Annotated in this window: 170 protein-coding genes and 1 riboswitch (1 of these 171 cut by a window edge); of the genes, 103 read left to right on the plus strand and 67 right to left on the minus strand. The window is 58.9% G+C overall.

Annotated elements, in window-relative coordinates:
- A protein-coding gene (locus tag AKL27_RS01895) for a homoserine O-succinyltransferase (protein ID WP_050460920.1) crosses the window boundary here: on the plus strand, positions 1-682 show its 3' portion. The gene continues 245 nt to the left of window position 1, outside the view; the window shows 682 of its 927 coding nt (coding positions 246-927); its start codon lies beyond the left edge, outside the window; the stop codon is at positions 680-682.
- Positions 683-700: 18 nt separating this feature from the next.
- On the opposite strand, the gene AKL27_RS28770 is transcribed toward AKL27_RS01895, so the two are convergent.
- Complete coding sequence (locus tag AKL27_RS28770; protein WP_083438800.1) at positions 701-811, minus strand: integrase core domain-containing protein; 111 nt, start codon at positions 809-811, stop codon at positions 701-703.
- 1,097 nt (positions 812-1,908) lie between these two features.
- Between AKL27_RS28770 and AKL27_RS27475 the strand changes: the two genes are divergently transcribed.
- The 6 genes from AKL27_RS27475 to AKL27_RS01920 all read left to right on the plus strand — a co-directional run bounded on the left by AKL27_RS27475 (position 1,909) and on the right by AKL27_RS01920 (position 11,173).
- A complete protein-coding gene (locus tag AKL27_RS27475; protein ID WP_157056750.1) occupies positions 1,909-2,565 on the plus strand; it encodes a hypothetical protein in 657 nt (218 codons plus the stop codon).
- Entirely contained in the window at positions 2,522-4,501 is a 1,980-nt protein-coding gene (locus AKL27_RS27480) for a hypothetical protein (RefSeq protein ID WP_157056751.1), read from the plus strand. The genes AKL27_RS27475 and AKL27_RS27480 overlap by 44 nt, the downstream gene beginning before the upstream one ends.
- A gap of 1 nt (position 4,502) precedes the next feature.
- Complete coding sequence (locus tag AKL27_RS01900) at positions 4,503-5,555, plus strand: ATP-binding protein (protein WP_083438802.1); 1,053 nt, start codon at positions 4,503-4,505, stop codon at positions 5,553-5,555.
- A gap of 1,442 nt (positions 5,556-6,997) precedes the next feature.
- Complete coding sequence (locus tag AKL27_RS01910) at positions 6,998-7,456, plus strand: 3'-5' exoribonuclease (protein WP_050460923.1); 459 nt, start codon at positions 6,998-7,000, stop codon at positions 7,454-7,456.
- 193 nt (positions 7,457-7,649) lie between these two features.
- Positions 7,650-8,915: a hypothetical protein gene (locus AKL27_RS28330; RefSeq protein WP_232310867.1), complete on the plus strand. Its 1,266-nt coding sequence runs from the start codon at positions 7,650-7,652 to the stop codon at positions 8,913-8,915.
- A complete protein-coding gene (locus tag AKL27_RS01920) occupies positions 8,912-11,173 on the plus strand; it encodes a hypothetical protein (protein WP_050460926.1) in 2,262 nt (753 codons plus the stop codon). The genes AKL27_RS28330 and AKL27_RS01920 overlap by 4 nt, the downstream gene beginning before the upstream one ends.
- 828 nt (positions 11,174-12,001) lie before the next feature.
- Here the strand turns inward: AKL27_RS01920 and AKL27_RS27005 are convergent.
- Positions 12,002-12,547: an IS110 family transposase gene (locus tag AKL27_RS27005; protein WP_232310868.1), complete on the minus strand. Its 546-nt coding sequence runs from the start codon at positions 12,545-12,547 to the stop codon at positions 12,002-12,004.
- Between the two features lie 110 nt (positions 12,548-12,657).
- Positions 12,658-13,596, minus strand: coding sequence for a LysR family transcriptional regulator (locus AKL27_RS01930; protein ID WP_050460927.1), 939 nt, complete (start codon positions 13,594-13,596; stop codon positions 12,658-12,660).
- A gap of 306 nt (positions 13,597-13,902) precedes the next feature.
- On the opposite strand from AKL27_RS01930, the gene AKL27_RS01935 reads away from it, so the two are divergent.
- From AKL27_RS01935 to lpdA, 8 genes are all read left to right on the plus strand, one after another.
- Positions 13,903-14,229 carry a hypothetical protein gene (locus AKL27_RS01935; RefSeq protein WP_050460928.1) on the plus strand — a complete coding sequence of 109 codons (327 nt, stop codon included), beginning with the start codon at positions 13,903-13,905 and terminating at the stop codon, positions 14,227-14,229.
- Between the two features lie 10 nt (positions 14,230-14,239).
- Positions 14,240-15,085 (plus strand): fumarylacetoacetate hydrolase family protein, encoded by an 846-nt coding sequence (locus AKL27_RS01940; RefSeq protein WP_050460929.1) that lies wholly within the window; start codon positions 14,240-14,242, stop codon positions 15,083-15,085.
- A gap of 5 nt (positions 15,086-15,090) precedes the next feature.
- Entirely contained in the window at positions 15,091-16,731 is a 1,641-nt protein-coding gene (locus AKL27_RS01945) for an FAD-dependent monooxygenase (protein ID WP_050461145.1), read from the plus strand.
- Between the two features lie 38 nt (positions 16,732-16,769).
- The gene (locus AKL27_RS01950; protein WP_050460930.1) at positions 16,770-17,366 is read left to right on the plus strand and encodes a VOC family protein; all 597 of its coding nucleotides are present in this window, start codon (positions 16,770-16,772) and stop codon (positions 17,364-17,366) included.
- A gap of 54 nt (positions 17,367-17,420) precedes the next feature.
- A complete protein-coding gene (locus AKL27_RS01955) occupies positions 17,421-18,239 on the plus strand; it encodes an alpha/beta fold hydrolase (RefSeq protein WP_050460935.1) in 819 nt (272 codons plus the stop codon).
- Between the two features lie 126 nt (positions 18,240-18,365).
- Positions 18,366-21,050, plus strand: a complete 2,685-nt coding sequence (mdeB, locus tag AKL27_RS01960; protein WP_050461147.1) for an alpha-ketoglutarate dehydrogenase — start codon at positions 18,366-18,368, stop codon at positions 21,048-21,050.
- 15 nt (positions 21,051-21,065) lie between these two features.
- Positions 21,066-22,352, plus strand: coding sequence for a dihydrolipoyllysine-residue acetyltransferase (gene aceF / locus AKL27_RS01965; RefSeq protein WP_083438804.1), 1,287 nt, complete (start codon positions 21,066-21,068; stop codon positions 22,350-22,352).
- A gap of 10 nt (positions 22,353-22,362) precedes the next feature.
- Positions 22,363-23,802, plus strand: a complete 1,440-nt coding sequence (gene lpdA / locus AKL27_RS01970) for a dihydrolipoyl dehydrogenase (protein ID WP_232310869.1) — start codon at positions 22,363-22,365, stop codon at positions 23,800-23,802.
- A 12-nt stretch (positions 23,803-23,814) separates the two neighbouring features.
- Here the strand turns inward: lpdA and AKL27_RS01975 are convergent, their stop codons facing one another.
- The gene (locus AKL27_RS01975; protein WP_083438805.1) at positions 23,815-24,438 is read right to left on the minus strand and encodes a MarR family winged helix-turn-helix transcriptional regulator; all 624 of its coding nucleotides are present in this window, start codon (positions 24,436-24,438) and stop codon (positions 23,815-23,817) included.
- Between the two features lie 55 nt (positions 24,439-24,493).
- Between AKL27_RS01975 and AKL27_RS01980 the strand changes: the two genes are divergently transcribed.
- From AKL27_RS01980 to fdhA, 11 genes are all read left to right on the plus strand, one after another.
- On the plus strand, positions 24,494-25,516 hold the full coding sequence (locus AKL27_RS01980; RefSeq protein ID WP_050460937.1) for an aromatic ring-hydroxylating dioxygenase subunit alpha: 1,023 nt from the start codon (positions 24,494-24,496) through the stop codon (positions 25,514-25,516).
- Complete coding sequence (locus AKL27_RS01985) at positions 25,513-26,475, plus strand: PDR/VanB family oxidoreductase (RefSeq protein WP_050460938.1); 963 nt, start codon at positions 25,513-25,515, stop codon at positions 26,473-26,475. Before AKL27_RS01980 ends, AKL27_RS01985 begins: the two co-directional genes overlap by 4 nt.
- 18 nt (positions 26,476-26,493) lie before the next feature.
- A complete protein-coding gene (locus tag AKL27_RS01990; protein ID WP_050460939.1) occupies positions 26,494-27,546 on the plus strand; it encodes an aromatic ring-hydroxylating dioxygenase subunit alpha in 1,053 nt (350 codons plus the stop codon).
- On the plus strand, positions 27,543-29,045 hold the full coding sequence (locus tag AKL27_RS01995; protein ID WP_050460940.1) for an amidohydrolase family protein: 1,503 nt from the start codon (positions 27,543-27,545) through the stop codon (positions 29,043-29,045). The genes AKL27_RS01990 and AKL27_RS01995 overlap by 4 nt, the downstream gene beginning before the upstream one ends.
- 459 nt (positions 29,046-29,504) lie before the next feature.
- Positions 29,505-30,608, plus strand: a complete 1,104-nt coding sequence (locus AKL27_RS02005; protein WP_050460943.1) for a porin — start codon at positions 29,505-29,507, stop codon at positions 30,606-30,608.
- A 12-nt stretch (positions 30,609-30,620) separates the two neighbouring features.
- Complete coding sequence (locus AKL27_RS02010) at positions 30,621-31,808, plus strand: ABC transporter substrate-binding protein (protein ID WP_050460945.1); 1,188 nt, start codon at positions 30,621-30,623, stop codon at positions 31,806-31,808.
- Positions 31,805-32,725 (plus strand): branched-chain amino acid ABC transporter permease, encoded by a 921-nt coding sequence (locus AKL27_RS02015; protein WP_050460947.1) that lies wholly within the window; start codon positions 31,805-31,807, stop codon positions 32,723-32,725. The genes AKL27_RS02010 and AKL27_RS02015 overlap by 4 nt, the downstream gene beginning before the upstream one ends.
- Positions 32,726-32,738: 13 nt before the next feature.
- The gene (locus AKL27_RS02020; protein WP_083438829.1) at positions 32,739-33,791 is read left to right on the plus strand and encodes a branched-chain amino acid ABC transporter permease; all 1,053 of its coding nucleotides are present in this window, start codon (positions 32,739-32,741) and stop codon (positions 33,789-33,791) included.
- Positions 33,788-34,540: an ABC transporter ATP-binding protein gene (locus AKL27_RS02025; RefSeq protein ID WP_050460948.1), complete on the plus strand. Its 753-nt coding sequence runs from the start codon at positions 33,788-33,790 to the stop codon at positions 34,538-34,540. Before AKL27_RS02020 ends, AKL27_RS02025 begins: the two co-directional genes overlap by 4 nt.
- Positions 34,537-35,247 carry an ABC transporter ATP-binding protein gene (locus AKL27_RS02030; protein ID WP_050460949.1) on the plus strand — a complete coding sequence of 237 codons (711 nt, stop codon included), beginning with the start codon at positions 34,537-34,539 and terminating at the stop codon, positions 35,245-35,247. The genes AKL27_RS02025 and AKL27_RS02030 overlap by 4 nt, the downstream gene beginning before the upstream one ends.
- Positions 35,248-35,273: 26 nt before the next feature.
- Positions 35,274-36,476 (plus strand): formaldehyde dehydrogenase, glutathione-independent, encoded by a 1,203-nt coding sequence (gene fdhA, locus AKL27_RS02035; RefSeq protein WP_050460950.1) that lies wholly within the window; start codon positions 35,274-35,276, stop codon positions 36,474-36,476.
- Between the two features lie 186 nt (positions 36,477-36,662).
- Here the strand turns inward: fdhA and AKL27_RS02040 are convergent, their stop codons facing one another.
- Positions 36,663-37,691: a DNA-binding protein gene (locus AKL27_RS02040; RefSeq protein ID WP_083438806.1), complete on the minus strand. Its 1,029-nt coding sequence runs from the start codon at positions 37,689-37,691 to the stop codon at positions 36,663-36,665.
- Between the two features lie 183 nt (positions 37,692-37,874).
- On the opposite strand from AKL27_RS02040, the gene AKL27_RS02045 reads away from it, so the two are divergent.
- The 4 genes from AKL27_RS02045 to AKL27_RS02060 all read left to right on the plus strand — a co-directional run bounded on the left by AKL27_RS02045 (position 37,875) and on the right by AKL27_RS02060 (position 42,931).
- Positions 37,875-38,867 carry a tyrosine-type recombinase/integrase gene (locus AKL27_RS02045; RefSeq protein ID WP_050460953.1) on the plus strand — a complete coding sequence of 331 codons (993 nt, stop codon included), beginning with the start codon at positions 37,875-37,877 and terminating at the stop codon, positions 38,865-38,867.
- Positions 38,868-39,080: 213 nt separating this feature from the next.
- Positions 39,081-40,346, plus strand: a complete 1,266-nt coding sequence (locus AKL27_RS02050; protein ID WP_050460954.1) for an N-6 DNA methylase — start codon at positions 39,081-39,083, stop codon at positions 40,344-40,346.
- A gap of 51 nt (positions 40,347-40,397) precedes the next feature.
- Positions 40,398-42,083, plus strand: a complete 1,686-nt coding sequence (locus AKL27_RS02055; RefSeq protein ID WP_050460956.1) for an ORC-CDC6 family AAA ATPase — start codon at positions 40,398-40,400, stop codon at positions 42,081-42,083.
- Between the two features lie 59 nt (positions 42,084-42,142).
- Complete coding sequence (locus AKL27_RS02060; protein WP_232310870.1) at positions 42,143-42,931, plus strand: hypothetical protein; 789 nt, start codon at positions 42,143-42,145, stop codon at positions 42,929-42,931.
- Between the two features lie 573 nt (positions 42,932-43,504).
- Here the strand turns inward: AKL27_RS02060 and AKL27_RS28775 are convergent.
- Entirely contained in the window at positions 43,505-43,825 is a 321-nt protein-coding gene (locus AKL27_RS28775) for a hypothetical protein (protein WP_157056753.1), read from the minus strand.
- A gap of 113 nt (positions 43,826-43,938) precedes the next feature.
- A complete protein-coding gene (locus AKL27_RS27495; RefSeq protein WP_157056754.1) occupies positions 43,939-44,163 on the minus strand; it encodes a hypothetical protein in 225 nt (74 codons plus the stop codon).
- 53 nt (positions 44,164-44,216) lie between these two features.
- Here AKL27_RS27495 and AKL27_RS02070 point away from each other — a divergent pair, with 53 nt between their 5' ends.
- From AKL27_RS02070 to AKL27_RS02095, 6 genes are all read left to right on the plus strand, one after another.
- Positions 44,217-45,602 (plus strand): LLM class flavin-dependent oxidoreductase, encoded by a 1,386-nt coding sequence (locus tag AKL27_RS02070; protein WP_050460959.1) that lies wholly within the window; start codon positions 44,217-44,219, stop codon positions 45,600-45,602.
- On the plus strand, positions 45,599-47,026 hold the full coding sequence (locus AKL27_RS02075) for an NtaA/DmoA family FMN-dependent monooxygenase (protein WP_050460960.1): 1,428 nt from the start codon (positions 45,599-45,601) through the stop codon (positions 47,024-47,026). The genes AKL27_RS02070 and AKL27_RS02075 overlap by 4 nt, the downstream gene beginning before the upstream one ends.
- 3 nt (positions 47,027-47,029) lie before the next feature.
- Entirely contained in the window at positions 47,030-47,863 is an 834-nt protein-coding gene (locus tag AKL27_RS02080; RefSeq protein WP_050460961.1) for an ABC transporter permease, read from the plus strand.
- Positions 47,864-47,865: 2 nt separating this feature from the next.
- The gene (locus AKL27_RS02085; RefSeq protein WP_050460964.1) at positions 47,866-48,609 is read left to right on the plus strand and encodes an ABC transporter permease; all 744 of its coding nucleotides are present in this window, start codon (positions 47,866-47,868) and stop codon (positions 48,607-48,609) included.
- 17 nt (positions 48,610-48,626) lie between these two features.
- Positions 48,627-49,403, plus strand: a complete 777-nt coding sequence (locus tag AKL27_RS02090; protein ID WP_050460970.1) for an ABC transporter ATP-binding protein — start codon at positions 48,627-48,629, stop codon at positions 49,401-49,403.
- A gap of 90 nt (positions 49,404-49,493) precedes the next feature.
- A complete protein-coding gene (locus AKL27_RS02095; RefSeq protein WP_050460971.1) occupies positions 49,494-50,447 on the plus strand; it encodes an ABC transporter substrate-binding protein in 954 nt (317 codons plus the stop codon).
- 91 nt (positions 50,448-50,538) lie between these two features.
- On the opposite strand, the gene AKL27_RS02100 is transcribed toward AKL27_RS02095, so the two are convergent.
- The 11 genes from AKL27_RS02100 to AKL27_RS02150 all read right to left on the minus strand — a co-directional run bounded on the left by AKL27_RS02100 (position 50,539) and on the right by AKL27_RS02150 (position 65,119).
- Positions 50,539-51,834: a PepSY-associated TM helix domain-containing protein gene (locus AKL27_RS02100; protein ID WP_083438809.1), complete on the minus strand. Its 1,296-nt coding sequence runs from the start codon at positions 51,832-51,834 to the stop codon at positions 50,539-50,541.
- Positions 51,835-51,836: 2 nt separating this feature from the next.
- Positions 51,837-54,287 carry a TonB-dependent siderophore receptor gene (locus AKL27_RS02105; protein ID WP_050460973.1) on the minus strand — a complete coding sequence of 817 codons (2,451 nt, stop codon included), beginning with the start codon at positions 54,285-54,287 and terminating at the stop codon, positions 51,837-51,839.
- A 166-nt stretch (positions 54,288-54,453) separates the two neighbouring features.
- The gene (locus AKL27_RS02110; RefSeq protein WP_050460975.1) at positions 54,454-55,416 is read right to left on the minus strand and encodes a FecR domain-containing protein; all 963 of its coding nucleotides are present in this window, start codon (positions 55,414-55,416) and stop codon (positions 54,454-54,456) included.
- A 21-nt stretch (positions 55,417-55,437) separates the two neighbouring features.
- Positions 55,438-55,935, minus strand: a complete 498-nt coding sequence (locus tag AKL27_RS02115; RefSeq protein ID WP_050460976.1) for a sigma-70 family RNA polymerase sigma factor — start codon at positions 55,933-55,935, stop codon at positions 55,438-55,440.
- Between the two features lie 226 nt (positions 55,936-56,161).
- The gene (locus tag AKL27_RS02120) at positions 56,162-57,046 is read right to left on the minus strand and encodes an acid phosphatase (protein WP_269749172.1); all 885 of its coding nucleotides are present in this window, start codon (positions 57,044-57,046) and stop codon (positions 56,162-56,164) included.
- A 17-nt stretch (positions 57,047-57,063) separates the two neighbouring features.
- On the minus strand, positions 57,064-57,879 hold the full coding sequence (locus AKL27_RS02125) for an ABC transporter permease (protein ID WP_050460980.1): 816 nt from the start codon (positions 57,877-57,879) through the stop codon (positions 57,064-57,066).
- On the minus strand, positions 57,869-58,747 hold the full coding sequence (locus AKL27_RS02130) for an ABC transporter permease (protein ID WP_050460982.1): 879 nt from the start codon (positions 58,745-58,747) through the stop codon (positions 57,869-57,871). Before AKL27_RS02130 ends, AKL27_RS02125 begins: the two co-directional genes overlap by 11 nt.
- Positions 58,744-59,856 (minus strand): ABC transporter ATP-binding protein, encoded by a 1,113-nt coding sequence (locus tag AKL27_RS02135; RefSeq protein ID WP_050460983.1) that lies wholly within the window; start codon positions 59,854-59,856, stop codon positions 58,744-58,746. The genes AKL27_RS02130 and AKL27_RS02135 overlap by 4 nt, the downstream gene beginning before the upstream one ends.
- Positions 59,853-60,971: an ABC transporter substrate-binding protein gene (locus AKL27_RS02140; protein ID WP_050460985.1), complete on the minus strand. Its 1,119-nt coding sequence runs from the start codon at positions 60,969-60,971 to the stop codon at positions 59,853-59,855. The genes AKL27_RS02135 and AKL27_RS02140 overlap by 4 nt, the downstream gene beginning before the upstream one ends.
- A 33-nt stretch (positions 60,972-61,004) precedes the next feature.
- Positions 61,005-63,008 carry a hydantoinase B/oxoprolinase family protein gene (locus tag AKL27_RS02145; RefSeq protein ID WP_050460987.1) on the minus strand — a complete coding sequence of 668 codons (2,004 nt, stop codon included), beginning with the start codon at positions 63,006-63,008 and terminating at the stop codon, positions 61,005-61,007.
- On the minus strand, positions 63,005-65,119 hold the full coding sequence (locus AKL27_RS02150) for a hydantoinase/oxoprolinase family protein (RefSeq protein ID WP_083438810.1): 2,115 nt from the start codon (positions 65,117-65,119) through the stop codon (positions 63,005-63,007). The genes AKL27_RS02145 and AKL27_RS02150 overlap by 4 nt, the downstream gene beginning before the upstream one ends.
- 230 nt (positions 65,120-65,349) lie before the next feature.
- On the opposite strand from AKL27_RS02150, the gene AKL27_RS02155 reads away from it, so the two are divergent.
- Positions 65,350-66,885 (plus strand): M81 family metallopeptidase, encoded by a 1,536-nt coding sequence (locus AKL27_RS02155; protein WP_050460990.1) that lies wholly within the window; start codon positions 65,350-65,352, stop codon positions 66,883-66,885.
- A gap of 39 nt (positions 66,886-66,924) precedes the next feature.
- On the opposite strand, the gene AKL27_RS02160 is transcribed toward AKL27_RS02155, so the two are convergent.
- Positions 66,925-67,719 (minus strand): EAL domain-containing protein, encoded by a 795-nt coding sequence (locus tag AKL27_RS02160; RefSeq protein ID WP_050460992.1) that lies wholly within the window; start codon positions 67,717-67,719, stop codon positions 66,925-66,927.
- Between the two features lie 186 nt (positions 67,720-67,905).
- Positions 67,906-69,474, minus strand: a complete 1,569-nt coding sequence (locus AKL27_RS02165; RefSeq protein ID WP_232310871.1) for a phage tail sheath family protein — start codon at positions 69,472-69,474, stop codon at positions 67,906-67,908.
- Between the two features lie 199 nt (positions 69,475-69,673).
- Here AKL27_RS02165 and AKL27_RS02170 point away from each other — a divergent pair, with 199 nt between their 5' ends.
- From AKL27_RS02170 to AKL27_RS02205, 8 genes are all read left to right on the plus strand, one after another.
- Positions 69,674-73,342 carry an AAA family ATPase gene (locus AKL27_RS02170; RefSeq protein ID WP_050460993.1) on the plus strand — a complete coding sequence of 1,223 codons (3,669 nt, stop codon included), beginning with the start codon at positions 69,674-69,676 and terminating at the stop codon, positions 73,340-73,342.
- A 210-nt stretch (positions 73,343-73,552) separates the two neighbouring features.
- Entirely contained in the window at positions 73,553-73,837 is a 285-nt protein-coding gene (locus AKL27_RS02175) for a hypothetical protein (RefSeq protein WP_050460994.1), read from the plus strand.
- Entirely contained in the window at positions 73,834-74,019 is a 186-nt protein-coding gene (locus tag AKL27_RS02180; RefSeq protein ID WP_157056755.1) for a hypothetical protein, read from the plus strand. Before AKL27_RS02175 ends, AKL27_RS02180 begins: the two co-directional genes overlap by 4 nt.
- A 231-nt stretch (positions 74,020-74,250) precedes the next feature.
- Positions 74,251-76,695 carry a TonB-dependent receptor gene (locus tag AKL27_RS02185; protein ID WP_083438811.1) on the plus strand — a complete coding sequence of 815 codons (2,445 nt, stop codon included), beginning with the start codon at positions 74,251-74,253 and terminating at the stop codon, positions 76,693-76,695.
- Positions 76,696-76,708: 13 nt separating this feature from the next.
- On the plus strand, positions 76,709-77,773 hold the full coding sequence (gene ssuD, locus AKL27_RS02190) for an FMNH2-dependent alkanesulfonate monooxygenase (protein WP_083438812.1): 1,065 nt from the start codon (positions 76,709-76,711) through the stop codon (positions 77,771-77,773).
- A gap of 52 nt (positions 77,774-77,825) precedes the next feature.
- Positions 77,826-78,713: an alpha/beta fold hydrolase gene (locus AKL27_RS02195; RefSeq protein WP_083438813.1), complete on the plus strand. Its 888-nt coding sequence runs from the start codon at positions 77,826-77,828 to the stop codon at positions 78,711-78,713.
- A gap of 91 nt (positions 78,714-78,804) precedes the next feature.
- On the plus strand, positions 78,805-79,587 hold the full coding sequence (locus AKL27_RS02200) for a Crp/Fnr family transcriptional regulator (RefSeq protein WP_050460998.1): 783 nt from the start codon (positions 78,805-78,807) through the stop codon (positions 79,585-79,587).
- A gap of 54 nt (positions 79,588-79,641) precedes the next feature.
- Positions 79,642-80,631: a sulfonate ABC transporter substrate-binding protein gene (locus AKL27_RS02205; protein WP_050461000.1), complete on the plus strand. Its 990-nt coding sequence runs from the start codon at positions 79,642-79,644 to the stop codon at positions 80,629-80,631.
- Between the two features lie 99 nt (positions 80,632-80,730).
- Here the strand turns inward: AKL27_RS02205 and AKL27_RS02210 are convergent, their stop codons facing one another.
- Together AKL27_RS02210 and AKL27_RS02215 are read right to left on the minus strand one after the other, a co-directional pair.
- Complete coding sequence (locus AKL27_RS02210; protein WP_050461001.1) at positions 80,731-81,948, minus strand: MFS transporter; 1,218 nt, start codon at positions 81,946-81,948, stop codon at positions 80,731-80,733.
- 35 nt (positions 81,949-81,983) lie between these two features.
- Complete coding sequence (locus AKL27_RS02215; RefSeq protein WP_050461003.1) at positions 81,984-82,793, minus strand: TauD/TfdA dioxygenase family protein; 810 nt, start codon at positions 82,791-82,793, stop codon at positions 81,984-81,986.
- Positions 82,794-82,908: 115 nt separating this feature from the next.
- Between AKL27_RS02215 and AKL27_RS02220 the strand changes: the two genes are divergently transcribed.
- The gene (locus tag AKL27_RS02220; protein ID WP_050461004.1) at positions 82,909-83,829 is read left to right on the plus strand and encodes a LysR family transcriptional regulator; all 921 of its coding nucleotides are present in this window, start codon (positions 82,909-82,911) and stop codon (positions 83,827-83,829) included.
- Between the two features lie 32 nt (positions 83,830-83,861).
- A complete protein-coding gene (locus AKL27_RS02225) occupies positions 83,862-84,368 on the plus strand; it encodes a hypothetical protein (protein ID WP_050461005.1) in 507 nt (168 codons plus the stop codon).
- A 26-nt stretch (positions 84,369-84,394) separates the two neighbouring features.
- Here the strand turns inward: AKL27_RS02225 and AKL27_RS02230 are convergent, their stop codons facing one another.
- On the minus strand, positions 84,395-84,913 hold the full coding sequence (locus tag AKL27_RS02230) for a MarR family winged helix-turn-helix transcriptional regulator (RefSeq protein WP_050461008.1): 519 nt from the start codon (positions 84,911-84,913) through the stop codon (positions 84,395-84,397).
- A 46-nt stretch (positions 84,914-84,959) separates the two neighbouring features.
- On the opposite strand from AKL27_RS02230, the gene AKL27_RS02235 reads away from it, so the two are divergent.
- Positions 84,960-86,468, plus strand: coding sequence for an FAD-dependent oxidoreductase (locus AKL27_RS02235; protein ID WP_050461010.1), 1,509 nt, complete (start codon positions 84,960-84,962; stop codon positions 86,466-86,468).
- A gap of 38 nt (positions 86,469-86,506) precedes the next feature.
- On the opposite strand, the gene AKL27_RS02240 is transcribed toward AKL27_RS02235, so the two are convergent.
- Positions 86,507-87,406, minus strand: a complete 900-nt coding sequence (locus AKL27_RS02240) for a LysR substrate-binding domain-containing protein (protein ID WP_050461012.1) — start codon at positions 87,404-87,406, stop codon at positions 86,507-86,509.
- Positions 87,407-87,585: 179 nt separating this feature from the next.
- Here AKL27_RS02240 and AKL27_RS02245 point away from each other — a divergent pair, with 179 nt between their 5' ends.
- The 5 genes from AKL27_RS02245 (at position 87,586) to AKL27_RS02265 (ending at position 92,049) form a co-directional block, all read left to right on the plus strand.
- Positions 87,586-88,884 (plus strand): hypothetical protein, encoded by a 1,299-nt coding sequence (locus AKL27_RS02245; RefSeq protein ID WP_050461152.1) that lies wholly within the window; start codon positions 87,586-87,588, stop codon positions 88,882-88,884.
- 82 nt (positions 88,885-88,966) lie between these two features.
- Complete coding sequence (locus AKL27_RS02250) at positions 88,967-89,839, plus strand: glutamate/aspartate ABC transporter substrate-binding protein (protein WP_050461154.1); 873 nt, start codon at positions 88,967-88,969, stop codon at positions 89,837-89,839.
- Positions 89,840-89,911: 72 nt separating this feature from the next.
- Positions 89,912-90,649: an amino acid ABC transporter permease gene (locus AKL27_RS02255; RefSeq protein WP_050461013.1), complete on the plus strand. Its 738-nt coding sequence runs from the start codon at positions 89,912-89,914 to the stop codon at positions 90,647-90,649.
- 1 nt (position 90,650) lies between these two features.
- Positions 90,651-91,331, plus strand: a complete 681-nt coding sequence (locus AKL27_RS02260; protein ID WP_050461014.1) for an ABC transporter permease subunit — start codon at positions 90,651-90,653, stop codon at positions 91,329-91,331.
- On the plus strand, positions 91,324-92,049 hold the full coding sequence (locus tag AKL27_RS02265) for an amino acid ABC transporter ATP-binding protein (RefSeq protein WP_050461015.1): 726 nt from the start codon (positions 91,324-91,326) through the stop codon (positions 92,047-92,049). Before AKL27_RS02260 ends, AKL27_RS02265 begins: the two co-directional genes overlap by 8 nt.
- A 61-nt stretch (positions 92,050-92,110) precedes the next feature.
- On the opposite strand, the gene AKL27_RS02270 is transcribed toward AKL27_RS02265, so the two are convergent.
- Positions 92,111-92,755, minus strand: a complete 645-nt coding sequence (locus AKL27_RS02270) for a GntR family transcriptional regulator (protein ID WP_050461018.1) — start codon at positions 92,753-92,755, stop codon at positions 92,111-92,113.
- 170 nt (positions 92,756-92,925) lie between these two features.
- Between AKL27_RS02270 and bioB the strand changes: the two genes are divergently transcribed.
- Genes bioB through bioD form a run of 5 tightly spaced genes read left to right on the plus strand, consistent with a single transcriptional unit; the run spans position 92,926 to position 98,500 of the window.
- A complete protein-coding gene (gene bioB, locus AKL27_RS02275) occupies positions 92,926-93,951 on the plus strand; it encodes a biotin synthase BioB (protein ID WP_050461020.1) in 1,026 nt (341 codons plus the stop codon).
- 26 nt (positions 93,952-93,977) lie between these two features.
- The gene (locus AKL27_RS02280; protein ID WP_083438815.1) at positions 93,978-95,288 is read left to right on the plus strand and encodes a cytochrome P450; all 1,311 of its coding nucleotides are present in this window, start codon (positions 93,978-93,980) and stop codon (positions 95,286-95,288) included.
- Positions 95,281-96,450, plus strand: coding sequence for an 8-amino-7-oxononanoate synthase (bioF, locus tag AKL27_RS02285; protein ID WP_050461021.1), 1,170 nt, complete (start codon positions 95,281-95,283; stop codon positions 96,448-96,450). The genes AKL27_RS02280 and bioF overlap by 8 nt, the downstream gene beginning before the upstream one ends.
- Complete coding sequence (bioA, locus tag AKL27_RS02290; RefSeq protein WP_050461022.1) at positions 96,447-97,790, plus strand: adenosylmethionine--8-amino-7-oxononanoate transaminase; 1,344 nt, start codon at positions 96,447-96,449, stop codon at positions 97,788-97,790. The genes bioF and bioA overlap by 4 nt, the downstream gene beginning before the upstream one ends.
- Entirely contained in the window at positions 97,787-98,500 is a 714-nt protein-coding gene (gene bioD / locus AKL27_RS02295) for a dethiobiotin synthase (protein WP_083438816.1), read from the plus strand. Before bioA ends, bioD begins: the two co-directional genes overlap by 4 nt.
- A 69-nt stretch (positions 98,501-98,569) precedes the next feature.
- Here the strand turns inward: bioD and prpF are convergent, their stop codons facing one another.
- Both prpF and acnD read right to left on the minus strand, forming a co-directional pair.
- Positions 98,570-99,760: a 2-methylaconitate cis-trans isomerase PrpF gene (prpF, locus tag AKL27_RS02300; protein ID WP_050461026.1), complete on the minus strand. Its 1,191-nt coding sequence runs from the start codon at positions 99,758-99,760 to the stop codon at positions 98,570-98,572.
- Positions 99,761-99,851: 91 nt separating this feature from the next.
- Positions 99,852-102,446, minus strand: a complete 2,595-nt coding sequence (gene acnD, locus AKL27_RS02305) for a Fe/S-dependent 2-methylisocitrate dehydratase AcnD (protein WP_050461028.1) — start codon at positions 102,444-102,446, stop codon at positions 99,852-99,854.
- Between the two features lie 324 nt (positions 102,447-102,770).
- Here acnD and prpR point away from each other — a divergent pair, with 324 nt between their 5' ends.
- Positions 102,771-104,402 (plus strand): propionate catabolism operon regulatory protein PrpR, encoded by a 1,632-nt coding sequence (gene prpR, locus AKL27_RS02310; protein WP_050461030.1) that lies wholly within the window; start codon positions 102,771-102,773, stop codon positions 104,400-104,402.
- A gap of 15 nt (positions 104,403-104,417) precedes the next feature.
- On the opposite strand, the gene AKL27_RS02315 is transcribed toward prpR, so the two are convergent.
- A complete protein-coding gene (locus AKL27_RS02315) occupies positions 104,418-104,774 on the minus strand; it encodes a winged helix-turn-helix transcriptional regulator (RefSeq protein WP_050461032.1) in 357 nt (118 codons plus the stop codon).
- Positions 104,775-104,874: 100 nt separating this feature from the next.
- Between AKL27_RS02315 and AKL27_RS02320 the strand changes: the two genes are divergently transcribed.
- Positions 104,875-105,447 (plus strand): NAD(P)H-dependent oxidoreductase, encoded by a 573-nt coding sequence (locus AKL27_RS02320; protein WP_050461034.1) that lies wholly within the window; start codon positions 104,875-104,877, stop codon positions 105,445-105,447.
- 32 nt (positions 105,448-105,479) lie between these two features.
- On the opposite strand, the gene AKL27_RS02325 is transcribed toward AKL27_RS02320, so the two are convergent.
- Positions 105,480-106,073, minus strand: a complete 594-nt coding sequence (locus tag AKL27_RS02325) for a TetR/AcrR family transcriptional regulator (RefSeq protein WP_232310872.1) — start codon at positions 106,071-106,073, stop codon at positions 105,480-105,482.
- Between the two features lie 219 nt (positions 106,074-106,292).
- Here AKL27_RS02325 and AKL27_RS02330 point away from each other — a divergent pair, with 219 nt between their 5' ends.
- Complete coding sequence (locus tag AKL27_RS02330) at positions 106,293-106,691, plus strand: RidA family protein (protein WP_050461037.1); 399 nt, start codon at positions 106,293-106,295, stop codon at positions 106,689-106,691.
- A 63-nt stretch (positions 106,692-106,754) separates the two neighbouring features.
- Here AKL27_RS02330 and AKL27_RS02335 read toward each other — a convergent pair whose 3' ends face one another.
- Entirely contained in the window at positions 106,755-107,216 is a 462-nt protein-coding gene (locus tag AKL27_RS02335) for a MarR family winged helix-turn-helix transcriptional regulator (protein WP_050461039.1), read from the minus strand.
- Positions 107,217-107,274: 58 nt separating this feature from the next.
- Here AKL27_RS02335 and AKL27_RS02340 point away from each other — a divergent pair, with 58 nt between their 5' ends.
- Positions 107,275-108,423 carry an FAD-dependent oxidoreductase gene (locus tag AKL27_RS02340; RefSeq protein ID WP_050461040.1) on the plus strand — a complete coding sequence of 383 codons (1,149 nt, stop codon included), beginning with the start codon at positions 107,275-107,277 and terminating at the stop codon, positions 108,421-108,423.
- A 48-nt stretch (positions 108,424-108,471) separates the two neighbouring features.
- Here AKL27_RS02340 and AKL27_RS02345 read toward each other — a convergent pair whose 3' ends face one another.
- Positions 108,472-109,422 carry a helix-turn-helix transcriptional regulator gene (locus AKL27_RS02345; protein ID WP_050461041.1) on the minus strand — a complete coding sequence of 317 codons (951 nt, stop codon included), beginning with the start codon at positions 109,420-109,422 and terminating at the stop codon, positions 108,472-108,474.
- Between the two features lie 253 nt (positions 109,423-109,675).
- Here AKL27_RS02345 and AKL27_RS02350 point away from each other — a divergent pair, with 253 nt between their 5' ends.
- From AKL27_RS02350 to AKL27_RS02360, 3 genes are read left to right on the plus strand one after another with little or no spacing between them, the layout of a single operon-like run.
- Positions 109,676-111,688, plus strand: coding sequence for a TonB-dependent receptor (locus AKL27_RS02350; RefSeq protein ID WP_050461042.1), 2,013 nt, complete (start codon positions 109,676-109,678; stop codon positions 111,686-111,688).
- A 26-nt stretch (positions 111,689-111,714) separates the two neighbouring features.
- The gene (locus AKL27_RS02355; protein ID WP_050461043.1) at positions 111,715-112,812 is read left to right on the plus strand and encodes a class I SAM-dependent methyltransferase; all 1,098 of its coding nucleotides are present in this window, start codon (positions 111,715-111,717) and stop codon (positions 112,810-112,812) included.
- Positions 112,809-114,065: an MFS transporter gene (locus AKL27_RS02360; RefSeq protein WP_050461044.1), complete on the plus strand. Its 1,257-nt coding sequence runs from the start codon at positions 112,809-112,811 to the stop codon at positions 114,063-114,065. Before AKL27_RS02355 ends, AKL27_RS02360 begins: the two co-directional genes overlap by 4 nt.
- A gap of 44 nt (positions 114,066-114,109) precedes the next feature.
- Here AKL27_RS02360 and gabD read toward each other — a convergent pair whose 3' ends face one another.
- Together gabD and gabT are read right to left on the minus strand one after the other, a co-directional pair.
- Positions 114,110-115,564: an NADP-dependent succinate-semialdehyde dehydrogenase gene (gabD, locus tag AKL27_RS02365; protein ID WP_050461045.1), complete on the minus strand. Its 1,455-nt coding sequence runs from the start codon at positions 115,562-115,564 to the stop codon at positions 114,110-114,112.
- 60 nt (positions 115,565-115,624) lie between these two features.
- Positions 115,625-116,893, minus strand: coding sequence for a 4-aminobutyrate--2-oxoglutarate transaminase (gene gabT, locus AKL27_RS02370; protein ID WP_050461046.1), 1,269 nt, complete (start codon positions 116,891-116,893; stop codon positions 115,625-115,627).
- A gap of 115 nt (positions 116,894-117,008) precedes the next feature.
- Here gabT and pdxR point away from each other — a divergent pair, with 115 nt between their 5' ends.
- Complete coding sequence (pdxR, locus tag AKL27_RS02375; RefSeq protein ID WP_050461047.1) at positions 117,009-118,508, plus strand: MocR-like pyridoxine biosynthesis transcription factor PdxR; 1,500 nt, start codon at positions 117,009-117,011, stop codon at positions 118,506-118,508.
- Here the strand turns inward: pdxR and AKL27_RS02380 are convergent.
- The 12 genes from AKL27_RS02380 to AKL27_RS02435 all read right to left on the minus strand — a co-directional run bounded on the left by AKL27_RS02380 (position 118,496) and on the right by AKL27_RS02435 (position 132,404).
- The gene (locus AKL27_RS02380) at positions 118,496-119,620 is read right to left on the minus strand and encodes a beta-propeller fold lactonase family protein (protein WP_050461049.1); all 1,125 of its coding nucleotides are present in this window, start codon (positions 119,618-119,620) and stop codon (positions 118,496-118,498) included. The genes pdxR and AKL27_RS02380 overlap by 13 nt on opposite strands.
- A 53-nt stretch (positions 119,621-119,673) precedes the next feature.
- Positions 119,674-120,465 carry an ATP-binding cassette domain-containing protein gene (locus AKL27_RS02385; RefSeq protein ID WP_050461050.1) on the minus strand — a complete coding sequence of 264 codons (792 nt, stop codon included), beginning with the start codon at positions 120,463-120,465 and terminating at the stop codon, positions 119,674-119,676.
- On the minus strand, positions 120,462-121,460 hold the full coding sequence (locus AKL27_RS02390) for an ABC transporter ATP-binding protein (RefSeq protein ID WP_050461051.1): 999 nt from the start codon (positions 121,458-121,460) through the stop codon (positions 120,462-120,464). Before AKL27_RS02390 ends, AKL27_RS02385 begins: the two co-directional genes overlap by 4 nt.
- A gap of 2 nt (positions 121,461-121,462) precedes the next feature.
- Entirely contained in the window at positions 121,463-122,305 is an 843-nt protein-coding gene (locus tag AKL27_RS02395) for an ABC transporter permease (RefSeq protein ID WP_232310873.1), read from the minus strand.
- Between the two features lie 18 nt (positions 122,306-122,323).
- Positions 122,324-123,241 (minus strand): ABC transporter permease, encoded by a 918-nt coding sequence (locus AKL27_RS02400; RefSeq protein WP_050461053.1) that lies wholly within the window; start codon positions 123,239-123,241, stop codon positions 122,324-122,326.
- A gap of 65 nt (positions 123,242-123,306) precedes the next feature.
- A complete protein-coding gene (locus AKL27_RS02405; protein WP_232310874.1) occupies positions 123,307-124,824 on the minus strand; it encodes an ABC transporter substrate-binding protein in 1,518 nt (505 codons plus the stop codon).
- A gap of 107 nt (positions 124,825-124,931) precedes the next feature.
- Positions 124,932-126,431 carry an aldehyde dehydrogenase gene (locus AKL27_RS02410; RefSeq protein ID WP_050461054.1) on the minus strand — a complete coding sequence of 500 codons (1,500 nt, stop codon included), beginning with the start codon at positions 126,429-126,431 and terminating at the stop codon, positions 124,932-124,934.
- 52 nt (positions 126,432-126,483) lie between these two features.
- Complete coding sequence (locus AKL27_RS02415; RefSeq protein ID WP_050461055.1) at positions 126,484-127,740, minus strand: Zn-dependent hydrolase; 1,257 nt, start codon at positions 127,738-127,740, stop codon at positions 126,484-126,486.
- 76 nt (positions 127,741-127,816) lie between these two features.
- The gene (locus AKL27_RS02420) at positions 127,817-129,520 is read right to left on the minus strand and encodes a thiamine pyrophosphate-binding protein (RefSeq protein WP_050461056.1); all 1,704 of its coding nucleotides are present in this window, start codon (positions 129,518-129,520) and stop codon (positions 127,817-127,819) included.
- Positions 129,521-129,774: 254 nt separating this feature from the next.
- Positions 129,775-130,530 carry a FadR/GntR family transcriptional regulator gene (locus AKL27_RS02425; RefSeq protein WP_050461057.1) on the minus strand — a complete coding sequence of 252 codons (756 nt, stop codon included), beginning with the start codon at positions 130,528-130,530 and terminating at the stop codon, positions 129,775-129,777.
- Positions 130,531-130,685: 155 nt separating this feature from the next.
- Positions 130,686-131,603 carry an HpcH/HpaI aldolase/citrate lyase family protein gene (locus tag AKL27_RS02430; RefSeq protein WP_232310875.1) on the minus strand — a complete coding sequence of 306 codons (918 nt, stop codon included), beginning with the start codon at positions 131,601-131,603 and terminating at the stop codon, positions 130,686-130,688.
- 63 nt (positions 131,604-131,666) lie between these two features.
- Positions 131,667-132,404 (minus strand): FadR/GntR family transcriptional regulator, encoded by a 738-nt coding sequence (locus tag AKL27_RS02435; RefSeq protein WP_050461061.1) that lies wholly within the window; start codon positions 132,402-132,404, stop codon positions 131,667-131,669.
- A gap of 545 nt (positions 132,405-132,949) precedes the next feature.
- On the opposite strand from AKL27_RS02435, the gene AKL27_RS02440 reads away from it, so the two are divergent.
- The 4 genes from AKL27_RS02440 to AKL27_RS02455 all read left to right on the plus strand — a co-directional run bounded on the left by AKL27_RS02440 (position 132,950) and on the right by AKL27_RS02455 (position 135,895).
- On the plus strand, positions 132,950-133,675 hold the full coding sequence (locus tag AKL27_RS02440) for an amino acid ABC transporter ATP-binding protein (RefSeq protein ID WP_050461062.1): 726 nt from the start codon (positions 132,950-132,952) through the stop codon (positions 133,673-133,675).
- Positions 133,676-133,753: 78 nt separating this feature from the next.
- Entirely contained in the window at positions 133,754-134,569 is an 816-nt protein-coding gene (locus AKL27_RS02445; RefSeq protein ID WP_050461064.1) for a transporter substrate-binding domain-containing protein, read from the plus strand.
- Positions 134,570-134,576: 7 nt separating this feature from the next.
- Complete coding sequence (locus AKL27_RS02450) at positions 134,577-135,242, plus strand: amino acid ABC transporter permease (protein WP_050461066.1); 666 nt, start codon at positions 134,577-134,579, stop codon at positions 135,240-135,242.
- Positions 135,239-135,895 (plus strand): amino acid ABC transporter permease, encoded by a 657-nt coding sequence (locus AKL27_RS02455; RefSeq protein WP_050461067.1) that lies wholly within the window; start codon positions 135,239-135,241, stop codon positions 135,893-135,895. Before AKL27_RS02450 ends, AKL27_RS02455 begins: the two co-directional genes overlap by 4 nt.
- 61 nt (positions 135,896-135,956) lie before the next feature.
- On the opposite strand, the gene AKL27_RS02460 is transcribed toward AKL27_RS02455, so the two are convergent.
- Entirely contained in the window at positions 135,957-136,664 is a 708-nt protein-coding gene (locus tag AKL27_RS02460; RefSeq protein ID WP_198155861.1) for a Crp/Fnr family transcriptional regulator, read from the minus strand.
- Positions 136,665-136,798: 134 nt separating this feature from the next.
- Between AKL27_RS02460 and AKL27_RS02465 the strand changes: the two genes are divergently transcribed.
- The 4 genes from AKL27_RS02465 (at position 136,799) to AKL27_RS02475 (ending at position 148,428) form a co-directional block, all read left to right on the plus strand.
- Positions 136,799-137,671 carry a slipin family protein gene (locus AKL27_RS02465; protein ID WP_050461069.1) on the plus strand — a complete coding sequence of 291 codons (873 nt, stop codon included), beginning with the start codon at positions 136,799-136,801 and terminating at the stop codon, positions 137,669-137,671.
- A 29-nt stretch (positions 137,672-137,700) separates the two neighbouring features.
- Positions 137,701-137,877: a hypothetical protein gene (locus AKL27_RS27500; RefSeq protein WP_157056756.1), complete on the plus strand. Its 177-nt coding sequence runs from the start codon at positions 137,701-137,703 to the stop codon at positions 137,875-137,877.
- Between the two features lie 388 nt (positions 137,878-138,265).
- Entirely contained in the window at positions 138,266-147,088 is an 8,823-nt protein-coding gene (locus tag AKL27_RS02470; RefSeq protein WP_408609748.1) for a GH36-type glycosyl hydrolase domain-containing protein, read from the plus strand.
- 32 nt (positions 147,089-147,120) lie between these two features.
- Positions 147,121-148,428, plus strand: coding sequence for an NRAMP family divalent metal transporter (locus AKL27_RS02475; protein ID WP_050461071.1), 1,308 nt, complete (start codon positions 147,121-147,123; stop codon positions 148,426-148,428).
- Here the strand turns inward: AKL27_RS02475 and AKL27_RS02480 are convergent.
- Positions 148,425-149,090 (minus strand): TetR/AcrR family transcriptional regulator, encoded by a 666-nt coding sequence (locus AKL27_RS02480; RefSeq protein WP_157056757.1) that lies wholly within the window; start codon positions 149,088-149,090, stop codon positions 148,425-148,427. The two genes, AKL27_RS02475 and AKL27_RS02480, sit on opposite strands and share 4 nt — an antisense overlap.
- 201 nt (positions 149,091-149,291) lie before the next feature.
- On the opposite strand from AKL27_RS02480, the gene AKL27_RS02485 reads away from it, so the two are divergent.
- The 10 genes from AKL27_RS02485 (at position 149,292) to AKL27_RS02530 (ending at position 162,414) form a co-directional block, all read left to right on the plus strand.
- Positions 149,292-151,097, plus strand: a complete 1,806-nt coding sequence (locus tag AKL27_RS02485; RefSeq protein ID WP_083438818.1) for a PHA/PHB synthase family protein — start codon at positions 149,292-149,294, stop codon at positions 151,095-151,097.
- A gap of 1 nt (position 151,098) precedes the next feature.
- Positions 151,099-151,866 (plus strand): enoyl-ACP reductase FabI, encoded by a 768-nt coding sequence (gene fabI, locus AKL27_RS02490; protein WP_050461074.1) that lies wholly within the window; start codon positions 151,099-151,101, stop codon positions 151,864-151,866.
- On the plus strand, positions 151,841-153,322 hold the full coding sequence (locus tag AKL27_RS02495; RefSeq protein WP_408609750.1) for an efflux transporter outer membrane subunit: 1,482 nt from the start codon (positions 151,841-151,843) through the stop codon (positions 153,320-153,322). The genes fabI and AKL27_RS02495 overlap by 26 nt, the downstream gene beginning before the upstream one ends.
- Positions 153,319-154,392, plus strand: coding sequence for an HlyD family secretion protein (locus tag AKL27_RS02500; protein ID WP_050461076.1), 1,074 nt, complete (start codon positions 153,319-153,321; stop codon positions 154,390-154,392). Before AKL27_RS02495 ends, AKL27_RS02500 begins: the two co-directional genes overlap by 4 nt.
- 29 nt (positions 154,393-154,421) lie before the next feature.
- A complete protein-coding gene (rbbA, locus tag AKL27_RS02505; protein ID WP_157056763.1) occupies positions 154,422-157,154 on the plus strand; it encodes a ribosome-associated ATPase/putative transporter RbbA in 2,733 nt (910 codons plus the stop codon).
- Between the two features lie 19 nt (positions 157,155-157,173).
- Positions 157,174-158,301 carry an ABC transporter permease gene (locus tag AKL27_RS02510; RefSeq protein WP_050461081.1) on the plus strand — a complete coding sequence of 376 codons (1,128 nt, stop codon included), beginning with the start codon at positions 157,174-157,176 and terminating at the stop codon, positions 158,299-158,301.
- A gap of 36 nt (positions 158,302-158,337) precedes the next feature.
- Entirely contained in the window at positions 158,338-158,757 is a 420-nt protein-coding gene (locus tag AKL27_RS02515; RefSeq protein ID WP_050461082.1) for a hypothetical protein, read from the plus strand.
- A gap of 2 nt (positions 158,758-158,759) precedes the next feature.
- Positions 158,760-160,211: a bifunctional enoyl-CoA hydratase/phosphate acetyltransferase gene (locus AKL27_RS02520; RefSeq protein ID WP_050461166.1), complete on the plus strand. Its 1,452-nt coding sequence runs from the start codon at positions 158,760-158,762 to the stop codon at positions 160,209-160,211.
- 11 nt (positions 160,212-160,222) lie between these two features.
- The gene (locus tag AKL27_RS02525) at positions 160,223-161,422 is read left to right on the plus strand and encodes an acetate/propionate family kinase (protein ID WP_050461168.1); all 1,200 of its coding nucleotides are present in this window, start codon (positions 160,223-160,225) and stop codon (positions 161,420-161,422) included.
- A 167-nt stretch (positions 161,423-161,589) separates the two neighbouring features.
- Positions 161,590-162,414 (plus strand): universal stress protein, encoded by an 825-nt coding sequence (locus tag AKL27_RS02530; protein ID WP_050461084.1) that lies wholly within the window; start codon positions 161,590-161,592, stop codon positions 162,412-162,414.
- A gap of 187 nt (positions 162,415-162,601) precedes the next feature.
- Here AKL27_RS02530 and AKL27_RS02535 read toward each other — a convergent pair whose 3' ends face one another.
- Positions 162,602-163,276 (minus strand): DUF1120 domain-containing protein, encoded by a 675-nt coding sequence (locus AKL27_RS02535; RefSeq protein ID WP_083438819.1) that lies wholly within the window; start codon positions 163,274-163,276, stop codon positions 162,602-162,604.
- Positions 163,277-163,700: 424 nt separating this feature from the next.
- Here AKL27_RS02535 and AKL27_RS02540 point away from each other — a divergent pair, with 424 nt between their 5' ends.
- Entirely contained in the window at positions 163,701-164,054 is a 354-nt protein-coding gene (locus AKL27_RS02540) for a hypothetical protein (protein WP_157056758.1), read from the plus strand.
- A gap of 192 nt (positions 164,055-164,246) precedes the next feature.
- On the opposite strand, the gene AKL27_RS02545 is transcribed toward AKL27_RS02540, so the two are convergent.
- Positions 164,247-164,513, minus strand: a complete 267-nt coding sequence (locus AKL27_RS02545; RefSeq protein WP_050461088.1) for a hypothetical protein — start codon at positions 164,511-164,513, stop codon at positions 164,247-164,249.
- Between the two features lie 165 nt (positions 164,514-164,678).
- Positions 164,679-165,314: an outer membrane beta-barrel protein gene (locus tag AKL27_RS02550; RefSeq protein ID WP_050461089.1), complete on the minus strand. Its 636-nt coding sequence runs from the start codon at positions 165,312-165,314 to the stop codon at positions 164,679-164,681.
- Between the two features lie 536 nt (positions 165,315-165,850).
- Here AKL27_RS02550 and AKL27_RS02555 point away from each other — a divergent pair.
- Positions 165,851-167,560, plus strand: coding sequence for a carboxylesterase/lipase family protein (locus AKL27_RS02555; RefSeq protein WP_232310876.1), 1,710 nt, complete (start codon positions 165,851-165,853; stop codon positions 167,558-167,560).
- A gap of 101 nt (positions 167,561-167,661) precedes the next feature.
- Here AKL27_RS02555 and AKL27_RS02560 read toward each other — a convergent pair whose 3' ends face one another.
- The 7 genes from AKL27_RS02560 to cyoA form a co-directional block, all read right to left on the minus strand.
- Positions 167,662-168,198, minus strand: coding sequence for a response regulator transcription factor (locus AKL27_RS02560; protein WP_050461091.1), 537 nt, complete (start codon positions 168,196-168,198; stop codon positions 167,662-167,664).
- Positions 168,188-169,531, minus strand: coding sequence for an ATP-binding protein (locus AKL27_RS02565; RefSeq protein ID WP_050461094.1), 1,344 nt, complete (start codon positions 169,529-169,531; stop codon positions 168,188-168,190). Before AKL27_RS02565 ends, AKL27_RS02560 begins: the two co-directional genes overlap by 11 nt.
- A gap of 26 nt (positions 169,532-169,557) precedes the next feature.
- The gene (locus tag AKL27_RS02570) at positions 169,558-170,382 is read right to left on the minus strand and encodes an SURF1 family protein (RefSeq protein WP_050461095.1); all 825 of its coding nucleotides are present in this window, start codon (positions 170,380-170,382) and stop codon (positions 169,558-169,560) included.
- A complete protein-coding gene (gene cyoD, locus AKL27_RS02575; protein WP_050461096.1) occupies positions 170,379-170,816 on the minus strand; it encodes a cytochrome o ubiquinol oxidase subunit IV in 438 nt (145 codons plus the stop codon). The genes AKL27_RS02570 and cyoD overlap by 4 nt, the downstream gene beginning before the upstream one ends.
- A complete protein-coding gene (gene cyoC, locus AKL27_RS02580) occupies positions 170,813-171,445 on the minus strand; it encodes a cytochrome o ubiquinol oxidase subunit III (protein ID WP_050461097.1) in 633 nt (210 codons plus the stop codon). The genes cyoD and cyoC overlap by 4 nt, the downstream gene beginning before the upstream one ends.
- The gene (gene cyoB / locus AKL27_RS02585; protein WP_050461099.1) at positions 171,438-173,441 is read right to left on the minus strand and encodes a cytochrome o ubiquinol oxidase subunit I; all 2,004 of its coding nucleotides are present in this window, start codon (positions 173,439-173,441) and stop codon (positions 171,438-171,440) included. The genes cyoC and cyoB overlap by 8 nt, the downstream gene beginning before the upstream one ends.
- An 81-nt stretch (positions 173,442-173,522) precedes the next feature.
- Positions 173,523-174,500 carry a ubiquinol oxidase subunit II gene (gene cyoA / locus AKL27_RS02590; RefSeq protein ID WP_050461101.1) on the minus strand — a complete coding sequence of 326 codons (978 nt, stop codon included), beginning with the start codon at positions 174,498-174,500 and terminating at the stop codon, positions 173,523-173,525.
- 298 nt (positions 174,501-174,798) lie between these two features.
- On the opposite strand from cyoA, the gene AKL27_RS02595 reads away from it, so the two are divergent.
- The 13 genes from AKL27_RS02595 (at position 174,799) to AKL27_RS02655 (ending at position 190,752) form a co-directional block, all read left to right on the plus strand.
- Positions 174,799-176,148, plus strand: coding sequence for an MFS transporter (locus AKL27_RS02595; protein WP_083438820.1), 1,350 nt, complete (start codon positions 174,799-174,801; stop codon positions 176,146-176,148).
- Positions 176,149-176,335: 187 nt separating this feature from the next.
- Positions 176,336-176,872, plus strand: coding sequence for a sigma-70 family RNA polymerase sigma factor (locus AKL27_RS02600; RefSeq protein WP_269749177.1), 537 nt, complete (start codon positions 176,336-176,338; stop codon positions 176,870-176,872).
- A complete protein-coding gene (locus AKL27_RS02605) occupies positions 176,869-177,864 on the plus strand; it encodes a FecR domain-containing protein (RefSeq protein WP_232310877.1) in 996 nt (331 codons plus the stop codon). The genes AKL27_RS02600 and AKL27_RS02605 overlap by 4 nt, the downstream gene beginning before the upstream one ends.
- Positions 177,865-178,088: 224 nt before the next feature.
- Positions 178,089-180,467: a ferric-rhodotorulic acid/ferric-coprogen receptor FhuE gene (gene fhuE / locus AKL27_RS02610; protein ID WP_083438821.1), complete on the plus strand. Its 2,379-nt coding sequence runs from the start codon at positions 178,089-178,091 to the stop codon at positions 180,465-180,467.
- A 17-nt stretch (positions 180,468-180,484) separates the two neighbouring features.
- Complete coding sequence (locus tag AKL27_RS02615) at positions 180,485-180,817, plus strand: hypothetical protein (RefSeq protein ID WP_050461107.1); 333 nt, start codon at positions 180,485-180,487, stop codon at positions 180,815-180,817.
- The gene (locus AKL27_RS02620; protein ID WP_083438822.1) at positions 180,817-182,469 is read left to right on the plus strand and encodes a PepSY-associated TM helix domain-containing protein; all 1,653 of its coding nucleotides are present in this window, start codon (positions 180,817-180,819) and stop codon (positions 182,467-182,469) included. The genes AKL27_RS02615 and AKL27_RS02620 overlap by 1 nt, the downstream gene beginning before the upstream one ends.
- Entirely contained in the window at positions 182,466-182,828 is a 363-nt protein-coding gene (locus AKL27_RS02625; RefSeq protein WP_050461111.1) for a DUF3325 domain-containing protein, read from the plus strand. The genes AKL27_RS02620 and AKL27_RS02625 overlap by 4 nt, the downstream gene beginning before the upstream one ends.
- A gap of 132 nt (positions 182,829-182,960) precedes the next feature.
- Positions 182,961-183,614: a hypothetical protein gene (locus AKL27_RS02630; RefSeq protein ID WP_050461113.1), complete on the plus strand. Its 654-nt coding sequence runs from the start codon at positions 182,961-182,963 to the stop codon at positions 183,612-183,614.
- Positions 183,614-184,795, plus strand: coding sequence for an efflux RND transporter periplasmic adaptor subunit (locus AKL27_RS02635; RefSeq protein WP_050461115.1), 1,182 nt, complete (start codon positions 183,614-183,616; stop codon positions 184,793-184,795). The genes AKL27_RS02630 and AKL27_RS02635 overlap by 1 nt, the downstream gene beginning before the upstream one ends.
- Positions 184,783-186,738: a MacB family efflux pump subunit gene (locus AKL27_RS02640; RefSeq protein WP_232310881.1), complete on the plus strand. Its 1,956-nt coding sequence runs from the start codon at positions 184,783-184,785 to the stop codon at positions 186,736-186,738. The genes AKL27_RS02635 and AKL27_RS02640 overlap by 13 nt, the downstream gene beginning before the upstream one ends.
- Positions 186,739-186,740: 2 nt before the next feature.
- Entirely contained in the window at positions 186,741-188,156 is a 1,416-nt protein-coding gene (locus tag AKL27_RS02645) for an efflux transporter outer membrane subunit (RefSeq protein WP_050461118.1), read from the plus strand.
- A gap of 72 nt (positions 188,157-188,228) precedes the next feature.
- Complete coding sequence (locus AKL27_RS02650; protein ID WP_083438823.1) at positions 188,229-189,062, plus strand: M15 family metallopeptidase; 834 nt, start codon at positions 188,229-188,231, stop codon at positions 189,060-189,062.
- Between the two features lie 190 nt (positions 189,063-189,252).
- Positions 189,253-190,752 carry a PhoPQ-activated pathogenicity-related family protein gene (locus AKL27_RS02655; protein ID WP_050461119.1) on the plus strand — a complete coding sequence of 500 codons (1,500 nt, stop codon included), beginning with the start codon at positions 189,253-189,255 and terminating at the stop codon, positions 190,750-190,752.
- A gap of 30 nt (positions 190,753-190,782) precedes the next feature.
- Here the strand turns inward: AKL27_RS02655 and AKL27_RS02660 are convergent, their stop codons facing one another.
- On the minus strand, positions 190,783-191,817 hold the full coding sequence (locus AKL27_RS02660) for an extracellular solute-binding protein (RefSeq protein WP_198155862.1): 1,035 nt from the start codon (positions 191,815-191,817) through the stop codon (positions 190,783-190,785).
- A 386-nt stretch (positions 191,818-192,203) separates the two neighbouring features.
- Here AKL27_RS02660 and AKL27_RS02665 point away from each other — a divergent pair, with 386 nt between their 5' ends.
- Complete coding sequence (locus AKL27_RS02665; RefSeq protein ID WP_050461123.1) at positions 192,204-193,475, plus strand: O-acetylhomoserine aminocarboxypropyltransferase/cysteine synthase family protein; 1,272 nt, start codon at positions 192,204-192,206, stop codon at positions 193,473-193,475.
- Between the two features lie 79 nt (positions 193,476-193,554).
- On the opposite strand, the gene AKL27_RS02670 is transcribed toward AKL27_RS02665, so the two are convergent.
- From AKL27_RS02670 to norR, 8 genes are all read right to left on the minus strand, one after another.
- A complete protein-coding gene (locus AKL27_RS02670) occupies positions 193,555-193,986 on the minus strand; it encodes a DUF6691 family protein (protein ID WP_157056759.1) in 432 nt (143 codons plus the stop codon).
- A 3-nt stretch (positions 193,987-193,989) separates the two neighbouring features.
- On the minus strand, positions 193,990-194,418 hold the full coding sequence (locus AKL27_RS02675; protein WP_050461125.1) for a YeeE/YedE family protein: 429 nt from the start codon (positions 194,416-194,418) through the stop codon (positions 193,990-193,992).
- Between the two features lie 267 nt (positions 194,419-194,685).
- On the minus strand, positions 194,686-195,711 hold the full coding sequence (locus tag AKL27_RS02680) for an LLM class flavin-dependent oxidoreductase (protein WP_083438825.1): 1,026 nt from the start codon (positions 195,709-195,711) through the stop codon (positions 194,686-194,688).
- The gene (locus AKL27_RS02685; RefSeq protein ID WP_050461126.1) at positions 195,708-196,469 is read right to left on the minus strand and encodes a heme ABC transporter ATP-binding protein; all 762 of its coding nucleotides are present in this window, start codon (positions 196,467-196,469) and stop codon (positions 195,708-195,710) included. The genes AKL27_RS02680 and AKL27_RS02685 overlap by 4 nt, the downstream gene beginning before the upstream one ends.
- The gene (locus AKL27_RS02690; RefSeq protein ID WP_083438826.1) at positions 196,469-197,563 is read right to left on the minus strand and encodes a FecCD family ABC transporter permease; all 1,095 of its coding nucleotides are present in this window, start codon (positions 197,561-197,563) and stop codon (positions 196,469-196,471) included. The genes AKL27_RS02685 and AKL27_RS02690 overlap by 1 nt, the downstream gene beginning before the upstream one ends.
- Entirely contained in the window at positions 197,560-198,666 is a 1,107-nt protein-coding gene (locus AKL27_RS02695) for an ABC transporter substrate-binding protein (protein WP_083438834.1), read from the minus strand. Before AKL27_RS02695 ends, AKL27_RS02690 begins: the two co-directional genes overlap by 4 nt.
- Positions 198,667-198,688: 22 nt before the next feature.
- Positions 198,689-200,863 carry a TonB-dependent receptor gene (locus AKL27_RS02700; protein ID WP_232310878.1) on the minus strand — a complete coding sequence of 725 codons (2,175 nt, stop codon included), beginning with the start codon at positions 200,861-200,863 and terminating at the stop codon, positions 198,689-198,691.
- Between the two features lie 267 nt (positions 200,864-201,130).
- Positions 201,131-201,369, minus strand: a riboswitch (cobalamin riboswitch).
- Between the two features lie 76 nt (positions 201,370-201,445).
- The gene (gene norR, locus AKL27_RS02705) at positions 201,446-202,996 is read right to left on the minus strand and encodes a nitric oxide reductase transcriptional regulator NorR (RefSeq protein ID WP_050461127.1); all 1,551 of its coding nucleotides are present in this window, start codon (positions 202,994-202,996) and stop codon (positions 201,446-201,448) included.
- A gap of 176 nt (positions 202,997-203,172) precedes the next feature.
- Between norR and hmpA the strand changes: the two genes are divergently transcribed.
- Both hmpA and AKL27_RS02715 read left to right on the plus strand, forming a co-directional pair.
- Entirely contained in the window at positions 203,173-204,354 is a 1,182-nt protein-coding gene (gene hmpA / locus AKL27_RS02710; RefSeq protein ID WP_050461128.1) for an NO-inducible flavohemoprotein, read from the plus strand.
- A 72-nt stretch (positions 204,355-204,426) separates the two neighbouring features.
- A complete protein-coding gene (locus AKL27_RS02715; protein ID WP_050461129.1) occupies positions 204,427-204,837 on the plus strand; it encodes a hemerythrin domain-containing protein in 411 nt (136 codons plus the stop codon).
- Between the two features lie 22 nt (positions 204,838-204,859).
- Here the strand turns inward: AKL27_RS02715 and AKL27_RS02720 are convergent, their stop codons facing one another.
- On the minus strand, positions 204,860-205,255 hold the full coding sequence (locus AKL27_RS02720; RefSeq protein ID WP_198155863.1) for a bacteriohemerythrin: 396 nt from the start codon (positions 205,253-205,255) through the stop codon (positions 204,860-204,862).
- 260 nt (positions 205,256-205,515) lie between these two features.
- Between AKL27_RS02720 and AKL27_RS02725 the strand changes: the two genes are divergently transcribed.
- Positions 205,516-205,808 (plus strand): universal stress protein (locus AKL27_RS02725; RefSeq protein WP_050461131.1); only part of this gene is annotated, 293 nt, incomplete at its 3' end.

Raw genomic sequence — 205,808 nt, forward strand, 5'->3', positions numbered from 1 at the left:
CGAACATATCGCATCGTTTTACCACGACTGGAGCGACATCAGGGAGCAGAAATTCGATGGCTTCATCATTACCGGCGCACCGATAGAAACGATGCCTTTTGAGGAAGTCAGTTACTGGGGCGAACTCACGCATATCTTCCAATGGACTCAAACCAACGTCCACAGTTGCCTCAACATTTGTTGGGGGGCCCAGGCAGCGATGCATTATTTTCACAACATGCCGCGATACCTGCTGAATGAAAAAGCTTTTGGCGTGTTCAGTCATCACGGATTAGATAGCTGCTCGCCGTACCTGAAAGGCTTTCCCGACGATTTTCACATTCCGGTGTCGCGCTGGATGGAAATGCGGCGCACCGACATTCCACCCGGCAGCGGTATATCCGTACTGATCGACTCGTCGGAGACGGGGCTTTGTCTGCTACACGATCCGCGACACCACGCGCTTCACATCTTCAATCACATCGAGTACGACTCGACCACGCTCGCCGACGAATATTTCCGCGACCGGGACGCGGGAAGAAGCATTCATCTTCCACGTAACTATTTTCCCGGAGACTGTGAAACCTTGCATCCCAGAAACCAGTGGCGCGGTCATGCGCATCTGTTGTTCGGCAACTGGATCAACCGGATTTTTCAGACAACGCCGGCGGATCTGGCCACAATTGGTCACCCCGAAGTCTGAACATATCAATTCAACGAGTCAGGAGTGCTCAGTGTGATGCAATTGCCGGAATTGGTCCGGTGCCATTTGCCCGAGGGCGCTATGTGGACGAACCGAGTTGTAATCGATTCGCCATTTACGAGTCCTCAATGTTGTTTGTTCATTAGAGTGCTAAGTACTTGAATAAATAAGAGTTTTGATAAATTACAAGTTAAGTTTGTTCACCGAATAATGTTCATAACTATCTCCTGCAATCAGCTTTGCTCTGGCGGCAGAAAATGGGGGCAGGTAGTCTGACGAGTAATGCAGGCGTATCTGAATGAGACCAATCCCTTGAAGGCGGAGAAATTGAGGAGAATTGTCTCTGAACATTTGTTTGTAATATGAAAAAAACGCGTAACGGCGGCAGCAATTCTCTCCTGACATGGGGGGGGGAGGTGGACGTCATTCGCGACGACCGTCAAACTTTAGTAAAGGATCTTTGACCGCAGCATATTCTGGGGGCGGTGTGAAGGCATTGCGCGTATGTATTTCAGCGTTAGCACATGGGCTGCCGCCCAGTAAGGTTTGGGAGAGCTCAGCCTCACATGTGCAGCCGGATGAAAATTCGGACATTTGGAGGGTTCTGATTGAGCATGAGCGTCACGGGAACTCCAAAAACGGAGAGTTGAAAGCCTCTAGCCAGACCATTTCTGGTGGGCGGTTCCTTGCGTCGGCGTAGGGAACCTCATTTTTGCCGGACGAATCGTAACAGGGCGTTGATCGAGCGCTCTTACGTAAAGGTATCGGTATCAAACGCCCCTCGCAGGCCCGGAAAATCAATACTTTCATCTCAATAGCCAGCATCTTTAGGTAATGCCATCTTCATAAAAAAATTTCACCGAAAGCAATCTTTACGTAATCATATCGGTTTGTAGCGGGTGCTATTTTATTTACCTAACCATAGCGGGCCAAGTCATAAGTGTGCTTCTTTTCACGATGGTGAATCTCAAACGTTGCGGGGTAGCTTCGGATTCAAATCATGGATACGTACATAAGTATCGGTTGCGTGCTCTGCCATGCCAAACGTCCAATTGTCAGTCAAAAAAATAATTCAGAAAATGCTGACAGGTGTCATAAACCGGCGTTGACATCATACGATCACCAGCTAATGTGATAGGACGTTAAGAAAACGTTGAAAGAAAATATCGCTGTTATTAGCTAACTTGTTTGCTAAAAAAACGTCATCGTCTTTTCGCTGAGGGTGTATGCCGATTGCGTCAGAAGCTTTTTCCGAAAGCTCTTTTCAACGGGTTAAGGTAAAGACTGCATTAAAGAAGCGTCAGCCGAACACCAATGTTTGGTTTTTTGACTCACCTAAAAATAAAAAGAGATTAAATATTTTTGGCGACTTGCCTTTTGTGATTGCAGTGCTGCTGGAAGGAGAATGTTCTGTAGTTGGTTACGAGATTGACTCACCTCCAAATCCATTTGGAGTTGTTGAAATGAAAATTCACTATCGCGATAAAGGTAGCGAAGTGTGGGACCTCAAACGATCTGATAAGAAATTAAAGAAACGTCCTGAGGTAGATCGTCTAATTACAGAACATGACTTTCTAAACAGGGAGATTTTATTTGATAACTGGTTGATTTTGTGTGCTGCGATTAACCGTTGCAGGAGATGTTATTTGGGACGAGAGGCGAAATTTATCGTGGAATCTACGTCATCGACGATTATACGTTTCGGAGAGCTTTTAGATACAACCGATTTTGAGCCAAGTTATATGTTCGCTGCGGTTGCTATGAGCCTGCAGGCAGGGGTTATATCCGCTGACTTGAATACAGAACTATTCGGGACAAATACAATACTTCGGCGAGGTAATGATGAGCGTGAATCGCATACTAATTCCAATGGCTTATGCTGATCTGACAGCTTGGCCGCGCCCGGACTGTTTTGGCCTGAATCCAACTGCCGTAGAGATATATAGACGGCGTAAGGAAGCCGTTGAAATGTATGCGGATGGCACAGCCTTTCAGGAAATACGAAATGCGAGCAACATAAGTGATGACGAAGTCAGACGATTGGTAAAGAGATGTGTCGTATTGAAAGAAGACGGCTTCATATATGGATTTTTTGCATTACTACCAGGCGTCCTTATTAAATCATATGAGCGGAAGAAGTCTACCGCACGAGAAGTTGGTGATGAATCAGCTGGGTGTTCAGGAGCATTGAAGCTGTTGTTTACACGATTCCCTGAAATTGAGGAATTGGTAAACGATCTGTATTTCAAAAAACACTCTAATCAGCTAAAAGTGCATGAAGCAAGAATCAGCATAAAGAACATACATGAGTATTTCTTGAAAGCGTTGAGAAAATTGGGATTAGGAGAGTATGACTGGCCATTCAATACTCAGAATGCTGGTTATAAATCCCTTTATCTCTATTGTCGAGATCTGGCAAATAACATTAATCAAAGAGCTGGGCATGCATATGCTCGTTTAGGACGCGATGCGTCAAGACGAGGTGCCGTGGGAACGGGATATAAGCCTTTAATCTCTAATTTGCGTCCATACAGTTTTATGCAATTGGATTTTCATAAAATAGACGCAGCATCTATTATCGTTATTCGCAACGACTATGGCGTCGAAGTTCCAATACCTGTATCTCGTTGGCACATTGGTTTTTTGGTGGATGAGTTTAGTGCTGGAATAGCTGGCGCATTTGTAGCGCTAGAAAAAACACCGAGCGGAGACAGCACGTTAGAAGTAATTAGTAGCAGTCTCACGGCAGAACAATTTATAAAGGAAGATCCTCGTGCTAGGTTCGTTGACGAGGGGAAAGCATTGTTGGTTCAACTTATTCCTGGACTTGAAAATCAATGTTTCAGTGCTCTAAAAATTGATAATGGTTGGTCCAATGCTGCGCATGATGTCGTAAATAACATTATGGATGTGATTGGATGTGCGGTAAATTTCGGCCCATGTTATTCCTGGTGGAGGCGCGATCTAATAGAAAAAATATTTGGCGAGCTCACCAGGAATGGATTGCAAAGAATGCCATCGACCTACGGAAGTGGAGTCGCCGACAGCAAAATAAATAAGCCCAGCGAAAAGGCTATTAAATTTCGCATTCTCTTGTCTGAACTAATTTCTATTTTATTCGGATGTATACGGGAACATAACTTGAGAAAAAGTGAGCGGAGTCAAAACTCATCTCCTGTTCAAATACTAGAAGCCTCCCTTAGTCGCCCTGCTAGCGGGTTCTTTCCTTATAGTATTCCCGATGTAGGGAATACAGGCCCCATGCTCCTTATGCATATTGAAGAGGTGACAGTTCGAGGAAATTTGGCTCGTAACGAACGTCCTTATTTCAAGCTTGATCGGTGTCGTTACACAAATCCATTACTAGCTAGCAGTTATCGATTTCTGGGAAAAAAGCTCATCACTTATACCTATCGGCGTAGGTGCTGCATTGTTTATGCAACCGTTAAAGAAACTGGGGAAAATTTAGGATTAATGATTGCCGGGGGCTCATGGACAAACAGTGAATGTTCTTGGCGCGATCGAAAGTTGATAAATCGGAGTAGCCAGTCATTCAACATAATAAGCGACTCTGAATCCACCATGCGAACATGGGTGCAACAAAAATCCGAAGAGGTCTCCAATAGAAAGAAAAAAACTCGCGCCCAGACTTCTGCCGATGCTTTGGTGATTGCTAACGTTATATCTAGAGAAAAATCCACTCAGCAGGATGCGACTGAGAACTCAGTAGTACCGAGCGAGAACGCCGATACTACTAACGATCCTTTTGGACTGCTTATCGATCCGCCAATGAAAGTGTTTGTCCGTAGGAGTCGTTAAAATGGAACAGATTAATATCCCATTCAATACTCAAGAAAATTCAAGTAAGAAGAATGAAGATGACGTTGAAAAGGAAAAATCTTTAATATCGCAAATTCTTCTTCATCCACTGATGACTGGCCAAGTTTTATTACCTACAAAACCTGCAAAGGAATTATTTTCAGTAGTTTGGAGAGCTGTTTTACTCCGAGAGACGGGTTTATGTTTGTCCGCAAGTAGCGGAGCGGGAAAAACTTCCGCTCTTGAAATGATCGAAGAAATGATACGGCAAAAACTACCAACCTTGCCAATATTCAGACATGAAACTCACAATCAACAAATACCTTCTATCCGTGCTTTTTTTAAACATTTTTTGGTAACCGTCGGACATTCCGAACTTAAGGGTGAAACATTCGATTTGCGACAAAGGCTAGTAAATTCACTTGTTGATGAGGCACGTATTTCTGGGCAAAACGTCGTATTAATGTTGATAGATGAAGCTCATGCAATGGCGGTGTCAGATTTCAATTTTCTAAAAGATGTCTATAACGATTTGGGCAAAGAAGGTGTTCAATTGGTTACTGTACTCATGGGGCAGGAGCCAGATTTATCTATACTTATAAAAAAAATTAGAAGCGAAGGACGACTAGATTTAATTGGACGTTTTGCAATGCGAATTCTTCCGTTTAGAGCATATAAAACCATTGATGATCTCAAATTGATTCTGTCGGGCATAGACTCTACGGAGCATCCACAAGGTTCCGGTATTACTTGGACTGGATTTTTCTTTCCTTATGCTTACGCAGAAGGATTTCGTTTGGAAGATCAAGCTCAGAATTTTCTCGATGCGATTCAAACTGAAATGCCTAAATCTATAGTGTCAAAAATTCAAATTCCAGCTAGGCAAACATTTCTCGCGATACGTACGTTTGTTATGGATAATGCCGCAATCAATAAACCTCGAAGAATTCACGCTGATGCATGGAGAAAAGCGGTTGCCTATGCAAAGCTTCAAGATGCAATCCTATTGATTAGAGGTCGAGGGCAAGCTGGTGATCTGACCGTGGAAATATAAAAATGGCTTCAATCGGAACGCGATGGGCGGGACGAGACTTGAGCCCTTTGCCATATGAGTCAGCATTGAGCGTTTACTGGAGATTTGCTTGGCGAAATACTCTGTCGCCCGCACAACTTCGTAGGATTATTGGAATACCTGGTTATCGGCCGCAATACAACTGGATAGCTAGAACATCTTTTTTTTCCGATGTCCTAGGATGGCATCCTCTAAGCAAAAATGAGCAATGTTTGGTAGACGGCTCTACTAAATACCCGTTATACCTCTTTGAACCTCACCTACGTTACTGTCCGATTTGTTTGGGCGGAGGTTATCACAGCTACTGGTTTCAGTTCTCGTTTTTGGACTATTGCCCAGTGCATGAAGTTCGCCTGCATGCTCGCTGTCATACGTGCAGATATGCTGTCGGCTTTTTTAATATCACTAAACAATTATTTTCTCGGCCATATTTTTGCGTTCATTGCGGAGAACCAATTAGTGGCGTTGCTCCGGATCTCAGTCTGTATCTGGATTTTCGTGATCATCATGAGACAATTTCTCGTACATTTAGCCCGTTATGCGCGTGGTTCGAAAAATCGCAGAAGTTGCGATGGCAACTTTGCTCTTCTATGGAAAAGGGGTATTTTCAGTTTGGAATAGTCGCGCCAGGAATCTCTGAGTGGTGTGACCCCACAGAATTCGCATGTGCCGTAGTCTTTAACCATTTCCCACTACCAAGTTTCTGTCGACAGTCCAAGTATAAAAAATTATCTATATGTTCTTGGAAGCTCAAACTTTACGAAGGGCCTGGATATTACCTTCAGCGCGTTAGTTTGGGGAAAGCTATGAAGACTCCTCGGTCTGTCTATTTGTGTACGATTCGCCTAATTAAACGCACAATCGAAAGACAGTTTGGATGTATTTCTGATAGTGAACATCAACGCTATTTCGATTCATGGGATGATCCGACAATTGATGTCAGGGAGTTCTCTCCGCAGTGGTTGGCGTTTTACATCATGCGCTATAAGCTGGAAGGGAATCTTGTGAGAACCGACGACTATCGTTCTATATGGTTACGTCAACTCCCTTTTAATTTTGAAGCGATAGATTTCGATGGAAGAACAACTCGATTAAGCTGGCGGTTGATGTACTTGGCGACCTTTGTTGGCTGGTATAACGTTGTATTAGCTGCTCGTCGAACTGGAAAGCTAGATGCGTGTCGATTCCGCGGCGATGACTCAAGACTCCGATTCGTTTCCATTTCGATAGACTCCGAGAACGTTTTACGTGGGATTTGTGCCACGCTTCCCTTCGATGGTCTGTCGATACTATCTAGGTCAAATTTGAAGGCGTGAGAGAACGTCCTCGTTCCATTCAGCGACTTGTCGAAACATGGGCCAATCATTCGCCCTGTCTGTCCGTAACATATAGCAACAAAAATTCCTTACCGGATGGAGCATCGTATGAATGTATTTTTGGATACTGAATTCACCGATTTTCTAGAACCAAGTCTCATCAGCTTGGGTCTGGCGTCGGAATATGGTGAAGACTTTTATGCCGAAGTGCCTTATCCGGATCATGCCTGTTCAGCATTTGTAAGAGAGGCCGTGGTGCCGTTGCTCAGACAGATACCACATTCCTATTATTCGCGCCCCAATCTACATTTGGAGATCATCAAATGGCTGGAGATCGTGCGTCGAGACAAAGAAGACGTTTATATCTGTGTAGATTATCAGACAGATTGGGACTTGTTTTGTGATGCACTGGACTATCATGTGCCACCTTGGTGCTACCACAAGCTGGTAAGTGAGGAAATTGTTGAGCTAATGCTTTACGATTTTTTCAAGCACTCAAAATTACCAGAGCACCATGCCCTTTACGATGCCCAAGCAAATCGCCATGCTTACCGCTTAAAAATCTAAATGCACATTCGTTGTCGCCAAACATCAGGGAGCTAGAATATGTAAATTCAGCTCTGTGGCAATTGAGCATGAGTCTTTATTTGATTTATTGCTCAACTGGTATTATTGATCCCAGTATTAGAATATTAAGAAAATTTTCTAATTTCCCTAATGGCTTCCGCAGTGATTCGCTGCCATCTGACAGTCCAATTCAATGACATCATTACCCCAGACTCAGGTATTTCCTACCTCGTTGGAAGAAATGGAAGGGTTGCTCCATGCTCTTGAAGCGAGTGCGGACAGCGTTCTCGCGTTCGACGGCCAAAACTTTCGCGATCACGAAGCACAGTTATTTCTGGAGTCGTCCGCGGTCCAATTTTTGGCGACTTGGACCGGATCTTTAAATGGACGCCTTCGCATCTCTCCGCGGGAAAATGAGCCGCCCGTCGACGCTTTGAAACGTATGTCAGACACGTTGCCAGGTGCGCTAATTGGAATGCTCGATGAGCAGGCATGGATTGAGATGCCGAAGGCGGCACTCGCCAAGTTTAAAGACGCCTTTTTCAAGCAGCAACGTTCTTGGCCTGACTTAGACGCTCAAGATCAAGCGGCGTTGATCTGCCAAGACAACATTCCTGCTGGCATAGGACTTCCTCCGCAACTGTATCCGGCAGCCAAAGCCGGCGCTGTGGCAGATCGCGATCATTTCAGATTGCTCGTGGATCAGTTAATAGCGTCGGTGACTGATGAGGCTAACATCCGTGGAGCAATTAGCAGTCGTCGAGAACAACTGACCACCATCCTGCACGAGCTATTCAAAAATACACATGATCACGCACGGCTAACGACCGACGGTAAGCCACTGTCGTTCTCGATTCGAGGCACCTATGCTCGCTTCTATTCGTCAGCACAGTTGGAGTATACCGGTGCTGCGCCACAGAAAGATGAACAGGGACGCGATATTCTGTCAGGCCTAGATCAAGCGGAACGATTTGCGTCTTACTTTACTCGCGATAGGGTTCAGCAACATAACCGTTTAATACAAGCTGAGGAACGACAGTTTCTTGGTCTTTTAGAGCTATCGGTGTTTGACACTGGACCGGGCTTCGCTGCAACCTATCTCAAGAAAAAATTCGGGGGAGCATCTGTACAACAGCAATTTGAAGCCGTTCTGGGATGTTTTGCGACCGGTCGATCAACTACCGGCGATGAAAGCCGCGGATATGGTTTGTGGAAGGTGCTGCGAGACCTCCGTGAATTGAAGGGATTTATTCGAGTTCGTACGAACAAAGTTCATGTCTACCGAGATTTTGCATGGTACGAAAACATGTTCTTGCAGGAAAAGAAAGGGGGGGCAACAGCCCCAGAAGAGCGAATGATGGATTGGAGGCGGGGGATTACGAGAAGAATCACAGAAGGCTACCCGGATATGCAAGGTGCTCACGTCGCAGTCCTTATTCCTCTCGGTGAGCATCTATGAAACCCGTCACTATTAGCACCTATCAGTGTATCGGGGATGAGAAGCGCACAGAGAATGTGCTGTCTGTGTTCGTCCACCCCGTGGTCATCCGAGATGAGATGCTGGATGACGAGATAGCGCCGGCACTCAGTAATCATGGTCCTTTCGAACGGATCAATTTCCATGGCGCTCCTGAGTCCATTACGGATATCCGACGAATTCTTCAGGGACAATCCTCCTCTTTTCTCCGCCTTCGGAAAGGTGAACCTAAAATCAGCTTGATGAGCTGGTCAAACGAGCCTGGAGGTGGCTTTGAAGCCCAGACGTTGGATGGTACGGTTACCAATAGTCCGAGGTTGGTGATACAAGAAAGGCGCTTCTCATTATTTAATGTATTTGAGAAGAATGGCGGCTTGGTCACTGCTAGCCGTGGGACGCACTTTACGAAGCCCTCTGGTTCCCATTCCAGGCAATTTTTGAGGGCGGCGAATGTGTTCGAGCAGAGTGCGGTCAGCCATCAGTTGGTATTCTGGCTTTATCCTTTGTTGCGCGGCAAGACTATCCGGCGCCTGATTGTCGATACATCGGGCATCGCGTCAATCGCTTACGCACTAGCTTACGAGCGATTAAGACGAGGTGATGCCGAGGCGTTACCGGCTATAGAGTCTCATGCGTCCTACGGTGGACTGGAAAAGCTCAGAGTTACCGATCCAGAAGGGACGATTTTTCTGATTTCAGCCTCGACATCCGGGAAGCTGGCTAGCGAACTCATCAAACGTAATGCGAAAAAAGAGAATATTTTCACATTGTTTTACTTAGGAGATCAAACACCTGGTGTAGTGCTCTGCAATCTGGCGACCGACTCGCAGCTTGATTTCAAGGGACTTGCATTTATCGACAACTATTCGCAAGCCAATTGTCCTGACTGCAAAAAACATTCCTATCCCATTCCGATCGTTGGCGATCAATTTCGTACAGAGCCGGCAAAGGTTGAGGAAATCACCGTCAATCTAGCGGATTTCGACGAAAACACCCGAGCACTACTAGACAAGGTGGTGAGTACGGGCCTGTTCAAAGTCTACAAAACGGTCGAAAACCGTCAATTTGAGCTCTATCTCGACGTCGAGAACATGCTGAAGGCGAAGACGGGTGATAAAGATGCTAGGAGTCGGGTCAAGGAGATTTCCAAGCGACTGAATCGTCTCCTTCAGCGCGGATTGCCAGTTCATTTGAAGAGGATAGTTCCAACATCATATCCAGGGACCTATGCCCTTACCAAACAAGCGAAGACGTTTGTGCCGGAGCAGCTCCGGGGAGCAGTGAAGATCGTCGCGCCGCAAGCTCTGCTCATGAGTAAAGCCCCCGATGCGGGCGCAACACTAGTTGTGTCGGCTTGCCTTGATGAGGCCAGTGAGTTGATGGGGATCAGCCGAGATTTGCGCGCGGTGCAACCTGGTGGTGCTATTACCTACGTCAGTCCGATCTTCCGCTTCGCCTCTGACGATGAGCGCAAGCGGATGGAATCCAATTTGACCTATGGGGATCAGGGACCCAAGACATTTACCCAACTTTCGGTACTGAATCTCGACCTGCCACGATGTGAAGCTGATCATAGTTGGCAGAAAGAATTCACGCGGCTGAATGAAGTCAAATATTGGTTCGAGCTGGAGGGCCACACCACTCCAGCAAGCATTAATGAGCGCATCGAATTACTGAGACAAGCACCAGCAACAGGCTTGGTCGATGCGTTGTTCTGGCCAAGTCCAGCGGGCATCCAGCTCAAGCTTGCGGCAGATTTCACGATGATAGCGACGCGAGATGGGGCTAGGCCTGTACCACAAGCGGATATTTTTGCCATCGTGACCACACTGTTCCACAAATACCGTCAAAGTGCGAGCCGCAATCGCGCCCGTCTTACATCGCACACCTACGAGCGCGCGGTAATATCCCCAACAACCTTTAGCCGGTTCAGCGACGGCATTCTGCAGGCTGCATTTCTCAGGGCAGCTCGTGAAGGGGAGCTAGCATACGGCAATTGCAATGAAGCGCTCAGCGAGACGATGCGTGATTTTTTGCTTGGAGAAGTACGCGCCGCAAGCCATTCAGGCGGACACGCCCTAATGGAGTATCTCATCGGGATGCTCATCGGTCGCTTGACGCTTCATCAATCTCACGCGTTGACGTTTTTTCAGAGCATTGTCGAGTCTAAACTCGAAGAGCACCATGTGGTGGTCGCCCAATATTTGAAAGGGGAGCTGGATGGGACTATCGAGCGCTAGTTTTGATATGGTGCGTCGAGTGGATCTCTGCTAAATCAGAATGTTGTTATTTCGATTGCCGTAGCTGCTGTTTGACTTGTGGCTCCAGTAGTGCGTTTTTAATGAGCTGCCTTTGAAGTTGACCTTCTAGATTCGCTCCTTTTCCTTCAAGTGCCAAAATACGTGCTTGCATTTGTGGCCGTTCAGCCTGAAGACCTCTAGTTCATCACGAGCTTCGCTCAACTGATCTTCACTAGACCAGACTATGCTTTGGCCGCTTCAGTCTTTAATCACGCGAGAGCATGAATATGTACTTGTTTAGAGATTCACTCTGATAGGCCTCAGTATCTCGCAGATGAATCTACTTTGTTGACTCAAGTCGTGTCCCAAACGTGGGTCACCCATTAGCCGTCCATTGTCAAGGGTACAAACTTAGCACTCGCAATATTTCGCGATATCTTAATTTCATCAAGCCATCGCTGTCATGTTCTGTTGGCTGACTTCGTGCCCTTTGCTTCAGTGTATGGTTGCGTGAATCGCACCAGTCACCCATATGGATCAAGCGGAAGCCTTACTACTCTCTTCGCCCTGGCAGTCCAACTGCCCCAGAAGCATCTCGGTACCGACCTGCGTCCAATTGCGGGACAGTTCTATGGCTTCTGTATCGCAGTTCCAGACCCTTGTGGCTCGCATGTCGGACGATTCATTTCCTTCGGAACAAACAGCAATGGCAAACGGCGCGACATCCAATCAATTTTTGATGGCTCGAAGTCCAACCCACGTTCTGGCTTGCCAGCCGTTGCCAAGCTGACATAAAGCAGCGCTCGATTGAGAACTGCTCTCCCGTCTTTAACATGTGGAAACAGGCGCGCGCCAGCTTATGCGCCACCGCCTTGATACCTGTGCATCGGTTAGCTGCTTCACGTCGTTAGTGGAGAGACGCCCTCCGGTTTGCTGCGCCAGACAGGTTTCGATCGATACGATCTGCGTCGTACGCTGTTGAATCAATTGCATACGCTTGCGCGCGAGGTCACGAACTGCATGCGTAGCCCGAGGCATGATATGACCTTCAGGCAGCAATCCCAGTCGGAGAATATGCGCAAGGTGGCGGGCATCTGATTCATCGCCACGATGCTTGAGACCATCGTATTGCTTGATTGCGGTAGTGTTGGCCAGGTGTAGTGGATAGCCTGCGTCAATCAGTCCATCGACAAGCCAATACCAGTTGTAGGTCGACTCAACGACCACACCGAACAAGTTCGTTCGGTACGGATCCAGCGCTGCGCAGATCTGACCCAAATTATTCGGCAGGCGCCTGGAATACAGGACCCGATCGTCGTCATCACTGATGACGAAACAGTTGTTCGAATGAAGGTCTATGCCACAAAATAACATCGCCGTTCTCCTGGATAAAGTGAGGTTCGCACCATGACTTTACGCTCGGCACTTGCCGAGGGAGGACGGCTAGATGATTATCAGTTTTCGGTGCAAATCTTCACCACTATCTATAGCCGGTGATCCGCCTTATCGTCGCTAGCCATGGCTGAGCCAGTGCCCAGCGTTCGCGTGACCAAGCCTCGAAACCAGCTGTGGGCGGCGTCCTTGTGGTGCCGTGCATGCCAGAATTGCTTGACCGTCAGATGCGGAATTTTAACGGGTAGTTCAAACACCCGGATGTCGGCGAAGCGCGAGAATAGCTCGGCCAGCTCACTCGGAACGGCCGAGATAAAGTCTGAGGTTGCCACCACGCTCGGCACGCCCAGCAAATAGGGTACATGCACTCCCACCTTCAACCGTGCGCCGTGCTGGCGCAATTCCTTTTCCAGCAGCTTGTTGGTCAGCTTTAGCGTGTCTGCCACGACGTGGCGGGATGAGATGAATTTCGCCAGCGTCATATCCTCTGCTTGCGTGGTGCTGCTGGCGCGTGCGATTCCGACCAACTGACGATGAAACAACGTTTGCTGATAAAGATTTTGTCCCATCTTGCCTAGATAGCCGATTGCCATGTCGATCTCGCCGTCCTCCAATGCGGATGCCAACTGCGGGGATGGCAGCTGGATCGGTTTGAGGGTGGCATTGGGGGCCTGTTCGCTGAGCGCGGATAGCAAGCGCGGTAATAGCGCGAATACACCCATGTCACTCATGCAAACGGAGAAGGTCCGAGTGGTGGTGGCTGGATCGAATGCTTGCGCCTCCCAAATTTCGTGCTGGATCATCGCCAGGATGCGGCCGCTGGCCAACGCCATATGTTCACCTACCGGGGTCGGCGCCATGGATGAGCCGGCACGCACGAACAGATCATCCTGAAATATCTCTCGCAGCCGTCCCAAGGCATGACTAACGGCCGGCTGTGTCAATCCAAGCCGGTCGCCCGCGCGCGAGACGCTCCGCTCATCAAACAGTGCTTGCAAGATATACAGAAAATTCAGGTCAGGGGTTTTCATCTATGAAATCTATGCATTCTGGGTATGAAGTTCATTATATAGATTAATTAAATGCTGCCACATAAAATCGCTCTCAACAGGTATTCAACAGGAGACGACTAAATACCAATGCGAATAGAACTGTTGCTGCCGCACGGGCCAGGCTAGTCAAAAGAACCGCTGGCATTCTGATTTGCATATTTGCCAAGTCGTGGCTTCATGGCGCATCAGACGCGGGTTGTAGTTTCGACCGCAGGCGCATCCAGGCCGACAACCTGATACCCGTAGTCACACATATTTGAATCGACCGACATACCAGGAGACACCATGTACACACGCAACGCATTCTTTCTGGGTCGCCCCGTCGCGGGCACCGAGGACAAGTTTATCGCCGGCCTTGAAGTTGGCACTGCCGCCTACGCCAAACTGCCAGGCGTACGCTCGGCACGTCTGGAATTTCCGCTGGAAATAGATGCTGGCGGCCCGGAAATTTTCGCCACCATTCGCATGGTATTTGATAGCAGCGAGGATATCGCGCAAGCATTGGCTTCGCCGCAGCGGCAGGCAGTGCGAGCCACTTTCGCCGAGAACGTCATGCCGATGTTCGAAGGCAAGGTGGTACATGTGAACAGCCGCGGCATTGATTTCGAATAAGGGAGTTGCGATGAAACTCATACGCCATGGACAGCCAGGCCTCGAAAAACCGGCAGTGCTGGATGCCGAAGGACGCGCACGCGATGTCAGCGCGCTCGTGCCGGATTTCAATCCCGAGACTATTGCCAGCCCGGCATTCGCACAACTGCTTTCCAGCAAAGCGGAAGACTATCCGTTGGCTCCGCAAGGCCAGCGCCTCGGTGCTCCCATCGCCGGCACGCGTCTGATCGTTGCGGTCGGCCTGAACTACGCTGACCATGCCGCCGAGGCGTCAATGGCACTGCCTGCAGAACCAGCGCTGTTTATGAAATCGGTACATTCGATCTGCGGACCGAATGACGCTACGCTGTTACCGCCACAGGCGGAGAAACTGGACTGGGAAGCTGAACTCGGCATCATCATCGGACGGGTGACCAGCCATGTCAGCGAAGCGGAGGCACTCTCGTATGTACTCGGCTATTGCGTGGTGAATGACGTATCCGAACGGAGCTACCAATTGGAACGGGGCGGTACATGGGATAAGGGCAAGAGCTGCGACACGTTTACCCCTGTCGGGCCATGGCTGGTCACGCCGGATGAAACAGGTGACGCTGGCACACTCGACATTTGGTGCAAGGTAAATGGCGAAACCATGCAGCAAGGATCGACTGCCAAAATGGTGTTCGGGCCGGCCGCCTTGATCAGCTATATCAGCCAGTTTTTTACCCTGCATCCGGGTGATCTGATAACTACCGGCACCCCGGCAGGCGTAGGTTTTGGCAAGAAACCACAGCGCTTTTTGCGCGTTGACGACGTGGTGACGCTGGGCATCGCGGGACTGGGCAGCCAGCGTCAGGTCGTGGTGGAGAAGCGGTGAGCACCATGACAAAACCCGTTCTCAAGACACAGGTGCTGATCGTCGGTGCCGGGCCGGTTGGCCAGGGACTGGCCATCGAACTCGGACTGCGCGGCATCGCTTGCCTGGTCATCGACAAGAACGACCGTGTCGGCACTGCGCCACGCGCAAAAACAACCAATGTTCGCAGCCGTGAACACTTTCGCCGCTGGGGTATGGCGGATAAGTTGCGCGAGGCGTCACCCTTTGGCGTGGACTATCCATCGAATGTCGTGTTCACAACGCGACTCAGCGGACATCAGTTGGCTAAATTCGACAACGCGCTGTACTGCGCGCCCGGTCGCAATCCGTTGTATGCGGAGCACGCGCAGTGGATACCGCAATACAAGGTAGAGCAGGTGATGCGGGACCATCTGAAAGGTATTCCTTCGGTCCAGCTCCGATTGCAATGCCAGTTGCTTGGCATCGAGCAGCTGAGCGATTGCGTACATGCCACTATCGGAGACGTCGAGAGTGACTCGCTCCAAGTAGTGGAGGCGCAATTTCTGGTCGGTTGCGACGGTGCTCGTAGCGGCGTACGTGAAGCCATAGGTGCGCACATGGAAGGCACTTACGGACTTTCACGCAATTACAATTTCGTGTTTCGTGCACCGGGATTGGCGGAGGCGCATCCACACGGCAAGGCGATCATGTACTGGCAGATCAATAGCGACCTGCCCAGCATCATCGGGCCCATGGACAGCGATGATCGCTGGTTCTTCATGCCAACAGCACTGGCGGAGGGCGTGCAGATCACCCGCGAGAATGCACCGGACTACATTCGCAAGGCCACCGGCATCGACCTGCCGTATGAAATTCTCAGCGCGGACGAATGGGTCGCCAGCGAGCTGCTGGCAACCCATTACCGAGACCGCCGTGTGTTCATCGCTGGCGATGCGGCCCATCTGCACCCGCCGTTCGGTGGTTTCGGCATGAACATGGGCATCGGCGACGCCGTGGACCTGGGTTGGAAGCTGGCTGCCGTGCTGCAGGGTTGGGGTGGTTCGGGGTTGCTCGACAGCTATCAGCAAGAGCGCCGTGGAGTACACCAGCACGTTATGGGGCAGGCCACTGCCAACCACGCACTGTTGGGTGGTTCGCTGCTCTCGCCTGGACTGGAAGACGACACACCGGCAGGCGAGATGCTGCGCACCGCAACTGGCAAGCGCATTCGCAGCGCCAAGCTGTCCGAGTTTTACACATTGGGAACCATCCTCGGTGACAGCTATGCAGGTTCGCCACTGATCGTCGCCGGTGATGCACCAGACAACGACCACCAGCGCGACTTCCTTAACTACGTTCCGTGCGCCGAACCTGGATGCCGCGCACCGCACGCCTGGCTGCATGACGGTAGCTCGTTGTTCGATCATTTTGGCGCCGGCTTCACATTACTGGTGTCCGCCACCGCTGCCGTTGATGACACCGCACTTGCTTGCGCCGACGCTGCACGCTACGGCATACCACTGAAAGTATTGCATCCGGATAACCGGGGCGTGCGACAGCTTTACCCGCAGCCGCTGACACTGATCCGCCCGGACCAGCACATCGCCTGGAGCGGTGCGAGCTGGAGCAGCACGGAGCAAGCCGACGTTTTTGCCGTTGTGGCGGGCCACCGGCCTGCTGCGTGAACAGACCGTAGACCGTACCACCAACAAAGGAGACCGACATGAACAACGCCACCCAGAACAACAGCGCTACTACCGTAGCCGTCCCCGTACCGGCCAAGCTGGCTCATGTGGTGCTGCGCACCTCGCAGTTCCAGCAAATGCAAGACTGGTATCTGCGCGTCCTTGCCGCTCGCACCATCTATGCCGACCAAGGGCTGGCCTTTCTGACCTATGACGAGGAACATCACCGTATCGCGCTGCTGAATGCGCCCGATCTCAAACCACAGGCCGAAGGTGCGGCCGGGGTACATCACATCGCATTCACCTACGCCACGCTGGGCGATCTGGTGATTACCTACGAACGTTTGCGCGGACTGGATATCGTGCCGGTGTATTGCACCAACCACGGGCCGACTACATCGTTGTACTACCAGGATCCGGACGGCAATCAGATTGAATTGCAAGTAGATAACTTCGACACCATTGAAGAGGCCACCGAATTCTTTTATTCGGAGGACTTCGCCGAAAACCCTATCGGGGTCGACTTCGATCCAGCCGTATTGGCGCAGCGCTACCATGCCGGCGAAGGCGACGCGGTCATCAAGCGTCGCACGCGTATCGGACGGCGGGGACTCGATTCGTTGCCGTTGCGCTGATGCTTGTCGGCGTCATGCATTTTTCTTTAAATGAACATTGAGACAGGGCATCACATGGAACGTGGCAAACATTCTGGCAAGGTACATACCGAAGGCGCCGACATCGCCTATGACTGCGAAGGGCAAGGGCCGTTGCTGTTGCTGGTTGTTGGCGGTAACGGTGACAGCCGCCGATACATTGAGTTGTCATCCCGTTTGGCCGACAGCTATACGGTGGTCCGTTACGACCGCCGTGCCAGTTGCCGCAGTAGTGGCGATGCCGCTGCCGATCTGGATATGGCGCAACAAGGACGGGATGCCGCTGCTCTGATTCGCGCATTGGCTGCGGGTCCGGCTTATGTGTTCGGTAATAGCGGCGGTGCCAGCATCGCCCTGGCACTGACTGAAGGTCATCCGGAACTGGTGCGCGGCCTGGTGGTGCATGAACCACCCGTCATGCGTATTTTGCCGGATGCCGACCAGCAAATGGCGTTGGTCGACGGCGTCTACGCCACCTATCAGGCGCAAGGAACAGGGCCAGCCATGCGCCAGTTCGCCATGTCGCTGATTGGTTTCTCTCCGAGCGCCGCAGCACCGGGGGACCAAGGCGGCAATATGGATCGTTTCATGGCCCATGAATATCTGCTGATCGGTCGCTACTTACCCGATCTCGGCAAGATACGACGCGACGGCGTGCCGGTAATCGCTTGTGCGGGCAGCGCTAGTCTTGACGCCTACTATGCCCGCACTGCCAAGGTGGCAGCCGAAATCCTTGCCTGTCCCTATGTCGAAATCGCTGGCCATCATTTGGCGTTCGTCACTGATCCTGATCTGTTTGCTACCGAATTGCGCAGCATGCTGCACAGACTGAGCGCGACTGAACTACCGGCCTGACACCTTTTTCATTCGCCGGCGGCCTTGGTTCGCCGGACCAACCAGCCACTGTTCGACGCTGGCCATGGCGGCATTGCCGCCACGGCGGCGTACGTCCTGGCTTTTGCTTCACACGTGAATACGATCATGGAAATGTTATCCGCAAGTAATTTGAACCAGCCGGTCGATAGCGACATGGTGGAAACGACCGAATGGCTGGAAGCGCTGCAAAGCGTGATCAGGGAAGCCGGTCCGGAGCGTGCGCGCTATCTGCTGTCGCGCTTGAGTGCCGCCACACAGCAAGCTGGCGTGCGCTGGCGTGACTCCCGCAACACGCCCTATAACAACACCATCCGCGTCGAGGACGAACCGCCTTTTCCGGGTGGTTCTGATGCGCTGACAACAGAGCAGCGCATTGCCAGCCTGATACGCTGGAACGCGCTGGCGATGGTGGTGCGCGCCAACCGCGCCTATGGTGAGCTTGGCGGCCATATCGCCAGTTACGCGTCGGCAGCTGATCTGTTCGAGGTCGGCTTTAACCATTTCTTCCGTGCGCGCACTGCCACTTTCGACGGCGACCTGGTGTACTTTCAGGCGCACTCGGCACCCGGTATTTATGCACGCGCGTTTCTTGAGGGCGACCTGGGCGAGACTGAATTGTCGTTTTACCGGCAGGAAATTGAGGCAAAAAAACACGGTGCCCAAGGCCTGTCGTCTTACCCGCATCCGTGGCTGATGGAAAATTTCTGGCAATTTCCTACCGGCTCGATGGGGCTCGGGCCAATTAGTGCGATCTACCAGGCCCGTTTCATGCGTTACATGGGGCACCGTAATCTGTTGGCCTCGCAGGAACGCAAAGTGTGGGGCGTTTTCGGCGATGGCGAGATGGACGAGCCTGAATCGCTGGCTGCGCTAAGCCTCGCCGCACGCGAGAGTCTGGATAACCTGGTGTTTGTGGTGAACTGCAATTTGCAGCGGCTGGACGGCCCGGTGCGCGGCAACGGCCATATTGTCGACGAGTTGGAAACCATCTTCGCCGGCGCCGGCTGGAACGTCATCAAACTGATGTGGGGCGCCGACTGGGACCCACTGTTCGCGCGCGACAAAACGGGTGAATTGCAAGCGGCGCTGAACCAGACCGTGGACGGTCAACTGCAAACCTTCGCCGCGAATGACGGCGCCTTCAATCGCGAGCACTTCTTCGGCCAGAACCCGGCGCTCAAGGAAATCGCCGCCATGTTGACGGACGACGAGATTGACCGCCTGCGGCGCGGCGGCCACGACATGAAAAAGATCCACGCTGCCTTCCATGCGGCGGCCAATCATCGTGGCCAGCCGACCGTCATTCTGGCGCAGACAAAGAAGGGCTACGGCATGGGTACGGCGGGGCAGGGCAAGATGACGACCCACCAGCAGAAGAAGCTGGACGCGCGTGATCTGCTGGAGTTCCGCGACCGCTTCCGCCTGCCGATATCGGATGCCGATTGCGAGGCTCTGGCCTTCTATAAGCCCGCCGCGGACAGCGCGGAAATGCAGCACCTGTTACGCCGTCGCGAAGAACTGGGTGGCTTCATGCCGCGTCGCGTTAGCACGCACGTTCCACTGCCGGTGCCCGGGATTGATTCCTATGCGGCGTTCGCGCTGACCGCCGATGGCAAAGTGATGTCAAGCACAATGGCAGTCGTGCGTATGCTGGGCGGCTTGCTCAAGGATGCCGGCATTGGCAGGCATGTGGTGCCGATTGTGGCCGATGAGGCGCGTACTTTTGGCATGGCCAATCTGTTCCGCCAGGTCGGCATCTATTCGGCGCAGGGGCAGCTATACGAACCCGAGGACATCGGATCCATCTTGTCCTATCGCGAAGCAAAGGACGGGCAGATTCTGGAAGAAGGCATCACCGAGGCCGGTGCCATTTCGTCATGGACGGCAGCAGCGACCAGCTACTCGGTGCACGGCACCCCGATGCTGCCGTTCTATATCTATTACTCGATGTTCGGCTTCCAGCGCATCGGCGACATGATCTGGGCGGCGGCTGATCAGCGCGCACGCGGTTTCCTGATCGGCGCCACGTCTGGACGCACCACCTTGGCCGGCGAAGGTTTGCAACATCAGGATGGCACCAGTCACCTGATCGCCGCTACGGTGCCCAACTGCGTCGCTTATGACCCGGCCTACGCTTACGAGCTGGCGGTGATCGTGCAGGACGGCATGGAGCGCATGCTGGGCAAGAACGACGATGTGTTTTATTACGTTACCGTTACCAACGAGAACGAAGGGCAGCCGAGCATGCCCGCCGGCGTGGAAGAGGGCATACGGCGTGGCATGTACTGTTTGCAGCCGCAAGCGCAGGCTGATGTCAGGCTGCTGGCGGCCGGCCCGATCCTGAAAGAAGCGATAAAAGCGGCGCAACTGCTGCAGCAACATCTGGGCATCGCGGCTGAAGTATGGAGCGTGACCAGTTATACGGAACTGGCGCGCGATGGTATCGCCGCGCAGCGCAACGTGCGTCTTGGCCAGCGAGGGGAAGCGGCTTATGTCACGCGCCAGCTGGGAACCAGTACGGCACCAGTGGTGGCGCTCAGCGATTACGTGCGCGCCATCCCGGAAAGCATTCGTGCATTTGTCCCCGGCGTCTACACCACGTTGGGTACCGATGGTTTCGGCCGCAGCGACACACGCGCCAATCTGCGTGATTTTTTCGAGATCGATGCGAAGTGGATTGCCTACACGGCCTTAAGTGAACTGCCGGGCGGGAAGGATGCGGCGCAGTTGAAGGCATTCGCCGAGGTGCTGGGACTGGATTTGAATCAGGCCTGGTCGGCGACGGTATAAACGAGAGAAGAGTAGATGAACATAATAGAAATCAGAGTTCCCGATATCGGTGACTTCAAGGGTGTCGAAGTCATTGAATTACTGGTCAAGCCCGGCGATGTCGTCGCAGTTGAGCAATCCCTGATGACGGTGGAATCGGACAAGGCCAGCATTGAAATCCCGTCCAGCCATGCGGGCGTGGTGAAGGAATGGAAAGTCAACATCGGCGATACGGTGGCCGAGGGCGCGCTGGTGCTAATGCTTGAAGGATCGGTCGGCACGGCTGCCCAAGCGCAGGCCGCGCCAGCACCTGCGGTTGCAGTAACAGATCCAATTCCTGTTTTGGCCCCGGCTCCTGCCGTCGCCGTTGCGAGCGTGACACCAGGTCGGGTTGTCGTCGGCGCGCTGACCCACGCTTCGCCTTCCGTGCGCAAGTTCGCCCGTGAATTGGGCGTGAATTTGAGCCGCGTACCAGGTTCTGGCTCGAAAGGTCGTATCACCAAAAGTGATGTGCAAGGCTTTGTCAAGGAAGCGGTATCAGGTGCCAGTACGGCAACTGGTCGCGACGCCAACCAGAACGGTTCAGGCCTGAATCTGCTACCATGGCCAGCGCTCGATTTCAGCAAGTTCGGCGAAACCGAACTCCAGGCACTGCCGCGCATCAAGAAAATTTCGGGTCCAAACCTGCACCGCAACTGGGTCATGATTCCGCATGTGACGCAATGGGAAGATGCTGACGTGACGGAACTGGAAGCGTTGCGTGTTGCGTCCAATGCGAAAAACAAGGATGCGGCAAAACTGACCATGCTCGCTTTCGTGATCAAGGCCGCCGTGGCCGCGCTGGCAAAGTACCCGGCGTTCAATTCTTCTCTGGACGCGAAGGGCGAAAACCTGATCTTGAAAAAGTATTACAACATCGGCTTCGCAGCAGATACACCGAATGGCCTGGTGGTGCCGGTGATCAGGAATGCTGACAGCAAGGGCGTAGCGCGGATCGCGCAGGAAATGGGGCAGTTGTCGGCACAGGCACGCGACGGCAAATTGAAGCCGGCCGACATGCAAGGCGCGACCTTCACCATTTCTTCGCTGGGCGGCATCGGCAGCACGGCGTTTACGCCAATCATCAATGCCCCGGAAGTGGCAATCCTGGGCCTGTCGAAGTCGGTAATGAAGCCGCTCTGGGACGGGAATATTTTCCAGCCCCGGCTGGTCTTGCCGTTGTCGCTGTCGTATGACCATCGCGTGATCGACGGCGCCACGGGTGCACGCTTCGCCGCCTATCTGGCCGAGGTGCTGGCCGATATGCGCAAGATTCTGTTGTGAAGGGTATGGCATGAGCATCATTGAAACTGATATCACCTGCGACATAATGGTGCTGGGCGGCGGTCCTGGCGGCTATTCGGCAGCATTCCGCGCGGCCGATCTGGGCCTGTCCACCGTCATCGTCGAACGCTACGCCACACTGGGTGGCGTATGTCTGAACGTCGGCTGCATCCCGTCGAAGGCGCTGCTGCACGTGGCTGCCGTGATCGACGAGACGGCGCACATGTCCGCCACGGGCGTCACATTTGCCAAGCCGGCCATCGATATCAACCAGGTCCGCAAGTACAAGGAAGGCGTCATCGCCAACATGACGAGTGGCCTGGCCGGCATGGCTAAGGCGCGCAAGACGCAAGTGGTGACGGGCGTGGGCCAGTTCCTCAGCGCCAATCACATCGAGGTGACGGCGGCTGACGGCACGAAGAAGGTCGTGCAGTTCAAGCAAGCCATTATTGCTGCCGGTTCGTCCGTGGTGAAACTGCCATTCATGCCGGAAGATCCGCGCATTGTCGATTCGACGGGCGCGCTGGAAGTGCGCCAGATTCCGAAACGCATGTTGGTCATCGGCGGCGGCATCATCGGTCTGGAAATGGCGACGGTCTATTCCACTTTTGGTACGCGCATCGACGTCGTGGAAATGACGGATGGTTTGATGCAAGGTGCGGACCGCGATGCCGTCAAGGTGTGGCAGAAGTTCAACGAAAAGCGCTTCGACAACATCATGACCAAGACCAAAACGGTAGCCGTCGAGGCACTGCCGGACGGCATCAAGGTCACGTTCGAAGCAGCGGAAGCGAGTGCCACGGCACCACCACCGCAGATCTACGATATGGTACTCGTCGCCGTCGGCCGTAGCCCGAACGGCAAGAGACTCGCCGCCGACAAGGCTGGCGTCGCAGTCACCGACCATGGCTTCATCAGCGTCGACAGCCAGATGCGCACCAATGTGCCGAACATCTTCGCCATCGGCGATCTAGTGGGGCAGCCGATGCTGGCCCACAAGGCCGTGCATGAAGCGCACGTGGCCGCCGAAGCGGCTGCCGGTCAGAAGTCGTACTTCGACGTCAAGGTGATCCCGTCGGTCGCCTACACCGACCCGGAAGTGGCATGGGTCGGCATCACGGAAGACGAAGCGACAGCCAAGGGCATCAAGGTTGAGAAGGGCCATTTCCCGTGGGCCGCCTCGGGCCGTGCCGTGGCCAATGGTCGTGCGGAAGGTTTCACCAAGCTGCTGTTCGACGCGGAAACGCACCGCATCATCGGCGGCACCATCGTCGGTACCCATGCGGGAGATATGATCGGAGAGATTGCCCTGGCCATCGAAATGGGTTGCGACGGCACCGATATCGGCAAAACCATCCACCCGCACCCAACCTTGGGTGAATCGATCGGTATGGCCGCGGAAGTGGTTGAAGGTGTGTGCACGGACTTGCCGCCGCTGCGCAAGCGCTAAGCCGGACGGCGGTTAAACGTCGTCGCTGGCCGCCAGCCCGGCGCGCACTTCCAGCAGCAAGGTTCTCAGTTCGGCGTATTTTCGGGCACCCACAGTCGCTTCAAATTGCGCCTCAACTTCGGCGATGGCCTTGCGGCAGTGTTGCATAAGTTTGCGGCCCTCGGCGGTAAATTTCACAACACGGGCGCGGGCATCGATCGCGTCCGTGGTTGCCACCAGGTAGCCGAGTCGCTCGCACTCGGTCAGTACCTGGCTCATTGCGCCCTTGGTGACATTGGCGCGCGCCGCGATCTCGGTCACGCGTGTGCCGTCGTAGTCGATGTTGCGGAACACGCGCAGATGCGTCAGCTTTACATCGGCGAAACCTTGCCGCGCCAGACTTTGCAGCATGCTGGCCTCGAAGTGGTTGTAGCAAAAAATCGAGAGTCGGCCGATGTTGTCATGACGCCAGGCATTCCTTTCGTCTGCCGCCAGCCCTTCGGCGCGTTCGGCCGACAGCGAGAGTTTGTCTTGCGAAAGGGAATGGCTGGATTTCTTGATCATCTGGTGCCCGGGCTTGGCTTGTGTTGATGGAACGGCTACGCAGTATACAACGTACAGCGTAAGGCACTTTTTGCTTGCTGATTGCCGTTGCATTGGTTTTGTTTCGTAACTATACTATATTTGCCGGATTAAAAAAAAGGAGACAAGCATGACTTATTTACGCAATGCCTGGTACGCCGCCGCATTCGACCACGAAGTTGGCGACCAGCTTCTGGCACGCACGCTGCTAGACCAATTTCTGGTGTTCTACCGCGACCTCGATGGCAAGCCGGTGGCACTGGCGGATCGCTGTCCGCACCGCTTTGCTCCGCTGTCGATGGGCAAGCTGGTGGATGGTGTGGTTCAGTGCTCCTATCACGGCATGCGCTTCGGTTCCAACGGTGCGTGCGTGCACAATCCGCACGGAGCGGTACCGAAGGCGGCACAGGTGCCAGTTTTTCCGCTGCTGGAACGCCATGGCCTGGTGTGGATCTGGATGGGCGAAGCCGATAAAGCCGACCCCGCGTTATTGCCTGATTTCAGTGCCATCGACGACCATGTCAAGCGCGCCCCGGTGCGCGGTTATCTGCGGGTCGGCTGTAACTACCAGTTGGTGACAGACAACTTGCTGGACTTGAGCCACGTGGCTTACCTGCACACATTGATCGGCAATGCGGATTCGAGCGCCCGCAATTCGTTCGAGATGAAGGTCGAGGGTAATACCGTCTACGCGTACAACCGCATGCCGGCTGAGCCGCTGACGCCGCTGTGGCGCATGATGTGGAACAAGCCATCCAATGTCGGCGACCGCCGTGCCCACATGCGCTGGGATCCGCCGTCGTTGCTGTCGCTCGATATCGGCATCACCGAATGTGGTCGGCCGGAATCCGAAGGCCCGGGCGCGGCGGTCGCCCATATCCTCACGCCTGAGACCAAAGGCTCGACCCATTATTTCTGGGTATTTGCACGCGACACGCTGATCGACGATGAATCGCTGAGCGAGAAGATCCGTGTCGGTATCGACAGCGTATTCCGCCTGGAGGATGACCCGATGGTCACCGCTTGCGAATCGCGCATGGGCGGTGCCGAGCTGATGGACTTGAAGCCGGTGATGCTGACCACCGATGCCTCCGCAGTGCGTGCCCGCCGCGTGCTGGCGGCCCTGATCGAGAAGGAAAAGGTTACGCTATGAGCGACACGCTACTCAAGGTGCGCGTGGCACGCAAGGCGGTCGAAGCGCTCGATATTGTCAGCCTCGAACTGGTGGCAACGGAAGGGGCAGGGCTGCCGCCGTTTTCGGCCGGCTCCCATGTCGACTTGCATTTGCCAAACGGGATCAGCCGCCAGTACTCACTGTGCAATGATCCGACCGAGTCGCACCGCTACCTGCTGAGCATCTTGCGCGATCCCGCCAGCCGGGGCGGCTCTCAGGCAGTGCATGAACTGGTGCGCGAAGGCGACGAGTTGCAGATCAGCACACCGAAGAACCATTTCGCACTGGTGCCGGAGGCCGAGCACAGTTTGCTGCTCGCCGGCGGCATCGGTGTGACGCCCATTCTGTGCATGGCCGAACGGCTGGCGAAGACCTCGGCCAGCTTCGAAATGCATTACTGCTCCCGCGCCCCGGAGCGCACCGCCTTTCGCGCACGCATCGGCGCTTCGCCGTTCGCCGATCGCGTGCATTTCCATTTTGACAGTGAAGGCCCGCAGCAGCGATTGGCGCTGGACGTCTTGCTAGCGCAGGCCGCACCAGGTACGCATCTGTATGTGTGCGGTCCGAAGGGTTTCATGGACGCGGTGCTGGCCAGCGCACGCGCCAAGGGCTGGCCAGAAGACCGGCTGCACTATGAGTTCTTCGCCGGCGCCGCACCCGTAACCGACGGCCAGGCATTTGAAGTGCGCCTGGCCAGTTCTGGCCGCACGGTAGCGGTACCTGCAGGGCAAAGCGTGGTGGCCGCGTTGGCGCAAGCCGGTGTGCACATTCCGGTGTCCTGCGAACAAGGTGTGTGCGGCACTTGCCTGACGCGGGTACTGGATGGCCAGCCTGATCACCAGGACATGTACCTGACGCCGGACGAGCAGGAGCGCAACGACCAGTTTTTGCCCTGCTGTTCGCGCTCGAAATCGGCACTGCTGGTGCTCGATCTGTAAAACAACAAGGAGACAATCATGACAAATAAAACAAGCGAATTCATTCTCAACACTTGGTATGTCATCGCGTGGTCCGACGAAGTGAACCGCACGCTGCTGGGTCGCACGGTGGCGGGTGTGCCGGTGGTGCTGTACCGGCGCCTCGATGGCACGGCCACCGCCATTCACGGCGTCTGCCCACACCGGTTTGCACCGTTGGCGATGGGCAATCTGATCGAAGACCGCGTGCAGTGCAACTACCACGGCCTGGAATTCGATTGCTCCGGCAAGTGTGTGAAGAATCCGCAATCGGGTGGCCAGGTGGTGGACGCGCTGCATATCGATGCTTATCCGTTGCAGGAAAAACATTCGTTGATCTGGATCTGGTTGGGCGACCGCGACAAAGCGCAGCAACAGGACATTCCCGACTTCAGTCATCTTACCGATCCTGCCCGCCGCACTATCAAGGGCTTGAGCCGGGTCAATGGCGGCCACCAATTGATGGTCGACAACCTGATGGATCTGGGTCACTTCAATTACCTGCACAAGGCGATGGCAAAGCTCAGTACCGGCTTCGAAGACGTCAAGCGGGAAGTGCGACAAGAAGGCAACACGGTCTTCAACAACCTGCTGTTCCCCGGCTGCAAGCCGACCGTACTGTTCCAGTCCGGCTTCGAGGACAAGGACACCATCGTCGACCAGTTCAACGATATCCGCTGGGATCCGATCGGATTGATGCGTAACCAGGTGGGCGTGACGCCAACCGGCCGGGGCCGCGAGCACGGCATCAATCAGTACGGCACGCATATCGTCATTCCCGAGACTGTCGACAGTTGCCACTACTTCTATGGCTCCTCGCGAAATTATTCACAGGACGATGAAACGGTCGATGCCCTGTTCCGTCAGTGGCAGCAGCGGGCGCTGAACGACGAGGACAAGCCGATGATCGAGAAAATACACGCGCTGCAACCTTACCTGCGTGCCAATGGCCGCACTCCGGTCATGCTGTCATCCGACGGTGCAGCGGTCCGGGTGCAGCGTATTGTCGAATCGATGTTAAAGCTGGAACAAGAGGCGAGGAAAGACAAATGATAAAGCTGACGAAAACAATGGCAGCAGTCTGGGTGAGCGCTGCACTGACGGGCTGCGCTACTGCGGATATGCAGACGGTCACGCAGGGCACGCTGATCCGCAATGTCACGGTGGTGAACACGCGCGATGGTTCGCTCAGTCCGGACATGGCGGTAATTTTGGCCAGCGGCAAGATCGAACGGATAGTGCCGGCGGCAGGCGTGCGCGCAGGAGCCGGTGCGAAGGAAGTCGATGGCAGCGGGAAATACCTGGTACCTGGTTTCCTCGACATGCATACCCATGCCATGTTGGAGGCAGACCAGAAGCCGGCGCCATGGCCGTTGCTGCTCGCCCATGGCGTCACGGGGGTGCGCGAGATGGCCGGTTCACCTGCGCTCATTGAACAAAGCCGGCGCCTGAATGCGGACAGCGTGGCGGGGCGCATTGACGCGCCTGAAATCCTGCTGATTCCCGGCACGTTGCTGGTGGGTGTTGGCACCGCCGACCAAGGCGTGCAGCAAGTGCGACAACAAAAGGCAATGGGCGCCGACTTCGTCAAGCTGGTCAGCGCCAGCCGCGATGGGGCCTTGGCCGTGCTGGCCGAAGCCAAGGCGCAGGGCCTAACGGTGGCCGGCCACTTGCCGGTCGCCCTTGGCGCCGCGCAAGCGGCGAACGCTGGCTGGCACTCGGTTGAGCATTTGGGCTCCGGCCTGGGCATCTTGCTTGATTGTGCCGCGCAAGGCGACGAGGCCAGGGCAGCGCTGCTGCGCGGAGAGGGCGCGCCACCGGTGTTTACACCGAGCTTCATTGCCACGCCAATGCTGTACCGCGAACGCGATGCGCAGTTCTACCAGCGAGTCATCGACAGCTACAGCGACACAAAATGCCGCGCGCTGGCACAGGTCTTTGTGCGCAACGGCACTTGGCATGTGCCGACGCTGATCCGCTTGCGCACTTCGGAATTCAGTAACGATGTGCAGTACCGCAAAGACCCGCATCTGGCCTGGATCAACAAGGGCACGCGGGCCAAGTGGGAACAACTGGCGACGCAGTACGACGCCAAAATACCGGCGTCGGCGCAAGCGACCTTTCGGCACTATTACGGCCTGCAACAGCAAGTGGTGAAACTGTTGAAAGACAGTGGCGTGAAGATGTTGGCAGGATCGGACTTTGGCGGCATCTGGGTGATCCCCGGCTACAGTCTGCACCAGGAATTCCGCGAGCTGGCAGCGGCCGGACTGACACCGCTGGAGATCCTGCAAATGACCACGCTGAATGGCGCGACCTTTTTAGGTAAGGAAGCGAGTATGGGAACGGTGGAGGCGGGCAAGAATGCCGACCTGGTGCTGCTCGATGCCAACCCGATCGCCGATGCATCGAATCTGGACCAGATCGCTGGCGTGTTCCTGAGGGGGCGTTATTTCTCCGCCACTGATCTTGATCGGATGAAACGCGACGTTGCGCAGGCGTGGGGAAACCAGCCTCTGGCGACAGGTGATAAGCACGGACACGTACATTAAACAGCACTTCGGGATTGGGTATTTTTCTAGTTTGCGCGAAGGATTGCGAACAGGTCAGCCAGAAAGAATGCCGACGTGGTGCTACTCGACGAGAACCCCATTGTCGATGGTGGAAACATCGACAAGATTGCCGGAGCATTCCTGAAAGGCAGGTACTTTTATTGCGCCGATCCTGCTCGGATGAAACGCGAATTCTTGGAGAAATATCAAATAAGACAGGATAAGAATAAATCCCCTGAATCGTATATCGGGCGAACCTACTGACCGCCCAGCTGAAGCAAAAGAATAACGCGAGTGTGATTTTTCACATTCGCGTTTTTCGCATCGAATCGAGATTTTTCATCTATGCATTTTATTCATTCTGAATATGAAACACATTGTATTTATTTATGCAATAAGCGTCCTTAGAATGAATTGACTGCCAGTTCTGGCAGCATAAAAAAAATCTGGAGACAAACAATGTATAAAAAACTGATCATGCTGATCGTGGTACCTGCTTTGCTGCCCGCAAGCGTCATGGCCCAAACCTCACTGGGTTCGAGCAATGTCATCTTCTATGGCAAGTTGGATCTGGCGCTCGATTTGACCCGTTTTTCCAGCGTTCCTGGAAGAGCAGGGCAATCCATCCCATACCTGTCCAATGATATTTCGTACTGGGGACTGACCGGAACCGAAGATCTCGGCGATGGCACGCGCGCCTATTTCAAACTGGAGTCGGGATTCAGTATGGATACCGGCGCCAGTTCTGGTGGCAGCAAGCTGTTTGACCGGGAAGCTTATGTCGGCTATGGCGCCGGTTGGGGAGCGCTGCAGTTGGGAAGCCAGTTTTCACCAGCGTTGTTCCTGCAGGCGAGAAGTGATGCCTATGCGCGCCACGGGAATGGCGGGGGCTTTACATTGACCCAGCAAACTCCCGGTAATGTGCGCGGTTTCGCCGGTGCCGGAACATTGGATAACGCGATCCAGTACGTATCGCCGCGCGGTAAGGATTTCAGCTTCCGCTTCTTGCATGCACTGAGTGAAAGGGCAACTTCTCCCAAGGACCTTGGACAATACGACTCGGCCAGCCTCGAATATGCAAAGGGGCCGCTGTTCGCAGGCATTGCCTATGAAGACCAAACTCTTGCTGGTCTCAATCCAAACACCACCCGCTCCAACCGCACCTTGACCGCCGGCCTGACCTATGACTTTACCGTATTCAAGCTGTTCAGCTATCTGATGAAAAACAAACTGGATGGAGAAAAAGACGTCAACGCTTATCAGGCCGGCATCAATTATCCAATCGGCGTCGACACCGTCCGCGCTACTTACACAACGCGCCGGCTGGAAGACACCGCGGGCGGACGTGCCAGCACCTATGCATTGGGCTTCTACCATCCGTTGTCAATTCGCACCACGTTGTACGCGTCATATGCGCACTTGAATAACGGCAGTGCGACCAACCTGGGGCTCTGGCCAAGCATGAAGAGTTATTTACCGCCTGTTGCTGCAGGTGGCGCGGGCTTGCCGTTAGGTGGCCAGGACGTCAGTAGTTTCGAAATTGGTATACGTCACACGTTTTAATAGGAGAAGAAAATGCTCAAACACATCAGAAATGTCTTGGCGGCGGTAGCATTGCCAGCAATGGCAATCGCGCCGGTCGCCGCCCAGGAACCGATCAAGATCGGATTCATGGCCACTTTTTCGGGACCGATAGGCGCTCTCGGCCAAGATCAATACGACGGCTTCATGCTGGCAGTGGATGAACGCGGAGGTAAGTTAGGCGGCGTGCCGGTGAAGATAATCAAAGAAGACGATCAGTTCAAGCCTGATATCGGTGCGCAGATTGTCACCAAGCTGATCGAACGCGAAAAGGTTCCCATCATCACCGGCATCACGGCATCGAATGTCGTGATGGCAGTGGCCAAAACGATCACCGACAAGAAGGTCTTCTTGCTCAGTACGAATTCCGGACCGTCGCCGTTGGCCGGTGCCAATTGCTCGCCGTACCAGTACGTGGTTTCTTTTCAAGGCGAGGATATTGCGGAAGTCGTCGGCAAGTATGCGACCGACAAGCAATTCAAACGAGTGGTATTGATGGCACCTAATTACCAGGGCGGGAAGGACTTGTTGGCAGGATTCAAGCGCGCCTATAAAGGTCTGATCCTCGATGAAATTTATACGCCGCTAAGCCAGCTTGATTTTTCGACCGAGCTGACCCAGGTCGCCGCTGCCAAGGCGGATGCTGTGTTCGCTTTTTATCCTGGCGCCATGGGCATAAATTTCGTGCGTCAGTACCAGCAGGCCGGTTTGTTAAAAACACTGCCTCTGCTGTCGACTGGCATCATTGATGGCACCAGTCTGCCGGCGCTGAAGACGGCAGCATTGGGCGCTTTACTCGGGATGGAATGGGGACCAGATCTGGACAATGCGGCCAACAAGAAATTTGTTGAACAGTTCGAACGAAAGTTCAAGCGGATACCGTCGAATCTGGCCGCTCAGGGCTACGACGGCGCACTCTTGCTGGACTCGGCGATCGCCAAAGTAAAGGGCAATATGGCTGACAAGGCCGCCTTTGCTGCAGCGCTGAAGGCGGCGGATTTCAAGTCTGTGCGGGGGAAATTCAAGTTCAATAACAATAATTTCCCTATTCAGGATTTGCATATTTTCGAAGCAGCCAACGATGCCAAGGGACGCGTCAGCATGCGTAAAGTGGCGACGCCGTTGGTTGACCACCAGGACGCCTATCACACCCAATGCGTGATGCGCCAGGTAGAGCCATGAACAGCACGGTCTTCCTGTCGCAGCTGCTGAACGGCTTCCAATTCGGCATTTTGCTGTTTCTGTTGTCCGCCGGGCTGACGTTGGTGTTGGGCATCATGAACGTGGTCAATCTGGCGCACGGCTCGTTGTTCATGGCCGGCGCCTACTTCGGTGCCGTCGCGTTCAGCTGGACTGGCTCGTTCCCGGCGTCCATAGCAATTGCTATCGTCGCTACTCTGGCGCTGGGTGTGCTGATGGAGCGGTTGGTACTGTCCCGTCTGTACGGCCGCGACCACTTGTATCAAGTGCTGGCGACTTTTGGCCTGATCTTGCTGCTCAACGAGGTGGCTGCCGTGCTATGGGGCCGCGCCCCTTTGTTTATCGAGGTGCCGGAAGCGTTGTCGGGCACGGTGTCATTGTTCGGCGTTCCATACCCGGCTTACCGTTGCGCGATCATCGCAGCCGGACTGGTGGTCGCACTGGCGCTGTATCTGGTAATCAATAAAACGCGGCTGGGCATGCTGATACGCGCTGGTGCAGCAGACGCCACGATGGTATCTGCGCTGGGTATCAATATCGGACGTATCAATATGCTGGTGTTCGGTGGCGGTGCCGCACTGGCCGGATTGTCCGGCATGATGGCCGCCCCCATTCTGGCGGTTCAGCCGGGGATGGGAGAGCCGGTATTGATTCTGGCATTGGTGGTCATTGTCACCGGTGGTATCGGTTCGGTGCGCGGCGCCTTCTACGGCGCGCTCATCATCGGCGTCGCCGATACGTTAGGGCGGGCGTTTCTGCCCACGCTGTTGAAAGAGCTGTTCGAACGTTCGGTAGCGCAAGCTGCCGGGCCGGCTATCGCATCGATGTTCATCTATTTGTTGATGGCTTCTGTGCTGGCGCTGCGACCGCAGGGCTTGTTCCCGGTAAAACATGGATAAGGCAAAAATCAATATGAAACTGAATGATGCAATCTCGGGGCTGATTGGTCCTGGCGCACCGCCCTTGGCACGACAACCAGGATTTCGATGGTCGCTGCCGCGTGCTGCGCTGCCAGTCGCAATCATGGCCGCACTGGCGCTGGTTCCGCTGTTGGCGGAACTGGCAGGGCAACCCTTCTACATTACGCTGGTAACACGCATTCTGATTTTCGCGCTAGCGGCAACGGGGCTGAACTTGGTGCTCGGTTACGGCGGCATGATAAGCATGGGTCATGCACTCTATATCGGCGTTGGCGCCTATGCAGTCGGGATTTTGTCCTCATACGGTGTGACTAGCGGCTGGATCCACCTTGGCGCAGCGCTGGCATGTGGTGGTCTGATCGCGTTGCTGATAGGCGCAATCAGCCTGCGTACCAGCGGGGTCGGCTACATCATGATCACACTGGCATTTGCGCAGATGCTGTATTTCCTGGTGGTGAGTTTGCGTCAGTTTGGCGGTGACGACGGCTTGCCATTGGCCTCTCGCAGTGACTTCAGCGGCTTGCCGTTATCCAATCCCAATGTGCTGTATTACCTCGTCTTCGTCGTGCTCGCGGTTACGCTGTATTGCTTTCGCCGCCTTGTGCATGCGCGCTTCGGGATGTTGTTGCGGGGAGCCAAGTGCAACCCGCGTCGCATGGCGGCGCTCGGTTTCCCGCTACTGCGCTACCGGCTATTGGCGTATGTGATTTCCGCGCAAGTGTGTGTGATCGCCGGGCTCTTGATGGCCAATCTGACCAATTTCGTCTCGCCGTCTTATATGCACTGGGCGGTATCCGGAGAGCTGCTCGTCATGGTCGTACTTGGTGGCCTGGGTACGCTGATGGGGCCGGTGGTCGGTGCGCTCTGCATGCTGATACTGGAAGAAGTATTGTCCTCTTTGCCATTCACATTGCCGTATGGACTGGACGAGGTAGTGCGCTCGCACTGGCTGGGTCTGATGGGCCTGTTTATCATCGTTGTTACGCTGGCATTGCGACGAGGGTTATATGGCGCGCTGATTGCCGGCAAGGAGAAGCTGTCATGACGCTCCTTTCAGTTAACGGACTGGTCAAACGGTTCGGCGGTTTGGTCGCCACCGACTGTCTCGACCTCGATGTCCGCCCCGGCGAAATCCACGCCATCATAGGTCCCAATGGTGCTGGTAAAACTACGTTGATGAACCAGCTTTCGGGTGAGCTGAAGTCTGACGCCGGATGCATTCTTTTCGACGGACAGGACGTGACCAATTGGCCGTCATATCGTCGCGCGCAGGCCGGTATGGCGCGTTCGTTCCAGATCAGTTCCGTGTTTGACGACTTCTCCGTCCTGGAAAATGTCATGTTGGCGCGGCAGGCTATGGATGGTCACAGTTTTTCGTTCCGGCTGCCGGTGCATGCGGATCGCAACTTGACCGAACCCGCACTCGCTGCACTGGCCACGGTGGGCTTGGAGCAACTGGCCGCGGCACCGGTGGCGCAACTGGCACATGGTGCACGCCGCCAGTTGGAGATAGCCATGGCACTGGCAACGCAACCCAAACTGCTATTGCTGGATGAGCCAATGGCAGGCATGAGCCAGCATGAATCGGTAGCTGTGATAGCCCTGCTGCAGCGGTTGAAAGGCCAATACGGCATTGTGCTGGTCGAACACGACATGGATGCCGTATTCGCGCTAGCCGATCGCATCACGGTATTGGTATACGGCCGCAGCATCGCGTGCGGTCTGCCCGATGATATTCGTTGCGATCCCGATGTCAAACACGCCTATCTCGGCGACCAAGAGGAGGTGATATGAAGCCGTTGCTGGAACTGGAACAAGTGGAATGTTGCTATGGCGCCAGCCAGGTTCTGTTCGGCGTTTCGCTAGTCGTAAAGGCGGGCGAATGCGTGACACTGATCGGCCGCAACGGCATGGGCAAAAGCACCATCGTGAAAGCCATCATGGGCTTGCTGGCACCGAGTTCGGGGGCGGTACGCATGTCCGGCAAAGATCTCACCGGACATCCCGCCTATCGTGTAGCGCAAGCTGGCATTGGCTTGGTGCCCGAGGGCCGACATATCTTCCCCAATCTGACGGTCCGGGAAAATCTGGTCGCTACTGCGAGCAACCGGCGCAATGCCTTGTCGCCGTGGACCCTCGATAAGGTCTACCAGATGTTCCCGCGGCTCAAAGAACGTGAGCGCAATCTGGGGGCAAATCTGTCTGGCGGCGAGCAGCAGATGCTGGCGATCGGACGTGCATTGTTGACCAATCCAACGTTGTTGATACTGGATGAAGCGACCGAGGGTCTGGCGCCTCTGGTACGCGGTGAAATCTGGCAGGCCCTGGATCGCCTGAAGGCTGCAGGATTGGCTCTGATCGTGATCGACAAGAACATTGGTCCGCTGTTGCGACTGGCGCAGCAGCATTACATCATCGAAAAAGGACGAGTGGTATGGAGCGGTAACTCCGACAGTTTGCGCAGCCAGCCGCAACTGTTGCAACAGTACGCAGGTGTGTAAGCACATAACAGGAAAAGGAAAATAAAATGGCAGAAAATCGTGGTGTGGTTTACGTAAGGCAGGGCGAAGTGGAAGTACAGGCTATCCCGTTTCCGAAATTGGAAGCCCCGAATGGCAAGAAGATCGAGCATGGTGTGATTCTCAAAGTAATCACAACCAACATTTGCGGCTCGGACCAGCACATGGTGCGCGGGCGTACCACCGCACCTTCCGGCCTGGTGCTGGGGCACGAGATCACCGGTGAAGTGATCGAAGCAGGGCGCGATGTTGAAACACTGAAGAAGGGCGACTTGGTATCGGTTCCGTTCAATGTTGCCTGTGGCCGCTGCCGGACTTGCAAGGAACAACACACCGGCGTGTGTTTAAGCGTGAACCCGGCGCGCGCCGGCGGCGCCTACGGTTACGTCGACATGGGTGGCTGGATAGGCGGACAGGCCGAATATGTGATGGTGCCGTATGCTGACTTTAACCTGTTGCGGTTCCCGGATCGAGACAAGGCAATGGCAAAAATTACCGACCTGACATGCCTGTCGGATATCCTGCCAACGGGCTATCACGGTGCGATAACAGCCGGTGTTGGTCCCGGCACCACTGTCTATGTAGCTGGCGCCGGACCAGTCGGCCTGGCTGCTGCCGCATCGGCGCGCTTGTTGGGTGCCGCAGTGGTGATTGTCGGCGACATGAACCCGGCGCGCCTTGCACATGCGCGCAATGTAGGTTTTGAGACGGTCGACCTGTCGCTCGACGTTACGTTAGCGGAACAGATTTTTCACATTCTAGGGGACGCGGAGGTCGACTGTGCCATCGACTGTGTGGGTTTTGAGGCTCACGGGCATGGTCACGAAGGCGCACAGGTGGAAGCGCCTGCCACGGTCCTGAATTCGCTGATGGAAATTACCCGTGCGGCTGGACGGATTGGCATTCCAGGCTTGTACGTAACCGAAGACCCTGGCGCAAAAGATGCTGCCGCCAAACGCGGCAGCTTGAGTCTGCGTCTCGGTTTGGGATGGGCCAAGTCACACAGTCTGCATACAGGGCAAACACCGGTGATGAAATACAACCGGCAACTCATGCAAGCGATTTTGTGGGATCGACTCCATATCGCCGATATCGTCGGCGTACAAGTTATTGATTTGGACCAGGCGCCGGCTGGCTACGCACAATTCGATGCCGGTGCACCGAAAAAATTCGTCATTGATCCGCACGCTGTACTGCAGCGCACGGGGTAAGCCCGACGGTGACTTTTATCAGACGGCCACACAAAATCCCAAATTGCTGGATTCTTGGTGGCCGCTGGTGTGAAACGAGTCGCTTGAAACTAAGGGGGTTGAAGGAAATTAATTCTGTTTCAGTTCAAAAATTGGAAACAGAAAAACTTCCAAGAATCTCTCGCTCGATAAGCCGGTAGAAATACGCTATTTGGATCGCCGGGACTGCGGTTGAGCTTGAGACTCGAGTCGTGCATTTGCAATGAGCTGCCCTTGAAGTTGATCTTCTAGATTTGCCACCTTTCCCTCCAGCACCAAAATACGTGCTTGCATTTGTGGCCGTTCAGCTCTGAAGACCGCTAGTTCATCATGAGCTTCGCTCAGTTTATCTTCACTAGAATCGAATCGGGAGTGAAGATCTGCTGCCAATGCTGTTTCCGTAACAAGGTTCTGCATTAGCTTCGCATACTCGCTTTGGATGCTCGAATACTCCCGCCGAGCTACTTTTAGTTCAGTTTCTACTTCGTCCCGACGTTCTAGTTCGTGCCGTTGTTGGCCAATCAATAGCTCCTTTGACATTTGTTCTTGGCGAAGTCCCGCCAATTCATGCTCCAGCAACTGCTTGCTGTGCTCAAATGATCGCCTCTCATCTGTGCGTTGTGTGGACACCGAAGTCTGAAAATGTTCAAACTGTGTTTCTGCTTGTTTTAGTTGCTGAACAGCGCGAGCTAATTCAGAGTCTTTGTCTTGAAGGCGATTACGCAAGCCGACATTTTCAGCCCGAACTGTCGCTTCGACCACCTCTAAAACTTGTATCGAGGAGAGCGCTTTCTCTAGTGCGTCTTTTTCAACTTTCAATTGAATTGCCAGCCCGTCGCGTTCAGCCTTGGCTTGCCCACATGCTTCGATAAGGCTACGTAGGCGCTCCTCCATGACATCAAGCTTTTCGTCAAATTCGGCTTGCGCCGCATTTAATTTTGCTTCAGCAGTGGCTGCTAGTTGCGCTTGTAGATTTCTGACTGCGACCACCAGTTCCGTCGACAAACCGCTTTTCGCCTCGGAAACACGTGCTTCATGTTCATTTTTCCAGCGCTTTAACAGGGGCGCGATTGTACTTTTACTACCCGTATTTCCTAGGGCAACACGAACATTATCAACAGTGGGATTCTCGCCAATATCGGTGATATTTGCCGCTACTGCAGCAACTTGGGAATACAAAATACCTGCGCGTGCCATAAGAGTCTCGAATAAAATAACATAGTATGTATTACATAATATTACTTTATATAACCAATATATAAATGGAAATTAGGCATTAAAACTAACATTTGATAAATTAACTTATCACGAGTTATATAAGTTAGCGGCGTGCTATTCTGCGTAATCGCTTTTACAAGCACTCAACGTGAGCGGCAAGCCATGAGCATTATTCACTCGATTGAACAGGACGTCATCGATATTGGTAATGTGACTACACACGTCGATAACGAACTCGGCATCCGACACCGCGCCTTTCTAGCTGCTGCTACGTCGGACAACACGCGCCGGACTTACCGTGCGGCCGTAAGCCATTACTTGGCGTGGGGCGGTATGCTGCCGGCCGACGAGTCGACGATGATCCGCTACTTGCTAGCCTATGTTGACTCTCTAAATCCACGTACTCTGGCGCTACGCCTAACAGCGCTGTCGCAGTGGCATGTCCACCAGGGTTTCTTTGACGCAGCATCAACCCCGACTGTACGAAAGACCATGGCCGGGATCTTGCGAACTCACGGTCGCCCCAAGAAGAAGGCCAAAGCACTACCAATTGAAGACCTTGAGTGCATCGTGGCGCATTTGGCAAGCCTCGGTACGTTAAAGGCCGTGCGCGACAGTGCTCTCCTGCAGATCGGCTTCTTCGGTGGATTGCGTCGCAGTGAATTGGTCAACATTAAGGTCGAGTACATCGCGTGGACGCTTCAAGGCATAACGATCATGCTGCCGCGCTCGAAAACTGACCAAATCGGTGAAGGGGTCGTCAAGGCGATTCCATACAGCGATGGCCCTTGCTGTCCGGCCATGGCATTACGTGCCTGGCTCAATGCTGCCAGCATTTCAACGGGGCCAGTGTTCAGATCGATCAGCAGGTGGGGCAAGTTGGCCACCGAGGCTTTGCACGAAGGCAGTGTCAATGCAATCTTGGCGGACTGCGCGACGTTGGCACATTTAAGCTACGTGCCGGATCTTTCGAGCCATAGCCTTAGGCGGGGCATGGCAACTAGTGCGCACCGTGCTGGTGCCGATTTTCGCGATATCAAGCGGCAAGGTGGCTGGCGTCACGACGGCACAGTACAGGGCTACATCGAGGATGCAGATCAATTCAAGGAAAATGCGGCTGGAAGTTTATTAAGATCAAGATCTAAGCCGACCTGATTCGGCTTACCTAACAATTTGTAGCCCATTGGCCTACTGTTTCTCTATGTGAAAATAGACTACTTGGATCAAACTTGGTACGAATAGTGCGATTGTCCATGTCGTTCTACATAGCGGCATGATAGAGTTCCGGCATGGATCTGCTGGATACCGTACCGTACTACGCCAAATGAAATTCAGGCTATATTTTGAACAAAATTTAATAACTAATTAATGGCTCACGAAGCATCACAAATCCAACGCAAAAGTGAAGGCCCGGATCACCTCGGGCGTTACTATACGAAACTTGATATTGCAGGATTACTTATTGCCCAGATGTCAGGGATTGCTCCGAGTCGCGTCCTAGATCTTGGTGCGGGGGCGGGGTCGCTTTCGCGTGCTGTATTACAAAGATGGAGAGATATTGAGTTGTTAACCGTGGATGTTGACGCGAAAGCCAAGTTACATCTGAAGCGACTTGCGCAGGCCGAAGCACCAGGTATAAAACATAGCCATATTCATATCGACGCTTTGAGCGATCACCTCCCAGATTTACTATCGACAAAGACCAATTCGATCGATGCTGCAGTCTGCAATCCTCCATTCATCATTCCGCGATGGCGGGCAGGATTCGCAGAAATAATCGAGGATGCGGGGTTCAGCGGATGTTTGCCGGTACTATCCGATGTCGATGCGGCACTGCTTTTTTTGGCCCAAAATCTCCGGCTACTAAGCGAAAAATCGACGTTGGGGATTATCGTTCCCGATAGTTTGATCTCTGCATCAAAGTACAGACTCTTTCGCAAGGAGCTGCTGCAAAAATATGCGATTCAAAGAGCGATTCGCTTGCCACGTCATTCCTTTCTCGGCACCGATGCCCAAGCATATATTTTGGTTATAGGTAAGGGGATAGGAGCGTCTGAAAAAATACCGCTTCAAAAATTTGATGCGAGCTCGAGGATGAGCGCTGAGCTATTAATAGATGTGAACGACGCCATTGATCGACTGGATTTCGAATATCATGCTCAGCGACAGGAAAGTGCCATTTGGCACCCGGCCCTCCGCATCCTAGAATCCATAGCATTGGATATCAAGCGGGGCTCGCTTTCTAGTTCAGAATCTAGATCGATGCCTTTTCCAGTTTTGCACACAACAGATATAACCGTGGACTTGGCTGGCCATTGGTGTGATCTTAGCGAGTTTGGCAAGTCAGTAGATAAATCGTTCTCGGGCCGTCACGTAGTGTTGGCGCAACCAGGTGACATTCTCTTAGCACGGGTCGGTAGAAACTTGGAGCAAAAAGTCATAGGTGTGGCCGATGGTTTCCCAATTCTATCGGATTGCATATATAGAATTCGCGTACCTCGTGCTTCGCAAAAACAAGTTCTAGCGCAGTTGAGTTCAACACATGGTCAAGCGTGGCTAAGATCTCGTTGTTACGGTGTCAGTGCCAAACAGCTGTCGAAGGCGGATTTGCTGACATTCCCACTACCGTATTGAATTCTTGTGCTTTATATCTACATATTATTTACTTTGTCGAGGTAATCCTTCATGGCTGAGTTTGAAGAGCGTGCTGATCAACTTCCGTTAGACGCGATCGATGCCACGATGGCGCATGGAGCGATTTTTCAAAACGCTCGAAAGAAGCTGCTTGGTACTGGAGCAAAGCTTCTGGTTGGACCAAGAGGCACTGGCAAGACCCACTTGATGCGTCATACATATCTTCATGCACTTCATACAGAAACTGCCCCGATCGCAATTTATGCGAATTTCAGTCGATACCTGAACCTTGAACCCTTGCTCAAGAAGGCACCGGATGCGCTAAAGCGATTTCACTCCTGGGTCGTTGCCAAACTGCTCCTAAGTTGCTTTGACCTATTGAAGGACGCAAAGAAGGACACTGCAATCATCCAAGATACCAAAACCTATCTCGATGAAATTAAGCTGAGAGAACTGGTTTCATTACTGGAGCGTGGTAGTGGTTCCGATCTGTATGAGTCCTTTGGACAGAATCTTACCGTCGACAATGTCATCGACACCCTGGACTTTTTACGCCAAAAATTTTCCCGAAAGCGGATTATCCTCCTGTTGGATGATGCGGCCTTGAGTCTGACGGATCAATATTTAACAGCATTTTTTGAAATCTACCGGCTATTGAAGACGGAAACGATTGCTCCTAAGGCATCGGTTTATCCTGGCTCTACGCAATATGGACCAACGTTTCATGCATCTCACGAAACGGAAGAGGTACCTCTGTGGCTCTCAGTTGAAGATGCCGACTATTCGACCATAATGGGCGACATTGCAACGCTCAGACTTACCACTACAGAACTCAGCGGGATCAATCCTGATACGCTTGAACTACTAAAATTTGCCGCATTTGGAATGCCACGCGCATATCTGCGTCTCCTCCGTGAATATCTGGACACGCAGGCAGGCTCGTCTCAACAGAAGATAAATAAAATCATTGAGCGACAGACTGAACTCATCGGTGCGGAATATGACTCGCTCGGAATCAAATTGAAGCAGTTCGCGTCACTTGTAGTCACCGGGCGCAAACTCTTCGAAAGAGCGGTTGCAGCCATTGCAGCAGCCAAGGCGCTCGAACCAGGGGCCAAGAACATCACGCTAGCACTGAAGCAAGACAATGATCGAAATCCGTTGGCCGAACGCATGCTTCGTTTCCTCGTCGAAGTTGGCATGCTGTATCCACTACAGGCCGTTTCTCATGGCACCAACAGGAAATATGATCGCTTCATTCCACACCTTGCCTTTCTACACGCGCAAGGTGTTTTCCGGGAGGGGAGGGGCTCATCGTCTAAAGACGTACCACAATATATGCAGCGGCCATTAGCAAAACAACCGCTACGTCGCACATTGTCGACCCTGCTGGAGGCGGATGAGCTTGCGCATCTTAAATTGGATCTGCCCGCGTGCCAGCAGTGCCACACCGCCCGGATCAATGAATCCCAGCGATTTTGTCATAATTGTGGAGCGGAGTTAGTCTCTTCGTCACTATTTGATGAGTGCATGAAGCTACCAATCGAAGAAGTTCCAGGTATTAGTGAATCGTTGGCCGCTCGTATTCATCAAGATACAAAGCTCCGAACTGTGGGGCATGTCTACGCGTCCCAGAATGCATCAGGTGATCTGCAGCAAGCAAGCTACGTTGGCCCCATCCGTGCCAGTGGCATCATTGGCAAAGTAACCCTTACAGTCAACGAGTTTCTTTCCTAACTATGGCTACTATTTTTCGATGCAGGCTCACGCTTTCTGTCTCCCCAGTGAATCCTGTCTTGAGCACCGAAAAGCTTTTCGATCAAAGCTATAAGGAATCGACAGCATCACCAATTGACGAATTTCTGACTCGACTTCTGTCGATAAACAAGCTTGCACCACAGCCTTTGGCATTCGATCCTTTTCAGGGGCAACTTGTTCTGCTGGGAGTAATTGCCGCTGTTGAGAGCTATTTCCGCACACTTTTTCGAAGACTGATCGCATTTGACCCTATATGTCAGGCCAGCGTTGAAGAGCGGGATGTGTCATATAGCGCTGCAATACACCTGTCGCGGGAAATGCTACCTGAGGCAATGTTGGAGCGTATTTCTTTTGTCAGCACCAGCAATATCACAACCGCCATCCGTGAACTGATCGGAATTAAGGGAAATATTCCTGCGGATCTCGATACGGCGATTAAGGACTACGTAAGGGTGTGCCACTTGCGACACTGCGCAGTTCATCGTTTTGGAAAACTAGGTGTAAGCAATGCAATTTCTCTTGGCCTAAGCGAGCACAAGGCACTCTTAGAGAAACCTCTAAAACTAGACTATGTGGCTCTCCAAAATACAATTGCAATTTCGACTTGTCTTGTAAAAACCCTCAACAACTATCTATTCAACGAACTATTGTCTCGCGTGCCTGCATCCAGTTGGACCGGTCAGTACTCCAAAGATAGACCAATATTTATCAGCTATTACAATTTATTCTCCGACAAAGTTAGCTCAAATCGTTCCGCACAATCGAACCAAATCTATAAGCAGTTTTTGAAACAACGGTCAATGTTTGCTGCCGGGGCCAAATTTTAGATCCGCACAAACGCTAAGACCGAGATTACCGATTGTCTGATATCGGTATCGGATGTACACAGAGTTTGGTAATAACGCGTGAACGAAGCCTTAGGTTAGATCGGGCAGTCGTACTCGAACTATCATCAAATTTGGCGCAAGATGTAAGCAGGGTTTATTGAACAGACGAATTCATTCGATCTCGACTCACCATAGCTCGATTACCTAACGATAGCGGTTTATGGCGAGGTCGAATAATTTTACAGAACCATATCGTGTAACGACCAAAATAGCCTCAATGCTCAACACCGATGGGGTTAGGTAAATAGAACCGATACCTTTACGTAAGATCGCTGATCGCTGTGCAAACCAACGACGCTTAGCGCTTGCTTAAATCGCATTTAGCATATTTTACATAATGTAAATTATACGAACTAATCAATCATTGCAAATACTCAAAAATGTCCATTCGACAACATCTCTGCCGATCCGCGCCAATACCTCTTTCAAGCCCGCCAAACTCGAAAAATCATACGCTATCGGAATACGCGTTATGCCAATCCAACTCACCGCTATCAAATCATCCCATTGAATTTAAACGCAAAAACCAGAGTGTGCAAAGTATGAGTAAGCTTTATATTCAACGGCATGGCGCCTGTGCTCGCCAACTAACGGATATGGATACTCATCGTGAATTTTGTCGAACTGCTTTTGCTTGCCGCGATTTTTGGAATAATCTGGGGCGCCATTTTTCTCAACGAAAAAATCACGCCCGCAATGTTGGCCGGATGCGCAATTACACTGCTTGGAACCGCCCTGTCCAGTGGCAAATTCAACGCCTTGTGGATGAGGAAACGAAAATCGGCGTGAACCAAACGGCAGTCCGCCATTTATTTCAGCTGTAACAAATGCCATCTCGTCTGCAATCAACCTGAAACCCCGGCCCTTCAAACTTCATTTCATCAACTGTTCAACAGCCGGGGAAAACATCATGCGCAAATTCATCATCATTGCAGTAATGCTCGCGTTCAGCTCCAGTGCACACGCGCATCATCGATAACTGGCTTCTGCGGTCTGAAGCTGGCAAGACGATCGTTTCGATGGTCAAGTCGCTGGGTCTTCCGGTGCGGGCGAAATTTCGTTGAGCCGGAAACCGGGCCGGATGAAACCACCTCATCCGGGCCAATGCGGCCAACGACGAAATGCAATGCACCATGTTCCAAATATGAATATCCGAAAATCTTATTTTTCATAAAACTGCTTCATCGTTATTCTGGCGTGACTGCTTCAACTAAAAGTCTATGCAATGTCCGCCTCACAGAAGCCATTCAACTTCGGGCTTCTCCTGCACGCTCCGCACACCATTGGAACAACATCAGGAAGCCCCCGAAGAAATCCGTTTGCTATCGATCAGATTGCCAGCTACGCCCGCGATATAGAAAACAGTGGTTTCACGCTGCTGGTACTGGATGATGAACTCGATTCATCTGCAGTAAAAAGCGGCGCCAAAAACGGTCTCGAAAATTTCACCCAAGCCGCGTATATCGCTTGCAAGACGCGCACGCTCGGCGTTGCGGTCAGCGCCAACACCAACTATGTGGAGCCTTTCAGCCTGGCGCGGTTGCTGGCGTCGCTCGACTATGTCAGTCATGGGCGTGCGGCGTGGCTGGTGACGGACAGTGAGAGCGGCAATGCCGCTGCCAATCATCAACGCGCGGCCACCAATGCCGCCAGCCGGCATGCGCGGCGCGAGGAAAGTCTCGCCGTGGTCAATCGGTTGTTCGATACCTGGGAAGACGATGCATTCATCCGCGACAAGGCGTCCGGAGAGTTTGTCGATGTGGATAAAGTTCACTTTCTGGAACATCGCGGCGCGCACTTTTCAGTCAAAGGCCCGTTGAATGTAGCGCGCCCGCCGCAAGGTCATGTCCCCCGGATTCACTTCCTGACACCGCAAAATGCGCATGCACGCGGCGCGCTTGCTTACGATCTGCTGATCGCCAGCGCAATTGCGGATAGCGACATCGCCGCGCTGCATGCGTCTGGCCTCATCTGGAAATTGCTGGTGCCGTTTATCGCCGATGACATTGCTGTCGGCCGGCAACAACTGATAGCGCATGTCGATGCCATTGCGTTGGATGATGATCTGCACGGTCACAGGTGGGTCAGTACCTCCGCCGAGAATGAAACACCGCTTGCGCCCGTCGGCCAGCGTAATCTTGCCGCGCTGGGACACGCCCTTGGGGAAAACCTGAGCAACCGTGATTCACAAGAACTTGTCGACGCCGATGTATTGCAACGCCTTAATTCTTACGGAAAATCACTGCTGGCCATTGCGCTTGAGCGTTTCCGTTACAGCGGGATCAACCGGGACGCTACGGCGTTGCGCTGGCTCGACTTGTTGCGCGCGCATGCAGATCGACGGGAAGTATTCGTTGGCACGCCTGCCGATTGGGAATGCGCGCTACAGGCGTTGTCCGCAGCATCGAGTCCTTATAGCGGCGTCTTGCTTGCGCCTGCCGCCCTGCACTATCTCGATGCGAGCTTCGCTGCGCGTCTGCTGCCTGCTGCATTTCGCAGCACTCACAACCATGACAACCGTGAAAGCCGCGCGCGGCATCCACAGCTGCGGGACGCGCTGAATTTGCCGCGGCCACCCAACAGTTTTGTCGTATCAACGAAATCAGCATGACTGAAAAGAAACGCAAACAACTACACCTGGGCCTGATGTTCTGGGCCACCGGCACGCATTCGGCCGGTTGGCGTCATCCCCTGGCCAAGACCGATGGCGCCTACGATATCGAATTCATTCAACAAATCTCGGCGGCAGCAGAACGCGCCAAATTCGATTTCATTTTTCTTGGTGATCGCCTGGTCGCCGACCCGGCGCTGGCCAAAACCAATCCTGGCCAGATGTCGCGTCTGGAACCGTTTGTCGTCGCCAGCGCGATTGCCGCCGCGACCGACAAGATCGGTCTGGTGGTCACCACCAATACCACTTACAACGACCCGTATACCGTGGCGCGCATGGCGACCTCGCTGGATTACATCAGCAAGGGCCGCGCTTCCTGGAATATTGTCACGGGCGCCGACGCCGCTGCCGCATTGAACTTCAGCCGCGGCGAGCACTGGAGCAATGAAAAACGCTACGACTGGGCGCAGGAATTTACCGAGGCGGCAATCCGTCTGTGGCAATCATGGGAAGAAGACGCATATGCGCCGACGCCCGATGGCGGTGCCGAAATCCGACTGGATCGCATCAATAATCCGGCCTATGAAGGCCAGCACATCCGTTTCGATGCACCATTGAATTTGCCGCGCCCGCCGCAAGGCTATCCGGTGCTGTTGCATGCCGGCACCTCCGAACGCTCGCGTGATCTCGGCGGTCGTTATGCCGATGTCCTGTTTACCGGTCAGGCCGTGTTTGCAGAAGCCAAAGAATATTACGATGACGTCAAGGGCCGCGCGCGGCAATACGGACGCAATCCGGACGACGTCAAGATCATTCCGGGCCTGATCGTGGTGGTCGAAGAAACCACCGAACAAGCGGTTGCCACTTACGATACGTTAAACAAGCTGATCTTGCTGGATCCTGAAGACAGCCCGGAAGCCTTGGCCGCCAAGGATGATGCCGGCAAACCGCATTTCCAGTATGTGGGCTTGGGACGGGGCGCCAAACGCAACCTCAGTCTGGCCTCCGGTGCCATCGGCGTCGACGTGCGCGGACATGCGCTGACCGATCTGGTGCCGCCGGAAACGCTGGCGCAAGCCTCGGATGCAGGCAAGGATATTTTTGCCTACATCACGCGGCTGACACGCCGCACCACCACGGCAGCCGTCGCCAGTCAGCGCATCACTTATCTGGATCTGGTGCACGCCTCGATTGCGCAGACCTCGGCCGTGGTCGGCAATCCGCAAGAAGTGGCCGACTACATGCAGTATTGGCTGGACAACGGCGCAGCTGATGGTTTCAATATTTTTGCTTCGTTCCTGCCCTACTCCGCTGATCGCTTCAATCAACTGGTGGTGCCGGAATTGCAACGACGCGGCATCTATCGGCAAGATTACGCCGGCGATACCTTGCGCGAGCATTTCAATCAACCCAAGCCGGTATAACGCATGCAGGCATATTCCTCTGCCACACCAGGCAACACTTATGCAACGCCGGCCTCAGGGCTGCCGTTTTCATCCTGGCGGAAACAGCATCCGCTGCTGATATCGGCGGTCATCGGCACCTTGTTGTTTTTGTTGCTGGAAGATCTGACTTCCCGCTACGGCTGGATCAACAGCGCCAAGTTTCCACCGGCGCTGGACGTGCTGACGGCATTTGCACAACTGGTTTCTTCGGGCCAGATCTGGCCGCCGTTGACGGCCACGCTGATCACCTGGGCGCTGTCGGTGTTGATTTCCTTGCTGGTCGCGCTGCTGCTGAGCTTGCTGGTCAATCTCAACGATTACACCTATGCCGGTACCCGCACCATTCTTGAATTCATCCGGCCGGTGCCATCGACGGCGCTGATTCCTCTGGTGATTCTGGCGCTGGGTTCGAATGTCGAAGGGGCATTATTTTTGACGTTTTTCGGCACCGTGTGGCAAGTATTGCCGATCTTTCTCGCGGCAGTGCATGCAACTGATCCGGTCGCGCTCGATGTGGCGCGTTGCTTCGGCCTGACCAAACGGCAAATACTGTTGTCGATTCGCCTGCCGTCGATGGTGCCGTATCTGAAGACGGCGATCCGTATCGGGAGTTCGGCCGCGCTGGTGTTGCTGGTCAGCATGGAATATCTGGCCAGCATTTCCGGTATCGGCAAGGAAATTGCCATTGCGTATGCCGGCTCCAACTACACCCGGCTGTACGCCTTCGTGCTGCTGGCGTCGATTCTGGGGTTGCTGGTCAATCTGTCGCTGGCGGCATGGGCCAATCCCGCTGTGCGCCGGGACGGCAAGGAATAAACATGCGCCAGAAAAAAGTCTTGTTCGAGATATTCTGCTTCCTGCTGTTCCTCGGCATTTGGTGGCTGCTCAGCCGTCATTCGGAAAATCCGTTTTTCCCGCCACTGCAAGAGATGCTGGCCGACGCCTGGCATTACTGGCAATCGGCGGCCGGCTTGCGCGACATTGCCGCTACGTTGGGCAACATCATTTTCGGTCTGATCGCCGGCGTCATTGGCGGTGTCGTCATTGCGCTGCTGATGTCGCAAGTGCGACTGGCTTATCTGGCGCTGATGCCGGCGGTCGAACTGCTGCGTTGCATGCCGAACGTGATTCTGTTGCCGATTACCATCTCCATCCTTGGCATCGGCCAGGAAATGAAAATCTTCAATATCGCGCTGGCAGTCATGTGGCCGGTGCTGGTCAATACGCTGGACGGTTATCGCGGCATTCCCGAGCAATGGCTGCAAACCGCCCGCGTGTTTTCGCTGAATGCCGCCAGCCGGCGTTGGACGGTGGTCTTGCCGGCGTTGTTGCCACGCATTCTGACCGGCATTCATGTAGCCATCCCATTGAGTCTGGTGGTCGCCGTGACCAGCGAGATGGTGGGCGCCACTACCGGCATCGGCTCGGTGATTCTCAACGCCCAGTACACCTACGATGTGCAGCGCATGTGGTCCGGCGTATTGCTGCTTGGCGTGCTGGGGTATGTGTTGAACAGCGCCTTTGCTGTTGCCAGGCGCCACATTCTGCAACGATTGACCTGACCTTAAAGAACGTTTTCATGATCCGCATTTCTCATCTCAGCAAGCGTTACCAGACCGCGCACGGCGTAACGGAAGCCATCCGCGACATCTCGTTCGATGTTGCACAAGGCGAATTTGTCAGTGTGGTTGGCCCGTCGGGCGCCGGCAAGAGTACGCTGCTCAAGGCCTTGGCGGGTTTGCATCAGCCCAGTTCCGGCGCGGTGCAGTATCAAGGCAAAGCCATCACCGGTCCGCAAAAAGATTTTGCCGTCGTGTTTCAGGATTACGCGCGCTCACTGTATCCGTGGCTGACGCTGGAACGCAATATCACGCTGCCGCTGGATAATCTGATCGGCAGCGCCAAGGAGCGCAGCCGGATTGCCACTGATTTTCTGGCGCGCGTCGGCCTGGCCGGCATGGGCAAGAAGCGTCCGTCGCAGATCTCCGGCGGTCAGCAGCAACGCGTTGCCATTGCCCGCGCGCTGGCTTACTCACCCAAGGTTCTGATCATGGACGAACCGTTTGCCTCGGTGGATGCCCAGACCCGGGCCGAACTCGAAGATCTGGTATTGCAACTGAAGCAGGAAACCGAGGCCACCGTGATTCTGGTGACGCATGACATCGATGAAGCGACCTACATGAGTGACCGCATCGTGGTGCTGAGCCGGGCGCCGAGCGTTGTTCTCAAGGAAGTGGTCGTGAACCTGCCGCCAGTGCGCGACCAGATCGGTACCAAATCACTGCCGCAGTTTTCATCCGTACGGGCTGAAGTGCTGCAATCGATCAGAAACCCGGAGGCACTTGTTGCCGCCTGAAGAGGTGATTCTCAGCCGCAGTCTCCTCAACACTATCCCTATTTTTATTGCGGCAGCTTGACGCCGCGTCATTCACTCTCAGGAACACTTATGATCAAAAACCTAAAGCAAGGCTTGCTCGGACTTCTGGCAGCATCAGCACTGGCACCCGCATTATCGGTACAGGCGCAAACACTGATTCCGGTCAAAATTGCCATCATCCCGACGCTGGAAGCCGCGCCGCTGCTGCTGGCCCGGGATAAAGGATTTTTCAAGGAGCAAGGACTGGACGCCACCGTCGAAACCGGCAGCAGCGGCGCCACTATTCTGCCGGGCGTGCTGAGCGGTCAGTACGATATCGGTTACGCCAATGTGGTCAGCGATTTGCAAGCACTCGACAAGAAATTGCCGTTGTTGTTGATTCACGCCACCTACTCACATCCGACCCAGAGCAGCAAGGACCCGTACCGGATTTATGTCGCACCGGACAGCAAGATCAAGGAAGCCCGGCAACTGGCGACCGCCAATATCGGCACGCCTTATATCAACAACATTTCCGAGTGGACCACAAAGAAGGCATTGGAAAACCTGGGCGTCAGCGATTTCAGCAAGCTGACCTGGACCAAGGTGTCGGGTGAAGATGCCTATAGCACGGTCAAGTCTGGCGCCATCGATGCGGTATGGCTGGCGCAACCTGCCGGTGCCGCTGCGGTCAAGGCCGGCCTGAAACCGATACTGTCGGTCAATTCCGGTTCAATGCCGGGTGCCGTCGGTGGTTACTTCATTACCAGCAAAAAATATGCTGCCAGCCACGCCGACGTCCTCAAGCGATTCAATGCCGCCATCGACAAGGCCAACGAATACACCACCGCCCATCCTAACGAAGGACGTGATGCCGTGATCGCCAATTTCCATTTCAACAAAGAATTGGTCTATGCGGCCGACCTCAATGACTTCCCGAACAATCCGGGGCTGGACAAACTCAAGATCATCGCCGCCGATCTCCAGCGCTATGGGTTGATCAAGCAGGCGCCGGACGTCAACAGCATCTTCTGGAAGCCTTGATCTCCTGCACGGCATCTGGCCGCAAGTAATACACCGCTGGTTGAATCATTGCGATTCAACCAGCACAGGATTCATCACTTATCATCTGTCGTCACCTGCCATCACATCGCTTCATCGCCCTGGACTTGCCAGTTTTCGGGGCAGCTTCCTCAAGCCTGGCCCAGTCCCCATCTCCGTCTCCGCTAACGATTTGCCACGATCTGTTCAGCGTGCGTGCGCGTGCCTGCTTTTTCCGGGCCCAGATCAACAATCCTGTGATGCTCAGCAGCGCGATGGCGACACCGAGCACTGAAATCAGGATGCGTCCGCCAAAGCCGACAATACGTCCCGAGTGCAACGGGAATTGCAGCGCCATGAAGATATCCCCTGCACTGCCGCTGCCGGGGACTTTTTCTGCCACCGGCGTGCCGGATTTACCGTCGAAATACAACCATGGATTGCCCAGTCCGGCACCGCCCAGATCCTGACCGGGCGTGAAAAAGCTGACCCCGTACACATCGTAGGGCGCGCTGTAGTGAATCGCGCCCGGCGGCAGTTTCCAGCCGCGCCGTTGGGCTTCGGCGGTGGCGCTGGCGAGAATTTTTTCACGCGATACGCGGGGCGTGGCAGGCAATTTGTGGCGCCGACGCTGGTCGTATTGACCGGGCGTCAGCGTCGAGATCGCGCCAACCATCGGCTTGACCACCTCCGGCAGATTCATCGAAATCGATGTCATTGCCATGGTCAGCAACAACAGCCACAACCAGACCCCGCCCGAGCGATGCAGGTCGAAATTGAGTTTCGGCATGCCGCTGCACAGACGAAACGCCAGCGACTTGCGCCATGAAGCGCGATGAGGAAAGGCGATGTACAAGGCAATGAAACAATCAAGCAGCCATACCAGCGACACCACTCCCATGAACCAGTTGCCCAGCGGCAGTCCGCCGGCGGGCGGAATATGCAGGCTGTAGTGCAATTTGTAGAGCACCGGCATCAACGCTTGCGGCGACCATGAGAATTCACCCCACAGACGCCGCGCCTGTATCTGAGCGGTGACCGGATCGAGTGCGACCTGATTGAAATCGAGTTTCCACGGCTTGCCGGTGACGGCATCGACTTGCGGCGTGACCGTCAGGCCCAGCGTATGCCCGGGCGCGATGCTGAGCGGCAGATACTTGATGCGCACGCGCGGATCGGCCGCCTCCAGCCGGTTGGCCAGCGCCAGCGACGTGGCCGGCGTGGTGACGGTGGCAATACCGCCGCTGGCAGCCTGATACAACGACGGATTGAGCCAGGCGTCGATCTCCCGGTCCCAGGAAATCAGCGCGCCGGTCAGTCCGGCGATGATCAGAAACAGCGCAATGAACAGCCCCGCCCAGCGGTGCAGCATGACCACAACGGTGCGCATGCTTACCAGCGATAGGTCATGGTGGCCGTGACCTGGCGCGGCGTGCCGTAGTCACACAGGCCGGCGTAGCACATCGACGGAATATAGACCTTGTCGGCCAGGTTCAATGCATTCAGTGCGTACAGCCAGGAACCGCTTTCGAAACCGAGCCGGGCATCGAACAGTGTATAGGACGGGCCGCCGCGAGCCTGGATCGACTGTCGGTCCGGACGCGCCGAAACGTAACGGACACCGGCGCCGGCACTCCATTTCGGCAAATCGATAAAGCCCAGCTTGGCATTGGCCCACAGCGAGAAGATATTTTTCGGTGAATTGAAGTTTTCGCCCAGCTCCGCCGGGTTGTTGCTCTTGGTGACGACGGCGTTGGTGTAGGTATAAGCGCCGATCACGTCAATGTAACGACCAATACGGGTCTTGAGTTCCAGTTCCAGACCGCGCGAGCGCACTTCCCCGCTCTGCACCGAATCGGTCGGCGACAGCGGGTCGGGTGTCAGGACGTTGGTGCGGGTCAGGTTAAACAGCGCGGCGCTGATCAGCGTATCGCTGTCTTCGGGCTGATAGCGCAGGCCGGCTTCCCACTGCGTACCGGAACTTGGTTTGAAACGCTGGCCGAGGCGGTCGACGCCGCTGGTCGGTTCGAACGATTCGGTATAGCTGATATAGGGCGCTAAGCCATTGGCTGCCTTATAGACCAGACCGGCGCGGCCGGTGAAGGCGGAATCGGTTTCGTCGGTACTGGTGGCCGGGGCGTGCAAAACATTATTGATCATGTGGAACTGGTCATAGCGCCCACCGAGCAGCAACACCCACTTGTCGGCCAGTTTCAACTGGTCTTGCAGATACAGGCCGAGCTTTTTCTCCTCGGTGCGAAATGAGCGATAAGGCCCGAGCGTGACCGGCGTCGTCAGGTACACCGGATTGAAGGCATTGATGGCCGGCAGGTTGCCGCGCGTGCGCACACTGTCATAACTGGCGCGCGTGAAGTCGGCGCCGGCCAGCACGGTATGGCGCACCGGACCGGTATCAAAACTTTGTTCAAGGCTGGTGTCGGTGGTCAGGATGCCGGTCTCGTCGTCGTAGCCGCGTGCCGAGCGAGGCACCAGGCGCTGATTGGCGGCGGCCACGTCACCGGTCAGCAACGTGTAGCGCAGTGTCAGATCAGACTGGTAATAGCGCAATGAGTGGCGCAGTTTCAAAGTATCAGAGAACGCATGCTCAAACAGGTACGCGAAAGTGCCGGTATTGGTTTCAAAGCGGTTCAGATTGGGTTCGCCCAGAAACGTGCTGGTGCCGAGCTGGCCATTGCGGTTGGCCAGCAACGAGCCGGTCAGCGGTAGCGCCGGCGGATAGATGCTGTCAGATTGCTGATAGCTGCCCAGCAGCGTCAGCGACGTCATGGCATTGGGACGCCAGGTCAAGGCAGGCGCAATGTACGTGCGGTCATCGCGGCCATAGTTCATCGAGGTACCGCTCTCGCGCTTGAGTGCCGTGAGACGATAGGACCACACGCCGTCATCATCCAGCGGGCCGCCGAAATCGCCGGAAATCTGCTTGCGCTGATTGCTGCCGTATTCAAGATTGATTTCGTGCAGCGGCGTGGCTGGTGGCCGTTTGGTGACGGTATTGATGATGCCGCCCGGTGCCGCAGCGCCATACAGGATTGACGACGGACCGCGCAATACTTCGATGCGTTCCAGACCATAGATTTCTTGCTTGCCGTTATACAGGTTCACCATGTATCGCATACCGTCACGATAATAACTGCCCAGTTGCGGATTGGCTTCGAAACCACGGATGCTCAGGGTGTCGTCGAACAGCGGGCTCTTGGCCGAAATACCGGTCATCAGGCCGGCACTGTAGCCCAGTGCATCCTGGATGGTGCGCGCTTTTTGTTCTTCCATCTGTTGCCGGCCGACCACTGAAATCGACTGTGGAATGTCGATGATGGCGGTATCGGTTTTGGTGCCGGTGGCGCTGCGCCTGGCCAGCAAACCGTTGACTGGGCCATTGACGTCTTCCTTGCCGGCGGCGGCGCTGACCAGCACGTGCGGTAACGAAGACGCTTGCAGCGGTGCGCTCTTGCGCACGGTGAAGCTGCCGTCTTTCAGGTCCACCAGTTCATGGCCGGTATTGCGCAGCAATTGAGCAAAACCGCTCTGCACGGTATAGACACCGTTGAGGCCGGGACTCTGTACCGTTGCCAGCGCTGCATCGAACGACAACTGCACCCCTGCCAGTGCTGCAAATTGCGCCAGCACATTGCCCAGCGGGCCGGGGGCAATATTGTAGTTTTTGGTCGCCGCGGATTTGAGCGGCTCGTCCGCACTGACCGGTGCTGCATGTACGGCAGTTGTCAGCGCGGGGCCGAGGCCCATGAATGCGGTGGCGGTGCAGATGGTGATTGCCAGCGATGTGCGGCGCGCGCCAGCGTTCTGGTATTGCTTGATTGCCATTGTTGCGTTCCCTTTTCCCTTGTGTACTTTGCGCAGGAAGTCGCGGGCATGCGCAGCAATCGCGCTGCAGCGTCCGGGCTTCCAGATAAAGGAGGCTGATCAGCGCCTCTTATCTGGTACACCGCGCCAGCACGGGAAAAAGTGTCATCTTTCCGGAAAAATATTTTCAGGCCGGTTCGAGCGTGACCCAGTAACGGGTGCGCGCATTGATGTGCACCGGCAACGTGCGCTCCAGCAGGCGCAGCGTGGCGTCACTGTCCATCACCGAGAACGCGCCGGAAACCCTGAGCGTGGCCAGTTGCGGATGACAACGCAGGATGCCGCTGCGATAACGGCCCATCTCCCGCAGCAGTACCGGCAATGGCAGGTTCTGCGCCAGGAACAGACCGCGTTCCCACAACGCCGCAGCCGGGTCGGCCGCCCTCACCTCGCCAGCCAGGCCATCGCTGCCGAACACCGCTGATTGCCCTGCCGTGAGGCGGGTTGTCCGGTCGGCGTGCAACGGCTTTATCTCGACCGTATCGGCCAGCACCGCCACTTGTGTCTGCTGCGATTCCTGCCGCATCGTGAAACGCGTACCGAGCGCACGCACGGTTCCTTGCGCGGTCTCGACGATGAACGGACGGTAATGCGGTGACGGGTCCTTGCCGGTGGTCACCATGATCTCGCCGGCCAGCAAGCGCAAGCGCCGTTCGCTGGCGGAAAACACCAGATTGACCGCGCTGGCAGTATTGAGCACCAGCTCAGTGCCATCGGCCAGGGTCATGCGCTTTTGCTCGCCGGTAGCGGTCCGGATGTCGGCGCTCCAGTTTTGCCACGGCAATTCGCGGTACAGCATCCACGCCGCTGGCGCTGCTGCCAGCAGCACCGCCAGCCGGCTGAGGGCGCGCCGCCGGTCGTTCTTTTCCAGTCCATGCAAGGCAGCGCCGCGCAAGCCTTGCGGCACTGCGCCGAAGGTCTGCATGACGCTTTCGGCCCGCCGCCACGCCGCAGCATGGGCTGGACTGCGGTTGCGCCAGCGTTCGAAATCAAGTTGTTCAGTCGCGCAAAGATTGCCCTGACCGAGACGCACAAGCCAGTCGGCCGCTTCGCCGATCAGCGCGGGATCAACCGCAGGTGGTGTATTCATGTTGGCGATCCGGAAATTGGTTCAATCCATCATCATGCAAGCGATGAAGGCCTTGCGCATATGACGATTGACGGTCACCAGTGAGATGTCGAGCCGCGCTGCGATGGCCGTATAAGGCATGTCTTCCACCTGCGACAGCAGAAAGACTTCGCGCGTCTTGCCGGCCATGGCCTTGAGCATGGCGTCGATACGCATCAATGCCTCGACAATGATCAGACGTGCTTCCTCGGATGGTGCCTGTGCTTCGGGCAAGCCGGCAACCGATTCGGCGTAGGCCCGCTCCACGTCCTGATGGCGCCAGTGGTCGATGACCAGTCCCTTGGCAATGTGCGTAAGCAAGGCACGTGGTTCATCGCCGAGTACGGTACGGCCACCGCTTAGCACGCGCACGAAAGTATCGTGGGCAATATCGGCAGCATCGAATGAATTTCCGAGCCGCTTGCGCAGCCATCCATGCAACCAGTTGTGATGATCGCTGTATAGCGCATGGACCTGCTGATGGGAGGCGGTGCGTGACAAGGGGGACGTTCCGGGCGAAATGGAGAGAATGGATGAATAAGAATTATTCTCAACAAATTACCTGATTATTTCTGGTTTGGCAAACGTTTGTCTGCACCGATGTTGCGTGACAACACCGATGTGTTTTGCCGTCGACCGCTATTGCACATCCGATCAAAGCGTTAAAAAAGCTGCCCGGCCATTCCCGAGTCTGTTTGCATTCCGGCCGCATCAATCCGCACCGGAGTCATTTCTTGTTGTCTTGCGCACGCAATCCCGCAAACTCGTTTTTCGCCGCATTGAGCGCGGCGGCAAATTGACTGTTGGAGTGCAGCGCCGCCACCACGGCCGCGCCCATGAGCTGGCCATTGTCGACGTCGCTCTGCCAATGCGCGCCGCAGATTACCCGGCTTTTGCCAAAGGCATAGCCGCGCTGCAGTATTTCTGTCTGCCGGGCCGGGTTTATTTCTGCCAGCACCAGCGCCGCTGCCCAGCCGAAAGAAGCATGCCCGGAAGGATAGGAACCGCTGAGCGCCATTTTCTCGTCTTGCCCGGGAGTACAGGTCGGGTCTTTATAGACGACAAAAGGCCGCACTCTTTTGTAGTGATTCTTGGCGGCCTTCATGGCGTAATCGTGGCTGTCTTGCAGTACCTCCGTCAACAACTGGTACAACACAGGTGTATGGGTCGCTGATATTTCCATGCCGAACGCTGCAGAGAAGGCATGACCGAAATTGCGATAGTCCGCATCTTGTCGGGCCTGCTCAACCCGCTCCGGATCGCGCAAAACGTGCCCCGTTTCGTACTGGGCTTTATCCGCCTGGAAAGCCACCGAATCTTCAGCCGGTGGCGGTGGCAGGATGGCCAGGCTGTCCGGTGCGGTCTGGCCATTCAGAAAACCTGCTGCGCCTTTGGCCATCGCCCCGGATGCATGCAACAGGCCACAAGCGATCATGATTGCTGCCAGGCCTCTTGCGTTCATTTGGCGTTTCCTTTGATTTGTCATGACGGATGAGCGCGGCTCCCGGACAGAAACAGCGGTGCTCCATCTTACCTCAGGCGCCAGCCGGAACCGGTACCATCCTGCTTCTCCCCTACTCCTCATCATGCCGTCATACTGACCCTGGTGCAATCCGGCAGCGCCGGGCTTTACATCGCCTTGGTCAACCCAATCGTCCGTTCGATCAACACCAGCGCCAGTACTGCAAGGATGATGAAAATCGCGGAAATGGCGTTTACCACCGGATCGAAAGTCTGGTCGATATAGGTGAAGATACGAACCGGCATGGTGACCGTGCCGGGCGCAGTGAGGAACAGGCTGACCGAAACTTCACCGAATGACGTTACCGCCGCAAACACGGCGCCGGCGACGATACCCGGTTTGATCAACGGCAGCGTCACGTGGCGGAAGGTATAGGCCGGTGTCGCGCCGAGGTTCATGGAAGCGGCTTCCAAGCGGCGATCCATGCTGGCCAGACTGACGCTCACGGTGCGCACCGCGTAAGGCAGCGCCACCAGAATGTGTCCGATTGCCAGTCCCGTCAGGGATCCGGCCAGACCCATGCCGGTCAGCACGTAAAGCAAGGCGATGCCCAATACCACCTGCGGGATGATCAGCGGCGACAGCACGAACGCCTGCAGCACATCGCGACCACGAAATTGCAAACGCGCCAAGGCATAGGCTGCCGTGGTGCCCAGCAAGGTGGTCAGCGGTGTCACTACCAGCAACAGCCAGGCGCTGATCTGCAATGCCTTGAGCCAGGCCTGATTCTCGAAGAATGCCTGAAACCAGTGCAGCGACAGCGACTCGGGCGGAAATTGCGGATACGCGCCGGGACTGAATGCGGACAGGAAAATCACCAGCACCGGCAAGATCAGAAACAGGTACACCAGCATGCCGGCAGCTTTCCCGGCCCAATGCCAGAGCCCGCCTGCGGCCGGTATCAGATCGCGATCAGTGGCCATAGACGCGGCGCTCCCAACGTTTTTGAACATAGCTCATCAGCCCCGCGATGGCCGCCGTCACGACCAGCAAGGTCAATGACAGCGCCGCCGCCAGCGGCAGATTGGCAATTTGCAAGGCCTGCTGATAAATCCCGATTGGCAGCAACGGTTGCAAGCGTCCGCCGATCAGCAGCGGCGTCACATAACTGCCTGCGGCCAGCGCGAAAACGATGATGGCACCGCTCATCATGCCCGGAATGGTCAATGGCAGCACCACATGCAAGAAGGTATGCCGGGCGCCGGCGCCCAGGCTGTGCGAAGCACGCGGCAAGGCGGCAGGAATTTCTCCCAGCGAGGTGGCCAGCGGCAGCACCGCGAATGGCAACATGACCTGCACATAGGCGACGATTACCGCTTTCATGTTCCATAGCAGCGTCAGCGGCGTATCGATCAGGCCGAAGCGGCGCAAGACATCATTGATCAGGCCGTTCTGGGCCAGCAATACGATCCAGGCAAAGGTGCGGATCACGACGCTGGTCAGCAGCGGTGAAATCAGGATCACATACAACACGGTGCGCCAGGTGCGGCTGCGGGTATTCACCAGCAACCACGCTGCCGGATACGCCAGCAATACGCACAACACGGCCGTCAGTGCCGCCACCCACAAGGTGGTGCCCAGCGCACGCGCATAACTGGCCGAGGTAAACACATTGATATATTGCGAAAAACTGTACGTGGGCAGCGTCATCAGCATGCCGTCGACGTCATGCAGGCTGAGCCCGATCAGCAGAATTCCCGGCACCACCAGAAAAGCGGCCAGGAACAGCATACCCGGTGCCAGCAGCAACCAGGAAAACAGCGAATTGCCGGAGGTGGACAAACGACTCATGACCGCCCGTCTCCGTCTGCGGCCGGCAACATGGTCAGGTCATCGGCGTTCCATGCCAGACGCACGGCAGTACCGGCGGGAGGCACTGCGGTGAAATTGGCTTCCGGAGTTTCCACCACCAGTTCGCCGCCCCCCGGCAGCGTGATGGTCAGATGCAGTTCGGCGCCGGTATAACTGGCATCGCGCACGGTGCCGGTGACACTGTTGGGCGCCGCTGCCGGGTGCTCCCCGGCGCTGGTTGCCGCGAGCCGGATACGCTCCGGACGCAGCAGGAACAGTGCATCACGGGTGCCCGCATGCGGGTTGGCCGGTTGCAGTTGCAGCGGTGTTGCGGGGCCGGCGAAATGCCGGTTGGCCAGAAAAATGCCATTGCCGCCGGCATGCGCCTCGATCAGATTGGCATGACCGACAAATTCCCCCACGAAACGGTTGGCCGGCCGTCGGTACAGTTCGAGCGGCGTACCTACCTGTTGCAAGCGACCGCCGCCAAGGATGCCGATGCGGTCCGACAGGCCGAGCGCTTCTTCCTGATCGTGGGTCACCATGACGGTGGTGACGCCGACGTTGCCCAGCAAACGGCGCAACTCGGTTTGCATTTCCTTGCGCAACTTGGCATCGAGATTGGATAACGGTTCATCCAGCAACAATACCTGCGGCCGGATCGCCAGCGCGCGCGCAATCGCCACCCGTTGCTGCTGACCGCCCGAAAGCTGATGCGGCATGCGCTGCGCCAGCTCGGACAGCCGCACCAGATCCAGCATCTCGCTGACCCGGGCGCGGATATCGTCGCTCTTGGCCTTGCGCACGCGCAGGCCGTAGGCGACGTTGTCGAATACATTCAGGTGCGGGAACAAGGCATAACTCTGGAACACCATGCCGATGTCGCGCTGATGCGGCGGCAGGCCGGTGATATCCTTGCCGCCCACCACTACCCTGCCCGCACCGGGCGCCAGAAAGCCGGCGATGATGTTGAGCAGGGTGGTCTTGCCGCACCCGCTCGGCCCCAGCAGGGAAAAGAATTCTCCCGGTGCGATGGACAGGTCAACCCCGTCCAGCGCCTGCAGTGCACCGAAGCGATGCTCTACACCGTGAATGTCGATCGCACTCATTTGCCGTTGCCCAGCGCTTGCGACCAACGGTTGGTCCAGTCGGTCACCTTCGGCGTGGCCGTTTCGTAATCGATCCAGATCAATTTCTTGTACGCCTCTTCGCCCACCTGAACCTTGCCCTTCAGCTCATCGCTGTATTGCACGTCGCGATTGGTCATGCCGTACAGCGAGCCGTCGGAAAACGCCTTTTGTACTTTGTCGCTGGACATGAAATCAAGCAACTTGTAAGCATTGGCCAGATTCGGCGCGCCCTTGGCGATTACCCAGTTGGCGGCGCCCACTACCGGGCCGTCTGTCGGATAAGCGAAGCCGACTTTGAGGCCGCTCTTTTGCAACGCGAATACACGACCATCCCAGTACGGCACCACCCAGGCATCACCGCGTTCCAGCAAGGTCTGGATCGCACCCGGGCTGTCCGGGAATGCCACCGCATTGCTCTTCAGTTCGGCCAGTTTGCTGAACGTGCGCTCGACATCGGCTTCGTTCTTGAGCTCACCACCCAGTGCATGGGTCAGACCGGCAAAGAATTGCAAGCCGGCGGCATAGCTTGGCGAAGAAATCGCGACGTGACCTTTGTATTCCGGATTCCACAAATCGAGCCAGCTCTTGGGCGGCGTCTTTACGAGATCGGTACGGTAAGCCAGTCCCAGTTGGCCGAGACTGAAGGCTGCGGCATAGGTCTTGCCGTCTTTGGTGAATTTTTCCTGCACCGAGGGATACAGCTTGGACAGGTTAGGAATATTGCTGGCCTCAAGCGGTTCCAGCAAGCCGGCGGCAACCGCACGCTGTACCGAGTCGGGCTGGAACACCACGATGTCATATGCCGGCTTGTTGCCATTCGCGGCACGCAGCTTGGCCAGCCACTCGGCATCGGCACCCGGGACAATTTCGACGGTCAGGTTATTGTCTTTGGCATATTGCTCAAGACCGGCGGCGCGAATGTTCTTTTCCCAATCGCCGCCATAGACGCCGATCACCACTTTGTCGGTGGCGGCAGGGGCGGCTGCGGCTTGCGGTGCTTCCGGCTTTTTATCGCCGCACGCGGCAAGGATAGCGATGGCCAGGATGGTCACCGCCAGGGTTGGAATGATGCGGGTAAGGCGGATCGGTTTCATGTTTTCTCCAGTCTGGTGTTTATCTGAATGCGTTCAGGATGTGCTTGGAATGGCTTCTGCAAAACGGCTTGCGGCAAGAGTGATGGCCTGATCGCTGGCGGCTTCCTGTGGAAACCCTGCCGGCAATTCTGCCAGTGCCGCGGCAAATACCTGTCGCCGCTGGCGGGCACGGATGGCCGAGGGCATGGCAAATAATGCCGTGCTCAGGCGATCCAGCGCGGCCACCGGGAATACCCGATCCCAGGCGTCGCGCTCGGGGCCGAAGCGGCTGATGGCGGCGCGCTTGCTGCGCAATGCTGCGGTCGCCGCTTGATCTATTTGCAGCGCTCCGGCAGTGTCAGCAGCCTCAGTTGCCGTCAGCGCCACGCCATAGTCGCGTCGTGCCGCTTCCACCGACAACAAACCGCGCAGCGCATCGGTCAGCACTGCCGCCGGATCACGTGCAAAGGCATCGCCCCAGCCACCGCCACCCGGGGTCTGAATCGCAATTTCATCGCCGGCGGCAACTGCCAGCAAGTCGATCTTGCCGAGTTCACGCGACGCCTGGCCGGCGCGATGCAATACCAGTCTGGCTGGCGCACCGGGACCGCCGCCATGGGCGCCCCACGGACGGAAGCGCAAGCGTTCCATGCCGCGCGCCAGTACAAAGCTGTCATCCTGCAATACACGGAAACGGATTTCCTGACCGTTGCCGCCTCGCCATTGACCGGCACCGGCGGAGTCGCGCCGCAAACCGTAATGGACAATCTCGACCCCGGTTTCGGCCTCAACGGTTTCGACCGGGTTATTCGACAGATTGGAAATGCTGCTGTCACGGCCATCCGCGCCATCGTGGCCACGGCGACCGCCGGTGCCGCCGACCATCGGCTCGACCACCTGGACGTTTTGCCCGAAGCCATGGCGCGCCGGTTCGGCCACCACCACCGGAATGATGGTGCCGCCGCTGGCAGCCGGCATGGCATCAGGCAGTGCCTGACCCAGCACACCGTTGAGGGCGTCGTTGACGCGCACTGCGGTGGCATGCCGTACGCCGACTGCTGCACCGGGCAGCGGGTTGACCACGCTGCCGGCCGGTGCAATCACCGATACCGGTGCCAGCAGACCGGCGTTGATCGGCACACTCTTGTCGAGCGTCGCCACCAGCGCCAGAATGCGCAGCGTCAGCCACGCGTGCGGGCGGCCATGACTTGGAATATTGATCGCGGCGGCCACTTGCGGGTCGCTGCCGGTGAAATCGAGCTGGATGTTGCCGCCACCGACGGTCACTGCCAGCGCAATCCGCACCGGCAAGCCGGAGCCGGCTTCGTCATCCAGATAATCAGTAAAGCGGTAGGTGCCGGCCGGCACTTGTGCCAGCACTGCCCGGGCCCGTAGCGCGGCATACTCGACCAGATCGGATTGCGCATCCAGCAGTGCCTGCGCGCCATGTTGCTGTAACGTCTGCGCGACCCGTTCGCGGCCGGTGGCGAGCGCCCCCAGCATGGCCTTGAGGTCGCCCATGTTGGCATCCGGCGTGCGGCTGTTGACCTGGAACAGCAACGCCACATCCTGATTCAAGTGCCCGGCCCGCATGATTTTCAGCGGCGGAATCTGCAAGCCTTCCTGGAAAATTTCGTGGTTGCTGGGCGAGATGCTGCTCGGTACTTTGCCGCCGACGTCGGACGCATGCAAAAAGCCCCAGCCGTAAGCAACAATACGGCCTTCATGGAAATACGGCTCGATCACCTGCAAGTCCGGCAAGTGCGTCGCCAGGCCGCCGGAACGATAAGGATCATTGGTCAGGATCACGTCGCCCGGTTCCAGCGCGCCGACTGCCGCGATGGCGGTCGAGCAATCGAGGCCGACGAAGCCGGATACGCCCAGTGCACGCGGATAAGCGAAAAACTTGCCATCCAGTCCGGCCAGTGCGCAGCAAAAATCCGCGGTTTCTTTCACATACAAGGTGCGCCCGGTACGTTGCAGCGTCAGGCACATTTCCTCGGCAATCGAGGTCAGTTTGTTGCCCAGGATTTCGAGGCTGATCGGATCGAGTTTCATGTGCGCGCTCCCTGGTTGTCGCTTGGCGTCAGATGCAAATTGCCCAGCGTGTCGGTACGTCCCTGCCATCCGGGCAAGACCAGAATGGTGGTATCGACCTGTTCGATCACGGCCGGGCCGTTCAAGACATCGCCGGCGCCGAGCGCGTCGCGTTGGTAAATCGGCGTATCGTGCCAGCCGCCGCGCAAGAAGACCTGGCGTCGGGCGTGGACCTGCGCTGCGCCGCTGCCGGCAAATCGCCTGGCGCTGGTGGTCGCCACCAGATGGCCGACGATGGCCAGCCGGATGGTCGATACATCCACCGGTGCTGCCTCGTCGCGAAAACCGTAAAGCCGCTCATGCTCGCGGTGGAACGCCTCGATCAGAAACGCCGCATTCAACGGTGACGGCAGCGGATGTGCTATCGGCACATTGAGTTCATACGCTTGCCCGGCATAACGCATGTCGAGTGCCGGATGCAACGCGGGCTGGCTGGTGCCGGTCACGCCTTGCTGCTGCAACCATTCCTGCGCCTGCGTCTCCAGCTCATGCCAGATAGCGCCGACCTGGCTGGCGACATTGTCATCGAGCGTGGCGCGCAGGCTGCGTACGAAATCGCGCCGCAGATCGGCGGTGGCCGCTCCGAGCGCGCAAAAAGTGCCGGGTTTCAATGGAATCAGGACATGCTTCAAACCGGCTTCTTCGGCCAGCCAGTTGGCATGGGTCGGACCGGCACCGCCGAACGGCACCAATGCGAATTCAGCCGGATCGAGGCCGCGCTGGGCCAGACTCTTGCGCAATTCCGAGGCCATCTGGGCGGTGGCGATGGCGAGTGCGCCAGAGGCGGCGCGGATAGCGCCATCGCGGCCACTGCTACCGAGCGCGGCGGCCACTGTTTCCAGTGCTGCCTGGGCGCGTTCGGGGTAAAGTTTCATGGCACCGCCGACGAAGGCATCGGCATCCAGTACGCCGGTAGCGAGATAACAATCGGTGACGGTGGCGCTGCTGCCGCCACGGCCGTATGCGGCCGGTCCCGGATCGGCACCGGCACTTTCCGGACCAACCTTCAGCACGCCGTGTTCGTCGACCCGGATTTTCGAGCCGCCGCCGGCGCCGATGGCAGACACGCCCACCACCGGCAACACCAGCGGCAAGCCGCCGATTTCAGTGCGCGTGACCATCTCCGCCTGACCATGTTGCGATACCGCGATGTCGCTGCTGGTGCCGCCCATGTCAAACGTGACGATGCGCGCTACGGCAGTTTCCACCGCGAGCCGCGCCGCCGCCACCACACCCGATGCCGGGCCCGACAGCACGGTATCGATAGGTCGCGCCAATGCCGCTTTCAACGACAAGGAACCGCCATTGGAAGCGGTCACCAGAATCGGCGCCTGCACGCCCAACTCGGCGGCAAGTTGTTCCAGTCGCTGGAAATAACGGCGCATCAGCGGTTGTATATAGGCATTGAGTGACGCCACCACGGTCCGTTCGTATTCGCGGATTTCGGGCCAGGTCTGCGCTGCCGACAAGACCGCGATCTGTGCCGTGGCGTCAGGCCGGACCGGCAATGCCGCCTGCAACGCGGCCGCCAGTTCGGCTTCCCGTTCCGGCTGCAGATAACCGTTGATCAGCATCACGACGACGGCGTCGACCTCTAGTGCGGCTATGCCGCGTGCCGTCAGCGCGATGTCATCAGCGTGCGGCCAGCGCACGGGCTGGCCGTCGCGATTGAAGCGCGCGCCGATTTCAAGCACGCGCTCGCGCGGCAGGAATGGTTCTTCCCGAGTAGCGTGAAAATCGAATGAGGATGGCATGCGGGCGCGGCCGATTTCGAGCACGTCCCGAAAACCGTCGGTGACCACCAGACCCACGCGGGCGCCACGGCGCTGGATGATGGCATTCAGGCCGATCGTGGTGCCATGCAGCAGCACCCCGATATCGGACGGCGCCAAACCGCATTGTTTGATCAGCGCAGCCAGTCCGTTGCGCACCGCGAGCGCCGGATCTGATGGTGTGCTGGGTTCTTTGTGGTAGGCCAGTTGCTGGCGTTGAGGATGGTACAGAACGAAGTCGGTGAAAGTACCTCCGACATCGATCCCTATGCGTGCGCCTGTGGAAGAATCGGAATTCACTACGGATACTCCAGAAAAACTGTCGGCGCACATGCTCGAGCACGGGCGAGGCTCGTCGGCAAGATGCGCAGGCAAAGATTTTGATTGTAGGATGCGGCACCGGGAACTGAAACTACTTTTCCCGAATTAGTATATGCGATATTCGCATTTGCGATTTCTTGCCCGATCTGCTCCCATTTGCTGCCAGCGTTGGGGCAATTTCAACGTGACTTACTGACCAGAGAACATCAATGCCACCCTTGCCATCCCAGCGTATTGCCATCGGCGGCTTCCAGCACGAGACCAATACTTTTGCCGACACGCCGACGGGCTGGGAAGACTTTGCCGCTGCCGATACCTGGCCCGGTCTGCTGGAAGGCGCAGCGTTATTGACCGGGATGACGGCCGCCAGCAGCGGCAAGCCAAGCAACATTCCCATTGCCGGTTTCATTGATGCCGCGTTGCAGGCAACCACCGGCGATGCCCCTGCGCCGCGCCTGATTCCGGCACTGTGGTGTGCTGCCGGCCCCTCCGGGCGCGTCACGCACGATGCATTTGAACGCATTCTCGGGCGGTTGACGGCAAGCATCGCCGAGGCCCGTGCCGATGCGGTCTATCTGGATCTGCACGGCGCCATGGTGGCGCAACATAGCGACGACGCCGACGGTGAAATACTGGCCCGGGTGCGCGCGGTCATCGGGCCCGATATACCGCTGGTCGCCAGCCTCGACCTGCACGCGAATGTCTCGGAAAAGATGATGGACAACGCCGATGTGCTGATCGCCTATCGCACGTATCCGCATGTCGACATGGCCGCCACCGGCGCCCGCGCGTTTGACTGGATCCGGCGCCGGCTTGACGGCCAGCCGCGGCCGCATGCCGCATGGCTGCGGGTGCCCTATCTGATCCCGCTGTGCTGGCAGTGTACCGACGCCGCGCCGGCGCAAGGTTTGTATGCATTGCAGCAAGCGCTGGAAGGACAAGCTGCCGACAGCGTCTCGTTTGCCATGGGATTTCCGGCTGCCGATGTCGACAAATGCGGTCCTGCGGTCTGGGCCTATGGCGCGTCCGCACAGTCAGCGCAAGCCGCAGCGCAGCGCATGCTGGAAGCCGTCAACGCTGCGGAATCCGCGTTCAGCGGCGACATACTCGACGCCCGCGAGGCCGTGGCACGCGCTATCGGGATTGCCACCAGCAAAGGCGGCCCGGTGGTAATCGCCGACGCCCAGGATAATCCCGGCGCCGGCGGCAGCGCCGATACCACTACCCTGCTCAAGGCGCTGGTCGCGGCCGGCGCCAGGGGTGCCGTGCTGGGCTTGCTGGTCGATCCGCCCGCTGCACGAGCGGCGCATGCGGCAGGCACCGGTGCCTGCTTGCATCTGTCTCTTGGCGGAAAATCCGGGATCGCCGGCGATACGCCGTTCGAGGCCGAATTTGTGGTGGAACGGCTGCATCCGGGTGATGTGGTCGCCACCGGCAGTGTCTTCAGCGGTTATCAGTTGACACTCGGTCCCAGCGCCTGCCTGCTGATCGACGACATTCGGGTACTGGTGATTTCCAAACCGGTACAACTGCTGGACCTGGCCCTGTTGCGCTTCATCGGCATCGAACCGGCCGCGCAATCCATCATCGCCGTCAAGAGTACGGTCCATTTTCGCGCCGACTTTGCGCCGCTTGCCAGTGCCATCCTGGTCTGCGCCGCACCCGGCGCGTTCCTGCTCGATCCGGCCCGGCTGCCGTGGAGCAAACTGCCGGCGGCAATCCGCAAGGCGCCGCGCCGCGCGTGATGCGGCACGCTACCCAAAAACAGGGAGAAAGAAAGTTACTCAGTCCCAGGCTGATGCCGGAATCGTCGCCAGCGCTTTGAATGCCGGTTTGGCGAACCAGTAACCTTGCATCAGGGTGATGCCGATACTCAGCAGAAAGTCGCGTTCGGCCTTGGTTTCAATACCTTCTGCCAGCACCCCGATATCCAGCTCCCGGCACATGGCAGCAATGCCGGACACGATTGCCTGACGCGGTTTGTTCTTGTCAATATTGCGCACCAGATCCATATCGATTTTAATCAGGTCCGGCTGATACTCGGCCAGCAAGTTCAGACCGGCATAGCCGGCGCCGAAATCGTCGATCGCGGTCTGGAATCCGAAACGACGGTATTCCTTGAAAATATTGACCAGATGCGCCCGGTCCTGAACCTGTTCGCCTTCAGTCACTTCAAAGATGATGTTTTCAATCGGAAACTGATGCTTGCGTGCCGCTGCCAGCGTGCTGCGGATGCAGACCTCGGGACGATACACCGCATTCGGCAGAAAATTGATCGACAGCAGCTCGGTCATGCCCAAGGCTGCGGCCCCCTCGACCGCCTTCACCCGACAGGCCTGATCAAACCGATAGCGGTTGTCGTCGTTGACTTGCGCCAGCACGCTGGCGGCAGACTCTCCCTGCGGCCCGCGCACCAGCGCCTCATGGGCGTATATCGATCGGGTAGCAAACTCTGCGATGGGCTGATAGGCATACTCAAATTGAATATCCAGGCTGGCATCGCCGTGACAACCACTGCAACTGCCCTCCGCTGGCCGGGTCTGGCTATCGCCGGAGGGATCTGGGTGAACGCTGATCATATGAATGCCGTCAAGATGGTGGATGACAGATCAACGCCTAAACCCTCACAAACGCTGCATCAATATGGAAATTGCGTGCTTGCCGAATCCGAAGTTGAACCGGTGGTGCGCCGATAGTAGATTAAGCAATTCGGTTTGTACACATAATGTCCCCGCGCTGCGATTGACGCGTGCTTCATCACTGGCTCAGTTCTGCCGCATCTGCTGCTGAAAACTGATGTCGATAAACTCCGCCGGCCGGCTCGGTGCGACCAGCACCGCGACCGTCATCACGCCTTGCAGCACGTCTTCGGCGCTCATGGTTTCCCCGAGACCGACCCGCACGCTGAACGCTTCGTCCGGACTGACGCCGGCCAGCCCGCCGCGCCGCCAGACACTGATCAGGTAGTTGCACACCATGCTTTTGACGAATACCCAGGTGCTGGCAGTATTCGGCTCTTGCGTGATGTGGCGGCAAGCGCGACGCACCGATTGTTCGATCATGATCATGGTGCGGCGGGTGCTGACGTCACGCCAGATCGGACTGTTGCCGTCCAGCGTGCGGGCGCCCCATACCAGTACGCCTTGCCCGATGAACGAACGGATCGCATTGATCGACGCCCCATGCGCCGCACCGGCGAGATCTTCCTGTTCATCATTGGAGATCGCCGCTGCCGGCGATACCACGCCATACATGCCGATGTTGGACAAGTCTTTCCAGACGCCGTACATGTTGTCCGCCATATTGTATAAACCGGCCATGCACGCGGCAGGCGGCAGCAAATTGAGCTTTTTCCGGATCGCCTGCATGATTTGCGGATACAGGCTGGTGATGGTCAGCAGCGTTTCATTGAGCATCAGCATCTCGGTCACCGGATCCTTGGATTTGCTCCAGTCGGAGGTGAGCGCGACCAGCAATGCCTTGACGTGGTCAATCATGATCTTGGCAGCAGCGGTCGGATGGCCGGTATTGATGACCGGCGACAACTCGCGCTGCAACAATCCGGCCAGCACGTCGAGGTTGGTGATGGCAGTGAAATCAATGCCCTTCTCTTTAACCACCGAGGTATTGACCCACGGATAAAAGCTGGTGCCAAAATCCAGAAACTCGCTACCGACCGCAGCGCGGAAGGCAGCGACGCAGTCACCGTCGGCATGCTGGCGATGCTGGTGGCCGCGATGCACGTCGAGCAAGGCAATGCGATTCCTCTGCAAGCCGCAGTGCTGCAACGCATGACGCTGTACGGTGGCACAATCCGGCGCCGACAGATGCATGGCATCGGGAACCAGCATCATGGTGGGTTCCGGTTCCGTCAGCAAGCTGTCGATGCCGGCGCACAGTTTGCCGGCATCGAGCCGGTCCCCGTAATGACCGGCCGATACGATATAACACGCACCGCCGCCGTTCTGAAAATACAGCAGCATGCTGTAATACAGGATGTAAGGGGTATCTTCGCGCCGCAGTTCGTAGGCCTCGCTGTGCCCGCTGACGCTGTCGGGCACCGAAAAATCGCCGGCAATTCCGGCGCCGTCGGCCGCAGGTGCCGCCAGTGCATGGATTGAAAACTTGCTTGGCGGCGGCCCGCCGTAGCAGGCCACGAACTCCGACATCGACGTGATGCGCCAGGCTTGTTGAGACAGTCCGGTTTTCTGGTTATGCGACCACTCGGTATAGCCGATAAAGGCCGGCACTGCCGTCGCCACTTCGGCGACAGACTCCGAACAGGCATTTTTTGCCGTCACGCCATCGTCCAATATTTTGTATTTCGTCATCATTTCGCTTTCCATTCACCCCGTCCGCTGCGTTGACCCGCTGCTGCCCGCCCTCGTCTTGTGGCCGCAGAGGATTTATCCCGGGCCGGAAAATAACAAATCTTGCGTTATGGCAGCGTTACGCAAGAAAAATGTTGCCATGCAGATTGCAAACGGCTAGCCTGAGGCCCCTCTTCCTTTAGCTGCAGATTGGTCGCTGCTCATGCCTTCGTCTCCCGATATCGCGCTCAGTCTGCTGGCTCCGCCCGCCTTGCACATCGGTCAGCGTACGCTACAGGGTCAGACCGCCCCGCGCATTTTTTGCCTGCTGGCTTATCTGGCCGTTGAAGGTCCCAGTTCCAAGGCACGCATCGCCGCGCTGTTCTGGCCGCAAGTGCAGGATGTCCCGGCACGCCGCAATCTGCGCCAGTTGTTGCACCGCTTGCGCAGCATGCTGGGCGACGCCGCCGGCCAGGTACAAATGCAAACCGACTACTTGCAACTGGCCGATGATTGTCAAACTGACATGCAGCGATTTTTGCGCCCGGTTGAAGGCGCCGACCTGCAAGACCGGGAAATCCAATTGGCGTTGTACCGCGGCGATTTTCTGCAAGACCTGACACTCGACGACAACAGCCCCGAACTCAGCGCCTGGGTCGCCACGGTGCGTCAGCGCTGCCGCGAACGTGCGGTGACGCTGGCACTGGCACTGGCGGCGGCCTACGTCCAGCGCGACCAGCAAGAACTGGCGCTGCGCACGGCCCGGCGCGCACTGGACTTCGATCCCGGCAACCGCGCCGCGCTGCATCTGACGATGTTGCAGTACTCGCGCTGCGGCCAACCACAGCAAGCGCTGGCGCTGTATCACGAATGGGAGCGCCGGCTGGTCGGCGACGCTGCCTTGCCGGCGCACGAAACCCTGCTGTTGTACCGTCATATCAGCCGCACCGTCGCCGAGGCGCACGCGCAACCGAAGGATCAGCTGGACAGCCGTCTGTTGAGCGTATTGGCACTGAGCTGGCCGGCACTGGTATCCGACCATGAAGACATGGCCGAAGCGCTGGACCATTTGCATGAGCGCTGCGCCACGGTGCTGGCCGGTTTCGGTGCGCATCTGGTGCCGATTCCACAGGGCGGCTTGCTGGCTTATTTCGGCTATCCGTCAAGCATGGCGCAATCGCTGTGGACCGCTTTGCTGGCGGCGGCGGACCTGCAGCGGCAAATTCCGGAAGCCAGCGAGATGCTACTGGCGCTGCATACCGGCAATGCCATGTGCCATGCCCGCCGCCCCGATGTCAACGGCAGCCTGACGCGCACCGTGCTGACGCTGAGCGCGGTCGCCGACAATGGCAGCCTGCTCGCCAGCAGCGCTTGCTTTGCCGCACTCGGGCAACCCAACTGGCTGGTGCCGTTAGCTTCTGCCGACGCCATGGCGCCACGCCACTATCTGATGCAGTGGCCTGGCTGGTGCAATCGTGTCGCGCTCAGTGCCCATCCGCTGGCCGGACGCGAGGCCGAGCTGCAAGAGTTGTGTCAACGCTGGCAGGATGTCCAGCGCGGCAAGCCGGTATTGGTGCAGATTGGCGGTGCCGCCGGTATCGGCAAAAGCCACTTGATGCGAGCCTTTCTGGATCAAACCGGCGCGGCCCGGATATTGCAGGCGCAGTGCGATCCGTTCGCCATCGACTCGCCGCTGCAACCGGTGCTGGAGATGTTTGAAGCCGCCGCCAAGGCCGCCGACGGCAACCCGGTGCGACTCGCGTTGCAACGTCATGTACCGTTGCCGTCTGGCGCGGCCACCTGGCTGCATGCGGCCTTGCCGGGCAATACCACACCACAGGTCAGACCGGTCACGATGGAAGCGCTGGAACAAGTCATCGCCGGCTTGAGCAAGGCCACCGCGGAACTGGCGCAAGCGCAGCCGCTGATCATCGTGATGGAAGATGTGCATTGGGCCGATCCGTCGACGCTGGCATTTTTGAACCGTCTCGCCGAGCCAGGTCGTGAAGCTTCGGCGGCGGCGCTGCTGGTGCTGGCCAGCAGCCGGGCGCAGAGCGCGATATGGGACGCCGGCGCCAGCCGCATCGGGCTGATGCCGCTCGATGCAGACGCCGGTCACATGCTGCTGCATGCCCTCAGTCCCGAACTCGACAGCGCCGCTGCGGCGCAATTGCTGGAGGCCGGCGGCGGTCATCCCTTGTTCTTGTCGGAACTGGCGCGGCATGCCGATGACAATGGCAAAGGCTTGCCCTCGACCATCCGCGAATTGGTGCAAATCCGCCTCGATGAACTGGGCCCGGCACGCAAGACCGCTTGTCTGGCGGCGGTGATCGGTATCGGTTTCAAGCGCAGTTGGCTGGAAGCGGTGGCGCTGGCGCAAGGCACCGATGCGACGCAACTGGAAGCCTTGCTGCAAACCGATTTGCTGCAACAAGAAGGCGGCAACCTGAAATTTTCCCATGCCTTGTTGCGGGACGCCGTGATCACCCTGTTGCCGGCGCGTCAGTTCCGCGAACTGGCCCGCACGGTAGCGCAAACACTGACGACGCAATTCGCGGCCGGTTTCGAGCATGAACCGGAGCGCGCGGCGCACTGGTTCACCGAAGCCGAGGATTGGCCGGCAGCCATGTTGTGGCGCCGCAAGGCTGCCAGTCTGGCGATGCGCTACTTCGCCTATCCCGAAGCGCTGCGCCATTTGCAAGCCGGGCTGGCGCTGCTGCCGCAGATCGCACTGCAAACGCAGCGCGACGCCTGGGAACGTGAGTGGCGTGACGTCTGTCATGAAGCCATCGTCATGGTGCACGGTTTGTATAGCAGCGAAGTGGCCCATCATTACCAGCGCAAGAGCTTGCTGGCCGAACTGCATGGCCAGGCCGCGACCGATATCGATACCATGCGCGGCATGCTGGTGGAAGCCGAAAACAAACGCGGGCAGCGCGCCGTGCTGCAACTGTTGCGACGCCTGCTGCAACAACCGCAAGTGCGACTGGGGGATGGCGGCGTGCTGATCCGGCTGCAGGAAATTCGCATCAATGCCTTGATGCTCAGCGGTGCGGTGCGCCAGGCCAGCGACTTGTGCGGGCAGCAATTGCGCCTGAGCTGGCCGCCGCAATCGGCCAAGCCGGCGCACGACCCGATGCTGGCGATGGCGGCGCGCGATATCTATCTGGCGTGGCTGCGGGGCGACTGGGAACAGCATCCCGAGCGCCAGAGTCAGGTGCTGGAGGCGGCGCGCCAGTCGCCACAACCCGGCACCCGGGTGTTCGCGCTCGGCTTCGTCATCATGGCCGGACTGGGCGCGCGCCTGCCGCAGCAAATCGCGCCGCTGATCGCCGAATTTCAAGTGGTCGTCGACAAGATGGGGCTGGCCATCTTCAAGACCATCGGCGACGGCTTCGATGCCTGCCGGCGCGTGCTGTCCGGTGAGCACAGCGGCACCGCAGCCATGCTCGGCGTGATCGATGATGCCGCCACCCATCTGGTGTTCTACCGGCCGTTTTTCCTGCTGTATCTGGCGTTGTCCTTATGCGAACAAGGCGACCACGACGAAGCGCTGGCAGCACTCGACATGGGTGAAGCCAGCATGCGCTCGCATGGCAGCCTGATCTGCCGCGCCGAGTATCTGATCCTGCGCGCGCGGCTGACCGCCGGACAGCCGCAGCAAGCAGCGCAGTTGCTGCAAAAGGCCTATCGCATCGCCCTGCGGCAAGGGGCCCAGGCACTGGCCTTGCGCGCACTGCTGGCGCTGGCCCGGCTGCGTCCGCAGGATGTTGATATCAGAAACCGTCTGGCGGCGCTGTTGGCACATCTGCCTGCGGCGCCGCACTTGCCGGAGTTGCAGGCAGCACAGTTGCTGCTCGCCGCAGACCCCGCATGTGAGCAGGCTGGCTGAGGCATGGCCGGGGTCATGCCGGTGCCATCAGCAATGCGCCGACATGAACCTGATGGCATTGCCCGATCGCTCCGGCACCGGTGCCGTACCGTACAGATCAAGCTTGAAAATAGTGGCGGGCGATGCCTGCCGCCAATCCCGCAAACGGACGATGCCGGCGCGCGGTCACCCAACTACCATGTGAAAATCGAATCGGCAAGGACACTTCACATGGATGCCAGCACGCGCGGCAAATTCTTCCTGACGCAGCAATTGTTGCCCGGCCTGATCAACGGCGCGATTGCCTGGGCCATTCATGCGGGCGACAGCGTCATCGGTTTGTGGGACCGGGGTGCTTACGCCAATGATCTGCTGGCCACCGGTTTTCTGTTGCCGGCAATTACCTGGTTCATCTTGCGGCCACTGCTACCCGCGGCAGTGCCTTTCCGCTGGCCGGACTGGCGCGGCCCTGGCTGGACCGCTGGATGCCGTCGTCGCTGTGGGGCGGCGCCTTGACGATCGGATTGGCCGGCTTGCTGTTTGGCAGCGTGGCGGTGCTGGTGATGCAGATGCTCGGCGCGCCGCCGTTCGGCGGTCAGGCCTATGCCATGTTCAAGGGCGTGTATGGCGCACTGGTCACCCTCGCCTTGCAACCTGTCATGGTGTTTGCCGCGCTGCGTCACCGGATCCCGGTTTAAGAGCACCAATGCGCTGCACTGCCGGTCTCGGCGCCAGCGCAGGCCTGTCTGAAATTATCCGCATAAAGATATGCCGATTACTTATGTCGATATGTCGCGGCCGTTCCAGATTTTTATTCCATCCTCCCCGATAATTCCCTCCATCTTCAGTTCTGCCGCATTTGTCTTGCGGCGTCGCTGATATCAAGAAATGCGCTGCTGTCATTCGTGCCGGTGGTTAAACAAATTCGCATGGGGGAACACCAATTGAAGATCGCCATCCATACCGGACCGGCCAGACTGCGCACAGGCGCCCTGCCCGTCTGGCGTCTGAGTCTGATACTGGCAGCCATCGCCGCTGCCTGTCCGGCATCCACGCTGGCCGCCGATATCGTCGATACCGCCGATGCCGGCGCTGAGGCCAGCGTCGCCGCCCGGAATCCGGATGCCGCCGGGATTGCGCCGACCACCTTGCAAACGGTCACGGTCAGCGCCCGCCGGCGCGAGGAAGATCCGCAACAGGTACCGGTGCCGATCACCGTCATCAATGGCGAGACACTGGACAGTCAGCGCGTCTACAAATTGCAGGATTTGCAACAGTTACTGCCCGGCACTACCGTCTCGCTGGCACAACCGCGCCAGGCCAGCATCAGCGTGCGCGGTATCGGCGCCAACTCCGGCAACAGCGATGGGATCGACGGCAGCGTCGGCGTGTATCTGGACAATGTCTATCTGGGTCGCACCAGCATGGCGGTGACCGATCTGCTGGAAATTGATCAGGTCGAATTGCTGCGCGGTCCGCAAGGTACCCTGTTCGGCAAGAACACTACCGCCGGCGTGCTCAACATCAATACCCGGCAACCCTCGTTCGAGCGCGAGCACAGCGTCGAAGCCTCGGCCGGATCGAATGGTTACTATCAGACCAAGGCCACCTTGTCCGGTCCGATCAGCGATACCTGGGCCGGCCGGCTGAGCGTGTCGCAAACGCATCAGGACGGCAACGTCGACAATCTCGCCACCGGCGATAAACTCAACGGCGGCACGCGCCGCGGCATCCGCGGACAGTTGCTGTACAAGCCGGATGCGCGTTTCAGCCTGCGCCTGACCGGCGACTACAGCGAAGAAAATTCCAGCAACGGCGTGCCGGTGCTGTACAGCGCCGGACCGACCATCAATGGCGTAAATAAATACCTGGCGATCAGCCAGCAACTGGGTAACCGCCCGGTCACCGATCCCGGTCTGTATCAGGTCAATTTCAACGCTTACCAGCATGTCAGCGTGCGTCAGGGCGGCACCTCGGCAGAAGCCAACTGGAAGCTCGACAGCGGCTTCAAGCTGACCTCGATCACGGCCTGGCGGTTTTGGGACTTCAAACCGGATAATGGCGTATTCACGCCGACCGTCACCAATTACGGCACCCAGGTCAACGACAGTCAGTTCTCGCAAGAAATCCGGCTGGCCTCGCCCACCGGCGGCGCATTCGATTATGTGACCGGCGCTTACTATTTCAATCAGCGCCTGTCCAACCAGACCTTCCTCAACTACGGTCCCAAGGCTGACCTCGGCATCACCGGCACCAATTTCGGGGTGTTGAACAACGTCAGGTCGAATTCTCCCGGCCAGGTGGACAGCGATAGTTATGCGCTGTTCGGACAGGGAACCTGGCACGTCAACCAGCGCTTCGATGTCACCGCCGGCGTGCGCGGCACCTATGAAGAAAAACGCGGTTGGGTGCGACGCGACACACCCCAGAACAGCAATCCCGGCACTGCGCCGTTCTGGACTGCGTTCGGGCTCAGCCCTTACGATTCGGGCGACCTGAAGATCAGCAATTTCAGTCCGTCGGCCTTGTTCAATCTGGCCTACAAGATCGATGAAAATGTGCTCGGCTATGCCTCGCTGTCGCATGGCGAGAAATCCGGCGGCCTGAGCATCGTCGGCGTTTCCAACGCCCCGACGCTCGGCAGCAATTCCTTGTTGATCGCGCCGGAACGGGCCAACGCGGCGGAACTGGGAGTGAAGAGCTCGCTGTTCGACAAGCGCCTGCAAGTCAATGCCAACCTGTTCTGGACCGGCATCAACAATTATCAGGCCACGACCTTCCTGCCGGCGCTCAACGGTATCAGTCTGCCGACGCTGATCAACGTCGGCAAGGTACGCAGCCGCGGCGCCGAACTGGAATTGCAAGCCCGTCCGCTCAAAAGCTTGACGCTGGTATTCAATACCGCGTTCACGGATGCCACCTATCTTTCTTATGACAAAGCGCCATGCCCGGCGGAAGTCGCCAACATCGCCGGTGCGCCCGCCAGTTGCAACCTGAGCGGCGCACGCGTGGCCGGGGTGCCGCGCTGGATCGCCAATCTGTCGGCGCAATACCGGCATCAGGTGAGCGACAACGTCGACCATTATGTGACCGGCAGTTATGCCTGGCGCTCGGCGACACGCGGCGCGCCAGACAATTCGATCTATTCGGAAATCCCGGCATACGGCCTGGTCAATGTCGCCACCGGATGGCATATCTATCAGGGCGACAACAAGTCGTGGGAGCTGTCGCTGTGGGCCCGCAACCTGTTCGACAAGCGCTATTACCTGTCGGTATATTCAGCCGGTGCCGGGACCCAGGCCAGCGGACTGTATTACAACGCCGCGGTGGGCGACTCGCGTCTCGTCGGCGCCACCGCGCGCTATAACTTCTGAACGGGCGGCAGACATGAGCATTTTCTGGTTTTTGCCGACCCATGGCGACGGGCACGATCTGGCCGGTGCCGGCGGTGCCCGTCCGGCCAGTTTTTCCTACATGAAGGAGATCGCCCGGAGCGTCGACCGTCTCGGCTATTACGGGGTCTTGATTCCTACCGGCCGATTTTGTGAAGACTCTTGGGTAGTGGCGTCGACGCTGGTGTCGCACACCGAGAAGTTGCGCTATCTGATTGCGATCCGGCCCGGGGTCATTTCACCGACTTTTGCGGCGCGCATGACCGCCACGCTGGATCGCTATTCCGAGGGGCGGCTGCTGATCAATTTCGTCACCGGCGCCGATCCCGACGAGGCGCATGGCGACGGTGTCTTTCTTGATCATGATCAGCGTTATGAAGTCACCGATGAGTTTTTGCATATCTGGAAAAACACGCTCAGCGGCGCCAGCGTCAGCCATCAAGGCAAGCATTTGCATGTGGAAAACGCCAGGCTGATTTATCCGCCATTGCAGCAGCCGCATCCACCGGTATATTTTGGCGGCTCTTCGCTGGCGGCGCAGGAGATTGCCGCCGATCACGTCGATGTCTATCTGACCTGGGGCGAGCCGCCCGCCGCGGTTCGCGAAAAGATCAGCCAGGTCCGCGAAAAGGCGGCGCGCAAGGGACGTACGCTGCGTTTCGGCATCCGTCTGCACGCCATCGTGCGGGATACCAACGACCAAGCCTGGGCCGATGCCAATGCCCTGATTGCCCATCTGTCGGACGACACCATTGCCACCATGCAGCGCGCGTTTGCGCGGCTGGATTCGGTCGGACAACAACGGATGACCGCATTGCACGGAGGCAAGCGCGACCGGCTGGAAGTCTCGCCCAATCTGTGGGCTGGTATCGGTCTGGTCAGAAACGGCGCCGGCACGGCATTGGTGGGCGATCCGCACACGGTGGCCGCGCGCATCCATGAATATGCCGACCTCGGCATCGACAGCTTCATCTTTTCCGGTTATCCGCATCTGGAAGAAGCCGAACGTTTCGCCAGACTGGTGTTCCCGTTGCTGCGCCCGCATCTGCTGCAACCCTGATTCTTCACGCCGCCTGTCGTCACCGGACCGGCGCTGCATTTCACTATTGTCAATGAAACCATTTCAACTACGTTCTTTCCCGGCGTCGTCGCCGGCTGGCCCGCATCAGCTGTTCTGCAAGGATTGGGGCGATGCTGCCAATCCGCGCGTGTTGTTGTGCCTGCATGGATTGGTACGGTGCGCCGATGATTTCGATTTTCTGGCGCAGCAATTGCGTCCGCGCTGGCGCATCATCTGCCCCGATCTGGCCGGCCGCGGGCGCTCAGATCGGCTGGCCGATCCGCGTCATTACCAGGTCAGTCAATATGTCGATGATCTGCGCGGCTTGCTGAACCACTTGCAGTTATCGCGGGTCGCCATCCTCGGCACCTCGCTCGGCGGTATCGTCGGCATGGCGTTGGCCGCGCTGCCGGAGATTACCGTGGAGCGTCTGATTCTCAACGATGTCAGTCCGCAGTTGCATGCTGTCGGCATGCGCGCACTGGGCCAGCATCTTGCACAAGCGCTGAAGTTCGCATCGTTCGCAGAAGGTGCGGCCTATGTCAGAAAGATCTCCGGCGGTCTCGGTCCGCACAGCGACACACAATGGGACACGCTGGCGCGCAATGCGTTGCGCCAGAATTCCACCGGCAGTTGGGAGTTTCACTACGATCCGGCGCTCTCCGTGCCGTTGCTGGCCAGCACCGAACAAAGTGCCAGTCAGGGCGAACAGGATTTATGGCGGCTTTACGATGCGCTGGCGGCATCGGCAACGCTGCGCATCTTGCTGTTGCGCGGACAAGAATCGGCGTTGCTGAGCAAGGATGTCGCCGCCGCCATGCTGACGCGCGGTCCGCGCACCACACTGATCGAAGTGGCCGGCGTCGGCCATGCGCCCAGTTTGCTGCATCAAGATCAGGTGGCGCTGGTGCGGGAGTTTCTCGGCACCGCCCTCGCATAGTTGAAAAACGCATATGCAATCAGCTTATGCTTATTTTTTTGATACGGCGACTATCCCTATACTGGCTCGACCAGTCAGTCGGGAGTAAAGCATGGCGCCCATCGTGGCCTTATCAGAACAGCAGAACAGCAAGGCATTGCACAGCGATGCCGCAGAAACTGTGCGCGGCGCGCAGGTGCATCAGAGAGCGTGGCCGCTGCTTATCGCGCAAGCCTTGCAACTGAATTTTCCGGAGTGGCCGGATGCCGCCCGCGACGCCTTGCGCCAGGCAGCGCTGGTCAAGACCTGCTTTGATGGCGCAACCATCTATGCCGAGGGCGACCGTGGTGATCATCTGTTGCTGGTGCTGTCCGGTTCGCTTGAATTATCGATTGGCAATACCGAAGGCAAGCGCGTGATCATGAATTACATTTCACCGACAGAAATCAGCAATTTCATTCCGGTACTCGATGGCGGTCTGATCACGCATCACTATCGGGCACATGGCAAAACCGTATTGGCCTGCATTCCGCGACCAGTGTTGTTGCAACAATTGCAGACACAGCCGCAACTGATGTCCGCCATCATCGCCATGCTGTGCCAGCGCAACCGGCAACTGCAGGACTATGCCAGTTATCTGGCGCTGGCGACCTTTCGCAGCAAGCTGGCCGCACGCCTGCTCTATCTGGCCGCCAAGTACGGACGCAACACAGCGGCAGGTATCGATATCAACATCAAGCTGTCGCAGGAAAACCTGGCGTCGCTGCTGGCAACCTCGCGCCAAAGCATCAACCGCGAACTGCGCTGGCTGGTCGAAAAAAACATCGTCGCCATTGAATACAGCAAGGTCACGGTATTTGATTTGCAGGCGCTGAAACGCCTGAGTGAAGTTTGAAGCACCGCACTGCCCTGTCTTTTCATCATTTCCACAGTAACGAGGACCCGCTCCATGAACCGTAACAAATCCTGGCATTCCCGTTTCACCAGCAGCACTGGCCGCCGCCGTTTTCTGCGTACCGCTCTGGGCGCCGTCGCCGCCACTGCATTGGCACCGCTGACCACGTTCGCGGCGCAGCGCGAATTGCGCATCGGCCACCAGAAAGGCAGCCTGAGTCTGCTCAAGGCGCGCGGTACGCTGGAAAAGCGTCTGGCGCCACTGGGCGTGACGGTCAAGTGGATAGAATTCAGTGCCGGACCGGTGCAGCTGGAAGCGCTCAATGTCGGCTCCATCGACTTTGGCGATGTCGGTGAAGCGCCGCCGATCTTTTCACAAGCCGCTGGTTCGTCGCTGGTCTATGTCGCCGCCACCGTGCCGCGTCCGGCCAGCGAAGGCGTGCTGGTGCCCAATGGTTCCGCAATCAAGAGCGTGGCCGATCTGAAAGGGAAAAAGATCGCCTTGAACAAGGGTTCCAATGTGCATTATTTTCTGGTCAAGCTGCTGGAAAAATCCGGCCTGCGCTATACCGATGTCACTCCCGTCTGGCTGTCGCCGGCCGATGCGCGTGCCGCGTTTGAAAAAGGGGCGATCGATGCATGGGCCATCTGGGAACCCTACCTGGCGGCTGCCGAAAGGACCTTGTCGGCGCATATCCTGGCCGATGCCAGCGGCGTGGTCAAAAACCGGGCTTACTATTTTTCTTCAAAGGAATATGCACGGACCAATGCCGATGTGTTGAAGATCGCCATCGACGAAGTGAATCAGATCGATATCTGGGGCAAGGCCAATCAAAACGATCTGGCGGCCGAATTTTCGGCGCTCATGGGCTTGCCCAAGCCGATCGTCGATGTCATGGTGAGCCGCTCGGCATTCGGCACCGGCCCCATCACGCCGGCCATTTTGGCGGAACAGCAAATCATTGCCGATACCTTCCTCGACCTGAAACTGATTCCTAAAAAAATCGATGTACGCGAAGCGGCACCGCCATGGCTGGCGGTATAAACCAATAAACCACCACGGCAATGTGGGGCGTCAGGCATCAGTGATCCGCTTGCGGGCGGCCGCACCGGTTGGTGTGGCCGCCCGTGTTTCTCGCAACGGTCAGGCAACGCAGGCCGGTTGACGTGAGCGACCGGCGTATTCGCTGAACCAATACAACAACGCCAGTCCCGGGAATGCCATGCCGGTCAGCAGCGCCGCATGCCAGCCGTAGCGGGCGTGCACCCAGCCGCCGAGTGCCGAGCCGGCGGCACCGCCGGCAAAGAAAGTGGCGAAATACAGACCGTTCAGACGGCTGCGCACTTCCGTGCCGAGACTGAAAATGGCGCGTTGCCCCAACACCAGATTGGCGGCCACGCCCATATCGAGAATGATCGATGCGACCACCAGCAGACCCAGCGCCAGCGTGGTCGATTGCGGCGCCAGCAGCGGCAGCGCAAAACTGATGACGCCCAACAGCAATGCGGCTGCGGTCGCCATCAAGGTGTGACCGCTGTCGGCCAGCTTGCCGGCGACAGGTGACGCCACGGCGCCCGCCATGCCGACCAGCGCGAATATCGCGATGCCGGTTTGCGACAAGTGGAACTGCGGGCCGGCCAGCATGATCGGGGTCACCGTCCAGAACAGGCTGAATGACCCGAACATGCCGGCATGATAAGCAGCACGACGACGCAGCACCGGCGTGGTGGCAAACAGCTGCCACAAAGACGCGATGAGCCGGGTGTATGACAACGATGAAGCCGGAACACGCTGTGGCAACTTGATCCGCAACAGCGATGCCAGACCTGCCATCAACACCGCAGCACCGCCAAACACCACATGCCAGTTGCTATGGTCAGCGATCATGCTGGCCGCCGGCCGCGCCAGCATGATGCCCAGCAACAATCCGCTGACGACTTGTCCGACAGTTTTGCCACGGGTCGCTTCCTGCGACAAGTGGGCCGCGAACGGCACCAGAATTTGTGCCGCCACCGAGCCCAGACCAATCGCCAGCGCCGCTGCCAGAAAGACCGCAGCGCTGCTGCTGAAGGCCGCCACCAGCAACGCGATGGCCGTCAGCAGCAAGCCGCCGACGACCAGTCGCCGGTTTTCCAGCAAGTCGCCGAGCGGCACGATGAAGAGCAAACCGAGCGTGTAACCGATTTGCGTCAGCGTCACGATCAGCCCGGCACTGGCGGCCGATAAACCGGTAGCCTGGGCAATCGGTCCGACCAGCGTTTGTGCGTAATACAAATTGGCAACGATGGCGCCGGCGGCAATCGCCAGCAGCAGCACCATGCCCGGTGCGATATCAGAAGTGTTGCGGTGTGCGTGATCCATTTGATGTCTTTCAAAAGTTGTTGTTGGCGTTCAGTTCAGGTGCCGGTCAGCGCGGCGTCGCTTGCGGTAGCGGGCACTGCGCGCCAGGCAGTGCCCGCGGCGATGGTGGTGCGATCCAGCACGCGCCGGAACGACTGCGGCGTGACGGTAGCCTGATGCGCGACCCGCAAGTTATCCGCCACCACCACGTCACCGGTCCGCCATTGATGGCGATATACCGCGCCGGGACGTGACAGGTGTTCGTCCAGATGCCGGATCAACTCGCCGGCCTGCCGCGCATCCATGTTGGCAATCACGGCGGTCAGCGCAATATTGATGTACAAGGCCGGTTCGCCGGTATGCGGATGACGCATCACCAGCGGATGCTGCACGCCGTTGCGGTGGAAAGTCTGCACCTCGCGTGCCATGGCTTGCTCCTCTTCCCATAGCACGCGATACGCGGCGCGCAGATCGGTGAACAAGGTGTCGCCGCCCTGCTCCGGCACTGCGACCGAATGCCAGATCGAGATCGGGGTCGGATCGGCGCGGAACGAACCATCCGAATGCCAGTAACGACCGACGTCACGGTAGCCCTCACCGGCCCGGCTGGCAAGCCGGAACACTTGCGGCAAGCCGCTGATCTGGCCCGGTGCCGGGGGAAAGGTTTCGAGTTCGCCGAACAAGGCCGAAGCGGCGACGTGCTGTTGCGGCGTCAGTTGCTGGTCACGAATCACCAGCAAGCCGTGTTCCAGCAAGGCGGCCTGCAATTGCGCATCCAGTTGCGGGTATGGCGCATCGAGGCGGATACCGGTGATTTCGGCGCCAAAGCCGGTATCGAGTGGGTTGAGGTGCAGAAAAGTGGTCATTGCAGTACTCCTGAGCTTCGATAAAAGTGGAATGACTGCACTGTAGTCGCGGCGCGCGCAAATGATAATATGGCCCACCGGCTTAACTGCGTTGCGCCACGCGCAATGATCAACGATGGACAGATTCTCCGAACTCACAGCATTTCGCGCCGTTGCCGCCAGCGGCGGCTTTTCCGCCGCGGCGCGCCAGCTCGGGGTGGCGACATCGTCGGTGACGCGTCTGATTGACAGTCTGGAAGCACGGCTCGGCTCGGTATTGCTGAATCGTTCGACGCGCAGCGTCACGTTGACCGAAAGCGGCCGCCGCTATTATCAGCAAGCGCGGCACATCCTTACCCAACTGGAATCAGCCGATGACGAGGCCGGCGCACTGGCGACCGATGGCGAATTGCGCGGCGTGCTGCGCATCGCGGCGCCGGTCACCTTTTGCACCCGTCACATCGCACCGCTGCTGCCGCATATGGCGCTGCGCCATCCGCAACTCGAACTCGATATCCATGTCAGCGATGCCGTCAGCAATCTGGTTGACGCGGCAATCGATCTCGCGATCCGCATCGGTTCCATGGAACAGAATCCCAATCTGATCGTACGCCGGCTGGCGGCGCATGACCGCATCATCTGCGCCAGCCCGGCCTATCTGGCCGCGCGTGGTACGCCACTGACGCCGTCCGATCTGACCATGCACAACTGCCTGCAATTCGCCTACGATGCCACGCGCCCGCCATGGCGCCTGCAGCCACGCGCCGGTGGCGAGATCGAAGAAGTCCCGGTCAACGGCACGCTCAGCGTCAACAACGCCGACGTGCTGAAACAGGCCGCCATCGGTGGCATGGGCCTCGTCATGCTGGCCTCGTGGCTGATTGATGACGCGCTGGAAGCAGGCACGCTGGTGCCGGTGCTGGCCGGTTACCGCGCCAATCCGGGGCCGATGGACGTCGGCTTGCTGGCGATCTATCAGGCCAACCGCCGTGGTTCGGCCAAAATCCTGGCATTCATCGAGATGCTGGAAAGCGCGCTCGACCGCAAGAATCACTGAGCAGACGATCTTTTCAAGGGGAAATGGGAGTGATGAAAACAGAGAACATAGCGGCGCTGTCCGTTGCCAACCAAAACAATGTTCGTGCTCTTGCCGGCGCGGAAAAACGCACTGCATTTGCCAGCCTGATGGCCGATGCGCAGGCGAAAAACGGCCCACTGCCGGCAATCGGGAATAGCCAGAAGTCTGCGGCGGACTCCGTGGTTCAAAGTGACTTCCGCAACTCGGTGGTCAATGCCGCCAACGCCAGTGACAAGGATGGCGACACCATTCTGAATGGCTATCTCGGTCTCAGCGGCCCGTTGATTGATATTTCCGGCTGGCCCACCGTGCGCTACTCGCACACCGGCGAGATTGTCACGCCGGAGTCGGAAGCGTATTACAACAATATCAACCAGTCGCGCCTGCAAGCGCGGCAGGAGATCGTCGACGCCGGACGCGCCAAAGGCAGTTCCACGGCCGACATTCTGGGCCGGATCCTGGACCTCGACCACACCATGCCGGCACGTTTCAAGATGTTGGATGGCATCGGTTCATAGCACCGCAACCGTGTCCGGCGCGGCATTCAGCCCGGCGGCAACGGTCCGTCGGAATCCACGGGGGCGACGACGACATCGTCCTTGATGTCGGCCGCGAATTTGCCCATGAGCCGCACCAGATCCGCGATATCCTGCGGTTCCCAGGTCGCGAAAACGGCCTGCCCCATTTTTTCGCGCGCCCGGTCGAGCCGGTCGGTCATCGCTTTGCCGTTCTCGGTAACGACGGCCACACGGACGCGGCGATCCGCAGCGCTTTCCTGACGGTCGATCAATCCCAGACTGTCCAGTTTGGCGACTTGCCGGCTGACCGTGGTGTAGTCGCGCCCGACCCGGTCCGCCAATTCAACCACGCCAATGGGACCGAGCCGTTCCACCAGCACCAGCAACGGAAACAGCGCGCGGTCCAGCGATATGCCGGCGGCCCGCACCAGCGCTTCGTCCCGTTGAGGGCGATTCATGACACCGACAATTTCAATCAGCGCCCCATGCAATTCACGCAGTTGCGCGTTGATATGTGTATTTTGCACTTTTTTTATTGACGCCATTTTTGCTCCCGATTAATATGTGCATATTACACATATCGAGGTCAAAATGAAAGATCAAACCGTGGTGGACGTACTGATTTGCGGCGCCGGCGCCGCTGGCCTGACGCTGGCGCTCGAACTGGCACGGCGCGGCATTTCCCTGCGCCTGATTGAAAAAATGGCGCATCCTTTCCCCGGCTCGCGCGGCAAAGGTATTCAGCCGCGCACCCAGGAAATCTTCGAAAATCTTGGCATCCTTGACCGCATCGTCGCTGCCGGCGGCACTTACCCGCCTGAACGGCGCTACCACGAAGATGGCAGCCATACCGATACGGAAGTGGTAGAACATCAGGCCCCGACTGCGGCTGAACCGTATCAACGACCGCTGATGTTGCCGCAATTCCTGACCGAGGGCATCCTGCGCGAGCGCCTGAGCGAGTTTGGTCACACTCCTGAATTTGCTTGTGAACTGATCGGTGTCGAACAAGATCAGGATGGCGTAACGGCCAGCCTGACCGGGCCGGCCGGCGCGGAAACCGTGCGCGCACGCTGGCTGGTGGGCGCCGATGGCGGTCGCAGTTTTGTGCGCCATGCACTCGATATCGGTTTTCCCGGCAACACATTGGGCGTGCGCGCGGTCGTCGCCGACGTCATGCTGACGGGCCTGAGCCGGGATGCCTGGCACCGCTTCGGCGATGGCGATATGGCGCGGCAGCTCGCCATCTGTCCGCTGGCCGGCACCGACCTGTTCCAGATCCAGGGCCCGATTCCTGCCACCGGCGATATCGACCTCTCGGTCGCGGGACTGACCGCCATGGTGGCCGCGCGCAGCGGTCGTGACGATATCGCGATTCAGGCGGTGACCTGGGCCTCCGCCTACAGCATGAACGCGCGGCTGGCTGACCGTTACCGGGTTGAGCGGGTATTGCTGATCGGCGACGCCGCCCATATTCATCCGCCCACCGGCGGCCAGGGTCTCAATACCAGCGTGCAGGATGCCAGCAATCTGGGCTGGAAACTGGCGGCAGTGGTCCATGGCGCGCCGGCGGCCTTGCTCGACAGTTACGAAGAAGAACGACGGCCAGTCGCAGCCGACATGCTGGGTCTGGCAACCCGCTTGCTGGATGCGCAGAAATGCGGTGAAATGCGCCGTGGCCGTGAAGTGCATCAACTCGATATCGGCTATCCCGGCTCCTCGCTCGCGCTGGAACAGCCGCCACGGACCGGCGGCGTGCAGGCCGGCGAGCGCGCGCCCGATGCCCCGCTGCGCGGTGCCGGCGGACAAGCGACACGTTTATTCGACCTGTTGCGCGGACCACACTGGACCTTGCTCGGTTATCAGATTGAGCGTGGATCGGTAGTGCCGCGTCCCGGTTTGCGCATCCATATCATCGGACCGCACGGCGACATGATTGACGAGCACGACGATTTTCGTGACGCCTATGCGCCTGCCATTGGCGACTGGATACTGGTCCGGCCCGACGGCTATATCGGCGCCATGGTGGCGGCTGACAAGGTGGATGCGCTGGAGCATTATCTGGCGCACGCCGGACTGCCGGCAGTGCCGCAGCGCTAACGGCTGCGCTCAGCAGCCGTCTCAACGCCATCCGAATTTCAGCCGGGTGCCGTCGCCATGTTGGCCGTCAGTATTTCAATGAAATGGCGGGTCAGCAACGACGGCGCGGTGTGCGTCGGCATTGCCATCTGCACCGGAATTTCGATACTGGGGCATAACCGTTTGATCAGCAACTGCGAGGCATAGGTACTGGCAACATACGGATTGACGATGCCAATACCGACGCCGGCCGATACCAGTGCGCAGACGGTGATCGATGAGGTGGTTTCCACTGCGAACTCATCCGGCACGTCATGGCTGAGCAGTTGCGCCTTTACTTGCACCGTCAGTTCGTCACTTTCGCTGAGCGAAATGATGTGCTCGCCGCGCAACATGCCGAAATCAATCTGCGGTGCATCTTTCAAGGCATGGGTCAGCGGCAGCACGCAGACGGCGGCGCCGGTGCTGATGACGGTCGGCTGGAAATCATTTTCATTGAGGGTGCCGGTGGTCAGCGCCAGGTCGAGCAGGTCCTGATGTAAAAAATCCGCCAGTTGTGAGGTGCCCAGCGTTTGCAAATTGATATACGTATTGGGAAATTGCTTCAGAAACTGATTGATCGCCACCGGCAATAAGCCAACCCCCAGCGTCGGCGTGCACCCGATGCGCAACACGCGGGTACCGGAGCGACGCATGATCGCGACCACGGACTCGATCTTTTCCAACCCCTCGAAATGCTGCTTGATGGTTTTGTAGAGCAGCTTGCCTTCGCTGGTCGGTCGCAAGCGTCCGTGTTGCAAATCAAATAATTTTATTTCGGTCGCCCGTTGCAGTTCGGCAATCCGCCTGCTGACCGATGGTTGCGTGGTGTTCAGCATCAGCGCCGCGCGGGTCGTTGTGCCCTGCTGCATGACGGCCTTGAATGCTTCTATTTGCTGGAAATTCAACTCTCTGGCCACGGCGGTCTCCTCATGTCGGTCTGTCAGGCGTGGCCGAGACTATATCAAAATTGCATAGTATTCGTAAAAAATAGAATTAGCTTGCATTGATTGTGGCAGATACCATGCGTCCGACGAATCGAACCCGGCTTGCCGGCACCTCGATGTCACTTCGACTATTCACTTTGCCCCTTTTGATCATGTCCTCCACACCCAGCCAGCACGCACAGATTCTCAAGACCCCGGCGCCGATCCGGCGCATCGGCAACGATGCCGGACATCATTTCTTCGGCTATTACAACAAAACGGTATGGGATCGCAGCGGCCGCTATGTGCTGGCCAACCGCATGCCGGTCATGGATATCAACCCGACATGGGACATGACCGCCGAAGTCGGCTACTTTGATGCACAGCAAAATGACCAGTACCAAGTGATCGGTCAGACCGGCGCCTGGAACTGGCAAATGGGTTGCCAGTTGCAATGGCTCGATGGCGTGGCGCGCCCGCAAGTCATTTACAACAGCAAGACCGATGACCGCAGCGGCATCTATCCCGGCTTCGGCTCGACCATTCATGATCTCGACAGCGGCGAAAAGCGCCGCCTGCCGATGCCGGTGTACGTGGTGGCGCCCGATAGCAGCTATGCCTTGTGCATTGATTACAGCCGCCTGTACATCACCCACGAAACCATCGGCTATGCCGAGCGGCAACCTCCGGCAGAGATGCCGCTGGCGCCGGCGACCGACGGCATTCATCGCATGGATCTGGTCACGGGCCAGTCGCAGCTGATTGTGAGTTACCACGATTTGCGCAGCTTCCATCCGCTGCCGTCGATGGACCGGGCGATTCACTGGGTCAGCCACCTGGAAATCAATCCGGCCTCCAATCGCTTCCTGCTGCTGCATCGCTGGACCGAACGGGTCAAGGACGAAACCTGTTTCCTGCATCGCCTGATTACGGTCAATCCGGACGGTTCGGATATGCGTTTGCTGGAATGTTCCGATCATCCGCTGCCGCAACTGGCGGCCGATTTTGATCCGGATGCGGTCGGCACCTACGATTACGAAAAATCCGAGTATCAGATTTCCCATCCGCTGTGGTGCGACAATGAGCGCGTCATCGTGTGGGGACCGCATGCCGGCCAGATTCACTACCACTTGTATACCGATCGCGATAACGGCCCGGTACAAGTGATCGGTGCCGAGGTCCTGACGGAAAACGGCCATATGAGTTTCTCGCCGGTCAACCAGCGCTGGCTGCTCAGCGATACTTACCCGGACGCCATCAGTAACAAGCGCATCCTGTTTCTGTACGACATGGAGCAACAAACGCGTTACGATCTCGGCGAATTTTATACCGACCCGAACATCAAAAAAGAAAACCGCTGCGATCTTCACCCGCGCTGGAGCCGTGACGGTCGTCAGGTGTGCATCGACTCCGTGCACGCATCGGAGCGTCAGATGTACATCATCGATCTGTCCGCCATCCCCGGTATCTGAACCGACAACCCAACCTGTCACCATGATGAGGAATGCAACAATGAAATTCGCTACCTGGACCTTTACCCGCAGCATCGCCGCCATGGCACTGATGGGCTGTGCCGGCACCGTGCTGGCCGCCGATCCGGCGCTCACCGGTACCCTCAAGAAAATCCATGATGAAGGCGTGATCGTGATCGGTTACCGCGAATCATCGATTCCGTTTTCTTACTACGACAGCACCCAGAAGCCGATCGGATATTCGATGGATTTCGCCAATCTGGCGGTGGAGCAGATCAAGAAGAAGCTGAACCTGCCCAACCTGCAAGTGCGCCGCATCCCGATCACCTCGCAAAACCGCATTTCCCTGCTGCAAAACGGCACCTTCGATTTTGAGTGCACCACCACTACCAATAACGAAACGCGCGCCCAGCAGATCGACTTCACCAACAGCATCTTTCAGGTCAGCACCCGTCTGCTGACCAAAAAAGACAGCGGCATCAACGACTTTGCCGACCTCAAGGGCAAAACCGTGGTGGTCGGTGCCGGCACGACGTCGGAAAAGATCTTGCGCAACATGAACGTGGAAAAGCAGGCTGGCATGAATGTCATCAGTGCCAAGGACCACAGCGAATCGTTCCTGATGCTGTCGACCGGACGCGCCAAGGCAATGATGATGGATGATGCCTTGCTGGCCGGCGAACGTGCCAAAACCAAGAATCCGCTGGACTATGTCATCACCGGCACGCCGCAATCGTATGAAGCCTACGGCTGTATGGTGCGCAAGAACGATCCGCAGTTGAAAGCGGTACTGAACAACGCTATCGCCACGGCCCAGACTTCCGGTGAAGCCGCGAAGATTTATCAGAAATGGTTCATGGCACCGATTCCGCCGCATAACCTGAATCTGAATTTCCCGCTCTCGGACGGCATGAAAAAGCTGTTCGCCAATCCCAATGACAAACCAGCGCCTTAACACTGGCGCCAGCGCCAGGCCGGCAGCGGACCGCATGCCCGCGGCCGGCACCGATCAAGAAGGGAGACCCGGATGAGTTACCAATGGAATTGGGGCATCCTGCTGCAACCGGTCGCCACCGGCGAGCCAACCACCTATCTGGGGTGGCTGGCGCATGGCTTCATCAACACCGCAGTACTGACGTTTGCGGCCTGGATACTGGCCATGGTGGTTGGTTCGCTGTTTGGCATCATGCGCACCCTGCCCGGCAAATGGTGGCGCGCCATCGGCACCGCCTATGTCTCGATTTTCCGGAACATTCCACTGATCGTGCAGTTTTTCATCTGGTATTTCGTGATTCCGGAACTGCTGCCAGCCAGTATCGGCGACTGGATCAAGGGCCTGGAACCGTATACGCAATTTTTCGTGGTATCCATTTTCAGCCTTGGCATCTATACCGGTTCGCGCATTTGCGAACAGGTCCGCGCCGGCATCAATGCGCTGCCGCGCGGCCAGCGCAATGCCGGTATGGCGCTGGGGTTCACGCTGGGTCAGACCTATCGCTACATTTTATTGCCGGTGACCTATCGCACCATTCTGGCGCCGCTGACGTCAGAGTTTCTGATCATTTCCAAAAACTCGGCGGTGGCCTCCACCATCGGCTTGCTGGAATTGTCAGGTCAGGCGCGGCAATTGGTGGACTACACCGCGCAACCGTATGAGTCATTCATCTGCGTCACGCTGGCGTATGTCGCGCTGAATTTCCTGATCATTCGCCTGATGGGATGGATCCGCCATCGCACCAGCCTGCCCGGCCTGATGGAGTCGTAACATGTTTGAATTTGACTGGAATACCATCCTCGAATCACGCACGCTGCTGGCCAGCGGCATGTGGCTGACACTCAAGATCACCCTGGTCGCGATCTGTTGCGGGCTGCTGTGGGGCACCGTGCTGGCGATGTTTCGCATCAGCAAGAATCGTTTCCTGACGCGCTTCGCCGAAATCTATGTCGCCGTGTTCCGTTCGATTCCGCTGGTCATGCTGTTGCTCTGGTTCTTTCTGATCGTGCCGCAGTTTCTCAAGGCGCTGTTCGATCTGTCGCCAAGTGTGGATATCCGTACGGTATCGGCCATGGTCGCGTTCTCCTTGCTGGAAGCGGCATTCTTTTGCGAAATCATGCGCGCCGGCATCCAGAGTCTGCCGCGCGGACAATTTCTGGCGGCCCGTGCGCTGGGCATGAATCCGTATCAGTCGATGCGTTTCATCATCTTGCCGCAAGCATGGAAAGCCATGCTGCCGCTGATCCTGACGCAATGCATCGTGATTTTTCAGGATACCTCGCTGGTGTATGTCATCGCCCTCGGCGATTTCTTCCGGCGTGCCACCAGCATCGGTGAGCGTGATGGCAACATCGTGCAGATGCTGCTGTTCGCCGGGCTGGTGTACTGGATTATCTGTTCGCTGTTATCACTGATCGTCAAACTGGTGCAATCAAGGACTTCGCATGCTTGAGTTAAGAAACGTTTCCAAATGGTATGGCAAATTCCGGGCCCTGACCGAATGCAGTGTCAGTATTGCCAAGGGCGATGTGGTGGTGTTTTGCGGACCGTCGGGTTCCGGCAAATCGACACTGATCAAACTGATCAATGGTCTGGAAGAGTTTCAGGATGGCGACATCCTGTTCAAGGGCAAATCGCTGCGCGCCGCCGGCACCAGCATGAATGCCCTGCGCACCCGAATCGGTATGGTGTTTCAGCACTTTGAGCTGTTCCCGCATTTATCGGTACGCGACAATCTGACGATTGCCCAGGTCCGGGTACTCGGTCGCGATCAGGCGCAAGCCGGCAAGAAAGCGGAAATGCTGCTGGAACGGGTCGGCATGTCGGCCCACATCGACAAGTTTCCGGCGCAATTGTCGGGCGGTCAGCAACAACGGGTCGCCATCGCCCGCGCCTTGTGCATGGACCCGGAAGTGATGCTGTTCGATGAACCGACATCCGCGCTTGATCCGGAAATGATCAATGAAGTCCTGGCGGTGATGACGGAGTTGGCGCAGGAAGGCATGACCATGCTGTGCGTGACGCACGAAATGGGTTTTGCCAAACGCGTCGCCAACAAGGTGGTGTTCATGGATCAAGGGTGCATCGTCGAAGACACGCCCAAGGACGCCTTCTTCAACACGCCGCAGACTGACCGTGCACAGGATTTTCTGAACAAGATCATTCACTGAACTACGGAAACGGCCGGCACCATGCCGGCCGTGGCTGCCGCAGATGGGCCACACTCTCGCCTCAGGCGAATCCGACCCGCTCCATGGTGCCGATATGCCGCCCCAGCAACTGTATCGCCCGCTCTGCATTGCGCTCTTTCAAGGCATCGATGATCAGCCTGTGATCCTGATCGGAGCGCGGTTGCCAGCCGCGCACCAGTCCCGCTGCGAACAGATAGCGCGAGTTGGTCAACTGCAATTGTTTCAATGTCGCCAGCAAGCGCGGCATACCGCATTCGCTCACCAATCCTTCATGAAACGCACAATTGGCGGCATCCCATTCAATCAGTGAAGCCGCCTGCGCACACTGATCCTGCGTCGCTTCCAGGCGGGCGATATGCAGCTCGGTCAGTTTCGGCACGCTGTGCCTGAGCGCCAGCACTTCCAGCGCGGCCCGCATTTCCATTGTCTCCTTGATGGCTTCTGTCGTCAGTGTCGTCACACGCACGCCGCGTCGCGGCAAGCTGATCACCAAACCTTGTGCCTCCAGACGCTGGAACGCCTCGCGCACCGGCACATGGCTCGATTGAAACTCCAGCGCCACGTGATCCTGGCGCAGGGCTGCCCCGCCTTCAATTTCGCCGCGCACGATACGCGTGCGCAACAGATCTGCAATGCGTTCTGACGATGTCGGCAGTTGGGGATGGTCGGTGTTTGGCGCAGACATTTCGAGATTATCTATAAAATTAAGGCTTGTTGAGAAAAAATAAAAGAATATAGAATAAAAAACAGAGAATCCACCAAATAAAACGGTGATCAACTCCAAATTATCTATAATTTTTCAACAGCGATGATGACATGCTTTGCCGCTGTCTGACAGCTCACCCGGTTACCACCATGCACTTGTCCGCCGATTCACTTGCCGTTTCCCCCCAACCGCCCTGCGCTACTTCACTTGCCGCACCAACGTCATGGAAAACCAGCGAAGTGGAAGCATTATTCGCACTGCCATTTCTGGATCTGCTGCATCAGGCACAAACCACGCATCGGGCGCATTTCCCTGCCAATGAAATCCAGTTATCGACCTTGCTGTCGATCAAGACCGGCGGTTGCCCGGAAGATTGCGGCTATTGCTCGCAATCATCGAAATATGAAACCAGCGGCGCCAAACCGACCAAACTGATGTCGTTGCCGGACGTACTGGCGGCGGCACAGCAGGCCAAGGATCAGGGTGCCACGCGTTTCTGCATGGGCGCCGCCTGGCGCAATCCCAAAGAGCGCGATATGCCGGCAGTAACCGAGATGGTGACGGCGGTGCGTGCACTTGGCCTGGAAACCTGCATCACGCTCGGCATGCTGAGCGGCGAGCAAGCCGGCGCACTGAAGCAGGCCGGCCTCGATTACTACAATCACAACCTCGATACCGCGCCCGATTTCTACGGCAACATCATTTCCACCCGGCCTTATCAGAGCCGCCTCGATACCCTGCAAAAGGTACGTGATGCCGGCCTGCGCGTATGTTGCGGCGGCATTATCGGCATGGGCGAAAGCCGCCGCCAGCGCGCCGCACTGATCGCGCAACTGGCGGGACTCGATCCGTATCCGGAATCGGTGCCTATCAATCATCTGGTGCCGATCAAAGGCACGCCGCTGGAAAACGCGCCACCGCTCGATCCGCTGGAATTTGTCCGCACCATCGCGGTGGCGCGCATCACCATGCCGCGCACCGTTGTGCGCCTGTCCGCCGGCCGCGAACAGATGGATGACGCCTTGCAGACCCTGTGCTTTGCCGCCGGCGCCAACTCGATTTTCCTCGGCGCGCGGTTGCTGACCACCCCCAATGCCGACATGGGCAATGACCGCAAGCTGTTTGACCGGCTCGGCCTGAAGCCGATGCCGGCAGCCGGCCAGCCAGCCGCGTGAGTGGCATCGCCGCGCCGGAACATCGCATGAACGCCGCAGCACCGGCAGCACCGCGACTGACGCTGCCGGAGCAGTCCGGCACAGCGCTGCCATCGGTCTCCTGGAACCAGGAATTCTGTCATGGTGCCTGGGTGCTGAGCAGCTATGCCGATGTCAGCACCGCCTTGCGCGATCCGCGCTTTTCAGTACAGCGCAGCCGGCGCTGGATCAACAGCAGCATCGATCCGGCGCGCACAGATCGCACCCAAAGAATCGCTGAGCAGCATCAATTGCGCGCATTCAAGCGTATCTTGTCGCGATCGTTGCTATTTCTCGACGGTCATTCCCATACCCGCTTGCGGCGCGTGATGCAGGCCGGCTTCAGCGCCGCTGCCTTGCAACGGCAAGCGCCGGCCATCAGCGCCATTGCCGAACGCCTGATACAGCAGATACTGGCGCGCGCCAGCGTCAATGCGAGCGGCGCCACCGTAGTCGAGTTCGACTTCATCCGCGATTTTGCCCGTCCGCTGCCGATACTGGTGATCGCCGAACTGCTCGGCATCACGCTCGACGGCCACAGCGGCTTTGTCGCAGCGGCCAGCGCCATTGCGGCTTTCATCGGCAGCCCGACGCCGACCATGCCGCTGGCGTTGGCGGCGCAGGAGGCACTGACGCAATTGCTCACGCATTTCCACCATGAGATCGCACTGCGCCGCACACAACCGCGAGACGACCTGGTCGGCCAGTTGATGGAAGCCGAAAGCACGGGTGCCATCAGCGCCATGGAAATGCTGGCGCAGTGTTGCACGCTGCTGTTCGCCGGCTATGAAACGACCCGCCATCTGCTCGGCAACGGCGTGCTGGCGCTGTTGCAACATCCGCTGCAATGGCAGGCACTGCAAGCAAGTCCAGAGCGGTTGCCGCGCGCCTTGCGGGAATTGTTGCGCTATCACAGCCCGGTGCAGTACACCGGGCGCCGGCTGACTGCCGATCTCGAATGGCATGGCCAGCAGTTGCGCCGCGGACAACTGGTGATTTTGCAGATTGCCGCCGCCAACCGCGACCCGCAACGCTTCAGCAATCCGGATCAGTTGGATATCAGTCGTGACGAAGGCAATCATCTGGCCTTCGGCCATGGGCCGCATGTCTGTATCGGCGCCACGCTGACTTATATGGAAGCCGAACTTGCGATGCGTGCCCTGCTGCGCGCCCTGCCCGATCTGCAACTTCAGCCGCAGGGCTGGCGCTGGGACAGCAACGATGCCTATCGCGGCCTGACCACGCTGCCCCTGACGTGCGTCATCGCGCCGCCTGCCGTCCAAGTGAGCACCGCTTCATCGGAACCTCGTCATGGATGATTTTCAAACCGCGCTGGCCGATCTGCAAGCACAGCACCTGTTGCGCCAGCGACGTATCGTGGACGGTCCGCAAGGCCCGCTGTTGCAGGTCGACGGCAAGTCGTACCTGGCATTTTGCAGCAACGATTATCTGGGACTGGCGAACCACCCGGCATTACTCGCTGCGGCCCAGGCCGGTATGCAGCAATTCGGCATGGGCGCGGCAGCATCGGCGCTGATCAGTGGTCACAGCGCTGCCCACGAGATGCTGGAACAGGAACTGGCGGCCTTTGTGGAGATGCCGCGCGCGCTGTATTTTTCCAATGGCTACATGGCCAATCTCGGCGTCATCGCCGCCCTGACCGGTCCCGGCGACACGGTCTTTGGCGACCGCCTCAATCATGCCTCGCTGATCGATGGCGCGCGTCTGTCGCGTGCCGACTTCAAGGTCTATCCACACGGCGATACGGCGACCCTGGCACGCTTGCTGGCCAAATGCCACAGCCGGCGCAAACTGGTGGTCACCGATGCCGTCTTCAGCATGGATGGCGATATTGCTCCCTTGGCTGCATTGCTGGATTTGTGCGAGCGTCATGATGCCTGGTTGCTGGTGGATGATGCCCATGGTTTTGGGGTACTCGGTACGCAAGGGCGCGGCAGCCTGCGGCATTTCTCGCTGCGTTCGGAACGCCTGATCTATATGGGCACGCTGGGCAAAGCCGCCGGTGTCGCCGGCGCTTTCGTTGCCGCCAGCGATAACCTGATTGCGTGGCTGCTGCAACGCGCGCGCACCTATATGTTCACCACCGGCAATCCGGCACTGCTGGCGACGGCGGCATCGGCCAGTCTCAAGCTGATTGCGGCAGAACCATGGCGGCGTACCCGCTTGCAGGAACTCGGCGCTTATCTGCACCAGGCACTGCGCGGTTTGCCGTGGCCACTGGCAGCATCGATCACCGCGATTCATCCGTTGCTGGTCGGTGATAACCAGACGGTACAGGCACTGGCACAGCTGCTGCGCGCGCAATCGGTCTGGGTGCCGGCAATCTGCCCGCCCACGGTGCCCAGGGGCACGGCGCGTCTGCGTATTTCCTTGTCGGCATTGCATACCGAAGCCCATATTGACCAACTGGCGCAGGCGCTCGGCGCGGCCGCCACCGCACTGACACGGACGGCACCATGAACGGGCCACTGTCATCAGCGCTGATGCAACGCAGCCTGCGCAGTGTCTGGCATCCCTGCACGCAAATGCAACACCATGAAGCGACACCGCTGATTCCGATTGTGCGCGGCCAAGGTGCATGGCTGTACGACGCTGACGGCCGGCGCTATCTGGATGCCATCAGTTCGTGGTGGGTCAACCTGTTCGGCCACGCCAACGGCCGCATCAATGCCGCCCTCAAGGATCAGCTGGACCGGCTGGAACATGCGATGCTGGCCGGCTTCACCCATGAACCGGTGATTGCGCTGTCGGAACAGTTGTCGGCCTTGACCGGGCATGTGCTGGGGCATTGTTTCTATGCTTCGGACGGCGCCTCAGCCGTCGAAATCGCCTTGAAAATGAGCGTGCATGCCTGGCGCAATGCCGGCCACACTGCCAAGCAAGAGTTTGTCTGCCTGCAAGGCGGGTATCACGGCGAAACGCTGGGCGCGCTCGGCGTCACCGATATGCCCTTGTTCCGCGAAGCGTATGGGGCGCTGGTACGCCCGGCACATGTGGTGGCATCCCCCGATCCGCGGCAGGCACGCGACGGCGAGTCTGCCGCAGATGTGGCGGCGCGGTCGCTGGCGGAACTTGAACAGTTGCTGCAACAACGGGCTGGTCATATCGCTGCCGTGATTATCGAGCCGCTGGTGCAGTGCGCCAACGGCATGGCCATGCATGCGCCGGACTATTTATCGGCGCTGCGCCGCCTGTGCGACACCTGGCAAGTGCATCTGATCGCCGATGAAATTGCAGTCGGTTGCGGCCGCAGCGGCACCTTCTTTGCATGTGAACAGGCGGCCATCTGGCCTGACTTTCTGTGTCTGTCCAAAGGGATCAGCGGCGGCTATCTGCCACTGTCACTGGTAATGACGCGGGATGATATCTACGCTGCGTTTTACGCCAGCGATATGCGCCGGGGCTTTCTGCATTCGCATTCGTATACCGGCAATCCGCTCGCCTGCCGGGCGGCGCTGGCCACGCTGGCGATTTTCCGGGAAGACCGGATACTGGAACGCAATCAGGCGCTGGCCGGCAGTATGACCGCCGCCTTGCAACCGCTGGCACAAGACCCGCGCATCATGCACTTTCGCCAGCGCGGAATGATCTGGGCCTGTGATGCGCGCATCACCGATACCGCTCTGGCTGCGACCTTCGCACGCCGCTTCGCCGCCGAGGCCTGCCGCCAGGAATTGCTGCTGCGGCCAATCGGCCAGACCATCTACCTGATGCCGCCTTACATACTGGACGGAGATGAAGTCGCGCTGCTGGCCGACCGCACCTGTCGCGTGTTTGACCGTGTCATGCAAGGAACATGAGAATGCAAGTAGCACCGCAAGCGTATTTCATCACCGGCACCGATACCGGCGTCGGCAAGACCCTGATCGCCTCGGCGCTGATGCACGCCATGGCCGGACAAGGCCGGCGGGTGGCCGGCATGAAGCCGGTGGCGTCCGGCACCACCTGGCACGACGGTGCCTGGCATAACGACGACGTGGATGCCTTGCAAGCCGCATCCAACCTCACGTTCAATGCCGCGCTCGTCAATCCCTATCTGTTGCAAGAACCGGCCGCGCCGCATATCGCGGCTGCCGCCGAGGGCATCGGCATCGACCTCGATCATATCGAACGCTGCTATCAGACGCTGTGTGCCAGCGCCGACACCGTCATCGTCGAAGGTGTCGGTGGTTTCATCGTTCCGCTCAACGACCACTGCGACACCGCGGATCTGGTGTGCCGCCTCGATCTGCCGGTGATTCTGGTGGTGGGGATCAGGCTCGGTTGCATCAGCCACGCATTGCTGACCATCGAGGCAATTGCCGCGCGCGGTTTGCACCTCGCAGGATGGGTGGCGAACCTGACAACGCCGGAGACGGCCAATGTGACGCCCATGATTGCCACTTTGCAGCGCCGCATCAACGCGCCCTTGCTGGGCTGCGTGCCCTGCCTGCCGGCAGCGGATGCCGCCGGCGCGGCGCACTTCCTCGATATGACGGCCTTGCTGACGGCAAATAATACGTCCAGATGAAACAACGCCGGCGTCAGGAATGCTCCCGACGCCGGCGTTGTTTATGTTTGCAGTCTGCGCGGGGCCTGCTTAAAACGCATCTCCCGGCACTCGCACCCAACCTTCCATCAGCACGCGTGCGCTGCGACTCATGATGGCTTTGGAGACGCTCCATTCGCCGTTGACCTGTACCGCTTCAGCGCCGACGCGCAAAGTACCCGACGGATGGCCGAAGCGCACTGCGCTTTGCTTGCCGCCGCCGGCGGCCAGATTGACCAGCGTGCCCGGTACGGCGGCGGCGGTGCCGATGGCCACTGCTGCCGTGCCCATCATGGCGTGGTGCAGTTTGCCCATCGACATCGCGCGCACCAGCAAATCGACATCGGCGCTGGTGACTTGTTTGCCGCTCGACGCCACATAGGCAGCCGGTTTGGCGACGAACGCCACCTTCGGCGTGTGCTGACGCTTGGCGGCTTCGCTGATGTCCTTGATCAGCCCCATGCGCACCGCACCCCAGGCGCGAATCGTTTCGAATCTGGCCAGCGCAGCCGGATCGCTGTTGATGGCGTCTTGCAGTTCAGTACCGGTGTAGCCGATCTCTTCGGCGTTGAGGAAAATGGTCGGAATGCCGGCGTTGATCATGGTGGCCTTGAAGGTGCCGATACCCGGCACTTCCAGATCATCGACCAGATTGCCGGTCGGGAACATGGAACCGCCTGCGCCCTCCTCGTCTGCTGCCGGGTCCATGAATTCCAGCTGCACTTCGGCTGCCGGGAAGGTCACGCCGTCGAGTTCGAAATCACCGGTTTCCTGTACTTCGCCATTGGTAACCGGCACATGGGCGATGATGGTCTTGCTGATATTGGCTTGCCAGATGCGCACCGTGGCCATGCCGTCTTGCGGCACCCGGCTCGGATGAATCAGGCCGCTGCTGATGGCAAACGAGCCGACCGCCGCCGACAGATTGCCGCAGTTGCCGCTCCAGTCGACAAACGCCTTGTCGATGGCGACCTGACCAAACAGGTAATCGACATCGTGGTCCGGCTTGCTGCTCTTGGACAAGATCACGGTCTTGCTGGTGCTCGACGTCGCACCGCCCATGCCGTCGATTTGCTTGCCGTAAGGATCGGGACTGCCGATCACGCGCATCAGCAAGGCATCGCGCGCCGCGCCCGGTACCTGCGCCGAGGCCGGCAAATCCTGCAAGCGGAAAAACACGCCCTTGCTGGTGCCGCCACGGATGTAGCTGGCCGGAATCTTGATTTGCGGTAAATGTTTCATGTACGTGGTCCTGACATAAACTGTGGTTCAACTGTAGTTCAACGGTGATGCGCCCGCGACCGGCAGCGCCTCACGCAGAGTCGATTGCCGTTCAGGCCGCCGTCGACGATTCCAGGAAATCCTGCGCAAAACGCTGCAACACGCCGCCGGCTTCGTAGATCGAGACTTCTTCCGCCGTATCGAGACGGCAGATCACCGGTACTTCGGTGCGTTCGCCATTCTTGCGATTGATGACCAGCGTCAGCGTGGTACGCGGCGTGCGCTCACCGACGACATCGTAAGTTTCAGTACCGTCGAGGCCCAGCGTGAGGCGGTTGACGCCCGGCTTGAACTCCAGCGGCAGCACGCCCATGCCGACCAGATTGGTGCGGTGGATACGTTCGAAACCTTCGGCCACGATCACTTCCACGCCGGCCAGACGCACGCCCTTGGCGGCCCAGTCACGCGAAGAACCTTGACCATAGTCGGCGCCGGCAATCACGATCAGCGGTTGCTTGCGTTCCATGTAGGTTTCAATCGCTTCCCACATGCGCGTGACTTTGCCTTCCGGTTCGATACGGGTCAACGAGCCGGCTTTGACCTTGCCGTTTTCCAGCACCATTTCGTTTTTCAATGTCGGATTGGCGAAGGTCGCGCGTTGTGCGGTCAGGTGATCGCCGCGATGGGTGGCGTAGGAATTGAAGTCTTCTTCCGGCAAGCCCATCTTCGCCAGATATTCACCGGCGGCGCTGTTGAGCATGATGGCGTTCGAGGGCGACAAGTGATCGGTGGTGATGTTGTCACCGAGGATCGCCAGCGGCCGCATGCCGCGCATGGTGCGCTCACCGGCCAGTGCGCCTTCCCAGTATGGCGGGCGACGGATGTAGGTGGTCTGCGGACGCCAGTCATACAGCGGGCTGACTTTTTCGCCATTATCGGCAACCACCGCGAACATCGGCTCATAGACCTTGCGGAACAGTTCCGGCTTGACGCTGGTGGCGACGATGGCATCGATTTCTTCATCCGATGGCCAGATATCCTTGAGGCTGACCGGCTTGCCGTCCTTGTCGATCCCGAGGATGTCCTTTTCGATATCAAAGCGGATGGTGCCGGCGATGGCATACGCTACCACCAGCGGCGGCGAGGCCAGAAATGCCTGTTTGGCGTAAGGATGGATGCGGCCATCAAAGTTGCGATTGCCGGACAACACGGCCGTCGCATACAAATCGCGATCCACCACTTCTTTTTGAATCACCGGATCGAGCGCACCGCTCATGCCGTTACAGGTGGTGCAGGCAAACGCCACGACGCCGAAGCCGAGTTGTTCCAGTTCCGACATCAGCGACGCTTCTTCCAGGTACAGCGCGACCGTCTTCGAGCCGGGCGCCAGAGAGCTCTTCACCCATGGCTTGCGGGTCAGGCCGCGGGCATTGGCATTGCGCGCCAGCAAACCGGCGGCAATCATGTTGCGCGGATTATTGGTATTGGTGCAGCTGGTGATGGCGGCGATGATCACGGCGCCGTCCGGCATCAGGCCCGGTTCGTTTTCTACCTTGCCGCTGATGCCGCGAGCAGCCAGTTCCGAGGTCGGCACCCGGTTGTGCGGATTGGACGGGCCGGCGATATTGCGCACCACCGATGACAGGTCGAACTTGAGTACGCGTTCGTATTCGGCATGCTTGAGGCTGTCGGCCCACAGGCCGGTTTCCCTGGCATAGGTTTCCACCAGCTTGACCAGCGCGTCGTCGCGGCCGGTCAGCTTGAGGTATTTGATGGTTTGTTCATCGATGTAGAACATCGCTGCGGTGGAGCCGAATTCCGGCGCCATGTTGGAAATCGTGGCGCGGTCGCCGAGTGTCAGGTGCGAGGCACCTTCGCCATAGAATTCCAGATACGACGACACCACTTTTTGCGCACGCAAGAACTCGGTCAGCGCCAGTACGATATCGGTAGCAGTAATGCCCGGTTGCGGTTTGCCGCTCAGTTCGACGCCGATGATATCCGGCAGGCGCATCCACGAGGCGCGGCCGAGCATCACGCTTTCGGCTTCCAGACCACCGACGCCAATCGCGATCACGCCCAGCGCATCGACCATCGGCGTGTGGCTGTCGGTACCGACCAGCGTGTCCGGATAAGCCACGCCATCCTTGACCTGAATCACCGGCGACATGCGTTCCAGATTGATCTGATGCAAGATACCGTTGCCCGGTGGAATCACGTCGACATTCTTGAACGCCTTCTTGGTCCAGTTGATGAAGTCGAAACGGTCTTCGTTGCGCCGGTCTTCGATCACGCGGTTCTTGTCGAACGCGTCCGGATCAAAACCACCGCATTCGACTGCCAGCGAGTGGTCCACTACCAGTTGCGTCGGCACCACCGGATTGACCAGTGCCGGGTCACCGCCCTGCAACGCAATCGCATCGCGCAGACCGGCCAGATCGACCAGTGCGGTTTGCCCGAGAATGTCGTGACATACGACGCGTGCCGGGAACCATGGGAAGTCCAGATCGCGCTTGCGTTCGATGAACTGTTTCAGGGACGCGGTCAGCGTTGCCGGGTCGCAGCGGCGCACCAGATTTTCCGCCAGTACGCGCGAGGTGTACGGCAGTTTGTCGTAAGCGCCGGGTGCGATTGCATCGACGGCGGCACGCGTATCGAAGAAATCCAGTGAGGTGCCGGGCAACGGTTTGCGGTGTGCTGTGTTCATGGCTCAGTCAGTAAAAATGTGATGACAGGGGTTGGGCTGTATAACGTGATAATGACGACCGGCATGCCCGCCTGGTGTTCTGGCCGATCGCTTGCTTTTCAACATTCCGCTGAAAGTTTGCCTGCAATACAGCAATCAGCGTGCCAAGTATCGCGCGATCCGCAGGCAATTCGCCCGAAAATGAAAATAAACCAACAAAATCAATCCTCTGCGTCACAAAACAGCCCAAACAGGCAATCTGCAATCTGAAATCCGGGACTCAAAACGTTTCAATCGGTGTTACATTTACAGCCATTGAAACGTCATGCTGAACGCATTTGAAACATGTCATCCCCTGCTCCTGTCCGGCGTGAAGCCACCGATCCGAATCATCCGCCGGTCATCTGGACCGTTTCCGTGTCGCGCCTGTCCGATCTGTTCCGGGATATTTCGCTGGAGTACGACGGTCGCGCCGTGATCGAGCCGATTGATCTGGGCTTCGATGACGCCGCCCGCTACATCCGCGAGCGCCTGGAAACTGAACGTTGCGACGCCGTGATTGCCGCCGGTTCCAACGGTGCCTATCTGAAAACCCGGTTGTCGGTGCCGGTAGTGATCGCCAAGGCCAGCGGCTTCGATGTCTTGCAAGCGTTGTCGCGGGCGCGCCGGATTTCGCCGGATATCGGCATCATCACCTATCAGTCCACCATGCCGGCACTGACTGAATTCCAGAACGCCTTCGGTTTCAATATCCAGCAACGCAACTACGCCACCGCAGAAGATGCGCGCGCGCAAATCAATGAACTCAAGGCCAGCGGCGTCAAAGCGATTGTCGGCGCCGGCCTGATTACCGATCTGGCCGAAGAAGCCGGCCTGACTGGGGTATTCATGTATTCCGCCGCCTCGATCCGGCAATCGTTTGAAGATGCACTGGAAATCGCGCGCCTGACCCGGCTCGAATCGAGCCGTACGCGCAGCACGCCGGTAGCCGACACCTTGCGCGCCAAGCACGGCCTCAACGAACTGCGTGGTGATTCGGCACTGATGGAAACCCTGCGGCAATCGATCGTGTTGTATGCCCGCTCCCAGGCGACGGTCTTGATTCAGGGCGAAACCGGCACCGGCAAGGAAATGGTGGCGCAAGCGATTCATCGCGAAAATCCGCGCGCCGACAGCAAACCGTTTGTCGCCGTCAATTGCGGTGCGATTGCCGAATCCTTGCTGGAATCGGAATTGTTCGGCTACGAAGAAGGCGCGTTCACCGGTTCCCGTCGTGGCGGTCACGCCGGCTTGTTTGAAGCGGCCCATCGCGGCACCCTGTTTCTCGATGAAATCGGCGAAATGCCACTGACCTTGCAAACGCGGCTGCTGCGGGTACTGGAAGAGCGTGAAGTGGTGCGCGTCGGTGGCACCCGGCCGATCGCCGTCGATGTCCGCATCATCAGCGCCACCCATTGCGATCTCGAACAACGCGTGCGTGAAGGCCGCTTCCGCGCCGATCTGTTTTATCGCCTGGCGGTATTGCGGCTGACGCTGGCGCCGCTGCGCGAACGTCCGGAAGATTTGATCGTGCTGGCCGAATGGTGTCTCAAGAAAGCGCTGGCGGCGCTCGGTGCACGTCCGCATCCGAATCTGCATGCTGAAATCGTCGCCTGCACGCCGCTACTGAGCGCCTATGCCTGGCCCGGCAATGTGCGCGAAGTGCGCAATCTGATGGAACGGCTGGCGCTGTTTCTGGCGGCAGAACCGCTGCAAGCGCTGTCGCCGGCATTCATCCTCAGCGTCACCCCGGAATTCAACCAGACTTCAATGCCGCCGCCGGTGATTGCGGCGGCCAGCGTCGCCACCAATGCCGCGCCGTCGGGAACCGAAGACATCGCGCAGGTATTGGCGCGCTTCGGCGGCAATCGTGAAGCCGCTGCCAGGTATCTGGGCATCAGCCGTACTACCTTGTGGCGCAAGATCAAGGGGCAATAAGATCGCAGCGCTGCACTATGCGGCGGCCACCGCTGTCCGGCGTCGCCTGGCATCGGCAATCACGTCCAGATTGGCCGTGCCCCAGTCGCACATTGCCGTAATGATGGCTTCCAGCGATACACCGAATTCCGTGACCTTGTATTCGACGCGCGGCGGCACTTCGGGATACACGATGCGCTCGATGATGCCGTCGCTTTCGAGTTCGCGCAGTTGTTCGGTCAGTACTTTCTGGGAAATATCGGCAATTGCACGGCGCAATTCTCCGGTTCTGTGCGGTTGTTCAAGCAGATAACACAGGATGGTGCACTTCCATTTGCCGCCGATCAGAAAAATCGTGGCGTCGATGGGAAATTTGAATTCAGTCGCCTTCATGGGTGTGGTTTTCGTTGGACAGGAACAAAAAAGTACCTACTTTTCAGGTACCGATGGCTTCGCTAGTATGCGCTTTTCCATTGATTCCTGAACAGCAGCCATGAAAAACGCCAAGACCCTGATCATCGTGACACACCCCGATATCGACAATTCCGTGATCAACAAACGCTGGGTAGAACAACTGCAACAATACCCGGATCAGATCACCATTCATCAGCTGCACGCCCGCTATCCGGATGGCAATATCGATGTCGCCGCGGAACAGCAACTGCTGCGCGATCACGACCACATCGTGTTGCAGTTTCCGCTGTATTGGTTCAGCACCCCGCCGCTGTTGAAAAAATGGCTGGACGACGTACTGGCGCACGGCTTTGCGTATGGCAGCGGCGCCGGGGAACGGCAACTGGCGGGCAAACGGATCGGACTGGCCATCTCGGCCGGCATCAAGGCCGCCGACTACAGCGAAAATGGCCGCTATCAATTCACCATCGACGAATTGATGCGACCACTGCAACTCACGATTACCTACATCAGCGCCGAACTGTTGCCGGTATTTGCCTGTTACGGCGCCGAGTCCGGGGTTTCTGAAGCAGAACTGCAAGCCAGCGCCGACGACTATCTGGCCTATATCCGGCACATTTCCAGCGGCGCCGGCCAACTGCTCACCAACTGAAGCGGCACACCGCCATCACGGCGACTGCGCAATCAGTCGCCGGCCTTCAACAAGCCGGTGGCCAGTTGCCGGAAGGCATCGACGGCCTTGACCAAGACGGTCGGCGGATCCTCGGCGGCGGCAATCCACAGCGAGGCATTCAGCGCTGCGCCGTTAAGCAGCCGCGCAGTGGCTTCGGCATCCACCGGCTTGACGACGCCATCCTCGATCAAGGCCTGGATGGCGCAGGTCGACCTGCCGAGGCATACATTCTGGCTCGGCCATTGCGACGGATCGCCGAGCACGGCCGGTCCGTCGCGCAGCATGATGCGCTGGATTTCAGGCTCCAGCGCCATTTCGATATAGGCGATGTTTTCCGCCATGAATCCGTGCCATGCACTCTCGGCGCCTTCTTGCGCAGCGCGGGCGCGGGCCCCCATTTCGGCATCGATCTGTTCCACTACCGCTTGCAGCAAGCCCTTCTTGTCGCCGAAGTTGTGATACAACGCACCTCGCGTCAATCCCGCCGCCGCCGTCAGATCATCCATCGATGCTGCCGCATATCCCTTGGCGGCGAAGGCTTCGCGCGCCGCCTGAATCAGCTTGGTCCGCGTCTCTTCCACCATTTGCGCACGTCGTTTTGTCACTTCTTGTCCTTATCAAAGGACATACGCTATGTATATTAGTTTACATACGAAGCGTATATCGGAATATACTGGCATACGCGGCGTATGCAAAAGACCATTCCGGTCATTGAACGTCTCCGCGCCTGAAACACCGATACCGGTGCCACCTGCACCGCCTTTGGGGCGGCGTCCGCGTTGCAGCGGCAATGCTGCTCTTCTATCTGTTAATTGGACTACACAATGTCAACACGCAATGCCATCTTTCCAGCCGGCCGTCAGGCACTTTATGAAATCAACCGTTATTCGGCAGCAATCCGTTCCGGCGACCTGCTGTTCGTCTCGGGCCAGGTCGGGAGCCGGGAAGACGGGTCACCCGAACCAAACTTCGGCAAACAAGTGCAACTTGCCTTCGATAATCTGACCGCAGTACTGAAAGCCGCCGGTTGTACTTTCGATGACGTAGTCGATGTCACCACGTTTCATACCGATCCGGCCAACCAGTGGGAAACGCTCAACGCGATTCGGCTGCAAATGATCGGTGCCGCGCCCTATCCTAACTGGACTGCGGTCGGCGTCAACTGGCTGGCCGGTTTCGATTTCGAAATCAAGGTGATCGCCCGCATTCCCCAGGCCGCCTGACCGGCAACCGGCAGCCAGCGCCGGTGACAATATGACAAGGGGAGCAAAGTAACATGCCAGCAGTCACAGTGTCTCTTCCCGCACCGCCTGCTCCAGATTGACGCTGACCCGCAGCAGCAGCGCATGCAATTGCGCCTGTTCGGCCTCGCTCAATCCTGCCAGCGCCCGCTGGCATGCCGCATCCATGACCGCCTTGCCTTTCGGCATCTGGCGCGCCGCCTGTTTCGTCAGTGAAATCAGCTTGCTGCGCCCATCATCGGGATCGGCTACCCGTTCCACCAGACCATCGCGTTCCATGCGGTTCAGCAACTGCGCCATGCTCGGCTGCTCGACCTGCGCCACGCGCGCCAATCCGGCCTGCGATGACGGTCCGTGGCGCTTGAGCATCACCAGCACTGGCAACTGACTGACGGCAAATCCCAACTCCTTGATGGGCTGGTCGACCACGCGGGTAAAGGTGCGGTTGATGTGACCGATCAACCGGAGCGGATTTTTATCTATATCGGTATCGGTGGCGCTTGACATATCAATAGGATCCTATTTATATTGAATAGGATCCTATTATAAATTGAAAGTGAATCACATGACACTACGTATAGCCATTATCGGCGCTGGCCCGGGCGGATTGACGCTGGCCCGCCTCCTGTATTGCCACGGCATCCGGGCCACCGTATTCGAGCGCGATGCCGATCCGCTGTGGCGTCCGCAAGGCGGCACGCTTGATCTGCATGAGGATTCCGGCCTGCTGGCGCTGCGGCAAGCGGGTTTGATGGATGAATTCCTGAAAGTTGCGCGTTATGAAGATCAGGGCAGCAAAATGTTCGACATGGCCGGCAATCTGCTGCTGGAAGATGACGGCATGGCCGAAGGCAACCGTCCCGAAGTTGACCGCACCGCGCTGCGTGCCATGCTGCTGGCATCCTTGCCGTCTGACACGGTACGCTGGAATCATGCACTGCGCGAAGTGACTGCCGCCCCCGACGGTAGCTGGCATCTGCATGTTGACGGCCGCGATACCGCCGCATTCGATCTGGTGGTCGGTGCCGATGGTGCGTGGTCGCGGGTACGGCCATTGCTGTCGCCTTATGCGCCGCAGTACAGCGGGATATCGTTTCTGGAATTCGGAATTGATGACGCTGATCGCGCGCATCCGCTGCTGTCCAAGCTGGTGGGCTCGGGCAAGATGGGCGTCGAGGGTGATGGCAAGGGCATCATCGTGCAGCGCAACGGCAATGCGCATTTGCGCGGCTATGCGATCTTTCGGGTGCCGACCAGCTGGATGCAGCAACGCTTCGATTTTTCCGCACCGGCCTTACTGCGCGCCGCGCTGATACGCGAGTACGCCGGTTATGCCGACACCCTGCTCGACCTGTTCCGCGCCAGCAATGACAATTTCACCGAACGTCAGATTCATGCCTTGCCCATCGGCCATTGCTGGCAACATCGTGCCGGCCTGACGCTGCTCGGCGATGCGGCGCACGTGATGTCGCCGTTCGGCGGCGATGGCGTCAACAACGCCATGCTGGATGCGCTCGAACTGGCCAACGCACTGACCGGCACTGCCCCATGGCAGGAGGCGGTAGCACATTATGAACAGGCCATGTTCAGCCGCACCATTGCGTCGGCAACCGGTGCCGCCGAAGCGGCAGCGACCTTCCTGTCGCATGATGGTCAGGCGCAAACGCTGGAAATGTATCGCCGCCATCAGGCTGCTGCATCTCAGGCGCAATGAGCATCACGCCGGCTGCCGGATCGCCGGCAACCGCCACCGCCTGCGGGTTCATTTACTGTTGACCGACTTCGGCGTACGGCCAAAAAAACGCGTAAATGCCACGCTGAAGCTGCTCGGATGTTCATAGCCGGTCTGCCATGCCGCCTGCGCCACCTGGCAGCCGCCTTCCAGCAAGGTCCACGCATGGCGCATGCGGATTTCCAGCAAGAGCTGATACGGGCTGCGCTGATACAACAATGCACAGCCTGCTTTCAATTTGAATTCACTGATCCCCACCGTCGCACACAGCCAGGAAACCGTCAGCGCCTGCGCCATGTGGGTATGCATCAGCTCGCGCACCTGTTCAATTTTGGCAATCTCGCGTTCCGGCCAGCGGCGGCCGGCAGTCGGCGTGGGGTCGGCGTGCGGTTTGAGCCCCCGCAACTGTTCGGCCAGCAAACTCAGTGTATGGATTTGCAGATCCAGTGTATTGAGTCCGGCGGTCGCCGGTGCCGCCCGCCGTTGCCGCAGCAATGCATCAATGTGCACATTGCTGGCACCGGCAGTCGGACCGAACGCCAGTTGCCTCACGCCATTGGCCGGCAACAAGTCGCGACATCGCGGCTCACCGAGGTAACGCGCCAACACCGATTCTTCAATCAGCAAACGCAACTGCGCCACCCGCGCACCGGCGGCATAACGGCGCTGACCAATGCTGTGACGAAAGCCTGACATCGTGGTGTGGCCGCCGCGAAACGGCAACTGCCCGCCATCCCGGCTCTGATAAACCGAATCGCCTTGCAAGCCGAAGGTAATCACCAGCACGCGGGCATCAAGCAGATTGGCATTTTCTTCCGCCAGATCGTGCTGCGGCTGATAGTCGGAATGTACCAGTACCAGCCCCGGTTCCAGTTGACAGCGATCGGCATGGCAGCGGCCCGCAACCTCAGGCAACGGCATGCGCTGCCAGCCGTTGGCGGGTGCGAAAGCGGATCGTGACGAAGGCAATTGCCGGTGCATGAGTTCCTTGTGCCAACACGGTGGCGCTGGTGGTTGAGATTAAAGTTGTGAGCTGTCTTGTATGTCATTCCGGCCGTCCCGGCGACGTTTGCGCCGGAATGCAAATGAAATCCGCCGGAATCCCTACGAACTTGGATGATAACGATTCTCATTATTGCATAAACTTTGGTGAAGCCATCCGCCGCCTGTTTTTCAACGGCGCCGGTGCCAGCCCCTTCCCCTCATTTGCAATCTGTCAGGAGTACTTATCGTCATGCGTCCCCTTGTCCCCGCCCGTCCCCCGCAACTGCGGCTGTTGCCCTGCTTGCTGCTGGCCAGCTTCAGCAGCGTGGCCTCGGCCCAGCAAACCGAACCGGCACCGGTATTGCCGGCCATTACCGTCAGCGCCAACAAGCAGCAACAGACGCTGGAATCGGTGCCGGCCAGCATTACCGTCATCGATGGCGAAAGTCTGCGTGATGCGCATATCGGCAGCGTCGATGCGCTGGAACACATCACGCCCGGATTGAGTTTCCAGCCGTTCGGCCAGGGCGGTGTCAATTCGCCGGTCGTGCGCGGCATGAGTGCCAACTTCTTTTCCTTTTCCACCTCCACGCTGTTGCTGGTCGATGGCGTGCCGACGCTGATGGCGCAAGGTTTCGACAATAACCTGCTGGCCGTCGACCGCGTCGAAGTACTGCGCGGACCGCAAGGCACCCTGTATGGCCGCAATGCCGAAGCCGGCGTCATCAACATCTATTCGCTGGTGCCGGACAATACCCCGCGCAGCATGTTGTCGGTCGCTGCCGGCAGCCGCAATCTGCGCAGCCTCAGTGTCGATCTGAGCCGGCCACTGGTGACCGATACGCTGTACGCCAGCATCGCCGGTGAATGGCGGCAACAAGACGGCTTCATCGACAATGCCAGCACCGGCGCCAAGGAAGGCGGGCGTGACACCCGCAATCTGAAACTGGCCTTGCGCTGGACCCCGGACACCCGCACCGACGCCACCTTGCGGTATACCCGTACTGATCAGGACGACGGCGCCGCGTGGTGGGGTGCGCCCGCCGCGGTACGTGGCACGGTCAATTCCGGCACTGCCGGCTGGAACAAATCCAACGGCTCGACCTTGTCGCTGAACCTGGCGCATGAACTTGATTCCGGTCTCAAGCTGCGTTCCATCACGGCGCGCAACGAGTGGTTCGACCATGTCATGCAAGACACCGACTTCCGCTTGCCGGATACCCTGCACATCGGCCGCGATCATCATTTCACCACCCTGTCGCAAGAATTCCGGCTGGAAGGCAAACTCGGTGCCGCCAGCTGGCTGGCAGGCTTGTATGCCGATCAGGACGACCACCATCTGCTCAATGAACAAAAGCTGCCGATGGCGTTGACGCGCAGTCGCGCCGCGCTGGCCGGCAATTCGGTGGCGCTGTTCACCGACTGGACGGTGCCGCTGGCGCAGCACTGGACCCTGGTCGCCGGCGCCCGCGCCGAACGTGACAGCGTACGCTTCACACCCGACGGCGGTGCGGAAAAAAGCGCCACCTGGACCCGCTTGTCGCCCAAGCTGGCGGTGCAATATCAATGGGCGCCGCAACAGCAACTGTACGCCAGCGTGACCGACGGTTTCCGTGCCGGCGGCTATAACGTCTTCGTACCGGGCGCTGGTTATGCCGCCTATGAGCCGGAAACCGTGCGCTCGTTTGAACTCGGCAGCAAAGGCTGGCTCGCCGGCAATCGCCTGCGTTATGCGGCGGCACTGTACCTGATGAACGTGCGCAACATGCAGGTACAGCAAATGCCGACGCCCGGCGTGGTGTACGTGACCAATGCGGCATCGGCGCGCTCCACCGGCGCCGAATTCGAACTCGACTATCTGCTCGGTGCCGGCTGGCAACTGCAAGCCGGTCTGGCCGTCAATCACACCCGTTTCGATACGTTCCGCGACGGCAGCAACAACTATGACGGCAACCACAATCCATTCGCGCCCGACCTTAACGGTCACCTCAGTGTGCGCTACGACGCCCGCGCCAACTGGTACGCACAAGCCACGCTGACCGGCACCGGCAAGGTCTATCTGGATGCCGCCAATCGCTATAGCCGCAACGGTTTCGGCCTGATCAATCTGAACGGCGGCTATCGCTTCGGCCAGACCGAAGTCTCGGCGTATCTGAACAATCTGGCCAATCACCGCTATGACGCCGTCGGTTACCAGAACGGCATCGTCACGGTCTACAGTCCGCCGCGCGAAGCCGGTCTGCGTCTGACCTGGCGCATGTAAGCACACCACCATCAAGGAATCACGACATGAACTTTGAAAACCATCATCCGCTGCAAGCCTATTGGGATCTGACCGTGGCCGCCGTGCAAGCCGAGGCCTTCGACCTGGCACTGGAAAGCGGCCTGCTCGATCACTTGCAGATGTCCGGCGGCGTCGCCGATATCGCCCGCCACATGCACATGGATCCGCACCGCAGCGGCTTGCTGCTGGAATTGTTATGGAGCATGGGGGTGCTGGAACGCAGCACTGGCGACAGCGCCACCAGCTATCGACTGACGCCGGCGCTGGCGCCCTATCTGGTATCGAACGGCGGACAATATTGCGGCGATGCCTGGCGCTATCGCTTGCAGGCCTTGCGTCACTTCGGCACGCAACTGCGCGGCTTGTTGCAAGCACCGTCAGCCACGGACGATAGCGGGCAGCCGGGCAGCGTGCCGGCGACCAAGACCTTCCAATCCGCCAACGGTCCCAACTGGGCGCAGGCTGCGCGCAAGCAAATCGGACAGGAACAGCGCGCCGCCACCACGGCTGCGGCACTGCATATCGTGAGCGCGATTGCCGAATGCCAGAGCGCGTTTGCCGCCACCGGCGCAACACCTGCCAAACCGCTGCACATGCTCGATCTCGGCGGCGGTCCCGGCTGGGTCGCGATTGCGCTGGCGCAAGCGTGTCCGCCATTGACCGGTGCCGTATTCGACTGGCCCGAAACGGTGGCGGTAGCCGCCGACAACATCCGGCAAACCGGTCTGGCGCAACGTCTGCACGCCCTGCCCGGCAATCTGGAGCAGGATGATATCGGCCACGGCTATGACCTGATCTGGTGTTCCTCGGTATTGCATTTCGTGCCGGACATGGCGGCGGTGCTGGCGAAAATACTGGCGGCGCTGAAACCGGGCGGCGTGCTGGTGTGCGCGCAAGCAGAAATCGCCGGTGACGCCGCTGCTGCCGCGCGGGTGCTGCCGTATTACCTGCCGATGCGCATGCTGGGCCGGCACGTGACGTATCAGGGACAACTGGCGCAACTGCTGGCCGACAACGGTTTCGTGGCGATTGAACAGAGCACCAGCACGGCATTTCCGATGGCGCCGGTGCAAGTGCTGATCGCCCGCAAGGACGCCGCATGAAGCCCTTTCTGCAACGCGACGGCTGGCGTCAGCTATGTTTCGGCTGGCTCAATCTGGTATTGACTGCACCCAGCGTTTACCTGTGGCTGGGCTTGCCGCTGGTGCTGCGCCAGCATGGCTGGTCGGGCGTGGAACTGGGCATCTTCCAATTGGCGGCCTTGCCGGCGGCACTCAAGTTCTTGCTGGCGGCACCGGTGGAACGCGGCCGCAAAACCAGTGCCGTGCCAAGTCGATATCGCTGGTGGGCCATCGCGCTGTGCCTGCTGTTTGCCGGCGCACTGTTGTTGATCGGACGTCAGCCTCTGCTCGGCAGTCGCGGCGAATTGTTCGCGCTGGCGTTCAGTGCCGCCTTGCTGGCGACCTGGGCCGACGTGCCGGTCAATGCGCTGGCGATCCGCCTGTTGCCGGAAACCCAGCGCCTGCGTGCCGGCGGTATCCGTTCGGCGGCACTGGCGCTCGGTGCCATCGTTGGCGGTGGCTTGATGTTGCTGGCGCATACGCAATGGGGCTGGCGCGCGCCGTTCTGGATCATGGCGCTGGGGCTGTTGCTGGCAGTGGCGACATTGCTGAGCCTGTCGCTGGGCCAAGAGTCGTCTGCGGTAGCCCCCCACACCCACGTCGACAAGCCGCCCGCCATGGATTGGCGCGGCTACTTCGCACAACCCGGTGGCGCTCGCTGGAGCGTGCTGTTGCTGCTGTGTTTTCCGGTGATCGGCGCGGCCTGGTTTTACCTCAAACCGCTAATGCTCGATCACGGTTTCGCCGCGCAGCAGGTCGCGGCCATCGTCGGTATCGGTGGCGGTGTCGTGGCTGCACTGTCCGGCATGCTGACGCCATGGTGTAGCCGTCGCCTCGGTCCCGGCAACGCGCTGCCGGCGGTGACCGCCTTGTGCCTGCTGGCGCTCGGGGCATTATTGCTGGCGGTGCAATTGCAAGCGGCCGCCGGATGGCTGGTCGGCGCGGCGATGTTGGTGGCGCTGGCCATGGGCAGCATGGCGGCAGTCGCGTTCGGTTTGATGATGTACTTTGCGCGGCCGTTGCGCAGTGCTGCCGATTACGGGATTCAGGCCAGCCTGTTTGCGATTGGCCGGATTGCGGTGCCCCTGCTGGGCGGCATTGCGCTGGATCGTTTCGGTTACCGCGGCATGTTGTGCGGTCTGTGGCTGGCGATGCTGCTGGTATTGCTATTGACGCTGAACAGCCGGCGCGTGATCGGCGCTGCCATGCAAGGCAGCGCCGCTGCTGCGGGTTAGTCAGTACTGCGCTCGCGGACATGGCGCCATGTCCGCGAGTTGAATCACAGACCGCCCATGCACAGGTACTTGATGACCAGATAATCATCAATGCCGTAATGCGATCCTTCGCGTCCCAGTCCCGATTGCTTGACACCGCCGAACGGCGCGACTTCATTCGAAATCAGGCCGGTATTGATGCCGACCATACCGCTTTCCAGACGTTCGGCGACGCGCCAGATACGGCCGATATCGCGCGAGTAGAAATAGCTGGCCAGACCGAATTCGGTATCGTTGGCCATGCCGATCACATCTTCCTCGGTCTTGAAACGGAACAACGGCGCCAGCGGGCCGAAGGTTTCTTCCCTGGCGACCAGCATTTCCGGGGTCGCATCCAGAAGCACGGTCGGTTCGAAAAAGCTGTGGCCGAGTGCGTGACGCTTGCCGCCAAGTGCCACCCGGCCGCCCTTGGCGCTGGCGTCGGCAATGTGCTGTTCGACCTTCTTGATGGCATTGTCATCAATCAGCGGACCTTGCGTGACGCCAGCCTCAAGACCATTGCCGACCTTCAGTTTTGCCACTGCCGCCACCAGTTTTTCCGCGAAGGCGTCATACACGCCATCTTGCACATACAGGCGATTGGCGCAGACGCAGGTCTGGCCGGCATTGCGATATTTGGACGCCATCGCTCCTTCGACTGCGGCATCCAGATCGGCATCGTCAAACACGATGAACGGCGCATTGCCGCCGAGTTCCAGCGACAGCTTCTTGATGGTCGGCGCCGATTGCGCCATCAGCAAACGACCGACAGCGGTGGAACCGGTAAAGGATATTTTGCGCACCGTCGGATTGCTGGTCATTTCTGCACCGATGGCGCGCGGGTCGCCGGTCAGCACGCTGAAAATTCCGGCCGGGATGCCGGCCCGTTCGGCCAGTACCGCCAGCGCCAGTGCTGAATACGGCGTGGCTTCCGCCGGCTTGAGTACCATCGGGCAACCGGCGGCCAGCGCCGGACCGGCCTTGCGCGTAATCATCGCGGCCGGAAAATTCCATGGCGTGATGGCGGCGCAGACCCCAATTGCTTCCTTGGTGACCACGATGCGGTTGGCCGACGATGGCGAAGGAATGGTGTCGCCGTAAGTCCGTTTGCCCTCTTCCGCAAACCATTCGATGAATGAAGCGGCATAGGTGATTTCGCCTTTGGCTTCGGCCAGCGGCTTGCCTTGCTCCAGCGTCATGATCTGCGCCAGATCGTCGGCATTGGCCAGCATCAGTTCATGCCATGTGCGCAAGATGCTGCTGCGCTCCTTGGCCGTCTTGCGACGCCAGCCTTGCCATGCCGCATCAGCGGCAGCAATCGCACGCCGGGTTTCGGCAGCACCCATTTTGGGCACCGTGCCGAGTTGCTCGCCGGTGGCCGGGTTGGTCACGCTGATGGCCGCGCCGTCGTCGGCATCGCACCAGACGCCGTTGACATAGGCTTGCTGGCGAAACAGGGAGGAATCGTTGAGTTGCATCATCGTCATTTCAAAAGAGTGTCGAACCGGCGGCCAGCGGATGGCCGCCGCTCAAAACGGGCCTCAGGCCGCGCGCAATACCTGGCGCAGAATCGCCAGCGCTTCATCCATGACCGCATCCTGAATCGTCAGCGGGAACAGGAAGCGAATCACATTGCCGTAGGTGCCACAGCTCAGCAACAGCAAACCTTGTTGCAGCGCCAGCGTTTGCACCCGCTTGGTAAAGTCGGCATCCGGCTCGGTGCTGCCCGGCTTGACGAATTCCACCGCCACCATCGCGCCCGGCCCACGGATTTCACCAATCGCCGGCACACTGCCGCGCAATTCATTGAGCGTGGCCTTGAGCTGGTCACCGAGACGCGCGCCGCGCTCGACCAATTGTTCTTCCTTGATCACATCGAGCACCGCCAGTGCCGAGGCTACCGCCAGCGGATTGCCGGCATAGGTGCCGCCAAGCCCGCCCGGCGCCGGTGCATCCATGATCTCGGTACGGCCGCAGACTGCCGACAACGGCATGCCGCCGGCCAGGCTCTTGGCCATGGTGATCAGATCGGCGGCGACATCGTAATGCTCCATCGCAAACAGTTTGCCGGTACGGGCAAAGCCGGTCTGCACTTCGTCGGCGATCAGCAAAATGCCGTGTTCATCGCAGATGCGACGCAGGCCGTGCATCAGTTCCGGCGGTGCCGCCTGAAAGCCGCCTTCGCCCTGTACCGGTTCGATGATGATGGCCGCCACGCGTTTGGCTTCGACATCGCTCTTGAACAAGGCTTGAATCGCGCTCAGCGAATCTTCGGTGCTGATGTCATGCAAGGCGCTCGGGAACGGTACGTGATAAACATCGCCCGGGAATGGGCCGAAACCGACCTTGTACGGCACGACTTTGCCGGTCAGCGCCATGCCCATCATGGTGCGGCCATGGAAACCACCGGAGAAGGCAATCACGGCGGCGCGACCGGTAGCGGCGCGGGCAATCTTGATGGCGTTTTCGACGGCTTCGGCACCGGTGCTGAACAACGCGGTCTTTTTCGGGAAAGCGCCCGGCGCCAGCGTGTTGATGCGCTCGGCCAGTTCGACATAGCTGGCGTAAGGAACGATCTGATACGCCGTATGCGTAAAGTGATCCAGTTGCTGCTTGATGGCAGCCACCAGTTTCGGATGACGATGACCGGTATTGAGCACGGCAATGCCGGCGGCGAAATCGATATAGCGGCGCCCTTCGACATCCCACAGTTCCGAATTCTCGGCGCGTGCCGCATAAAAATCACACATCACGCCAACACCGCGTGGCGTTGCTGCATTCTTGCGTTGCTGCAAATCGGCATTTTTCATTTCAACTGGCTCCTTGAATTCGATACTGTTAATATGACGCGCTCATGTGGCCCCATACTAAAGTTGAAATAGCATGGTCATATAGGGCCAATTTCGTTTTTCTCATGGTGCCACCTTGCCTGTAGCCTCACTTTCGGATTTGCTGCTGTTGCGCATCGACCGCCAGTTGCCGCTCAACCGCCAGATCTATCACATCATTCGCGAAGCCATCCTCAGCCAGATGTTGCCGACCGGCATGCAATTGCCGTCCACGCGCGATCTGGCGCGGGCGCTGGCGATGTCGCGCAATACCGTGACCTACGCCTACGATCAGTTGCTGGCCGAGGGCTATCTGGAAACCCGCACCGGCGCCGGCACCTTCATTACCGACACCACGCCGGCCGACATCCGGCTGGCAGCGCCGCCGCACCCGGCGTCCCATGGCCGCCATGCCGACCACACGGCACAACCGCGCTCGGCACTGTCGGCACGCGGTATTGCCATCACGCAGCAAGCCGGGGTCAGCGACCGCCAACTGGAAGCCTTCATGCCCGGCATTCCCGATGTGTCGCGCTTTCCGCACAAGATCTGGAACCGTCTGCAAAACAAATACTGGCGCCGCACCCATCCGGAATTACTGACCTATGGTCAGGGCGGCGGCCACCTGCCGTTGCGCGCGGCGATTGCCGAATATCTGCGCAGCGCGCGCTCGGTCAATTGCCAGGCCGAGCAAGTACTGATCACCACCGGCATTCATCAGTCGCTCGACATCATCGTCAAACTGCTGGGCGAGAACGGTGATGCCGCCTGGGTTGAAGACCCGTGCTACTGGGGCACCCGCAGCGTACTCAATTCACTCGATATCAAGACCCTGCCGATTGCAGTCGATGCCGAGGGCTTGCCGCTCGAACATGCACTGACGCCGCCACGCTTCATCTGCACCACGCCATCACATCAATATCCGCTCGGCATGGTCATGAGTCTGTCGCGGCGGCGGTTGTTGCTGGAATATGCCGCCGCGCATCAGAGCTGGATCATCGAAGACGATTACGACAGCGAATTCCGTTACGGCAGCGCGCCGCTGGCATCGCTGCAAGGTCTGGACCGGCACGACCGGGTACTGTACATGGGCACCTTCAGCAAAACCATGTTCCCCGGCTTGCGCATCGGTTTCCTGGTGGTGCCGGAAGCGCTGGCGGCCTCGTTCGCCAGCGGCAGCGCCGAGTTGTATCGCGGCAGCCAGCTCTTCCTGCAAGCGACGCTGGCCGACTTCATGGGCGAAGGCTATTTCGCTTCGCACATCCGCAAAATGCGCCTGCTGTATGCCGAGCGCCTGCAATTGCTGCAAGCCGCGATCCGCGAATTTCTGCCACCGCAGCTGGAAATCATGGGCGGCGAAGCCGGCTTGCACCTGACCCTGATGTTGCCGCCCGGCTGCAGCGACCAGGCCATCAGCAACGAAGCCCGCAGCGCCGGCATCATCGCCCGCCCCTTGTCGCGTTACTACATGCACGCCGACAGCGCCCGCCAGGGCTTGCTGCTGGGCTACGCCAATACCGAAAATGAACAGATCCGGCCAGTCTTCAAGCGACTGGCGCAGATCATCCTGCGGCACTTGCCGCCTCAGAACGACTGACTGCGCATCGCTGCCGGATGCCCGCCGAGTGCAATGCGGGTGCCGGTATCGACCAGCGTATCGCCATCGATGCGCAGCACCGACATGTCGGCGTCGAGGAAATTGCCGACATACAGGTAGCGGCCATCCGGGCTGAATACTGCCCCTTCGGGCAAGGCGCCGACGTCGATTTCACTGACGCGCGTCACCTGTGCACCATCGATCTTGAGCAAGACCACTTTGCCATTGCGATGATAAAACCAGGCTTCGTGGTTGCAATTCGACCCCTGAATCACAATCGCCGCCGCATGGGTGCCGGTCGGGCTCATGACCAGACCTTCCGGGGCGTCATCCACCACAACCTTGTTGGTGACGCGCGGCGGATTGACGGTGATATCGATAATACTGATGGTATCGGCATGACCATCCGAGGCATTCGGATGGCCCATGTCCACGGTCAGCGCCAGCGTGCCGTCAGGGGTGATCACGAGGTTGTAGGGCACCAGCCCGGTCGGGATATCGGCTTCATGTTGGTAACTGACATTCTCGCCATCGATCTGCAACACGCCCAGCGTATGCGTTTCCATCTTGGCAAAGAAAGCGCGGCGGCCATCGGCATCGAACGCCACTGCCACCGGATGGCCATCGACCGCCACGGTACCGATCAGGCTTACCTGCTTGTCGCGAATGCGCAATACCGAGATCGAATGGTCGGCACGATTGGCAATCAATGCCAGCGTGCCGGCGCGGTTGATCGCCATGCCCGAGGGTTGCGGTCCGACTTCCAGCGTGGCGATCATGGCCGGTGGTTGCAGCGTCAGGTCAACCACATGCAGCAGATTGCCCGGTCCCGGCGTCCACACGCCATCTTGCTCACGCCAGCGCATCGGATTGGCCAGCAAGGCCAGCGTGTTATCGGGCGTGATGGCCAGATTGGTGGGCGGGCCGAACAAGGAATTTTCGACCGGAATCGTGACCACGTGACGCGGTTGCGCCGGATCACTGCCGATATCGAAAATCATCAGGTGATCATTGCCGGCCGCCAGAAAATGAATCTTGCCGGCGGCATCCCAGGTCACTTTTTCATCGTTGGCGACCAACATGTAATGTGGTGCCGGATGGTTGGTATGCATATTGTTCCTTGCTGCGGAGAATGAGGTCATGGTGCCGGGCGTGCGGATGCTGCTCAAGGCGGCGCCAGCGTCGAGCTGATCAGTTGCCGCGTATAAGGATGCTGCGGCGCGAAATACACTTGCTGCGCGGCGCCGCGTTCGACGATCCGGCCGGACTGAATCACCAGAATATCGTCCGAGATATGCTGCACCACCGCCAGATTGTGGCTGATGAACAGATATGCCAACTGGAATTCGCGCTGCAATTCCTGCAACAGATTGAGAATTTGCGATTGTACCGAGACATCCAGCGCCGAGGTCGGTTCGTCGCAGATCAGGATGCGCGGGCGCAGCATCAGGGCGCGGGCGATGGCGACCCGCTGCCGCTGACCGCCCGACAATTCGCGCGGATAACGCTGATGAAAACCGGCGCTGAGACCGACTGCGTCCATCATGGCGCGCGCTGCACGGTCGCGGCTGGCGGCATCGCCGATGTCATGCGCACGCAACGGCAGGCTCAGGATCTGGGCAATCGTGGCGCGCGGATTGAGCGATGAATACGGATCCTGAAACACCATTTGTATGGTGCGGGCGCGTTCCATGCGCGAGGTTTCCTGCAAACTCTTGCCATCCAGCAGCACCCGTCCGGTGCCGGGACTAATCAGGCCGAGCAACAGTTTGGCAATGGTCGATTTGCCGCTGCCCGACTCGCCGACCAGTCCGGTGGTGACACCGGTATTGAGCGTGAAATCGATGTTGTCCAATACCTGCGGCGCGGCAGCAGCGCCAAACAATCCCATTCCGGATTTCTTGTAGCTGAAGGACACGCCTTCCAGTGCCAGCGTTTGGGCGATGTGCGCGCTCATGCCGCCACCTCTTTCATCTGCTGCAACTGCCCCGGCTTCAGACACAGGTAGCTGTGCATGCCATGCTGTGCCGGTGCCGGTCCCGGCTCGCGGCAGGCATCTTCATGCAAGGAACAGCGTTCATAAAACGGACAACCGGCGATGTCGTTATCGAATGACGGAATGCTGCCGCTGATCGACGGCAAGGCCGATTTCGGCACGGTATGGCCGGGACGCGGAATGCAGCGCAACAGCAAGGTGGTGTACGGATGCAAGGGATGGCGAAACACTTCTGCCGCCGGTCCGGCTTCGACCACGTCGCCGGCATACATCACCATGACGTCATCGGCGATCTTCGAGACCAGTCCCAGGTCATGCGAAATGAAGATCAGGCCGATCTTGAATTCGCGCTGAATGTCGCGCAACAATTCCAGCAATTCAGCCTGGACCGTGACATCCAGCGCCGTGGTCGGTTCGTCGGCGATCAACAGATCGGGACCACACATCAGCGCCATGGCGATCATCACGCGTTGCCGCAAGCCGCCCGACAATTCATGCGGGTACTGCTGCAAGCGCGCTTCGGGATTGGTGATACCGACCCGTTTCAGCAGATAGATGGCGCGTTCGGTCGCCGCCCGGCGACTCACTTTCTGATGCTGCAACAAGACGTCGGTCAGTTGCGTGCCGACCGTAAACACCGGATTGAGCGAGGTCATCGGATCTTGAAAAATCATGGCAATCCGGGCACCGCGCACATCACTCCACTGCCGTTCACTCAGTTGTGCCAGGTCGATACCATCGAAGCGCAAGGTGGTACTGCGCCGGACCACGCCGTCGGCCAGCAGGCTCATCAGTGACAGCGCGGTCAGTGATTTGCCGCAGCCGGACTCGCCGACGATGCACAATGTCTTGCCGCGCTGTACCGAGAACGACACGTTGCGCACCATGTGCTTGACCGGCGTGGTGCTGACGATGTCGACGTGCAAGCCTTCAACACATAACAATGCTGGTTCCATGATCACTCTTTCCTTTGCGCCCGGCGGATGATGTCGCCGGTCTGATTCACACACAACACCAGCAAGAACAGCACCACGCTGGGGATCACCACCAGCGATGGCTGAAACAGAATGTTTTCCTTGCCCTCGGCAATCATCAGTCCGAGCGATGGCAGCGGCGGCGGCACACCGAGTCCGAGGAACGACAGCGACGCTTCCAGCGTCACCGCCATGGCGGCGTCCATGGTGCCGATGATGACCAGATTGCCGAACAGATTCGGCATCACTTCATGCCACATGATTTGCCAGTGCGAACATCCTTGCAGCCGCGCCGCCACCACAAAATCGGCATTGCGCAAGCTCATCGCCATGGTGCGTGCCACCAGCGCATAACGTTCCCATAACAGGCCGCCCAGCACCAGCACCACAATCGTCAGCGACGCGCCGAACAGCGACACCACGGCCAGCGCCACCAGAATGATCGGCAGCGACAAGCGGGCCGTGATCAGAAACGAAATCACGCGGTCGGTGATGCCGCCGAAATAGCCGGCGCTGACGCCGAGCACGGTACCGATAATGCCGCCCATGAGTGCGACACTGACACCAATCAGCGCCGATACCCGCACGCCGTACAAGGCGCGCGCCAGCACATCGCGGCCGAGGTGATCGGTACCGAGCACGTGGGTCCAGCTGCCGCCCTCGCCCCACACCGGTTCTTGCAGGCGCGCCAGCAAATCCTGGGTATAGGGATCGGCATTGAGCAGCAGCGGCCCGAACAAACCGGCCGCTACCAGCAAGCAAAGCAGGATGGCAACGCCGTGACGCCGCAGCGACAGTCTTGGCAATGAATTGAATAGCTTGTGCATGAGCATAGGGAAATGGAATTAGCGCGTGCTGCGGATGCGCGGATCGAGCCAGCCGTTGAACAGATCGGCACACAAGGTCAAGGCGATATAGAACAGCGAAAACACCAGAATCAGGGCCTGGATAGTCGGAAAGTCGCCGCGCAGGATGGAAATCCAGGCCAGCTGACCGGCGCCGTTGATGGCAAACACCGACTCGATCACCACCGACCCGGCCAGCAAGGTGCCCATCTGCGCCGCGGCCAGCGACACGATGGGTCGCACCGCATTGCGCAAGGCGTACTTCAGCAAGATCTTGCGTGCATCAAGGCCCATGGCGCGCGTGGTGCGGATGTAATCGGCGCGCAGCACGCTTTCCATTTCGGCTTTCATGAGGCGGATCATGGCCGGCGTGGCAAATACCGCCAGCACGATGGTCGGCATCACGAAATTGCGCCAGCTGTCGAAACCCGAGGCCGGCAGCCAGGAATTCTGCACACTGCAAATGATGATCAGCAGAAACGCCAGGCAAAATGGCGGCATCGCCTGACTGCACGCGGTGAACCACATCGTCAGCCGGTTGATCCATGACTTTGGCCAGTAACCGGCAGCAATCCCGAGCGGCAAGGCAATCAGCAAGGCCAGCAACATCGACAATGCGCCGAGCTTGGCGGTCAACGCGAAATGCTGCAGCAGCAATTCACTGACCGGACGCCGGAAATACAGGCTTTCGCCGAAATCGCCATGCGCCAGCGCCGCCAGCCATTTGCCATACTGCAGCACAATCGGCTGGTCAAAACCGTATTGCGACGACAGATGCGCGACATCGGCGGCACTGCCCTCGCCGGCCAGCCTGGCGGCCGGATCGCCGGAAGCGAAGATCAGGGTAAAGCTGATCATCGAGACGAAAATGACCAGTCCCAGAGACACCAGCAAGCGCCGCAACATGTAGAAAATCATGAGGTCGTCCTGTTTGTTGATACCGGCCCGGGACCTTGCAATCCCGGGCATCGCTGCCAATCCGCTTACTTCCAGCTGGCTTTGTAAAAGCGCGGAAACTCATCGGCATCCACGGCAAAGTTCACCGACTTGTTTTGCGCATAACTCAACGAGTGATTCCACAGCGGCACCCAGTACGCCTGCGCCGCAATGATCTTCAAGGCCTGCGCATAACGTTGCTTGCGGAAGGCCGGATCGACCGAGGTATCGGCTTCCTTGAGCAGCTTGACCACTTCCGGATTCTTGACCTGATCGTCAGCGCCACCGCCAAAGAAGTTGCTGGTGCTCAAGGCAACATCGGCGATGCCATACGAACCCCAGGCCGCTGCCAGCAACGGTGCCCGGCCTTCGCGCCACGCCGTGGTGGCAGTCGAGTACTGCTGTTCGATCAGATTGATCTTGACGCCGATCTGCGCCAGATTGGCCGATACCACTTCAAAGATGGCACGGGGCGGATAAGCCATCACCATATCCATCGCAAAACCGTTGGGGTAACCGGCTTCCGTCATCAGACGCTTGGCGCCGGCGACATCGTAGGGATATACCTGGACATCGGTGGCACAGCCGAATTGCAATGGATTACAGGCCGCGTTGGTGAGCTTGGACGCGCCGCCGATCAGCGCGCTGCGAATCGCTTCGCGGTTGATCGCCATGTTCAGCGCCTGGCGTACCTTGAGGTTGGCCAGCGGCGACTTGCCATCCTGAAAACGCGGATTGATCGAGATGTAGCTGATGCGCATGATGTTGACGGTTTTGACATCCAGCGACTTTTGCGCGCTCAGCTTGCGCGCGGCGTCGGGTGGCAAACGCCAGATCCAGTCCAGACCACCGCCGAGCAGTTCGGCGTATTGGGTGTTGGTATCCGGCAGGATGCGCACCACCAGCCGTTTGATGGCAGGCTTCTTGCCGAAATAGCCGTCGAAACGTTCGAACACATAGCGGCTGCCGGGCTGGCTTTCCACCAGACGATACGGGCCAGTGCCGACCGGCTTGGACCCCATCAGCGACATATTGGCCTGATAGTAATGCTTGGGATAGATCGGCAGATTTTCCGACAACATTTCCAGCGCCAGCGGGAATGGTTCTTTCATGCGGATACGGAAGCTGCTATCCGAGATTTTTTCTACCTTGTCGATCCAGCTGACCGTATTTTGAAAGCGCGCGTTGTAGTCTTTCGAGGCCACCAGATTCAGCGTGTAGACCACGTCATCCACGGTGAGCTTGCTGCCGTCGTGAAATACCACGTCCTTGCGCAAGGTGAATTCCATGGTTTTATCATCCACGAACTTGAAGGCCGACGCCAGCGCCGGTTCAAACTTGCCGGTCTGGGCATCTTTCTGGATCAGGCCGGAATACACCATGCGGATCAGGCTCAGCCCGGGACGGTCGGCTTCCTTGTAGGCATCCAGCGTGGCCGGTGCCGAGTCGAAGGCGACATTGAAGGTATCGTCAGCCTTGGAAGCCAACGCGGCGTGACACAGCATCAGTGCCACTGCGCCTGTCACCATCTTTGTTACGACGCTGCGTGAAGTCAGTGAAAACAAGATTTTCTCCTTGGGATCATGGAATACAAACGGCAATACAAACGGGAACGCATACAAACTTCATTGATACGAAATTCGGCAGCGGCCGCCTTGCCGCTGCCGAATTTCTACAGTGCGAGGTTGAACCAGGTGGTTTTCAGATCGCTGTACTTGTCGAGCGCATGCAAGGACTTGTCGCGACCGAAACCGGATTGCTTGACGCCGCCGAACGGCACCGTGATATCGCCATCCATATAGCAGTTGACCCAGACCAGTCCGGCGCGCAGCCGGCGCGAGACCCGATGGGCGCGGCCCAGATTGGCGGTCCACAAACCGGAGCCGAGGCCATACGGCGAATCATTGGCCAAGGCTATCGCCTGTTCTTCGGTACTGAATTTTTGCGCTGCCAGCACCGGTCCGAAAATTTCTTCGCGCACGATGCTGAAGTCCTGACTGCTGCAATCGAAGATGGTCGGTTCGATGTAGAAGCCGCCGCTGGCGTTGCGCACCTGTTTGCCGCCACTGCGCAGCGTCGCGCCTTCGCGCACGCCGGCATCGATGTACGCCAGCACCTTGCGCATTTGCGGTTCGTCGACAATTGCCCCCATCGCGGCGCGCGGATCGCGCGGATCGCCGGGCAACATGGTGGTAGCGAAATGCTGCACGCGCGCCATGAAGTCGTCGTAAATGGTGTCTTGCACATAGAGCCGCGAACCGGCGATGCAGACTTCCCCTTGATTGCTGAAGATGCCGACGGCTGCCGCCTGCGCCGCCTTGTCCAGATCGGGACAATCGTCGAAGACGATATGCGGCGACTTGCCGCCGCATTCGAGCCAGACCCGCTTCAGATTGGATTGACTGGAATATTCCATGAAGCGCTTGCCGGTCAGCGTGGAACCGGTAAAGGCAATGCAATCGACATCCATGTGCAAGCCGAGCGCCTTGCCGGCGGCAGCGCCAAGACCCGGCACCACGTTGAAGACACCGGCCGGAATGCCGGCTTGCTGCACCAGTTCGGCCAGCTTGAGCGCACTCAGTGAGGATTGCTCGGCCGGTTTGAGAATCACGCTGTTGCCGACCGCCAGTGCCGGCGCGATTTTCCAGGCCGCCATCATCAGCGGGTAATTCCACGGCACCACGGCTGCCACCACGCCGATTGCTTCCCGCGTAATGGTCGCCAGCACGTCTTCGCCGGTGGGCGCGATCTCATCGTATTGCTTGTCGATGGCTTCGGCATACCAGGCGTAACACTTCACCGTTTCCGGGATGTCGTACAGCACGGCGTCGGCAATCGGCTTGCCCATGTCCAGCGTTTCCAGCAAGGCCAGTTCTTCACCATGCTCGGCAATCAGTTGCGACAGTCGCAGCAACGCTTGCTTGCGTTCACGCGGATGCAGCCGCGACCAGACTCCGGCTTCAAAGGTCCGGCGCGCTGCCGCCACCGCCAGATCGACATCTTCACTCTGACAGGCGACCACATCGGCCAGCTTGCGGCCGTCAATCGGACTCAGTGCGGCAAAGGTGCTGCCGCTGATGGCATCGACGAAACGGCCGTCGATGAAAGCCTGGTGCTGAATCGACAGCGCCGCGGCACGTTCTTGCCAGTACGCCAGATCATGTAATTTCATGGGTTGCTCCAGTACGAATGAATGTGAATGTCGTGTGCATTTGTGCCGGCGCTCAACCGATGCGGCCGGCACGCGCCAGCATGGCTGCCAGCAAGACGTTGCCGCCGGCTTCCAGATGTTCCGGCTTGGCATCTTCAATTTCGTTATGGCTGATGCCGTCTTTGCACGGCACGAAAATCATCGCGGTCGGCGCTACCGACGCGATGTAGACCGCGTCATGGCCGGCACCGGTGACGATATCCATATGCGACAGGCCGGCGCTGGCGGCGCCTTCGCGGATCATGCCGACCAGCGCCGGATCGAATGGCGTCGGCTTGAAATACTGGATATCCGTCAATTGCACTTGCAGCCCGAATTTTTCCTGCGCATCGATACACGCCTGACGCCAGCGCTGATCCATGCGGTCCAGCGTGGCTTCGTCCTGATGGCGAATATCGGCGGTGAACGTGACCTGCCCCGGAATCACATTGCGCGAGCCGGGATGAATCTGCACCGCGCCGACCGTGCCGCGTCCGTGCGGCTGGTTGTCATTGGCCAGATGAATCACTTCCTGCATCAGATGGGTGGCGGCAAACAAGGCATCTTTGCGGATTGCCATCGGCGTCGGACCGGCATGCATTTCCATGCCGGTCACGGTGACGTCGTACCAGCGCACGCCGAGCGAACCGGTCACCACGCCGATGACCTTGTCTTCATGTTCCAGAATCGGTCCCTGTTCGATATGCGCTTCGAAGTACGCGCCAATCGGACGCCCGCCGACGGCGTCGCTGCCGGCGTAGCCGATGGCTTGCAATTCATCGCGCACCGACAGCCCGGCCAGATCCCTGGCGTCGAGTGCGGTATCCAGCGTGAACTTGCCGGCAAACACGCCGGAACCCATCATCACCGGCACGAAGCGCGAACCTTCTTCATTGGTCCAGATCGCCAGTTCCAGCGGCGCCTCGGTTTGCACATTGTTTTCCTGCAGGCAGCGCATCACTTCGAGTCCTGCCAGCACGCCGTAACAACCGTCAAACTTGCCGCCGGTCGGTTGGGTGTCGATATGGCTGCCGGTCATCACCGGCGCCAGGGAGTCGTCACGGCCGGCGCGGCGGCCAAAGATATTGCCGACCTGATCAACCCGGATCGTGAGGCCAGCCTGTTTCATCCAGCCCACCGCCAGATCGCGCCCGGCGCCATCCAATGCCGTCAGCGCCAACCGGCAATTGCCACCCTTTTCCGTGGCACCGATTTGCGCCAGTTCCATCAGCGAGTGCCACAGGCGGTCGCCATTTATTGCCAATTTGCTGGCCGGTACATTGCTTGTCATGCTGATTCCTCTCGTGACATCGTGGTACGCAGTTGCGCACACCTTGGGATTGATTCGGTCGTGATGCTGTTGCTGATTACGCTTGCTGCTTTTTCAGCGCGGCCTGACGGATGCCGGACAAGGTATCGCCGGGCGCAATGCCGTCCGGGTCATAGCGGATTTCCAGCAAGGCCGGCAATTGCTTGCTGTCGGCGAACGCGCGGGCGCGTTCAAAGGCCGCCGCGAAATCTTCGGTCTTGTCGACGATTTCGCCGTAGCCGCGATAGGCACGCACGATCTCGGTGAATTCCGGATTGTCGAAATTGAGTGCAATCGCGCGCGCCGGGAAATCACGTTCCTGATGGGCCCGGATGGTGCCCCACATACCGTTGTTGAAGACCAGTACGATGATGCCGAGGCGGTATTGCATGGCCACGCCCAGCTCTTGCAAATTCATCTGGAAGCAACCGTCACCGGCGTAACACACCACCGTGCGGTCGCGCTTTTCCAGCTTGGCCGAAATCGCCGCCGGCAAGCCGTAGCCCATGGCGCCAAGGGCCGGTGCCAGACTGCTGCCGACGCCGGAGAACTGGCGATAGCGATGCGGATACAAGGCGTAATTGCCGGCGCCGACGGTGATGCAGGCATCGGCCGGCAACACTGTATTGAGATGCGCGGCGGCGGCATTGAGGTTCATCGCACCCGGTGCATCGAGTGGTTGCAGCGTGCTCAGGTATTCGGTATTGGCGCTGCGGGTGGCGGCGGACCAGCGGATCGCGCGTGTCGGTTGCAGGTCGGCGACCTGTTCGGCAAAACCGGCCGGGTCGGCCACAATCGCCTGGGTCGGCATGAACACGCGACCCAGCTCTTCCGGATCGGGATAGACATGGATCAGCTTTTGTTGCGGCAACGGGCTGGCAATCACCGAATAGCCTTCGGTAGTGGCTTCGCCGAGCCGGGTGCAGACCGACAGAATCAGATCGGCATTGGCGACCCGGGCCCGCAATTCAGGGCTCATGCCCCAGCCGACATGACCGGCAAAATTCGGATGGCGCTGATCGAAACATTCCAGACGCCGCCAGGCGACGCCGACCGGCAAATCGAAACGTTCGGCAAATGCCTGTAACCGGGCGCTGGCCTGTTGCGTCCAGCCGTGACCGCCGACAATCATGAATGGCCGTTCGGCGGCTTCGATCAGTTCGCGCATCTGGGCGACATCGGCGACGCCGGGATTGCTTTGGGCGCGCCGGTAACGCGGCATGTCCGCTACTTGCGCGGTGCCCCACAAGGTATCTTCCGGCAACGCCAGCACCACCGGACCGGGCCGGCCGCTGGTGGCGACCGCAAAGGCCCGTGCGATGAATTCCGGGATCCGTTCGGTGCGGTCGATCTGCGCTACCCACTTGGTCATCTGGCCGAACATGCGGCGATAGTCGATTTCCTGGAACGCTTCGCGCTCATAGAAATCATTGCCGACCTGACCGACAAACAAGATCATCGGCGTCGAGTCCTGATAGGCGGTGTGAACGCCAATGCTGGCGTTGGTGGCGCCGGGACCGCGCGTGACAAAGCAGATGCCCGGCTCACCGGTCAGCTTGCCATAGGCTTCGGCCATATAGGCAGCCCCGCCCTCCTGCCGGCACACGATGCTTTCCATCGCGTCCTGATGTTCGTTGAGGGCATCGATACACGGCAGATAGCTTTCGCCGGGAACCAGAAACACCCGCTTGACGCCATGCACGCGCAATTGCTGCATCAAGATTTGACCGCCGTTGCGTGGGGGGGCAGATAATGCTGTCATATTGTTCTCACCTGGATAATGGATTCAGAATTTGTTCTACTGCCCGATTCTTCACTGGTTGCCTTTACTCAAATAAGCAGCTTGATAGTAAGGTGGTAAGGCCACTCGATACCGACTACTGGGTTCAGCAAATAGCATGCCAGTCAAAAACAGGGATTTCGGCTAAATTAACTTCAAAAAAAGCCCCCGGATGCACAGATCGGGGGCGTGATGCACGTCGCGGTCACCGCTTCAGTGCTGTTGCACCAACCCGGTCAGCCGGCTTTGCCCGCCACCAGTCGCATACCCGACATCACTGCGTCGTCATTGCCGAAGTCTTCGCGCAGACGATCCAGAATGCCATTCAAATGCAAAAACATGGCTTGCCGCGCGCCCTCTGCATCACCGGCGCGGATCGCCTGCAATACCCGGTCGTGTTCGACTTCCGCCAACTGCCATACCTGATGCGTGACAAAGTGTTCTTCCAGCCGGTTCAGCATGGCGCTGCTATCGCGCAGATTCAACAAGTGCAATACCGTGCTCGACAAGGCGACGTTGCCGCTGGCTTCAGCGATGGCCAGATGGAAGGCGCGGTCATGCAGACGCGGATTGCCTGAACCGGGCATACTGGCGGCAGCCGCCACAATCGCCGCCAGTTGTTGTTGCGAGGCATTGCCGGCCGCCAGTGCCGCGCATTCCGGCTCTACCAGCAAGCGGGTTGCCATCAGATCAAACGGGCCGACATCTTCATAGGGCACTTGCAGTTCGGCGCCGGCCAGAGTTTCATCGCGTTTCTTGGGCAAGGTCACGAAGACGCCGGTGCCCACCCTCACCTCGACATAGCCTTCGATTTCCAGCGCGATCAGCGCTTCGCGGATCGACGGCCGGCTGACTTCAAGTTGTTCCGCCAGTTCACGCTCCGACGGCAAGCGCTCGCCGACCTGGAAATCACCGGCGCGGATGCGGCCGGCAATCTGATCGGCAATCATGCGGTAGAGACGGGTAACGCTGACAGGATGGAATGAACTCATGGCTAATCTGTAAAAAATCAATCACTGAAAATGGAACTGCTTTCCGGTTGCAGCGATCAGGTGGTAAGGCCAGCAATATACCTTAGCATCTGACAGTGTCAAGCTGCATCGCAACACGTGCACGACATCTGCGCCGTCCTTGCTATACCCGTTACTTATACAGCAGTGGCATGCCACGCGACGAACTCGGCGTGCCGTGCCAGCAGGCGGCGGCCATTATTGTAAAGCGGCGCGTCGATCCACAAACTCAAGTCAGTCGGCGGTGCGGTCTTTTGCCGCTCGAATGCGCTGCATAACTGTTCGGCCGCCTGCACCTGTTGCGCCGATGGCGTCAACGCCTCATTGAGCAGCGCCACGTGCTCCGGGAAGACCACGCACTTGCTCTTGAAACCGAGCCGGCGCGCCAGTTCCAGATCCGCCGTGAAGGTGGCGATGGCACGGAAGGTACAGGGACAATCAATCGCCACCACGCCGGCGGCGACACATTCCAGCAAAAACCGCGCGCGCGCATAACGCAACTCGACACCATCCGCGCCGCGCTCGGCACCGAGGCTGGCCGAAAAATCTTCCGCCGCCAGCAGACACGCCGTCACGCGCGGACTGGCGCGCAGAATCGCGCCAAGCGCCAGCAGCCCGGCAGCCGATTCAATGGTCGGTGCAATCTCGGTACTGCCGGCAGCAATGCCTTGCTCGGCTTCCAGCGACGAGATTTCGGCGGCCAGCGCGACAATTTGTTCAGGGCGGTCGACATGCGGCAAGAACACCACATCCGGACGCCCCGCCATGACACCGCACAAATCGGCATGCCCGTCATGTTCCAGCTTGTTGACGCGCACCGCACCGACCACGCCGCGGGCGCGGCAATCGGCCATCATGGCAGCAATGTGCAAGCGCGCCTCGGGACGATCTGCGGGCGCCGTGAATTCTTCAAGGTCGGCCACCACCACATCGGCGCCGCCGGCAATGGCGCGGGCATGCGCGGCCTGGTCCATGCCGGCGACGAACATCCAGCCGCGCCGCAATGTCGGTGGACGGCGTGTGCTGGCGGTGGATGGCATTGCGCATAAAGTCATTTCTGTGCTCTGTATATATAAGGGGGAACAATAAGGAGAAACGGTTCGGTGCTGCCGGCGGGTTTACCCGGCCAACGCTGCGGTACTGCGTTCCATCTGTAGCAGGTCACTGCCAAAATCGCGGTGCAAACGATCCTGAATATCGGTCAGATGCAACCGCATGGCCTTGCGCGCAGCCTCGGCATCGCCGGTACGAATCGCATGCAAGATTACATCGTGCTCATCGGCTGCCTGCTGCCAGACACGGTTGGTCACGAAATGCTGCTCCAACCGTTTCAAGACGACACTGGCATCGCGCAACTGCATCAGGTGCGTCACGGTGCTGACCAGCGCCGGATTGCCGCAGGCCTCGGCGATGGCCAGATGGAATGCCCGGTCGTGCTCACGCGGCGTGGCAGAACCATGCAAGTTGCGTGCCGCTTGCTCAATGCCGGCCAATTGCGCCTGGGTCGCGTGGTGTGCCGCCAGTGCCGCACATTCCGGCTCCAGCAACAGGCGCGCCGCCAACAAATCAAACGGGCCGACTTCACTGGAAGAGAATTCCTGGGTCGGCGAACGATCCATGCGCCGTTGGGTAACGAAGACCCCGGTCCCTACCCTGACCTCGACATAGCCTTCAATTTCCAGCGCGATCAAGGCTTCGCGGATCGAGGGACGGCTGACCTGCAATTGCTCCGCCAGCTCACGCTCGGAAGGCAGGCGCTCACCGGGGCGGAAATCTTCGGCGCGGATGCGGCTGGCAATCTGATCCGCAATCATGCGATAGAGACGAGTGACGCTGACAGGATGAAATGAACTCATTGTATAAAGCAGATAAAGACAGGCAGCCAAAGTCGGACAGGAAAACGGAACACGTTGACCAGTGCGCCCGCAATCAGACACGTGATCAAGTGGTAAGGCCACCAATATACGCTAGCGTTTTTCTCTGTCAAGCAATTCGCCGCGAGTGTCGCGATATCACCGCATACAGAGCATATTCATGGTTCGTGCTGCAATGCAGCTTGACTGATAATACAGGCAGCGTATATTTCTGGCCTTACCACCTGAACAGTAAGTTCTTGTGGCGCGATTGAACAAGAAAAGTGGGAGACAGCACACGCGGAGATGGTCAGCCATCTTCCGTAAAAACAGCCGCAGCAGCGCACGAACATCATGCACATGCTTGCCGTAATGCACCAAGGTCGGGCATTTTGACGTCATTTGCCTGATTTATTTCACAAAAATACCGCTTATTTGAGGAAAACCGGCTGGCATGAAGTTTGCTCAATAAAACAAGCAGCAAGGTGGCCTGACCACATGACAATTTGCCAGTCCAGTAATTCATCGATTCAGATTCAGGAAAGCACATGCTATCACTACAGAATGTCTCCAAATGGTACGGTGCCTTTCAGGTACTCGATACCTGCTCGCTCAACATCAAGCAAGGTGAAGTGGTTGTGGTTTGCGGCCCTTCCGGTTCCGGCAAATCAACCCTGATCAAAACCATCAATGGCCTGGAATCGCATCAACAGGGAAGCATTACCGTCGACGGCACCGCCGTCGTGCAAGATGCAAAAACCTTGTGTCAGCTGCGGGCGCGGGTTGGCATGGTATTCCAGCATTTCGAATTGTTTCCGCATCTGACGGTACTGGAAAACCTGACGCTGGCACAGATCAAGGTATTGGGCCGCAATCAGACTGATGCTGCCAGGAATGCGCTGGCCCTGCTGGAACGGGTGCGCTTGCAGGCACAGGCGGAAAAATATCCGTCGCAACTCTCCGGCGGCCAGCAGCAACGGGTGGCGATTGCCCGCGCCCTGTGCATGAATCCGGTCGTCATGCTGTTTGATGAACCGACTTCGGCGCTGGACCCGGAAATGGTCAACGAAGTATTGGAAGTCATGACCGAACTGGCCAATGAAAACATGACCATGGTCTGCGTCACGCATGAAATGGGCTTCGCGCGCCGGGTATCGGACCGCGTGGTGTTCATGGATCGCGGCGCGATTGTCGAAGACCGCCCGACCCAGGATTTCTTCAGCGCGCCGCAAACCGACCGCGCACGTGATTTCCTGCAACAGATTTTGCACTGACTCCGGCATTGCACTTTGTATCGTGATTTGTCTTAACGCCGTTCTTACTTCACCTCTTTCAATTGAACAGGACCTCTTATGAAAACCGTAGCCACTTCCGCCCGCCGCCGCATGTTCCTTGCCCGCACCGCCGCCAGTCTGGCGATGGTCGCAGCCGGCGCCGGCTATTCCTGGTCGGCGCATGCCGACACCCTGCAAAACGTGACTTCCAGCGGCGTGTTGAAAATCGGCGTGTTTCAGGATTACCCGCCGTTCGGTTCGGTCGGCACCGACATGAAACCGCGCGGCTTCGACGTCGATTTTGCCGAAGTCCTCGGTAAAGGTCTGGGCGTGAAAGTGGAACTGATTCCGGTCACCGGCGCCAACCGCATCGCTTATCTGACCGACCGCAAACTGGACATGCTGATGTCGGTCGGCCAGACCCCGGCGCGTGAAAAGATTCTCGACTTCAGCGCCGCCTATGCGCCCTACTACATCGCCGTTTATGGTCCGCCAGCGCTGGCCGTCAAGGATCCGGCCGGTCTGGTGGGCAAGCGTATCGCCACTGCCGGCGGCACCAACGAAGACATGAGCCTGGTCAAGGTCGCGCCGCCGGAAGCCGTGATCAAGCGTTTCGATGACCAGAGCGGCGCCATCTCGGCCTACTTTGCCGGTCAGGTTGACCTGATTTCGCTGGGCGGCGACGTTGCCCGCAAATTGCGCGCGCCCAATCCGAAGGTCGCGCTCGATGAAAAATTCAAGCTGATGAATTCGCCAATGCACATGGCCTACAACAAAGGCGAAACCCGTCTCAAGGAAAAACTCGACGTGATCGTCGGCCAGGCCCTCAAGGATGGCACGCTCAACAGCATTTCCCTGAAGTGGCTTGGCGGTCCGCTGCCAGGCTCGCTGTGAGGCTGACATGTATGTAATGGATTTTTCCGCGCTGGAAGAATACGCCATCCTGTTCCTGCGCGGCGCCGGCATGACACTCTGGCTCACGGCCGTCTCCAGCGCTTGCGGTATCGCGCTGGGGCTGGCCGGCGCCCGCTTGTCGACCAGCGGCGGCAAATGGGTGCGCGGCTTCATCGCCAGCTATGTCGAGGTGATCCGCAACACACCCTTTCTGATCCAGATGTTCGTGATTTTTTTCGGCTTCCCCTTGCTCGGCATTCAGATCAGCGAATGGTGGGCGGCATTTCTGGCCATGACCATCAACATCGCCGCCTATGCCAGTGAAATCCTGCGCGCCGGCGTGATCGCGGTCTCGGTCAATCAGATGCGGGCCGGACTGGCGCTCGGCATGTCGAGCATGCAAACCTTTCTGCATGTGGTGTTGCCGCAAGCGATTGCCAAGGTGTATCCGGCGCTCAAGAGCCAGATTCTGCTGATGATGCTGGCCTCGGCAGTGATTTCGCAAATTTCGGTGCGCGATCTGACCTATGAAGCCAATTTCATTCAGGGCCGTACCTTCCGCGCGTTTGAGGTGTACATGCTGACTGCGGCGATTTATCTGGCGTTGTCGTTTTTGGTCACGCAGGTGCTGGACCGGTTTGCCAAAAAATCGTTAAAAGGAAGCAAGGCATGAGTGAGTTTTCGTTCTGGGATATTTTCAGCAATCTGGTGCTGGCAGCGCGCTGGACCATCGTACTGTCGCTGGTGGCATTTGTCGGCGGCGCGGTGGTGGCAGTGGCGCTGCTGCTGGCCAAGCTCAGTTCGCAGCGCTGGATACGGCTGCTGGTCGATACCTGGATCAAGCTGCTGCAAGGCTCGCCGTTGCTGATCCTGCTGTTCATGGGATTTTTCGGCTTGCCGCTGCTGGGCGTGCATGTCACCGCATGGATGGCCGCAGTAGTGATTCTGATTGCCTATACCAGCGCCTTTCTGGCAGATATCTGGCATGGCAGCATCGTCGCCATTTCACGCGGCCAATGGGCCGCCGCCGCCAGTCTCGGCCTGACCACGCGCCAGCAGTTCATCAGCGTGATCATGCCGCAGGCAGCCCGGATCGCGACGCCACCGACAGTCGGCTTTCTGGTACAGGTAGTGAAAAATACCTCGCTCACCTCGATCATCGGCTTTGTTGAACTGAGCCGCACCGGCGCCATGCTCAACAATGTCACGTTCGAACCGTTCCCGATCTACATGAGCGTGGCAGTCATCTACTTCGTGATCTGTTTCCCGATGACGTATTCATCGCGGATACTGGAACGTCATCTGGCCAAGGGCAGCGCGCATTGAGCCGGCTGTGGCCGCCTTGCGGTTGGCCGCCACGAACCCGTTCTGCTGCCGCGCTAGAATCTCAGGCCGGCAGCAGCCGGTCATATTCCCTTTTCACCACCGCATAACATTCGCAGGTGCGGCGTTCCAGCCCGGTCCGGTCCAGCACCGTGATGTGACCGCGGTGATAGCGAATCAGGCCGGCGTCCTGCAAATGCCCGGCGGCTTCTGTCACACTCTCGCGCCGCACGCCGAGCATGTTGGCAATCAATTCCTGCGTCATGCTGAGTTGCGGCGAATCGATCCGGTCCAGACTCAGCAGCAGCCAGCGGCATAATTGCTGATCGAGTGAATGATGGCGGTTGCACACGGCGGTTTGTGCCATCTGCGTCAGCAGCGCCTGGGTATAGCGCAGCAACAGATGCAATACCGGACCGGCCTGATTGAATTCCTGCAACATCACATCGCCACGCAACCGGTATGCCTGCCCGGCGTTCTGGATCACGGCCCGGCTCGGGGTCGATTCGCCGCCCATGAACAAGGACACCCCCACCAGCCCTTCCCGGCCCACCACGGCAATTTCTGCCGACGCCCCGTCTTCCAGTACATACAGCAGCGAGACGATGGCGTTGAGCGGAAAGTACACATGACTGAGTTTGCTGCCGGACTCGTACAGCACCGCACCGAGCGGCATATCCACCCGTTCCAGTTGCGGCAGCCAGCGCGCCATTTCAGCCTGCGGCAGGGCTGCCAGCAAGCGGTTTTGACGCGGATCGTGAGGTTGCATCATGCGCGGCTCCGTCACTGTCAGGGGCAACTGCTTGCGCTATGTGAGGTGGCGTACAGACAAGGGGTCCGGTTTGGCGCATAGCTTGGGCATCCATGTTGCATTGATCGTATCACTTTTTGAAAGTGAGCCTTACCATGAACCAGATCACTTCTGCCATCGTTGCCTTATTTGCAGCGCTGGGCGCATTTGCCGTGATGTCGGGGCATCCGGTCGCCGGCGCCGTGTCGGCCGCCATCGCCGTCATCGTCATGCTGTCGCTGAAAATGGCCAATACCTGGGAAAAATTCGTCATCTTGCGGGCCGGCAAGTTGCACGCCGTCAAGGGTCCCGGTTTGTTCGGGATCATCCCGGTGGTCGACAATATCGTCGCCATCATCGATGAACGGATTCAAACCACCGCCTTCAATGCCGAACAGGCGCTGACGCGCGATACCGTGCCGGTGAATGTCGATGCCGTGATTTTCTGGCATGTGCATGACGCCCAGAAAGCGGCACTGGCCATCACCAATTTCCAGCAGGCCATTGATCGCGTGGCGCAAACCTCGTTGCGCGAAATGATCGGTTCCTCGATGCTGGCGGCCTTGCTGTCGGAGCGCAAGCAAGCCGATCTGCAATTGTGCGAAAGCATTGGCAAAAAAACCATCGCCTGGGGCATCACCGTGGGCTCGGTCGAAATCCGCGATGTCGCCATTCCGGTTGCGCTGCAAGACGCCATGTCGCGTCAGGCGCAGGCCGAACGCGAGAAACAGGCCCGCATCATCCTCGGCTCGGCCGAAGCGGAAATCGCCGGCAAGTTCGTGGCGGCAGCAAAAATCTATGCCGGCCAACCGGCGGCGCTGCAATTGCGGGCGATGAACATCATTTATGAAACCACCAAGGAACGCGGCACCACCATCCTGATTCCGAGCTCGATGGTCGACAGCATGAACCCGGCTGCCGCCGTTGCCGTCTCGCTGGCAACCCAGACCGGCGCAGTCCATGCGGCCGGCGTGGAGCCGGTGCATTGAGCATTGTTGACGTACAACCGGAGCACACCATGAAATCAGGCACCAGGAGTCATCACTTCAAGAAAATGCCGGCGGCAATCAGCGATCTGGTCGCCGAAGGCGGCCATGTATTGAGTTCCGATGATGAAGCCGTCGGCTGCCGTGCGCGCGAAGCCAAACTGCGCTCGCACAGCGTGATCCGCAAAAGCCATGATCGCAAGCGTTAGCCGCTGACACGGTCCGGCGCTGACATGCATCGGCTGCAGGCCTGCCTGCGGCCGATTGTTGCGTGCCAACCGGCAGCGCCGGGAGCCGTGGTAGACTGGGCCTTCAATTTTTAGCTGGAAAAAACGTAGAAGCTGTTGAAGCATGGTTCCGAAAGCGCCAGTTCAGTCTTCAATTCTTCGTGTTTGCGTTGCCGGTGTATTCCTTCGAATCGACCCGCGACCCACGCTCCTCCTAAGTGCAGTCCTGCACTACCCATTTTCCGCTGCAGCCGTTGCAGCATTTTCAACACTCGACTGATCGCCCGGGCTGAACGCCACGGCGATCCGTTGTTGTTTATCTCCGTTTGCGCTGCGGCAGCCGGCCGCGCGCAGCAACCGAAAGTCAGACTTGAAACTGGACAGCCTCTTCCTGCGCGCTCATGTGGTCGCCCTGAAAAACCTCCTGAATGGCAGCCGTACGCGGGCCATCACGCCAAGCCAGGAGTTGCCGCTGCGGGCTGAATTGTTCAGCGCCCAGCAGATGGAGCAACACGGCAAGGTGCTGGCCAAGGCCCACAAGCTCGATACCGAACGCGGCGACAATCATTTGCTGGCACGACTGGCGGACAATGAAAAGGTCATCTTTCAGGCCAGCAACAGTCTGACCGACGCCATCAAGGCCGGTCGTCAGGTAACGCCGGCAGCCGAATGGCTGCTCGACAATTTCTATCTGATCGAAGAACAGATCCGCACTGCACGCCGCCATCTGCCCAAGAACTACAGCAAGGAATTGCCGCGTCTGCTGCAAGGCAGCTCGGCCGGCCGGCCACGGGTCTATGACATCGCACTGGAAACCATTTCGCACGGCGATGGCCGCGTCGACCCGGAAAGCCTGTCGCGCTTTGTCGCCTCGTATCAGCAAATCACCATGCTGGAACTGGGCGAGTTGTGGGCCATTCCGATCATGCTGCGATTGGCGCTGATCGAGAATCTGCGCCGTGTGGCGGCCCGTCTGGCAACCACCCGCATCAGCCGCAATCTGGCCCACGTCTGGGCCGACAACATGTCCGACGCCGCCGAGAAAGATCCCAGCAAGCTGATTTTGCTGGTGGCCGACATGGCCCGTTCCGATCCGCCGATGGACAGTTCCTTCGTGGCCGAACTGGTGCGCCGCCTGCAAGGCAAAGGCCCGGCGCTGAGTTTGCCGCTGACCTGGCTGTCGCAACATCTGGCCGCCGCCGGTGAAACCATCGACCGCCTGGTGCACTTCGAGACCCAGCAACAAGCGGCGGATCAGGTATCGATCAGCAACAGCATCGGCAGCTTGCGCTTCCTCGGTTCGATGGATTGGCGCGAATTCGTCGAAACCATGAGCATGGCCGAACAAATCCTCAGGCAGGATCCGGGCGACGCCTACCTGCGCATGGATTTTGCAACCCGCGATCAATACCGTCACGTGGTGGAAAAGATTGCCCGCAACAGTACCCAGACCGAACCCGCCATCGCCGCGCACGCCCTGCGGCTGGCGACCGACGCTGCTGCTACCCGGGGCAGCGCCGACCGCCGCGCCCATGTCGGCTACTACCTGATCGGCAACGGTCTGCCGCAACTGGAACAGGCCGCCGCATTCCAACCCGATTGGCAGCAACGCTTGCGCAACACCGTGCGTAGCGCACCGCTGGCGGTCTATCTCGGCAGCATCTTGCTGCTGACCCTGCTTGGCACCACCGGCGTGGCCCTCAAAGCCTGGAACCTCGGCGCCGAAAACTGGTTGCTGGCGCTGGTGACTATCGCGGCGCTGATCAGCAGCAGTCAATTGGCGCTGGCGCTGGTGAACTGGGCCGCAACGCTGGTGGTGCTGCCGCATCCGTTGCCGCGCATGGATTTTTCCGAAGGCATCCCGCGCCATGCACGGACGCTGGCGGTAGTGCCGTCGATGTTGTTCAGCACAGACAATATCGATAGCCTGATCGACACCATGGAAGTGCATTTCCTCGCCAATCGCGATGACAATCTGCGCTTTTGCCTGTTGACCGATTTCGCCGATGCCGCCACCGAAAGCACGCCTGCCGATGGGCCGCTGCTGGCACACGCGCAGGCGGGCGTGCACGCCTTGAACGCTAAATATCAACGCCCCGGCGGCGACTATTTCTTCTTGCTGCACCGGCCCCGCCGCTGGAATCCGCAAGAAGGCGCGTGGATGGGACAAGAGCGCAAGCGCGGCAAGCTGGGCGATCTCAATGCGCTGTTGTGCGGCGCCACCGCTGCCGCGCATGCCTTTTGCGCCGCCAGCGGCGATCTCGATAGCCTGCTCAATATCCGCTACGTGATCACGCTCGATACCGATACCGAATTGCCGCGCGATGCGGCCCGCAGTTTTGTCGCGACCATGGCCCATCCGCTCAACCGCGCCGTGGTTGATGTCGTGCGCGGCCGGGTGTGCGAGGGGTATGGCATTCTGCAACCGCGCGTGGCGGTCAGCCTGCCGGGCAGTCAGGCTTCGCGCTACGAATTGCTGTGCGGCGGCGAAACCGGGATCGATCCTTATACCCGCACCGTATCCGACGTCTATCAGGATTTGTTCGGCGAAGGTTCCTTCATCGGCAAGGGCATTTACGACGTTCAGGTATTCGAACAGGTACTGCACGGCCGCATGCCGGAAAACCGCATCCTCAGCCATGATTTGCTGGAAGGCTGTTATGTGCGCGCCGGTTTGCTCAGCGACGCCCAACTGCACGAACAATATCCGTCACGCTACAGCACCGACATCAGCCGCCGCCATCGCTGGATACGCGGCGACTGGCAAATTGCCTCATGGTTGCTGCCGTGGGTACCGGGGCCGCGCGGCCACGGCGCAACAGACGATGGAAAGATCACGCGCCAGCGCAATCCGCTGTCGGCGCTGTCACGCTGGAAACTGTTCGACAATCTGCGCCGCAGCATGGTGCCGATTGCCCTGACCACCTTGCTGGTGACCGGCTGGACCGCATTGCCGGCAGCCTGGTTCTGGAGCCTGACGGCGCTGGCGGTATTGCTGGTGCCGGCGCTGTGCGCGCTGACCGTCAATCTGCTGCGCAAACCGCCGGATGTCCTGTTGCGCCAACATATTGCAGCCCTGTTGAAAGCGACCCGGCAACATTTGCTGCATCTGTTCCTGAATCTGAGCTTCCTGCCTTACGAAGCGGCCAGCAATCTGGATGCCATCGTGCGCACCCAATGGCGGGTCGTGGTGACCCGCAAAAAGCTGCTGGAATGGACCTCCTCTGCCGAAGCCAGCCTGCTCGACAAACATGGCCTGCCGGCCAGTTTCGTGGTCATGTGGCCGGCGCCGGTACTGGCCTTCGCCACCGCCCTGGCGCTGGTGGTGTACCAGCCCGGTGCGCTCTATGCAGCTTTGCCGATTCTGGTGCTGTGGTGGATTTCGCCGCTGGTGGCATGGTGGATCAGTCGTCCGCAACATCCGCGCGCGACCGAATTGTCGCCATCGCAGACGCGCTATCTGAACATGCTGTCGCGCAAGACCTGGCTGTTCTTTGAAACCTATGTCGGCCCGGCCGACAACTGGCTGCCGCCGGACAACGTGCAGGAACATCCGGTGGAAGTGATCGCCCATCGCACCTCGCCGACCAATATCGGCATGTCGCTGCTGGCCAATCTGGCGGCACGCGATTTCGGCTATATCTCGGCCGGCCAGTTGCTGACGCGCACGCATTACACCCTGACCACGCTGGCAACGCTGGAACGCTTCAAGGGCCATTTCTATAACTGGTACGACACCCAATACCTCAAGCCATTGCTGCCGATGTATGTATCGACGGTCGACAGCGGCAATCTGGCCGGCCATCTGTTGACCTTGCGGCCCGGATTGCTGGCGCTGGCCGATGATCCGATAGTGGAGTTGCGCGCCATCACCGGTTTGCGCAGCAGTTGCGATCTGTTGCTGGCCGCCGCCACGCAGCGCAGCGCGGCCGACGCTGAGGCTGACGCCGCCGGGATGCCGGCGCTGACGCGTTTCAGCGAATTGCTGGCAACCGCATCGCTGGCGCCGCCGCGCAGTTTGCAGGCGGCACACATGACGTTGACGCCACTGGCCACTGCTGCCGCAGCGATCCGCGCGACGCCGGCGCAAACATCATTGCAACACACCTGGAGCCGCGCGCTGGAGGCGCAATGCAGCGATGCCCTGGCAGATCTGACGCAACTGGCGCCGTGGGTCGGCCTGACCACGTTGCCGGTCACACCGGCATTACAGGAACGCCTGCAACAGATTCCCACGCTGCGGCAACTGGCGCGCCTGCATACCGATCTGCTGCCGGCCTTCGAAACCGAACTGGCAAACTGCGCCGGTGACGAATCAGGGTCAGCGCATCGGCATCAGATCGACGCGCTGCAGGCGCTGGTTGCCAACGGCAGCCGTTGCGCCGCCGAACGCATGCTGCTGATCGCACAGCTGGCCTTGCAGTGCAATGACTTTGCCCACATGGAATACGGTTTCCTGTACGATCCGGCGGCGCATCTGCTGGCGATCGGCTATAACGTCAGCGAACGCCGGCGCGACACCAGTTATTACGATCTGCTGGCGTCCGAAGCGCGGCTGGCGACCTTCATCGGTATCGCCCAGGGTCAGTTGCCGCAGGAAAGCTGGTTCGCACTGGGACGCCAACTGACCATTGCCGGCGGCGATCCGATCCTGTTGTCGTGGAGCGGCTCGATGTTCGAGTATCTGATGCCGTTGCTGGTAATGCCGACCTTTGGCAATACCCTGCTCGACCAGACTTATCATTCCGCCGTACAGCGCCAGATCGACTATGGCATCCAGCGCGGCATCCACTGGGGAATATCGGAATCCGGCTACAACAGTTTCGATACCAGCCTGAATTATCAATACCGCGCCTTCGGCGTACCGGGACTGGGTTTCAAACGCGGGCTCGGCGACGATCTGGTGATCGCACCGTATGCCTCGATGATGGCCTTGATGGTGGAACCGGAGCAGGCTTGCAGCAATCTGCAGCAACTGGCGGCGGCCGGCTTCGAAGGCAACTTCGGCTTCTACGAAGCGATTGACTACACGCCGTCGCGGCTGCCGCGCGGCCAAACGTATGCCTTGATCCGCTCATTCATGGTGCATCATCAGGGCATGGGATTGCTGTCGCTGGCGTATCTGTTACTGAACCAGCCGATGCAGCGCCGTTTCGAATCCGATCCCTTGTTGCAGGCCACCATGTCGCTGCTGCATGAACGGGTACCGAAAGCCACTGCAATTTATTCCAATACCACCGACCTCGCCGACATTCGCAGCGTATCCGGCAACAGCCCGTTGCCGATGCGGATTCTGCACCGTCCGGACAGTCGCACGCCGGAAGTCCAGTTGCTGTCGAACGGCCGTTATCACGTGATGATCACCAATGCCGGCGGCAGTCAGAGTCGCTGGAATGATCTCGCCATCACGCGCTGGCGCGAGGATGGCACGCGCGACAACTGGGGCGCGTTCTGCTATGTGCGTGACGTCGACAACGGCCAGTACTGGTCGACCTGCTTCCAGCCGACGCTGGTCATGCCGCGCAACTACGAAGTCATCTTTTCCGAAGGCCGCGCCGAATTCCGGCGCAGCGACAATGACTTTGACATGCATACCGAAATCATCGTGTCGCCGGAAGACGATATCGAACTGCGCCGCACGCGGATCACCAACCGCAGCCGCAGCAGCCGTACCATTGAAGTCACCAGCTATGCCGAAGTGGTGCTGGCGCCGGCTGCCGCCGACAATGCCCATCCGGCCTTCAGCAATCTGTTCGTGCAAACCGAAATCGACCGTCAGCGCAACGCCATTCTGTGCACCCGGCGACCGCGTTCGATGGATGAAAAGATGCCGTGGATGTTTCATCTGATGGCGGTGCATGGCGGTCAGATTGGTACGGTGTCATACGAAACCGACCGCATGCGCTTCCTCGGACGCGGCAACGGCACCGACCGCCCGCAAGCCATGCAGACGCAGACGCCGCTGTCGGACAGCAGCGGCTCGGTACTCGATCCGATTGTAGCGATCCGCACGCTGATCACGCTGGAACCGGAACAGACCGCCACCATCGACATGGTGACCGGCGTCGGTGACAGTCGCGATATCTGCCAACATCTGATTGAAAAATATCAGGATCGCCATCTGGCCGATCGGGTGGTGGAATTGTCCTGGACCCATAGCCAGGTAGTGTTGCGCCAACTCAACGCCAGCGAAGCCGACGCCCAGTTGTACAGCCGTCTGGCCAATTCCGTGATTTTCATCAATCCGTTGCTGCGCGCCGATGCCAGTGTGCTGATCCGCAATCATCGCGGCCAGTCGGCCTTGTGGAGTTACGCCATTTCCGGCGACCTGCCGATTGTGCTGGTCAAGATCCGCGATCTGGAAAACATCGAACTGGTACGGCAACTGGTGCAAGCGCATGCCTACTGGCGCTCCAAAGGCATGGCGGTCGATCTGGTGATCTGGAATGAAGATCACGCCGGCTACCGTCAGGTATTGCAGGAACAGATCATGGGCTTGATTTCATCGGTTACCGGCAGTCATGCGATTGACCGCCCGGGCGGCATTTTCGTGCGCTGGATCGATCAGATTTCCGACGAAGACCGGGTGCTGTTCCTGGCCGTGGCGCGCGTGATCTTGTCGGACAGTCGCGGCACGCTGGAAGAACAGCTCAACCGGCGTGACTTGCCGGCGGCGCGCATACCGCAACTGGTGATTGATGCTGATGCCGATACCGGCAGCAACCACACGCCACGCCTGCTGCCACACCAGCAATTGCTGATCGACAACGGCATCGGCGGTTTTGCCGGCGATGGCCGCGAATACGTGATTACGACCTCGGCCAGTCAAATGACGCCGGCGCCGTGGGTCAATGTGATCGCCAATGCCGGTTTCGGCAGCGTGATTTCGGAAAGCGGCCAATCCTATACCTGGGGTGAAAACGCCCATGAATTCCGGCTCACACCGTGGGCCAACGATCCCGTCAGCGATACCGGCGGCGAAGCCTTTTATCTGCGCGACGAAATCAGCGGCCGCGTGTGGTCGCCCACGCCATTGCCCTGCCGGGGCAGCGGCGACTACATCAGCCGCCACGGTTTCGGCTACAGCGTGTTCGAACACCGCGAAGACAGCATCAGTTCCGAACTGACCGTCTATGTGGCACTGGAAGCCGCCGTCAAATACAGCGTGCTGCGCCTGCGCAACGATGGCGACAGCAAACGCAGCCTGTCGGCCACCGGTTATGTCGAATGGGTGCTCGGCGACTTGCGCGCCAAGACTGCCATGCATGTGGTGACCGAGGCCGATCCGGCCACCGGTGCCCTGCTGGCGCACAACAGTTACAACACCGAGTTCACCGAACGGGTGGCGTTCTTTGATGTCGACAGCGCACAACGCAGCGTGACCGGTGATCGCACTGAATTCATCGGCCGCAACGGTTCGTTGCAACAACCGGCAGCGATGCGTCTGCAACGGCTGTCCGGCAAGCTCGGCGCCGGGCTCGATCCATGCGCGGCAATTCAGGTGCCGTTCGAACTGATGCCGGGCGAGGAACGCGAGATTGTCTTCATGCTCGGTCTGGCCGACACCCATCAGCAAAATGTGGTGTCACTGGTGCAGCGCTGCCGTGGTGCGACTGCCGCCCACGAAGCGCTGGATGCCGTACATCGTTACTGGCATCAGGCCCTCGGCACGGTGCAAATCGATACCCCGGACCTGGCGCTCAACGTACTGAGCAACGGCTGGCTGCTCTATCAGACCATCGCTTGTCGTCTGTGGGCGCGCAGCGGTTACTATCAATCCGGCGGCGCCTTCGGTTTCCGTGATCAATTGCAGGATTGCATGGCGCTGGTACACAGCCAGCCGCAACTGGTGCGCGCGCATTTGCTGGTGAGCGCCGCCCATCAATTTGTCGAAGGCGATGCCCAGCACTGGTGGCATCCGCCGACCGACCGTGGCGTGCGCACCCATTGTTCGGATGACTTCCTGTGGCTGCCGCTGTCAGTCGAGCGCTATGTCAGTGTCACCGGTGACCATGGCGTGTTGCAGGAAAACGTCCATTTCATTGACGGACGCGCAGTCAACGCCAACGAGGATTCTTACTACGACTTGCCGACCCGTTCCGGACAAAGCGCCAGCTTGTATGTGCATTGCGTGCGCGCCATCGAAAACGGTTTGCGTTTCGGCGTACATGGTCTGTCACTGATCGGCTCCTGCGACTGGAACGATGGCATGGACAAGGTCGGCGAGCATGGCAAAGGTGAAAGCGTCTGGCTCAGCTTTTTTCTGTACGACGTCTTGACCCGCTTCAGCCCGCTCGCCGCAGCGCATCAGGATGCGCCGTTTGCCGAACGTTGTCTGGCGCAGGCGGCACTGCTGCGCACCAACATCGCGGCGCACGGCTGGGATGGCGAATGGTATCGCCGCGCCTATTTCGATGACGGCACACCGCTGGGGTCACATAAAAACGAGGAATGCCAGATCGATTCCATTTCGCAAAGCTGGTCGATCCTGTCCGGTGGCGGCGATCCGCAGCGTTCGCAACAAGCCATGCAGCAGGTGGAACAGCGGCTGGTGCGACGCACCGCCGATGGCGGCATCATCCAGTTGCTCGATCCGCCGTTCGACAAATCGGCGCAGAATCCCGGCTATATCCGCGGCTATGTGCCGGGCGTGCGGGAAAACGGCGGTCAGTACACACATGCCGCGATCTGGACCGTGATGGCCTTTGCCAGTCTGGGCGACCAGCAGCGCACCTGGGAGTTGCTGGACATGATCAACCCGATCAACCATGGCCGCACGCCGCAGCAAGTCGCTGCCTACAAGGTGGAACCGTACGTGATGGCGGCCGACGTCTATGCCGTCTCGCCGCATGTCGGACGCGGTGGCTGGACCTGGTACACCGGCTCCGCCGGCTGGATGTACCGGCTGGTGATCGAATCCGTGCTGGGCTTGCACGTGCATACCGATCAGCTGACGCTGACGCCGTGCATGCCGCCGCACTGGCCGGAATGCACCATGCATTACCGCTATCGCCACACCAACTACCGGATCGAACTGGTGCAGGATGGCACGCCACAGGTATTGTTGCTCGACGGCGTGGTACAAACGAGCGCCAGCATTACACTGGTGGACGACCAGCATGAACATGTGATTCTCATGAAAACCGGCGGCAACAATCCCCATCTCGTGGCCGGCAATGCCATGTTGCGATAAGCTGCGCTGGTCGCATTTTTTCAGGATAACGGATGATTTCAGCACCAGACCAGGCAACCACGACCGGCGAGGAAGCCAGCCGTCCGCCCAAAGATTCCTGGCTCGGCAAACTCGGCCCGGGACTGATCACCGGCGCCGCCGACGATGACCCCAGCGGCATCGCCACCTATTCGCAGGCCGGCGCGCAGTTCGGTTTCAATACATTGTGGACAGTGATTCTGACCTTCCCGCTGATGGTCGGGATTCAGGTCATCAGCGCCAAGATCGGCCGTGTCAGCGGGCGCGGGCTGGCCACCAATATCCGCCATCATTATCCGGCGTCCCTGCTGTATGGCATTGTCAGCCTGCTGCTGATTGCCAATACCATCAACATTGCGGCCGATGTGGCCGCCATGGGCGATGCCCTGACCTTGCTGATCGGCGGGCCGTCGCATCTGTATGCGGTCGGCTTCGGGGTATTTTCCCTGTTGCTGCAGGTATTCATTCCCTACAACCGTTATGTGCGCGTACTCAAATGGCTGACGCTGGCCTTGCTGGCCTATGTCGGCACCGTATTCGTGGTACGCATTCCCTGGCTGCAAGTGATGCACGCCGCAGCAGTGCCGGCCATTTCCTGGAAACCGGAATACATCACCATGGTGGTCGCCATCTTCGGCACCACCATCAGCCCTTATCTGTTTTTCTGGCAAGCGTCGCAAGAAGTCGAAGACCTGATCGCGGCGCCGCTGGCGCGGCCCCTGGTTGATGCACCGGAACAGGCGCCGGCCAACTTCCGCCGCATCAAGATCGATACCATCATCGGCATGGCGTTTTCCAATATCATCGCCTTTTTCATCATGCTGACCACCGCGGTCACGCTCAACATGCATGGCCTGACCGACATCCAGACTTCGTCCCAGGCCGCCACGGCATTGCGCCCGATTGCCGGCGAGTTCGCGTTCTGGCTGTTCAGCGCCGGCATCATCGGCACCGGCTTGCTGGCCATTCCGGTACTGGCCGGCTCGGCTGCCTATGCCATGGCCGGCACCTTCAAGTGGAAAAACAGCCTGGAAGACAAACCGGCAGCCGCCAAACAGTTCTACAGCATCATCGCGATCGCGACCTTGCTCGGGGTAGCCATCTGCTTTGCGCCGATCGACCCGATCAAAGCCCTGTTCTGGAGTGCGGTGATCAACGGCGTGATGTCGGTGCCGATCATGGTGGTCATGATGCTGATGGCCGGACGCCGCGACATCATGGGCAAATTCGTGATCAGCCGGCGGCTCACCATTCTCGGCTGGATTTGCACCGGTGTCATGGCGCTGGCAGTGCTGGCCATGTTCTGGGGTTTCTTTGTCTAGAACTGCCGCCCGTCCGCCGGCGCCGGTGCCGGCGGTGATCCCGCCGTGTCGTCCTCACCGCCCCACAATTCGATCAGCAACGCCAGGTGCGCCCGGCGCCGCTGATCGATCGTGTGCGGCGCGTTATCGCCGAAAATGCTCTGCGCCACCATGGCGTAGATCAGCGGCGCCACCAGTAACCACGGTTCGCGGATCAGGATGCTGTCGGCCTTCTCTGCCCGGCCTTCAAGCAGCCGCTTCAGCATGATGCCCAGCACCGCCAGATGCGGTTCCACCACATTCCGGCGCCAGGCGCTGATCAGCGCCGGTACGCGGGTGCTTTCGGCGATCAGCAAGCGCAACATCGAAACCGCCGCCGGGTCTTCCAGCACCACATACAGCCGTTGCAGCAGCCATTGCGCCAATTGCCTGACACTGGTGCCAGCGGCGGCCGGCATGTCATGCAAGTCGGGCAAGCTGAGCCGCCGCGCCAGCAACATTTCGAAAATGTCGTCCTTGCTTTTGAAATGACAATAAATTCCGCCCTTCGATAAACCGCAACGCCAGGCAATATCGTCAATCCGGGCGGCGGCAAAACCGCGTTCCGAAAATTCGATATGGGCGGCGTCAAGGATTTGCGCAATCCGCGCCGCCGCTGGCAAGCGCTGGCGTTTGCGCGGCATGCTGCAGTCGTCTGCAAGGATGGCATTCAAGGTGGGCATGAAGAAAAACCGGCTGATAAGTAATTTCCACAGTAGATACCGACCAGCCGGTCGATAAGTTGATCTGCATCAAGCCATGGATGAAATCTTGTTACTACAATGCAATCAGCTACTCATGAGGTAGTCACCCGTTCGTCACCCACTCGTTCAGATCGGACCATCATGTCAGGCACCCGCACCAAGGCCAGTACAACAGTCCCGCCGGCAGTTGCAGCAACGACAACAGCTACCCCGAGCCAGTTCGCCCAACTCGATCAACAGGTGCACGCCACGCTGGCGCGCCTGTCATCCTCGCTGTCGATTGCATCCGGGCTGCTGGCCGGCAGCGACTGGGCGATGCATCTGGCGGTCTCGCCCGGCAAGCAACTGGAACTGTTGCAACTGGCATGGATGCAGGCGGCGCAGCTGACGCAATATGGCATGGCCAGCGCCTCTGCCGGCGGCAGTATCGGCGCGGATGCGACCCGACTGACGGCGGCGGCACCGATTGTCGACCGCCGCTTCAGCGCGCCTGAATGGCAACAGTGGCCCTTCAATCTGCTGCATCAATCCTTTTTGCAAACCGAACAATGGTGGGCCGCCGCCACGCAAGACATATGGGGCGTGGAAAAACATCACGAACAGGAAGTCGCATTCGCGGCCCGGCAATTGCTGGACATGTGCTCACCCGGCAATCAATTGCTGTCGAACCCGGAAGTGCTGCGCCAGACCATCGCCGAACACGGGCAAAATCTGGTGCGCGGTGCACAGCAGGCATTGCAGGACATTCAGCAACAATTGTCCCAGGCCCCTCGCAGCGATCCGGAAGGCTTTGCGGTGGGCCGCGAGCTGGCTATCACGCCGGGCCAGGTGGTGCTGAAAAATCAACTGATGGAATTATTGCAATATGCGCCGGCAAGCACTGCCGCCAAGGTCTATCCGGAGCCGGTCCTGATCGTGCCGGCCTGGATCATGAAGTATTACATTCTCGATTTGTCGGCCACCGATTCGCTGATCAACTATCTGGTGCAGCAAGGCCATACCGTCTTTTGCATTTCCTGGAAAAACCCCGGCCCGGCCGAACGCGATCTGGGCATGGATGATTATCTGCAAAGCGGCTTTCATGCGGCGCTGGATGCAGTATCGGCGATGGTGCCGAAGCGCCGCGTGCATGGCGTCGGTTACTGTCTGGGCGGTACCCTGCTGGCGATTGCCGCTGCCGCCATGGCGCGCGATGGCGACCACCGGCTGGCGACACTGACCATGCTGGCAGCGCAGACCGATTTCAATGAACCCGGCGAGATCGGCTTGTTCATCGACGAAAGCCAGGTCAGTTTGCTGGAAGCACAGATGGCCGAAGCCGGCGTATTGAAAGCCGAACAAATGGCCGGCGCATTTCAAATGCTGCGTTCGTATGACTTGCTGTGGTCACAACTGGTCAAGAAATATCTGCAGGGCGAAACCGGCAGCATGAACAATCTGATGGCCTGGAATGCCGATGCCACGCGCATGCCGGCGCGCATGCATTCGCAATACCTGCGCCGCCTGTTTCTCAATGACGATCTCAGCGAAGGCCGTTATCCGGTCAACGGCAAACCGGTGGCGCTCAGCGATATCGTGCTGCCGACGTTCATGGTCGGCACCCTCACCGATCATGTAGCGCCATGGCGTTCGGTCTACAAATTGCATTATCTGAGCCCGGCCGAGATCACCTTCGTCCTCACCAGCGGCGGCCATAACGCCGGCATCGTCAGCCCGCCGGGCAAGCCGCATCGCCAATATCAATTGATGCAACGCAAGGCCGGCGCGGTGTATATGCCGTCGGAACAATGGCAAGCCAAGGCGCCGCAGCATGACGGCTCATGGTGGCCGGCGTGGCAGGCATGGCTGGCCGCGCACTCCGGCGCCAAAGTCAAGCCGCCGTCACTGGGCAATCACGCCTACCCGCCGCTGGCGCCCGCGCCCGGTTCTTACATCATGGAGAAATAAGATGCTGCCATCACTGCAAGGAAAAAAGGGATTGGTGGTCGGCATCGCCAATCAACACAGCATCGCCTGGGGCTGCGCACGCGCCTTTCACGCTGCCGGCGCGGAATTGGCCGTGACCTGGCTCAATGACAAAGCCGAACCGTATGTAGCGCCGCTGGCGCAGCAACTGGACGCCGTGCTTGCGATGCCGCTCGATGTCGAGCAAGACGGTCAGATGGAAGCCGTGTTTGCCGCCATCGAACAACAATGGGGACAGCTCGATTTCATCCTGCATTCGATTGCCTTCGCTCCGGCAGAGGATTTGCACGCGCGTGTCACCGACAGCTCGGCGGCCGGCTTCGCCCGCGCGATGGATATTTCTTGTCACTCCTTCATGCGCATGGCGCGGCTGGCCGAACCCTTGATGCGCAATGGCGGCTGCCTGCTGACCATGAGCTATCTCGGCGCCGACGAAGTGATTGCCAATTACGGGCTGATGGGTCCGGTCAAGGCAGCACTCGAAGCCAGCGTGCGCTACATGGCCACCGAACTCGGCCCCAAGGGCATCCGCGTCAGCGCCGTGTCGCCGGGGCCACTGGCGACCCGTGCTGCGTCCGGCCTGGCCGATTTTGATCAGTTGCTGGACGACGCCGCGCGCCGGGCGCCACTGCGACGGCTGGTCGATATCGATGATGTCGGCGCCTTGTGCACCTTCCTGGTCAGCGACGGCGCCCGTTCCATTACCGGCGACACCTTGTATGTCGATGCCGGTTATCACATTCTGGGGTGAACACGGCATGATGTCATTTCGTACAGCAGCACTGCCGTTGTCTGTCGTCGCCATGCTGGTGGCCGGTTGCAGTTCGATGGCGCCGGACTATGTGCGGCCGGCGCTGCCGGTGCCGGCACAGTATGACGCCGCCGCCCCGGCACCGGTACCAGCCGCGCTGGCCGGCTGGCGTACCTTCTTCAGCGATCCGAAATTGCAGGCGCTGATTGAACAGGCGCTGCGCAATAATCGTGATGTGCGGATCGCCGTCTTGCGCGTGGAACAGGCGCGCGCCACGTATGGCATCCAGCGCGCCGACCTGTTTCCGGCCATCGGCGCGCAAGCCGGGCTGGATCGGTCCAGGGTACCGGGCGATCTGAATCTGACGCAACAACCGGTAATCGCCAGCCAGTATCAGGTTGGCTTGGGTCTGGCCAGTTGGGAACTGGATTTCTGGGGCCGCGTGCGCAGCTTGCGCGACGCCGCGCTCGAAGAATATCTTGCCAGCGACGCCATGCAACGCGCCGCCACCGTGACGCTGATCGCCCAAGTGGCGCAAAGCTGGCTTGATCTGCGCGAACTGGATCAACGCATTGCGTTGGCGCAGCGCACGCTGGCGACGCGCCAGGAAAGTTACCGGATTTTTTCGCGCCGGGTAGAAGTCGGTTCCACCTCACGTCTGAATCTGACCCAGGTCGAAACCTTGTTGATTCAGGCACAATCGCTGACCGTACAACTGCAACAGGAACGCGACAGCAAACGCCACGCCCTGCAATTGCTGATCGGCGCCACGCCGGACTTGCCGGCGCCGTCGCTGAGCGCCGATGCCGCGCTGCCCGATACGCCCTTGCCGCCGGTGCCGGCCGGATTGCCCTCGGCCTTGCTGGAACAGCGGCCCGACATCGTCGCCGCCGAACATCAGCTCAAGGCGGCCAATGCCAATATCGGTGCCGCCCGCGCAGCGTTTTTCCCGCGCATTGCGCTGACCGGCTCCATCGGCACTGCCAGCGCCGAACTCAGTGGTTTGTTTGGCAGCGGCAGCCGGGCCTGGATATTTTCCCCGAACATTGCATTGCCGCTGTTCGATGGCGGTCGCCGCCGCGACAACCTCAGTCTGGCCGAGGCGCGCCGTGACAGCGCCGTCGCCGCCTATGAAAAAACCATCCAGGGCGCGTTTCGCGATGTCGCCGATGCCTTGTCGGCGCGACTCTGGCTGACCCGGCAATTGGAGATTGCCGGCAATGCCTTGCGCGTGCAGCGTGAACGCGCACGCTTGTCGCAATTGCGTTACGACAACGGCGCCGCGCCTTTTCTCGATGTGCTCGACGCCCAGCGCGACCTGCTCATCGCCGAGCAGCAACTGGTGCAGGTGCAGCGCGCCGTCCTGTCCAGCAACGTCAGCCTGTACACCGCACTCGGCGGTGATGGCGGCCATGCTGCAACCCATCCTCTTCCGACTCCAGGCAATCCATCATGATGTCTTCCCGCACCAAGAAACTGCTGGCAACGGCGCTCGCCGCACTGCTGGTCGCCGCTGCCAGTTATGCCTGGTGGCGCACTCACCCGACCGGTCCCGGAGCCGGCTTTGCCAGTGGCAACGGCCGTATCGAAGCGACTGAAATCGATGTCGCCGCCAAGTTGCCGGGGCGTTTGCAAGAGGTGCTGGTCAACGAAGGCGACTTCGTCAGCGCCGGCCAGGTATTGGCGCGCATGCAAGTGCAATCGCTGAGCGCCCAGCGCGACGAAGCACGCGCCCAGCAACAGCAGGCACTGGCCAGCGTGGCCAGTGCCGAAGCGCTGGTGGCAATGCGCCAAAGCGACCATCAGGCGGCGCTGGCGGTGGTGACCCAGCGTGCCAGTGAACTCGATGCCGCGCAACGGCGGCTGGCGCGTTCCGAAACACTGGTGCGCGAAGGCGCGTCGTCAGAACAGGAAGTCGATGATGACCGGGCCCGCGTGCGCAGCTTGCAAGCCGCGCTGAATGCGGCGCAGGCGCAGGCCGCTGCCGCGCGTACTGCAATCGATGCCGCCCGCACCCAGGTCAGCGGCGCACGCGCCAGCGTGACGGCGGTGCAGGCCACGATTGCCCGGATTGAAGTCGATCTCACCGATGGCGCACTGGTGGCGCCGCGCGCCGGCCGCGTGCAATACCGGATTGCGCAACCGGGCGAAGTGCTCGGCAGCGGCGGCAAGGTACTCAATCTGGTCGACCTCAGCGATGTCTACATGACCTTCTTCGTCCCCGAAACTGCCGCCGGCAAGCTGGCGCTGGGCAGCGAAGTGCATCTGATACTGGACGCCGCGCCGCAGTATGTGATCCCGGCGCGGGTCTCGTTCGTCGCCAGCACCGCCCAGTTCACGCCGAAGACCGTGGAAACCGCCAGCGAACGGCAAAAACTGATGTTCCGCGTCAAGGCCCAGATCGACCCGGCCTTGTTGCAGCAACATCTGAAACTGGTCAAGACCGGCTTGCCCGGCGTGGCCTGGGTCAAGCTCGATGGCCAGGCACTGTGGCCTGAAGCGCTGGCGGTCAAGGTTTCGCAGTGACGCCAATATCCGCAGCAGATACTGGCGGCATGGTCGCCAGCGTGCGTCATGTCAGCCAGCACTACGGCAAGGTCGCGGCGTTGAGCGATATCACGCTGGCAGTGCCGGCGGCGCGCATGGTCGGTTTGATCGGGCCGGACGGCGTCGGCAAATCGAGCCTGCTGTCGCTGCTGGCAGGTGCGCGCGCGGTACAGCAAGGCACGGTTGAGGTACTGGGTGGCGACATGCGCGAAAAACAGCACCGCGATGCGGTCTGCCCGCGCATCGCCTATATGCCGCAAGGCCTCGGCAAGAATCTCTATCCCACCTTGTCGGTCGAAGAAAACCTGCAATTCTTTGGCCGCCTGTTCGGCCACGGCAGCGCCGAACGCCGGCGCCGCATTGACAGCCTGACCGCCAGCACCGGTCTGTCCGGCTTTCTGGCGCGCCCGGCCGGCAAACTGTCGGGCGGCATGAAACAAAAGCTGGGTCTGTGCTGCGCACTGATTCATGATCCCGATCTGCTGATTCTGGATGAACCGACCACCGGCGTCGATCCCTTGTCGCGCGCCCAGTTCTGGGACCTGATCCAACAGATTCGCGGCCAGCGGCCCGGCATGAGCGTGATCGTCGCCACTGCCTATATGGAAGAAGCCGACCGCTTCGACTGGCTGGTGGCGATGGATGACGGCCAGATTCTGGCCACCGGCACGCCGCAGGAATTACATCAGCGCACCGCCACGACATCGCTGGAAGCCGCCTTCATCGCCTTGTTGCCGGAACACAAACGGCGTCAGCATCATGCCGTCAGCATTCCGCCGCTGGCCGCCGGTGCCGACGATGAAATCGCTATCGAAGCCAAGGGCCTGACCATGCGCTTCGGAGACTTTGTAGCCGTCGACAATGTCGATTTCCGTATCCGGCGCGGCGAGATTTTCGGCTTTCTCGGCTCCAACGGTTGCGGCAAATCGACCACCATGAAAATGCTGACCGGTTTGCTGCCTGCCAGCGCCGGTCAGGCTTCCTTGTTCGGACGCGTGGTTGATCCGCGCGACATGGCGACACGCCGCCGCGTCGGCTACATGTCGCAGGCATTTTCGCTCTACGGCGAATTGACGGTGCAACAGAATCTGGTGCTGCATGCGCGCTTGTTCAGCGTGCCGCAAGCCGAGATCGCCGGACGCGTGCAAGAGATGGCAAGCCGCTTCAATCTTGAGCAAGTGCTTGATACGCTGCCCGAGCAATTGCCGCTCGGAATCCGTCAGCGCTTGTCGCTGGCAGTGGCGATGGTGCACAAACCGGATTTGCTGATTCTGGATGAACCGACTTCCGGCGTCGATCCGGTGGCGCGCGACCTGTTTTGGCAACTGATGATTGATCTGGCGCGGCACGACCGCGTCACCATTTTCATCTCCACCCATTTCATGAATGAAGCCGAACGCTGCGACCGCATCTCGCTGATGCATGCCGGCCGCGTGCTGGTCAGCGCTGCCCCGGCGGCGCTGGTGCAGGACAGCGGTTGCGCCACGCTGGAACAGGCATTCATCGCTTATCTGCAACGGGCGGCCGGCACCGCCCCTGCACCTGCCACGCCTGCCGCACCGGCCATGACGACGGTCGAGGCCGCACCGGCGGCGGCCATGGCCGGGCAGCGCTGGCGTCACAGTTTGACGCGCGCCCTCAGCTACACCCGCCGCGAAACGCTGGAATTGCAACGCGATCCGGTACGCGCCACGCTGGCGCTGCTGGGCACGGCGATCCTGATGTTCATCATCGGCTACGGCATCAACATGGATGTCGAGAATCTGTCGTATGCCGTGCTGGATCGCGATCAGACCGCATTGAGTCAAAGTTACGCCCTGAACATGTCGGGCTCGCGCTATTTCATTGAACATGCGCCGCTGAGCGATTACGCCGACCTCGACCGCCGCATGCGCAACGGCGAACTGGCACTGGCAATTGAAATCCCGCCCGGTTTCGGACGCGATATCGAACGCGGCGGCAAAGTGGCTATCGGCGCCTGGGTCGACGGTGCCATGCCGTTGCGCGCGGAAACCACACGCGGTTACGTGCAGGCCATGCACCAGACCTGGCTGGCCGACATGGCCTTGCACCGGCTCGGCATCAGCAATGCCAGCGCCGGCACCATCGAAACCCGCTATCGCTACAATCCTGACGTCAAGAGCCTGCCGGCCATGATTCCGGCGGTGATCCCATTGTTGCTGATGATGATTCCGGCCATGCTGACCGCGCTCTCGGTGGTGCGGGAAAAGGAACTCGGCTCCATTCTCAACCTGTACGTGACGCCGGTGACGCGGGCCGAATTCCTGCTCGGCAAACAACTGCCCTACATCGTGCTCGGCATGCTCAACTTCCTGTTGCTGACGCTGCTGGCGGTCACGGTATTTGGCGTGCCGGTGAAAGGCAGTTTCCTGACCCTGACGGCGGCGGCGCTGATCTTCGTGGTCTGCTCGACCGGCTTCGGCCTGCTGGCATCGACCTTCACCAACAGTCAGATTGCGGCGCTGTTCGTGACCATGATCGGCACCATCATTCCCTGTGTGCAGTTTGCCGGCCTGCTCAATCCGGTGTCGTCACTGGAAGGCATCGGCGCGCTGATCGGCCGGATTTATCCGGCCACCCACTTCCTGACCATCAGTCGCGGCGTTTTCAACAAGGCGCTCGACTTCAGCAGCCTCGGCAATGCCTTCTGGCCGCTGTTGCTGGCCGCGCCGGTGATTCTCGGTCTGTCGGTGGCCTTGCTCAAAAAGCAGGAGTCTTAATCATGCAGGAATCCTGATCATGCGCACTGCCCTCAACCACATCTACCGGCTCGGCATCAAGGAATTGTGGAGCCTGCTGCGCGATCCGATCATGCTGGTACTGATCGTCTACACCTTTTCGCTGTCGATCTATGTCGCCGCCACCGCCATGCCGGAAAGTCTGCACAATGCCGCCATCGCCATCATCGATCAGGATGCGTCGCCGTTGTCGGCACGCATTGCATCCGGTTTTTATCCGCCGCATTTCAAGACCCCGGCGCTGGTCAATCCGGCGCAAGCCGATGCCGGTCTGGATAACGGCGATTACACCTTCGTGCTCGACATCCCGCCCGACTACCAGCGCAATACCCTGGCCGGCCGCACCCCGGCAATCCAGCTCAATGTGGACGCCACCCGCATGAGCCAGGCGTTTACCGGCAACGGCTATATCCAGCAAATCGTGGCCGGCGAAGTCAGTGAATTTCTGCAACGTCACCGCAACGGCGTCAGTCTGCCGGTCGATCTTGAATTGCGCATGCGCTTCAATCCCAACCTGGAACAATCCTGGTTCGGATCGCTGATGGAAATCATCAACAACGTCACCATGCTGTCCATCATCCTGACCGGGGCGGCGCTGATCCGCGAACGCGAACACGGCACCATCGAACATTTGCTGGTAATGCCGGTGACACCCGCGCAAATCATGCTGGCCAAGGTGTGGTCAATGGGACTGGTGGTATTGCTGGCGGCGCTGGCGGCACTGGTGTTTATCGTGCAGGGCGCGCTGCAAGTGCCGGTGCGCGGTTCGATTGCGCTGTTTGCACTGGTTGCCGCGTTGCATCTGTTTGCCACCACCTCGATGGGCATTTTTCTGGCGACACTGGCGCGCAGCATGCCGCAATTCGGTATGCTGCTGGTATTGGTGCTGTTACCCTTGCAAATGCTGTCGGGCGGTACCACACCACGCGAAAGCATGCCGGCGCTGGTGCAAGACCTGATGCTGGCAGCGCCGACCACCCATTTCGTGGCCGCCGGACAAGCCATTCTGTATCGCGGCGCCGGCATCGATGTCATCTGGCCGCAACTGTTGGCGATCATGCTTATCGGCGCCCTGCTGTTTGCCGCTTCACTGGGGCGCTTTCGCAAGACCATTGCACAAATGGCCTAGTTGTTTCTCTGTTGCTCTTTACTGGAAGGAATCACCATGACCTCCGCTAACGATTTGCCGTTCTCGGCTTGCCGCACTCATCTCGACTTCTGGCTGCGTTCGGCACAGCTGTTGCAAGAGAATCAAGAACAATGGATGCGCCTGTGCACCCAGATCGCGCAAGAAGACATCCGCCTGCGACAAGCCGAAATGGCGCAGTTGCGGGAAGCCAAGGACTGGAACAGCCTGGCCTTGCTGGCGCCGATGGCCGGCTGGCACAACGTTCAGGAACGCATGGCAGTATTGCAAGGGGTGGCGCAAACCGCCATCAACAGCCAGACCGCCTTGTATGCCGAATACCGCAAAGCGTGGGAAGAATTGCAGGCCGGCGCCGGCTTGCCGGATGCCGGTCAGGCCCCGGCGACGCCGCCCGCCGCATCAACGCCAGCCAAACCACGCAGCCGCCGCACACGATGATGATGACAACTACCGCTGCCTCTGCACTACCCGCTGCCGAGCTTCAGGCCGACGATCTCGGCCTGATCCGCAACCGCGTATTCGATGAACTCGCCATCGGCGATTCAGCCCGAATTGTGCGTACCCTGAGCGCCGACGACATCAAACTGTTCGCTGTGTTGTCGGGCGATGCCAATCCGCAGCATCTGGACCCCGACTTTGCCGCGCATACCCGTTTCCATGGCGTGATCGCGCACGGCATGTATGGCGGCGCGCTGATTTCGGCGGTGCTGGGTACGCAACTGCCGGGGCCGGGTACGATTTATCTGAACCAGACGCTCAAATTTGTGGCGCCGGTGCATATCGGCGACACGCTGACCACCAGCGCTACCGTGACCAGCCTTGAGCCGCTCAAGAAACATGTAAAACTGGCATGCCTGTGTGTCAATCAGGATGGCGTCACGGTGATCTCCGGTGAGGCTGAAGTGATCGCGCCCACCGAGGCCATCGTGCGTGCCCGCACCACGCTGCCGGAAGTGCGCCTGACCAGCAACGATCAGAACGGCGGCGTGCAATTGTTGCTCAACCATGTACGGCCGCTGGCGGCAGTCGTCACCGCCGTGGTACATCCCTGCGATGCGCTGAGCCTGTCGGGCGCGCTCGACGCGCACGCCGCCGGCCTGATCGTGCCGGTGCTGGTGGCGCCGCGCGAGAAGCTGCTGGGAGTGGCTGCTGCTGCCGGCCTCGACATTTCCGGTTTGCGCATAGAGGATGTGCCGCACAGCCATGCTGCTGCCGCACGCGCAGTGGAAATGGCCTTGCAGGGTGAAGTTGAAGTGCTGATGAAAGGCAGCCTGCACACCGATGAACTGATGTCGGCAGTGACCGGCTGTGTGGCGCTGCGCACCAAGCGCCGCATCAGCCACTGTTTCCTGATGCAGACCCCGGCCTATCCGCGCCCGTTCATCATCACCGATGCCGCCATCAATATCGCCCCCACCCTCGATCACAAGGCCGACATCATCCGCAACGCCATCGACCTGGCGCATGCGATTGGCGTCGCCCGGCCACGAGTGGCGATTCTGGCGGCGGTCGAAACCGTCAATCCGGCCATGCCGGCCACACTCGATGCCGCCGTGTTGTGCAAGATGGCGGAACGCGGTCAGATCAGCGGCGCCATCCTCGACGGACCGCTGGCGTTTGACAATGCGGTGTCGGCCACTGCCGCGCGCATCAAGGGCATCGTCTCGGAAGTGGCCGGCCAAGCCGACATTCTGGTGGTGCCCGATCTGGAGAGCGGCAACATGCTGGCCAAGCAACTGGAATACATGGGCCACGCCGCCAGCGCCGGTATCGTACTCGGCGCACGCTTGCCGATTGTACTGACCAGTCGCGCCGACTCGCGCGAAAGCCGCATCGCGTCCTGCGCGCTGGCCTTGCTGCTGGCGCATCGTTACCGGGGCACGCCGCCATGAGCGATCCGCAGATGAATGAATTGATTCTGGTACTCAACTGCGGTTCCTCAAGCATCAAGTTCGGCTTGTTCGAAGCCGGTCCTGAGCAGTTGGCACGACAGGCAATCTGGCGCGGCAAGGCGGACGGCATCGGTAGCCACAACGCGGTGCTGGAGATTCACGGCAGCGCCACCAGCGCCTTGACCCTGTCTGCGGAAAATCCCTACCACGATGCGCTCGGCGCCATCCGCACCGAGGTGCTGGCCTATCTGACGCACACCGGCAGCCGGCTGCTCAGCATTGCCCATCGCGTAGTGCATGGTGGCGCCAAATATTTTGCGCCGGTGCGGGTCGATCATGCGGTGCTGGAAGATTTGCGCAGCTATATCCCGCTGGCACCGTTGCACCAGCCGTTTGCGCTGGAAGCGATTGAAGCCTTGCTGAACTCGCATCCGGAATTGCCGCAGGTAGCTTGTTTCGATACCGCGTTTCACCACACCGTACCGCGCGTCGAGCAAATGTTGCCGCTGCCGCAAGCGGCCTGGGACCGTGGCTTGCGGCGCTACGGTTTTCATGGCTTGTCGTATGAATACCAGTCACTGGTGCTGGCGGAACGCTATGGCGATGCCGCCCGTGGCAAAACCATCGTCGCCCATCTCGGCAGCGGTGCCAGCCTGTGCGCCATGCAAGACTTGCGCAGTGTCGCCACCACCATGGGCTTTTCCGCCCTCGATGGCCTGATGATGGGCACCCGCTGCGGCACTCTCGACCCCGGCGCAGTCTTGTATCTGCTGGAAATCGAAAAGCAGACGCCGCAACAGATCGGCCAGTTGCTGTATCGCGAGTCGGGTCTGCTCGGCGTGTCCGGAGTGTCTTCCGATCCGCGCATCCTGTTGCAGCAGGAACAAGATAATCCGGCGGTGCGCGATGCTCTCGATTTGTATGTGCGCCGCATCGTCCGTGAAATCGGCGCCCTGACCGCCGTGCTCGGCGGTCTCGACTTGCTGGTCTTCACTGCCGGTATCGGCGAAAACAATGCCGAAATACGCAGCCGCATCTGCCACGCCCTGTGCTTTCTCGGCATCGGTCTCGATAACGTCGCCAATGCCGGCAACGCCGCCGTCATTTCGCGCAGCGGACGACAACCGCTGGTGGCGGTGGAAGCCACCAATGAAGAATGGATTGCCGCCTCACACGCCCGTCAGTTGCTGACCGTACAACAACACCACTGACACAGGGAAGTCGGCGCCGGCAGCGTGTTTGCGCTGCAATTGACCTGGATCAATCCGGCCGGCCCGAAACCGGCAGATGATGCAGGTAACCGCTGCGCGCCTCACACTGCAAGGCGGCAGCGCCGTGCCGCGGGCCGGTCCGCATCTGTTTCGTCAAAGGTGACCTCATGACATACAAAACCATTCTGGTACACGTCGATCAGTCCAGCCATGCAGCAGCCAGAATCAAGGCCGCAGCCGAACTGGCGATTGCCCAGGAAGCGCATCTGGTCGGCACCGCCGCCACCGGCATCTCGCGCTACATTTACTCGGATGGCGCCGCTTTCGTCGGCTCGGTCATCGATACCCTGCGCCAACAGGCCGGTCAGGCGCTGGACCAGTTCGATGAAATCGCGCGCCGGCTCGGGGTGCATTCGTATGAACGGCGTCTGATCGATGACGACCCGGCCAGCGCCCTGGCGCTGCAGGCGCGCTACAGCGATCTGGTAGTGGTCAGCCAGGAAGATTTCGGCGAGCGCAGTATCGGCGACGCCGGCGACTTGCCGGAATATGTCATGCTCAATTGCGCGCGCCCGGTCCTGATGATTCCCTATGCCGGCAAATTCGAACACATCGGCCGCCATGTCCTGATTGCCTGGGACGGCAGCATGGAAGCCACGCGCGCCATCACCAGTGCGATTCCGCTCTTGAAACGGGCACGTTCGGTGACGGTGGCGCTGTTCAATCCCTCCGCCAGCGACGATGCCCACGGCCAGCAACCGGGTGCCGATATCGGCCTGTATCTGGCGCGCCATGGCATCCGTGTTGAAGTCGCACAGGAAACCACCGAACTCGATATCGGCAACGCCCTGCTCTCGCTGGCCGCCGACAAAGGCAGCGATCTGATCGTGATGGGCGGCTATGGCCACACCCGTTTCCGTGAAGTCTTGCTGGGCGGCGTCACGCTCACGGTTCTCAGAACCATGACGGTGCCAGTGTTAATGTCGCATTAAGTTGGCCGGCAGCACGTTGGTATGGTCGATGGCAATCGATAACGAGAAATGAAGCGCCGCCTCGCCTGTATCGCGCAAGCTGCTGGCAGCAATGCACCGAAACACGCGTGGCGGGGAACAGACTTTATTGCCGACACCTTGATGTCAAGGCCGTGTTTGCAGCAGATCGAGAGACCTGATACCTGCCTTACAGATAAAGCACTTCAAGGGTCACAGAACCATCCAGCGGAACGTCTTGTGTCAGTGGCAGATTTTCCGGCTTGTTCAGATAGGCTCTGACAGAAATGGTGCCACTTACGGTCTGCGCTGCGAACGGTACAGTGGTGCCTGCCGCCGCCCAGGAGAAACGCCGGTCTTTGCCGAGCATGCCGCTGCCGGTAGTTGCCGATACCGCACCGGTGTCGATCCACGCACCGCCATTGACCGAAAAGATCTGCGTGGCGGGTTCATTGTCGGTGGTAATCACGTTGCGCGGCATGAACATCATATAGCCACCGACCTTGCTTGCACCCACTGTACCCAAACCATAAATCCAGTCGTCAGGGGCAGCAGTGCCGGAAACGCCGGAGACGACCGATGATGCCCGGTTATCGATGGTCTTCAAGGCCATTCGGATTTTTGCATTGCACGTAATGGCGAACGAAACGTCCTTTCTTTCATGCCTGGTATAGGCACCCCTGCTCAGCGAAGAGGGTGAAATAACCCCGTAATCGACGATGCCATTTGCGCCGAGTGTAATATCGCAGGAAGGAGGACTGATTACGCCGGTGACTTTCAGTTCGGCTTGCTTGGCTGCATGAGCCGAAAATACAGTCAGCAAGGCACTGGCAAGAATAGATACGCGAGCAAGATTTTTCATCATGTTTTCCTTTAAAGATTTGGATTGCTATGGACACATGCCCATTTGCTTCCATATGGAAACATTTTTATTTTGCAGACCGTGGCTTGCGATCAACATGAATGAGGGGAAAATGGCGCGCAAAATGCGAATTCGCAGAAAAAAGTTTTCTCGCAATCCGCGACAACACTTCGATCAGTGACAACCGTTTGCAGGCCGGGCTCGCCGTACCGGGCTTCGATCTCTCCCTTGCGGTCGCGGTGGCATGGATCTAAACGGAGGGCAATACGGCCATCATTCTGGCGCATCACGGCCTGTTCGCTTGCGCATCGAAAGAGGCGACGCAACTGTCTTGCGCACACCAACATCATTTTGAGATTTTTCTCGTAGCTGCCGCACGAGCGCTTCGCCACACTGGATACATCTTCACTTTCCGGTGTCCTGGCGTATGCAAATTCTTCTTTTTATGTGGCTGATCCCGCTTCTGCCGCTGCTGGTAGCATGGCTCACGCGTCCCGACGAAAAGCCGGTCGTCATGCCGCCATCCACGCCTGCCAGCGCAACGCGTGTTTGCGCGAATACCCAAGCCACGGCACCGGCCCGGCAACCGTTGCCGCAATTCTCCGCGGCCTATCGCCAGCGGGCGCTGTGTGCTTATCAGGAAATGCAGGCCATGGAGGGGGAAGATCGGCGGTGCGGACCTCCGGATGCTGCGCATCTTGTTGCTGACATGGGCAATGCAACACCCTCCGGCCATCATGCACGTCACATCACCATCGTGCTGGCGCATGAGCGCGCATAATTCCGGCAAAATTCCGAGCATGCGAGGGCTGCTGTTGCGGAGGATATTGAATGGACTGCCATGCCATTATCAAAGCACGGCTCACCTGACAATCAGGACCAAGGAACTGTTGCAACGGGAAAACGAGATATTACTGCCAGCTGGTGGTCGTGGCGTTTGCATTCGCGATGCGGGATTGCTCTGCCGGCAGTGTCAAGACGACACAAACACTTCCACGGCAACCTCACCTGTCAGCTGGTCCACCTGCGCGCAGCTGAATATTTCCGGTGCACGCGGGTCTCTGGCCGGCAGATAGAATTCGAAACCGGCTTTACCGGCACCCGTGACGTGACGCAGCGTCAGGCAATCGGCGATTTGCCAGTCCGGCGGCAATTGATCAAGGTGCGCGGCCAGTGCGGCGCAGGTGGCATTCTTGGCAATCATTTCCAGCTCGGCCGGTGCGTAGACTTTCTTTTCCATGCTATCTGTCCAATTTCATATTGACGTTCAGAGATGGCGATAACACGTGGAGTGTATTCCGTAGTGTGCAGTTGTGCAAAGCCTCCCGGGCCCGGTTACGGTAACGGTAACGGGAGGCTTTGGCGTCTGCCGCGAAGACTGCTGCGGCAGATTGACGCGAAAAAATCAGAAGCGATAGCGCAGGCCCAGTGTGGCCATGTCGGTACGGACCTTGACTTCATTGTCGATTTTTTGTTGCCCATAGTATTCATACTCGGCACGCAATGCCAATTGTGGCGTCAGCTTGTACTCGACGCCGACACCCAGCAGAGGTACGGTGCTTATTCGTTTTTCGGAAAACCGGGAACGGGGACCCGAGGATTTCGAATCCATCTTGCTCAGCATGACACCAAGTTTGCCGAAAACAGAAAAATCTTCGCCGAAATAGTAGCTGCCGACACCATTTACAGCGATGCCTTGCACCTTGATGTCTGCCGTTATACCTTTCATCGGCCCCGTGCCGTCAGCCTTGTACTTGCCGAGATGGATGTACTGGGTTTCGAGCGCCCAGTTTTGGTTGAACTGATAGCCGCCATACAATTTGAAGCCGGCATTGTTTTTCTTCTGCGAGGAATTCTGTTCCAGCTTCGGGTTATCCAGTTTCGGACTGATCGTCGAATAACCAATCCCGGTCCCGAGATACCAGCCTGACTGATCTTGCTCACTGGCAGCCACACTGCTGCCCGCCGCTACGGCGCACAACACGCCCAGCGACAAGGTTTTACTGAAGCGCTTATTGCATCGGATATGCGGAAATTTCATTGCTGTTTTCTTTCTGAAATAGATGAATGTGGACCTGATGAACGTATCGTCAGGTTTTCCCGTCCGACCGAATTTCTGCGATGCGCAGGGGCCGGAACTCAAGCCGCGAACTTGATCCGTTCTGCTGCATCTGTTTGCTTCTGGTTGCCGGCGGGGTACCTGAAATTCGACGGGACGGGAGCGATGGTGATAACGATTGCCGCAGCGATTTTCATGTTCGGGACCTCAAGACAAGATTTGAATTTCGAATCGCGTTGGAGGCGCAATTTTATTAAAATGACAACTTAATCGAAATAGAAAAACAACCAAAATCGGCTAGCGTTAATTTCAAATTGCGGATTGCCTTAACGATTTTTTGCATACCGATAGAAGAGAAGATTCGTAGTCTTGCCAGCGCAATTTCTCTACTATCCATCCCCTCTGCTTGCGGTCACGCCTCTGCCCGGCGCACGCTGTCCAATCATCGTCAGCGCCGGAGCCAAACCAGTGGCGCGCGCCCTCTTAGTTTTTTATCAATTTTGTTCAAGGATTTATTCGTGTCATCCATTCCCGCTGATCTGCATTCCGCTTCGCTTTCTGCGACACCTTCCCTTTCACGTCGTCGCTTTCTGACCAACACCGCCGCTACCGGCGCCATCATTGCCAGCGCCGGTGCACTGTCGGCGTGCGCCAGCGCGGTGTCGGGAAGCAGTGCAGAGCCGTTGGCGGAAACCACGCTCGGTCGTGTGCGCGGCGTGCAGGCCCAAGGCGTGTATGCCTTCAAGGGTGTACCGTATGCAGCCAGCACTGCCGGTGCCAACCGTTTTCGTGCGCCGCAGCCACGCGCGCCATGGGCTGGCGTGCGCGATGCCACGGCCGGCGGCGCGTCGGCACCGCAACTCAAGGGCGGCAGCCCGGTCGAATTTGCCTGGTATTGGTCGGATATCGCCGCCAGCGAAGATTGCCTGTCACTGTCGATTTTTACGCCGGCACTGCGTGACAACAAGCGCCGTCCGATTCTGGTGTGGTTGCACGGCGGGGCGTTCTCGGCTGGTGCCGGCACCTCGGCCGGTTTCGACGGCAGTCATCTGGCCAAGGCGCAGGATGTGGTCGTGGTGTCGATCAATCATCGCCTCAATGTGCTGGGGTCGTTATACACCGGCGAACATGCTGACCAACTGTCGCCAGAGTCGGCCAACACCGGTGTGCTGGATCAGGTAGCGGCATTGCAATGGGTCAAGGCCAATGCCGAAGCCTTCGGCGGCGATGCCGGCAACATCACCGTATTCGGACAATCCGGCGGCGCCGCCAAAGTGACTGCCCTGCTCGGTGTGCCGGCAGCGCGCGGTTTGATTCAGCGGGCTGTGGTGCAAAGCGGTTCGGGCGCCTGGCGCCTGGCGCAACCGGATGCCGCAGCGCGCGCCGGCCATGCCTTGTTGCGTGAATTCGGTCTGACGTCGGCCAATGCCGGACGTCTGCGCGATGTGCCGGTGGAACAATTGATTGCCGCGTTCGGCAAGGTCACTGCCGCCACTGGCGGCGCCAGCGAATTCCGGCCGACGCTGGACGGCGTGGTGTTTGCGCAAGATCCGTTCGATCCCAAGGCATCACCGCTGGCAGCCAATATTCCGCTGCTGATCGGCAATGCGGCGCAGGAAGCGACCTTCTTTCTGGCCGCCGATCCGCGCAATTTCTCCTTGACGCAAGAACAGGTGCACAAACGCATCCAGCGCTTCATCCGTCTCAATGATGCCGATACCAAACGCTTGATCGGCGCTTACCGTGACAACAACAGCACAGCGTCGCCGAGCGAATTGTTGATCGCCATCGCCGGCGATTACAACTATCGCTTGCCGACACTGGCGGTGGCCGATCGTCAGAGCGCGCAAAACGCAGCGCCGGTCTATGCCTATGAATTCGACTGGAAATCGCCGGCCCGCAACGGCGTGCTGGGTTCGCCGCATACTTCCGAAGTGCCATTCATTTTCGGTACGCTTGAGGCGGCACGGCCATTGATTCAGGACAGCCCCGATCAGTTGCAGGTGCGCGACCGCATCGGTGCCATCTGGGCCCAGTTTGCCCGCACCGGCAATCCGGTCACCGCGGCCGTTCCCGGCTGGACGCCTTACACGGCGACCAATCGCACCACTGCCCTGCTCGGCCAGAGCTGGCGTGCGGCGGCTGATCCGGCGGCCAAGGCGCGCGCGGCATTTGCGGCAGTGCCGTTGTATGAGTACAGTTTCCCGGTGTCGTTTACGCGTGACTGAGCCTGACGGCGACTGAGGCACGCAGCGATATGCGCCGGTGACGTAAAAAAGGCTTCCTGATCAGGAAGCCTTTTTTACGTGCTGCGAAAAGTCACGGCAGATTATTTGATGCGCTGCTTTTCCAGCTTGCGTGCCAGCGTGCGGCGGTGCATGCCGAGGCGGCGCGCGGTTTCCGAAATATTGAATTCGGTCTCCACCAGCACTTCGTGGATGCGCTCCCATTCGAGCGTCTTGATCGACGTCACACGGGTACCGACTTCGACTTCCACGTTACCGGCGACGTGGCCGAAGGCGGCTTCGATATCGTCGGTATTCGATGGCTTGGCCAGATACTGCCGGGCACCCAGCTTGATGGCTTCGACTGCGGTGGTGATGCTGGCGAAACCGGTCAACACCACGATCAGCATCTTGGGATCGTGCTTGACCAGCATTTGCACGCACGCCAGCCCGGAGGTATTGCCGTCGAGCTTGAGATCGACCACCGCATAACCGGGCGAGTGATGCCGCAGCAGTGTCGCTGCGGCGTCATAACTGTTGGCCAGCAACACGGTATAGCCGCGCCGCTCGAACGAACGGCCCAGCGTGCGGGCGAAGGCGGCATCGTCTTCGATGATCAGCAACAGGCGGTTAAGCGACATCGCTGTCTCCTTCCTGTTCCAGACGAATCGCGCTCAGCGGCAGATTCAACAACACTTCGGCGCCACCGATATCGGGATTGCGCGCAGTGACCGTGCCGCCGAGCTTGCGCGCCACATTCACCACAAAGAACAAGCCCAGCCCGCCGCCGGTTTTACCCTTGCTCGATTGATAGGGCTTGCCGAGCTGCGCCAGCATCGGTGCCGCAAAGCCGGGGCCGGCGTCGGCCACCAGCAGCAGCAGCGCCTCATCCTGCTGCCAGGCTTCCAGCCGCAGCCACAACGGCGACGCTTCCAGCGCATTGTCGAGCACGTTGCAAATCATTTGCTTGAGTGCCGAATCAAACACCACCGGCAAATCCTGACCGATGCGGTTTTCATATTCGAATGCCACCACCGGCCGCGTATCGCGGAATTCTTGCACCAGATCGTCGAGAAAGGTATGAATGGTGGTCTTGACCGAAGATTCGCCACGCGCTTCACCGGCCGACAGCAGAATGCCGCTGACAATCGTCTTGCAGCGCTGCAACTGCGTCTGCATCTCGGCAATTTCTTCCTGCAATACCGGATTGCGGCTGAATTCCGGCATGCGCCGCCAGTCGCCCAGAATCACCGACAAGGTCGCCAGCGGCGTACCCAGTTCATGCGCCGCCCCGGAAGCCAGCAAGCCCATGCGCACGATGTGATCTTCTTCGGCGGCGCGCTGCTTCAAGTCGGCCAGTTGGGTATCGGCGGCGCGCTGATTGCGGCTGATGCGGGTAATCAGGATCACCAGCAAGGCGGCATTCAGGACAAAGCAGAACAGCATGCCGAGCAGATACAGCGGCGACAAACCGTTGTCGGGGCCGGGATGCAAGGCCAGCGGCTCCGAGAACAGCGACAGTCCGACCAGACAGGCGCTGGTGATGGCGACGATGGTCCAGGTCGACCAGGCCTCCAGCAGCACTGCACTCAGGATCACTTGCAACAGATACAGGAAGGCGAATGGATTGGTGGTGCCGCCGCTCAGGTAGAGTTGCGCGGTCAGCGTGGCGACATCCACCAGCAAGGCCAGGAACAATTCGCGATTGGTGACCACGGTGCGTTCCTGCCAGCGCAGATGGCTGGCGATATTGAACGCGACCAGACACGCCAGCACTTCCAGCATGTGCGGCAATGGCAACCGGATATCGAAGCCGAGAATGACAATGGCAATCGTGGTGATCTGGCCGATCACCGCCAGCCAGCGCAACTGAATCAGTTGCAACATATTTTGATGACCGGCGCCGGAGGCACTCCGGCTTGCTGCAATCCCTCGCCCCAGCAGATCGAGCGCTGTTTCTGCTTTACTTGCCATCTTCCCTGTTTTCACTCATTCAGAAATCAATCACCCGGACCGGCAGCGGCGCCCTTGCCTTCAGACAACGGTTGCCGCTGTTTGCGATCCTCGCGCACCAGCCAACAAGCGGCTCCTGTCAGCATCAACGCCAGTGCGTACCAGGTGAGAGCATAAACCAAATGATTGTTATGGAAGGAAATGACGGTCAAACCACCCGCCGGATAACGTATTTGCGCGTTGTCGCCAGCCACCGGCGCACTGGCGGCGGCATCGATGAAGTATGGCGCCACCTGTTGCAATCCGTGCGCGGCGGCAATGGCAGCCGCATCGCGCGAGAACCAGCGATTGCCGGCGGCATCGTTGTGCCGCAGAAAGCCGCCGCCCGGCTCGCTCATGCGCAGCAGACCACTGACGCTGGTGATGCCGGCCGGTGCCGCACTGACTTCAGCCGCCGCGCCGGCCGGAATGTAGCCGCGATTGATCAGCGTGATGCTGCCGTCGGCACTGCGCAATGGCGTCATGAGCCAGAAGCCGCTGCCGAGATCGGTCACGGCTTGCACTTTGGTACTCAATGCATCGAGGAACACGCCACTGACGCGCACGCGCCGGTATTCATCATTGGCGGCACTGATCTGCGACCAGTGCGCCGGATCGGGTGCCGCTACCGGTGCTGCATGCACCCGTTGCTGCACCCGTTCGATCAGATCAAGCTTCCATTGCAGTCGCTTGAGTTGCCAGGTACCGAGTCCGAGCAATCCCGCCAACAAGATGCCCGCGCACGCCAGCAGCAAGATCAGCGTGCGGCGTGAACGCCGCACCGGTGCAGACGGCGCAATGCCATCTGCACTGCGGTGGGGGGCCGGACTCATTTCATGTTCGGCATGGAGGGCATATTGTTCATGTCATGCATCGATTCCGGCACGGTTTCATGCATCATGCTCGGCATCATGTTGTGATTCAGGTGATACATCACCCACAGCGAACCAGCCAGCATGATGACCACGATCATGATGGTAAAGATCAGTCCCAGCATGGTCCAGCCGCCTTCGGACTTGGTATTCATGTGCAGGAAGTACACCATGTGCACCACGATCTGCACCGCCGCCAATCCCAGCAACACCATGCCGGTGGTGCTCGATTTGTCGAATACCTTGCCCATCACCAGCCAGAACGGAATGGCCGTCAGGATCACCGCCAGCACGAAACCGGTCATGTAACTCTTGAAGCTGCCGTGATCGGCGTGCATGTGATCGTCATGGTGGCCATGATCATCATGCGCCGGATGTTCTTGATGCGCGCTCATGGCAATACTCCCATCAGATAGACAAAGGTGAAGACGCCGATCCAGACCACGTCCAGAAAGTGCCAGAACATCGACAGGCACATCAGGCGACGGTTATTGGCTGCGGTCAGACCATGGCGCTTGAGCTGGAACAACAGCGTGACCAGCCAGATGATGCCGAAGCTGACGTGCAGGCCGTGGGTTGCCACCAGCGCGAAGAACGAGGTCAGGAAACCGCTGCGTTGCGGGCCTGCGCCTTCGTGGATCAAATGGGCAAACTCATACAGTTCGAGGCCGATGAAGCAGGCGCCGAGCAAACCGGTAACGATCAGCCAGGCGATGGTCGGGTTCAGACGACGGCGCGCCATTTCCAGCATGGCGAAACCATAGGTGATCGACGACAGCAACAGCAGCGCGGTATTCATCGCCACCAGCGGCAGGTCGAACAGTTCGGCGCCGGTCGGACCGCCGGCATAGTTGCGGCCGAGGACGGCGTAGGTCGCGAACAGGCAGGCGAACACCAGACAGTCGCTCATCAGGTACAGCCAGAAGCCGAGCAAGGTGCCGTTTTCAGGATGGTGCTCGCGCACATAGAAGCGCGCGCTGGGGTCGGCGTCCAGCACGCCGGCGGAAGTATTGATCTCAGACATGGCTATCCAGCAGGCGTGTGCGAATGGCTTCAGTACGGACGACGTCGTCGACCGGAATGTAGTAATCGCGGTTGTAGTTGAATGTATGGGCAATCACGGCTGCCACCATGGCGACGAAACCGAGACCGGCCACCAGCCACATTTGCCAGATCAGGGCGAAGCCGCAGGCTGCGCTCAGGGCGGCGATGATGATGCCGGCCGCCGTATTCTTCGGCATGTGAATCTTGGTGAAGCCCTTCAGCGGACGCTGATATCCCTGCTTTTTCATATCGGCCCAGGCATCGTTGTCGTACACCTTCGGCGTAAAGGCGAAGTTGTAATCCGGCGGCGGCGACGAAGTCGACCACTCCAGCGTACGGCCACCCCATGGATCACCAGTGGTATCGCGCAACTGATCGCGACGGCGATAGCTGACCACCAGCTGGATGATGAAGGAAATGATACCGAACAGGATCAGCACGGCGCCGAAGGCGGCAATCTCAAACCAGATTTTCAGCGACGGATCGACGAAATGGCTGAGACGACGCGTTACACCCATCAGGCCCAGCACATACAGCGGCATGAAGGCCACGTAGAAACCGATGGTCCAGAACCAGAAGCAGCACTTGCCCCAGAAATCGTCGAGCTTGTAACCGAAGGCTTTCGGGAACCAGTAGTTGATACCGGCAAACATGCCGAACAACACACCGCCGATGATCACGTTGTGGAAGTGGGCAATCAGGAACAGGCTGTTGTGCAATACGAAGTCGGCTGGTGGCACCGCCAGCAGCACGCCGGTCATGCCACCGATGACGAAGGTGATCATGAAACCGATGGTCCACAGCATGGGGACTTCAAAGCGGATGCGGCCACGGTACATGGTAAACAGCCAGTTGAAAATCTTGGCCCCGGTCGGGATCGAGATGATCATCGTGGTGATGCCGAAGAACGAGTTGACGCTGGCCCCCGAGCCCATGGTGAAGAAGTGATGCAGCCAGACCAGATACGACAGGATCGTGATCACCACGGTGGCGTACACCATCGAGGTGTAACCGAACAGGCGCTTGCTGCAGAAGGTGGACACCACTTCCGAGAAAATCCCGAAGGCCGGCAGGATCAGAATGTAAACCTCGGGGTGACCCCAGATCCAGATCAGGTTCACATACATCATGGCGTTGCCGCCCATGTCGTTGGTGAAGAAGTTGGTGCCGACGATACGGTCCAGCGACAGCATGCCGAGCACGGCTGTCAGAACCGGGAAGGCGGCCACGATCAGGACGTTGGTACACAACGCAGTCCAGGTGAAGACCGGCATCTTCATCATGGTCATGCCGGGTGCACGCATCTTGATGATGGTGACCAGCAGGTTGACCCCCGATAGCAGCGTTCCGACCCCCGCTATCTGCAAGGCCCAGATGTAATAGTCGACCCCCACGTCCGGACTCGACAGGATGCCCGACAGCGGCGGATACGCCAGCCAGCCGGTACGTGCGAATTCACCGACGAACAGCGACGCCATCACCAGGCCGCCGCCAAAGGCAGTCATCCAGAAGCTGAAGTTGTTGAGGAACGGGAACGCCACGTCGCGCGCACCGATCTGCAGCGGCACCACGTAGTTCATGAGACCGGTCACCAGCGGCATGGCGACGAAGAAAATCATGATCACGCCGTGCGCCGTGAAAATCTGGTCGTAATGGTGCGGCGGCAGGAAGCCGGCCGAATCGCCGAAAGCCATGGCCTGCTGGGCACGCATCATCAGCGCATCGGCAAAGCCGCGCAGCAGCATGACAATACCGAACACCACATACATGATGCCGATTTTCTTGTGATCGATACTGGTAAACCAGTCGCGCCACAACGGGCCCCACAAGCGGTAATAGGTCAACGCGCCGAGTACCGCGATGCCGCCAATGGCGACCCCGATGAAGGTGAACAAGAGAATCGGTTCATGAAAGGGAATCGCATCCCAGGTCAGACGGCCGAAAATCAGCTTGGTCAGATCAATATTGTCTAGCATCGTTACTTTCCGGAAAAGAAGGGAAATGCGGCGCGCTCACACTGGCCGTGCGCACCCGGGCTGCTGCATTCTTTGCCTGCATCATTCATGGTGCTTGCCGCCATGGCTGCCGGCTTCGGCCGGTGCTTCAGCGCCGGCAGCCTTGGCTTCCTTGACGTTGAGGTCGGTCATCATCATCTTGTCCATGCACACCTGCCCCGCTGCAACGCAACGGTTGACGATGGCGTGGAACAAACTGGGGTCAACGCTGCCGTAGTGTTTCACCGGATCACGTTCGCTCGGTTTTTCGAGTTCGATATAATCGGCGCGCTTGAGTCCGCTGCCGTTGGCCTTGGCGGTCTTGACCCAGTTGTCGAAACCTTCCTGGCTCATGCCGTGGAACTTGAAGCGCATGCCCGAGAAGCCGGCGCCGCTGTAGTTGGCCGAAAAGCCGTCAAACTCGCCCGGTTTGTTGATCACCGCGTGCAGCGTGGTTTCCATGCCCGGCATGGCGTAGATCTGCCCGGCCAGTGCCGGAATGAAGAACGAGTTCATGACCGACGACGCGGTAATCTTGAAGCGGATCGGCACATCGACCGGTGCCGCCAGTTCATTGACGGTAGCGATGCCCTGCTCCGGATAAATGAACAGCCACTTCCAGTCGAGCGCCACCACTTCCACGGTCATGGTCTTGGTCGACGCCGGAATCGGACGATTTTCATCGAGGCGCGACAGCGCGCGGTAGGGATCGAGCGTATGGGTGCTGATCCAGGTCAGCAGCCCGAGTGCAATGATGATCAGCAGCGGCGCGCCCCAGATCACCAGTTCGAGCTGAGTCGAATGATCCCACTCGGGATCATAGACAGCCTTGGTATTATTTTTGCGGTAGCGCCATGCAAACAGGATGGTCAGAGCAATCACCGGCACGATCACCAGCAGCATCAGCAAGGTCGAGACCACGATCAGGCGGCCTTGTTGCGAGGCAATATCCCCCGAGGGGTTCATCAACACCGTATTGCACCCGGCCAATAAAAGCGCGGGCAAGAGGAGCAGTGCGCGACGGGGAATTAAGGAAGCCATGGAGTAAAAGTCCAGTCGAAACTATCAGATCGTGCTAATGTACACCCACTAAAGTGTGTTGGCGATTGGACGTTTTGTCCTACCCTGATTTTGCAACAGTGCCGCCAAAGCAGATATATTTTACTTTCAGGCGCAGTAGCATATATGCCAGCTGCGCCCGGCTTCATGCTGATCCCGGTGCGCTGCAAGGCACTACCGGCAAGGATTGGCGGCAAGCAGCAGCAAGGCAGTACGAGTGCTAAATCAGGATGGTTCAGGCGCGTTCACCGACCGAAACCCAATTTGAGAGACCCTTATCATGTCAGGCATTCATATTTCTAACGGCGACCTCAGCGCCGATCTCCCTCACAACACCAATATCGGTGGCGGTGCGCACAGCGCGCCCGGCCATGCCGAAATTGCGCCCGGCGAAATCGCCATCGGCGTGGTGATCGGACGCGCTTCGGAATATTTCGACTTCTTCGTCTACGCAATGGCCTCGGTACTGGTGTTTCCATCGGTATTCTTTCCGTTTGAACAACGTCTCGAAGGTACGCTCTATGCCTTCGTCATTTTTGCCTTTGCCTTTCTGGCACGGCCGTTCGGCACCGTCATCTTCATGGCGATTCAGCGTCGCCACGGACGTGAGGTCAAACTGACGCTGGCGCTGTTCGTGCTCGGCATATCCACGGCTGGCATCGCTTTCCTGCCAACTTACGAACATCTCGGCTTTGCCGCCATCGTGCTGCTGTCGTTCCTGCGTATCGGTCAGGGCATTGCGCTCGGCGGTTCATGGGACGGTCTGCCGTCGCTGCTGGCGCTCAATGCGCCGAAAAACAAGCGCGGCTGGTATGCGGCACTGGGCCAGCTCGGTGCACCAGTGGGCTTCATGATTGCCGGTGGCCTGTTTGCCTATCTGCTGAGCGACCTGACCACGGAAGAGTTTCTCGACTGGGGCTGGCGCTATCCGTTCTATGTTGCCTTCGCCATCAATGTGGTAGCGCTGTTTGCCCGCCTGCGCCTGGTGTCGACACCGGAATATGCGCGCCTGCTCAATGAGCGCGAACTGGAGCCGACCGGTGCCGTCGAGATGGTGCGTTCGCAGGGTCGCAATCTGATCATCGGTGCGCTGGCTGCCCTGGCCAGTTACGCCCTGTTCCATCTGGTAACCGTGTTCCCGCTGTCGTGGATCACGCTGTATTCGCTGCGTCCGCTCAGCGAGTTCATGGTAATTCAGGTCATCGGTGCCGCCATCATGGCGCTGGGCGTGGTCGTATCGGGCCTGATCGCTGACCGCTTCGGCCGCCGCACCACACTGGGTGCCACCGCCATTCTGATTGCCGCGCTCAGCGCCTTCATCCCGACCCTGATGAATGGCGGCGATGTGGGTCAGGACACCTTCATTCTGATCGGCTTCGGCTTGCTGGGCCTGTCCTACGGACAAGCGGCCGGTGCCGTGACGGCCAATTTCCCGGCCAAGTATCGCTACACCGGCGCGGCCCTGACTTCCGATCTGTCGTGGCTGGTCGGCGCCGGTTTCGCACCGCTGGTAGCGCTCGGACTGTCGGCCCACTTCGGCCTGGCCTATGTCAGCTTTTACCTGCTGTCCGGTGCGGTTTGCTCGCTGGCGGCACTGAGCCTGAACCGGGCCCTGGAAATTCGCGACTGATCTGCCGCGTACCTCCATACTGCGGGGTTGTCAGAATGACGTTCTGACAACCCCGTTTTTTTGCCCGCGCTACGCGTTCTGTCGCATCTTGCCCAATCCGCTGCCATCGAATTAATTTGAGATTGCCTAAGTAGACCCTGCTCGCCTAAAATAGGAATAATTCTTATTTACATCCATGGAGACCGCAGTGTCGGTGGCAGAGTCAGCAGCAACGTCGATCGGGCATCACGAAGTGCACACGCTCTACTGCGACCACCACCGCTGGCTGGTCAGTTGGTTGCGGCGCAAGCTGAACGGCGCCGACCAGGCGGTCGATCTGGCACAGGACACCTTCGTCCGGATTCTCGATCAGCATAAAAGCCAGCGCCAGCAAACCTTGCTCGAACCGCGCGCCTACCTGACCACGATTGCGCACCGCTTGCTGATCAATCATGTGCGCCGGCAATCGCTGGAACAAGCCTATCTGGAAGTGCTGGCCACCCTGCCCGAGCCGCAAGCCATGTCGCCGCAGGCGCGCATGATCATCCTCGAAACCCTGCACGAAATCGATGCCATGCTGGACGGTTTGCCGGTCAAGGCGCGCGAAGCGTTTTTACTGTCGCAACTGGAAGGCCTGACTTACGGCGAAATTGCGCGCCAGATGGATGTCACCGAACGCACGGTAAAACGTTATATGGCAAGCGCATTCGAACATTGCCTGCTGCTGGCGGCGGACAGCTTGTGAATACCGCACATTCCATCGCTGCGCCAGCTCGTCATGCCGGCGACAGTGTCACGCCGGCGGCAGCCAAAGCTGCAGCACAATGGCTGATGCGCTTGCATGCCGGCGACATGAGTGACGCCGACCATCAAGCCTGCGCCCGCTGGCGCGCCAGTCACCCGGACCACGAATTTGCCTGGCAACGGGCAGAACAGATCAGCCGTAAATTCGGCCTGGTGCCGGCAGCACTGGGCGCCCCCACCTTGCGCCAGGCCGCACAAAACAACCGGCGCGCCACACTCAAGGCGCTGACGCTGATGATTGCCGCCGGCCCGCTGACCTGGGTTGCCTGGCGCAATACACCGTGGCAAGAGTGGACCGCACAGCAGCGCACCGCCACCGGCGAACAGCGCCAGATCACGCTGATCGATGGCACCCGGCTCACCCTCAATACCGGCACCGCGGTGGATATAGCCTTCGATGGTCAGACCCGGCGCCTGATATTGCGCAGTGGTGAAATCCTGATTCAGACCGCGCCCGACCCGCAAACACCAGCGCGCCCTTTTATCGTAGAAGACAATCACGGCAGCCTGCGCGCACTCGGTACCCGTTTTGTCGTGCGCCAGCATGAAAAAAGCAGCTCGGTGGCAGTATTGCAAGGTGCGGTGGAAGTCACGCCGCGCGCCAACGCGGCGGCACGCTATATTGTCGGCACCGATCAGCAATCCACGTTCAATCAGCACCATGGCGACGGCTTGCAGCCGCTGACACCGCATGCCGATGCCTGGAGCGGCGGCACCCTGTACGTCGAACGCATGCGGCTCGGCGAATTCGTGGCCGAAGTCGCCCGTTATCGTCCCGGCATTCTGCGTTGCGATCCGGCAGTCGCACAATTGCAGGTGGCCGGCGTATTTCAGTTGCGCGATACCGACGCCATCCTGACCGCACTGGTGGAATCCTTGCCGCTGCGCGCCACCTTTGTTACCCGCTACTGGGTAACGCTGCAGCCGGCATGAGTCAGCAGCGATATTTGCCCTTTCACCTGTCCTGTCATCTGCACCCTCCGGCTCCCCGCTTGTTGCAGCGCCATGCAATGACGACCACCGTCACTGCCGGTTACCGGCAAGCGGCACAAGAAAAATCATTCCATTTGAAAAAAGCATGTCCCCTTTTGCCAACTCGTTGGTCAGACAAGATAGGAAGCACGACATCTGACACCGCGAAAGGACAGCTTTTCATCATGCGTCACCCCTCACCATCATCACGTCGTACCACCGGCGCCGGCATCATGCGCCGGCCGGCCAGCAGCACCGGCAATGCCAACCGCAGCTACAATATCGCGGCGGGACCGTTGCATCAGGCCTTGTCCAGTTTTGCCGGCAGCGCCGGCGTCACCTTGGCGGCCGATCCGGCATTGACTGACGGCTTGCACAGCCCCGGCTTGCGCGGCAATCACTCGGTCACGCAAGGTTTTGAACAACTGCTGGCCGGTACCGGGCTGACCGCCGTGGCGCGGGGCAAGGATGTCTTCGTCTTGCGCAAGATCAATACTGCGGCCTTCACGCCGGTCACCAGCAATAGCGCGCTGCCGGAGATCAAGGTCAGCGCCGCCGCCGAGCGCAGCGTGGTTACCGAGGGTACCGGCGCCTACACCACACCGGCTACCGCTGCCGCTACTGGCCTGACGCTGTCGCCACGCGATACGCCGCAATCGGTCAGCGTGGTCACGCGCCAGCAAATCGATGACCAGAGCCTGGTCTCGCTGAGCGATGTGCTGATGCAAGTCACCGGTGTCACCGTCACCGGCAGCGACAGTGACCGCAATGACTTTTACTCACGCGGCTTTTACATCGACAATCTGCAATACGATGGCGTGCCGACCTCCATCGGCTTGTCGTTCTTTGGTGAGTCCGGCAACGACTCCATCATCTATGACCGCATTGAAGTGGTACGCGGCGCCACCGGTTTGCTGACCGGTGCCGGCGAGCCGTCGGCGTCGATCAATCTGGTGCGCAAGCATGCCAACAGTAAAGTGTTCACCGGCGAAGTGTCGGCCGGCGTTGGATCCTGGAACCGCTATCGCGCCAGCGCCGACTTGTCGACCCCGCTCAATGCCGATGGCAGCGTGCGCGGCCGTTTCATCGCCATGCGCGAAGAACGCGATTCGCATGTCGACCTGTATCACGGACAGAAAAGCGTGATGTATGGCGTCATCGATGCCGATCTCAGTCGCTCGACCACCCTCAGCATCGGTGCCGACTATCAGGCCAATCGTCCGACCGGCTCGACCTGGGGAGGCTTACCGCTGCGTTTCACCGACGGCAGTTTTACCGACTGGGACACCTCCAAGACCACGGCCGCCAACTGGACGCGCTGGTACAGCACCAACAAGACGGTGTTCGTCAATCTCGAACATCGCTTCGACAATGACTGGAAAATCAAGGCCAACCTCACGCATCGCGAAAGCGATTACGATGCCAAGCTGCTGTATTTATTCGGCACACTCGATAAAAATACCGGCACCGGCTTGCGCGCCCTGCGCAACTATACCGAAACCAGTTTCCGCCAGAACAGTCTCGACTTGCAGGCCAGCGGTCCGTTCAGTCTGCTCGGCCGCAAGCACGAGCTGGTGGTTGGCGTAACGCGCAGTCAGGCCAAGACTGATCGCGCCAATCACAATCCCGGCACCGCGCCTGGCACCGGCAATTTCTATCAATGGGACGGTTCCTATCCGGAACCGGCATGGGGCCCGCTAACCTCAGCCGGCAGCGAACGGATTACTCAGGATGGCCTGTATAGCGCATTACGGCTGTCGTTGAGCGATCCGCTCAAGCTCATCGTCGGTGGCCGCTACAGCCGCTGGAAGTCGGAAACCGGCGTCGCCAGTCAGCAACGTGAGCATAAAATATTCACGCCGTACGCCGGCCTGATTTTTGATATCAATAGTATCTATTCTGCCTACGCCAGCTACACCGGAATTTTCCAACCGCAAAGCTATCGCGATGAAACCGGCAAATTTCTTGATCCGGTCACCGGCAAGAACTATGAAGCCGGCATCAAGGCCGAGTATCTCGATGGCCGCGTCAATGCATCCTTTGGCGTATTCCGTATCGAGCAGGACAATGTCGGACAGATGGACCCCAACACGCTGGTGCCAGGCAGCACCGACAATGCCTACACCACGGCCAAAGGGGTTGTCAGCAAGGGCTTCGAAGCGGAGGTTTCAGGTGAACTGGCACCCGGTTGGAATCTGGTCGCCGGGGTTTCCTTCGCCATCGCCAGGGATGCCAAAGACCAACGCATCAACCCCGAGATGCCCCAGACCCGTGCTCATCTGTTCACTGCCTATCGCCTGCCGGGTGCCTGGAGTGCACTGACCGTGGGTGGCGGTGTCAACTGGCAAAGCAGTTCTTACTACCCGTTCGACAACAGCGCGCCGTTTGAACAGCAATCACTGACCATCGTCAATGTGATGGCACGCTATGCATTTACCCCTAAAATATCGGGGCAAATCAATATCAATAACTTGCTCGACAAAAAGTATTACAGCAACTTCGCGGGACAAGGTCAGTTCGGTACGCCACGCAATCTGATGGCAACCCTCAGCTACAAATTTTAGGATATGAAAGCGTAACAATGCCTGATGCGACATCCGGCGCAACCCTGATCAGGGTGCGCAGTTTTTACCATACCGTACTCAGCAAGCTGGCCGTGATCTTCGCGGCCTACTTGCTGGCCTCCGCCGCAGCCGCTTTGGTCGCTGCGGTTTTTTCGCGTTACGCCAGTCAGTCGGTACTGATCGGCGGCCAGCTCGGTTTTGCGGTATTTACGCTGGCGCTGATTCTGGCCTTTGGCTATCGTGATTTGACGCGCGCGTGGCTGGTGCTGCTCGCGATCACCGCGATGCTGATGTTGCCGGTACTCGGGCTGGCTGCCTTTGCCGGCATGCCGCAGACAGGCGGTGCGTAATGACAATGCAATCAACCCCGATGTTCGCCGGTTTCCGGCAACGCATGGCGTGGCTGCACACCTGGAGCAGCCTGTGGTTTTGCTGGCTGATGTTCGCCATTTTCCTGACCGGTACGCTGTCCGTATTCAATGCGCAGATTACCCAGTGGATGCAGCCGGAACGCATGCAAACGGCAGATGGCGATCCGGCCACCGTGCAGCCGGGTCAGCACCTGACGCCGCAAGATCATGCAGCGGCCGTCAATCAGGGCCTGCGGCAACTCGCAAAGTACGCACCCGACAGCAATATGTGGGAAATCTGGCCGCGTGCCGGCGAGGACAGCGTACGCTTGTTCTGGCTCGATAAACATGGCATGTTCGCCGACCGCCGGGTGTCGGTGAGCACCGGCGAACAAGTGCCGGAACCGCCTCGCCCCGGGCGCGATACCACCGGCGGCAATCATTTCGTCGAATTCCATCACGAACTGCATGCCGAAACCGTCGGCCTGTGGATCGTTGGCATCGCCTCGATGGCAATGCTGGTGGCGCTGGTATCGGGGATCGTCACGCATCGCCGCATCTTCAAGGATTTCTTCACGTTCCGTCCCGGCAAAGGCCAGCGTTCGTGGCTCGATGCCCACAATGCCCTGGGCGTGCTGACGCTGCCGTTCCTGTTCATGATTACCTATACCGGGCTGGTCATCAGCGTCTATACCTATATGCCGGCGGCACAACTGGCACAAGGCATGCTCAACGGCCAGCGCACGCCCGTCAGCGAGTTCGGACCGAGCGCCGCCAGCCAGGGGCAGCCGGCGCAACTGACGGCACTCGGCCCCTTGATCAAACAAGCTGAAGCCGCGCTCAACAGCTGGACTTACGCGGTCGTGATCGACCATCCCGGCGATGCTGCCATGAAAGTGAAAGTCTATGGCGCGGTCCATCAGGCCGAACAACCGCGTCACATTCTGACCACACGCGGATTCCTGACCTTCGATGGCGTGAGCGGCGCGCTGCTCGCCACCAATCTGCCGCACAGTGCACCTGACGGCAGCGGCGATGCCAGCCAGCGCACCATGGCCGATCTGCATGAAGTCAAGTTTGCCGATCCTGCGGTGCGCTGGCTGTATTTCATTTGCGGCCTGGCCGGCAGCGCCATGATGGCGACCGGCGCGATTCTGTTCATGGTCAAGCGCCGCCAGAAATCCTTGCGCGAATTCGGCCGCGCCACGCCGCAGGTGTATCGGCTGATCGAGATTCTCAATGTCGCCGCCATCGCCGGTCTGGCGCTGGCTTGCGTCGCCTATTTGTGGGGCAACCGCTTGCTGCCGCTGGCACTGGATGAGCGTCATGACTGGGAAATCATGACTTTCTTTGCAGTCTGGCTGCTGACACTGCTGCATGCAGCGCTGCGCCCGGCGCTGCCGGCCTGGTACGAACAACTGACGCTGACCGCCATCCTGTGCCTGTGCCTGCCGCTGCTGAACTGGCTGACCACCGGCCAGCACTTGCTGGTCTATGCTGCACAGGGTGAATGGGGGCGCGGCGCGGTCGAACTGACCACGCTGTTGTTCGGTGCGCTGTTGTTGCGCGCGGCCTGGAAGGTACGTCAAAAAACCAGACCGGCGGCGGCGCTGCCGGTCAAACACACACGCCACATGCAGGGCCAGCCATGAATCTGATCACACTCATCACGACCGGCTCGGCGCTGCTGCTGTGCCACGCCGGCATGAGCGCCCTGTGCCTGGCGATGGACCGTCATCAGCGCCAGTTGCTGGGCTATGAAACCGGCGCGCGGCCACGCCGCCACTTGCGCATCGTCGGCGGTGTCTTGCTGTTGCTGGCGCTGTTGCCTTGCGTCTGGCTGTGGCATGGTGGCGTCGGCACGCTGGCATGGACCGGTTTGCTCGCCGTTGCCGCCTTGTTGCTGGCCGCCATGCTGTCTTATGCGCCGCGCCATGTCATGCGGCTGGCTTCGGTCGGACTGGTGCTGGGACTGGCCGGATCGGTCTGGTTGTTGCAAGCCGATATGTAACGTTGGTTTGCCGCAAAATATATTTGCGCCGGCACTGGCCTTTTTTGCCATCTCAAACGTCATATGAATAGCGGCGCATTTATTTGCGCCGCGCTCTCTTTCATTTCCTCATTTTCATCGTCAAGGTTTGTCATGCGATCCACCCGTTCTGTTGTTACCAAAACCTCCCTGCTGCTGTTGACGGCCGCGACTGCCATGGCCTGGTCGGCAGCGGCGCGCGCCGATTACATCTGGATGCAACGCGACGGCAATGGTGCCCATGCCTATATCGGCGAACTGGAACGGCCATTGACGCCGGCTGCCGGCGGCCTGACAACGCTGCGGGCGTATTTGGCCGATGGTATGGCCAATGGCAAGGATCTGCCGCTCGCGGTGCAGGACCGCGATTATGCGATCACCGCACCGGCCAGCGGCGATATACGGGTGCTGGCCAGCCGCGTCAGTGCCGATGGCGTGCTGCATTATTATCAGGCCCGCTATGGCCGTACCGAAACCAAACCGGTCAATGATCTGGAACTGGTACCGACTACCGCCAACGGCAATACCTTCAAACTGATCTGGAAAGGCAATGTGGTCCCGGCGTCACAAGTCAATGTCGTGACCAGCGCCGGCTGGCGGCGCACGCTCAAGCCCACGGCCGACGGCGCAGTCACACTGGCGACGCCGTTTCCCGGCTTGTACGTGCTGGAAATCACGGCCAGGCTGAACGGTTCCGTCACCGTCGACGGCAAGCAATACGAGAATGTGCACCACACCGCCACCCTCAGTTTTGAGGTGGGTTCGTAATGGCTGCCGCCAGATCTGGCTGGCGACAACGCCGGATTGGCGTACTCGCCGTAGTGCTGGTATTGATTGGCGGCGCCGTTGCCTGGTGGGCCACACGCCCGGCGCTGCACTACGAAACCACCACGCTGGGGCGGGCCGATATTGAAGCCGCGGTCACCGCCGTCGGCACCCTGCAGCCGCGTCACTATGTGGATGTCGGCGCGCAGGTATCAGGACAAATCAATCGCCTGCACGTACAGCCGGGGGCCGAAGTACGCAAGGGACAATTGCTGGTCGAGATTGACCCGAGCGTGGCACAGGCCACGGTGGATGCCGGCCGCGCAGCGCTGGCCGCCTTGCACGCGCAACTGGCCGAGCAGCAGGCGCAACAGCGTCTGGCCAGCCAGCAACTGACGCGGCAACAGCGCATGGCCGGCGACGGCGCCACCCGCGATGAAGATGTGCAACAGGCCGAAGCGGCAGTGGCCGGTACCAGTGCCAGAGTCGCCAATCTGCGCGCGCTGATTGAGCAAAATCAGGCCAATCTCAAAGGCGATGAAGCCCGTCTCGGTTACACCCGTATCTACGCACCGATTGCCGGCACCGTGGTGTCGCTGGAGGCGCGTGAAGGCCAGACCCTCAACGCCACCTATCAGACCCCGAATATCCTGCGCATTGCCGACCTGTCGCACATGACGGTCTGGACCGAAGTGTCGGAAGCCGACGTGCGTCGCGTCAAACCGGACATGAGTGTGTATTTCACCACCCTCGGCGGTGAGCGGCGCCGCTGGCCAAGCAAGGTACGGCAAGTATTGCCGTCGCCGCCGGTGCCGGAAGGCAAAGGCGGTTCCGCGCCGCCGGCCGCAGCCGTCGGCAAGGTGGTGTTGTACACCGTGCTGTTCGATGTCGCCAACGCGGATGGCGAACTGATGCCGCAAATGACGACGCAAGTGACCTTCGTCACCGCCGCCGCCCGCAATGTGGTGAGCGCGCCGCTGACCGCACTGCAACCGCAAGCCGGCCAGGCCGGACGCTATCGTGGCCGGGTTCTCAACAAGGAGGGCAAGATCGAAGCGCGCGAGATCCGCATCGGCGTGCGCAACCGGCTGCATGGCGAAGTGCTGGATGGCGTCAGCGAAGGTGAACGACTGGTGACCGGTGAACGCATGGTCAGTAACGCCGCCCGGAGATTCAAGCTTTGAGCGCAGTACCGCTGATTGAACTGCAAGACATCCGCAAACGCTATGGCGGTCTGGATGGCGCGCCTGCGGTGGAAGTGCTGCGCGGCGTCACGCTGTCGATTGCGGCCGGTGAATTCGTGGCGATTGTCGGCGCCTCCGGCTCCGGCAAATCGACCCTGATGCACCTGCTCGGCTGCCTCGACCGCCCGAGCGGCGGCACCTATCGCTTCAACGGCCATGACGTGGCCGGCCTCGACGCCGATGCGCTGGCATGGTTGCGGCGTGAAGCCTTCGGTTTCGTATTTCAGGGCTATCACCTGATTCCCTCCGAATCCGCGCGTGAAAACGTGGAAGTGCCGGCGATCTACGCCGGCATGCCGGAAGCCGAACGACGCGCGCGCTCCGCTGCCTTGTTGCAGCGACTGGGACTGGGCGAACGGCTCGGCTATCGGCCGGCGCAATTGTCTGGCGGCCAGCAGCAACGGGTATCGATTGCGCGTGCGTTGATGAACGGCGGCCGCATCATTCTGGCCGACGAGCCCACCGGTGCGCTCGACAGCAAGAGCGGCGCCGAAGTCATGGCGCTGCTGCACGAATTGGCCGATGCCGGTCACACCATCATTCTGATCACGCATGATCGCAAGGTGGCGCAGCAGGCGCGGCGCGTGATTGAAATTCTGGATGGCCAGATCGTGGCCGACTCCGGCAGCGCCGCTGCGCCTGTCAGCAATTTGCCGCCGCTCGACCTGCAACAGGCCGGGCGCGATGGTGGCGCGTCGGCCTGGGATGATCTGCGTGAAGCCAGCCGCACTGCCTGGCGCGTGATGTGGATCAACCGTTTTCGTACCGGACTGACGCTGCTGGGAATCATCATCGGCGTGGCGTCGGTGATCGTGATGCTGGCAGTCGGCACCGGTTCGCAACAACGCGTAATGGCGGAAATGGAAATTTTCGGCGCCCGCACCATGTATATCTCACCGATGCCGCAAAGCAGCCGCGCCCGCAGCGGCAAGCTGACACTGGATGACATCGATGTCATTCGCCAGGTACCGAATGTCACCGTCGCCATGCCGTATATCGAAGGCCAGGTGATGGTGCGCCGTGGCAATATCGATCATCAGACCGAAGGCGGCGGCGCCACGACCGATTTTCCGGCAGCCCTGAACTGGAGTGTCAGTCACGGCATCCTGTTCGACCAGAGCGATCTCGACAGTCTGGCCAAGGTGGCCGTGATCGGCACCTCGGTGCGCAAAGCCTTGTTTGCCGACGGCAGCGATCCGATCGGTCAGGACATCCTGATCGACAGCGTGCCGTTCCAGGTGATCGGCATCCTGACCAGCAAAGGCGCCGGCAACGGTGAAGATCAGGATGAGCGCGTGATCGTGCCGCTCACCACTGCCGCCGCGCGGCTGTACGGCCACACCAATCCGAACTGGATCGCGGTGCAGATCGGCGATGCCAAACACGCCAATCAAACCGCCGAAGCCATCAGTGCGGCACTGGAGAAAAGCCGCCGCGCCAAGGATGTACGCATCTACAATCACGCCGAGACCGTGCGCGTGCAATCCGAAACCGAAAGTACCATGACCCTGATGCTCGGTCTGATCGCGGCGATTTCACTGCTGGTCGGCGGGATCGGCGTGATGAATGTAATGCTGATGACGGTGCGCGAACGCACCCGCGAGATTGGCATCCGCATGGCCACCGGCGCGCGCGAGCGCGACATCATGCGCCAGTTTCTGGCCGAGGCGGTGCTGGTCTCGCTGGTCGGCGGCATTGCCGGCGTCATCATCGGTGTGGCTATCGGTCTGCTGCTGATGGTGTGGAACGTCCCGGTGATCTTTTCCCTGCGCGCGATCATCGGCGCCTTTTCCTGCGCCGTGGCAACCGGCCTGATCTTCGGTTTCATGCCGGCGCGCAAAGCGGCGCGGCTGGATCCGGTTATTGCATTGGCAAGCGAATGACTATGTCAGATTCCCGTTTCACCTTATCGCGCTTGCGCCCCCTGCCTTGGCTGTTGCTGGCAGCGATAGTCACCGGCTGTAGCGGCCTGCCATCAGCCAGCGATCAAAGTGCGCCAGCCACGCCTGCGGCCTGGCGCACCAACGCCGGTGCCGCGCTGTCGCCATCGCCTGTCGATCAGCAATGGTGGCAAAGCTTTGGCAGCACTGAATTGAATGCCGTGGTTGTCGCGGCCCGGCAGCAGAGCCTGGATGTCGCAGCCGCCAGTGCCCGCGTTCGCCAGGCCGAAGCGCAGGCGCGCATTGCCGGCGCACCGCTGCTGCCCGAGCTGGCGCTGACTGCCAGTGCCAATCGCGACGGTCGCTTCGACAGCGGCAACACGGCGTTCGGCAATACCTACAGCGCGGGTCTGGCAGCCACCTATGAAGTCGACTTCTGGGGCCGCAATCGCGCCGTGCGCGACGCTGCCGTCGCCACCCTGCAAGCTGCTGCATTCGAGCGCGATACCGTGCGGCTTACGGTCACCGCCGGCGTCGCCTCGGTGTGGCTGTCGCAACAGGGATTACAGGCACGCTTGCTGATTGCCCAAGCCAACCTGAGCAGCGCCGAACGAATACTGGAACTGGTGGCAGCGCGTCAGCGCGCCGGCGCCGCGACACCGCTGGAACTGGCCCAGCAGCGCGGTCTGGTTGCCGCCCAGCGACGTGCGGCGGCGGTGCTGACGAGGCAAATCCGCGACAGCGAATCAGCGCTGGCGGTATTGCTGGCGACACCACTGACCGCCCTGCAACAACGGCCGCGCGCCGGCACATTCGAACAGCTCACCGAACCGGCCATCAGCGCCATGCTGCCGTCGGATTTGCTGCTGCGCCGGCCTGACATCGCCCGCGCCGAAGCCGATCTGGCGGCCGCCGATGCCAATATCAGCGCGGCCCGCGCCGCCATGCTGCCGCGTCTGAATCTGAGTGCCGCAGTCGGCCTCGGCAGCAACCGTCTCAATACCGTGTTCGATAATCCGCTGTACAGTCTGGCGGCTGGCTTGACGGCGCCGATCTTCAATGCCGGCCGGCTCGCTGCCGGACGCGATCTGGCGCGGGCGCAACGGGAAGAATTGCTGGCGGTATACCGCGCCAGCATCATCGCCGCCTTCGCCGATGTGGAAGATGCGCTCAACGCCGTCGCCAGTATCGATACCGAGCGCCGCTTGCAACAGGACGAAGTGACCCAGGCGCGTACCGCATTTGCTTTGGCGCAGGCCCGCTACCGTGCCGGTGCCGAAACATTGTTGACATTGCTGGACACACAGCGCACGCTGTACGCGGCGCAAGATGTCGCGACCCAGCTGCAACAGGCGCGCCTGCAAGCCTCGGTAGCGTTGTTCAAGGCGCTTGGCGGCGGCTGGCAACCGCCAGCATCCTGATCGCCGGCTGTCTGCGCTGAACCAAAGCGGACAGCTGCCGGTCTACCGCTTTCATTCATCACGGAGATGACCATGCCGGTTGCTGTGCGCCCCATTCTGTTCCTCTTTTGTGTGCTGTTGCTGACATCCTGCACCCACGCCGACCCGCGACCCTCAGCCGCCAGGGTACTCCCGGTCACGGCCGAAGATTGCGCCCGGATGCGCGCCGCGCAAGTCATCCAGGATGACAATCCGGTGCCGTGCGAACGTCTGCGCCGGGTCAATTTCGACTATGTCGATTTTGAAGGCACAACCGGCACCGGCAATGTGGTGGTGCTTGACGTCGTGGCCACGCAGACGGCCGGTATTTTTGCCGATTTGAAGACGCACGGCTTTCCGCTCGGAAAAGCGCGGCTGATGGAGTATTACAAAGGCGATGACCAGGCCGCCATGCGCGACAATAATACCTCTGCCTTCAATGGCCGCCCTATTACCGGTGGTGGCGACTGGTCCAAGCATGCTTACGGCGTCGCCATCGATATCAACCCGGTACAAAATCCCTATCTGGCATTCGACGATGAAGGCCACGCCACCATCCTGCCGCCGGACAGCGCCAAGACTTTCGTCAATCGCAGCGAAACGCGCGCCGGTAAAGCCCCGCGCAGCGGCATGGCGGAGTTGGTGCTGGATATTTTCGCGCGCCACGGGTTCCTGATCTGGGGCGGCGACTGGAATTTCCCTGTCGATTACCAGCACTTCGAAATCGGCAGCCGCACTTACATCAACGACCTGTTGCAGAAAACGCCGGAGGTCGCGCGCGACAACTTTGACCGCTACGCGCAACGCTATCGCGACTGTACCGCACAGAGCAGCGAGACCGATCCTGCAAAAAAACGTGCGACGTGCGCAGCACAGGTGCAGCGCTAAGACCGGCGTCCCTGTGCCGGATAACGGCGCAGGTGTATCGCATCCTCAAGTTAAATAGAATTTATTCTATTTAATATTTTCTTTTTTTCTCTCATCATCGCCACTTCGATCTCGATAAAACACTGTTTTCATCGCGATCAAACGTCTCTGCCATTGGCATCCTGCATTGACAGATCTACCGGAGTTGGCAATGAATCGTTGGTCCCCCTGTGCTGCGCTGCTATCCCTGTGCTTTCTGACCGGCTGCAGTACCACCGCGCCCGACACGTCCGCTGTGGCGCAGCAATGTTTTGACGCGCACCAGCAGCGCTTCAGCGAGGTCCTCACCTGTTATCGCGCCGCCCAGGCAAAGGAGCCGCTGCACTATGTCGCCGGGGAAACCACGCAGTTGCCGGGCGTGGAAAAGCGCAGCTTTGCACTGACTTCCCAGCACTGGTCGCCGCACCAGTTGGTGACGCCGGCGGACTGGCAACACGAGGTCACTATCTATATTCCGGCCGATGCCTTGCCCGGCAAGGCGCTGCTGGTCGCCAACAACGGCACCAACAGCGTCAATATCAGCGGCAGCGGCCCCCAGGTCCCTTCCGACTTCACCGAAGCCATGGCGCTGACGGTGGCCCGCCAAACCAGAACCATCGTCATTGCCGTCAGCAATATTCCCAACCAGTACCTGCACTATGCCGATGATGGCGTGGCGCGCCGCGAAGACAGCAGCGTGGCGCACAGCTGGGCATTGTTTTTGCAGGCACCGGAGACCCGGCCATTCATGCCCTTGCACGTGCCGATGATGGCAGCGATTGTAAAAACCATGGATCTGGCGCAACAGGAATTGCAGCCTTGGCATATCCACAGCTTTATTGCCGCCGGCGCTTCCAAGCGTGCCTGGGCCAGTTGGCTGGCGACACTGGCCGATACCCGTATTGAAGCGATAGTGCCATTCGTGATTGATATTCTCGGCACGGATCAGGTACTGGAACATACCCGGCAGACGTATGGCGGCAATTGGCCGCTGGCGTTTGGCGATTATCAGCGTGACGGCATTACGGTCCGGCGCAAGACGCCGCAATTCGACCAGCTGCTGCGGATTCAGGATCCCTTGCGTTATCTCGACAGCCCGCATGCGGCCCGGCTTTCGATCCCCAAGTACATCGTCAATGCCAGTGGCGATGACTTTTTCGTGCCGGACAATACACAATTCTATGTCGATAAGCTACCCGGCGAGCAGGCCTTGCGGATGGTACCGAACTCCAGTCACTACGGCATCAGGGCATATGTGGAAACATCATTGATCACGTTCATCAATCGCCTGCAGCATGGCGTGGCGCTGCCGACTGTCCAGACACAACGGATCAGGGATCCGGCGTCGCCGGGACAGGACAGCCAGCTGCTGCAAATCAGCTTCTCGGAAACACCGGTCAGGGTGCAGCAATGGAGTGCCAGCAATCCGGCCGCGCGTGATTTCCGCTTTGCCTGCGGCATCCGCTATCACTCCACACCGCTGCGCGCGGCGCAGCATATCGCGGTGCAACTCAGCGCGCCGGCTACCGGCTGGAAAGCCACGTTTGTCGAAGCGCAATTTTCTGATGGTTTCGTCGTGACGACACCGGTGCGCATCTTGCCGCAGACCTATCCCGCCACGCCGCCGCCATCGTCCGGGCCGACCTGCAAGACGATTCCCGACGCGCCGTGAACAGACTGTCATCTGCGCGCAAATCCGCGCTCAATCCAGAGGGCCGATCTCTTTGGTCCAGCGCTGGTTCCAGTTGCTGCGATTGCGGATCACGAATTGCTGGTCGATGGCGATCGGTGTGATACCGGCCGGGATGAAACCGTTTGGTCTGACCGGCATATCTTTGCGCAGCGGCAGCAGCCCCACTTCATCGGCAAACAGCTTTTGTGCCGGTGCCGACAACACCGTGTCGACAAACGCCTGCGCCAGTGCCTGCCGCTTGCCGGCCGCTACCGGACACACCGCCACCAGCACCGTGGGCACGCCTTCGCGCGGATACGCGATGCCCACCGGCATGCCGCTTTCCGCTGCCAGTTGCTGGGCCCGGATACTGCCCCACGGCACCATGACGATCTGTTCCGACTGAAACATGGTCAATAATGTCGCCGGCGTATTCGCCAGACCCGGTGTCAATGGCAACACCGCGTTGCGGATCATGTTGAATGCAGCATCCATGCCTTTGTCATTCACGCCACCGTTGACGTGGGCCAGCGCCAACAAGGTAGTCAGACCGTAGCCGTTTTTGGGCGACGCCAGACTGACCCGGCCGCTGAACTTCGGATCGGCCAAATCGCGCCACGAAGCCGGTGCCGGCCATTTGTTATCGGCAAACAGTTTTTTGTTGTACATCAGGCCGAGCGCGACCAGGCCAATCCCTGCCGCCCGATTGTCGTGGAAATGCGCTGCCGCGTCGAACCCGTGCGTCACATCGGCGCTGATTTTCCCGCACAATTTTTCGTCCACCGCCTGCTCCATCAAACTGTCATCCATGAAAGCAACGTCAGTATCGGTGCCGCGCTGCTGATCCGTGCGCAAGCGCTGTAAGGCTTCGGCTGAATTTTCCGGATAGTAAAGCACCGTGACGCCGAATTTCTGTTCGAATTCAGGTATCAGGCGGTTTTTGACGAGCACCGCAGCAGCACCGCCAAGGCCGGCCACGACCAGCGTTTCACCGGCCATCGCCGGCAGCGGCAAGGGCAATAGTGCGGACAGCATCAGCGACAACAACATGGTTCGACATTTCATAGAGCACCTTGGAGCGGATTCGGTTGGCATGTTGCGCAGCCTGCTGTTCGCTGCACGCCACCAATGTAGCATCTGCTTTTGTCGCTGCGCATGGCCAATGCGTGTAAAGAAAAATCAATTCCGGTTTGTCCACAAAAATCGATCCGGTTATCCCGCACATCTCGGCGGCAGTGCCGAACAATATCTCTGGCTGCCCGAGGCCGGCAACGGCAGCGCATATCGATATGCGCTTTCCTTCCTTGTGCTGCCACCGGCCTTGTCTCTATCATGGATGCCCTGCATCGGTTTCGTACGACGCACCGGCGTTCATTCACAGGTGCGGATATGTGGATCGTCCGCTACAATCCCCCGTTCCGACTATAACTTTTATCAAGGAAGGCGCTTCAATGCGACTTGAGACTATTGCCGTTCATGGCGGCTACTCCCCTGACCCGACCACCAAGGCCGCAGCGGTGCCGATTTATCAGACCGTTTCGTACGCGTTTGACGATACCCAGCATGGTGCTGATCTGTTCGATCTGAAAGTGGCCGGCAATATCTACACGCGCATCATGAATCCGACTCAGGATGTACTGGAAAAGCGCGTGGCCGAACTCGAAGGCGGTATCGCCGCGCTGGCACTGGCGTCCGGCCAGGCCGCGATCACGTATGCGATCCAGACTATTGCCGAAGCCGGCGACAACATCGTCTCGGCCTCGACCCTGTACGGCGGCACTTACAATCTGTTTGCGCATACGCTGCCACAGTTCGGCATCGAAACCCGCTTCGCCGACTATCGCGATCCGGAATCCTTCGGCAAGCTGATCGATGACAAGACCAAAGCCGTCTTCGTCGAATCCATCGGCAATCCGCTCGGCAATATCACCGACATCGAAAAGATCGCCGAGATTGCGCACCGCCATGGCGTGCCGCTGATTGTCGACAACACCGTGCCTTCGCCTTACCTGCTGCGTCCGATCGATTTCGGCGCTGACATCGTGGTCCATTCGCTGACCAAATATCTGGGCGGCCATGGCAACTCGCTGGGCGGCGCGATTGTCGATTCCGGCAAATTCCCGTGGGCCGAGCACAAGCAAAAATTCAAGCGCCTCAATGAGCCGGACGTGTCCTACCACGGCGTGGTCTACACCGAAGCGCTCGGTGCCGCCGCCTATATCGGACGTGCGCGTGTGGTGCCGCTGCGCAATACCGGCGCGGCGATTTCGCCATTCAATGCCTTCCTGATCCTGCAAGGGATTGAAACACTGGCGCTGCGCATGGAACGCATCACTTCCAACACCGCGCACATTGCCCAGTTCCTGCAACAGCATGCCAAGGTACAGTGGGTCAACTACGCCGGTTTGCCGGACCATCCCGACCATGCGCTGGCGCAGAAATATCTGGGCGGTCGTCCGTCCGGCATTCTGACGTTTGGCGTCAAGGGCGGTCTGGCCGGCGGCACCCGTTTCCAGGATGCACTGAAGTTGTTTACGCGCCTGGTCAATATCGGCGATGCCAAGTCACTGGCATGCCATCCGGCTTCGACGACGCATCGTCAATTGAATCCGGAAGAATTGGTCAAGGCCGGCGTCACCGAAGATACGGTGCGGCTGTCGATCGGCATTGAGCATATCGATGATTTGCTGGCCGATCTGGAGCAGGCACTGGCTGCGGCATAAGCACACCACGGCAGCAGCAGGACAAACCTGATCGCTTCCGCAAGCGGCGATCAGGTCTTGAAAATTGAGGAAAAAACAGTCAGCGCGCCAGATTCAACTGACGCCGTTGCAGCAATTCAAACACCACCATGCCGCACAGCATGGCCAGCACGAATACCGCACCCTTGCTCATGCCGGCACCGAGTAACACCAGCGCCGGACCGGGACAGATACCCGCCAGGCCCCAACCGATTCCGAACAGAATGCTGCCGCCAGCCAGACGGCCGTCGATCTCGCGCGTGGCTGGCAATTGCAGCGGCAAGCCCAGCAATGAGCGGCGACGTTTTGCCGCGATCCGAAAGGCAATGGCCGCCACCGCGATGGCGCCCACCATCACCAGCGCCAGCGACGGATCCCAGTGACCGCCGATATCGAGAAAACCGAGCACTTTTTGCGGATCGGCCATGCCCGCGATGATCAGGCCGATGCCGAATACCAGGCCGGTAGCGAAAGCAGAAAGAATAGGCAGCATGATTCAGAACAGGTGACGAACGAAATAGACCGTCAGGAATCCGGCAGCCATGAACAAGACGGTAGCGACCAGCGAGCGCGGCGACCAGCGCGAAATGCCGCACACGCCATGACCGCTGGTGCAGCCGGAACCATAACGGGTACCAATGCCGACCAGCAGGCCGGCCACGATCAGCGTGCCCCAGCCGGCATCCACCTGTACCGGTGGCAATGCGGTCCACAACCGGAACAGCAAGGGTGCCGCAACCAAGCCGGCGACAAACGCCAGCCGCCAGCCGAGATCGCCTTTGACCGGTCGCAGCAGACCGCCGACGATGCCGCTGATACCGGCGATGCGACCGTTGAGCAACAGCAGCATGGTGACCGCCAGCCCGATCAATACCCCGCCGGCCAGCGCTGTATAAGGTGTGAAATGCCCCCAGTCGATCGACATCCGTTACTTTCCTTGGCATGAAAAAATGTGGTGCCGGTATTATGCACCAGCCGGCACCCGGGCTCGCATTCCCCGGCGTTGTTTACTGCGAAATATGACGAAATCATGAAAACTTGCGTACAACATATCCAACTGCGGGGGATATCGCCGCGATATGGCATGGTGCAGCGGTCAATTATTGCCCGATTGAAACAATGTCAATTTGCGGTTGCATTCGGTCCCGGCAGGCAAACTGATGAAAACCAGTCAAGCACCCGCCGGCCTGACTTACAGTCCATGCGCCGCCGCCAGCAATTCAAATGACCGTATCCGGTCTTGCGGTGCATGGGTCCAGCAGGTAATGCCGATTTCATCGGCCTGCACCCGATCCGCCAACTGATGCAAACGCGCCATCACGTCCTGCGGCGTCCCCACCAGGTTGGGTTGCATTTGCTGCGCAATCCGCTCGCGCTGAGCCGCAGTAAAGGAATGCGCCTGGGCCTGGGCCGGCGTTACCAGCGGCGCCCGCACGCCGTCATCCAGCCGGGTGCGCCACAAGGCGCGTGGTCCGAACAGATATCGCGCATGCTCGTCGGTATCGGCGGCCAGCGCCCATACCATGACGGCGGTATAAGGTTGCGCCCCCAGCGAACCGGGGCGGAACGCCTGGCGATAAGCGGCAAATGCCTGCTCCACGCAACCGACACTTTGTTCGGCCGAATAATTGAAGCACAGCGGCAAGCCCAGACTGGCGGCACTTTCCGCGCCGGCCACCGAGGTCGCCAGCAACCACGGCTGGGCGCAACCGGGATTGCGCGGCAATACCTTCAACCCGGCCACATCGGCCTGCACCGCCGGCGTTTCACCCCTCAACCAGCACATCAATTCCCTGATCTTTTGTTCGAACTCTTCACGGTCGCCGCTGGCTCCCGGATTGAGCGCATTGAAACTGCGACCATCCCCGCCCGGCGAACGTCCCAGCCCGAGATCGATACGTCCCGGCGCCAGCGCTTCCAACACACTGAATTGCTCGGCCACCTTGAACGGCGCATAAAACGGCAGCAACACGCCGGCGGCGCCGATGCGCATGCGGCTGGTCAATACGCTCAGCGCACCGAGCAGAATTTCCGGTGCACTGCCGACAATCGCCGGGTTGTTGTGATGTTCGGATACCCAGAAACGGTGATAACCGGCTTGTTCGCAACGCTGCGCCAGCGCCAGCGTGTTGCGCAAGGCGCTGGCGTGCGTGCTGTCTTCGTTGCAGGCGGATTGTTCAAACGCAATCAGCGGCCGGCGTCGGGCTGGCGCACTCATGCCGGCACCGGAATCACATACGGCATGCCATCGGCCTGCCCCACCAGCGCGCCGATGCCATACACAGTGGCGATATTGGCTGGCGTCAAGACTTCTTGCCACGGCCCCTGTGCCAGGTTGCGGCCCTGATGTAACATCACCAGCCGGTCGGAAAAGCGACTGGCCAATCCGAGGTCATGAATTGCAATCAAAATACCGGCGCCTTGTTGCCGCGCCAATTCGCGCGCAATCGACATGGCTTGCACCTGATGCCGCAAATCCAGATCGCTGGTCGGTTCATCAAGCAACAGGAACTGTGCCTGTTGCGCCAGCGCCCGTGCCAGCAATACGCGTTGCCGCTCGCCGCCGCTGAGCTGCTCATATGAACGCAGTGCCAGCGCTTGCAAGCCGAACCGCTCGATGGCATCGGCCACGATCCCGAAGTCATGTGCAGCACTGACACTGCCGCGATACGGTGCGCGCCCGAGCGCCACCATGTCCGCCACGTTCAAGGCCATCGCTGCCGCCGTCTGTTGCGGCACGTAAGCCACGCGCTGCGCCAGTTGCCGGCGTGACATCGCGTGCAGTGCCTGACCGTCAAGTGTCACGCTGCCGGCGTGCGGCCGCAAAATCCGGTTGAGACACTTGAGCAAGGTACTCTTGCCGGCACCATTCGGCCCCACCAGACTGACCACTTCGCCCGGCCGCACCTGCAAGTCAACCCCATCCAGCACGCTCTTGCCGCCGTAGCGATACTGCAAGCCACTGATGTTGAGCATCAGGCACCTCCCCGATGGCGGCTCGACAACAGCAAATGCAAGAATAACGGCACCCCGAGATAGGCCACTACGATGCCGACCGGAATGATCACCGGGGCGAACAGCAAACGCCCGGCCATGTCCGCCAGCAGTACCAGCAAGGCCCCGGTCAGTGCGGCGAACGGCAGCAGGCGGCGATGATCGCCACCGATCAGCAGGCGCGCGATATGCGGCGCCACCAGCCCGACGAAACCGATAACACCCGTAAAACTGACAATCGCGGCCGTGATCATGACGGCGACAATGGTGACCACCGCGCGCACCCGGCCGACATGAAAGCCGAGCGAGGTAGCCACTTCATCACCGCCGGCGGCAAATGCATTCAAGGCCCAGGCATGGGCGTACAACACGGGAATGCCGGCCAGCAAAATCAGGCCGGCAATCGACACTTCATTCCAGGTACTGCCATTGAGTGAACCAAAGGTCCATTGAATGATGGCTGATAGTTGCTGCTCGGTGGCGATGAACTGCACGCTCGCCGTCAACGCCCCGAACAGATAGGTCAGGCCGACGCCGCCCAGCACCAGCATGGTGGCGCTGACGCCGCGCAAGGCCGAAAATGCCAGTACCAGCGCGGCACAAATGACCGCACTCAAAAACGCCGCAGCGACGGTCAGCCACGGACCGCTCAACGGCAATGCCGAAGCGCCGCTCAAGATCGCCAGCGAGGCACCGAAGGCTGCCGCCGGTGAAATGCCGACCGTATACGGACTGACCAGCGGATTGCGCGTGATGCCTTGCATCGCCACCCCGGCCAGCGCCAGACCGGCACCGGCGATCACCGCCATCAAGGTACGCGGCAATCGCAACTGCTGCAATACGGCGATTTGCAGGGGCCCGATATCGGTCAGCCAGGCCGCCGGCAACAGCGGCGCCAGCAAGGCACGCCAACTCTGTCCGGGGGTCAAGCTGGTGACGCCGGATGCGGTCGAGGCATACACCAGCAACAGCAGCAATGTCGCGGCCAACAGCAACAGCCACAGACTTCGCCGCTGGTGCTGCCGCAAAGCGGCTTTCAACGCATCGCGCGACAGCATGGCGGCGCTGCGGCTCATCGCACATCTCCACTCTTGCGCAAGGCCGCCAGCGAAACCGTGTAACCGCCCAGCGCCGGCACTTGCTGAAACTGTTCCAGCCAGGTTCGCATCACCCGCTCTGGTGCGATATCGGCAAACCGTTCCGGATACAACCAGCAGGCAATCTGCAACGCCCCGACAATCTTGGAGCAAGCGCTGGCGAGGTAATAACTCATGTGATAAATCTGACCGCTGCGCGTGGCTGGCAACTGCTCGAAACCGGGCCGCGCGGCGATCGACTGCAAGACCTGAATGGAAAATGCCCGGCTATGCGATTCATATTGTCCCGGTTGCAGTTTGATGATGACATCCGGGCGGCGCGCCAGAATTTCTTCCGGGTCGACACTGAAACCTTGCACACTGCCGCGCGCCGACGATTGATCGAACAAGGTAATATCGCCGAACACGTTATGGCCGCCGCCGAGCTCCACCATGTCGTGCCAGCCGGAACCTTTGAGCAGGGTTTTATAGTTGCCGACTTCTTCGATATACACGCGCTTGCGCACCACGCCTTGCAATCGCTGCGCCAGCAAGTTGCGATAGCGGCGGTAAAAAGCGTTCAGGTTTGCCGCCTGCTGCGATCGGCCATACAGGCGCCCCAGCAAGCTGACGTTTTCTTCATGTTTAAGCACATCCCAGGCCGTCAATACCACCACCGGGATGCCAAAGCGACCCAACACGGTGGCGGCTTTTTGCCAGTCGCTGTTGCGCGGGAAAAATACCGCGTCCGGGCGCATGGCCACAATCGCTTCAAAATTCGGACTCGATTGCCCTTGCCCGGCAAACATGGCATTGGTCACACCGGGCCAGTAGCGATGACTTTTGGCGGCGTCGATATCCACCCCGACCACAGCTTGCATGGCGCCGATGGCGCGCACGAATTCGGTGGTGTAGCGATTGAAAATCACGGTACGCTGCAACGGCGTCCTGAGCGTCAGATCGCGTCCGACGTCATCGCGGATACTGACACTGACACCCGCCGCAGCGGGCGGCGCCGGCGCCGCCGAGACCGGCAATGCCGGCCACAGCAGCAACCCGGACAGCAGGCGGCGGCGCTTGCTGTTGACGGTTATCGGGGGCATCAACTCAGGTGTCATCGGGTGCTCAGAAACCCAGATTCATGGTCGCGGTATAACTGCGCGGCGCACCCAGAATCCATTGCGTGGTGGAACCGGCATAGGTCGACGCGGCATACAGCTTGTCGGTCAGGTTATCAATCCGGAAATCGACTTTGAGCCTGGGATTGACTTGCCAGCTCAGGCCCAGATCGGCCACCGTATATGCCGGCAGACGCGAAGCCACGGCATTGCCGTTGTCCGAATAGCGATCGCTGACGTAATGGGCGCCGGCCCGGGCTTCCCATTCCGGCTGGAAGTGCCACGACACAAACAGATTGCCGGTGCGCTTGGGCACGAATTGCGGACGGTAACCGGCCAGTTGCACCTTGTTCGAGACAAAGTCGTCAAAGCGCGCATTCAGGATCGCAGCATTGGCCTCGACCCGCCAGGCCGCATTCAGTTGCAATGCCAGCGCGCCTTCGATACCGCGCGAGGATTGTTGACCGACCAGTTCGGAAATCGCCGGCGTATTCACGTTTTGCGTCAGCAGATTGCTCTTGATGATGTGATAGGCCGCCAAGGTCCACTCTGCCCGGCCGCCCCACAAGGCCTGCTTGGCGCCGATTTCGACTTGCTTGCCTTTGGACACGCCGTATTGCATTTGCGACGCGCTGAGGCTGGCCAGCGAGGTAACCGGATCAGATGCCGTGGCATATTGCGCATACAGGGACATCTCCGGCACCGGGTTGTACACCACGCCGCCATTCCACGCAGTGGCATTGACGGAACCGGTGGCAGTGGCACCAGTGATGAAATCATCACGCTGGGTCTGATAGTGATCGCCGCGCAAACCACCGCTGATGGCCCATTGGTCCGTCAACTGATAGCGGTCTTGCAAGAACAATCCGGCCTGATCGACGCTGGCGCGGTACAAGGCCTTGATCGGGAAGTTGCCGCCTTGCGCAAACTGCCCCGGATTGAAGTTATAGGCGTTGACCACCGTGCCGCCGGGGAAATTGCCGCCCACCGTATTGTCGTTGCGGTCATAGCGCGAACGGTTGAGATCAAAACCCGCCACCAGTTGATTCTTGCGGCCCCATAACTGATTATCCAGCGTCAGATAACCGTGATCGCCGTATTGGGTCTGGAAACCGGTAATGTCGCGGTAATTGCTGCGCGCCACCGTGTTGGTCGCCGGCTTGAACGTATAAGTGTAGGTTTCCTTGTAGGCGCGTTCATGGCGAATCAGAAAGACATCGTTGCTGAACACCAGATTGTCGGCGATCTGATAACGCGCGCGCAGATAGGTGCGGTTCTCGGTGAAGCGCACATTGGCATCGTCGACGTTGTAATTATTGAAGCGCGAGCCGGGAATGATCTGGCCGTTATAGACCGGCGTGCCCTCGTAACTGCCGGGTTGGATGTCGCCGTAATCGTTGGACAGCGTCAGCGTCAGATCGCGGCTGGCCTTCCATTGCAGCGCGGCGGAAATCGCCAGACTGTCATTGCGGCCGCGATCCATCCAGCCCTCCGAACCGACGTGACTGATATTGAAGCGGTAGGCCAACTGGTCGTTGATCGGACCGGTGCTGTCGAAGGCTTGACGGAAGGTGCCGAACGAACCGGCCGACAATTGCAGACTGTTCGATTGCTTCTGGTCATCCGGTTTTTTCTGCACTACATTGACGGCGCCGCCGACAAAGCCGGTGCCATACAGTACCGACGCCGGGCCGTTGAGGAATTCGACGCGCTCGACATTCCACGAATCGAACGGAAACGTGACGACGCCGCCGGCGTTATACAACTGCATGCCGTCATACAGTTGCGAGATCGAATTGGGACCGTAAAAGCCGCGTGCACTGAGGGAATTGTTGCCGTTGCCGGAAAACGGCACGGAGGTAATGCCCGGTGCCCGGGTTTCGGCGTCGACCAGACTTTGATAGCCGCGCGCCCGAATCGTGTCGCCGCTGATCACGGTGACGCTGGCCGGTGTTTCCAGCGGCGTCAGATTGAGCCGCCCGCCAGCGCCGCTGGGCCGGTGCAACTCGCTGTTGGCCTGCTCCGATACCAGTACTGCCGGCAAGGCCGGCGTCTCGTTGTTGGTTTGCTGTGCCAACGCGCTGCCGGTGCTGATGCCCGCAGTTACGCCGGTAGCTGCCATCGCCAGCAGCGATGCCCGCGACCAGCGCTGCGGCAAACCGCCTGATTTGTTTTTTTTCACTGCCACTTCCCCTGTCACGACCGCCCTCTGCGGTCTTTGTGCGCAATACGCCTCCCCGCGCATCGTCATCAAAGGAAACTGAAGATCTGGAATCGGCAAACGGAATCCAGGCATCACGCCGTCCGGCGTGGCCTGTCGGCGGTAACTGTTCCGGCCATGGACAAATCCCGCCCATCCGCGCGAGTCGTGACCCGGGCGTACAGACATGCATTTTTCAGGAATCGGATCGGGTGCCGCTTGCTCTCGTTCGCGACACACCCCGTCCGCAAATTTCCACCTGTTCTGGCCGGTATCCGGGCTGACAGGACTGATTGCCTCGCCTTCCCATGCCGTTGCAAGCACAGTGGACCATGAGACAACCTGGCGCGTTGCGGGTCAGCAAACACGACGCCTGTATTACCGTTGCGGGGGCAGCACACGTTGATCGCCGGCTTCTGCCGGCGCGTGTTTCCCGTTTAACTGCAGCCAAGGACATGGCCGCGAGCACCAAAACCTGACGATTTTACTGGAATGCAGGAACAGCGGCAATCAAACAGCGGCGCCGGCCGTGTCCGCCATGCCATTTGGTGTGGCCGGTGTTGTTTACTTCAACCCCAGACGTTTCGCCAGCCGGTTCAGGTTGGCGCGATCAACCCCCAGTTCGCGCGCGCTCGATGCCAGATTATTGGCGTTGCGCGCCAGACTGGCAGCGATCAGACTGCGCTCATAGGCGGCCACCGCCGCCTTCAATGGAGTGCCGGCGGCCACTGCCGACGCAGTGGCCGCAGCGGCCGATGTGGACGGCGACGTCGCCGCCAGCAAATTGAAATCCTCCGCATGCAAGGTCAGGATGCGCGGTCGCTCGGGGTATTTGCCCAGGGCTTGCAAGGCACTGCGTCCGATCAGATGTTCCAGTTCGCGGATATTGCCAGGCCAGTCATGCGCCAGCAACGCCTCTTGCGCATCAGCACTCAGACGCAAACTGTGCAAGCCGAGCCGCGAGCGATTCTCTTCCAGAAAGAAGCCGCTGATCAGCAGCACATCCTGGGCCCGTTCGCGCAGCGGCGGCACCGGCATCGGATACACACTGAGCCGGTGATAGAAATCAGCGCGGTAATGACCGCGCCGCACTTCGTCGGCCAGATCGCGATTGGTGGCGGCAATCAGGCGCACATCAACGCTATGTTCGGCATCTGATCCGACCCGCTGCAACTGCCCGCTTTGCAATACGCGCAACAGCTTGGCCTGTACCGCCAGCGGCAATTCACCCACTTCATCGAGAAACAGCGTGCCGCCGTCGGCCAGTTCGAACTTGCCGCGACGGTCATTGATCGCGCCCGAAAATGCGCCGCGCACATGACCGAACAGTTCGCTCTCGACCAGGGTTTCCGGCAAGGCCGCGCAGTTCAGGCTGATCATCGGTTTGTGCGCACGCGGCGATGCCGCATGAATCGCCGCCGCCACCAATTCCTTGCCAACCCCGGTCTCACCGGTAATCAAGACCGTCATGTCGCTGGGACCGGCCAGCCGGATATTTTGCAGCAAGCGCTTATGCGCGGCGCTGTGCCCGATCAGTTCGCGCCGGCTCTGACTCGCCGCCAGCCGATAGGCTTCGGCGCGCAAGCGCTGCTGTGCGCTGTCGGCCGCCAGCAGGCTGATCCGTTCGGCGACGTTGACGGTGGCGGCAGCCAGACTGGCAAAGGCCTGCAATGATGCCGGATCAAGCTGATCGAAACGGCCGCCGCCCAAGGCATCGAGCGTCAGCAAGCCCCAGGGCCGGCCACCGATGTACAACGGGCAGCCCATGCAATCGTGCACATGCAACTCGCCGGAATGGGCTTGCACCAGACCGTCGTAGGGATCCGGCAATGGCGAATCGGCGGCAAAGCGGGTCGGCCCTTCGTGCGCCAGCAAGGTTTGCAGGCGCGGGTGTTCGCTGACCCGAAAACGCCGGCCCAGCGTGTCGCTGCTCAAGCCGTCGATGGCCAGCGGCACCAGAAACTCGCCTTCCAGCCGCAACAACGCCGCCGCGTCACAGGGAAACAAGGCGCGCATGGCATCGAGCAGACGGCGATAGCGTTCGCGTTCGTTCAGGTCCTGCGACAGATCGTTCATCAGCGGGATCAGCGCATCGAGCAGGATTTTGTGCGTCATCCGTGTGTCCCGGCCAAGAAATGTTGTAGTCAAAAATACTTGATTGAAGTCAATTTGACTCAGGTTATTCCGACCCGGCAAAACTTCAAGCGACTGATTGTAAAGGTTTTTTCTTCTGGCATGCATCTTGAGTATAGAAAGCTAAACATTTCAGCCCTCATCTCAAGGAGTCTTGCATGCTGTCCGATCACCACCGCGCCATTGTCAAAGCCACCGTCCCACTGCTGGAAAGCGGCGGCGAAGCCCTCACCACCCATTTCTATCGCTTGCTGCTGCGTGATCATCCGCAAGTGGCGCCGCTGTTCAATCAAGCTCACCAGGCCAATGGCGACCAGCCACGGGCACTGGCCAACGGCATTCTGATGTACGCCCGCCATATCGACCGCCTGGAACAATTGGGCGGCCTGGTGTCGACTATCGTCAACAAACATGTGGCGCTGCAAATTCTGCCAGAGCACTATCCGATGGTCGGCGCCAGTTTATTGCGTGCGATCCGCGAAGTACTCGGTGCCGGGATCGCCACCGATGAGGTCATCGCGGCCTGGGGCGCAGCCTATCAGCAACTGGCCGATATCCTGATCGGCGCCGAACAAAGCATGTACGACGAACGCGCCAACGCCGTCGGCGGCTGGCGCGGGGCGCGGCCGTTCGTGGTCAGCCGCAAGGTCGAGGAAAGCGAGGAAATTACGTCGTTCTATCTGACGCCGCAGGATGGCCAGCCCTTGCTGGCATTTCAGCCCGGGCAATACATCGGCTTGCGGGTGATGGTGGATGGTGTCGAAATGCGTCGCCAGTATTCTTTGTCGGCCGCCAGCAATGGCCGCCAGTACCGCATCAGCGTGAAGCGCGAAGCCGGCGGCAAGGTCTCGCATCATTTGCATCGGCAGGTGCAGGAGAACAGCGTCATTGAGCTGTTCCCGCCGTCCGGTGAGTTCACCCTCAATGCCGGTGACAAGCCCTTGGTGTTGATCAGCGGCGGCGTCGGCATCACGCCGATGCTGGCGATGCTGGAAGTGGCGCTGCCGAGTGCGCGGCCAGTGGTGTTCATTCATGCGGCCCGGCACGGCGGCGTGCATGCCTTCCGCCAACGACTCGAACAGTTGGCACAACAGCACCCGCAACTGCAACACTTTGTTTGTTATGAACAGACCCGGGCCCAGGATCCGGCTCCGGATGCCACCGGCTTGCTGAGCCAGGAACAGTTGCGCCGCTGGATGCCGGCCTCGGTAGATGTGGATGCCTACTTTGTCGGTCCGCGCGCCTTCATGCAGGCGATCAAGCGTTACCTGCGCGAGATCGGCGTCCCGCCAGCGCAAAGCCGGTTCGAGTTTTTCGGCCCGGCCGCCGCACTCGACTGAAGCTGCCCCCCCGCTGCTGCAGCGTCGCGCATGACGGTGCGGCGGTCCGATTGCTGTCCACCCATGTTCCCCATGAATCTCGACAAATACAAACATCAACACAGCGCGATCCTTGACAGCATTCGCGCCCTCAAGACCTTTTCCAAGCTCGGCATTGCTGAGCATGCCGCTGATATTGCCCGCCATGTCATCGAGATGAGTTCAGTCATCAAACTGCATCTGGCAATCGAAGACCGTTTTCTGTATCCGGCGCTGCAACAGCGTGGCGATCCGGCATTGGCCGGCATGGGCCGCCAGTACCAGCACGAGATGGCGCAGATTGCTCAAGCCTATGGCGCGTTCGCCAAGAAGTGGAATGATGCCGGCAATGTCGCCGGCGATCCCGAGGGGTTTCGCGCCGAAGCCAATCGTGTGCTGAAACTGCTGCATGCACGCGTGCTCCGGGAGAACCGGGATTTCTATCCTCTGATCGAGCAGTCCTGAGGCTGCTGGAAAAGTATCGCGCTCAGTCAGGCTGGCGGCTGTCGCGCAATGCTTCGGCCAGCGCGATATCGAGCGTCGCCATGTGCTGGATGAACCACTCCGGCAACAGGCGGATGATTTTCTGGCCGAACAGGACATCGCCTTCCATCACTTGCAATGCAGCCTGATGCAAGATGCTCAGGATGCGCGCATGTTGCTCGCGATGGTTTTTGAGACCGGGAAATTCCAGCGTTTCCATCAAGTCTTCTTCACTGCGGAAATCGCTTTCGATTTTTTCCAGCAAATGTGCGTAACCGGCGGAAAAATCAGCGCCGCTGGCATCGCGCAATTGCGCCAAACCATTCAAGATGTCTTGATGTGATGCATCCAGTTCGGGCATCCCGAATGACATGTCGGTGGTCCAGATAACTTCTGACATCGCTTTCCTTTGTACTGTGCCGGCCTCGCGTGTGGTCCTGCCGGCAGTGCGGATGATCATGCAACGTATTTGCCTGATGTATTGGCACACATGGTAAGCGCCGCAGCGCAAACAGATGTTGATGCAAGTCAAAGGAATTGCAGTTGGCGCTGTCAACAATATCGTAACGCGCTAAGATGGGCCTCTTTGCCGCCCGGGCGGCATGGCATTTCGTTTTACCGTTTCACACCATCCACACTGATCAGAGAAAGAGCGCAGACATGTTCAAGACCATACTCGTTCCTACCGACGGCTCGCTGCTGTCGGCCAAAGCCATCAATGCCGCAATTGAATTCGCCAGCGGCAATGGCAGCAAGGTCATCGGTTTTACGGTGGTCGAGCCCTATCCGATTTCCTACCTGGCCGAAGGCTCCGTGGTCATCGATCCTGATGCCTATGACAAGGAAATGCAGGCACTGGCCGAAGCACGCGTGAAAAATATTGCCGATGCGGCAAAGGCACGCGGCGTGACAGTGGAAACCGAGATTGCCGTTTCAACCAGCCCCGGCGAGGA

This window comes from Herbaspirillum autotrophicum (assembly GCF_001189915.1).
GTDB lineage: Bacteria > Pseudomonadota > Gammaproteobacteria > Burkholderiales > Burkholderiaceae_D > Herbaspirillum > Herbaspirillum autotrophicum.

Excerpts from the sequence above, each read along its gene's own strand:
- AKL27_RS02075 (WP_050460960.1), top strand. The coding sequence starts at position 45,599 with ATGACTGAAAAGAAACGCAAACAACTACACCTGGGCCTGATGTTCTGG.
- AKL27_RS02465 (WP_050461069.1), top strand. The coding sequence starts at position 136,799 with ATGAACCAGATCACTTCTGCCATCGTTGCCTTATTTGCAGCGCTGGGC.
- AKL27_RS02020 (WP_083438829.1), top strand. The coding sequence starts at position 32,739 with ATGAAACTGAATGATGCAATCTCGGGGCTGATTGGTCCTGGCGCACCG.
- AKL27_RS02425 (WP_050461057.1), bottom strand. The coding sequence starts at position 130,530 with ATGAGTTCATTCCATCCTGTCAGCGTTACCCGTCTCTACCGCATGATT.
- AKL27_RS02245 (WP_050461152.1), top strand. The coding sequence starts at position 87,586 with ATGTCCTCCACACCCAGCCAGCACGCACAGATTCTCAAGACCCCGGCG.
- gabT (WP_050461046.1), bottom strand. The coding sequence starts at position 116,893 with ATGAAAAATGCCGATTTGCAGCAACGCAAGAATGCAGCAACGCCACGC.
- AKL27_RS01930 (WP_050460927.1), bottom strand. The coding sequence starts at position 13,596 with ATGAAAACCCCTGACCTGAATTTTCTGTATATCTTGCAAGCACTGTTT.
- AKL27_RS02645 (WP_050461118.1), top strand. The coding sequence starts at position 186,741 with ATGTCAGATTCCCGTTTCACCTTATCGCGCTTGCGCCCCCTGCCTTGG.
- AKL27_RS02420 (WP_050461056.1), bottom strand. The coding sequence starts at position 129,520 with ATGACAGCATTATCTGCCCCCCCACGCAACGGCGGTCAAATCTTGATG.
- AKL27_RS02340 (WP_050461040.1), top strand. The coding sequence starts at position 107,275 with ATGACACTACGTATAGCCATTATCGGCGCTGGCCCGGGCGGATTGACG.
- AKL27_RS02635 (WP_050461115.1), top strand. The coding sequence starts at position 183,614 with ATGGCTGCCGCCAGATCTGGCTGGCGACAACGCCGGATTGGCGTACTC.
- bioD (WP_083438816.1), top strand. The coding sequence starts at position 97,787 with ATGAGAATGCAAGTAGCACCGCAAGCGTATTTCATCACCGGCACCGAT.
- AKL27_RS02720 (WP_198155863.1), bottom strand. The coding sequence starts at position 205,255 with ATGTCAGAAGTTATCTGGACCACCGACATGTCATTCGGGATGCCCGAA.
- AKL27_RS02570 (WP_050461095.1), bottom strand. The coding sequence starts at position 170,382 with ATGAGTCCGGCCCCCCACCGCAGTGCAGATGGCATTGCGCCGTCTGCA.
- AKL27_RS02210 (WP_050461001.1), bottom strand. The coding sequence starts at position 81,948 with ATGGATCACGCACACCGCAACACTTCTGATATCGCACCGGGCATGGTG.
- AKL27_RS02660 (WP_198155862.1), bottom strand. The coding sequence starts at position 191,817 with ATGAAATGTCGAACCATGTTGTTGTCGCTGATGCTGTCCGCACTATTG.
- AKL27_RS02205 (WP_050461000.1), top strand. The coding sequence starts at position 79,642 with ATGAACCGTAACAAATCCTGGCATTCCCGTTTCACCAGCAGCACTGGC.
- AKL27_RS02265 (WP_050461015.1), top strand. The coding sequence starts at position 91,324 with ATGCTTGAGTTAAGAAACGTTTCCAAATGGTATGGCAAATTCCGGGCC.
- AKL27_RS02450 (WP_050461066.1), top strand. The coding sequence starts at position 134,577 with ATGTATGTAATGGATTTTTCCGCGCTGGAAGAATACGCCATCCTGTTC.
- AKL27_RS02050 (WP_050460954.1), top strand. The coding sequence starts at position 39,081 with ATGGCTCACGAAGCATCACAAATCCAACGCAAAAGTGAAGGCCCGGAT.
- AKL27_RS02260 (WP_050461014.1), top strand. The coding sequence starts at position 90,651 with ATGTTTGAATTTGACTGGAATACCATCCTCGAATCACGCACGCTGCTG.
- acnD (WP_050461028.1), bottom strand. The coding sequence starts at position 102,446 with ATGAACACAGCACACCGCAAACCGTTGCCCGGCACCTCACTGGATTTC.
- bioF (WP_050461021.1), top strand. The coding sequence starts at position 95,281 with ATGGATGATTTTCAAACCGCGCTGGCCGATCTGCAAGCACAGCACCTG.
- fdhA (WP_050460950.1), top strand. The coding sequence starts at position 35,274 with ATGGCAGAAAATCGTGGTGTGGTTTACGTAAGGCAGGGCGAAGTGGAA.
- AKL27_RS01920 (WP_050460926.1), top strand. The coding sequence starts at position 8,912 with ATGAAACCCGTCACTATTAGCACCTATCAGTGTATCGGGGATGAGAAG.
- AKL27_RS02250 (WP_050461154.1), top strand. The coding sequence starts at position 88,967 with ATGGCACTGATGGGCTGTGCCGGCACCGTGCTGGCCGCCGATCCGGCG.
- AKL27_RS02170 (WP_050460993.1), top strand. The coding sequence starts at position 69,674 with ATGCCTTCGTCTCCCGATATCGCGCTCAGTCTGCTGGCTCCGCCCGCC.
- AKL27_RS02695 (WP_083438834.1), bottom strand. The coding sequence starts at position 198,666 with ATGCCCCCGATAACCGTCAACAGCAAGCGCCGCCGCCTGCTGTCCGGG.
- norR (WP_050461127.1), bottom strand. The coding sequence starts at position 202,996 with ATGACGCACAAAATCCTGCTCGATGCGCTGATCCCGCTGATGAACGAT.
- AKL27_RS02155 (WP_050460990.1), top strand. The coding sequence starts at position 65,350 with ATGCCACCCTTGCCATCCCAGCGTATTGCCATCGGCGGCTTCCAGCAC.
- AKL27_RS02670 (WP_157056759.1), bottom strand. The coding sequence starts at position 193,986 with ATGCTGCCTATTCTTTCTGCTTTCGCTACCGGCCTGGTATTCGGCATC.
- AKL27_RS02225 (WP_050461005.1), top strand. The coding sequence starts at position 83,862 with ATGAAAACAGAGAACATAGCGGCGCTGTCCGTTGCCAACCAAAACAAT.
- AKL27_RS02010 (WP_050460945.1), top strand. The coding sequence starts at position 30,621 with ATGCTCAAACACATCAGAAATGTCTTGGCGGCGGTAGCATTGCCAGCA.
- AKL27_RS02015 (WP_050460947.1), top strand. The coding sequence starts at position 31,805 with ATGAACAGCACGGTCTTCCTGTCGCAGCTGCTGAACGGCTTCCAATTC.
- AKL27_RS02315 (WP_050461032.1), bottom strand. The coding sequence starts at position 104,774 with ATGAAGGCGACTGAATTCAAATTTCCCATCGACGCCACGATTTTTCTG.
- AKL27_RS02345 (WP_050461041.1), bottom strand. The coding sequence starts at position 109,422 with ATGCACCGGCAATTGCCTTCGTCACGATCCGCTTTCGCACCCGCCAAC.
- AKL27_RS02460 (WP_198155861.1), bottom strand. The coding sequence starts at position 136,664 with ATGATGCAACCTCACGATCCGCGTCAAAACCGCTTGCTGGCAGCCCTG.
- AKL27_RS02235 (WP_050461010.1), top strand. The coding sequence starts at position 84,960 with ATGAAAGATCAAACCGTGGTGGACGTACTGATTTGCGGCGCCGGCGCC.
- bioA (WP_050461022.1), top strand. The coding sequence starts at position 96,447 with ATGAACGGGCCACTGTCATCAGCGCTGATGCAACGCAGCCTGCGCAGT.
- fabI (WP_050461074.1), top strand. The coding sequence starts at position 151,099 with ATGCTGCCATCACTGCAAGGAAAAAAGGGATTGGTGGTCGGCATCGCC.
- AKL27_RS02350 (WP_050461042.1), top strand. The coding sequence starts at position 109,676 with ATGCGTCCCCTTGTCCCCGCCCGTCCCCCGCAACTGCGGCTGTTGCCC.
- lpdA (WP_232310869.1), top strand. The coding sequence starts at position 22,363 with ATGAGCATCATTGAAACTGATATCACCTGCGACATAATGGTGCTGGGC.
- AKL27_RS02200 (WP_050460998.1), top strand. The coding sequence starts at position 78,805 with ATGGCGCCCATCGTGGCCTTATCAGAACAGCAGAACAGCAAGGCATTG.
- AKL27_RS02335 (WP_050461039.1), bottom strand. The coding sequence starts at position 107,216 with ATGTCAAGCGCCACCGATACCGATATAGATAAAAATCCGCTCCGGTTG.
- prpR (WP_050461030.1), top strand. The coding sequence starts at position 102,771 with ATGTCATCCCCTGCTCCTGTCCGGCGTGAAGCCACCGATCCGAATCAT.
- AKL27_RS02475 (WP_050461071.1), top strand. The coding sequence starts at position 147,121 with ATGATTTCAGCACCAGACCAGGCAACCACGACCGGCGAGGAAGCCAGC.
- AKL27_RS02520 (WP_050461166.1), top strand. The coding sequence starts at position 158,760 with ATGACAACTACCGCTGCCTCTGCACTACCCGCTGCCGAGCTTCAGGCC.
- AKL27_RS02515 (WP_050461082.1), top strand. The coding sequence starts at position 158,338 with ATGACCTCCGCTAACGATTTGCCGTTCTCGGCTTGCCGCACTCATCTC.
- AKL27_RS01945 (WP_050461145.1), top strand. The coding sequence starts at position 15,091 with ATGACAAAACCCGTTCTCAAGACACAGGTGCTGATCGTCGGTGCCGGG.
- AKL27_RS02525 (WP_050461168.1), top strand. The coding sequence starts at position 160,223 with ATGAATGAATTGATTCTGGTACTCAACTGCGGTTCCTCAAGCATCAAG.
- AKL27_RS02140 (WP_050460985.1), bottom strand. The coding sequence starts at position 60,971 with ATGAAACCGATCCGCCTTACCCGCATCATTCCAACCCTGGCGGTGACC.
- rbbA (WP_157056763.1), top strand. The coding sequence starts at position 154,422 with ATGGTCGCCAGCGTGCGTCATGTCAGCCAGCACTACGGCAAGGTCGCG.
- AKL27_RS02330 (WP_050461037.1), top strand. The coding sequence starts at position 106,293 with ATGTCAACACGCAATGCCATCTTTCCAGCCGGCCGTCAGGCACTTTAT.
- AKL27_RS02685 (WP_050461126.1), bottom strand. The coding sequence starts at position 196,469 with ATGCTCAACATCAGTGGCTTGCAGTATCGCTACGGCGGCAAGAGCGTG.
- AKL27_RS02160 (WP_050460992.1), bottom strand. The coding sequence starts at position 67,719 with ATGATCAGCGTTCACCCAGATCCCTCCGGCGATAGCCAGACCCGGCCA.
- AKL27_RS02005 (WP_050460943.1), top strand. The coding sequence starts at position 29,505 with ATGTATAAAAAACTGATCATGCTGATCGTGGTACCTGCTTTGCTGCCC.
- AKL27_RS02165 (WP_232310871.1), bottom strand. The coding sequence starts at position 69,474 with ATGATGACGAAATACAAAATATTGGACGATGGCGTGACGGCAAAAAAT.
- AKL27_RS02400 (WP_050461053.1), bottom strand. The coding sequence starts at position 123,241 with ATGATTTTCTACATGTTGCGGCGCTTGCTGGTGTCTCTGGGACTGGTC.
- AKL27_RS02510 (WP_050461081.1), top strand. The coding sequence starts at position 157,174 with ATGCGCACTGCCCTCAACCACATCTACCGGCTCGGCATCAAGGAATTG.
- AKL27_RS02230 (WP_050461008.1), bottom strand. The coding sequence starts at position 84,913 with ATGGCGTCAATAAAAAAAGTGCAAAATACACATATCAACGCGCAACTG.
- AKL27_RS02175 (WP_050460994.1), top strand. The coding sequence starts at position 73,553 with ATGGATGCCAGCACGCGCGGCAAATTCTTCCTGACGCAGCAATTGTTG.
- AKL27_RS02280 (WP_083438815.1), top strand. The coding sequence starts at position 93,978 with ATGAACGCCGCAGCACCGGCAGCACCGCGACTGACGCTGCCGGAGCAG.
- AKL27_RS02320 (WP_050461034.1), top strand. The coding sequence starts at position 104,875 with ATGAAAAACGCCAAGACCCTGATCATCGTGACACACCCCGATATCGAC.
- AKL27_RS02445 (WP_050461064.1), top strand. The coding sequence starts at position 133,754 with ATGAAAACCGTAGCCACTTCCGCCCGCCGCCGCATGTTCCTTGCCCGC.
- AKL27_RS01995 (WP_050460940.1), top strand. The coding sequence starts at position 27,543 with ATGATAAAGCTGACGAAAACAATGGCAGCAGTCTGGGTGAGCGCTGCA.
- AKL27_RS02055 (WP_050460956.1), top strand. The coding sequence starts at position 40,398 with ATGGCTGAGTTTGAAGAGCGTGCTGATCAACTTCCGTTAGACGCGATC.
- AKL27_RS01910 (WP_050460923.1), top strand. The coding sequence starts at position 6,998 with ATGAATGTATTTTTGGATACTGAATTCACCGATTTTCTAGAACCAAGT.
- AKL27_RS02535 (WP_083438819.1), bottom strand. The coding sequence starts at position 163,276 with ATGATGAAAAATCTTGCTCGCGTATCTATTCTTGCCAGTGCCTTGCTG.
- AKL27_RS02495 (WP_408609750.1), top strand. The coding sequence starts at position 151,841 with ATGCCGGTTATCACATTCTGGGGTGAACACGGCATGATGTCATTTCGT.
- AKL27_RS28775 (WP_157056753.1), bottom strand. The coding sequence starts at position 43,825 with ATGGCATTTGTTACAGCTGAAATAAATGGCGGACTGCCGTTTGGTTCA.
- cyoD (WP_050461096.1), bottom strand. The coding sequence starts at position 170,816 with ATGAGCGCGCATCAAGAACATCCGGCGCATGATGATCATGGCCACCAT.
- AKL27_RS02040 (WP_083438806.1), bottom strand. The coding sequence starts at position 37,691 with ATGGCACGCGCAGGTATTTTGTATTCCCAAGTTGCTGCAGTAGCGGCA.
- AKL27_RS28330 (WP_232310867.1), top strand. The coding sequence starts at position 7,650 with ATGACATCATTACCCCAGACTCAGGTATTTCCTACCTCGTTGGAAGAA.
- AKL27_RS02665 (WP_050461123.1), top strand. The coding sequence starts at position 192,204 with ATGCGACTTGAGACTATTGCCGTTCATGGCGGCTACTCCCCTGACCCG.
- AKL27_RS02355 (WP_050461043.1), top strand. The coding sequence starts at position 111,715 with ATGAACTTTGAAAACCATCATCCGCTGCAAGCCTATTGGGATCTGACC.
- AKL27_RS02270 (WP_050461018.1), bottom strand. The coding sequence starts at position 92,755 with ATGTCTGCGCCAAACACCGACCATCCCCAACTGCCGACATCGTCAGAA.
- AKL27_RS02105 (WP_050460973.1), bottom strand. The coding sequence starts at position 54,287 with ATGGCAATCAAGCAATACCAGAACGCTGGCGCGCGCCGCACATCGCTG.
- prpF (WP_050461026.1), bottom strand. The coding sequence starts at position 99,760 with ATGAAACATTTACCGCAAATCAAGATTCCGGCCAGCTACATCCGTGGC.
- AKL27_RS02560 (WP_050461091.1), bottom strand. The coding sequence starts at position 168,198 with ATGTCGCTTAACCGCCTGTTGCTGATCATCGAAGACGATGCCGCCTTC.
- AKL27_RS02455 (WP_050461067.1), top strand. The coding sequence starts at position 135,239 with ATGAGTGAGTTTTCGTTCTGGGATATTTTCAGCAATCTGGTGCTGGCA.
- AKL27_RS02125 (WP_050460980.1), bottom strand. The coding sequence starts at position 57,879 with ATGGCCACTGATCGCGATCTGATACCGGCCGCAGGCGGGCTCTGGCAT.
- AKL27_RS01990 (WP_050460939.1), top strand. The coding sequence starts at position 26,494 with ATGACAAATAAAACAAGCGAATTCATTCTCAACACTTGGTATGTCATC.
- AKL27_RS02500 (WP_050461076.1), top strand. The coding sequence starts at position 153,319 with ATGATGTCTTCCCGCACCAAGAAACTGCTGGCAACGGCGCTCGCCGCA.
- AKL27_RS02550 (WP_050461089.1), bottom strand. The coding sequence starts at position 165,314 with ATGAAATTTCCGCATATCCGATGCAATAAGCGCTTCAGTAAAACCTTG.
- AKL27_RS02595 (WP_083438820.1), top strand. The coding sequence starts at position 174,799 with ATGTCAGGCATTCATATTTCTAACGGCGACCTCAGCGCCGATCTCCCT.
- AKL27_RS02650 (WP_083438823.1), top strand. The coding sequence starts at position 188,229 with ATGCCGGTTGCTGTGCGCCCCATTCTGTTCCTCTTTTGTGTGCTGTTG.
- AKL27_RS02435 (WP_050461061.1), bottom strand. The coding sequence starts at position 132,404 with ATGAGTTCATTTCATCCTGTCAGCGTCACTCGTCTCTATCGCATGATT.
- AKL27_RS02545 (WP_050461088.1), bottom strand. The coding sequence starts at position 164,513 with ATGGAAAAGAAAGTCTACGCACCGGCCGAGCTGGAAATGATTGCCAAG.
- AKL27_RS02255 (WP_050461013.1), top strand. The coding sequence starts at position 89,912 with ATGAGTTACCAATGGAATTGGGGCATCCTGCTGCAACCGGTCGCCACC.
- AKL27_RS01985 (WP_050460938.1), top strand. The coding sequence starts at position 25,513 with ATGAGCGACACGCTACTCAAGGTGCGCGTGGCACGCAAGGCGGTCGAA.
- AKL27_RS27005 (WP_232310868.1), bottom strand. The coding sequence starts at position 12,547 with ATGTTATTTTGTGGCATAGACCTTCATTCGAACAACTGTTTCGTCATC.
- AKL27_RS02655 (WP_050461119.1), top strand. The coding sequence starts at position 189,253 with ATGAATCGTTGGTCCCCCTGTGCTGCGCTGCTATCCCTGTGCTTTCTG.
- AKL27_RS02185 (WP_083438811.1), top strand. The coding sequence starts at position 74,251 with ATGGGGGAACACCAATTGAAGATCGCCATCCATACCGGACCGGCCAGA.
- AKL27_RS02440 (WP_050461062.1), top strand. The coding sequence starts at position 132,950 with ATGCTATCACTACAGAATGTCTCCAAATGGTACGGTGCCTTTCAGGTA.
- AKL27_RS02145 (WP_050460987.1), bottom strand. The coding sequence starts at position 63,008 with ATGAAACTCGATCCGATCAGCCTCGAAATCCTGGGCAACAAACTGACC.
- AKL27_RS02430 (WP_232310875.1), bottom strand. The coding sequence starts at position 131,603 with ATGACTTTATGCGCAATGCCATCCACCGCCAGCACACGCCGTCCACCG.
- AKL27_RS02385 (WP_050461050.1), bottom strand. The coding sequence starts at position 120,465 with ATGAGCGCGCACATCGCCCAAACGCTGGCACTGGAAGGCGTGTCCTTC.
- AKL27_RS02085 (WP_050460964.1), top strand. The coding sequence starts at position 47,866 with ATGCGCCAGAAAAAAGTCTTGTTCGAGATATTCTGCTTCCTGCTGTTC.
- bioB (WP_050461020.1), top strand. The coding sequence starts at position 92,926 with ATGCACTTGTCCGCCGATTCACTTGCCGTTTCCCCCCAACCGCCCTGC.
- AKL27_RS02680 (WP_083438825.1), bottom strand. The coding sequence starts at position 195,711 with ATGAGTGCGCCAGCCCGACGCCGGCCGCTGATTGCGTTTGAACAATCC.
- AKL27_RS27500 (WP_157056756.1), top strand. The coding sequence starts at position 137,701 with ATGAAATCAGGCACCAGGAGTCATCACTTCAAGAAAATGCCGGCGGCA.
- AKL27_RS02395 (WP_232310873.1), bottom strand. The coding sequence starts at position 122,305 with ATGCACAAGCTATTCAATTCATTGCCAAGACTGTCGCTGCGGCGTCAC.
- AKL27_RS02415 (WP_050461055.1), bottom strand. The coding sequence starts at position 127,740 with ATGACAAGCAATGTACCGGCCAGCAAATTGGCAATAAATGGCGACCGC.
- cyoC (WP_050461097.1), bottom strand. The coding sequence starts at position 171,445 with ATGTCTGAGATCAATACTTCCGCCGGCGTGCTGGACGCCGACCCCAGC.
- AKL27_RS02195 (WP_083438813.1), top strand. The coding sequence starts at position 77,826 with ATGAAACCATTTCAACTACGTTCTTTCCCGGCGTCGTCGCCGGCTGGC.
- mdeB (WP_050461147.1), top strand. The coding sequence starts at position 18,366 with ATGGAAATGTTATCCGCAAGTAATTTGAACCAGCCGGTCGATAGCGAC.
- AKL27_RS02480 (WP_157056757.1), bottom strand. The coding sequence starts at position 149,090 with ATGCCGCGCAAACGCCAGCGCTTGCCAGCGGCGGCGCGGATTGCGCAA.
- AKL27_RS02690 (WP_083438826.1), bottom strand. The coding sequence starts at position 197,563 with ATGAGCCGCAGCGCCGCCATGCTGTCGCGCGATGCGTTGAAAGCCGCT.
- AKL27_RS01980 (WP_050460937.1), top strand. The coding sequence starts at position 24,494 with ATGACTTATTTACGCAATGCCTGGTACGCCGCCGCATTCGACCACGAA.
- AKL27_RS02620 (WP_083438822.1), top strand. The coding sequence starts at position 180,817 with ATGACAATGCAATCAACCCCGATGTTCGCCGGTTTCCGGCAACGCATG.
- AKL27_RS27495 (WP_157056754.1), bottom strand. The coding sequence starts at position 44,163 with ATGAAAAATAAGATTTTCGGATATTCATATTTGGAACATGGTGCATTG.
- AKL27_RS02675 (WP_050461125.1), bottom strand. The coding sequence starts at position 194,418 with ATGTCGATCGACTGGGGGCATTTCACACCTTATACAGCGCTGGCCGGC.
- AKL27_RS02615 (WP_050461107.1), top strand. The coding sequence starts at position 180,485 with ATGCCTGATGCGACATCCGGCGCAACCCTGATCAGGGTGCGCAGTTTT.
- fhuE (WP_083438821.1), top strand. The coding sequence starts at position 178,089 with ATGCGTCACCCCTCACCATCATCACGTCGTACCACCGGCGCCGGCATC.
- AKL27_RS02080 (WP_050460961.1), top strand. The coding sequence starts at position 47,030 with ATGCAGGCATATTCCTCTGCCACACCAGGCAACACTTATGCAACGCCG.
- AKL27_RS02625 (WP_050461111.1), top strand. The coding sequence starts at position 182,466 with ATGAATCTGATCACACTCATCACGACCGGCTCGGCGCTGCTGCTGTGC.
- AKL27_RS01900 (WP_083438802.1), top strand. The coding sequence starts at position 4,503 with ATGGAACAGATTAATATCCCATTCAATACTCAAGAAAATTCAAGTAAG.
- AKL27_RS02045 (WP_050460953.1), top strand. The coding sequence starts at position 37,875 with ATGAGCATTATTCACTCGATTGAACAGGACGTCATCGATATTGGTAAT.
- hmpA (WP_050461128.1), top strand. The coding sequence starts at position 203,173 with ATGCTGTCCGATCACCACCGCGCCATTGTCAAAGCCACCGTCCCACTG.
- aceF (WP_083438804.1), top strand. The coding sequence starts at position 21,066 with ATGAACATAATAGAAATCAGAGTTCCCGATATCGGTGACTTCAAGGGT.
- AKL27_RS02090 (WP_050460970.1), top strand. The coding sequence starts at position 48,627 with ATGATCCGCATTTCTCATCTCAGCAAGCGTTACCAGACCGCGCACGGC.
- AKL27_RS02485 (WP_083438818.1), top strand. The coding sequence starts at position 149,292 with ATGTCAGGCACCCGCACCAAGGCCAGTACAACAGTCCCGCCGGCAGTT.
- AKL27_RS02565 (WP_050461094.1), bottom strand. The coding sequence starts at position 169,531 with ATGGCAAGTAAAGCAGAAACAGCGCTCGATCTGCTGGGGCGAGGGATT.
- ssuD (WP_083438812.1), top strand. The coding sequence starts at position 76,709 with ATGAGCATTTTCTGGTTTTTGCCGACCCATGGCGACGGGCACGATCTG.
- AKL27_RS02070 (WP_050460959.1), top strand. The coding sequence starts at position 44,217 with ATGTCCGCCTCACAGAAGCCATTCAACTTCGGGCTTCTCCTGCACGCT.
- AKL27_RS01940 (WP_050460929.1), top strand. The coding sequence starts at position 14,240 with ATGAAACTCATACGCCATGGACAGCCAGGCCTCGAAAAACCGGCAGTG.
- AKL27_RS02130 (WP_050460982.1), bottom strand. The coding sequence starts at position 58,747 with ATGAGTCGTTTGTCCACCTCCGGCAATTCGCTGTTTTCCTGGTTGCTG.
- AKL27_RS02025 (WP_050460948.1), top strand. The coding sequence starts at position 33,788 with ATGACGCTCCTTTCAGTTAACGGACTGGTCAAACGGTTCGGCGGTTTG.
- AKL27_RS02110 (WP_050460975.1), bottom strand. The coding sequence starts at position 55,416 with ATGAATACACCACCTGCGGTTGATCCCGCGCTGATCGGCGAAGCGGCC.
- gabD (WP_050461045.1), bottom strand. The coding sequence starts at position 115,564 with ATGATGCAACTCAACGATTCCTCCCTGTTTCGCCAGCAAGCCTATGTC.
- AKL27_RS02530 (WP_050461084.1), top strand. The coding sequence starts at position 161,590 with ATGACATACAAAACCATTCTGGTACACGTCGATCAGTCCAGCCATGCA.
- AKL27_RS01950 (WP_050460930.1), top strand. The coding sequence starts at position 16,770 with ATGAACAACGCCACCCAGAACAACAGCGCTACTACCGTAGCCGTCCCC.
- AKL27_RS02360 (WP_050461044.1), top strand. The coding sequence starts at position 112,809 with ATGAAGCCCTTTCTGCAACGCGACGGCTGGCGTCAGCTATGTTTCGGC.
- AKL27_RS02220 (WP_050461004.1), top strand. The coding sequence starts at position 82,909 with ATGGACAGATTCTCCGAACTCACAGCATTTCGCGCCGTTGCCGCCAGC.
- AKL27_RS02390 (WP_050461051.1), bottom strand. The coding sequence starts at position 121,460 with ATGGAACCAGCATTGTTATGTGTTGAAGGCTTGCACGTCGACATCGTC.
- AKL27_RS27475 (WP_157056750.1), top strand. The coding sequence starts at position 1,909 with ATGCCGATTGCGTCAGAAGCTTTTTCCGAAAGCTCTTTTCAACGGGTT.
- AKL27_RS02410 (WP_050461054.1), bottom strand. The coding sequence starts at position 126,431 with ATGAAATTACATGATCTGGCGTACTGGCAAGAACGTGCCGCGGCGCTG.
- AKL27_RS02380 (WP_050461049.1), bottom strand. The coding sequence starts at position 119,620 with ATGCATACCAACCATCCGGCACCACATTACATGTTGGTCGCCAACGAT.
- cyoB (WP_050461099.1), bottom strand. The coding sequence starts at position 173,441 with ATGCTAGACAATATTGATCTGACCAAGCTGATTTTCGGCCGTCTGACC.
- cyoA (WP_050461101.1), bottom strand. The coding sequence starts at position 174,500 with ATGGCTTCCTTAATTCCCCGTCGCGCACTGCTCCTCTTGCCCGCGCTT.
- AKL27_RS02135 (WP_050460983.1), bottom strand. The coding sequence starts at position 59,856 with ATGAGTGCGATCGACATTCACGGTGTAGAGCATCGCTTCGGTGCACTG.
- AKL27_RS02715 (WP_050461129.1), top strand. The coding sequence starts at position 204,427 with ATGAATCTCGACAAATACAAACATCAACACAGCGCGATCCTTGACAGC.
- AKL27_RS27480 (WP_157056751.1), top strand. The coding sequence starts at position 2,522 with ATGATGAGCGTGAATCGCATACTAATTCCAATGGCTTATGCTGATCTG.
- AKL27_RS02630 (WP_050461113.1), top strand. The coding sequence starts at position 182,961 with ATGCGATCCACCCGTTCTGTTGTTACCAAAACCTCCCTGCTGCTGTTG.
- AKL27_RS01955 (WP_050460935.1), top strand. The coding sequence starts at position 17,421 with ATGGAACGTGGCAAACATTCTGGCAAGGTACATACCGAAGGCGCCGAC.
- AKL27_RS01935 (WP_050460928.1), top strand. The coding sequence starts at position 13,903 with ATGTACACACGCAACGCATTCTTTCTGGGTCGCCCCGTCGCGGGCACC.
- AKL27_RS02095 (WP_050460971.1), top strand. The coding sequence starts at position 49,494 with ATGATCAAAAACCTAAAGCAAGGCTTGCTCGGACTTCTGGCAGCATCA.
- AKL27_RS02030 (WP_050460949.1), top strand. The coding sequence starts at position 34,537 with ATGAAGCCGTTGCTGGAACTGGAACAAGTGGAATGTTGCTATGGCGCC.
- AKL27_RS02100 (WP_083438809.1), bottom strand. The coding sequence starts at position 51,834 with ATGCGCACCGTTGTGGTCATGCTGCACCGCTGGGCGGGGCTGTTCATT.
- AKL27_RS02215 (WP_050461003.1), bottom strand. The coding sequence starts at position 82,793 with ATGACCACTTTTCTGCACCTCAACCCACTCGATACCGGCTTTGGCGCC.
- AKL27_RS02540 (WP_157056758.1), top strand. The coding sequence starts at position 163,701 with ATGCAAATTCTTCTTTTTATGTGGCTGATCCCGCTTCTGCCGCTGCTG.
- AKL27_RS01975 (WP_083438805.1), bottom strand. The coding sequence starts at position 24,438 with ATGCAACGGCAATCAGCAAGCAAAAAGTGCCTTACGCTGTACGTTGTA.